The organism is Streptomyces sp. NPDC087300 (assembly GCF_044744425.1).
Lineage (GTDB): Bacteria > Actinomycetota > Actinomycetes > Streptomycetales > Streptomycetaceae > Streptomyces.
This window is the reverse complement of record NZ_JBIUYI010000003.1, coordinates 745,711-972,727: the sequence shown is the minus strand read 5'-3', so window position 1 is coordinate 972,727 and position 227,017 is coordinate 745,711. Positions and strand designations below refer to the sequence as shown.

At 69.7% G+C, this 227,017-nt stretch carries 200 protein-coding genes, 6 pseudogenes and 2 CRISPR repeat arrays (2 of these 208 running past the window's edge); of the genes and pseudogenes, 106 read left to right on the top strand and 100 right to left on the bottom strand.

Features of this window, described 5'->3' with window-relative positions:
- A protein-coding gene (locus ACIO9J_RS15145) for a class I adenylate-forming enzyme family protein (protein ID WP_401998119.1) crosses the window boundary here: on the top strand, positions 1 to 765 show its 3' end. The gene continues 891 nt to the left of window position 1, outside the view; only the last 765 of its 1,656 coding nucleotides appear in the window; the start codon falls outside the window, past its left edge; the stop codon is at positions 763 to 765.
- A 115-nt stretch (positions 766 to 880) separates the two neighbouring features.
- Here ACIO9J_RS15145 and ACIO9J_RS15140 read toward each other — a convergent pair whose 3' ends face one another.
- The 3 genes from ACIO9J_RS15140 to ACIO9J_RS15130 form a co-directional block, all read right to left on the bottom strand.
- Positions 881 to 2,566, bottom strand: coding sequence for an amidohydrolase (locus ACIO9J_RS15140; RefSeq protein WP_401998116.1), 1,686 nt, complete (start codon positions 2,564 to 2,566; stop codon positions 881 to 883).
- 25 nt (positions 2,567 to 2,591) lie between these two features.
- Complete coding sequence (locus ACIO9J_RS15135; protein WP_401998114.1) at positions 2,592 to 3,515, bottom strand: mycofactocin-coupled SDR family oxidoreductase; 924 nt, start codon at positions 3,513 to 3,515, stop codon at positions 2,592 to 2,594.
- A gap of 89 nt (positions 3,516 to 3,604) precedes the next feature.
- Complete coding sequence (locus ACIO9J_RS15130; protein ID WP_401998111.1) at positions 3,605 to 4,396, bottom strand: alpha/beta fold hydrolase; 792 nt, start codon at positions 4,394 to 4,396, stop codon at positions 3,605 to 3,607.
- 71 nt (positions 4,397 to 4,467) lie between these two features.
- On the opposite strand from ACIO9J_RS15130, the gene ACIO9J_RS15125 reads away from it, so the two are divergent.
- Complete coding sequence (locus tag ACIO9J_RS15125) at positions 4,468 to 5,448, top strand: GlxA family transcriptional regulator (protein ID WP_401998108.1); 981 nt, start codon at positions 4,468 to 4,470, stop codon at positions 5,446 to 5,448.
- On the opposite strand, the gene ACIO9J_RS15120 is transcribed toward ACIO9J_RS15125, so the two are convergent.
- Positions 5,435 to 6,172 (bottom strand): S1 family peptidase, encoded by a 738-nt coding sequence (locus tag ACIO9J_RS15120; RefSeq protein WP_401998105.1) that lies wholly within the window; start codon positions 6,170 to 6,172, stop codon positions 5,435 to 5,437. The genes ACIO9J_RS15125 and ACIO9J_RS15120 overlap by 14 nt on opposite strands.
- A 941-nt stretch (positions 6,173 to 7,113) precedes the next feature.
- Between ACIO9J_RS15120 and ACIO9J_RS15115 the strand changes: the two genes are divergently transcribed.
- From ACIO9J_RS15115 to ACIO9J_RS15100, 4 genes are all read left to right on the top strand, one after another.
- Positions 7,114 to 8,148: a hypothetical protein gene (locus ACIO9J_RS15115; RefSeq protein ID WP_401998102.1), complete on the top strand. Its 1,035-nt coding sequence runs from the start codon at positions 7,114 to 7,116 to the stop codon at positions 8,146 to 8,148.
- Between the two features lie 103 nt (positions 8,149 to 8,251).
- The gene (locus ACIO9J_RS15110; protein ID WP_401998099.1) at positions 8,252 to 9,778 is read left to right on the top strand and encodes an amino acid permease; all 1,527 of its coding nucleotides are present in this window, start codon (positions 8,252 to 8,254) and stop codon (positions 9,776 to 9,778) included.
- A gap of 80 nt (positions 9,779 to 9,858) precedes the next feature.
- Positions 9,859 to 10,659 carry a GNAT family N-acetyltransferase gene (locus ACIO9J_RS15105; RefSeq protein WP_401998096.1) on the top strand — a complete coding sequence of 267 codons (801 nt, stop codon included), beginning with the start codon at positions 9,859 to 9,861 and terminating at the stop codon, positions 10,657 to 10,659.
- A gap of 119 nt (positions 10,660 to 10,778) precedes the next feature.
- Complete coding sequence (locus ACIO9J_RS15100) at positions 10,779 to 11,357, top strand: dihydrofolate reductase family protein (protein WP_401998094.1); 579 nt, start codon at positions 10,779 to 10,781, stop codon at positions 11,355 to 11,357.
- Here the strand turns inward: ACIO9J_RS15100 and ACIO9J_RS15095 are convergent.
- The 13 genes and pseudogenes from ACIO9J_RS15095 to ACIO9J_RS15035 all read right to left on the bottom strand — a co-directional run bounded on the left by ACIO9J_RS15095 (position 11,354) and on the right by ACIO9J_RS15035 (position 28,732).
- Entirely contained in the window at positions 11,354 to 11,752 is a 399-nt protein-coding gene (locus ACIO9J_RS15095) for a hypothetical protein (RefSeq protein WP_401998091.1), read from the bottom strand. The genes ACIO9J_RS15100 and ACIO9J_RS15095 overlap by 4 nt on opposite strands.
- A gap of 88 nt (positions 11,753 to 11,840) precedes the next feature.
- Positions 11,841 to 13,310 carry a DUF4157 domain-containing protein gene (locus ACIO9J_RS15090; RefSeq protein ID WP_401998088.1) on the bottom strand — a complete coding sequence of 490 codons (1,470 nt, stop codon included), beginning with the start codon at positions 13,308 to 13,310 and terminating at the stop codon, positions 11,841 to 11,843.
- 576 nt (positions 13,311 to 13,886) lie between these two features.
- Positions 13,887 to 14,150 (bottom strand): hypothetical protein, encoded by a 264-nt coding sequence (locus tag ACIO9J_RS15085; RefSeq protein ID WP_401998085.1) that lies wholly within the window; start codon positions 14,148 to 14,150, stop codon positions 13,887 to 13,889.
- A 75-nt stretch (positions 14,151 to 14,225) separates the two neighbouring features.
- On the bottom strand, positions 14,226 to 15,113 hold the full coding sequence (locus ACIO9J_RS15080) for a hypothetical protein (RefSeq protein WP_401998689.1): 888 nt from the start codon (positions 15,111 to 15,113) through the stop codon (positions 14,226 to 14,228).
- Positions 15,114 to 15,308 (bottom strand): annotated as a pseudogene (locus ACIO9J_RS15075) (RHS repeat-associated core domain-containing protein); the annotation flags it as partial. It abuts the gene before it with no gap.
- Positions 15,214 to 16,473: a DUF262 domain-containing protein gene (locus ACIO9J_RS15070; protein ID WP_401998083.1), complete on the bottom strand. Its 1,260-nt coding sequence runs from the start codon at positions 16,471 to 16,473 to the stop codon at positions 15,214 to 15,216. The gene ACIO9J_RS15070 and the pseudogene ACIO9J_RS15075, both read right to left, overlap by 95 nt.
- Before the next feature lie 580 nt (positions 16,474 to 17,053).
- Positions 17,054 to 20,809: an AAA domain-containing protein gene (locus ACIO9J_RS15065; RefSeq protein WP_401998080.1), complete on the bottom strand. Its 3,756-nt coding sequence runs from the start codon at positions 20,807 to 20,809 to the stop codon at positions 17,054 to 17,056.
- Positions 20,806 to 21,222 carry a hypothetical protein gene (locus ACIO9J_RS15060; RefSeq protein ID WP_401998077.1) on the bottom strand — a complete coding sequence of 139 codons (417 nt, stop codon included), beginning with the start codon at positions 21,220 to 21,222 and terminating at the stop codon, positions 20,806 to 20,808. The genes ACIO9J_RS15065 and ACIO9J_RS15060 overlap by 4 nt, the downstream gene beginning before the upstream one ends.
- Before the next feature lie 400 nt (positions 21,223 to 21,622).
- Positions 21,623 to 22,102 (bottom strand): hypothetical protein, encoded by a 480-nt coding sequence (locus tag ACIO9J_RS15055; RefSeq protein ID WP_401998074.1) that lies wholly within the window; start codon positions 22,100 to 22,102, stop codon positions 21,623 to 21,625.
- Positions 22,099 to 26,598 carry a DUF6531 domain-containing protein gene (locus tag ACIO9J_RS15050; RefSeq protein WP_401998071.1) on the bottom strand — a complete coding sequence of 1,500 codons (4,500 nt, stop codon included), beginning with the start codon at positions 26,596 to 26,598 and terminating at the stop codon, positions 22,099 to 22,101. The genes ACIO9J_RS15055 and ACIO9J_RS15050 overlap by 4 nt, the downstream gene beginning before the upstream one ends.
- Positions 26,599 to 26,605: 7 nt before the next feature.
- The gene (locus tag ACIO9J_RS15045; protein WP_401998069.1) at positions 26,606 to 26,917 is read right to left on the bottom strand and encodes a hypothetical protein; all 312 of its coding nucleotides are present in this window, start codon (positions 26,915 to 26,917) and stop codon (positions 26,606 to 26,608) included.
- A gap of 79 nt (positions 26,918 to 26,996) precedes the next feature.
- A complete protein-coding gene (locus tag ACIO9J_RS15040; protein WP_401998066.1) occupies positions 26,997 to 28,088 on the bottom strand; it encodes a hypothetical protein in 1,092 nt (363 codons plus the stop codon).
- A 2-nt stretch (positions 28,089 to 28,090) separates the two neighbouring features.
- A complete protein-coding gene (locus tag ACIO9J_RS15035; RefSeq protein ID WP_401998064.1) occupies positions 28,091 to 28,732 on the bottom strand; it encodes a hypothetical protein in 642 nt (213 codons plus the stop codon).
- 784 nt (positions 28,733 to 29,516) lie between these two features.
- On the opposite strand from ACIO9J_RS15035, the gene ACIO9J_RS15030 reads away from it, so the two are divergent.
- Complete coding sequence (locus ACIO9J_RS15030) at positions 29,517 to 30,359, top strand: tyrosine-type recombinase/integrase (protein WP_401998061.1); 843 nt, start codon at positions 29,517 to 29,519, stop codon at positions 30,357 to 30,359.
- 318 nt (positions 30,360 to 30,677) lie between these two features.
- Here ACIO9J_RS15030 and ACIO9J_RS15025 read toward each other — a convergent pair whose 3' ends face one another.
- Both ACIO9J_RS15025 and ACIO9J_RS15020 read right to left on the bottom strand, forming a co-directional pair.
- Complete coding sequence (locus tag ACIO9J_RS15025) at positions 30,678 to 31,163, bottom strand: hypothetical protein (protein WP_401998058.1); 486 nt, start codon at positions 31,161 to 31,163, stop codon at positions 30,678 to 30,680.
- 825 nt (positions 31,164 to 31,988) lie between these two features.
- Positions 31,989 to 32,180: pseudogene (locus tag ACIO9J_RS15020) on the bottom strand (CorA family divalent cation transporter); the annotation flags it as partial.
- A 510-nt stretch (positions 32,181 to 32,690) separates the two neighbouring features.
- Between ACIO9J_RS15020 and ACIO9J_RS15015 the strand changes: the two are divergent.
- Together ACIO9J_RS15015 and ACIO9J_RS15010 are read left to right on the top strand one after the other, a co-directional pair.
- A complete protein-coding gene (locus ACIO9J_RS15015) occupies positions 32,691 to 38,978 on the top strand; it encodes a hypothetical protein (protein ID WP_401998055.1) in 6,288 nt (2,095 codons plus the stop codon).
- Positions 38,950 to 39,660, top strand: a complete 711-nt coding sequence (locus ACIO9J_RS15010; protein ID WP_401998052.1) for a hypothetical protein — start codon at positions 38,950 to 38,952, stop codon at positions 39,658 to 39,660. The genes ACIO9J_RS15015 and ACIO9J_RS15010 overlap by 29 nt, the downstream gene beginning before the upstream one ends.
- Positions 39,661 to 39,750: 90 nt before the next feature.
- Here ACIO9J_RS15010 and ACIO9J_RS15005 read toward each other — a convergent pair.
- A pseudogene (locus tag ACIO9J_RS15005) lies at positions 39,751 to 40,140 on the bottom strand (nucleotidyl transferase AbiEii/AbiGii toxin family protein); the annotation flags it as partial.
- Between the two features lie 256 nt (positions 40,141 to 40,396).
- Between ACIO9J_RS15005 and ACIO9J_RS15000 the strand changes: the two are divergent.
- The 3 genes from ACIO9J_RS15000 to ACIO9J_RS14990 all read left to right on the top strand — a co-directional run bounded on the left by ACIO9J_RS15000 (position 40,397) and on the right by ACIO9J_RS14990 (position 45,833).
- Entirely contained in the window at positions 40,397 to 40,597 is a 201-nt protein-coding gene (locus ACIO9J_RS15000; protein ID WP_401998049.1) for a hypothetical protein, read from the top strand.
- A gap of 218 nt (positions 40,598 to 40,815) precedes the next feature.
- On the top strand, positions 40,816 to 41,310 hold the full coding sequence (locus ACIO9J_RS14995) for a hypothetical protein (protein WP_401998046.1): 495 nt from the start codon (positions 40,816 to 40,818) through the stop codon (positions 41,308 to 41,310).
- 614 nt (positions 41,311 to 41,924) lie between these two features.
- The gene (locus tag ACIO9J_RS14990) at positions 41,925 to 45,833 is read left to right on the top strand and encodes a hypothetical protein (protein WP_401998043.1); all 3,909 of its coding nucleotides are present in this window, start codon (positions 41,925 to 41,927) and stop codon (positions 45,831 to 45,833) included.
- 1,268 nt (positions 45,834 to 47,101) lie between these two features.
- On the opposite strand, the gene ACIO9J_RS14985 is transcribed toward ACIO9J_RS14990, so the two are convergent.
- Positions 47,102 to 47,347 (bottom strand): CorA family divalent cation transporter, encoded by a 246-nt coding sequence (locus tag ACIO9J_RS14985; protein WP_401998040.1) that lies wholly within the window; start codon positions 47,345 to 47,347, stop codon positions 47,102 to 47,104.
- A gap of 518 nt (positions 47,348 to 47,865) precedes the next feature.
- A CRISPR array of direct repeats spans positions 47,866 to 49,232; the repeat unit is 28 nt; unit sequence GGAACACCCCCGCGTCGGCGGGGAGAAC.
- Positions 49,233 to 49,402: 170 nt separating this feature from the next.
- Here ACIO9J_RS14985 and cas3 point away from each other — a divergent pair.
- From cas3 to cas2e, 8 genes are all read left to right on the top strand, one after another.
- Positions 49,403 to 52,285 (top strand): CRISPR-associated helicase Cas3', encoded by a 2,883-nt coding sequence (gene cas3 / locus ACIO9J_RS14980; protein ID WP_401998037.1) that lies wholly within the window; start codon positions 49,403 to 49,405, stop codon positions 52,283 to 52,285.
- A gap of 631 nt (positions 52,286 to 52,916) precedes the next feature.
- On the top strand, positions 52,917 to 54,515 hold the full coding sequence (casA, locus tag ACIO9J_RS14975; protein WP_401998034.1) for a type I-E CRISPR-associated protein Cse1/CasA: 1,599 nt from the start codon (positions 52,917 to 52,919) through the stop codon (positions 54,513 to 54,515).
- Between the two features lies 1 nt (position 54,516).
- Positions 54,517 to 55,146 (top strand): type I-E CRISPR-associated protein Cse2/CasB, encoded by a 630-nt coding sequence (gene casB, locus ACIO9J_RS14970; protein ID WP_401998031.1) that lies wholly within the window; start codon positions 54,517 to 54,519, stop codon positions 55,144 to 55,146.
- A complete protein-coding gene (gene cas7e / locus ACIO9J_RS14965) occupies positions 55,146 to 56,270 on the top strand; it encodes a type I-E CRISPR-associated protein Cas7/Cse4/CasC (RefSeq protein ID WP_401998028.1) in 1,125 nt (374 codons plus the stop codon). Before casB ends, cas7e begins: the two co-directional genes overlap by 1 nt.
- 5 nt (positions 56,271 to 56,275) lie before the next feature.
- Entirely contained in the window at positions 56,276 to 57,049 is a 774-nt protein-coding gene (gene cas5e / locus ACIO9J_RS14960; protein ID WP_401998649.1) for a type I-E CRISPR-associated protein Cas5/CasD, read from the top strand.
- The gene (gene cas6e / locus ACIO9J_RS14955) at positions 57,046 to 57,699 is read left to right on the top strand and encodes a type I-E CRISPR-associated protein Cas6/Cse3/CasE (protein WP_401998026.1); all 654 of its coding nucleotides are present in this window, start codon (positions 57,046 to 57,048) and stop codon (positions 57,697 to 57,699) included. Before cas5e ends, cas6e begins: the two co-directional genes overlap by 4 nt.
- 56 nt (positions 57,700 to 57,755) lie before the next feature.
- Positions 57,756 to 58,676 carry a type I-E CRISPR-associated endonuclease Cas1e gene (cas1e, locus tag ACIO9J_RS14950; RefSeq protein ID WP_401998646.1) on the top strand — a complete coding sequence of 307 codons (921 nt, stop codon included), beginning with the start codon at positions 57,756 to 57,758 and terminating at the stop codon, positions 58,674 to 58,676.
- A gap of 1 nt (position 58,677) precedes the next feature.
- Positions 58,678 to 59,007, top strand: a complete 330-nt coding sequence (gene cas2e / locus ACIO9J_RS14945) for a type I-E CRISPR-associated endoribonuclease Cas2e (protein ID WP_401998023.1) — start codon at positions 58,678 to 58,680, stop codon at positions 59,005 to 59,007.
- A 20-nt stretch (positions 59,008 to 59,027) separates the two neighbouring features.
- Positions 59,028 to 59,846: a CRISPR direct-repeat array (repeat unit 26 nt; unit sequence CTCCCCGCCGACGCGGGGGTGTTCCG).
- 45 nt (positions 59,847 to 59,891) lie between these two features.
- On the opposite strand, the gene fxlM is transcribed toward cas2e, so the two are convergent.
- The 5 genes from fxlM to ACIO9J_RS14920 all read right to left on the bottom strand — a co-directional run bounded on the left by fxlM (position 59,892) and on the right by ACIO9J_RS14920 (position 66,807).
- Positions 59,892 to 61,121, bottom strand: a complete 1,230-nt coding sequence (gene fxlM / locus ACIO9J_RS14940; RefSeq protein ID WP_401998020.1) for a methyltransferase, FxLD system — start codon at positions 61,119 to 61,121, stop codon at positions 59,892 to 59,894.
- 77 nt (positions 61,122 to 61,198) lie between these two features.
- A complete protein-coding gene (locus ACIO9J_RS14935) occupies positions 61,199 to 62,395 on the bottom strand; it encodes a lanthionine synthetase C family protein (protein WP_401998017.1) in 1,197 nt (398 codons plus the stop codon).
- Complete coding sequence (locus tag ACIO9J_RS14930) at positions 62,395 to 65,457, bottom strand: lantibiotic dehydratase (RefSeq protein ID WP_401998014.1); 3,063 nt, start codon at positions 65,455 to 65,457, stop codon at positions 62,395 to 62,397. Before ACIO9J_RS14930 ends, ACIO9J_RS14935 begins: the two co-directional genes overlap by 1 nt.
- A 95-nt stretch (positions 65,458 to 65,552) precedes the next feature.
- Positions 65,553 to 66,008 (bottom strand): FxLD family lanthipeptide, encoded by a 456-nt coding sequence (locus ACIO9J_RS14925; RefSeq protein ID WP_401998012.1) that lies wholly within the window; start codon positions 66,006 to 66,008, stop codon positions 65,553 to 65,555.
- A 1-nt stretch (position 66,009) separates the two neighbouring features.
- The gene (locus tag ACIO9J_RS14920; RefSeq protein WP_401998010.1) at positions 66,010 to 66,807 is read right to left on the bottom strand and encodes a TauD/TfdA family dioxygenase; all 798 of its coding nucleotides are present in this window, start codon (positions 66,805 to 66,807) and stop codon (positions 66,010 to 66,012) included.
- A gap of 171 nt (positions 66,808 to 66,978) precedes the next feature.
- Here ACIO9J_RS14920 and ACIO9J_RS14915 point away from each other — a divergent pair, with 171 nt between their 5' ends.
- Positions 66,979 to 67,401: an NUDIX domain-containing protein gene (locus ACIO9J_RS14915; protein WP_401998007.1), complete on the top strand. Its 423-nt coding sequence runs from the start codon at positions 66,979 to 66,981 to the stop codon at positions 67,399 to 67,401.
- A 6-nt stretch (positions 67,402 to 67,407) separates the two neighbouring features.
- Positions 67,408 to 68,571 carry a helix-turn-helix transcriptional regulator gene (locus tag ACIO9J_RS14910; protein WP_401998004.1) on the top strand — a complete coding sequence of 388 codons (1,164 nt, stop codon included), beginning with the start codon at positions 67,408 to 67,410 and terminating at the stop codon, positions 68,569 to 68,571.
- Positions 68,572 to 68,647: 76 nt separating this feature from the next.
- Here the strand turns inward: ACIO9J_RS14910 and ACIO9J_RS14905 are convergent, their stop codons facing one another.
- The 6 genes from ACIO9J_RS14905 to ACIO9J_RS14880 form a co-directional block, all read right to left on the bottom strand.
- On the bottom strand, positions 68,648 to 69,721 hold the full coding sequence (locus tag ACIO9J_RS14905; RefSeq protein WP_401998001.1) for a hypothetical protein: 1,074 nt from the start codon (positions 69,719 to 69,721) through the stop codon (positions 68,648 to 68,650).
- Complete coding sequence (locus ACIO9J_RS14900; protein ID WP_401997998.1) at positions 69,718 to 69,918, bottom strand: DUF5999 family protein; 201 nt, start codon at positions 69,916 to 69,918, stop codon at positions 69,718 to 69,720. The genes ACIO9J_RS14905 and ACIO9J_RS14900 overlap by 4 nt, the downstream gene beginning before the upstream one ends.
- Positions 69,919 to 70,058: 140 nt before the next feature.
- Positions 70,059 to 70,541, bottom strand: coding sequence for a hypothetical protein (locus tag ACIO9J_RS14895; RefSeq protein ID WP_401997996.1), 483 nt, complete (start codon positions 70,539 to 70,541; stop codon positions 70,059 to 70,061).
- Entirely contained in the window at positions 70,538 to 70,963 is a 426-nt protein-coding gene (locus tag ACIO9J_RS14890; protein WP_401998643.1) for an ATP-binding protein, read from the bottom strand. The genes ACIO9J_RS14895 and ACIO9J_RS14890 overlap by 4 nt, the downstream gene beginning before the upstream one ends.
- A 563-nt stretch (positions 70,964 to 71,526) precedes the next feature.
- Entirely contained in the window at positions 71,527 to 72,318 is a 792-nt protein-coding gene (locus ACIO9J_RS14885) for a hypothetical protein (protein WP_401997994.1), read from the bottom strand.
- Entirely contained in the window at positions 72,311 to 72,769 is a 459-nt protein-coding gene (locus tag ACIO9J_RS14880) for a helix-turn-helix domain-containing protein (RefSeq protein ID WP_401997991.1), read from the bottom strand. The genes ACIO9J_RS14885 and ACIO9J_RS14880 overlap by 8 nt, the downstream gene beginning before the upstream one ends.
- A 46-nt stretch (positions 72,770 to 72,815) precedes the next feature.
- On the opposite strand from ACIO9J_RS14880, the gene ACIO9J_RS14875 reads away from it, so the two are divergent.
- Entirely contained in the window at positions 72,816 to 73,598 is a 783-nt protein-coding gene (locus ACIO9J_RS14875; RefSeq protein WP_401997988.1) for an HAD-IA family hydrolase, read from the top strand.
- Positions 73,595 to 74,152, top strand: coding sequence for a flavoprotein (locus ACIO9J_RS14870; RefSeq protein WP_401997985.1), 558 nt, complete (start codon positions 73,595 to 73,597; stop codon positions 74,150 to 74,152). The genes ACIO9J_RS14875 and ACIO9J_RS14870 overlap by 4 nt, the downstream gene beginning before the upstream one ends.
- On the opposite strand, the gene ACIO9J_RS14865 is transcribed toward ACIO9J_RS14870, so the two are convergent.
- From ACIO9J_RS14865 to ACIO9J_RS14835, 7 genes are all read right to left on the bottom strand, one after another.
- The gene (locus ACIO9J_RS14865; RefSeq protein ID WP_401997982.1) at positions 74,153 to 75,862 is read right to left on the bottom strand and encodes a mobilization protein; all 1,710 of its coding nucleotides are present in this window, start codon (positions 75,860 to 75,862) and stop codon (positions 74,153 to 74,155) included.
- Positions 75,859 to 76,212, bottom strand: coding sequence for a plasmid mobilization relaxosome protein MobC (locus ACIO9J_RS14860; RefSeq protein WP_401997979.1), 354 nt, complete (start codon positions 76,210 to 76,212; stop codon positions 75,859 to 75,861). The genes ACIO9J_RS14865 and ACIO9J_RS14860 overlap by 4 nt, the downstream gene beginning before the upstream one ends.
- Positions 76,213 to 76,587: 375 nt before the next feature.
- Positions 76,588 to 76,752, bottom strand: coding sequence for a hypothetical protein (locus ACIO9J_RS14855; protein WP_401997976.1), 165 nt, complete (start codon positions 76,750 to 76,752; stop codon positions 76,588 to 76,590).
- An 80-nt stretch (positions 76,753 to 76,832) separates the two neighbouring features.
- Complete coding sequence (locus tag ACIO9J_RS14850) at positions 76,833 to 77,615, bottom strand: DUF2637 domain-containing protein (RefSeq protein ID WP_401997973.1); 783 nt, start codon at positions 77,613 to 77,615, stop codon at positions 76,833 to 76,835.
- A complete protein-coding gene (locus tag ACIO9J_RS14845) occupies positions 77,612 to 77,746 on the bottom strand; it encodes a hypothetical protein (protein WP_401997971.1) in 135 nt (44 codons plus the stop codon). Before ACIO9J_RS14845 ends, ACIO9J_RS14850 begins: the two co-directional genes overlap by 4 nt.
- A gap of 337 nt (positions 77,747 to 78,083) precedes the next feature.
- Positions 78,084 to 78,806, bottom strand: coding sequence for an ATP-binding protein (locus ACIO9J_RS14840; RefSeq protein ID WP_401997968.1), 723 nt, complete (start codon positions 78,804 to 78,806; stop codon positions 78,084 to 78,086).
- Positions 78,803 to 79,687: a hypothetical protein gene (locus ACIO9J_RS14835; RefSeq protein ID WP_401998640.1), complete on the bottom strand. Its 885-nt coding sequence runs from the start codon at positions 79,685 to 79,687 to the stop codon at positions 78,803 to 78,805. The genes ACIO9J_RS14840 and ACIO9J_RS14835 overlap by 4 nt, the downstream gene beginning before the upstream one ends.
- Before the next feature lie 255 nt (positions 79,688 to 79,942).
- On the opposite strand from ACIO9J_RS14835, the gene ACIO9J_RS14830 reads away from it, so the two are divergent.
- From ACIO9J_RS14830 to ACIO9J_RS14820, 3 genes are all read left to right on the top strand, one after another.
- Positions 79,943 to 80,227: a helix-turn-helix domain-containing protein gene (locus ACIO9J_RS14830; RefSeq protein ID WP_401997965.1), complete on the top strand. Its 285-nt coding sequence runs from the start codon at positions 79,943 to 79,945 to the stop codon at positions 80,225 to 80,227.
- 290 nt (positions 80,228 to 80,517) lie between these two features.
- Complete coding sequence (locus ACIO9J_RS14825; RefSeq protein WP_401997962.1) at positions 80,518 to 80,754, top strand: helix-turn-helix transcriptional regulator; 237 nt, start codon at positions 80,518 to 80,520, stop codon at positions 80,752 to 80,754.
- Positions 80,755 to 80,804: 50 nt separating this feature from the next.
- On the top strand, positions 80,805 to 82,052 hold the full coding sequence (locus tag ACIO9J_RS14820; protein ID WP_401997959.1) for a tyrosine-type recombinase/integrase: 1,248 nt from the start codon (positions 80,805 to 80,807) through the stop codon (positions 82,050 to 82,052).
- Positions 82,053 to 82,890: 838 nt separating this feature from the next.
- Here ACIO9J_RS14820 and ACIO9J_RS14815 read toward each other — a convergent pair.
- Complete coding sequence (locus ACIO9J_RS14815) at positions 82,891 to 84,135, bottom strand: magnesium and cobalt transport protein CorA (RefSeq protein WP_401997956.1); 1,245 nt, start codon at positions 84,133 to 84,135, stop codon at positions 82,891 to 82,893.
- Between the two features lie 314 nt (positions 84,136 to 84,449).
- Between ACIO9J_RS14815 and ACIO9J_RS14810 the strand changes: the two genes are divergently transcribed.
- The 3 genes from ACIO9J_RS14810 to dmpI all read left to right on the top strand — a co-directional run bounded on the left by ACIO9J_RS14810 (position 84,450) and on the right by dmpI (position 87,026).
- Positions 84,450 to 85,694, top strand: a complete 1,245-nt coding sequence (locus ACIO9J_RS14810; RefSeq protein WP_401997953.1) for a winged helix DNA-binding domain-containing protein — start codon at positions 84,450 to 84,452, stop codon at positions 85,692 to 85,694.
- Between the two features lie 33 nt (positions 85,695 to 85,727).
- Positions 85,728 to 86,684: a LysR family transcriptional regulator gene (locus ACIO9J_RS14805; RefSeq protein ID WP_401997950.1), complete on the top strand. Its 957-nt coding sequence runs from the start codon at positions 85,728 to 85,730 to the stop codon at positions 86,682 to 86,684.
- A 159-nt stretch (positions 86,685 to 86,843) separates the two neighbouring features.
- Positions 86,844 to 87,026 carry a 4-oxalocrotonate tautomerase DmpI gene (gene dmpI, locus ACIO9J_RS14800; RefSeq protein WP_401997947.1) on the top strand — a complete coding sequence of 61 codons (183 nt, stop codon included), beginning with the start codon at positions 86,844 to 86,846 and terminating at the stop codon, positions 87,024 to 87,026.
- 72 nt (positions 87,027 to 87,098) lie between these two features.
- On the opposite strand, the gene ACIO9J_RS14795 is transcribed toward dmpI, so the two are convergent.
- Positions 87,099 to 87,905, bottom strand: coding sequence for a LuxR C-terminal-related transcriptional regulator (locus ACIO9J_RS14795; RefSeq protein WP_401998637.1), 807 nt, complete (start codon positions 87,903 to 87,905; stop codon positions 87,099 to 87,101).
- A gap of 191 nt (positions 87,906 to 88,096) precedes the next feature.
- Between ACIO9J_RS14795 and ACIO9J_RS14790 the strand changes: the two genes are divergently transcribed.
- Positions 88,097 to 89,854, top strand: coding sequence for an AMP-binding protein (locus tag ACIO9J_RS14790; protein WP_401997944.1), 1,758 nt, complete (start codon positions 88,097 to 88,099; stop codon positions 89,852 to 89,854).
- Between the two features lie 25 nt (positions 89,855 to 89,879).
- Here ACIO9J_RS14790 and ACIO9J_RS14785 read toward each other — a convergent pair whose 3' ends face one another.
- Entirely contained in the window at positions 89,880 to 91,598 is a 1,719-nt protein-coding gene (locus ACIO9J_RS14785; RefSeq protein WP_401997941.1) for a serine/threonine-protein kinase, read from the bottom strand.
- Positions 91,599 to 91,833: 235 nt separating this feature from the next.
- On the opposite strand from ACIO9J_RS14785, the gene ACIO9J_RS14780 reads away from it, so the two are divergent.
- The 4 genes from ACIO9J_RS14780 (at position 91,834) to ACIO9J_RS14765 (ending at position 96,012) form a co-directional block, all read left to right on the top strand.
- Complete coding sequence (locus ACIO9J_RS14780) at positions 91,834 to 93,099, top strand: NAD(P)/FAD-dependent oxidoreductase (RefSeq protein WP_401997938.1); 1,266 nt, start codon at positions 91,834 to 91,836, stop codon at positions 93,097 to 93,099.
- 92 nt (positions 93,100 to 93,191) lie between these two features.
- Entirely contained in the window at positions 93,192 to 93,890 is a 699-nt protein-coding gene (locus tag ACIO9J_RS14775; RefSeq protein ID WP_401998634.1) for a DUF1365 domain-containing protein, read from the top strand.
- The gene (locus ACIO9J_RS14770) at positions 93,887 to 95,191 is read left to right on the top strand and encodes a class I SAM-dependent methyltransferase (protein ID WP_401997935.1); all 1,305 of its coding nucleotides are present in this window, start codon (positions 93,887 to 93,889) and stop codon (positions 95,189 to 95,191) included. The genes ACIO9J_RS14775 and ACIO9J_RS14770 overlap by 4 nt, the downstream gene beginning before the upstream one ends.
- The gene (locus ACIO9J_RS14765) at positions 95,188 to 96,012 is read left to right on the top strand and encodes a DUF1295 domain-containing protein (protein ID WP_401997932.1); all 825 of its coding nucleotides are present in this window, start codon (positions 95,188 to 95,190) and stop codon (positions 96,010 to 96,012) included. The genes ACIO9J_RS14770 and ACIO9J_RS14765 overlap by 4 nt, the downstream gene beginning before the upstream one ends.
- Before the next feature lie 65 nt (positions 96,013 to 96,077).
- On the opposite strand, the gene ACIO9J_RS14760 is transcribed toward ACIO9J_RS14765, so the two are convergent.
- The 5 genes from ACIO9J_RS14760 to ACIO9J_RS14740 all read right to left on the bottom strand — a co-directional run bounded on the left by ACIO9J_RS14760 (position 96,078) and on the right by ACIO9J_RS14740 (position 99,348).
- Complete coding sequence (locus ACIO9J_RS14760; protein ID WP_401997929.1) at positions 96,078 to 96,659, bottom strand: fasciclin domain-containing protein; 582 nt, start codon at positions 96,657 to 96,659, stop codon at positions 96,078 to 96,080.
- Positions 96,660 to 96,885: 226 nt separating this feature from the next.
- Positions 96,886 to 97,473 (bottom strand): alkaline shock response membrane anchor protein AmaP, encoded by a 588-nt coding sequence (locus ACIO9J_RS14755; protein ID WP_401997926.1) that lies wholly within the window; start codon positions 97,471 to 97,473, stop codon positions 96,886 to 96,888.
- 139 nt (positions 97,474 to 97,612) lie between these two features.
- The gene (locus tag ACIO9J_RS14750) at positions 97,613 to 98,596 is read right to left on the bottom strand and encodes a DUF6286 domain-containing Asp23/Gls24 family envelope stress response protein (protein WP_401997923.1); all 984 of its coding nucleotides are present in this window, start codon (positions 98,594 to 98,596) and stop codon (positions 97,613 to 97,615) included.
- Positions 98,593 to 98,778 carry a hypothetical protein gene (locus tag ACIO9J_RS14745; RefSeq protein WP_401997920.1) on the bottom strand — a complete coding sequence of 62 codons (186 nt, stop codon included), beginning with the start codon at positions 98,776 to 98,778 and terminating at the stop codon, positions 98,593 to 98,595. The genes ACIO9J_RS14750 and ACIO9J_RS14745 overlap by 4 nt, the downstream gene beginning before the upstream one ends.
- A 48-nt stretch (positions 98,779 to 98,826) precedes the next feature.
- Positions 98,827 to 99,348 (bottom strand): Asp23/Gls24 family envelope stress response protein, encoded by a 522-nt coding sequence (locus tag ACIO9J_RS14740; RefSeq protein WP_401997917.1) that lies wholly within the window; start codon positions 99,346 to 99,348, stop codon positions 98,827 to 98,829.
- Between the two features lie 242 nt (positions 99,349 to 99,590).
- On the opposite strand from ACIO9J_RS14740, the gene ACIO9J_RS14735 reads away from it, so the two are divergent.
- Genes ACIO9J_RS14735 through ACIO9J_RS14725 form a run of 3 tightly spaced genes read left to right on the top strand, consistent with a single transcriptional unit; the run spans position 99,591 to position 101,148 of the window.
- The gene (locus ACIO9J_RS14735) at positions 99,591 to 100,154 is read left to right on the top strand and encodes an RNA polymerase sigma factor (RefSeq protein ID WP_401998631.1); all 564 of its coding nucleotides are present in this window, start codon (positions 99,591 to 99,593) and stop codon (positions 100,152 to 100,154) included.
- Positions 100,145 to 100,807 (top strand): hypothetical protein, encoded by a 663-nt coding sequence (locus ACIO9J_RS14730; RefSeq protein WP_401997914.1) that lies wholly within the window; start codon positions 100,145 to 100,147, stop codon positions 100,805 to 100,807. The genes ACIO9J_RS14735 and ACIO9J_RS14730 overlap by 10 nt, the downstream gene beginning before the upstream one ends.
- Positions 100,804 to 101,148 (top strand): Asp23/Gls24 family envelope stress response protein, encoded by a 345-nt coding sequence (locus tag ACIO9J_RS14725; RefSeq protein WP_401997912.1) that lies wholly within the window; start codon positions 100,804 to 100,806, stop codon positions 101,146 to 101,148. The genes ACIO9J_RS14730 and ACIO9J_RS14725 overlap by 4 nt, the downstream gene beginning before the upstream one ends.
- A gap of 71 nt (positions 101,149 to 101,219) precedes the next feature.
- On the opposite strand, the gene ACIO9J_RS14720 is transcribed toward ACIO9J_RS14725, so the two are convergent.
- Entirely contained in the window at positions 101,220 to 101,909 is a 690-nt protein-coding gene (locus ACIO9J_RS14720) for a ScbR family autoregulator-binding transcription factor (RefSeq protein ID WP_401997909.1), read from the bottom strand.
- Positions 101,910 to 102,280: 371 nt separating this feature from the next.
- Entirely contained in the window at positions 102,281 to 102,406 is a 126-nt protein-coding gene (locus ACIO9J_RS14715) for a hypothetical protein (RefSeq protein WP_401997907.1), read from the bottom strand.
- Between the two features lie 115 nt (positions 102,407 to 102,521).
- On the opposite strand from ACIO9J_RS14715, the gene ACIO9J_RS14710 reads away from it, so the two are divergent.
- Positions 102,522 to 104,135, top strand: coding sequence for an AMP-binding protein (locus ACIO9J_RS14710; protein WP_401997904.1), 1,614 nt, complete (start codon positions 102,522 to 102,524; stop codon positions 104,133 to 104,135).
- Here ACIO9J_RS14710 and ACIO9J_RS14705 read toward each other — a convergent pair.
- Positions 104,107 to 104,658 carry a GNAT family N-acetyltransferase gene (locus ACIO9J_RS14705; RefSeq protein ID WP_401997901.1) on the bottom strand — a complete coding sequence of 184 codons (552 nt, stop codon included), beginning with the start codon at positions 104,656 to 104,658 and terminating at the stop codon, positions 104,107 to 104,109. The genes ACIO9J_RS14710 and ACIO9J_RS14705 overlap by 29 nt on opposite strands.
- A gap of 198 nt (positions 104,659 to 104,856) precedes the next feature.
- Between ACIO9J_RS14705 and ACIO9J_RS14700 the strand changes: the two genes are divergently transcribed.
- Positions 104,857 to 106,023 (top strand): MFS transporter, encoded by a 1,167-nt coding sequence (locus ACIO9J_RS14700; RefSeq protein ID WP_401998628.1) that lies wholly within the window; start codon positions 104,857 to 104,859, stop codon positions 106,021 to 106,023.
- On the opposite strand, the gene ACIO9J_RS14695 is transcribed toward ACIO9J_RS14700, so the two are convergent.
- Both ACIO9J_RS14695 and ACIO9J_RS14690 read right to left on the bottom strand, forming a co-directional pair.
- Entirely contained in the window at positions 106,004 to 106,378 is a 375-nt protein-coding gene (locus ACIO9J_RS14695) for a hypothetical protein (RefSeq protein WP_401997898.1), read from the bottom strand. The genes ACIO9J_RS14700 and ACIO9J_RS14695 overlap by 20 nt on opposite strands.
- A 500-nt stretch (positions 106,379 to 106,878) precedes the next feature.
- Positions 106,879 to 108,012 carry a serine/threonine-protein kinase gene (locus tag ACIO9J_RS14690; protein WP_401997895.1) on the bottom strand — a complete coding sequence of 378 codons (1,134 nt, stop codon included), beginning with the start codon at positions 108,010 to 108,012 and terminating at the stop codon, positions 106,879 to 106,881.
- 295 nt (positions 108,013 to 108,307) lie between these two features.
- Here ACIO9J_RS14690 and gcl point away from each other — a divergent pair, with 295 nt between their 5' ends.
- Complete coding sequence (gcl, locus tag ACIO9J_RS14685) at positions 108,308 to 110,086, top strand: glyoxylate carboligase (protein WP_401998625.1); 1,779 nt, start codon at positions 108,308 to 108,310, stop codon at positions 110,084 to 110,086.
- Positions 110,087 to 110,387: 301 nt separating this feature from the next.
- A complete protein-coding gene (locus ACIO9J_RS14680; RefSeq protein WP_401997892.1) occupies positions 110,388 to 111,281 on the top strand; it encodes a PRC and DUF2382 domain-containing protein in 894 nt (297 codons plus the stop codon).
- A gap of 387 nt (positions 111,282 to 111,668) precedes the next feature.
- On the opposite strand, the gene ACIO9J_RS14675 is transcribed toward ACIO9J_RS14680, so the two are convergent.
- From ACIO9J_RS14675 to ACIO9J_RS14665, 3 genes are all read right to left on the bottom strand, one after another.
- Positions 111,669 to 113,126 carry a catalase gene (locus ACIO9J_RS14675; protein WP_401997889.1) on the bottom strand — a complete coding sequence of 486 codons (1,458 nt, stop codon included), beginning with the start codon at positions 113,124 to 113,126 and terminating at the stop codon, positions 111,669 to 111,671.
- Between the two features lie 168 nt (positions 113,127 to 113,294).
- Positions 113,295 to 114,185 carry a 2-hydroxy-3-oxopropionate reductase gene (locus ACIO9J_RS14670; protein ID WP_401997886.1) on the bottom strand — a complete coding sequence of 297 codons (891 nt, stop codon included), beginning with the start codon at positions 114,183 to 114,185 and terminating at the stop codon, positions 113,295 to 113,297.
- Between the two features lie 44 nt (positions 114,186 to 114,229).
- Entirely contained in the window at positions 114,230 to 115,063 is an 834-nt protein-coding gene (locus tag ACIO9J_RS14665; RefSeq protein WP_401997883.1) for a TIM barrel protein, read from the bottom strand.
- A 126-nt stretch (positions 115,064 to 115,189) separates the two neighbouring features.
- Between ACIO9J_RS14665 and ACIO9J_RS14660 the strand changes: the two genes are divergently transcribed.
- The 8 genes from ACIO9J_RS14660 (at position 115,190) to ACIO9J_RS14625 (ending at position 122,534) form a co-directional block, all read left to right on the top strand.
- Positions 115,190 to 115,468: a hypothetical protein gene (locus ACIO9J_RS14660; protein WP_401997880.1), complete on the top strand. Its 279-nt coding sequence runs from the start codon at positions 115,190 to 115,192 to the stop codon at positions 115,466 to 115,468.
- Positions 115,465 to 115,842 (top strand): helix-turn-helix domain-containing protein, encoded by a 378-nt coding sequence (locus ACIO9J_RS14655; protein ID WP_401997877.1) that lies wholly within the window; start codon positions 115,465 to 115,467, stop codon positions 115,840 to 115,842. Before ACIO9J_RS14660 ends, ACIO9J_RS14655 begins: the two co-directional genes overlap by 4 nt.
- Positions 115,843 to 116,002: 160 nt before the next feature.
- Positions 116,003 to 116,518, top strand: a complete 516-nt coding sequence (gene uraD / locus ACIO9J_RS14650) for a 2-oxo-4-hydroxy-4-carboxy-5-ureidoimidazoline decarboxylase (RefSeq protein WP_401997874.1) — start codon at positions 116,003 to 116,005, stop codon at positions 116,516 to 116,518.
- Positions 116,515 to 116,919 (top strand): hydroxyisourate hydrolase, encoded by a 405-nt coding sequence (gene uraH / locus ACIO9J_RS14645; protein WP_401997871.1) that lies wholly within the window; start codon positions 116,515 to 116,517, stop codon positions 116,917 to 116,919. Before uraD ends, uraH begins: the two co-directional genes overlap by 4 nt.
- Before the next feature lie 5 nt (positions 116,920 to 116,924).
- Positions 116,925 to 117,857: a factor-independent urate hydroxylase gene (gene pucL, locus ACIO9J_RS14640; RefSeq protein WP_401997869.1), complete on the top strand. Its 933-nt coding sequence runs from the start codon at positions 116,925 to 116,927 to the stop codon at positions 117,855 to 117,857.
- Positions 117,858 to 117,921: 64 nt separating this feature from the next.
- Positions 117,922 to 119,334: a nucleobase:cation symporter-2 family protein gene (locus ACIO9J_RS14635; protein ID WP_401997866.1), complete on the top strand. Its 1,413-nt coding sequence runs from the start codon at positions 117,922 to 117,924 to the stop codon at positions 119,332 to 119,334.
- Positions 119,335 to 119,379: 45 nt separating this feature from the next.
- Positions 119,380 to 120,780: an 8-oxoguanine deaminase gene (locus ACIO9J_RS14630; protein ID WP_401997863.1), complete on the top strand. Its 1,401-nt coding sequence runs from the start codon at positions 119,380 to 119,382 to the stop codon at positions 120,778 to 120,780.
- A 404-nt stretch (positions 120,781 to 121,184) separates the two neighbouring features.
- Positions 121,185 to 122,534, top strand: a complete 1,350-nt coding sequence (locus ACIO9J_RS14625) for a nucleobase:cation symporter-2 family protein (protein ID WP_401998622.1) — start codon at positions 121,185 to 121,187, stop codon at positions 122,532 to 122,534.
- A gap of 124 nt (positions 122,535 to 122,658) precedes the next feature.
- Here the strand turns inward: ACIO9J_RS14625 and ACIO9J_RS14620 are convergent, their stop codons facing one another.
- A complete protein-coding gene (locus ACIO9J_RS14620) occupies positions 122,659 to 123,543 on the bottom strand; it encodes a hypothetical protein (RefSeq protein WP_401997860.1) in 885 nt (294 codons plus the stop codon).
- A 305-nt stretch (positions 123,544 to 123,848) separates the two neighbouring features.
- Here ACIO9J_RS14620 and ACIO9J_RS14615 point away from each other — a divergent pair, with 305 nt between their 5' ends.
- Positions 123,849 to 125,237: a nucleobase:cation symporter-2 family protein gene (locus tag ACIO9J_RS14615; RefSeq protein WP_401997857.1), complete on the top strand. Its 1,389-nt coding sequence runs from the start codon at positions 123,849 to 123,851 to the stop codon at positions 125,235 to 125,237.
- A gap of 284 nt (positions 125,238 to 125,521) precedes the next feature.
- Here the strand turns inward: ACIO9J_RS14615 and ACIO9J_RS14610 are convergent, their stop codons facing one another.
- Both ACIO9J_RS14610 and ACIO9J_RS14605 read right to left on the bottom strand, forming a co-directional pair.
- Positions 125,522 to 126,232 (bottom strand): response regulator, encoded by a 711-nt coding sequence (locus tag ACIO9J_RS14610; RefSeq protein ID WP_401997854.1) that lies wholly within the window; start codon positions 126,230 to 126,232, stop codon positions 125,522 to 125,524.
- Positions 126,229 to 127,482 (bottom strand): sensor histidine kinase, encoded by a 1,254-nt coding sequence (locus tag ACIO9J_RS14605; RefSeq protein ID WP_401997852.1) that lies wholly within the window; start codon positions 127,480 to 127,482, stop codon positions 126,229 to 126,231. Before ACIO9J_RS14605 ends, ACIO9J_RS14610 begins: the two co-directional genes overlap by 4 nt.
- A 142-nt stretch (positions 127,483 to 127,624) precedes the next feature.
- Here ACIO9J_RS14605 and ACIO9J_RS14600 point away from each other — a divergent pair, with 142 nt between their 5' ends.
- The 3 genes from ACIO9J_RS14600 (at position 127,625) to ACIO9J_RS14590 (ending at position 130,845) form a co-directional block, all read left to right on the top strand.
- Positions 127,625 to 127,981, top strand: a complete 357-nt coding sequence (locus tag ACIO9J_RS14600) for a DUF4190 domain-containing protein (RefSeq protein WP_401997849.1) — start codon at positions 127,625 to 127,627, stop codon at positions 127,979 to 127,981.
- Positions 127,982 to 128,049: 68 nt separating this feature from the next.
- Positions 128,050 to 129,579, top strand: coding sequence for an alpha/beta hydrolase (locus ACIO9J_RS14595; RefSeq protein ID WP_401997846.1), 1,530 nt, complete (start codon positions 128,050 to 128,052; stop codon positions 129,577 to 129,579).
- 60 nt (positions 129,580 to 129,639) lie between these two features.
- Positions 129,640 to 130,845 carry an MFS transporter gene (locus tag ACIO9J_RS14590; RefSeq protein ID WP_401997843.1) on the top strand — a complete coding sequence of 402 codons (1,206 nt, stop codon included), beginning with the start codon at positions 129,640 to 129,642 and terminating at the stop codon, positions 130,843 to 130,845.
- A gap of 20 nt (positions 130,846 to 130,865) precedes the next feature.
- Here the strand turns inward: ACIO9J_RS14590 and ACIO9J_RS14585 are convergent, their stop codons facing one another.
- Complete coding sequence (locus ACIO9J_RS14585) at positions 130,866 to 131,771, bottom strand: hypothetical protein (RefSeq protein ID WP_401997840.1); 906 nt, start codon at positions 131,769 to 131,771, stop codon at positions 130,866 to 130,868.
- A 218-nt stretch (positions 131,772 to 131,989) separates the two neighbouring features.
- Positions 131,990 to 132,841 (bottom strand): chitosanase, encoded by an 852-nt coding sequence (locus tag ACIO9J_RS14580; RefSeq protein ID WP_401997837.1) that lies wholly within the window; start codon positions 132,839 to 132,841, stop codon positions 131,990 to 131,992.
- A gap of 265 nt (positions 132,842 to 133,106) precedes the next feature.
- Between ACIO9J_RS14580 and ACIO9J_RS14575 the strand changes: the two genes are divergently transcribed.
- Positions 133,107 to 133,757, top strand: a complete 651-nt coding sequence (locus ACIO9J_RS14575) for a DUF4360 domain-containing protein (RefSeq protein ID WP_401997834.1) — start codon at positions 133,107 to 133,109, stop codon at positions 133,755 to 133,757.
- 640 nt (positions 133,758 to 134,397) lie between these two features.
- On the opposite strand, the gene ACIO9J_RS14570 is transcribed toward ACIO9J_RS14575, so the two are convergent.
- The gene (locus tag ACIO9J_RS14570) at positions 134,398 to 136,626 is read right to left on the bottom strand and encodes an alpha-N-acetylglucosaminidase (RefSeq protein WP_401997832.1); all 2,229 of its coding nucleotides are present in this window, start codon (positions 136,624 to 136,626) and stop codon (positions 134,398 to 134,400) included.
- A gap of 503 nt (positions 136,627 to 137,129) precedes the next feature.
- Between ACIO9J_RS14570 and ACIO9J_RS14565 the strand changes: the two genes are divergently transcribed.
- The 3 genes from ACIO9J_RS14565 (at position 137,130) to proP (ending at position 141,587) form a co-directional block, all read left to right on the top strand.
- Positions 137,130 to 137,870, top strand: coding sequence for a class I SAM-dependent methyltransferase (locus tag ACIO9J_RS14565; protein ID WP_401997829.1), 741 nt, complete (start codon positions 137,130 to 137,132; stop codon positions 137,868 to 137,870).
- A gap of 203 nt (positions 137,871 to 138,073) precedes the next feature.
- Positions 138,074 to 139,912: an alpha-L-fucosidase gene (locus ACIO9J_RS14560; protein ID WP_401997826.1), complete on the top strand. Its 1,839-nt coding sequence runs from the start codon at positions 138,074 to 138,076 to the stop codon at positions 139,910 to 139,912.
- A 145-nt stretch (positions 139,913 to 140,057) separates the two neighbouring features.
- Positions 140,058 to 141,587, top strand: a complete 1,530-nt coding sequence (gene proP / locus ACIO9J_RS14555) for a glycine betaine/L-proline transporter ProP (protein WP_401997823.1) — start codon at positions 140,058 to 140,060, stop codon at positions 141,585 to 141,587.
- A gap of 10 nt (positions 141,588 to 141,597) precedes the next feature.
- Here proP and ACIO9J_RS14550 read toward each other — a convergent pair whose 3' ends face one another.
- A complete protein-coding gene (locus ACIO9J_RS14550; protein ID WP_401997820.1) occupies positions 141,598 to 141,843 on the bottom strand; it encodes a DUF397 domain-containing protein in 246 nt (81 codons plus the stop codon).
- A complete protein-coding gene (locus ACIO9J_RS14545) occupies positions 141,840 to 142,667 on the bottom strand; it encodes a Scr1 family TA system antitoxin-like transcriptional regulator (RefSeq protein WP_401997819.1) in 828 nt (275 codons plus the stop codon). Before ACIO9J_RS14545 ends, ACIO9J_RS14550 begins: the two co-directional genes overlap by 4 nt.
- 153 nt (positions 142,668 to 142,820) lie before the next feature.
- Here ACIO9J_RS14545 and ACIO9J_RS14540 point away from each other — a divergent pair, with 153 nt between their 5' ends.
- Both ACIO9J_RS14540 and ACIO9J_RS14535 read left to right on the top strand, forming a co-directional pair.
- Positions 142,821 to 143,261, top strand: a complete 441-nt coding sequence (locus ACIO9J_RS14540; protein ID WP_401997816.1) for an ATP-binding protein — start codon at positions 142,821 to 142,823, stop codon at positions 143,259 to 143,261.
- 132 nt (positions 143,262 to 143,393) lie between these two features.
- The gene (locus ACIO9J_RS14535; RefSeq protein WP_401997813.1) at positions 143,394 to 144,722 is read left to right on the top strand and encodes a phytase; all 1,329 of its coding nucleotides are present in this window, start codon (positions 143,394 to 143,396) and stop codon (positions 144,720 to 144,722) included.
- A gap of 32 nt (positions 144,723 to 144,754) precedes the next feature.
- Here ACIO9J_RS14535 and ACIO9J_RS14530 read toward each other — a convergent pair whose 3' ends face one another.
- On the bottom strand, positions 144,755 to 145,876 hold the full coding sequence (locus ACIO9J_RS14530; RefSeq protein ID WP_401997810.1) for an MFS transporter: 1,122 nt from the start codon (positions 145,874 to 145,876) through the stop codon (positions 144,755 to 144,757).
- Between ACIO9J_RS14530 and ACIO9J_RS14525 the strand changes: the two are divergent.
- Together ACIO9J_RS14525 and ACIO9J_RS14520 are read left to right on the top strand one after the other, a co-directional pair.
- Positions 145,841 to 146,038: pseudogene (locus tag ACIO9J_RS14525) on the top strand (winged helix-turn-helix transcriptional regulator); the annotation flags it as partial. The gene ACIO9J_RS14530 and the pseudogene ACIO9J_RS14525 overlap by 36 nt on opposite strands.
- Positions 146,039 to 146,070: 32 nt before the next feature.
- Positions 146,071 to 146,499 (top strand): VOC family protein, encoded by a 429-nt coding sequence (locus ACIO9J_RS14520; protein WP_401997807.1) that lies wholly within the window; start codon positions 146,071 to 146,073, stop codon positions 146,497 to 146,499.
- Between the two features lie 203 nt (positions 146,500 to 146,702).
- On the opposite strand, the gene ACIO9J_RS14515 is transcribed toward ACIO9J_RS14520, so the two are convergent.
- Positions 146,703 to 147,416: a DNA-binding response regulator gene (locus tag ACIO9J_RS14515; protein WP_401997804.1), complete on the bottom strand. Its 714-nt coding sequence runs from the start codon at positions 147,414 to 147,416 to the stop codon at positions 146,703 to 146,705.
- 96 nt (positions 147,417 to 147,512) lie between these two features.
- On the opposite strand from ACIO9J_RS14515, the gene ACIO9J_RS14510 reads away from it, so the two are divergent.
- Complete coding sequence (locus ACIO9J_RS14510; protein WP_401997801.1) at positions 147,513 to 148,433, top strand: aldo/keto reductase; 921 nt, start codon at positions 147,513 to 147,515, stop codon at positions 148,431 to 148,433.
- Here the strand turns inward: ACIO9J_RS14510 and ACIO9J_RS14505 are convergent.
- The 10 genes from ACIO9J_RS14505 to ACIO9J_RS14460 form a co-directional block, all read right to left on the bottom strand.
- The gene (locus ACIO9J_RS14505) at positions 148,427 to 149,251 is read right to left on the bottom strand and encodes an endonuclease I family protein (protein ID WP_401997798.1); all 825 of its coding nucleotides are present in this window, start codon (positions 149,249 to 149,251) and stop codon (positions 148,427 to 148,429) included. The two genes, ACIO9J_RS14510 and ACIO9J_RS14505, sit on opposite strands and share 7 nt — an antisense overlap.
- A gap of 221 nt (positions 149,252 to 149,472) precedes the next feature.
- A complete protein-coding gene (locus tag ACIO9J_RS14500; RefSeq protein ID WP_401997795.1) occupies positions 149,473 to 149,895 on the bottom strand; it encodes an acyl-CoA thioesterase in 423 nt (140 codons plus the stop codon).
- Between the two features lie 195 nt (positions 149,896 to 150,090).
- Positions 150,091 to 150,732 (bottom strand): hypothetical protein, encoded by a 642-nt coding sequence (locus ACIO9J_RS14495; protein ID WP_401997792.1) that lies wholly within the window; start codon positions 150,730 to 150,732, stop codon positions 150,091 to 150,093.
- Between the two features lie 70 nt (positions 150,733 to 150,802).
- Positions 150,803 to 151,690, bottom strand: a complete 888-nt coding sequence (locus ACIO9J_RS14490; RefSeq protein ID WP_401997789.1) for a TIGR03619 family F420-dependent LLM class oxidoreductase — start codon at positions 151,688 to 151,690, stop codon at positions 150,803 to 150,805.
- A 106-nt stretch (positions 151,691 to 151,796) separates the two neighbouring features.
- Positions 151,797 to 152,402, bottom strand: coding sequence for a histidine phosphatase family protein (locus tag ACIO9J_RS14485; RefSeq protein WP_401997786.1), 606 nt, complete (start codon positions 152,400 to 152,402; stop codon positions 151,797 to 151,799).
- Positions 152,403 to 152,525: 123 nt separating this feature from the next.
- The gene (locus ACIO9J_RS14480) at positions 152,526 to 153,320 is read right to left on the bottom strand and encodes a hypothetical protein (RefSeq protein WP_401997783.1); all 795 of its coding nucleotides are present in this window, start codon (positions 153,318 to 153,320) and stop codon (positions 152,526 to 152,528) included.
- Complete coding sequence (locus ACIO9J_RS14475; RefSeq protein WP_401997780.1) at positions 153,320 to 154,615, bottom strand: VWA domain-containing protein; 1,296 nt, start codon at positions 154,613 to 154,615, stop codon at positions 153,320 to 153,322. Before ACIO9J_RS14475 ends, ACIO9J_RS14480 begins: the two co-directional genes overlap by 1 nt.
- Before the next feature lie 114 nt (positions 154,616 to 154,729).
- A complete protein-coding gene (locus ACIO9J_RS14470; protein WP_401998619.1) occupies positions 154,730 to 155,956 on the bottom strand; it encodes an FAD-dependent monooxygenase in 1,227 nt (408 codons plus the stop codon).
- 64 nt (positions 155,957 to 156,020) lie between these two features.
- Positions 156,021 to 156,641, bottom strand: coding sequence for a peptidase (locus ACIO9J_RS14465; RefSeq protein ID WP_401997777.1), 621 nt, complete (start codon positions 156,639 to 156,641; stop codon positions 156,021 to 156,023).
- Between the two features lie 26 nt (positions 156,642 to 156,667).
- A complete protein-coding gene (locus tag ACIO9J_RS14460) occupies positions 156,668 to 157,879 on the bottom strand; it encodes a pyridoxal phosphate-dependent aminotransferase (protein WP_401997774.1) in 1,212 nt (403 codons plus the stop codon).
- An 84-nt stretch (positions 157,880 to 157,963) separates the two neighbouring features.
- On the opposite strand from ACIO9J_RS14460, the gene ACIO9J_RS14455 reads away from it, so the two are divergent.
- Positions 157,964 to 158,620, top strand: coding sequence for a winged helix-turn-helix transcriptional regulator (locus ACIO9J_RS14455; RefSeq protein ID WP_401997771.1), 657 nt, complete (start codon positions 157,964 to 157,966; stop codon positions 158,618 to 158,620).
- Positions 158,621 to 158,654: 34 nt separating this feature from the next.
- Here ACIO9J_RS14455 and ACIO9J_RS14450 read toward each other — a convergent pair whose 3' ends face one another.
- Entirely contained in the window at positions 158,655 to 159,605 is a 951-nt protein-coding gene (locus tag ACIO9J_RS14450) for an aldo/keto reductase family oxidoreductase (RefSeq protein WP_401997768.1), read from the bottom strand.
- Between the two features lie 65 nt (positions 159,606 to 159,670).
- Positions 159,671 to 160,660 (bottom strand): phospholipase, encoded by a 990-nt coding sequence (locus ACIO9J_RS14445; protein WP_401997765.1) that lies wholly within the window; start codon positions 160,658 to 160,660, stop codon positions 159,671 to 159,673.
- A 170-nt stretch (positions 160,661 to 160,830) separates the two neighbouring features.
- Here ACIO9J_RS14445 and ACIO9J_RS14440 point away from each other — a divergent pair, with 170 nt between their 5' ends.
- Positions 160,831 to 161,655, top strand: coding sequence for an SAM-dependent methyltransferase (locus ACIO9J_RS14440; RefSeq protein ID WP_401997762.1), 825 nt, complete (start codon positions 160,831 to 160,833; stop codon positions 161,653 to 161,655).
- A gap of 83 nt (positions 161,656 to 161,738) precedes the next feature.
- A complete protein-coding gene (locus tag ACIO9J_RS14435) occupies positions 161,739 to 162,617 on the top strand; it encodes a HipA family kinase (RefSeq protein ID WP_401998617.1) in 879 nt (292 codons plus the stop codon).
- Positions 162,618 to 162,714: 97 nt separating this feature from the next.
- On the opposite strand, the gene aceB is transcribed toward ACIO9J_RS14435, so the two are convergent.
- Together aceB and ACIO9J_RS14425 are read right to left on the bottom strand one after the other, a co-directional pair.
- Positions 162,715 to 164,337, bottom strand: a complete 1,623-nt coding sequence (aceB, locus tag ACIO9J_RS14430) for a malate synthase A (protein WP_401997759.1) — start codon at positions 164,335 to 164,337, stop codon at positions 162,715 to 162,717.
- A 226-nt stretch (positions 164,338 to 164,563) separates the two neighbouring features.
- On the bottom strand, positions 164,564 to 165,187 hold the full coding sequence (locus ACIO9J_RS14425) for an NTP transferase domain-containing protein (protein ID WP_401997756.1): 624 nt from the start codon (positions 165,185 to 165,187) through the stop codon (positions 164,564 to 164,566).
- Between the two features lie 178 nt (positions 165,188 to 165,365).
- Between ACIO9J_RS14425 and ACIO9J_RS14420 the strand changes: the two genes are divergently transcribed.
- Positions 165,366 to 165,671, top strand: coding sequence for a DUF5955 family protein (locus ACIO9J_RS14420; RefSeq protein ID WP_401997753.1), 306 nt, complete (start codon positions 165,366 to 165,368; stop codon positions 165,669 to 165,671).
- 93 nt (positions 165,672 to 165,764) lie between these two features.
- On the opposite strand, the gene ACIO9J_RS14415 is transcribed toward ACIO9J_RS14420, so the two are convergent.
- Positions 165,765 to 167,234 carry a PLP-dependent aminotransferase family protein gene (locus ACIO9J_RS14415; RefSeq protein WP_401997750.1) on the bottom strand — a complete coding sequence of 490 codons (1,470 nt, stop codon included), beginning with the start codon at positions 167,232 to 167,234 and terminating at the stop codon, positions 165,765 to 165,767.
- 105 nt (positions 167,235 to 167,339) lie between these two features.
- Here ACIO9J_RS14415 and ACIO9J_RS14410 point away from each other — a divergent pair, with 105 nt between their 5' ends.
- Positions 167,340 to 167,936: a universal stress protein gene (locus ACIO9J_RS14410; RefSeq protein WP_401997747.1), complete on the top strand. Its 597-nt coding sequence runs from the start codon at positions 167,340 to 167,342 to the stop codon at positions 167,934 to 167,936.
- Here ACIO9J_RS14410 and ACIO9J_RS14405 read toward each other — a convergent pair.
- On the bottom strand, positions 167,907 to 168,557 hold the full coding sequence (locus ACIO9J_RS14405) for a response regulator (protein WP_401998614.1): 651 nt from the start codon (positions 168,555 to 168,557) through the stop codon (positions 167,907 to 167,909). The genes ACIO9J_RS14410 and ACIO9J_RS14405 overlap by 30 nt on opposite strands.
- Positions 168,557 to 169,864, bottom strand: a complete 1,308-nt coding sequence (locus ACIO9J_RS14400) for a sensor histidine kinase (protein ID WP_401997744.1) — start codon at positions 169,862 to 169,864, stop codon at positions 168,557 to 168,559. The genes ACIO9J_RS14405 and ACIO9J_RS14400 overlap by 1 nt, the downstream gene beginning before the upstream one ends.
- A gap of 230 nt (positions 169,865 to 170,094) precedes the next feature.
- Here ACIO9J_RS14400 and ACIO9J_RS14395 point away from each other — a divergent pair, with 230 nt between their 5' ends.
- The gene (locus tag ACIO9J_RS14395; protein ID WP_401997741.1) at positions 170,095 to 171,180 is read left to right on the top strand and encodes an ABC transporter permease; all 1,086 of its coding nucleotides are present in this window, start codon (positions 170,095 to 170,097) and stop codon (positions 171,178 to 171,180) included.
- Entirely contained in the window at positions 171,177 to 171,896 is a 720-nt protein-coding gene (locus ACIO9J_RS14390) for an ABC transporter ATP-binding protein (protein ID WP_401997738.1), read from the top strand. The genes ACIO9J_RS14395 and ACIO9J_RS14390 overlap by 4 nt, the downstream gene beginning before the upstream one ends.
- Positions 171,897 to 172,365: 469 nt before the next feature.
- On the opposite strand, the gene ACIO9J_RS14385 is transcribed toward ACIO9J_RS14390, so the two are convergent.
- On the bottom strand, positions 172,366 to 173,181 hold the full coding sequence (locus tag ACIO9J_RS14385) for an IclR family transcriptional regulator (RefSeq protein ID WP_401997736.1): 816 nt from the start codon (positions 173,179 to 173,181) through the stop codon (positions 172,366 to 172,368).
- Positions 173,182 to 173,528: 347 nt separating this feature from the next.
- Here ACIO9J_RS14385 and allB point away from each other — a divergent pair, with 347 nt between their 5' ends.
- Both allB and alc read left to right on the top strand, forming a co-directional pair.
- Positions 173,529 to 174,878, top strand: a complete 1,350-nt coding sequence (gene allB, locus ACIO9J_RS14380; RefSeq protein WP_401997733.1) for an allantoinase AllB — start codon at positions 173,529 to 173,531, stop codon at positions 174,876 to 174,878.
- Positions 174,879 to 174,881: 3 nt separating this feature from the next.
- Positions 174,882 to 175,997 (top strand): allantoicase, encoded by a 1,116-nt coding sequence (alc, locus tag ACIO9J_RS14375; protein WP_401997730.1) that lies wholly within the window; start codon positions 174,882 to 174,884, stop codon positions 175,995 to 175,997.
- Between the two features lie 70 nt (positions 175,998 to 176,067).
- Here alc and ACIO9J_RS14370 read toward each other — a convergent pair whose 3' ends face one another.
- Complete coding sequence (locus tag ACIO9J_RS14370; RefSeq protein WP_401997727.1) at positions 176,068 to 176,808, bottom strand: SDR family oxidoreductase; 741 nt, start codon at positions 176,806 to 176,808, stop codon at positions 176,068 to 176,070.
- Positions 176,809 to 177,031: 223 nt separating this feature from the next.
- On the opposite strand from ACIO9J_RS14370, the gene ACIO9J_RS14365 reads away from it, so the two are divergent.
- From ACIO9J_RS14365 to ACIO9J_RS14350, 4 genes are all read left to right on the top strand, one after another.
- Complete coding sequence (locus ACIO9J_RS14365; protein ID WP_401997724.1) at positions 177,032 to 177,640, top strand: dihydrofolate reductase family protein; 609 nt, start codon at positions 177,032 to 177,034, stop codon at positions 177,638 to 177,640.
- A gap of 156 nt (positions 177,641 to 177,796) precedes the next feature.
- Positions 177,797 to 178,702: a DMT family transporter gene (locus ACIO9J_RS14360; protein ID WP_401997722.1), complete on the top strand. Its 906-nt coding sequence runs from the start codon at positions 177,797 to 177,799 to the stop codon at positions 178,700 to 178,702.
- Positions 178,703 to 178,750: 48 nt separating this feature from the next.
- A complete protein-coding gene (locus ACIO9J_RS14355) occupies positions 178,751 to 179,227 on the top strand; it encodes a hypothetical protein (protein ID WP_401997719.1) in 477 nt (158 codons plus the stop codon).
- Positions 179,228 to 179,329: 102 nt separating this feature from the next.
- Positions 179,330 to 179,737 (top strand): ribonuclease, encoded by a 408-nt coding sequence (locus tag ACIO9J_RS14350; RefSeq protein ID WP_401997716.1) that lies wholly within the window; start codon positions 179,330 to 179,332, stop codon positions 179,735 to 179,737.
- Between the two features lie 32 nt (positions 179,738 to 179,769).
- On the opposite strand, the gene ACIO9J_RS14345 is transcribed toward ACIO9J_RS14350, so the two are convergent.
- Positions 179,770 to 179,976, bottom strand: coding sequence for a hypothetical protein (locus tag ACIO9J_RS14345; RefSeq protein WP_401997713.1), 207 nt, complete (start codon positions 179,974 to 179,976; stop codon positions 179,770 to 179,772).
- 158 nt (positions 179,977 to 180,134) lie between these two features.
- Here ACIO9J_RS14345 and ACIO9J_RS14340 point away from each other — a divergent pair, with 158 nt between their 5' ends.
- The 3 genes from ACIO9J_RS14340 to ACIO9J_RS14330 are packed head-to-tail and all read left to right on the top strand — an operon-like array spanning position 180,135 to position 182,583.
- Positions 180,135 to 181,379: a sensor histidine kinase gene (locus ACIO9J_RS14340; protein ID WP_401997710.1), complete on the top strand. Its 1,245-nt coding sequence runs from the start codon at positions 180,135 to 180,137 to the stop codon at positions 181,377 to 181,379.
- The gene (locus tag ACIO9J_RS14335; RefSeq protein WP_401997707.1) at positions 181,376 to 182,056 is read left to right on the top strand and encodes a response regulator; all 681 of its coding nucleotides are present in this window, start codon (positions 181,376 to 181,378) and stop codon (positions 182,054 to 182,056) included. The genes ACIO9J_RS14340 and ACIO9J_RS14335 overlap by 4 nt, the downstream gene beginning before the upstream one ends.
- Positions 182,057 to 182,097: 41 nt before the next feature.
- Complete coding sequence (locus tag ACIO9J_RS14330) at positions 182,098 to 182,583, top strand: PaaI family thioesterase (RefSeq protein ID WP_401997704.1); 486 nt, start codon at positions 182,098 to 182,100, stop codon at positions 182,581 to 182,583.
- A gap of 68 nt (positions 182,584 to 182,651) precedes the next feature.
- Here the strand turns inward: ACIO9J_RS14330 and ACIO9J_RS14325 are convergent, their stop codons facing one another.
- Together ACIO9J_RS14325 and ACIO9J_RS14320 are read right to left on the bottom strand one after the other, a co-directional pair.
- On the bottom strand, positions 182,652 to 183,656 hold the full coding sequence (locus tag ACIO9J_RS14325) for a Gfo/Idh/MocA family oxidoreductase (protein WP_401997701.1): 1,005 nt from the start codon (positions 183,654 to 183,656) through the stop codon (positions 182,652 to 182,654).
- Between the two features lie 382 nt (positions 183,657 to 184,038).
- A complete protein-coding gene (locus tag ACIO9J_RS14320) occupies positions 184,039 to 184,371 on the bottom strand; it encodes a hypothetical protein (protein WP_401997698.1) in 333 nt (110 codons plus the stop codon).
- A 200-nt stretch (positions 184,372 to 184,571) separates the two neighbouring features.
- Between ACIO9J_RS14320 and ACIO9J_RS14315 the strand changes: the two are divergent.
- A pseudogene (locus ACIO9J_RS14315) lies at positions 184,572 to 184,736 on the top strand (SAM-dependent methyltransferase); the annotation flags it as partial.
- Positions 184,737 to 185,505: 769 nt separating this feature from the next.
- Here ACIO9J_RS14315 and ACIO9J_RS14310 read toward each other — a convergent pair.
- From ACIO9J_RS14310 to ACIO9J_RS14300, 3 genes are all read right to left on the bottom strand, one after another.
- Positions 185,506 to 187,044, bottom strand: coding sequence for an amino acid permease (locus ACIO9J_RS14310; protein WP_401997695.1), 1,539 nt, complete (start codon positions 187,042 to 187,044; stop codon positions 185,506 to 185,508).
- Positions 187,045 to 187,123: 79 nt separating this feature from the next.
- On the bottom strand, positions 187,124 to 188,068 hold the full coding sequence (locus tag ACIO9J_RS14305; protein ID WP_401997692.1) for a hypothetical protein: 945 nt from the start codon (positions 188,066 to 188,068) through the stop codon (positions 187,124 to 187,126).
- 284 nt (positions 188,069 to 188,352) lie between these two features.
- Positions 188,353 to 188,547: a hypothetical protein gene (locus tag ACIO9J_RS14300; RefSeq protein WP_401997689.1), complete on the bottom strand. Its 195-nt coding sequence runs from the start codon at positions 188,545 to 188,547 to the stop codon at positions 188,353 to 188,355.
- A 508-nt stretch (positions 188,548 to 189,055) separates the two neighbouring features.
- Here ACIO9J_RS14300 and ACIO9J_RS14295 point away from each other — a divergent pair.
- The 10 genes from ACIO9J_RS14295 (at position 189,056) to ACIO9J_RS14250 (ending at position 199,774) form a co-directional block, all read left to right on the top strand.
- Positions 189,056 to 190,444, top strand: a complete 1,389-nt coding sequence (locus ACIO9J_RS14295) for a helix-turn-helix domain-containing protein (RefSeq protein WP_401997687.1) — start codon at positions 189,056 to 189,058, stop codon at positions 190,442 to 190,444.
- Positions 190,445 to 190,483: 39 nt separating this feature from the next.
- Positions 190,484 to 191,518: an asparaginase gene (locus tag ACIO9J_RS14290; RefSeq protein ID WP_401997684.1), complete on the top strand. Its 1,035-nt coding sequence runs from the start codon at positions 190,484 to 190,486 to the stop codon at positions 191,516 to 191,518.
- A gap of 43 nt (positions 191,519 to 191,561) precedes the next feature.
- Positions 191,562 to 192,029, top strand: coding sequence for a PPC domain-containing DNA-binding protein (locus ACIO9J_RS14285; protein WP_401997681.1), 468 nt, complete (start codon positions 191,562 to 191,564; stop codon positions 192,027 to 192,029).
- Positions 192,030 to 192,262: 233 nt separating this feature from the next.
- Positions 192,263 to 193,003, top strand: a complete 741-nt coding sequence (locus ACIO9J_RS14280; RefSeq protein ID WP_401997678.1) for an HAD family hydrolase — start codon at positions 192,263 to 192,265, stop codon at positions 193,001 to 193,003.
- An 857-nt stretch (positions 193,004 to 193,860) separates the two neighbouring features.
- Positions 193,861 to 194,535, top strand: coding sequence for a class I SAM-dependent methyltransferase (locus ACIO9J_RS14275; RefSeq protein ID WP_401997675.1), 675 nt, complete (start codon positions 193,861 to 193,863; stop codon positions 194,533 to 194,535).
- Positions 194,532 to 195,848, top strand: coding sequence for a N,N-dimethylformamidase beta subunit family domain-containing protein (locus tag ACIO9J_RS14270; protein WP_401997672.1), 1,317 nt, complete (start codon positions 194,532 to 194,534; stop codon positions 195,846 to 195,848). The genes ACIO9J_RS14275 and ACIO9J_RS14270 overlap by 4 nt, the downstream gene beginning before the upstream one ends.
- A 13-nt stretch (positions 195,849 to 195,861) precedes the next feature.
- Positions 195,862 to 197,004 carry a glycosyltransferase family protein gene (locus ACIO9J_RS14265; protein WP_401997669.1) on the top strand — a complete coding sequence of 381 codons (1,143 nt, stop codon included), beginning with the start codon at positions 195,862 to 195,864 and terminating at the stop codon, positions 197,002 to 197,004.
- 6 nt (positions 197,005 to 197,010) lie between these two features.
- Positions 197,011 to 198,606, top strand: a complete 1,596-nt coding sequence (locus ACIO9J_RS14260; RefSeq protein ID WP_401997666.1) for a hypothetical protein — start codon at positions 197,011 to 197,013, stop codon at positions 198,604 to 198,606.
- Positions 198,558 to 199,112, top strand: a complete 555-nt coding sequence (locus ACIO9J_RS14255) for an FkbM family methyltransferase (RefSeq protein WP_401997663.1) — start codon at positions 198,558 to 198,560, stop codon at positions 199,110 to 199,112. Before ACIO9J_RS14260 ends, ACIO9J_RS14255 begins: the two co-directional genes overlap by 49 nt.
- A 23-nt stretch (positions 199,113 to 199,135) precedes the next feature.
- Positions 199,136 to 199,774, top strand: coding sequence for a histidine phosphatase family protein (locus tag ACIO9J_RS14250; RefSeq protein WP_401997660.1), 639 nt, complete (start codon positions 199,136 to 199,138; stop codon positions 199,772 to 199,774).
- A 38-nt stretch (positions 199,775 to 199,812) separates the two neighbouring features.
- On the opposite strand, the gene metG is transcribed toward ACIO9J_RS14250, so the two are convergent.
- On the bottom strand, positions 199,813 to 201,534 hold the full coding sequence (gene metG / locus ACIO9J_RS14245) for a methionine--tRNA ligase (protein WP_401997657.1): 1,722 nt from the start codon (positions 201,532 to 201,534) through the stop codon (positions 199,813 to 199,815).
- A 335-nt stretch (positions 201,535 to 201,869) separates the two neighbouring features.
- Between metG and ACIO9J_RS14240 the strand changes: the two genes are divergently transcribed.
- The 3 genes from ACIO9J_RS14240 to ACIO9J_RS14230 all read left to right on the top strand — a co-directional run bounded on the left by ACIO9J_RS14240 (position 201,870) and on the right by ACIO9J_RS14230 (position 206,687).
- The gene (locus ACIO9J_RS14240) at positions 201,870 to 203,165 is read left to right on the top strand and encodes a nucleotide sugar dehydrogenase (protein ID WP_401997654.1); all 1,296 of its coding nucleotides are present in this window, start codon (positions 201,870 to 201,872) and stop codon (positions 203,163 to 203,165) included.
- A gap of 13 nt (positions 203,166 to 203,178) precedes the next feature.
- The gene (locus ACIO9J_RS14235; RefSeq protein ID WP_401997651.1) at positions 203,179 to 204,198 is read left to right on the top strand and encodes an NAD-dependent epimerase/dehydratase family protein; all 1,020 of its coding nucleotides are present in this window, start codon (positions 203,179 to 203,181) and stop codon (positions 204,196 to 204,198) included.
- A 125-nt stretch (positions 204,199 to 204,323) separates the two neighbouring features.
- A complete protein-coding gene (locus ACIO9J_RS14230; RefSeq protein ID WP_401997648.1) occupies positions 204,324 to 206,687 on the top strand; it encodes a hypothetical protein in 2,364 nt (787 codons plus the stop codon).
- Between the two features lie 52 nt (positions 206,688 to 206,739).
- Here ACIO9J_RS14230 and ACIO9J_RS14225 read toward each other — a convergent pair whose 3' ends face one another.
- The 3 genes from ACIO9J_RS14225 to ACIO9J_RS14215 form a co-directional block, all read right to left on the bottom strand.
- Positions 206,740 to 208,071, bottom strand: a complete 1,332-nt coding sequence (locus ACIO9J_RS14225; RefSeq protein ID WP_401997645.1) for a hypothetical protein — start codon at positions 208,069 to 208,071, stop codon at positions 206,740 to 206,742.
- 750 nt (positions 208,072 to 208,821) lie between these two features.
- Complete coding sequence (locus tag ACIO9J_RS14220) at positions 208,822 to 209,556, bottom strand: creatininase family protein (protein WP_401997642.1); 735 nt, start codon at positions 209,554 to 209,556, stop codon at positions 208,822 to 208,824.
- Between the two features lie 18 nt (positions 209,557 to 209,574).
- Positions 209,575 to 210,630 (bottom strand): hypothetical protein, encoded by a 1,056-nt coding sequence (locus tag ACIO9J_RS14215; RefSeq protein ID WP_401997639.1) that lies wholly within the window; start codon positions 210,628 to 210,630, stop codon positions 209,575 to 209,577.
- A 521-nt stretch (positions 210,631 to 211,151) separates the two neighbouring features.
- Here ACIO9J_RS14215 and ACIO9J_RS14210 point away from each other — a divergent pair.
- The 3 genes from ACIO9J_RS14210 to ACIO9J_RS14200 all read left to right on the top strand — a co-directional run bounded on the left by ACIO9J_RS14210 (position 211,152) and on the right by ACIO9J_RS14200 (position 212,081).
- Complete coding sequence (locus ACIO9J_RS14210; RefSeq protein WP_401997637.1) at positions 211,152 to 211,433, top strand: helix-turn-helix domain-containing protein; 282 nt, start codon at positions 211,152 to 211,154, stop codon at positions 211,431 to 211,433.
- A gap of 67 nt (positions 211,434 to 211,500) precedes the next feature.
- Positions 211,501 to 211,752 carry a hypothetical protein gene (locus ACIO9J_RS14205; RefSeq protein ID WP_401997634.1) on the top strand — a complete coding sequence of 84 codons (252 nt, stop codon included), beginning with the start codon at positions 211,501 to 211,503 and terminating at the stop codon, positions 211,750 to 211,752.
- Positions 211,749 to 212,081, top strand: coding sequence for a glycosyltransferase (locus ACIO9J_RS14200; protein WP_401998611.1), 333 nt, complete (start codon positions 211,749 to 211,751; stop codon positions 212,079 to 212,081). The genes ACIO9J_RS14205 and ACIO9J_RS14200 overlap by 4 nt, the downstream gene beginning before the upstream one ends.
- A 275-nt stretch (positions 212,082 to 212,356) precedes the next feature.
- Here the strand turns inward: ACIO9J_RS14200 and ACIO9J_RS14195 are convergent, their stop codons facing one another.
- The 4 genes from ACIO9J_RS14195 to ACIO9J_RS14180 all read right to left on the bottom strand — a co-directional run bounded on the left by ACIO9J_RS14195 (position 212,357) and on the right by ACIO9J_RS14180 (position 214,815).
- A complete protein-coding gene (locus ACIO9J_RS14195; RefSeq protein ID WP_401998608.1) occupies positions 212,357 to 213,001 on the bottom strand; it encodes an IS3 family transposase in 645 nt (214 codons plus the stop codon).
- Positions 213,002 to 213,050: 49 nt separating this feature from the next.
- Positions 213,051 to 213,359, bottom strand: a complete 309-nt coding sequence (locus ACIO9J_RS14190) for a transposase (protein WP_401997632.1) — start codon at positions 213,357 to 213,359, stop codon at positions 213,051 to 213,053.
- Between the two features lie 172 nt (positions 213,360 to 213,531).
- Complete coding sequence (locus tag ACIO9J_RS14185; protein WP_401997629.1) at positions 213,532 to 214,455, bottom strand: recombinase zinc beta ribbon domain-containing protein; 924 nt, start codon at positions 214,453 to 214,455, stop codon at positions 213,532 to 213,534.
- A 168-nt stretch (positions 214,456 to 214,623) separates the two neighbouring features.
- On the bottom strand, positions 214,624 to 214,815 hold the full coding sequence (locus ACIO9J_RS14180) for a DNA-binding protein (protein ID WP_401997626.1): 192 nt from the start codon (positions 214,813 to 214,815) through the stop codon (positions 214,624 to 214,626).
- Positions 214,816 to 214,992: 177 nt separating this feature from the next.
- Between ACIO9J_RS14180 and ACIO9J_RS14175 the strand changes: the two genes are divergently transcribed.
- From ACIO9J_RS14175 to ACIO9J_RS14130, 10 genes and pseudogenes are all read left to right on the top strand, one after another.
- Complete coding sequence (locus ACIO9J_RS14175) at positions 214,993 to 215,805, top strand: Arm DNA-binding domain-containing protein (RefSeq protein WP_401997624.1); 813 nt, start codon at positions 214,993 to 214,995, stop codon at positions 215,803 to 215,805.
- A 30-nt stretch (positions 215,806 to 215,835) separates the two neighbouring features.
- Positions 215,836 to 216,363, top strand: a pseudogene (locus ACIO9J_RS14170) (tyrosine-type recombinase/integrase); the annotation flags it as partial.
- A gap of 429 nt (positions 216,364 to 216,792) precedes the next feature.
- Positions 216,793 to 217,653, top strand: coding sequence for a GntR family transcriptional regulator (locus ACIO9J_RS14165; RefSeq protein ID WP_401998606.1), 861 nt, complete (start codon positions 216,793 to 216,795; stop codon positions 217,651 to 217,653).
- A gap of 135 nt (positions 217,654 to 217,788) precedes the next feature.
- Positions 217,789 to 218,781 (top strand): sugar ABC transporter substrate-binding protein, encoded by a 993-nt coding sequence (locus tag ACIO9J_RS14160; protein WP_401997621.1) that lies wholly within the window; start codon positions 217,789 to 217,791, stop codon positions 218,779 to 218,781.
- Positions 218,782 to 218,899: 118 nt separating this feature from the next.
- A complete protein-coding gene (locus tag ACIO9J_RS14155) occupies positions 218,900 to 219,913 on the top strand; it encodes a sugar ABC transporter substrate-binding protein (RefSeq protein WP_401997618.1) in 1,014 nt (337 codons plus the stop codon).
- The gene (locus ACIO9J_RS14150) at positions 219,910 to 220,971 is read left to right on the top strand and encodes an ABC transporter permease (protein ID WP_401997615.1); all 1,062 of its coding nucleotides are present in this window, start codon (positions 219,910 to 219,912) and stop codon (positions 220,969 to 220,971) included. The genes ACIO9J_RS14155 and ACIO9J_RS14150 overlap by 4 nt, the downstream gene beginning before the upstream one ends.
- A gap of 11 nt (positions 220,972 to 220,982) precedes the next feature.
- Positions 220,983 to 221,792 (top strand): ATP-binding cassette domain-containing protein, encoded by an 810-nt coding sequence (locus ACIO9J_RS14145; protein WP_401998603.1) that lies wholly within the window; start codon positions 220,983 to 220,985, stop codon positions 221,790 to 221,792.
- Positions 221,793 to 221,985: 193 nt separating this feature from the next.
- The gene (locus tag ACIO9J_RS14140) at positions 221,986 to 223,143 is read left to right on the top strand and encodes an ROK family glucokinase (RefSeq protein ID WP_401997612.1); all 1,158 of its coding nucleotides are present in this window, start codon (positions 221,986 to 221,988) and stop codon (positions 223,141 to 223,143) included.
- Positions 223,144 to 223,746, top strand: coding sequence for a sugar kinase (locus ACIO9J_RS14135; protein ID WP_401997609.1), 603 nt, complete (start codon positions 223,144 to 223,146; stop codon positions 223,744 to 223,746).
- Positions 223,747 to 223,836: 90 nt separating this feature from the next.
- Positions 223,837 to 225,168, top strand: coding sequence for a sulfite oxidase (locus ACIO9J_RS14130; RefSeq protein WP_401997607.1), 1,332 nt, complete (start codon positions 223,837 to 223,839; stop codon positions 225,166 to 225,168).
- A gap of 21 nt (positions 225,169 to 225,189) precedes the next feature.
- Here ACIO9J_RS14130 and ACIO9J_RS14125 read toward each other — a convergent pair whose 3' ends face one another.
- Together ACIO9J_RS14125 and ACIO9J_RS14120 are read right to left on the bottom strand one after the other, a co-directional pair.
- On the bottom strand, positions 225,190 to 226,164 hold the full coding sequence (locus ACIO9J_RS14125) for an ornithine cyclodeaminase family protein (RefSeq protein WP_401997604.1): 975 nt from the start codon (positions 226,162 to 226,164) through the stop codon (positions 225,190 to 225,192).
- A gap of 66 nt (positions 226,165 to 226,230) precedes the next feature.
- Positions 226,231 to 227,017: the 3' portion of a TerD family protein gene (locus tag ACIO9J_RS14120; RefSeq protein WP_401998600.1), read on the bottom strand. Its footprint extends 1,217 nt past the window's final position; the window shows 787 of its 2,004 coding nt (coding positions 1,218–2,004); the start codon falls outside the window, past its right edge — the gene reads right to left on this strand; the stop codon is at positions 226,231 to 226,233.

The window sequence follows — 227,017 nt, the reverse complement described above, 5'->3', positions numbered from 1 at the left end:
CACCCGGAGTGCGGCCCCGGCGTGCTGCCCGCGCTGCGCCGGATCGTCGTCGGCGGCGCGGCCACGTCGCCCAGCAGGCTCCAGCAGGCCGTCGAGGTCTTCGGGCCCGTGCTCGGCCAGGGCTACGGCCAGTCGGAGGCGCTCGGCATCGCCGCGTTCGGCGCCGACGACCTCGCGTCCGAGGGCGCGCGGCGGCCCGAGCTCTGGCGCAGCTGCGGCCGCGCGATAGCCGACACCGAGATCGAGATCCGCGCCGAGGACGGCACGACGGCGCTGCCCGCCCGGCAGGTCGGCGAGGTGTGCGTCCGGGGCGAGACGGTGATGCTCGGCTACTACGAGGACCCCGAGCGCACCGCTGCGGCGCTGAGCGGAGGCTGGCTGCGCACCGGCGACCTGGGCTACCTCGACGCCGACGGCTACCTCTACCTCGTCGACCGCGCCAAGGACATCATCGTCACCGGCAGCACCAGCGACAACGTCTACTCCCGGGTCCTGGAGGACTTCCTCCTCACGCTGCCCGGCGTGCGCAACGCGGCGGCGCTCGGCGTGCCGGACGACAACTACGGCGAGGCCGTCCAGGTGTTCCTGGCCACGGCCGAGGGCGCCGACGTCGACCCGGCCGTGGTCGGCGCGGCGGTCACCGCCGAACTGGGCCCCCTCTACACGCCCCGCGGGACGGTCCTGCTCGACGAGCTGCCGACGACCAAGGTCGGCAAGGTCGACAAGAAGGCGCTGCGCGCCGCGTGGGCGGGCGCGGCTTCTTAACTGCGACAGCCGCTCCCGAGGGGGAGCCGCTCCCGAGCGGCGGGCGCGGGACGGTGGTGGGAACCGCCGTTCCGGCCCGTCGGCGGCCGCGCCGTAGGACGCTGCCCCGCGCGCCCTACGCCCCCGCGTCGAAGACCTGCTCGCCCTCGACGAACGTCATCTTCACCGCGGTGGCGTGGACTTGAGTGATCGGTACGTCGAACGGGTTCGGGTCGACCACCACGAGGTCGGCGAGCATCCCCGGTTCGATGAGCCCGACGCGGTGCGCCATCCCTTCTTGGCGTGCGGAGTTGACCGTGAAGAGGTCGAAGGCCTGCTCCAGGGTGATGGCCTGGGACGCCCCGAAGGACTCGGCGCTGCCGCCGGGACGCTGCCGGGTGACGAGCGTCTCGATGGCCGACCACGGGTTCACCGACGGCACGACGCACCAGTCGGAGCCCGGCACGACCAGGGTGCGGCCTTCGAGCATCTCCCGCACCGGCCATACGCGTTCGATCGCCGCGGGACCGACGGCGGCCGCGATGTCGGAGCAGATGGGGGTGGGCTGCCACAGGTAGGGCGACACCTCGAACGTCGCGCCGATCCGCGCCGCGCGCGCGATGTCGCTCTTCGCCACGAAGGTGCAGTGCCCCACGTTGTGCATGCACGGTCCCGGCCCGTTGGCCGTGCGGGCGGCCTCCACGGCGTCGAGGGCCGCCCGGACCGCCGCGTCACCCGCCGCGTGGAACTTCACGGTGATGCCCATCCGGTCGAACCGCGTCACCGCCCGGTTCAGGACGGCGGGCGCGATCGCGAGCATCCCGTGCCGCCGGGCCTCGTCGTCCCGTCCCGCCACCGTGTCCTCGTACGGGGCGATCATCGCCGCCGTATGACTGTCGGTCGGCACCCCGTCGAGGAAGATCTTCACGCAGTCCGGCGCGATGTGCTCGCTCGCGTAGAGGTTCCGGTGGGTGATCACGTCCTCGCAGAGGGGGTCGACGGGGGACCACACGAGACAGAGGCGTACGCGCTGCTTGACGGCCCCGCGCGCGGCGAGCCGGGTGTAGGCGCGCAGTTCGGGGCGCGGCCCCGCGGTGAAACCGACCGCGGCCTCGGTGAACGACGTGATCCCGTAGGAGAGCATCTGTCCCAGGGACCACTCCAGGGCCGACTCCACCTCCTCGTCGGTCGGTTTGGGGGCCGAGGCGGCGAGCAGGTCGGCCGCGGTCTCGCGCTGGATGCCGCTCGGGGCGCCCACGGCGTCCCGCTCGAAGATGCCGCCCGGCGGATCGGGCGTGCCGGGACCGATGCGGGCGGCCCTGAGCGCCGCGGTGTTGGCCCAGGAACTGTGCCCGCTGGTGTCCTCCAGGAGGACCGGGTGGTCGGGGGCGACGGCGTCGAGCATGGTCCGGTCGGGGACGGCGCCCAGCGCGAAGGTGTCCCACTGCCCGCCGAGGACCCAACTGCCCGGCGCCGTCCGGGACACGTGCTCGGAGACGATGCGGAGGGTCTCGGTGAGCGTCGAGCCCTGCGGGACCTTGCAGCGGCGTTCGCGGACCCCGGCGTAGATCGGGTGCACGTGCACGTCGTGCAGGCCGGGGAGCACGGTGGCACCGGCCAGTTCGATCACCCGGGTGGCAGGTCCGCGCCGCCGCAGCGCGTCCTCGCGGGTGCCTGCCACCTCGATGACACCGGCGCGTACGGCGAGCGCCTCGGCCCAGCCGGACGACGTCTTGACGCGTCCGCCGGTCAGGATCGTGTCGGCGTACTGATCCGCGTGCTCCGGGTACTGACGCGCGCGCTCCGCGTACTGATCGGTCATGGCGCTCGACCTCCGGCTCGGTGACTCAGCGGCGGTTGATGAACCCCGCGTCCACGGGCAGCGTGACGCCGGTGACGTAGCGGGCCTCGTCCGAGGCCAGCCACAGGACGGCGTGCGAGACGTCGACCGCTTCGATCGTGGCCACGGGAAGGGCGTTCGGCGCCGTCTCGGACAGGATCGGGTCCTGCGCGACGAACTCGGCGACGGCCGGGTCGACGACCATGCGGGTGGCCACGCCCGTCGGGTGCACGGAGTTGACCCTGATGCTGTGCGGGGCGAGGTTGTTGGCGTACGTGCGCATCAGGCCGACCACTCCGTGCTTGGAAGCGGCGTACCCGAGACCGCCGTTGCTCGCCCCGCCGATGCCGACGAGGCCCGCCGTGGAGCTGACGATCACGATCGAGCCGCCCCGCTCGGCGGCGACCATCGAGGGGATGGCCACCTCGATGGTGTGGAAGGTGCCGGTGAGGTTCACGTCGATGGCGTCGTGCCACGCCTGCACCCGGTCCTCCACCAGCAGCGGCGCGATCCCCGCGTTGGCCACGACGACGTCGATGTGACCGAATTCGTCGAGCCCCGCGTCGTACGCCTCTTGCAGCGCCTCCCGGTCGCGTACGTCCGTCTGCCGGGCCACCACGCGGCGCCCGAGCTCCCGCACTTCCTCGACCGCCTCGCTCAACTCCTCCGGCGTGGACTGCGGGTAGGGCACGGTGTCGACAGGCCGGCAGATGTCCACGATCACCAGGTCGGCGCCCTCCTCCGCAAGCCGTCGGACGTGACTGCGCCCGAGCCCGCCCGCCGCGCCGGTGACGAAGGCGACCTTGCCGTCGAGGCGCCCCTTCAGCCGCCGGTCGCGGATCTCCTCGTCCGACAGGGCGTCGTCAGGCGGGGCATCAAGCGGGGCATCAGGCTCGGCATCCGGCACGGCGTCTGGTGTGGCATCTGGCATGGCGTGGCTCCTCGCGGACGGCGGCGGGACTCGCGCCGTGCACCCCTTCCTGGATACAGCGCGGGAGTTCGGGCGGCAATGGCCCGCCGTCACCCCGGACTCCCCGCCGTGACGCGGGACCCACCGCCGTCACCCCGCACCCTCCGCCCCTCCGCCGGAGTCCGCCGTGCCGTGAAGAAGTCGGCGAGCGTACGGGCGATCAGGCCGGGCGCGTTCTCCGTGGGAAGGTGATCCGCGCCGGGCACGCGCACGAGCGTGGTCTCCGGCATCTCCGCGGCGAACCGCTCGGCGTACGCCACCTTCTCGTAGGCGTCGTCCTCGCCCCAGACCAGCAACTTGGGCGTCGTGCACCGCCGCAGCGCGGGCACGAGCTCAAGCGTGTAGCGGCTGTCGGCCGCGCCCGCCAGGGCCAGCCAGGAGCGGCGGACGCGCGGCACGGTCCACGGCCGCGGATAGTCCGCGACGAGCCGCTCGGTGGCGGCCCCCGCGAGGGCCGAGGTCACCGCCTGCCCGCGGGCCGCGAGGACATCGTCCGCGGCGGCCCCCTGCCCCCGGAACCGGGCCACGTGGGGCGCGGGCCAGGAGTCGTACGTGACGGAGTTGACCAGGGCCGGACGGGACACCGGGAGGAGGCCGTGGACGAGGAGATGCTGGGCGACGGCGCCGCTGATGTCGTGGCCCGCCACGGCGACGGGACCGGAGATCCCCAGCGCGGACGCGCAGCGCGCCGCCCAGGCGGCGAGCGCGGGGACCGTGGCCGTCGCCGGGGTGAGCTCGCGTCCGGAGTGCCCCAGTCCGGGGAGGTCGACCGGGTGGCTGACCGTTTCGCCGTCCACCTGGACCGTGGACCTCGACACTCTCGCTTCGGTGATCTCGCTCATGGATCCACCGTGCCGGGGGCCCTGTCCGCCGGACGAGAGTCCGGAAAGACGCCATTGGGCAGATTCCTGCCATGAACCCCCACCGGGTGGTGGCCCTGCTCAACGCGCCCCAGTCGCCCTTCGAACTCGCCTGTGCCGCCGAGGTGTTCGGCGCGGCCCCACCGGACGGCCCGGCCCGCTACAGCTTCCGTACCTGCGCCGAGCGCCCCGGGCCCCTGCGGACCACCGCGGGCTTCGCGATGCTCGTCGAGGCCGGGCTCGCGGCCCTGCGGGAGGCGGACACCGTGATCGTCCCCGGCTGGCAGCCGCCCGGCGCGCCGGTGCCCCGGGCCGTCGTCGACGCGCTGCGGGCCGCCCACCGGCGCGGCGCGCGGATCGTCGCCCTCTGCACCGGGGCGTTCGTCCTCGCGCGGGCCGGACTGCTCGACGGCCGCCGCGCCACCACGCACTGGCGCAGCGCCGCTTCGCTGGCCGCCGCCTTCCCCGACGTACGGGTGGACGCGGACGTCCTCTTCGCCGACCACGGCGACGTGGCGACCAGCGCGGGCACCGGCGCGGGCATCGACCTGTGCCTGCACCTCGTCCGCGCCGACCACGGCGCCGCGTACGCCGCCCGGATCGCCCGCGACATGGTCCTGCCGCCCCATCGGGAGGGCGGCCAACTCCAGTACGCCGCAAGGCCCGTTGAGGGTGCTTCGGCCGGTTCGGACGAATCGCTCGCGCCCCTGCTGGAGTGGGCGGACGCCAGGATCGAGGGGCGGCTGACCGTCGACCGGCTCGCCGCGCACGCCGGAGTGTCCGGCAGGACCCTGGCCCGGCGGTTCGCCGGACAGCTCGGCACCAGCCCCGGGCAGTGGCTGCTCGCCCGGCGCCTGGACGCGGCACGGGCACTGCTCGAACGGACCGATCTGCCGGTCGAGTCCGTCGCCACCCGGGTCGGGCTCGCCTCGGCGGTCAACCTGCGCCGCCACTTCCGGGCCCGCTTCGGCACCACGCCGGGTGCCTACCGGCGCACCTTCGGTCCCGCCGCCCCCGGCGCTAGCGCCGGATGACCGACCTGATCCATGCCAACTGCTGCGAGATCTCCCCGGCTTCGGCGATCGTCTCCCGGTCCGAACCGTCGAAGACGCCGACGAGTGTCTCCTTTCCGCGCGGTCCGACGCTCATCACGGGGCCGCCGGAGTCCCCGCCGGCCGGGATCCCGGACACCTTCTCCATGCAGAAGTCCGAGCCGCCCGGCGCGGTGTAGCCCTCGCACCGGGGGTCGTCGGGGCGTACGACCCGCAGGTCCGACTGCTTGAGCACGGGGGACTGGCAGGTGTTCTCGTCCCCGGTGCAGGTGGCGCCCCACCCGTACTGCCGCACGGCCGTGCCGGGGCGGACGCCGCTCGTGGCCAGCCGCGCCGGGCTGACCTTCGGCATGGGTGCGACCTTGATGAGCAGCATGTCGGCGCGGGCGCTGCCCACCCGCTTGCCCGGCAGGGGGCGGACCGTGGCGCCCTTGCGCATGTCGAGATCGCCCACGCGGAAGGAGATCCGCTTGTCGGCGACGGGCTGCCCCTGCTCGAAGAAGCAGTGCGAGGCGCTGATGATCCACTGCTTGGTGAGGGCGGTCCCGGTGCAGGCCGGTTTCCCGTCGACGAGCATGCGCACCGCCCACGGCCCGTACGTACTCCTGGCCCCACCGATCACGGCGGACGCCGGAGCGGCCGACATCACCGAGCCCGCGACCATCAGCAGGGCGATCCCCAGCAACCCCCGAACGCGACGCACCATCCGGAACAGCTCCTTCCAACGCGGTGTATCCGTACGGACAGTGAGATACCACGCTGAACCGAGAGGTTCCGTACGAGCCACGGAAAACTTCCCCGCAGTGGGCGAACCGGCCGTACGAACCGGGAGGTGACGGTCGGTCACGCTCGGTGATCACCGCTCCGAACTGGCCGAATGATCGCGAGTCTGAGGGGTCGTCACCGGAGCGCCCGCCGACGACGGAACACGGCTCCCGTCGCGACGCCCGCATGGCATGCGGATGCCTCAACTCACCCACTCCGCAGGCAAGTTGCCTGCGCATCACGCAATTCGCCTATTCCGCAAGGCAGTTGGCGATTTCTTTGCGCCCTGTGGGGCTGGCTCTGACGCGGCGGACGGTGTCGGTGTCCGCGAAGGGGGCGCGGCGCGATGACCCGCCGACGTGGCCGTACCGATGCGGGATCTCACCACCGGCTCGGCGCGTGTTCGCCGCGTCCTCACGTCGCGCCTACGCCGTGCTCATGGCGGGAGTTCGCGTGTCGCCGCGAGCGTCCGAGCCCGGACGGCGCACCGTCTGCGCGCCGCGTGCGGCGGGTCCGGTCACGGATGGCGACGTCCGTCCGGCGCATGGCCGAAACCTGCGGCTGGGCGACGTGACAATCCTGGGATTCTCTGGTCATGCGCCTCTCCAGGCACTTAAGTAACTGCCGGGCACTCGCTACAGGCCAAGAGCGAAAGCTGGCGGCCGGACCAATGCGCCAGCGGTCGTCGCCGCCTGGCTCGTCGGCCCGCACCGCTGTCCTCCGTACGACCGTGCCACCCGTCCCGACTGCCCCGAGGTTCCTTCCGCTTATGGCCGCCAGTGCACACCCTCCGGTGTCGTGCTCACATCGCCCGGCGAGCCGCAGCGCTCACGACGGCCTCCTGCGGCCCGCCCCGTGCCGGGCCGGCCTGGGGGAGAGCTGATGGAGAGCTCCCCACCCGCCGGCCGCGCGAACCCGGCCGGCCGGGACACCGACCTCCACGCGGCGGTGCAGGACATCCGGGCGGGCTACTGGATGCAGATGCGGCAGGTCCTCGCCCTGACGGGCAGTTGGCCGCAGTGGACGTCCCGCACCCAGGTCCTTGGGGTCGTCGCGGCCCAGGCCAACGTCGTGGAGTTGTGGCTGAAGGAGGAGCCGGAGAGCCTCGCCGCCCGGGTCATGCACGCCCGGGTCGCCACCGAACGGGTGTTGCAGGCCCACCGCAAGGACTGGGGGCGTGACTACCGGCGGGGCGAGGACCTGGAGAAGCTGATGGCCAGGGCCCGGGAGGCGTGCCACAAGGCGGGCGAGGGGAACCCCGACGACGCGGTGCCCTGGATCTGCCGCCTCGCCCTGGCCGAGACGGACACGGCGGGCCGCTACCCGGAGCACCACGTGGCCCCGCCGCCCCACGAGTACCTGCTGCCCGGCGGGCCGTGGGGCCTGCTGGGGGAGGTGCACCGGCGGGACCCCTTCAACCGCGAGGCATGGCACCGCATGTCCCAGGCGCTCCAGACCCGCCCGGGTCCCGCGGGCCGCCAGGCGGTCGCCACGGACTTCGCCCGCTGGACGGTCTCCTTCGCACCGCCCGACTCGCCCCTGCTCCTGCTGCCCCTCTACGCCCGGGTGCAGGAGCACAGGGAGCGGCGGGACAACGGCGCCGCGGGCATGCTGAACCTGCTGTGGACCAGGGAGGACACCGCCCGTGCCATCACGCGGGCGTACGAGGGCTGGTTCCTGAAGTGCGATCCGGCCACCAGCTCCCAGCTCGACCTGAACCACCTCGCCTACGCCCTGGCGAGGGGCGGCTTCGCCCAGTGGGCCACCCAAGTGTTCGACACCATCGGCGACTTCGCCACGCCCGCCCCGTGGCAGTACGACACGAGGAACCCCAAGGACCAGTGGCGCAAGGCGTTCGAGGAGGACCGCGACGCCTGTCTGAGATCCCACCCGCGGCATTCGGGAGGACACCCATGACCGCGGGACCGGCCCCGCGCGCGGGCGTCGCGACACCCCGCCGCCGGTCCGGCGGTCACCCCCGCCTGCACCCCCCATGTCAGATTTCCTGTGCGGAGAACCCATGACTTCGGTAAGAGCACCGCGCCAGCAGTCGCACCCGGTCGACGACGACGGGGAGGACGCACGCATCCTCCAGTCGCTGGGCTACACCCAGCAACTGCACCGCAGGATGGGGGCGTTCGGCAATTTCTCGGCCTCCCTCTCGGTCATCTCGATCATGTCGGGGACCCTGCTCCTGTTCGGCTACGGCCTGAACTCGGGAGGCCCCGCGGTGATCACGTGGGGGTGGCTCGCCGTAGGGCCGCTCGTGCTTTGCCTGGCCGCGGCCCTGGCGGAGATCACCTCGCGCTACCCCACCAGCGGCGGCCTGTACTACATGGCCCGCCAGCTCGGCGGCGAGCGGTGGAGCTGGTACACCGGCTGGCTCAACCTCCTGGGCCTGCTCGGCGGCATCGCCGCCCAGGACTTCGGCATCGCGACGTTCACCGCCGCGTGGCTGAACCTCCAGTTCGACTACACGGCGAGCTCGGGCTCCCTGCTGGCCATCTACGCGGTCGTCCTCGCGCTGCACGCCGTCCTGAACCTCTTCGGGACCCGGCTGATGAACATCCTGACGTCCGTCAGCGCGTGGTGGCACCTGGCGGGGGCCGTCGTCATCATCGGCTCCCTGGCACTCGTGCCCTCCCACCACCAGTCGGCCGGCTTCGTCTTCTCCGAGTTCACCAACAACACCGGCTGGAGCGCGCCGGTGTACGTGATCCTGCTGGGCATGCTGCTCCCGGTCTTCGCCCTGGCGGGCTACGACACCTCGGCCCACCTGAGCGAGGAGACCAACCACGCCTCCGTCGCCGCGGCCCGCGGGGTCTTCCGCTCGGTGGCGGTGTCCTGGATCGCGGGCGGCATCCTGCTGACCACGCTGCTGTTCGCCATCCAGGACTACACCGCGACCCTGGGCAGCCCGACCGGAGTGCCGGTGGCGCAGATCCTGCTGGACGCCCTGGGCATGGCGGCGGCCAAGGCCCTGCTGCTCGTGATCATCGTGGCCCAGTTCCTGTGCGGCTACACCGTGACCGCCAGCGCCAGCCGGATGATCTACGCGTTCTCCAGGGACGGCGCCCTGCCCGGCTCGTCGCGCTGGAAGAAGGTCAGCCGCCGCACCGCCATCCCCGCCAACGCGGTCTGGCTCGCGGTCGCCGTGGCCTTCGTCCTCGCCCTGCCGTCCCTGTACTCCTCGACGGCGTTCGCGGCGGTGACCGCCATCTCGGTGGTGGGCTTCACCTCGGCGTACGCCATCCCGGTGCTGCTGCGCCTGCTCCACCGCGACCGGTTCACCCCCGGGCCCTGGAACCTGGGCCGCTGGAGCCGGCCGATCGGCTGGGTGGCGGTGGTGTGGGCGGCCGCGGTCACCGTGCTGTTCCTGCTCCCGCAGAGCAGCCCGATCACCTCCACCACCTTCAACTACACGCCCATCGCGGTGGTGGTGGCGTTCCTCATCGCCGCGCTGTGGCGGCGGTTCGGACGCGATTCCTACCATGTGCCGCGGTCGAGTTCCCCGGCCGAGGACAAGCAGTTCGAAGGCATCATCTGATGGCGGCGAAGGCACGCGCCGCGCAGCCCGCTCCCACCTCAGACACCACCCCGACGCCCTCAACTACCCCTGGGAGTACGGTGACCGGCCGCACGGAGACCATCGAATCGGCGGAGCAGCTCGCCGTGGCCTGGCGGGCCCTGGTGCTCGACCGCGACGCGGACGCGGACGTGCGGGACCTCCCCGGCATCGCCGTCCGCTGGGCCGACTGCCGGTTCTCGTTCTACAACTGCCTCACGCTGACCGAGCCCGGAGCGGGAGCCGGTCTCCTCGCGGAACGCCTGGTGCAGGCGGCGGACCTCATGCGCGCCAAGAAGCACCCGGGCCTCCTGTGGCTCTTCGAGGACCTCCTCGACGACGAGGCCCGCGCCTCGCTGGCCACGGCGGCCGACCGGGCAGGGCTTCAGTACGCCTTCCCCGGTACGGGCATGGCCGGTGACCTGCTGCCCGTCCCCGACCCGGTCCACCCCGACCTCACCTTCGTGCGGGTGAGCACCGAGGATCACCTGCGGGCCTACGCGGACCTCCAGTCACGCGCGTACGGATTCCCGGTGGAGGAGGGTCGCGACGGCCTGCTCGGATCCGCGTACTGGAAGAACGAGATGTACGCCTACCTGGGCATGCGCGGCGACGTCCCGGTGGCGTGCGCCGCGACGGTCGAGGCGCGGGGCCGCCTCTTCGTCGCCTTCGTCGCCACCGACCCGCGGTGGCAGCGCAAGGGCTACGGCGAGGCCGTCACGCGCAAGGCGCTGCACGAGGGCGCCCGCGCCACGGGCCTGACCCGCGCCACGCTGCACGCGACGGTCGCGGGGGCTCCGGTGTACCCGCGCATCGGCTTCGTGCCGAATTCGCCGATCCACTTCTACAGCGTGAAGGAGTGAGCTGCCGGGGCGGCCTGAGTCGCGGGTGTGACAGCGATGAGTTCTCGTTCCCCCACCGGTCATAACGGGTGAAGGCAGACCCGTCACGGGATGAGCCTCGTCGTAGGAAGGACAGCCCGATGCCACGCCTCATGGTGGACTTCATCAGCTCGCTCGACGGCTACGCGGCCGCGGACGGCTGGCCCGGCTTCTGGGGGGTGGCAGGCCCGGAGTACCTCGCCTGGCTCAACGAGGACCCGCAGAAGCAGCACGTCAGCCTCATGGGCGCCACGACGTACCGGCTCATGTCGGGTTTCGCGGCCGAGGCGCCCGACGAGGCCGGCCTGGCCGAGCTGACCGCGATGCCCAAGGTGGTGTTCTCCTCCACGCTGAAACCCCCGCTGAGCTGGGACAACACGGAACTGGTCCAGGGCGACGCGGTCCAGGCCGTACGGGACATGAGACAGAGCGGGACCCGCCCCCTGCGCACCGTCGGCAGCCTCTCCCTGTGCCGCTCCCTGCTCGCGGCCGGCGTGGTGGACCGCTTCCGGGTGATCGTCTTCCCGGTGATCACCGGCGCCACCGGCAGGGAACGCATCTTCGACGCCTACCCGGACGTCGCGCTCGACCTGGTCGAAAGCCGTACGTTCGACGGCCGGCTCCAGCTCCTGGAGTACGTCCCCACGGTCCTGACCGGCCCGCCCGGCGCCACCTCCTAGACGGGCTGGTCGGGATCGCAGCTGGCCCGCCGCCGCCCGATGGCGACCAGCGCCGCGCGGAGAGCGGCCCGGTCACCGTGACGGGTGACGTGCACGCTGCCGTCGGCATCCGCAAGGAACGCGGCGGCGACCGGCGCCTCGGACGACAGGTGCCAGATGACCCCACTGGGCGGCCGCAGACCGCGAACCCCCTGGAACAGGGCCCCCAGCCCCTGCTCGGCCCCCGGGACGGTGCTGTCGATCAGAACGATGTCGGGCAGCAGCACACGTGCCTGAGCCAGGGCCTCGACGGGCCCGCTGGCATGCGAGATCACCCGGAAGTGCGGGCCGTCCTGCACGAGCGGTCGCAACGCGGCGGCCACGCTGTCGTCGGCCACGATGAGCACGGTCATCATGTGACCAGCTTGCCCCGGCGGCGGGGGTCGCGCTCCGGGACGGCCGCGGGCCGGGGAGGAAGCGGGGCGGTGGCAGGGGGAGGCGCGCTCACTTCCGCAGCTGCGGCCGCCTGGCGTGGAAGAGTTTCGCGCCTTCGGCGAGTCCGAGCCGCACCACCTTCGGGTTCTCCTCCAGCCAGGCCAGCGCCTGGTCGGGGCCGGGCTTGGACATCATTCCGTACTGCAAGAGGTAGGCGGCGAGGCGGTCCAGGATCCGGCTCTGCGTCACATCGCCCTTGCGCAGGGCGAGCAACGGGTCCTGCCCTGCCGCCACGTAGGAAGCGAGCTGCTGGAACTCCTGCACCATCGTCTGCTGTTCCGGCGAGATCACCGACGACCCCAGCCCCGACACCAGCTTGCTGAACGGCTTCTCCGTCTCCTCGTAGTGGTCGCCGAGCGCCAGCTTCGCCGCGGCGGCCGCCTCCACACCGAACGCCCGCAGCTCCGCCGAGATCTGCCCGGTCTTCCGCTTCGTGTCGTCGTCCCCCGGATACTCCGCCTTCCGGTCGGACGGGAACCGCTTGTCCACGAAGTCCACGGCGTGCTGCAGTTCATGGGCGAGCGTGGTGGCGAACTCCCGCAGCTCCTTGGCGCTCGCGGTGGCCGACGGAGGATCGATCGCGAGGACCCCCTCGCCCTCCACCACCGAGAACGCCGCCCGGCCCCGGGGCGGCTTCTCCTCCCGGAAGTGCACCTGCCGCCCGCCCTCCTCCACCTGCCGCACCAGCGACGCGAACGGCGCCTCGATGCCCTGCGCCCGCGCTCCCGGGTCCGCTGCCTCCAGCAACGTCATGAACTCCCCGTCCTGGACGTACTTCCGCGACCAGGGACCGTACGAAAGCCGGCGCTGCACCGGAGCCTCTCCCGATCCGACCCAAGCCGGAGCGGCCGTCTCCGCCCGCACCGCGGTCTGCGGCGCGGTCTGTACCGAGGTTCGCGGCGCCGGTCCGCTCATCACTCGCGTAGCGTTCTCCTCCGCCGCCCGCTCGAACCGGTCCGACGGGTCGCTCAACGCCAGCCCGTCCCCGTGATCGGTGCCCACCACCGGCCCCTGGCGCTGCTGGATCACGTGCGTCAACTCATGGGCCAGGGTGTGCGGGTCGGCGCCCCCCTCACCGACCACGATGCTGTTGCCGGACGTATAGGCCCGCGCGCCGATGTCGGAGGCGGAACGCCGAGCCGCCGCGCCGGTGTGCAGCCGTACGTCGGAGAAGTCGGCGCCCAGCCGGGACTCCATCTCCGCACGCAGCGGCGCAGCCATCGGCTGCCCCGGGCCGCGCAGCGCGTCATGGACGGAGGAGCGCTGCACCGGCGCTTCTTGGTGACCGCACCCGGGCCCGTGCGAGTGCCGGGTCTCTTCGACCAGACGGGCCGCGGCGGCGTTGCCGATGGCGCGCTGGAGCGCGAGCATCCGCGCCGCGGGACCGCCCGCGGCCTGCGGAAGCGCGGGAGCGGCCGCCCGCGGCCGGCCGCCGGGGACCGCTCGGTCGGGGTTCTTCGCGGGATCCTGCGCGCGCATGGGCGGCCCTTCGGGGGAGACGTGGCGGCGATCCCACCCTGGCTACCAGCTCCCCGATGCCCTCCGGTAGAAGCGCGGGGGCAGACCCCCTGCCCAAATGGGCACGGCCGCCGCCACGAGTCGGCGCGAAGAGGATCGCCGCCCACGAGGAGATGTCCTTGAAGACGTCGACCAGGTGGTCCTGACCTGCGACAAGGCAGCCGACCAGCTCTCTGAGCCGCAGGGAACTGTCTTTCGTGGCCCTTCAGCTTCGTGCCTCGCCAGGAAATCGATTCTCCCCACGCGCTCCGCGGAGACGCTCAGAGGGGCTGTGATTGAGGCGCAGTAGGCGCAGTAGGCGCAGTAGGCGGAGTTGGCGGAGTTGTGGGGGCAAGAGTAGGCGTTCATCTGGGCGGGTCGTATTCGCGGGCGCCGAGGTGGGTCAGGCCGGTGGGATCGTCGGTGCCGCCGACAAAGACGCGAGAACGCCGTGGTCGATGACGATCTGCTTGCCGTGCAGGGCATTGGCCATGCGAGCGGGCCAGGGCCCTCGATCAGTTCCTGCCGGGCGGCGATGCGGAGTCAATCGCAGTTTCATTAGTGCATTCTGATGGCCTGAATTATCTCCGGCGAGAGCATCAAAATTCCGACTGCTATCCAGCCGACGCCAACTACTCGCATGGTTCGAGGAGTGGCTCGTCCAGTCGGTACATAGGTTGTTACCAGGCGGAAGAACCTCTCAGAGACCCCATACGCGTTGAACGCGAAGAGGGCGCCCATGAGAATGATGAACACGGCCCCACAGTAAAGCATCCATATCCCATCTCCGGCCCTTCCGGCAGACTCGGCAATCTCGCTCACTGCAACTCCAAGAAATCAGAGATGGTCAGGGGGAGAGGGTCCTTCCTCTCCCCCTGACCCACTAAACGCCAGTTACTAGTACCAGCCGCTCCACGTCCGGTTGAACCCATTGTGCAGATCCAGGCCGATTCCCCACCCAGTGCCGTACTCGATAGAGCTCACCTGTCTCCCCCTGCTATTCTTTGTCCCGATGGCTGTTTCGTGGTTTCCGTACAGCCCGGGACCAACATTGGCAGATCCGCCTGCATCGTGCCCCATGCCCGCAAACTGCGATATGTCGTCAGCGTTGCTGCGTAGCACCCCGATGTTCACCGATCCGCCTAGCTTAAACCCTTCACTTCCCCAGTCCAAAGACCTTGACCAACCGTATCTGCGCTTTCCATCTTTGCCGCGGACAGCTATCACACAGAACTCGCTGCCACCGCCGACCCCAATCCCTCCCGATGCGCTGGCGCACATCCCCGTCGAATTATTGTATCCGCCCACTTCGAATCCAACCTCGGCCGCGATTACAGCGGCCTTACCGAGGAGGTTCGACTGTCCCTTGCTCATGTTTATTCCGCTGGCGATTCCGCGGGTGATCTTCCCGAAAATGCCGTCCTTCTTGCGGCGTTCGGCCTGGGCCCTCTTCTCTGCTGCTGCGCGGGCTCTGGCCTGGGCCTGCCACTGGGCGCGCGCTGCGGCTCTCTGCTGGGCGCGGGCGCGGGCGTGGCTGTCGTCGATGAGGTAGTGGGAGGGGTTGGCGCGGTAGGCGGTGTAGCGCTGGCGGAAGATTTTGCCCTTACGGGGGGTTTGCTTCCAGACCCATTTGCCGTTGCGGTTGTGGTAGCCGGCGTACATGCCGCGGTCGGCGCCCCAGGCGGCGTCGCCGTTTCTTCCGTGGTCGGTGGGGCCCATGGGGTAGAGGCCGTCGGGGTCGGACTTGGTGAGCGGGCTGTTGTGGGCGTAGGAGTAGGCGTTCATCTGCGCGGGGTCGTCGATGTCGTTGACCGGGTCGACGGAGAGAAAGCGGCCCAGGGCGGGATCGTATTCGCGGGCGCCGAGGTGGATCAGGCCGGTGGGGTCATCGGTGCCGCCGACGAAGCCACGCGTGCCCGGGAGGGATTCGGCGTCCTTGGACCGGGCCTGGCCGAAGGGGAGTTGCTTGCGGCGGGTGATGGCGAGGGCGCCGTGCGGAAGCGCGGCGAGCACCTGGTGGGCGAGGCGCCAGTCCCGGCTCCGTTCGGCGCTCCTCACGGTGCTCCCGCCGGTCGAGCACAAGCATCAGCGCAGGATAGGTCACCACGGCCTGCCAGTCCTGCAGCCGCTTCAGACAGCCGCGGATGAGCGGATCCGTCTCCTCGTCCGGACGAATCACCTTCCGGAAGTGGGCGCTGCGGCGGTGCAACTCCTTGATGTACGCCTCGATTTCCGCCTCAGCCTGTGCTCCGCTGGCCGCCTGGCTCTCGAAGCGGTGCTGCTGTGCGGTGTGCAGGTCCTGGCGGCGGACTCGGTCGTCACCGTCGAGGACGAGCTGCAGCCACATCAGCTGCTCGAGCTCGTCGTTGCTCAGGCTGTTCTGTAGCGGCAACCAGTGGGTCTCGTAGACCTGCTCGCCGCGGGTCGGCAGGCGCATGAACAGGTAGTTGCGCAGCAGGTCGGCCTGGCTGAGCTTCAGTCCGGTGTTGTTGAGGGACTCGAAGATGCGGTGCACGTTGTCGCCGTGCTCCGCGGTCACGGAGACCAGCGTGAGCCTGGAGGTGATCGCCTGCTCGACCCGCAGTACATCCTGTGGGGCGGTGGCGTCGTCCGCCTCTACGAACTCCACGAGCTTGCGACGGAAGAAGCGGTAGGCCGCGGCGACCCGGTCCCCTGACACCTGCTCGGACTGCACACCGTGAACATGCGCGGCGTACTGCGGCCGGTCGGCCTGAGTCGGCAGGAGACGGAGATGGTCCCCGCCTTTCTTGCGCTTGTTGATGAGGTACTCCTCATCGATGCGCTCCGCCTCGTCCGGATGTGTCTCGGAGATGTGGTCACGGATAGCGGCCAGGGCGAGGGAGAGCGTGGTCAGCCGCTGCTGACCGTCGACGACGAGCCAGCGGGGGAACGTGGCCTCGTTCAGCGGAGAAGGGGCCAGCACAACAGAGCCGAGGAAATGCGTGCTCACCGTCGAGTCCGTGCCCACCAGCTCGACCTGTTCCAGGATGTCGATCCACAGCTTCGCCAGCTGCTTCTCGGTCCAGGAATACGTCCGCTGGTAGAGCGGAACCTGAAACTGCTGGGCTCGCCCCTGCACCAGGTCGGCGAAGTGTGTTTCCTCAGCCCGCATGGCGGTGTCCATCCTCGGTGGTCTGTCTCGGCGCGTTCGGATCCTGGGAATCGACGATATGGCTCAGCGCTGACAGGCACGTCGACTTCACCGAGCCCACCCCATCGTCGGGGCGCAGCCGAGTTGGTGCCCCAAGTTCGCGACTGCGCAGGTGCGAGTCAGGTGTCGCAGAGATGGATGATCCCGCTTGGTGGGTACCTGCTGGGAGACCCCGGCCAAGATCTTCTCCCAGATTTCTCCCAAACGATCTCCAGGAACGAGTCAGGGGCCCGACCCGCCATGCGGATCAGGCCCCTGACCTGGTATTTCACTGTCGGGGTGGCGGGATTTGAACCCACGACCTCTTCGTCCCGAATGAGGTTCGGTGAGAGTCGGGGCCAGGTGGTTTGGTGTCTCTCCTGGTCAGTACGTTCAGGTCGGGCGGTCTCGGGTGGTCTGGAAGGGGATTGGGGAGTGGGTTGGCTCCCAGATGGCTCCCAAGAACCGGCGTAGTAGCTGTGCGGGATAGGTCGGCCCGTCCCTCAGCTGGGCGGGCGTGTGGAGGGCGAGCCCCGGGCCGGGTCATGGCACGGGCCAGAGTTCGCCCCCGCCGTTAGTCTGTCTCGTACAGCCTCCAAGCTGGCCATCGAACGGCTTCGACTTCTCCGTCCTCGCTGCCTAGAAGGTTGCGTCGGCGCAGCATGAGCCGAAGATGGCGAGCCGCGTCGGAGCCCTCGTCGATTCCCCTGTCGAGGAGTACAGCCCTCGGTGTGGTGGCACCGACGCCTCCCACCAGAGCGTCCACCGAATGCCCGTGAACGGTCTCGCCCAGCGTGACGGCGGCTTCCTCGGTACGGGAGAGAATCCGGTACAGGCGTTTGAGCAGCGCATCGTCACCTCTGCCACCGAGGGGTACACCATTCCGTTCTGCGGCCTCCAGCAGCGCTGCGCCCACGCCACCCCGCTTCCGCCAGAGCTCCTTGTCTCCCACCACGATGAGATGGCCACGTGCCCGGGTGATAGCGACGTTCCACAGGTTCAGCTGTCCACCGATCCACTCGACGGCGCCGGGATGCATGCCTTCGCCAGCGACGAGTGAGAACACCATGACATCGCGTTCTCCGCCCTGGAAGGTGTGCACCGTACCGATGCGTAGGCGTTCCTCGTCGTACGGCCGCAGCCGCTTGCGCAGTGTCTCGGCCTGCGCTGTGAAGGGAGTGACGACGCCGACGGTGGCCTCGGCCGGGAGCTGTTCCAGTAGATAGCGGACGCTGTCTTGCACTTTGCGGAGCTCGTCCTCGTTGACCCAGGAGCCGCCGAACGGAGGGCGGGCAGCCCGCCCGGTCACATCCGTCCAGATGACAGCCGGGCGATGCGCCAGAGCAGGGCGACCGCGGGTGTCGGTGAGGACGGTCAGCCCACCGTCGTAGAAGAAGTTGTTGGAGATCCCGGCGATGTGCGGATGACAGCGGAAGTGCTCATCGAGAAGCAATGTGCCGCCCGCGGACTGTTCGGCCGCGTGGAAGGCTGAGTGGCGCCGGTAGGCGAGGTGTTGCTTCTCCAACCACTCGGACCGCAGCCCATTCCCGCGTCGGATGAGAGCCTCACGGTGCGGGCTGGTCTGCGTGATGTGCGTGAGCTGCATGGGGTCGCCGATGACCAGGGCGCGTTGCGCCCGGAACAGCAGCGGCAGAACGTGCGGGATGGCGCACTGACTGGCCTCGTCGACGACGACGAGATCGAACAGGGCCGGGCCCAGCGGGAACCGCCGGGCGGAAAGACTGGTGACAGCCCATCCGGCCACAGCGGGCGTGTCCGTAGAACCGTTTGAGCGACCCAGAACTCTCCGCATCTGCGGCCAGTCACTCCGTTTGCCGTCCCGAGCCGCCAACAGGTCGAGAATGCGGCGGCGCCCGGCCCAGGCAGCGGCTTGGACCGTGGTGGCGAGGAGCGTGTGTGAAGCGTCCTGGACGGTGCTCTCCGCATCATGGAGAGTCCGCGTGAGTGCTGTGTCGTCAACGGCCGCCGCTTGCTCGTGCCCGTCACGCCAGTCCGCCTCGGCCGCGGCGAAGCCAGCAAGCGCGAGGCATCCCGTGGCGGGATCACCGGCGTGTCCCTTCAGCCCGGTCGTGCGCAGGAATCGGGATCGGCGCCACGATCCGAAGAAGCGCGCGTGGGCGAGGCGGCGTGCCTTGTTCTCCAGCTCCCTTGGCCGGGGTGTGCCAATGAGCAGGTCTTGGAGTTCGGTGACGGTGCTTCCGAGCTGTTCCGCGTAGTGGGCACGGGCTTCGCCTGCCTGGTGAAGCCGCGCCTCGGTCTCCGCGAGGTGTGCCAGACCTTGCCGTACTTCTGACAGGCGGTCGGTGGCCAACGCGGTGGCCATGGATGCCGTGGCCACGGTGGTGGGCGGCTCTGGGCCGGTACGCAGCGCGTGCAGCGCGGCCGCCTCGTGCTCCGCGTTGCTCTTGCCGCTCTTCCTCGCCGAGCCGGTGCGCACGACGCTGCCGGGCACCAGCTTGTCGCAGCGGCGCCAGACCTCGTCCACGGCGTCGTTGTTGGTCGATGCGACCAGTACGGTCTGACCTGCCGCAATTGCCGTGGCCACGAGATTGGCGACCAGCTGGCTCTTGCCGGTGCCGGGCGGGCCCGTGGCCACTGTGAGGCGGCGTGTCATGGCGGACCGGAGAATCGCCGTCTGGGCTTCGTTGCAGGGCAGTGGCGTTACGAGGTTCGCCGGTTCGGGGCTGGTGTGGGCGTGGGACCGGGCTCGCTGCGAGGCGTCGGGCGCCAGTGCACCGAGGGCGGTCTGCCCGATCTGGTCTGTCTGGTCGGCGATGCCGGCGAAGTCGTTGAGAAGCCCCTTTGTGAAGCCCGTCTGGGGGCGTGACGCGAACAGAACCGCGGTGTTGCGGGCCCCATGGCCGGGGGTTCGGACGTCGATACGGTCGGCGAGCTGGTCGGGACGGAGCTCCTGCACGCACGGCAGCTCGAACTCCTGCGTGAGGAGATTGCGCACCTCCACCGCCATCCGGTCGTGCTGTCCTCGATGCCAGGACGGCTGAAAGGTGTCGATGAGCTGGTTGGCCTCGTCCTCGCCCAGCCAGTCGAGTGCCAGCTGCGGATGCGGCTGGACCGGGCCGTACGGCTTGAGCCGTACCTCGCCCTCGTTCTGGACGATCTCGACCCGGCGTACCAACAGGGGTGCGAACTTCGGCTGCCGCCAGGGGCGGCCGGTGCGTGGCCCGGTGAGAACCACGGCCGGGTACCCCGCCCAGAGCTCGGCGTCCTCCTCGGCTGCCGAGTCCACCAGCGGGGCCGCTTCGTCGGGGAGAGCCATACAGCCGTCGTCGTCGACGTCGCCGGAGATGAGCCTTTCCGCGCCGGCCAGGCACACGTACGACGCGTCCTGACGGCTCACGTCCAGCAGAGGTGTCTCGGCGCTCTCGGCCAGGACGCACTCGCGGTAGTAGTCAAGGAGGTTGGCCCAGCTGGGCTGTGTGCGTGCGGATTTCGCGACACGGGATTGTGCCGCATCGCCAGCGACGGGCCGGGGCCGAGAGCTCAGGGGATCGAGGATGGGAGCTCGGCCGAAGGGGCTGTCCGCGATGACGATGCGGTCATCGACGCCGTGTGTGGACTGCACCGGCACCTGACGCCCGCCGTCCTGGGCACGCATGCGTCGGTTTACGTAGTGGAACAGGTCGCTGACCGTCACAGCGCTGCCGCCGTCCTTGCTGACCTTCCCCGTGCGCAGCGCCTCGACGACCTCGCCGGTGAACGCCGACGGCTTCACGTCATCGCCGCCGCCGGTGTCCGCGAACGAGTCCTCCCCGGCCCGCGAGGACGACAGGACGTACACGCCCCTGCTGGTCAACGGCGGCTGCTCGCCGGACTTGGACACGGAGTTCTCGGCCCGCCGGTCCGACGTGCGCAGGCCCATGGCGAAACCGCCGCTGCGGCAGCAGTCGATCATCACGATCTTCTGCGGGGCGACACACTCCTCCAGCGCGTCGTTGAGGAACCCGGCGCTGACGCTGGTCGCGGCCACTCGGTCGTAATCAGTGTCCTTGGCGACGAAGTGGAACTCGCCGCCGTCGCGTACGGTGCGTACGCCGTGGCCTGATACGTATACGAGCGCTAGTTCGTCCTCGTCGCGCTCTTGGAGGAACTCGCCGATGACCGCCCGCATGTCATCGGCGGTGAGATCGGACTTGGTCTGGATGGAGACGAAGTTGCCGATGTTGCGGTGCTTCAGCACCTGGGCAAGTCCCCACAGGTCTGCTCGTACGGAGGCCAGCGGTGAGAAGCGGCCGTCGTCGTAGTTCTCGTTGCCGATCAGGAGAGCCCGGCGTTTGTGGAAGCGGGTCATGCTGCGTCGTCATCCGGTTCGGGACCGTCGCCGCCGACGATCCGGTCCTGGAAATCACGGACCATACGCTCCTGCGTGGCGTCCGGACGTCCGGTGATCTCGATGGAGTCGCCCCCCACCGTGACCACGACCTTGCGGTGCCGTTCCTTGGCGCACCATTCCTTGATCAGAGTGATCAGGACTTGGGACGCCGGGCGGGCGACGGCAGCGGAGCCGACGGCCCAGAGAGCCACCTCGCCCACGCCAGCACCCTTGTGACCTCGTTCGGTGGGCTCGTCGGCATCGCGGAAACCGACGACGAGACCATCCGTCCTGTTCAGAGTGTCGTGCAGATCCCGGGTGAGACGCTCCTGTCGGAGTGTGTCGCCGCCTGTGGGCACGGCAAGTGTCCATGGCGTTCCCCCGTTGTGCATGTACTGCTCCTTGTGTTCGCGTATGTGCTTGCCCCGCCTGTCCGGCGACTTTGACACGCGGGCCTCTGCAAGAGACAGCCGAGGGCGAACGGGAGGGACGGCATCCGGCCAACTCTGAGCGCCGGAGGAGAGGTGGCCGAGCTGACTGACGAGAATCAGCGCCTACGGGGATCCTGCAGCTCGTGGAGACGGCGCGTGCAGGCCGCGCCGCAGTGTCAGCTCTAGCGCGGTGCCGCGACCGCGTTGCGCCCTCATCACCTTCACGGCGCTCACGTCACGAGGTGAAGGGACACCCGCACGGTCTAGTTGAGGTCCCACTCGCTGGACAACGGGCGTTCGACGCGGTCACCACTGGCAGACCCCTTGATCTGTACCGCCAGCTTTAACGAACTACCGTTAACTACCACTGCCGCTTTTTGGGCTTGGCCCAGAAACCCAAAAAGAAGTAGATCCACCAGGCGGGGTTGATGAAGTTAATCCAGTTCTTTCTGTTCTTGAGATGACGTTCCCAGTAGGCGTCCTGCTCTTCGACGGAGCCAACAAGTCTGGCCGGGCAGCGGCCAAAAGTCGGAACCAGGTCGCGAGTCGTCGACGGAAGTCGCATGTGCAGAACATAGACCATCCATCCGCCATGCGATTTGGAGATCCCTGATGGCCTGACATCAACTCGCGCGCCGTTACAACAGATAGTCACCCCTTTCGGGGCCAGCTCCGCCCGAACGGATCGCAGCGCCTCAAAAACGTTGTCCCCGCTGGCCACAGACTCGACGCCATCAGGCGATTCCAGTCGAAGGCGCCAGGGGCCTTCCCCTTCGACCACCATCCTCCATTCGGCTTCCTGGCCACCGAGTTGGACGTAGACTGGGATTTCCTCATTCATTTCCTGTACCCCGGATTCTCGATGATCTCGCCGGTCGGCCTCGCATAGCGCCATCGTTCTGCTCGGACGATAGTACTAGGATCGATGTTCCGGTAAATCACTTCTCGTTCGGTCGGGAATCCGGTGCCGCGTATCCAGGATCGGATAGCTCCACCCATTGCCCGGTTTACGTCGACGCCGTATCCGTTCCCGCGGATCTCGTATACCCATGTCCCACGACCTCGGGCTGACTGCGGGAAATTGCCAGCCTGCATGGCGCTCTTGCTCGTACCTACCCAGTTCGACGGTGTGTCGTAGAGCGCGTACTGGCCGATATCTTCGTTGGTCCCCTTCGGGTGGAAGCCGTTCTTGAACATCTCCTCGGGAGATCGCAGATCCCCGCGGAACACCCGTTTCGGGTTGACCGCGGCTCTGCGGCGGACGTTGAAACTGTCCGCCACGTCTTGCCGGCAGGGCGCGAGTCCCTCCGGGTCAGTCGCCGCCAACGGATTGTGGACGTAGGTGAGGGGGTTGGGGGCCGGCGAGAGGCCGAGCGGGTCGGGGCTGGTGTAGCGCGCGGTGGAGGGGTCGTAGTGGCGGTGATGGTTGTAATGGAGGGCAGTTTCCGCATCGGCGTACTGACCGGGGAATCGAAGCGGTGTGTACGCGGTGGCATCGCTGTTCCAGGTGGTGGAGCCCCACAGCGTGGCCTGCGTGTGCCAGGCGATGTCTCCGTACTCATCGACGAGTTCGGTGGGGGTTCCGACCAGGTCGGTGACGATCGCGTAGAAGCGAGCGTCGACCTCTTCCTGCGGGGAGGACGGCGTGAGCATGCGCTCGAGCTGGGTCAGAGGGCGATAGCCCTCGTGATCCCAGGTGACGACGATTCCGGAGGCGGGGTCGTGCTGTTCGGCCAGGACGGAGCCGTCCCAGGCGAAGTAGAGGGACTCTCTGGGGGTTTGGCCGTCGCCTGCCAAGCGGTGCTTGGCCGTCCGGTGGCCCAGAGGGTCGTAGGTGTAGGTCCACACCGTGCCGTCTGGGGTAGTGCAGGATGTCAGGCGGTCTTCCGCATCCCAGGTGTAGTGCCATACGTCCGGGGTTCGGGACAAGCGTGTCTTACGGCGGTGGGTAATGCGACCTGCGGCGTCGTATTCGTAGCGGATCTGCCCGGCTGAGCGGAGGCGGGTGCCGACGTACGTGCGTTCACCGCGCGCTTCGGAATCGGATGAGCGGTCCGGCCAGTGCGCTTGGGTCTGGTTGCCCGCGCTGTCGTATGCGTAGGTCTCTCTCCAACCGTCCGCGGTGACCTCGGTCGGGCGCCCCACCGAGTCGACGTCGAAGCGCCGCGCTGTCCCGGTGAGTTGGTCGGTGATCTGGGCGAGATGGCCGTCCACGCGGTAGTCGTAGGAGCGCTGGCGGAGGGCGCCCCGGGCAGTGGTGAGGGAACGGCTAGTGAGGCGGCCCAACTGGTCCCAGGCAGAGGCAAGAGTCACGTGGCCAGAGACCGTGCTCAGGATGCGTTCGCGTTCACGGCCGATCTCGTCGTGAGTGAAGGCGAGTGTGCGGCCGTGTACGGCCAGTTCAGTGCGGTTTCCTGTCGCGTCGTAGGACAGATGTGTGACAGCACCAGAGGGTGTGGTGCGCGAGGCGCGCTGCCCCAGGGCGTCGTAGGTGTAGCAAGTGGAGCGGCCGTCCACCGTCTCGGAGAGCACCTGGCCCAGGAGGTCGTACTCCCGCGTCAGCGTCGAGGAGGGGGACGTCGCAGAGGTCAGAAGACCTGTCGCGTCGTACTCGAACCGAGTCGTGACGCCATTGGCGGTCTTGGCTGTGAGATTGCCGAGTGCGTCATAGGTATGGGTGATTCTGTCGCCCAGGGGCGTGGTTCGCGCGAGCAGTTGGCCGACGGCATCCAGCTCGTAGTGCTGTTCCCTGCCGTCGAAATCAGACTCAGCGACGAGCCGACCTGCGGCGTCATAGATGTAGTTCCAGGTCAGGCCCTGAGGGTTGGTTACCTGGGTGACATGCAGTTCGGTGTCGTGGGCGAATTCGTAGCGTGCTCCGTCCGGGCCAGTGCGGGCGGAGAGCAGGTCGAAGTGGGTGTACTCGAAGCGGGAGACCACGCCCGTGGCGTCGGTGTGGCTGGTGCAGTTTCCTTCGCCGTCGTAGGTCCACGACTCGGTGGCGCCGTCCGGGGAGATGCGGCGAGCCAGGTGGCCTTCGGCGGTCCACTCCTGGCGGATCGTTGCTCCGGTGGCGTTTGTGATCGCGGTCGGCCGGCCGAAGGGGTCCCGCTCGTAACGGGTCTCCGCTCCCAGTGGGTCAGTGATCGAGATCGGGAGTCCGGCGGCGTCGCAGTGGATCGTCGTGGTGTTGCCCAGTGGGTCGATCACCGCAGTGGGGAGGCCGTTCACGTCGTAGGTGAATCGGGTCGTCTGCCCGGCCGGGTCGATGATCGCCGTACGGTTGCCGCGCTCGTCGCATTCCTGCCGCCAGACGGCGCCTGTGGGGCCGTGCACCGCTACGGGCAGGCCGAGGTCGTTGTACTCCGTCCGTTCCTCGAGTCCATCCGCTCGTTGGATCGACATGAGGTGCCCGTTCTCGTCGTAGGAGAAGCGGGTGATCTGGCCGAGCGGATCAGTGACGGCAACCAGCTGGTGCAGGTCGTCCCATTCCTGGTGTACGGACTGCCCGTGAGGATTCGTCTCGCATTTGAGGCGGCTGGCCTCGTTGTGCTCGTAGCGGGTCTCGTTGCCCAGCGAGTCGGTGACCGTGGTGGTTCGCGTCGTGTCGTCGTAGGCGAGGGTGCCGGCGAGGAAGCCGTCGCTGCCTTCCGTGCGGACAACCCGGCCCCGGTCGTCGTAGGTGTAGTGGTAGGCAGTGTTGTTGCGGTCGGTCCAGGAAGTGATGCGGCCAGCTTCGTCGTAGGTGAAACGCAGCGGAATCCCAGAGGAGTTGGTGACCTCGGTGAGGTGGCCCTCGTCGTTATAGCCGTAGGAGACCAACAGCGTGCCCGTGCTGTCCCAGGGCTGGTCCAGGCCGAGCAGACGCACGGCGCTGATCCGCGGCAGATCAGGGTGGCAGTCGAGCTTGAGTCGGTAACCGCCGCTGTGGACGAGCCCCATAGGAGTGCCATCGGCCTCGTAGTGGATGGTGATCCGTTGGCCGTTGCGGTCCACAATGGCCTGCAGGGGTAGGTCGACGGCTTCCCCATCCGCCGTGGGATGCGGTGTGTGGAATACGTACCCGAGCCCGGATACCGGATCAGTGACGCGCAACGCGCCATCGGCTTCGGTGTCCCAGGTGAGAGGCAGTCGCCCCCCAGACTCAGGGAGAACCGGTCCGTCCGTGTCCGGGCTCAGTCCCGGGTAGATCAAACGGGCGCCGTCGGGCGCGGCGTAGATGAAGCCCTCGTCGTCGGCCTGCAGACGCTGATCGAGGGTCGAGGCCCACGAGGGGCCGAACCAGCCGCCCCACCGGTAGGAGGAGATGTGGGTGCGTTCCAGGACCAGCGGCAGGGCAGCCGGGAGCTCGACGTCGGTCTGCGGCAGCAGCATGTCACCGGTGGCCACGTCGATCGGGTCGAGCTTGACCTTCTTGAGCGCGGCCCGGATGGAGGCGGGCAGTTTCTCCCATTCCGAGGGGCGCAGCTTGAGCCGGGACAGGCCCGAGCCGTCCAGCTTCAACATCTTGCCGAGCTTGGCGAGTTCGCTGGGCTTGAGCTTGCCGAGGCCCTTGCCGAGAACCTTGCCCAGACCGCCGATGCCCACTCCGAAGGCGGCCCCCAAGGCCAGGGTCTCCGCCAGTTTGTCCGGGTCCTTAAAAGTCCCCGGATCCCGTAGGGCAGCGTCGAAGGCGGCGAACTTCATGCCCTCGCCCGCGAGTTTGCCGGCCTTCGCGATCGTCTTGATCTCGCCGAGGGCCTTCAGCGCCCGCTCCAGGCCGCGGATCGCCTCCATCACGGTGCGGATGACCGAGGCCATGCGGGTGCCGGACTTCTCGATACGGCCGATCAACGCCATGATCTTCGCGGCCCGCGCTCCGGCCGCGAGGTTCCCGGCGATCACGGACAGGCCGCCGGTCAGCACCGACAGGGCCAGGCTCGCGATCTCGAACTCGGCGATCTCCGCCAGGATCACGCCGATCTCGGTCAGCAGCTCGTGGGCCTCGTCGGCGAAGTCGTCCAGCGCCTTGGCCCCGTCCCGCAACGAGTCGGCCATGTTAGTAGCCTGCGTGCGGGCGGTCTTGGCCCGCTTGTGGAGGGCCTTGGCGGCCTGGCCCTCCCACTCCAGATCCTTGAGCGCCGTCTCGGCGTCGTGAGCGGCGGCGTCGAGGCCCTTGGCCAGGCCCCGCCATTTCTTGGCGATCTCCCGGATGCCGTCGGGGTCGATGAGCGGGTCGGTGATGCCGAGGAACTCCAGGCCGCTGGCGAGGGTGTCACCGAAGGCGTGGTTGGCCTTGTTGATCCATTTCAGCGGGTTGAGGTCGTCGGCGTCGATGCCGGGGATGTCGAAGCCCATGGACGGCTCAGCCCTTCTTGGCGCGGGCCGCGGCGGTCAGCAGGACATCGAGGAGGTCGAAGGCGTCGGAGACATCGCCCAGGAACTTCGCCTCGCTCTCCCACTCCTTGTGCAGGTTCTTGGTGAGCTTGGCGATAGTGTCCATGCCGTCCTGGATGTCGTCCTTGGCGCTCATCAGCGAGCCCAGCACCCCGAAGGCGGACATGTCGTGCGAGGCGGCCTTGAAGTCGTGCAGCGGCTTGGTGGTGTGGTGGTCGACCTTGCCCAGGGCAGACGCCGCCTTGTGGAGGGATTCCGCATCCTTCTTCAGGTCTGACATACTGCCCGCCCCCGTGGGTTGAGATGGCTCTGCGTGTGATGCGCCGATGCGTGCAGACCGGACCGGTCTGCAGTCTCGGTCAGCGGTTGACGGACTGGATCTCCTGGACGTTCATCTCCTGGGTGGTCTCGAAGGTGCCGTCCGGCAGATCGCCCTTCGCGTCGCCCGTGCCCTCCCAGGAGATCGCCCAGGTGATCGACGCCTTCAACTGGTACGGCTCGCCGCTCGTGGCGCGGAGGTACTGAATCCCGCACGGCGGCTCCTGCCCAGCATTGCCCTTCTTGTACGGGGCACCGATGGAACCGTCCTCGTTGACCGGGCAGTCGCCGGAAGCGGGGAAGGCCTTCGCGTCCTCGGTGCCCGGCTCCAGATGGAGGGCGACGGGCTTGGCCGTGGTCACCGCCCACAGGCCGGTGTCCGGCAGGTCGGCGCGGACCGTGACGTCCTTGAAGGTGGCCTTGTCTTGCCACGCCCAGGTAGGCAGATTCACCGTCGACTTACCTTCGGGTTTCAACTCGACCTCGGTGTCTGGGACCTTGATCTTGTCGTACGCGAAGGCGGCGAGAGTCTCGGGAGTGGGGGCGTTCTTGTCCTTTGGGATCGTGTCCTCGTCCTGCCAGAACATGATCCGGCCGCAGTTCCACGCCTTGGAGTCCTGGTACATACCCTTGCGGACCGTACTGCGCCAGAACATGCCCTTCTTGCCGAGGTTGTAGTTCTTGTAGCCGTCGGCACTGGTGTCCTTGGGAAGCGTCAGGTCGAAGTTGTTGTCGGCCTTCCCCTTCTCGTAGTGGTCCACCCAGAGGCCGTTGCTCCACCACACGTGGGCGTTGACGAGTCCGCCGTCGCCGGTGGCGACCGCGTCCTTGAGCTGCTTCGGGGAGAAGGCCGGTTCGTACCAGCAGGATGGCGGCTCCCAGTTGGGGTCGATGGACTTCAGCTCGCCCACCGACGCCTTCGCCGTCCGGCCGCCGGGGTACGTGAGCTTGATCTTCGAGTTAGACACCGATGCCATGAGTGATGTGCCGGAGGCGTCACCACTGGGGCCTGAGGGCTTGCTCGGCTGCTTGGACTCGTCGTCCTCGCCGAACGCGTGGGCCATGCCGGGCACCACAACGACGACGAGTGCTGAGGCGACCAGCAGGCTCGCCGCCCTGTAGTGGCGTGGCATGTTCAGCAGCCTCCGCGCTCGGTTTCCGAGTAGCGCGTCTTCCACACACCCTGTGAGGTCTTGTCGAGCCGGTTGCGGTACTGGACGCGCGCTTTGGAGTTCTGGGGTGTGTGCTCGACCTTGCCGGTCTTGGTGTTCTTGGTGGCGCCCTTGCTCTCGTCGACGCAGTAGAACAACACGCCGCTGCCGTCATCGGCGATGCTCACCTGCGGGTTCGACACGGTGGCGCGGCCGATCAGAACCAAGTCCTTGTCGACGAAGCCCTTGATCCATTTGCGGGCCGACTCGCCGGCGGCTTCGTCGGTGTAGAAGGCCAGCGCCTTGGAGTCCGGGCTTCCCTCGATGATTGCGGCGTATTCGGCCAGCAGTTCTTGTTTGCCGTCATTCAAGATCGCCTGCTTCTTGGCGTCCGAGTTCGTCCACCCCTGAAAGTCGGCCTGGAAGCTCTTGGGGAGCGTGACCTTTGGGCGGCCTGCTGCCGTGTCGGAGGGCGTAGCGGAAGCCGACGGACTGGCACTCGATCCCGTGTCCGCCCCGGCGATCTTCTTGCTGTCCTTGTCGTCGTCCGAGCTGCCGCAAGCGGTCAACAGCAGGGCAGCGGAAGCCGCGAGCGCGGCCGCCGCGAGGCGGGTCGAGCGGTTCACTGTTGTCTCCGGTGAGGTGAGGGTTAACCCAAGCGAAGCAACACTATCCGTGACCAACCGGTGACCATGAGGGCGGGTCGGGCTGTGGGCGAGACGTAGCTGTGCTGAGCCGCCCCGGTTCAGGTGGAGACCATGGCGGGTTCCGCTACGCGTGCCTCTTCTCCAGATTCCCCAGTACCTGTCCAGCCACCTTGCGTACCTGGCTATTGAGGTCCGCCTCCTCCCGGAGTGCTGTCAGCTGCGACCGGGCGCTCCTCGGCGTGCAAGGAGCGGCTGTCTGCCTCGGCCTTTCGTCCCGCACGCTCTATGTCTGGCGGCATCGCCGACAGGGACCGCCGAGTTTCCGGATGGGTGCCCGCGGGTGTGTGACCTACCGGATCGATGCGTTCGGCGCCTGGATACGTGTGTAGGGGCAGGCCGACTCGCGCTGCAACGCGGATCTGAGTCCGGGGACCGCAGCACTGCTCCGGTTACCTAGAACAAGGGCCGCGTCACTGGCAAGCGGGAGCGCATCAGTCGCTACGGGAAGGGATCCCGCTATGGCGTCGCCGGTATCCTCGGTTTCCGGGACATGTCGTTCGACACTCTGGAGGACGCCTAGGCGTGGCTGCACAGAGCCGGAACCGACAGCGAACGCGGTGAGTTCGTCGACCCGCGTGATGGCTCCATCACCGTCGCCGACTACGTCACGCGCTACTGGAAGGCGGGTGTGCGAGGTGCGCCGGGCACGGTCAAGCGAGTCGATGAACGTCTACGCCTCCACGTCCTCCCACACCTCGGCGCAGTGCAGCTGAGGGAGATATCAGCGACCGTCCTGACCACCCTCTCGAACATCTTCGAGACGGCCATCGACGACAAGCGCCTCGTACGCAACCCGATGCGCGCCAAATCGGTGCGCTGGCCGAAGGCTCCGGAAGACCAGCGGGAGGCATGGCCGCTGGAGACCGCGCAGCGCGTGCGGGGCGCGATCAAAGCGCGCTACCGCATCGCGGTCGTGGTCGCCCTTGGGTGCGGGCTGCGGCAGGGGGAGGTCTTCGGCCTCTCGCCGGAGGACGTCGACTTCCAGCGCGGCGTCATCCGCGTGCGCAGACAGGTCCAACTACTCAATGGTCACTTGTACTTCGCCCTGCCCAAGGGCGGGAAGACGCGCATCGTCGACATGCCGGGGTCGGTCGCTGCCGAGCTGGCCGCACACTTCCTGCAGTACCCGGCGGTCGAGGTCGAACTGCCGTGGGGTGGGCCCGAGCCGGAGCGGGAGAAGCGGACGTTCCCACTCGCGCTGACGACGACGTATGGCAACGCACTGCGGGCGAACATCTTCAACGACGAGGTCTGGAAGCCCGCCCTCGCCGCAGCCGGGGTCATCCCGATGCGGGAGAAGGGCCAGCGCTGGAAGGCGTCCCGCAAGGACGGCTTCCACGTGCTTCGGCACACCTTCGCCTCGGTCATCCTCGAAGCGGGTGAATCCGTCGTCACGTTGGCCCGTTGGCTCGGCCATTCCAGCCCGACGATCACGCTCGACCACGCGCACTTCATGCCGGAGGGCCGGAGGCGGGCTGGAAGGGGCGGGCGGCCGTCGATGCGTTGCTCGGGGTGGTTCCTGAGTACGTACCAGAGGGCTTGGTGAGCGTGTGAGGGGGAACGGGTGGCACAGCGCACGCTGTGCCACCCGTTCTGCTGCACCTGAGCGAGCTCGAGATTCACCAACTCGCCCGCAAGAGGCACTGCTCGCTGATGACGCCGAGGCCGTGCGACGTCGTGTTGCGACCAACCCCGCCATCGCGGGTCCCTCCGGTCACCGCGGGCAGCCCGATCCGCGGCAGGCCCGGGCCGCCGCCTCCCGCGCCTCCAACTCCCCGATCAACGACCCCATCAGCGTCGCCTCCTCCACCCACACGGCAGAGACCCGACCACGCCGCCATCACCACAACCACGATCTCCCAGCTCAAACCATCGGGGCCGTCCCCGGAAGAGAGCTACACCCGTCGTAGATCCCCCGTAGCCACGGTTCCAGGACGGCGGTCATCCGCGCCAGCGTGTACCGGAAGGCATTGGCAGACGGCCGGAACGGCAACCACGGGTGTGGCGGCAGCGGATCATCCCGCTCCACGCCTGTTGGCAGTCCGCCGACCGCCGGCAGGCGCGTGCGATGGGACGGGAAAGCCAACTCGGCCCAGAGCGTGGCTTCGACGGGCACGGTCACACCGCCGCCGTGCGGCTGCCACATCTCGCCGGTCTGCGGATGGACCGGCACCAGCACCAGCTCGGTGGCGGGTTCGCCGAGTCCTGGTCCCGCCAGGTCCAGCCGCTTCGCGCCTTCCCTTCCTGGCAGTAGTGCGATGAGGGCAGGGCCGAAGAGGTCGGCGACCGAACCGGACACCACCTCTACCGGGCAGCCCCCGGAGGCCGCCACTACGTGGGCGAGGGCCACGCCCGCCGGGATGTCCTGGTACTCGCTCAGGCGTTGCCCCAGCGCGTCGGTGGCCGGCAGCTCCGGTCAGTCCATGACGGGCCGCTCTGGCGGGCCGGGCAGCCGCACGGTCGCCTGCGGGAGGAGTCGGACGACCTGCCGGCACCCGCAGTCGTCCATCCTCGTTCCCACGGGCAGATCGCAGCTCAGGCAGGCGAGGTTCGGCCCGTCCCGTCCGTCGATGCCCATGCAGTAGCCCGCGGCTCGTTCGAGGATCAGTCAGGTGCCGCGCTGTCGCCGGGTGCGAGGAGGATGGTGTCCGACGGTCCGTCGGACAGGTTGCCGCACGGGGCGAAGATTCCTCGCGCTGCCGCCTCCTGCGCTCCGAACTCTTCCCACGTCCGCCAGGGCGGACCGTACGGCTCGGGGTCGACGGCATACGTCCCTGCCTCCAGGAGGGCGGGTGCAACCTCTCCCAATGGGTGTCGCGCAGGTGGACCGGCAATGCCACCTCCGACACCGCCGCCGTCAGCACCGCACCGCAACCCGCACACTGCCAAGCCGTCCCCTCCCGCCATCGAAACCCCTGCATCGCACCAGGAAGGCGACCGGCAGGCAACGGGTTCTCGTCTGATGTCGAACGTCTCGCCAGCCACTCTCGGTAACGGCCAACGGCAAGTGCTCGACTGGAGCCGAGGCTCTCGACAGGTGTGGAACAGCAGGTGGGGGAGGCGATCGCGCACTCCCCGGCGCAGCGCGTTCGCCCCAGATTCTCCCCAGGGGGTCAGGAGTGACCCTAGCGAGCCTTCGTGTACGCGAAGTTGATCGACGGCTTGGAGTCCGCCACTACAGCCAGTCCCGCCTCTTGAAGATGAAGTACAGACTCACGCACACCCCCGCCATCAGCAGAATCGCGAACGGATACCCCGCCGCCCACTTCAGCTCAGGCATCGTCTCGAAGTTCATTCCGTAGATCGTGCCGACCAGCGTCGGCGCGAACAGGATCGCCGCCCACGAAGAGATCTTCTTGAAGTCATCGCCCAGGTGGCCCTGACCTGCAGAAATGTGAGTGGTCAGGTACCTGGCATGCGCTGATCCTTCTTTCGCGTTCTTTCTGGCTCGCACCCGCTTGGGTAGTCGATTCTCCCCACGCTCTCCCCAGAGCTGCTCGTACTCCCCAAATTCTCCCCAGAGATGACCCGAGTTGCGGCCACTGGCGAGGGGGGAGTCAGTCCAACTGGGGCGCGGCCGTGTGCACGCTGAGTGGCTGCCGTAGGCAGGGCAGGAGCCTGTCTATAGGTTCGTCGTCTGCTGGCATCGCCCGTGCTGAGGGTGATCAGCACGGTCTGGAGGACGGGGGTCGGGGGTTGAGGTATCTGGCCCTGGCTTATATCGCCCGCCGGAGCCGAAGGCAGGGTGCGCCAGTGGATGCGTTGCCCGACTCCGAGAGGGGTGGGTAATGTATGTGCGCTTATACCGTCTTGGTCTGCTGTGATGTGAGGAATCCCTTGCCCCCTTCCATCGCTGTGAAGACCGTCGGGAGTGGGTATGCCTGACACCGATCTTCTGCGGGCCAGCCGGGACGGTGATCAGTTCCATTACCACTGGGCGGCTCGCCAGGCGCTGAAACTGCTGCTTCCCGACGCTGATCTGACCGCGATCGCTGTCGAGGGGGTATCGCCCGACGACACCCAGGGCGAGGCTGGCGAGGACGTAGTCGACATCGCCGAGTACTACGGTGCGACCGGCCTTCACGAGGCCAACCGTGTGGTGTACCGACAGCTGAAGCACTCGACCGTACAGGCCACGGAGGAGTGGACTGTGTCGGGTCTCTCGAAGACGGTCAAGGGATTCGCGGAGAAGTTCAGGCAGATCTCTCAGGAGTCCCCGGGGCTCGAAGAGAAGGTGACCTTCGAGTTCCTTTCCAATCGGCCGGTCCGTGAGTCGGTGCTTCAAGCGATCGAGGTCCTGGCAACCGGTGGAGAGCCCAGTGAGTACGCGCACGATGTCAAGTACCTCAGGCAGTACGCGAACTTCTCCGATGACGCAGCTGGTGAGGCCGCGTTCTTCAGTCGCCTGGAGGTGGATGCCACGGCCCCGGGTCTGTTGCGGCTCGAAGGGCTGTTCCGGCTGGACTTGACCGGTCTTCTTCCCGGTGCCCCGGATGTGCAGCCCCTGCTGCTGAAGGAGATGATCACCAGGCGCGCGACCTCGCTCGAGGCGAACCACGTCGTTGAACGCTCCACGGTGCTCGCTGCTCTCGGAGTCCCACCTGAGCATGTGCTGCCCGCGCCCAACCTCATCGACCAACCCGGGTATGTCATCGTGACGGACCAGACTCGCGCGATCGTCGACGACATCGTCGGACTCATCGGGCGGCCCGTCGTCGTTCACGCGGCCGGTGGCGTGGGCAAGTCGGTGCTCACGACACAGATCGAACCGAATCTGCCTTCCGGCTCGGTCACACTCGTCTACGACTGCTTCGGAAACGGTGGGTACCGGCGTTCCAGTTCACCGCGCCATCAACATCGTCAAGGTTTGGTGCAGTTAGCGAACGAGCTTGCCGCGCATGCCCTTTGCGATCCGCTGATCCCGGTCGGCACAGCTCAGCCGGCCGACTACGCGAGGGCGTTCATGGCCAGGGTCCGGGGCGCTGCGGAGGCTGTCACGGCCTCCGCTCCCGGGGCGCTCCTGGTTCTTGTCGTTGACGCGGCTGACAACGCGGCGCTCATCGCGAACGACGGTGGGGAGCGGACCTTCGTCACGGACGTGCTGCGCGAGACACTGCCGGACAACGTACGGCTCGTGATGTTGTGCCGCAGCGAACGCATCGATCTGTTGAAACCGCCGCCCAACGTACACAGAATCGAGCTCGAGGGCTTCGGCGTGGCCGAGTCCAAGCAGCATCTTGAGTCGGTGTTCGGGCCGGTCTCGGAGGCACAGGCGGCCGAGTTCCATCGGCGTACCGGCGGTAACCCTCGGATCCAAGCCCTCGTTCTGGGCATGGCCGCGGACATCGAATCCTGTCTGGTCTCTCTCGGGGAGGCGAGGCACCCCGACGGCTCCCTCTTCGACGAACTCCTCCAGGACATGGTGGACCGGTGCAAAGACGCCCACCACCTGAGCGCGGAGATCGACCGTCTGTGCGAGGCCCTGGCCGCGCTCCGGCCGAGGCTGCCTGTCAAGGTTCTGGCCGAGCTGTGCGGAGTACCGGCCGCCCTCGTGCACAGCTTCGCGGCCGACCTCGGACGCCCGCTCCTCGTCGACGGTGACACGCTGCAGTTCCGTGACGAACCGACCGAGACCTGGTTCCGGACGAAGTACCGTCCCACCGGTAACTCCCTGATCGACTTCATCGACCGACTGACCCCGCTCGCTGCCGACGAACCATACGTGGCTGCCAGCTTGCCCCAACTGCTCTGGGAGGCCGGCCAGGTCGACACCCTCGTCGAACTCGCGATGACCGACGGCGCCCTACCCGAGGGCGATGACCTGGAACAACGGGAGATCGCCCAGCAACGGGCCCAGTTCGCTCTCAAAGCCACACTGCGCGTGGGAAAGGAGTGGGAGGCAACCCGGCTGGCCGTCAAGGCCGGCAGCCTGGCCGCCGGTCACTCCCGCCGCCTTCAACTGCTGCGGTCCAACACCGATCTGGCGGGGCAGTTCCTGGATGCCGCCACGATCGAGGACATCGTCGCGAACCGCAGCCTCGTCGGCGACTGGCCCGGCTCCAATCTTCACTGCGAGGGCGCTCTTCTCTCGTTCGCCGCAGGCCAGACCGACTTCGCCCGCAGTCGGCTGCGCAGCGCCTCGGAGTGGCTCAGGGCATGGGTGCAGCAGTCGGACGACGACGATGCGAACCGGCACCGAGTCACCGCGACGGATATTGCCGAGGTCGCCTTCGGGCTTCTCAACACCGACGGCGTAGAGGCATGTGTCAGCCATCTTGCTCGGTGGCGCCCCAACTGGGTGGCCTTCGAGGCTGGACTGATCATCGCAACCCGGCTTGCCGACTCGGGCCGCACCGAGGATCTGGAGGCTCTCGCCCTTGCGGCCGTGTCCTTGAAATACCTTCAGCTCGCGGTCGCTTCTGCCGCCTGGCGGGCCAACTTCGTCTGCCAGGCGCCCCTTGCGCGGCGCTTGGTGCGAATGCTGAAGCGTCAGCGCCGATCCGTCTCCGCTCGTCGGCACCAGGGATACTCCGAAGAGAACAAGGAGCTTCCAGCGGTCGGTTGGATCGTCGCGATGGGCCTGCGCCACGGACTTCTCTCGGACGGGGAAGCTGAGCGGATCCTGCGGCTGAATCTTCCCGGCGACCTGGGTAGGGGAGCCGGAAGCCGCTGGGGGCGCGGCACCGACACGATCACGCTGCTGTGCGGCTTCGCGTTGCTGTCGAAGATTCGGAGACAGCCCTTCGACGTGGACGAGTTCGCCGGCGAAGACGTCCGGGAAGCGCGAAAGAAGCCGCACACGTACTCAAGTACCGAAAACGACCACAAGCAGAATGTCGTGCCCCTCGGCGCCTGGGCGAGCCTGTGGATCGACTGCCTCGTCGGAACCGTCAGCGACACGGAAAGTCTTTTCCCGGAACTCGTACCTCCTACCCCGTCCCACCAGACCCTTCAGGAGGTGCCCCACTTCCTGCACAGAGGCATTGCCGGGCTCGGCGTCCGGATCCTAGCCTTCGGCTCGTCCGAGGGAACGCGCCAGCAATTGCTCGACTGGTACCGAGGCGCGCAGCGGCACCTTCCTGATGGGGTCCTCATCGACGCTGTCCGAGCAGCTGCTCCTGTCGATGAGTTGCAGCACGTCGCCGTCGAACTCGCTGAATCCGTCGCCGCTTCGCTCGACGCGGCTAAGGAGAGTGCCGAATACAAGGCGGAGCAGATGGTGAAACTTACTCGCGCCGTCCAGCGATTCGACAGAAGCGAAGCTCACGCTTACTTCACCCAGGCGATCGATCTGACCGACCGCGTGGGCGACGACGTACACGCGTTGTGGCGGGCCTTCCTCTCCGTCGCCCGCCGAGCATCCGACGGCAATCACGACGACGACCGTCGTGCCTATCGCGTCGCCCAACTTACCGAAAGCCTGGAACCCTACCTCGGGGACGCAACGAATCACTCCGAGGTACTGGCCGCCATGGGTCGCTTGAGCGCCACGATCGCGACGACCGTCGCCTCCCGCTGGCGCGACCGCCGCTTCTGTTCCGTGGGCTCATTCATCCAGGCGCTGCTCGACGCAGAGGCCGGCCCGCTCGCTCCGTCCGCCGTCACCGCCGCAGCGCTGGTGCCGTTCGACGAGCACCGCGTCGATGAACTCCGTCTCGTCGAACGAGCACTGCGCGAGACTCCAGGCGACGGTGAGCGTATCGCTGGAATGTTGGGACAATTCCTACGGCCACGACGCTTCAGCAGCGCATCCTTCGAACGCCTCGACCGGACCGCCGCCGAACTGGACGTCGACATCTCCGGAACACTGCTCGCCCCTGACAAACGCCACATCGCCTTCTCCACATCGGGCGGTTACAGCTCGGGCCGATGGACCCCGGACAATGAGCAGGACGCAGCGCGAGCGGCTCGTGCACGGCAGGCTGAGGACGCCCTAGCAGAGTGCGATTTCTCCACCGCCGAAGGCTGGGAGCAGGCCCGCCACCTCGTTCGCACGTCCGACCACCTGCTGTATATGGAGCAGGTCATAGCCCAAGCAGTCAGGGTGCCCCTGCGTGAACTCGACGACATGCTCGCCGCGTTCCAGTCCCATCCCAACCTCGACGCTTTCGACTACGCGCAGATGGTCAAGAAACTGGCCGCTCTGCCGCTGCTGCCACGAGCGGCGCGCCAGCAACTGAGGCATCTCGCGGACACGGCCGCGACCCGGTTCAGCCGGGAGCTGACCACCAAGGTCTACGACCCCATCGGCCTGTCCGAACTCGCTCGTCTGGCCGACGAGCGCGATGTGGATCTGCTCTCGACGGCTCTTCGAGAACTCGGTTCGCAATCGGCCGTGCTTCCGCCCGAGGAGTGCTATCACCTGGCAGCCCGACTTGCCCCACGCCTTACCGGTCAGCAGGCGCAGGTTGTCCTCGATGACTTCGGCACCATGCTGGCTGACCTCTGCCCCGAGGATTCGGGCGACGGTGGGTTCGCCGACCTTCCCCCTGGACCGACCGGAGCTGTGGAGTGCTTCGCCGGCTATCTGTGGGCAGTCCTGGGTGACCCCGAGCAGGACGTCAGGTGGCGGGCCGCACACTGTGTCAGGCTCCTCACCGAACTCGACTGCCAAAAAGAACTTGACGCCCTCCTACGATTCGCGCTCGGCACGATCGATGTGACTCCGTTCCATGACGCCCGTCTGCCCTTCTACGATCGGCACGCCCGTCAATGGCTGCTCTTCGCCCTCGCGCGGGCCGCTCAGAACCCTGCGACGCATCAGACACTCGCAGTGTTCGAGCCCTTGCTGCGGAGAGTGCTCTTCGATGAAGGACCGCATGTCGTGATGCAGGAGAGCGCGAAAACTATCTGTCTGGCCCTCGCCTCGTCCTGCCCCGAGATCTTGAGCGCAGAGGAACTCGCCACGGTACGCGAGATCAACATCCCGACGGAGATCCTCACTGAGTCGTGGGAGGAACGAGGGGCAAGGAAACGAAGCCGTATGGAGGACGAAGCCCACGAATCCGAACCAAGCGACTTCCGCTTCTTCTGGGATTTCAAGGACGCCTGGTGCGAGCCTCTCGGAGAAGCCTTTGGGGTCTCCGAGGAGACCGTCATAGGTCTCGCTGGGCGCACGATCACGGACACCTGGCGGCCCCCCTGCCGCGGCACCCACGAGGACGACCCGCGCCACACCCTCAGGCTGTACAAGGACGGGAGCACCTTCGCCTACCGTACGACTCGGCCGGACGCCGACGACCTGGACTTCTACCTCGCGACTCACGCCCTGTGGACCGCGGCCGGGGAGTTGCTCAAGGTTCATCCCGTGTACCGGGAGAGCGAGGCGGATATGGACCTGTTCACTGACTGGCTTCGTGACTTCCGCGTCACTCGAGACGACGGCAGGTGGCTTGCCGACCGACGGGATCCCTCACCGCAGAGCGTTTTGAGCGGAAAGGACGACTCCCCGGACGCCGACTGGGTCTGGCGGCTGAACAGCAGGCACTTCAGTGAGCGTCTCTTGGCGGATGACGGATGGGTCACAGTCTGGGAGAGCTCCGATGATGCGGGCTACCGAGCGAAGCAGGGCGTCTTGATCCGTAGTGCTCTCGTCACTCCCGAGAGAGCCAGGGCACTGGTGCTTGCTCTGCAGACAGCCCCTTCGTACATGGGCTACCGCATTCCTGATGCCACTGACAGCGACTACCAGTTCGACGTCCAAGGCTTCCGGCTCACCGGTTGGATCGTCGATCCTGACGGGCATGAGGGGATGGACAGTAAGGATCCGTTGGCCGCAGGGATCAAGTATCCGCCCTATATGCCTTGTGATGAAGTCATCGATCTGCTCGGACTGGAAGCGGACGCAGATATGCGCGAATGGACTCGGGTCGGTGCTATCGCTCTTCGCAGCACCTATTGGGACGATACGTCTGCGACCAGTCCGGACCGAGTGACGGGTACTCAGGGACGGCGGCTGGAAATTCGGCGTGAGGCCCTTCAGGAACTGCTGGCTCTGGCCGGATACAGCATGATCGTCGAAGTGATGGTAGATCGCACTCACAAAGACCACGAGCAGAGCTACACGAAGAGGATCCGCCAAGACGATGACGAAGCCTTCCCCGCCCGCGAACGGTCCTACAAGATTTACCTCTTCGATGACTCCGGAGGATGCGGCGAGCTTTGAGCGGACCCTCGAACTTGGCAAGGGGATCGCCGACAGTCTCGCCCAGAGCGATGTCCTGGGCCGCTGGATGGCCCACCACATCGGTGACTTGATCGTGCGAGCGGAGAACGCCACGGGGGCAGAGGCGGACGGCGTACGCTGCGAAGCGATGACCGCCATCCTCGCGCTCTGGAACCACCGGACGGCATTCCCGTCCCCGACTCCACCGCTGGGCGCGTTCGAACCCGTGTTCAAAGCATTGGAGCGACTGAGTGAGCCCCAACATCCCTGGAGTTTTTACCGGATGTTCCCGTCTGGGGGTGAACCCAGCGAGGACGACATGGTCGGAGCACCACTACTTCGGGTGGCGCTGAGCCTCGAGGAGACCGTCCGTGGCGTGGCAGGTGAGATTGTCGCGCTTGCTGCCCAAGAGGCCGCCGACAAAGAGGCCAAGTGGTTGCAACTCTCGGAGCATCTCGAACCGGACGAACAGCGAGTGGCGCGGGACGCCCTCCTTCGGCTGGCGCGCACCCTCCAGGCGTACACCGATGGTGAAGATGGCGATCCGGCCGCAGGCGCAGGGCTCCCGAAGCTGATCGCTGCTCTGCAAGGTGCCGAGTCACAGCTCGCAGAAGCTCGGCGGGTCCTCGAAGACGGTCTGCCCGCGATGCCGTCGGAGCGTGACCCCGACCGGTCGGTGTGAAGGTGGGGGCCCTTTTGAGGAACGGTCTCCAGTCCACCACTGATCTGCTGGCACGGGGGTGCCTGCTAGATGTGTCTCGCCTGGGCGTGATCAGTCGATGTCGACGGCGCCGGACTCTTCTTCGAGGCGACGGGTCGCGAGGTCGTCGGCCCACTGCAGGGCCCAGGCGCGGAGAGAGATGATCGTGGCGTCATCGAGGCCGTAGGCGGTGAAGGCGTCATCGTCGGTCCACTCGGCGCCGGTCAGGTTCGCATGGAGGTCCTCGTGTTCGAAGCGGCCGCGGGCGTGGCGTCGGCCGAACTCCTCCATCTCGGCATTCGTCCAGCGGCGGGACGCGGCGAACACGTCGATCAGATCGCGGGACGCCCCGCGATCGGCGAGGGCACGAACCTTGGTCCCGATTACGTCCTCCTCGGCGAGGACGGGCCCGTACGGGCTTTGGGTGACCGGCCGCCAGAAGATCTCCTTTACTACCCGAACAGCGACCGGAACCTTGCGAAGGAGATCCAGCGCATGAGGGCGTTGGATCGGTATGCGGCGAGCGTGGCAGGCGGGAGTAGTGAGCAGCGTCTCGACGCGAACCCGAGTTGGATCAAGCTCTGTCACCCGAGGTCGGTACTGCCGCACACCTCGGAGATGATTCACGGCATGTACTTCTCCCGGCGCCAATTTGAGTCTCTGCGTCAGGACGCCCGCCTGAAGGGCGGGCGGCAGGGTCCGGTTCGGTTACAAGAACGTGCCCGGATACCTCGACAACACACTGTTCACGCGCCTGGTCGAGACGGGGCAGATCGGCACGACTGGAATCAGTAGTGATCTCGTCCGCCAGCAGGTCTTTCGTACCTTCCGCGGCCAGCGTGACCTGGTGCTGGCGGCGCTCTACGGTGATGAGCCACCGCAGGCGGAGCGGAACGCGAGACGACGCATGAGCAGGTGAGTGATGGCCTTCACTAGATAGCTCGGAACCCGTACGGCACAACCTCTAGGGCGGCCTTAGCGGTCGAATTTCGGCCATGTTGAGAACCGTGTCCGTGGACGTAGGCGGACGTCCACGGACTGGTGCGAACACAGTGAGAACTACTGAGACAGAGGGGGACTGGCCTGGTTCGATCCACGGAGAGTTACTTACTTCCCACGGCGGGTCACACTGCCTTCATGGCGAGCTTTCAGCAGCGGAAAGCGATAGGCGATGCGCACGAGCGATACGTCGCCGAGCAGCTCATCGGACGAGGATGGGAAGTGGATTTCTGGGGGCAGGGCCTGCTGAGTAGGGCGCTTCAATGCGCACTCCGGCGGACAGACAGTTCCATTCGCTGGTTCCCGGATCTCATCGCGGCGAAGGCAAGGGAGCTGGTGCTGATCGACTGTAAGGGTGGGATGGCCAGCCAGCGAACAGGGCGGCATGCAATTGAACGCTCAGCAGTTCAGGCGCACTTGCAGCTCGTTGCCTGGACAGGTCTCCCGGTCTACTACGTCTTCGACGGGCTTGACGTGTGGGCACCGCATGATGTCCTTATCGCGGGACAGGAAGGGCCGCATAGCGTTGTTGGTTCCGGGGCCCCTTACTTTCTGATCTCTGCACAAGGAACGCGTCGCTTCAACGACCTGTTCGGCGCCAAGGGTCTTCCAGAGTTGGGTATGGCCTCGTAGGGGCCCGTGATCCGTTGACGGGAAGCGTCTCCTTCCGTCTGCATGATTCGGCCAGTGCCTCGTTGGTCCGGCGCGCCACGTGCGTCTGCTGGTTCGGCGGGGCACCTTCCGCTGGGACGAGCTCGTCGGGGTCGCCGTCGTGTGGCAGAACGTATTGGGCGGTTTTTGCAGCCAGATGGAGGGGGAGAGGCAGCCCCGGAGTCACGTTGTAGTCAGGTGCGCGGTGCAACTGATGGGCGAAGGACAGTCCAAGCTCCCGGAATGCTGGACCTCTCCGGTGCGGCGACAACCGCGATCTCCAGTGCAGCCGGCCCATGACGCTGAGGCGGTCGAGCGGCTCGCTGTTCCTCAGGCCGCCAGCTGGTCGGAAGCGGCCTCTGGCAGCCCGAGCGCGGGAGGCGGGGCCAGCAGTGCGGCGCAGGGGTTGCTGTCGTTCTCGTCGAGGCGGGATCCGGCTCAGTTGGCGGCGTTCATCAGCGCGCGGGTGCTGCGGCCGAAGGGTCTCTTTTGTGGACGGTGTCGTAACTCGGGTTACCGAGCGGTGGTGCGAGACGATACGAGCCGTCGCTGTATGGCTTGTTCCATGGATGGCTAGCTCAACGTGTGGAGTTGACGTGTACGACAGCGCGAGAGCCGCTCTGCAGGAGCTGGAGAACGATCAGGTCTTTGAGCGGGTGGCACTGCATGTCTTGCGGGTCCGCTTCCCTGAGTTGCGGATCACGAGTGTCACGGGGGACCTTGGCCGGGATGCTTTTGGCCGCCCTCTGTTCGGTAAGGACGACAAGGTCGTTCTGTGGGTGAGTCTGCAGCAGAAGTGGACGAGCAAGCTGAAGTCCGAGCTGGTGAAGAACAGCAAGCACGACCGTCGAGCCGAGGCGATCTACGTCACGAATCGGTCGACCAACGAGAAGACCAAGGAGCGTTGGAGAACAACTGCGAGCAAGGACTACGGCGTTGCGCTGGAGATCTTCACTCTGGCTGAACTGGTGACCGAGTTGGAGACCGATGCCTTGCGGTGGGTGGCCGAGGTTGAGCTCGGCGTGCGTCCTCGGGCGCCCTACCGGTTGTCAACGTGGGCGCAGTATCTGGAGGTTCTTGCTGGATCGGTGCCGGGGATGATGGCGCCGGTAGTGGGGCGTGAGGTTGAATTGCAGGCGCTCGGGGCGGCGGTAGCCGAGGAGGGGCCGATGTCTCGGGTGGTTGTCGTGGAGGGGCCGGGCGGTGTCGGGAAGACCCGTCTGGCGATCGAGGCATCGCGGTCGGTGTCTGCGGTGCTGGTCGCGCCCACCGGCGTGGCGTTGGAAGCCGGTGCTTTCGCGGAAGTGCCGGTCGATCACTCCTTGATCGTTTTGATCGATGACGCCGACCGCGCACCCGACCTGACTGGCCTTCCGGCGCTGTTGCATGATGCGCGTTTCCAGCGGGTGCGTTTCGTTCTTACCGTCCGGCCCGGGCGCCGCCTGGGCGTGCTGCAGCGTTGGGGGGTGGAACGCTGGGCTGGTCCAGTTGTCGAATTGCGTCCGCTGGAGCGGTCGGCCGTCGACGAGCTCATCACCGGGCGCGGGATCCACAATCCGGCCTTTCGGCAGAGCGTCATTGGCCTGGCTCAGGGCAATCCTCTGATCGCTCACGCGGCTTGTGAGGCGGGCCTTGCCGCGGATAGGTTCGACTGGCCGCGTGCGGTGGACCTGTTGCGTGTCACGGTCGCAAGTCGTCTGCCGGCCGACGACCCCGCGCAGCAGCATCGGGCCGCGGCGGTGGCCTTGGCGTTGCTGGGCCCGGGCGCCGGCGGAGAGGACCTTGCCGCGCTGTCGGGTGCCGTCTCGACGCTGCCGCCGGAGCCGCATCGGCTGTCTGTCCTGCTGGATGAGCTATCCGACATGGGTTTGGCCGACGCTTCGCCGTACTCGGTGCGTCCGGCCCTGCTCGCTCCGGTTCTCCTCGCCGATGCGCTCGATTCTCACAGCCGCGTCCGGCTGGACGTGGACCGGGCGCTGAGCGTGCTGTTGGAGAGGGCCGGTCTCGGCGCAGGACAGGACGCGGTCTCTTCCCGTGAACGCCTGGCCTTCGGGGCGGCAGGGCTGGGGCCTCAGCTCAACACCCTGGCGCAGGCTGCGCACGACCGCGGAGATGCCGCGGTAGGGGCCCGTCTGGCGTCGAGGGTCCGTGCCCTGCTGTTGGACGACGCGGATCTGCGCTCATGGGCGACCGTGGTGGGCCTGGCCGGCGAGGTGGCTGTCGCCGCTCCCGGGATCCTCGCGGAGCTGTACGGGCTGCTGGTACAGAGGTGGCCGCTTACATCGTCGCCTCAGCTGTGGGGCGGCGGGGACCCGGTGGCGCACTACCGGCACGGATTGCTCCATCTCGGTGAACGGTTCGCCGAGCTCGCCCAGCACGTGGGACTCGATGCTGTGCCCAGTCCGGTGACCGTGGTGCTGGATGTGGCGTGGCTTATGGAACCGGCCCTCTCAGCCGAAGGCGCTGATCGACGCGACGGGGTCCTGCGCGGAATCGAGCAGTGGTGCTCAGCTCCGGCCCACGTCCTGCCGCAGGGATTTGACGCACTGTTTGAGCGGCGGCGCGAAGTCTTGCGGGTCATCACCCAATGGCACAAGGACCGTGCTGCGTCTGCGCCGCAGGGGCTGGATGCTCAGGACGCCGCAGTCCGCGGACCGGTCAGCCTTGCCCGTGTACTGCTGGCCGCTGTGCAGCCCCTGCTCCGCCTGACGGTGGAAAGCACAGGTGGCAGTCCCGAGTCGGCGAACACGATGACCCTGCATGCCGCAGTGCTGCCGGACCGCCCGGAGACCCTCGCGCTGCTACGCGAGGCACTCACCCTGCTGGTCCCGCTCCTGGACGAGCCCGCGCTGTACGGCGCCGAGGGCTTGCCCGTCCTGCACACACTCGTCTCCCTGCCCGGACAGCTGCGCAGCGAGAGCGCGCGGCCCATGGCGTTCTCCGGCGTCTCTTTGCCCGATCATGCGGTCGCAGTGTTGGACGCTGCAGCGGCTGAGTTCACCGAGCAGATCGCCGTCCGATGGAACTCGCTGCCGCTTTCGGTCAGGCGCAGCGCCGCGCAGGCCGTGCTCGGGCCTGATCCGCGGCCCCACACGCTCAGCGATGCTGCAGCGGCCGGGGACCGCGTGGCCGTCGAAGCACAGGCGGACACGACGCTGGCCCGTCTTCTGGTGCTGCAACCGCTGCGCGACAGGACCCCCTGGCGTGAGGCCCTGGAGGAGCAGCACGGCGCCGCGCAACGGCTGGGCACCGAGATGGACTTGCCCGAAGCTCTGCTGCTGCTGGACGAAACGAGCCCGAACGTCGCAGGTGTGGCGGTCGGCGCGCTTCCGTCTTTTGCCCGGGCGGTGGGGGCTGCCGCCGCTGATCCGCAGCCGGCACTCGAGAGGATCGCCTGCGCCTCACTGGCCGGCGAGGACGCGCTGCTGGCAGGTCTCGCTCGGCGTCACCCGGACGTGGTGTGGCCCTGGTTGGAGGAGCGTGTCGGTGATCCGCGCCTGGCCTCTGCCGCGGTTGCCTGTGCCGACGAGCATCCGGAGCGCGAGCCACGTCTGCTCGCCCTGCTGCTGGAGTTGGTCTCGGCCGGATCCGCTGCAGGCGGTGAGGTGGCGTCCCGGTTGACGAGGATCGTGAACTGGCATCTGATCCCGTGCGGGCAGACGCTCGCGCAGCGGATGGCCGTTGCTGCCTCCCTGGCATCGCGGTGTCCCGCCGGGGTCCTGCCCGACACGCTTCAGCTCATTGGTTTCCTCCTTCAAGAAGCCCGCAAAGACGGCACCCGCGTCGAGGCTGCGCTGGCGGATAAGTTCGCCGATGCCCTGCGTCGCCGATTCAGTGAGGCTGACGAGATCTCCGGGACCGTGCACTACGACGAGGACACGGCCTACGGCGCTGCCGCGATCGCTTCCTCTCTCCCGGAGGAGTTCACCGTTGTCACGGTCGAACAACTGCTGGCCACCGACGGCCGGTACGACCTGCCCCGTGCCTGGCAGCGCTCGCTTGAGAGGCTGACACCGCTCGAGCGTGAACAGCTGGTCGGCGCCTTCCTTCAGCGGATGGACGAGACGCGCACCGCAGGCGAGGTCAGCGACCGCATGGAACTGGCTGCCGCACGGCTCCTGACAGCACTCGGTGCGGGAACCGAGGCGTGGTCAGGCTGTGTGCGGCGGTGGTCATCAGGATCCCCAGCCGAGCGTCAGCGAGCCACAGCCGCCATCCAGCACTCATGGCAGATCCCGCTCTGGGCAGAGGCCGTTTCAGTCCTGCTGTCCGCGGGCATCGACGCCGCCTGCAGGGATGCACTGCTTGCCGGCATCGTCCTGCCGGGCCTGACAACTGATCTTCCCCATGACCTGCAGCCCCGCCGCACGGCCCTGGCCCCACTCCTGACCGCCGCCAACGCAGCGGTCCGGGGCTTCGCCTCCGACGCCCTGCACCGAATCGACGCCCTTGAGGAAGAAGACCGCCGGCAGGAAGACGACTTCAGTCGCGGATACCGCCGCTGACCGATACTCGGGGCGAGCTCAGACACCTCGAGGAGCGCCTCACAGACGAACCTCCGCGCTCCATGGCACGGTGATCGGAGCCGTTTCCGCCAAGGGTGGCCGCGGCGGCGCACGGGCTCCGAGCATGAGTCTGGTCCGTGCGTTGCCAGGGACGCGACGCCCTTCTGTAAGCGTTTTGTCCGCCACTGACATTGATACGCGTAGGCGGCTTCGGGCAACGGGCCCTGTGCTAGGCGTCGGTGGTGACGGCGGTCTTGTGCAGTGCGCCGGTTTCCCGGCGTGCGTCTACTCGGCTCTGTCATACGGCAGCAGTGGCAGCTTCGCTTGGCGAACATGTCCTTCCCGTGCAGCGAACGTCCCGGCTTTCCCGCACGCGGTCGCCCTCATTGGGCCTCCGCGGCCCGTCGTGCCTGTCTGCGGAGGGGATGCCGAGGCGATTCGCACTGCGCTGTGCCGGGCCGAACGGAAGGCGTCCGCCTCCCTGCTGGTGGCGGTCCGCCGGCTCACCGGACAGTACGAACAGGCCGTCCTCACCGGGCGGGACCCGTTCGCGTCCAAGCTGTACGCGGGGCTCGAGGGTTCGTGGCCCGCGCAGAGCCGTCCTGGGGCACCGGCGCCCACTGCTACGTTGAGGTGCCCTCGACGCTGACTGCTTTGTTCACCGAGGTCGTTGAGCAGGGAGGCGGCTGGGACGAGGTGGCCGACCAGTGGCTGCAGCCGAATGGGGTCGTGGTGCAGCAGCCGTTGATCGTCGCCCGGCCCGTGTCTACCTGCTGAGCCTGTCCTCCCCTGCCGAGCATGCGTTGTCCGGCCATCGCGCTGCTGGTGGCGCCTGCGGCTGTGCCGTGGGCCGTGTCGAGTCGTAGCGCAAGGCCACCGGCACCGGCTTGCTCTCCGTCGGCTGCGGCCGAACGCTCTCGCACCGCTGGTGCAATCGAGCCGTCCCGTGGAAGTTCCTGATCCCCACCGCGCACTGATGTCACTGTCTGTGACACCGTTGGACGCTGTCCCGCTGCGTGGAGGTCGCAGGGTGGGCGCCTATAGCGGCCCGGTGCGCTGCCGGTAGGCGTGGTGCAGGTCGGTCGTTTCTCCCCGGATACTCCCCAACATCCGATGGGTGCCAAAACCCCTGGTCAGGTGCCCGGCAGAAGCAGGGAGAGGAGATCACCCGCATCATTTCTCCCCAGGGACTCCCCAGAGCGCGTCATGGATCCGTTTTCGAAAGATGCGAGTGCGAACAGGGAGGGCGACCGGACGATCGCGTGCCCTCAGAGCCAGTCCCGTCGCTTGAAAATCACGTACAAAATGGCACAGACAACCCCCATCAGACCGATCGCGAAGGGGTATCCGAAGCTCCAACCCAACTCCGGCATGTGCTCAAAGTTCATGCCGTAAATGGTTCCCACGAGCGTGGGCGCGAAGAGGATCGCGGCCCAGCTGGAGATCTTCTTGAAGACGTCTTCCAGGCGGCCCTGACCTGCGGCAAGGCAGCCGCCCAGGTCTCTGAGCTGCACGGATCTGTCTTTCGTGGTCTTTCAGCTTTGCGTCTCGTTAGGCAGTCGATTCTCCCCACGCGCTCCCCAGAGACGCTCGTTCTCCCCAGATTCTCCCCAGAGGAGCTGTGGTTGAGGCGTATTAGGTGGAGTGCTGGAGGGCGTCCGATCTGCAGCATCGGTCACGGTGAGTGGGGGGGGCGAGTTGGACCGGAAGTGCGGCAGTGGGTTGTGTTCTGCTGGCCATCGGTGGAGTGCTGTCCGGTGAAGTGAGGGTGCCAGTGGGCGCCTCCTGGGGTGTGAATGCTGCGTCGGTCGGTGTCGTATCGCTGGGAACCGTAGGAGAGCGGCGCGCCATAGAGTGGCTGCTTCTGCCCTGGAAGCGGCGGGTTTGCCCGCCGGGGGATCCTCTGAAGTCGGATCGCTATGGCTGGCCGCAGTCGTCGTTGTTATATGGACCGGTTCCTGGACGGCCGCAGGGCGCCCTGACCGGTATCAGTGCGAACGACTTCCGCGTTCCCTTGAGTGCGACCTCGGCCGGATCACTCCCCCGTCGGCGGGGAGAGCGCGGCGAGGAGTTCCCGTCGGGTGGCGGTCTCCGGAACACCCCCGCGTCGGTGGGAAGAACGATCTTCCGCTCGTGGTCGCAGGTGATGACGGCGGAACACCCCCCGCGTCGGCGGGGAGAACTCGGACCTGCCCAAGTCCGCTCAGGCAAAAGCTGGAACACCCCGTCGGCGGGGAGAACCGCCGCTTGTAGAGCAGGTCAAGGGCGCCGTTCGGAACACCCCCGCGTCGGCGGGGAGAACAGGAATATGGACCACCTCACCGAGCGTGGCTAAGGAACACCCCTGCGTTGGCGGGGAGAACGTCGACGAGGTCGCCATCGTCACCACGAGCCGCGGAACACCCCCGCGTCGGCGGGGAGAACTGCACGGCGATCGGCAACCCGCTGCGCTGGGGTGGAACACCCTCGCGTCGGCGGGGAGAACAGCACGCTTTGGCGTTCCAGCCGCGTCGTCACCGGAACACCCCCGCGTCGGCGGGGAGAACTTCTTCGTGCTCCTGGTCGTGCCGTCCGCGGCCGGAACACCCCCGCGTCAGCGGGGAGAACGGACAACCCGGGTTCGGAGACCCGTGAGCCCCCGGAACACCCCCGCGTCGGCGGGGAGAACCGAGGCGGCATCGGCGACCGTGACCCAGGCAGCGGAACACCCCGCGTCGGCGGGGAGAACAACCTGCACATCGAACGGCAGGCGGTCGGACACGGAACACCCCCGCGTCGGCGGGGAGAACGAGGAGATCGAGCGCGAGGACGACACGGACGGCGGAACACCCCCGCGTCGGCGGGGAGAACATCACGGGACTTACCTCATGGACCTTGAGCGCCGGAACACCCCCGCGTGGGCGGGGAGAACTTATCCGCATGCTGACCACCTGACCCCACCCACGGAACACCCCCGCGTCGGCGGGGAGAACACGGCACCCACCCACTGCAGGTGAAGTACCTGCGGAACACCCCCGCGTCGGCGGGGAGAACTTCGACGCGCCCTGACCGCTGGCCTGACCGCCCGGAACACCCCCGCGTCGGCGGGGAGAACGTCTTCCCGTACGAGGTGAGGGTGCGGATGTTCGGAACACCCCCGCGTCGGCGGGGAGAACTGCGGCGTACATGCCCATCCAGGCCGTCTCGTCGGAACACCCCCGCGTCGGCGGGGAGAACTGGCGCTCCATCAGTAGGTCCGCGCGCGCGTCCGGAACACCCCCGCGTCGGCGGGGAGAACGGGGGCGTCGTCGGGGAACGCGGCGTCGAAGGCGGAACACCCCCGCGTCGGCGGGGAGAACGGGCCGATCATCTGCGGCCTCTGCCGCGAGGAGGGAACACCCCCGCGTCGGCGGGGAGAACACTTCGTGACCTGCAGCCTAGCGACCGGTTTGCCATCCCTTTGCCGAGTTCCGTGTGGAGCTAGGAGCGGCCATAGGGTCACCGTACAAGAGCGGTCCGAGGGGCGCGTTGTCAGTGGCCTGTGCTTGAGTCGAGGAGCTCTGGATTCGAGGTCGGGCTGCGAGGTGCACATGGTGAAGCGTCAGTTGCGCGACGTTCCTGATGAGTCGGTGTGGGCGAAGCTGCGCGGTCTTGATCCGTCTCTTCCGCCCTATCCGCTGGTGCGGCACTTGCTGGATGCTGCGGCGATGGCCTTGTGCCTGTGGGACCGCTATTTCTCCGAGAGCCAGCGGCGGTGCATCGCCGCGGGGCTGGGGCTGGCCGATGATCGTGGGCAGGCTCGTGCCTTGGTGGGGTTGTGTGCCGGGCTGCACGATATCGGCAAGCTGTCTGGGTTCCAGTTCTGTGATTCGCGTGGCCGTGCGCTGCTGGGCGAGGAGCTTGTGCGGGACCCGGGGAAGATCGGGGTGGAGAAGCTGGGGCATGACGTGGCCGGGATGACGGCGGCGCCTGCGGTGCTCGCGGCGCTCGGGTTCGACGACGATATGACTGAACTCGGGGCGGTCGACCGTGTCGCGGAGATCATCGGCGGCCATCACGGGCGGTTCTTCCGTCTGGAGCGCGAGGTGACCGATACGGCGCACTACCAGGCGCTGCTGGGCGGTTGGGCGTGGGCTCGGCAGCGGGCCGCCCACTCGGCCACGGTGTTCAAGGCGCTCCGCTCTCCTCGGCCGCCGACACAATTCAAGGCGCCTGCGGCGGTGTTGGTGACAGGCGTCGTGATCCTCGCGGACTGGCTGGTCAGCCAGGAGCACTTCCTGGCGCGGCGACAGCGTCGCCTGAATGTGCCGCTGGAGCGGCACTTCGCCGAGGTGTGCACTGAGGCGGAACGCCTGGTGCGGGAGGCCGGGCTGCTGCCCGCGGAGTTGGAGCGCAAACCGTTCGCCGAGGCGTATGGCATCGACGGAGAGCCCAACCCGCTTCAGCGGTCGATCGCACAAGACCTTGCCCACGCGATTCCCCAGCGGGAAGCGGCAGCCGGGAAGGCGGGAATCCTGCTGGTGACCGCCGCACCGGGGGATGGCAAGAGCGAAACAGCGCTGGAAGCGGAGCGGGTGCTCTCTTCCGCCTTCGGGACGCGCGGATTCGTATTCCTGCTGCCGACCATGGCCACGAGTGACCAGATGCACGGCCGTGTCACGGGGGTGCTGGCTCGCCAGAACGGGAGCCGTGCCGGGCTGACGCTGATCCACAGTATGGCCTGGCTCAGCAGCGCGTACGGCGATGACGACCTCAAGACGGGGTCGCAGGTCCTTGTCTGCGAGGGCGAGGATGCTCATGGCGGCCAGGGGCGTGATCCGGCGAGGCCGGGGCCATGGCTGCGCGGCGCGAAGCGTCCCTTGCTGGCCCAGTATGCTGTGGGCACCGTGGACCAGGCGCTCATGGCGGTGCTGCCGGTACGGCACAACGGCCTGCGCCTGCTGGCCCTTTCCGGCAAGACCGTCATCGTCGACGAGGCACACGCCTACGACCCGTACATGCAGGTGCTGCTCGGCCGGCTGCTGAACTGGCTGGGTGCGTACGGAGTTCCGGTGATCCTGCTGTCCGCGACGCTGCCGGCCTCGGTCAGCGATCGGCTGATCAAGGAGTACTTGCAGGGCGCCGGGCACCGCGCAAAAGACCTCGCGGAGCAGTCGTTCAAAGCGCCCTATCCGGGCTGGTTGTATGTGGACGCCCAGGGTGACACGGAGGGCAAGGTCTCCGGTGTGGAGATGTCGCAGACCAGCCAGGCGGAGCAGGCGGCCCAGCGCTCCATGACCCTGCGAGTCCAGGTGGAGCCTGTGGCCGACGCCCCCCGGGAAGGTGCCGGCGGCCGGCTCGCGGTCATCGAGCGCTGCCTGCAGCCTCTGGTTACGGAGGGCGGCTGCGCGCTCGTGGTGTGCAATACGGTGGGCGAAGCGCAGGCGGCATACACCCGGCTCCGAGCCCGCTTTGAGCGGCAGGGCCTGGGCGCCGATGATCTGCAGCTCCTGCACGCCCGGTTCCCGGGCGATGCGCGAGAGGCACGCACCCGGGCCGTCACCTCCGGGATGGGCCGCACAGGGCCAAGGCCGCAGCGCCGGATCATCGTGGCCACCCAGGTCGTGGAGCAGTCGCTCGACCTCGACGCCGACGTGGTGATCAGCGATCTGGCTCCCCTGGCCCTGTTGCTGCAGCGGGCCGGGCGCTGCTGGCGGCACGAGACCTGGTGGGCCGAGCGCGGCCGTCCGTGCGGGCGGCCGCGTCCGGCCTGGGCCGCTGAAGCGGGCCCTCGGCTGGTCGTGCTGGATCCGCTGGCGGCCAACGGCCAGGTCCCCAAGCAGTGGGGGACGGTCTACGCGGAATTCCTGCTGATGAACACCTCCCAGCTGCTCGCCCAGGAACGGACGCGATCCATCTGTGTCCCCGCCGATGTCCAGGACCTCGTCGAGGAGGTGCACGGTCATCGCGCGGATCAGTTCGACTGGGAGCATCCTGAGCGGTCGGCCGCCTGGTCGGCATATGCCGGGGAGGACCTCGCCCACCGGGCCGCGGGCAACGCCGTCGTCATTCCTCAGGCGAGGAGGGTGCGGGGGCTGCGGTCCCTGCACCATCTGAACGGTGCGGAAGACGAGTGGCGGGCCGCGACGCGGCTGGGGGCGGACTCGGTCCGCCTGCTGTGTGTCTACGGACAGGAGGACGGCGCGGTCACCCTCGACGTCAGCGGTGCCGAACCGCTGCCGGTACCCGCCCCCGGCGCTCGGATGGCGAGGGACGACGTACGACGCGTGATGGGCAAGACGATCCCGGTGCGCGCGGACTGGTTCCAGGGGCAGGAGGATGCTCACCGGCCGCCGGATGCCTGGAGCGATCATCCGATGCTCGGCGATCTCATGCTCCTCACGCAGCCGGTACGCGATGGCCGGGCGTGTGCAGTTCAGGTCGGCCGTAAGCGTCTGTGGCTGGATGAAGATCTGGGACTCGTGTGTGAGTGACGCGAGCAGCATCGCCCGTGTTGGCGGTGCACCCCCACGTCGGTGGGGAGGACTCGGCAGCTGAAGCTGTGCTGTGCCGTCACGCGGAACACCCTCACGCTGGTGAGGACGCGACGGCGGCGCTCGCGGTCACGCGCTGCCGGGACGGACCCGGCGTCGCCTCAGGATCGCCGGTCCGTCGGTCGGCGACACGTCTCGGCCACGACCAGAACCAGGGTTCCGCACGTCGTGCCGACAGCAGGCGGGGGCTCGAGCGCGAGGACAGCGATGACGATGAGCGGCTGAGCGTGATGTCACTGATCCGGCTGCGAGTGCGGCGCGGCGGTGTGTAACTGCATGAGCGCTCGTGTCGATGTGGGTGCAGACGTCACGCGCGTCAGCTCGACGGACTGTGTCAAGTGCCGTGGATGCAGGGCGAGTTCTACCACTGGTGGCGCTTTCACCCTTCCGAAGATTTCAGAACACCTTCGGGCTTCTCGGGGCGGCCGGTCAGGCTGTCTGGTCCACTGTCTCCCGCGGCCGAACCCGGGACTGTCGGTGGCGCCTGCTTCACTGCCAAGTGCTCTCCCTTCGAAGTCTGTTGGGGGAGTGCTGCGGTGTCCTGTGTGGGTCCAGTCGAGAGAGGGCGAGGGTGAAGCTGGTGGGGTTTGATCTGCGAGACGAACCGTGGATTCCCGTACGTCTGGCCGGGGCATCGGCTCGGGTCGGGCTGCGGATGCTCTTCCAACGGGCGCATGAGATCGCTGACTTGGAGCTTGCGGTGCCGCCGGCCGCGTCCGGGCTGCTGCGCATCCTGGCGGCCCTGGCCGCACGCATCGCGCGTGACGGTCAGGCGCGATTGGGTGACGCGCAGCAGGCCGAGGACATCGATGACTGGTTCGCGCTGCGGGCGAAGATCCTGACGCGGAAGAAGTTCGATCCCAAGGCGGTCGATGACTACTTCGACCAGGAGGAGCTCGCTGGGCGCTTCGATCTCTTCGACGTGGACCGGCCCTTCCTGCAGGATCCGCGGCTGCGTGAGGAGTGCGTCGATGGCCGGGGGGAACCCAATCCCTCGGGTGTGAACAAGCTGGTCCTAGGACGCCCCACCGGTGTCAACGGGGCCGTGCTGTTCGGGCACTTCACCGATGGAGCTCCCGTGCCCGTCCCGGCCGCTGAGGCGGCCTGGCACCTGATCGCGCAGCTGTACTACGGGCCATCGGGGCAGTGCACCCCGCGCCGGATCACCTCCATCAAACCGGGCAACGGTGATGCGGGACCGCTGCGCAAGAGCGTGTCCTTTCACGTGTGGGCTCCCGACCTGTTCAGCACGCTGGTCCTCGCGGTGCCCGCCCCGCTGGATGCCCCCGGCTTCAACACCGTGGACAGGTGCCCCTGGGAGGAGCCGCTTCCCGATCCCGCCGTGCCCGCCGCACTGACCTGGCCCGGCCGCCTGCTGACCGGCCGGGCGCGGCACGCCGCGCTCCTGGTGCCCTCGGCTGACCACACGGCGGTCACCGACGCGTACATCACCTGGGCCACTCACCTGCCTCCGGCCGCGACCCCGGACCCCTACGTCGTGCTGGACATGCCCAAGGCCGGCGGCGCCCCCTACGCGCGTCCCGCCGATGGGCAGCGCGCGCTGTGGAGGGATCTGGACGCGCTCTTGCTAAAGGGCAGCACCCAGTCCCAACGGCCCCGCACGTTCGAGGACCTGCCCCGCTCGCTGCGGCCCGCCCTGCGGGTGCGGGCCTACGGATTCCACCAGGACGGGCAGCAGAAGGACGACAGCTGGTACGAGGCGACCACACCGCCGGTGCTGGGCTGGCAGCAGGACGGCACACCGGAGAACGAGGAGATGGCCTGGCGGGTGGCGCGCTGCCACCAGGCCGCCGAGGAGGTCGGCGACCGGCTGCACTACGCGGCCCGCCTGGCATGGAAGCTGACCACCGATCCGCCAGATGACCCCACGGCGAAGGTCAGGCTGGATGCCAAGAAACCGGGGCCGTGGGCCGGACGGGCGCTGGCACGCTACTGGCCCGCGGCCGAAGGCGTGTTCTGGCACCTGCTCACCCCCGGCCAGATCGATGTCGCGCCGCATGCTCCCTTCGTGCGCGCCGCGCTGGGCGCGCTCGATGAGGCGCTGGGATCCGCCCGGGCCGATGTACGGGCCGCCCGCGCCCGCGGTCGCGCCCGGGCCACGCTCCGCGCGCTGATCCCCGCCGGCCCTCCGAGTGAAACGAGGACGTGAGATGACCTCCACCGCAGCACCCCCTCCCACGGGGAAACAGAAGCGGATCGAACGCTGCGATGCCTTCGTCGGCTACGTCCATGGCCTGTGCCGGGACAAGAAGGCGCAGGCCGATCTGCGCACCGGCCTTGGCCTGCCGGTGGAACGCTGCCACTACCTGCACCGTTACCTCGTCCCCCGGCTGCCCCCGGAACGGCTGGCGGTGGATGTCCGGCGGGCGCACTACGCGGTTGCGGCACTGATCGCCGGGCGGCCCCGCAGCGCGCGAGACGCCGATGCGGCGGCCGCCGCGGCCGGACCCGCCGCCCCGGCGGCGCAGGAGTGGTGGAAGCGGCCCAACCTGGGGGTCTCCCTGGCGCACGCGGTCAACAAGCAGGCCCTCAAACCCGCATCGGCCGAGGGCGACCTGCACCTGATGACCCGCCAGAGCACCGACGCCATCCACCCGCGGCTGCCCTCCCTGACCCGGCACCTGCTCACCAGCTCGGTGACGGTGGACTGGGCCGTGCTGCTCGAAGACCTTGCCTGGTGGAACTACGACCGGGACCGGATCGCCACGCGCTGGCTGGAGAGCTACTTCCGTACGCGCACCTTCGACGATCTCGACGACGAAGCCAAGGAGCCCAACTAGTGTCACTGTTCGTTGATTTCAGCGCCATCCAGTCGGTCCCGGCCGCCAACCTCAACCGTGATGATCTCGGCTCGCCGAAGACCGTGACCTACGGCAACGTTTCCCGGATCCGTGTCTCCAGCCAGTCCTGGAAGCGGGTGATCCGCCACGGCGTGGAACACGATCTCGCCGAGCGCGCCGCCCGCACCCGTCTGGTGCCGCTCAAGGTCAAAGAGGCACTCCAGCGGTTCGGCTGGCCCGCGGAGCTGGCCGAGTTCGCCGGCGCCCAGGTCGCCGCGAGCGCGGGCAAGAAGCCGCTCAAGACGGAGAAGGCGGGGCACACCTCGGTGCTGCTCTTCCTGCCGGAGAGCGGCATCGATGAGCTGACCGCCGTATGCGCCGAACACCGTGAGGCGCTGGAGAAGGCCCTGGACAAGAAGAATCCCGGCGCTGTGCTGCCCCCCGCCCGCATCGAGGAGATCCTCAAGCGGCGCACGGCCTCCATCAGCCTGCTCGGCCGCATGCTCGCCGAGCTGCCCGGAGCCAACGTCGACGGCGCCGCCCAGGTCGCTCATGCCTTCACCACCCATGCCAGCGAGCCCCAGCGGGACTACTTCACCGCCGTGGACGACTGGCTTGGCGAGTCCGAGACCGGCAGCGGCCACCTGGACACGGCCGAGTTCAGTGCCGGTGTCTTCTACCGCTTCGCCTCGGTCAACGTCACCGACCTGCTCACCAACCTCGACGGCGACCGCAAGGCCGCCCGGACCGTTCTGGCGTCCTTCGCGGATCAGTTCCTCATGTCGCTGCCGCAGGCCAAGAAGAACAGCACGGCGCCCCACACGATCCCCGACCTGGCCTACCTCGCCGTCCGCACCGGACGGCCCATCTCGCTTGCCGCGGCCTTCGAGACACCGGTCGCCGCCGACCGGACAGGAGGCCATTCCGCCCCCTCCCGCCAGGCCCTGGCCGCCTACGCCAGCGACATCAACCGCCTCACCGGAAACCGCAACCGGCCCTTCCACGGCCACGCCGGTGTCAGCGGCGCGCCGCTGGAGGGCATCGGAAGCGCCTACACATCCTTCCCCGACCTGACCGAGGTGGCCATCGCGGCAGCGCTGCCCGAGCCGGGAGAGCAGCAGTGAACGGCATGCTCCTGCGCCTGGCCGGGCCCCTGCAATCGTGGGGCGAGCGCTCGGCGTTCAGCCCGATGCGCGACACAGCCTCCTTTCCCACCCGGTCCGCACTGATCGGCATGTTCTGCGCGGCGCAGGGCCTGGCCCGCGACGAGAGCGAGGCAGAGCTGAATCGCTGCGCCGGCCTGGAGTTCGCCATCCGCATCGACCGGCCCGGCACACGCATGATCGACTATCACACGGTCGGCGGGGGACTGCCCAAGCAACTGACCGCGGCGACCAGCGGCGGCGACCACAAGGGCAACGCAGTGATCACCCGCCGCCACTACCTGTCCGACGCGGTGTTCACCATCGCCGTCACCGGCGCGGACGACGACATCGCCCGGATCGCCGCCGCGCTCCACCAGCCCTACTGGGCCCCCTACTTGGGGCGGCGCTCATGCGTGCCCGACGAGCCGTTCCTGCTGCGCGCGTCCGTGGACGACCCCGTACGCGAACTGATGGAACACGTCCCGCTCAGCCTCCCCGCGGCCGGCGAGCACCCCCCGCCCCCGGAGGCACGGCACATCCCGGTGGCCTTCCTCTGGGAACGCTATCCCCGCCCCCAGCTGCCCGACGACGCCGTCACCCTCACCGCCAACGACGTCCCGATCAGCTTCGCCCAGCACGGCCGAAGCCACGGAAAGCGCCGCCTGCACCGCACCACCGAGCCGCTCGCCGCCACCTTGCGAGGTGACCAAGCCACCCTGCACCAGCGGCTGATCGACTACGCCAAGAAGGACACATGAACACCACAGCGGACCTCGCCCGCATCCACCTCAACCCCCACAGCCGCGAGGTCCAGCGCGACCTGCGCGATGCCACCCAGATGCACAAGACCCTCATGCGCCTAGTCCCCGATGACCTCGGCGCCACGCCACGCCAGGACACCGGCCTGCTCTTCCGCCTCGACGAAAGCCCGGACGCCAGCACCCTGCTCGTCCAGGCCACCGCACCCCTGGACCCCAGCCGCCTGCCCACCGGGTACGGCCACACCGAGATCAAGGACCTGGCGCCGCTCTTCGCCGCCCTGCGCGAGGGACTCGCCGTCCGCTACCGCATCACCGTCAACCCCGTCAAACGCGAACGCCTGCCACTGGAACAGAAACACCAACGCGGCAAGATCGTGCCACTGGCCGGGCCGGAAGCCGACCAGTGGTGGACACGCCGCGCCACCGAGGCTGGCCTGCACCTCAACGCCATGCTGCCCACCCCGCAACGCCCGGTGCAGCCCCGAGGAACCGACGCCCCGCCCATGCGGCACAGCCTCATCCGCTACGACGGCACCGCCACGGTCACCGACCCCAAGGCCCTCGCCATCGCCCTGCTCACCGGCATCGGACGCGGCAAGTCCTACGGCGCGGGCCTGCTCAGCCTCGCCCCCGCCACCGGCCGGTGAGCGCACCCCGCCGGGGCGGCGACGCCCGCAAGCGCCTGGCCGCCCCCACCCTGGCCATGCTGCCGCGCGTCGCTGACTCCCTGTCCTTCCTCTACCTCGACATGGTCCGCGTCGTCCAGGACGACACCGGTGTCTGCGCACAGATCCAAGTCGACGACCACACCGACACCGTGTATGTCCCGACCGCCGCCCTCTCCTGCCTCCTGCTGGGCCCCGGCGTCTCCATCACCACCCGCGCCCTGGCCACCCTCGCCCGCCACGGCACCAGCGTCGTGTGCACCGGATCAGGAGGCGTACGCACCTACGCCGCAGTCCTGCCGGACTCACTGACCACCCACTGGCTCGAACAACAGGTCACCGCCTGGAGCGACCCCGACAGACGCCTCGACATCGCCGTACGCATGTACGCGATGCGCTTCGGCGCCGACGTACCCGAATCCGTCACCCTTGACCAACTGCGCGGCATGGAAGGCCAACGGATGAAGGCCCTCTACCGCATCCTCGCCCAGCAGCACGGCATCGGCCGATTCCGCCGTAACTACCACCCCGACCAATGGGAACAGCAAGACCCCGTCAACCTCGCCCTGTCCGCGGCCAACACCTGCCTCTACGGCATCGTCCACGCCGCGCTGCTCGCCCTGGGCTGCTCACCCGCCCTCGGCTTCGTCCACGCAGGCAACCAACACGCCTTCGTCTACGACATCGCTGACCTGTACAAGGCCGACACCACACTGCCGGTCGCCTTCTCCCTGCACCAATCTGACAACCCCGAGCCAGAAGCCCGGCGCAAGTTCCGCGAAGAACTCCGCCTCTTCCGCCTCCTTCCCCGCATCGTCCAGGACCTCCAAAACCTCCTCACCCCCGATGCGGACACCACGGAACCTCCGGACCGGCACGACGTCGACATGGTCCACCTGTGGGACCCGCAGGCCGGCGTCCTCCCCGCCGGCGTCAACTACGCACCGGAGGACACCTGACATGCCCGCCATGCTGGTCATCGCCACCACGGCCGTTCCCGATCACCTGCGCGGTGCCCTCAGCCGCTGGACAACCGAAGTCGTCCCCGGCATCTTCGTCGGCACCGTCTCAGCCCGCGTCCGCGATCAACTCTGGGAAGCCGTCACCGACACCGTGGCCGACGGCGCAGCCGTCCTGGTCCACCCCGCCGCCACCGAACAGGGTTACGCAATCCGAACGGCCGGCACCCGCCGCCGCGTGCCCACCGACTACGACGGCCTCACCCTGATGCGCATGACAGCTGCCCAACGGCCCCCCACCCAGGCAAAGGCATTGCAAAGCCCCCGCTAATGGCCAGGTCAGGAAGTGTGCTCCCCGCCGACGCGGGGGTGTTCCGCACTACGCCAAGACGCCCGAAGCGATCGATTTGTGCTCCCCGCCGACGCGGGGGTGTTCCGCGAGTTGCCTGGCGCGGACCACATCCCGGATCGTGCTCCCCGCCGACGCGGGGGTGTTCCGGAGCCCAGGGAGACGTTGAAGGCGGCAACAGCGTGCTCCCCGCCGACGCGGGGGTGTTCCGTCCCACCGCTTCGGCTTGTCGCTCGGCGTCTCGTGCTCCCCGCCGACGCGGGGGTGTTCCGGCCACGGTCCAGGCCGCCGACCTCGCCCGGCTGTGCTCCCCGCCGACGCGGGGGTGTTCCGCTGCTGTACGACATCTGCGGGATCGAGGGCGCGTGCTCCCCGCCGACGCGGGGGTGTTCCGGCGGTGAGCTGTCGGGCGGTGTTGCGGGGCAGGTGCTCCCCGCCGACGCGGGGGTGTTCCGACCCCGACCGGGGATGGTCGGGGCCCTGACGTGTCCTCCCCGCCGACGCGGGGGTGTTCCGGAGTTCACGACGTCCAGGACCGGCTTCGTGAAGTCCTCCCCGCCGACGCGGGGGTGTTCCGGCGCGCTGCGACAGCGCCCATGTGTGTGACCGGTCCTCCCCGCCGACGCGGGGGTGTTCCGTTCGGCACCCGCCGCTACGAGAAGGCCCTCATGTGCTCCCCGCCGACGCGGGGGCGTTCCGCCAACGGGGATGCCGGTGCCGGCACCGCCTCGGTCCTCCCCGCCGACGCGGGGGTGTTCCGTTCCAGACGGGCAGCGGCACCAGCGAGCCGCTGTGCTCCCCGCTGACGCGGGGGTGTTCCCCTGAGACCCGGCGGTCATCGGCGGGCGCAGTAGTTCAAGCCCAGCTCATCCCTTGCTGTCGGGCAGGGCGAGGACGAGGCGGACATGTTCCTTCATGACCATCAAGCCCTCCGAGAGCTCGGCTGTCGGAGCTTTCACCGAGTGCATGCTGATGGACGGGCGTGCCTCACGGTCGGTATCCCAGGTCCTGATGTCGGCCCGCAGTCGCTCGGCAAGGTTTTCCCCGTCCGGTCCGTGCCCGATCGCCCCGAGCTCCCACAGCGGTGCCTCGCCCTCGACGCGTCGTGTGGTGAGGTAGGCCAGCGATCCGTCCTGGACCAGAGCCGGGCCGTACACCTTTGCCTTCGCGGACGTGCACAGCCCGGAGTCGAAGGCACTTTGGTCAGCCCGGATCCCGCACGTGCCCGGCTCGGTTGCGGTCAGCCGCAGCCATACTCCGTCCCAGGATTCGTTCGGCCCCAACGTGACGCCCGTCCGCAGAACGGATTTCGGGTGGTCAAGGACGCCGTGGAGTCGGTCCGGATCGATGTTCTGGTCCATGTCCCAGCGGAGCGTGACGCTCTCGGCATCGTCGACCGCGGCCGTCTTCTCGCCGCCCTGGCCGACCATGGGCACGAACCCACACAGCTCGATCGACTCTGAGCGCCAGGTGTCGCCGTCACGGACGAAGGCGACACTGCGGGACTGCCCCCGCCACCGCAGCGGTACCACCAGCCGTGCCCCGTCGGCGAACTGGGCGAGGAGGCCGGGCGGCAGGTCCCAGGGGCCGACGGTGAAGATGCCGCGCTGGTAGGGGGCGTACTCGGGCGCGCCGAACGCCCCGTCGCGGGTGAGCGCGATGACGTCGCCGTACCCGGTGTAATCCAGGCGTGAGCGGGCTTCGGTGGCCACCTCAGCGTTGCTGTCGAGGGTCACCACACCTCCGCTGGGTCCGGTGAGAAGGCGCAGGAGGGCGGCGTTGTAGCCGGTTCCGGCCCCGGCTTCCAGGACGTTGTCGCCCTCGCGGACGGCGAGTTGGTCGAGCATCATCGCCATCACGGTCGGCTGGGTGGCGCAGCTCAGCGATTTCCCGTCCTCGAACCGTTTGGTGATCACGGTCCTGTTCGCGTAGGCCGTCTCCACGTCGCTGCCGGGGAGGAAGAGGTGGCGCGGCACCGTGCGGAGTGCCTCCTCGACGCGCGGATCGGTGGCGTGTCCGGCGGCGAGGATGTGGTCGACCAGGCGGTTGCGCAGCTCCGAGGGGAGGGCGGGGGATTCGGCAGGTGTGTTGGTCATCGGAGTCCTTGAAGCGAGGGCCGTCATCGCGTGGCGGCGGGGTGAGAGCAGTGACCGGGCGAGTGGGGCGCGGCGGGTCAGCCGTCCAGGAGCAGGCAGGCATCCCAGGCGGTGTCGGCTGTCGTGTCGACGACCGTGGTGGGCGGTGACGTGCCCGGCCGACACAGGTGGATGCCTTCGGGGCCTTCGAGTAGCCCGCCGCGCTCGGGTATCTGCTCGCTTTCGGCCCAGTGAGCCAGCCGGTCTCGCAAGGCGGGCAGGGCGGGGGCGAGTTCGCCGCTGGTGTCGTCGTCGACGGCTCGTTCTACGGTGCGTACGAGTCCGGCCCAGCCGTGGCAAAGGGAGCCGTCGGTGAGCTGCGACAGTTGCGCATCGTCGCGTACGCACGCAGCGAGGGCCTGCCCGGCGTGGTCGAGACGTGACTTGTCGGCCAGGGCGAGGGCGGCCAGTTGCTGGGCGCGGGCCACACCGGGGGTGCCGTAGCACCACGAGGGGCGTTGGGGAGTGCTGGCGGTGACGGTGCCCGTCGCCCATTCGTCAGGGGTGATGAGGCCGGGCCACCACACGCCGTCGGCTCGGGTGGGGCGCTGCCAGCGGTCCAGGTCGGCGACGATTCGGCTGATCGCCTCGGTCTGGCCGTCGATGGCGATGCCGCGTCGCATCGCGGCGGCGAGGAGCGCAAGGGGGCCGGTGACGCCGTGAGCGAGGCCGAGGTTGCCGTGCCCGCCGGGCCATGTCGCCGACGGCTTGCCGTTGGGTCCGTCGCTGCTCCACCAGCCGGGCATCCCGTCGTCGAGCGGGTGGGTGAGGCGTACGAGGTAGGCGAGGACCTCGCGCAGCAGGTCTCCGTCGCCGTGCCGGTGCAGGAGGTAGACGCCCAGGCCGGTCAGGCCGCGCGTCAGGTCGAACTCCCGTAGTCGCGCGGGTTGGTGGGAGCTGAGACGGTGATGTGCCGCGCGAAGGCGGTGGCGGATGAGGGCGGCGATCGGGCGGTCCAGGCTGGTCAGGGCGCGCTCGTAGGCGGGGTGGCCCGCGGTGTTCAGAACGTAGGCGATGGCGGGGACACCGAGGAACAGCCCGGCCAGGTTGGGGTGCGCGGTCGCGGGGCGGGTGGTCATGGCGGTGGCCCACCGGTGGGCGCTGTCCCAGCTTCCGCGACCGGTACGTGCGCGGGTGATGTGGAGCAGGACCGTGCCGGGCGCGCCGTGGGCCAAGGACTGGCTCCACCACGGGTCTTGGTGGGTGGCAGCCAGCTGAGGCATCGGTGCGGACATCACCGGGGCACCTCGGTGGCGCGCAGGGCGAGGGCGGCGTGGCGGGTCATACGGCGGCAGGCCCGCTCATGTTCGCGGTCGATGCCGAGCGCCCGGTTGTGGTGCATGTGCAGCAGGGACTCCAGCACCGTGTCCACGTCTGCCTGCGGTGGCAGGGCGTTGCGGTAGCGGGCCAGGGCGTCGCGGCGGGCGAGGCGGGCCGTGGTCATCGGGGTGGGCCAGGCGGTGGGATCGTCCCACTGGCCGCCGCGTACGGCGGTGGTGACCTGTTCGGTGATCGTCCGGTCCGGGACGGCGTCCGGGGCCGGGCGGGCGGTCAGCCACTGGACCGCCTCGGCCGTCCCGCCGAGCAGGCCCTGGCAGATGTCCCACATGTTCAGCGCGACGAGTGCGGCCGGGGCTGCGTCGACGGGATGCTGGAACTCGGAGAGGACCGTACGGGAGTCGGCGGCAAACACCGCCTCGGCCGCCTGGATCGCCGCCGGGCCGCCGTAGCGGCCGGACTCGGGCCGGTAGGTGTCCAGCGCCAGGCCGCCGCACAGCCCGCGCGCCCGTAGGTCTTCCGCCCAGGTGCCGATGGCCTCGGCGTGGGTGGCGAACTTGTCGGAGCGGATGCGCAGCCTGAGGTGGTCGCGTTCAGTGGCGCTGCGGTAGCGCACGAACCACCACGCCGGACCGTCGGCCAGTTCAGCGATGAGGCGGGGGAGGTGCGCGCCGATGATCTCCTCATGCCGCTCCGGATGCGCCCAGATCTTGGCGTACAGCCACCGCGAGCCGGAAGCGGCGGGCAGGTGGCCGTGGCTGCGGCTGTCGGTGAGCGGCAGAGGTCCGTCCAGGCGGGGTGCGGGAGTTGGCGGCTGGGTGGTGACCAGGGGCAGCGCGAGTTCGTGGGTGTGCCCCCGGAGCCAGCCGTACTCGGTCGCCGACTGTGCGGTCTCAACGAGTTCGGCCAGATCGCAGCGCGCCAGATGGGAGCGGAGGAGCGCGGCGTGCGACGCCTCGTTCAGGTCCAGCCGCAAGGTCCGGTCCGCGTCCCGCAGCTCGACGCGGACGGGGCAGTGCCAGCGCTCCCGCCACGCCTTCAAGGCCCTCCGCCATGCGGTCAGTTCGGTATTCGAAGGTGGCAGTTCGGCGGCCGTCAGCCGCCAGCGGGCCGGGGACAGGATGGTGCGGCCGTAGCGGACGCGCGGGAGGTGAGGCAGGCGGGCGGTGTGCGGGCCCCAGTCGAACTCATGCCATCCGGCGGTGAACGCACGCGGCAGGTGGGCCAGGAACCGGGCCAGCGGCGGTGGCTGCTTGCCCAGGGACAGGGCGTGGAACACCTGCGGCTCGACCACCCGGCGCCTCGACAGGCTGACCAGGTGCAGTGCGTCGCGGGTCGCCGTTACGGCAAGGTCGTCCAGCGCGATGATCTCCGCTTCGGTGCCCTTGTTCTGGGGTGAGGAGCAGAGTCCGCGGTGTTCGCCCAGCGGCAGCACGTGGTCCAGGTAGGCGGGCACACGGCAGATGTTCTCCGCATGTGGATAGATCGGCGGGAAGGAGAGCTGCACCGGCAGTGCGCCCTCGGTGGCGGCGGGAACGGTGCGGTAGGTGCCTTCGAGGCCGGTGCCGGAGGCGGTGGTGGTGAACCGGGAGGTGAGTGTCCCGGCCGCGCGGGCGGGGGAGACCGTCAGCGTGAACTCGCCGCGTTCCAAGGCCCGTGGGCTGGTCGCGAGGATGCGCGCGCTGAGTTCGACGTGAGGCGGGACCTGGATCGCGCGGCCGCCGGTGGGGATCGTCAGCGCGGTGATGGTTTCCTCGGTCAGGACGACCTCCCGGCTGTGGTCGGCGGCCGACTCCCACGCGAGGGACAAGAGGTGCTCGTCGCGTTCGGCCGTGCTGTCGCTGGGTGGCTCGGGCCGGGTGCTGCCGGGGTATCCGGCCGGGTAGCCGATGCCGGTGTCGGGGTGGATGGCGTCGGCGAGCGGGACGAGCGTGTTGATGCCGAAGTGGTCGCAGAATGCCGCATGGAAGTCCCGCCATACCGCCTGGCCGCCAGGCTGCCGTGTCAGCCGGGCGATCACGCTCGCGGCCCGCTCCGCTTCGTGGACGACGCTTTCGGGGATACGTGCCTGGCAGTCCAGTCGCAGGTCTACCGACAGCGGCGTACGCCCGGCCTTGGATACCTCCCGCATCCGCACGGTCAGATCGTTCCGCAAGCGTGCCCGCAGGACTCCCGCTGTGGAGTCGGCGTTGTGGTGGGCGACGTCGGCCTGGACCGACTCCAGCAGCCGCAGCAACGGCACGGCCTCACCCACACGGTCCACGTGCGCCTCGCGGAGCCGATCCACGACGTGGCCGAGAGGGTCGGTGACGGTGAACGGAGCACGTAGCCCGGTGATGAGAAACCCGCGCCGCACAAGCTCGGCGAGCAGAGCGCGAACCTTTTCCGGGGGTACTTCGGGGAACGCTCCTGCGATCTTGTCGGCCACGATGGAGACGAGGGAGGGACGCGCGGTCGCGTCCCTCACGGCTTGCACGGCCTCGGTGTGCCGCACGCTCACCCTGTCGGGGCCGTGGGGTAGTTCGATGCGCGTTCCCCGCTGTACGGCGAGGTTGCTGAACTCCACCTCAAGACGGTCCAGTACCGCGGGCAGGCTCTCCAGCAGCCCGACGATGTCGGCCAGCCATTCGGCGCCGACGCGAACGAAAGGGCGGTGCTCTTCGCCCCACGTGATGTGGGCGTCTGCTCCGATGCTCACGGGCGCGACCCCGGCGAACAGCGCGAACGGTGTGGGGCGTCCGGTGGCGCGCAGTAGGTAGCGCATGACGGCCGCCGTCGCCCGGCGTACCTGACGATCCCACGCGGGCTCTGCGCCCAGGAGCTTGGCGACGCGAGCGGCCAGGGCCGGGCTGGCCTGGCTGATCGCTTGGGCGAGGCCGGGGCTTCCCCACACCTGCCGCAGCCAGCTGCGGCACCCATCCGGGTTCGCGAAGTCGGGCCAGGTCGTGGGGGCGTGGGTGAGCGGCAGTGCCGTGGACCGCAGCAGGGCGACCCCGGTGTGCCGGTAGAGCAGCGTCATGAGTCGTCCTCCGGCTGTGGGCATGCGAGGGCATGCGAGTGGTAAGGGGTGGGGCCAGGAACATCTCCCGGCCCCACCCAGACAGGGTTACGACGTCACACGCTGCTGTTGCAGGAGGAGTCGCAGGTCGGGTCACAGCCGTCGTCGGTGGTGCACGGGGTGTCGTCGCCGTTGGAGGGATCCGTCGTCACGCTCACGTCGAGGTCGAACGGGTCCCGTTGTGACGCGGTGGTGTTGGGCATGGTCTTGTCTCCTTCTCCTCGGGGTAGTGCGAGGTACGGGTGGTACGACCGGTCACCCGGCGGGGGTGCCGGAGTCGGATGGCTCGGTGAGACGACGGCCTCCACAGCGGTGTCGGGAACGGACGCCGGGACCAATGCCTGCGCCGACTGGTCGGTCAGGTCCTGGCGCACCGAGAGGCCCAGCAGGCCGAAGCCGGTCAGGACGGCCACCCACCACGTCAGAACGGCAGCGCCCTCGCCGAAATCCTGTAATCGGTTACGCCCGCGCTTGTCACGGGCAACAGCGGTGCGGATGCGGTGGTCGGTCATCTCACGGCCCCGCCAGCGCGGGAGCGGCCTGGGCGACCAGCTGTGGGGTGAAGCCGTCCGACATCGCGAAGCGCGGTTGCCCCAGCGCCCGCCAGCACACACGGTTTCCGGTGAAGGCCGTCCGCGCGTGCAGCCATCGCCGGTTGTCCAGCACGTACCCCTGCCCCGGCGCCATCGGCATGAGGAGTCGGTGGCGGGCGATCGCGGCGCGCAGGGTGGGCAGGTAGGGCTGCACGATCGGGCTGAAGCGGGCCAGCCCGTCAAGGCGCAGCCGCACCGCGACCTGGTGGTCTTCGTAGAGGGTGAAGACCTGACTGGGGTGGCCGTCCCCGGCGCCGAAGTAGGCGCTGCGGGGCTGGGCGAGCGCGTATGCCGCCGCGCGCGCACCGGTCACCAGGTCGGCGTGCACGGCCCTGCCGTCCACGAGCACGCTGTCACCACCTGTGCGGGCCGCCTGGCAACAGACCAGCATCATCAGTCGGGGCGGGTTCGGCGCCCCCGAGCGTTCGGTATGGGGTTCCAGCGGGCCGTTGCCGAATCCGGCGAACCCGGCCCGGTGCGTGTGGCGGCGGGTGTCGCGGATCGTGGTGATGCCGTCGGAGTCGGAGTCCCGGTGCGGGATGACGGCCATGATCTGAGCAGCCAGCGCGAGGGCATCGGTGCGCGAGTCGATGCCGGTCAGGGTGATGAGCCCGCGCTTGCGTACTCCGTCCGTGATGCGGTCGATGGCGCCGGGCCGGGAGGCGTCGATGCGGTGGCCGCTGAACAGGCCATCGGTCTGCTGAGGAACGTGGCGCATCGCAGAGCTCCTTCTCACGACGGCGGACATGCATTCAGGGTGGTGAGCGGGAGGCCAGGGGGTAAAGCGACAGATTGTCGACTCGGGCAATCCGCGCACGGCGGTGGCGAGTTGAACGTGGCGTGCTACGTTCCGAATGCCCGTGACCGGCCGCGAACTTGAAGGACTTCGATGGTCTACACGCCTCCCACCTGGCCCGTCTCCGTCAAGGGCGTCGTAGTGGACGCACGCGACCGCGTACTGCTGCTGAAGAACGAGCGAGACGAGTGGGAGCTGCCCGGCGGGCGGCTGGAACCCGAGGACCCGAGTCCCGAGGTGACCGTCGAGCGGGAGATCAGCGAGGAGTCCGGATGGCCGGTCAAGGCCGGCCCGCTGCTGGACGTGTGGATCTACCAGCCGTTGCCGGAGACGAAGCCGGAACGCCGGGTCGTGATCATCACCTACGGCTGCGAGATGCTGGAACCCGGCCTCGAACCGGTCCTGAGCCACGAGCACAAGCAGATCGGCCTGTTCACCGTCGGCGAGGTCCCCGACCTGAACATGCCCGACGGCTACAAGCAGTCCATCGCCGCCTGGTTCCACCGCCAGAGGTAACGCGCCATGAACAAGGCCGAGTTGGCGAGGCGCCCCCAGGCGCAGCACGCCCTGTGGCACTGGGCGACGCCGCAGGCCCAAGCGCTCCTCGCCACCGGCGACCTGGCCGCCATCCTGCGGTTCTACCGAACCGTGCACAGCATGAACCAGACGGAGCTCGGCGCCCTGCTCGGCTACGACAAGACGACCGTCTCGGCGATGGAACTGGGCAAACGCTCTCCCAAAGACACGACCTCGCGTCGCCACGTCGCCGAGTGCTTGCGCATCCCGCCACACGTCCTCGGCGTCACCGACCCCGCCGACACCGATCATCGCGCCATGCTCCAGTTCGGCCAGTCCACGGTCCGCCTGGCGGAAATCGCCCGCCAGTCCGGGCACGCCTCCGAAGCCGTCGCCGAGCTGTGGCCCCTGGTCGCCCGGCTGGAAGCCCGCGTCGAGGACGGGCACGCCGAACGCGACGTACTGCACCTGCTCGCCCGCGCCCGCGTCGGCCTCGGCGTCGCCCTGGGCAACGTCCTTCCTGAAGAACGCCTGCCCACCGCCGCCCGCTGGACCGCCAAGAGCCTGACCATCGCCCGCTACTTCGACGATCCCGCGTTCACCTCCCACGTGCTGCGCATGCACGGGAACGAACTCCGCAAGGCCCGCCTGACCGGCGCCGCCGTCGACCGCCTCCAGCAGGCCGTTTCCCTCGCTCCCGACGACACCGCCCGAGCCGCAGCACTGCCCCTGCTCGCCCGCGCCGCCGGAGCCCTCCGCCACGGTCCCCTTTTCGACGCCGCCGTACGCGAGACCGACAGGCTCCTGGATCATGCGGAGCACACATCGCTGTTCAACCCCTACGCCCTGCACGAGATCCGGCTGCGCGGCCTCATCGCCACCGGCCGCTCCCAGGCCGCCATACAGCTCGTCGACAACGCGCCCGACGCCACCGGCACGGGAGCCCAATGGCGGGTGATCGCCGACATCACCGGCGCCCGCGTCCGGCTCATCGGCAAGGACCGCGCCGGGGCCAGCGAAGCCCTGAACGCCGCCCTCGGCGAGGCCGCCCGACAGCGCCTGCCGCACCAGTTGCAGCGCATCATCCGGGCCGCCTCCGACCAGCTGCCCGACGTACGGGCCACGGCGACCGCGGCCCTGGAGCGCATGCGGCAGGAGATGGCGGCCTGAGCCCGCTCCGGTTGCCGACACTGCCCTCGCTGAGGGCCGGACGGGCTCCACCACCGGCATCTCCATCAATACCTGCTCACCGGTCACAGCGGGTCTCCTTCTCGGGATCGGCCACGGGGACGGTCCTACCGATCAGCCCCGGCTCGTCCGCGACAGCCATCACCCGCCGCTCGATCAGCTGCACCACGATGAGCAGCGAAAGGACCACCAGCACTCGGTAAGCCAGCGACAGCGGCATCAGAAGGCAGCCGAGGAGATCGAAGAGGCCATGTCCGACGATGAGCGGAAGCAGGCGTTGGTATCGCCGGTAGAGCCAGACACGGCGCGCGGCGTAGAGGGCCATACCGACGGCAGGTAGCCCGAAGTAGGCGTGCAGGAGGACTTCGACGACGCAGATCGTGGTGTAGACCTGCCAGGCCGGGCGGCGCGCGGCCGTCAGCAGAGCGGCGACGGCTGCCACGACGACGACGTCCTCGATGGCCACAGTCCACACGACCATGGCGAGGAGATCGCCGATGCCGCCGAGGCCGAGAGTGGAGAGCTGACCGCCCTCCATGACCGGCAGGACATCCGCGTCGAGGCGGAGCAGGATCTGCCACAGCACGAACGTCAGGGCCGCGCCCATCGCGCACGCAGCGAGTACGGACTCCGTGATCCTCCACGTTTCCCGCCGCCGTTGCCGCCTGTCCGGCGAGCAGGATGGACGCTCCAGCGCGATTCCGTTGGAGCGGGACACCTCTATCGCGAGCCACGCCACCGAGCAGCCGAAGACGGCCTGTCCGAGCCTTCCTGCGCTGAACGCAGGCGCTGCCATACAGAGCGAGAGCGTTCCGCAGCCGACTGCCGCGCCGCATTGCAGCAGGCGCTGCCCCGGGGAGACCTTGTCGAAGGTGAGGGCGGTACGGCCGATCACCACCCAGGGGAGCCAGATGAACAAGGCAGTGGCGGCACCGAGTTGGAGCAGGACGAGGTAGTGGCCGGTGCGCGGCGGCCAGTGCACGCCGTACATGGCTCCGACATGCACAACGACACCAGCCAGTGAGCCACCTGTGGCGAGCAGGAGCAGGCCGCCGGCTTGGAGGAGCAGGCCGCGCGCGCCCGGGGCTCGTGGCGGCACGGCCGTCATGCCGGATTGGAGCGACTTCGTCACGCCGTCACCATCGCGGAGGGGCTCGGCCGGTGCGGGGCGATGATCTTGCCGTCCGGCAGCAGCTCGCCGGTGTCCTCGAACAACAGGACGCCGTTGCATAACAGGCTCCAGCCCTGCTCGGGGTGAGGGGCCACAGCCGCAGCGGCGTCTCTGTCCGCCGACGCGGCGGTCGGACACTTGATCTGGTGCTGACACATGGGTTCTCTCAGCTCTCGGTCGTCGCTATCTGGTCATTGGCTCTTCCCGGCCCTCGCAGGGCTGGGGAACGGTCTCGGTCGGGCCGGGAACGGCTTCGTGAGTTGTGGTCCCTACGCGTGAGCAGTGGGATCGGGAGTCTTCAGCCTCGATCTCTCGCCGGGCGGGACTCCTGCTCAGCGCCACTTCGCCGGTCATCGGCGACCGTGGTCGAAGGGACCGCCGGATATTGAAATCCGTACGCGCGGCCGGTGACCGCTCCCAGACGGGAGCCCGGCGAGGAGACGAACGCACCGGTCTTCTGCTGCCACTCGGCGAACAGCCTCTTGTCCTCGTCCGACATGGCGACCATGCCGATCGAGGGGACGACGACGCCGACCGCGGCTCCTGCCTCTGCCTGGGCCAGCGCCTTCATCCATTGCTCACGCTCGGCGCAAGGAACGGCCACGTAGGCGCGGTCCACAAAGACCGCGACTTCTTCCCAGCCCTGCTCCTTCACGTACGCCCGGGTCGGGCGCAGGGCATCGTCGAGGTCAACGTTCTCGGCGGGTGCGATGCACGCGTACACCACCACCTTGGCCGCCGCCGGAGATGAGGCGGGCGGCACCTCCACCAGGCGAATCATGCCGCTCCGCCTCCTGGTGACGGGGCTTGGAGGGTGCACCACGTTTCCCGGCCGCCCCGTCGAACTCCCCAAGCACCGCCGTGTTCGTTGGCCACCCACGCCACGAGGAGAAGTCCACGGCCGTTCTCGGAGTTGGCGTTCGGATTCTGTTCCTTCGGGCGCTCGGAGGAACCGTCTCGAACGGCGATCTCTACCGTGCCTCGCGACCATAGAAGGGAGAAGGTCACTGATCCTTCCCCGTGTTCGAGGGCGTTGGTCACCAGCTCACTCACGACGAGCCGGACCGGCTCCACGAGTTCCGCGAGGGCACAGTAGTGAAGACGGGCAGCCGCCAGGCGCCTCATCTGTTCCACTCGCCGCGCGTCGCTCTTCGAAAGGGGTACGCCCGGCGGCCGCTTATCCACCTCGAAGGACACCGACATGAGGTCGTATGCGGTCTGACGCTGGGATACGGCTCTGGCCACCGTCATCACGGGCATCTCGGCTCGCCGCCCTCTGCCCACAACTCGACGGTCGAGTCCAACAGCGCGGTCCGACGTCGAGCACGTACCTCTAGTCGGACGCAAGGAGCCTGCCCCACCGACGAACTGGCCGGAGCGGAGCCGATCGACGCGTCGATAAGCGTCATCCGCCGTACACGCTCGCTCGGAGAGCGTCGCGGAGAGGTCACGTCTCCTCCCCGTCGTACATCATGGGGAGGAGACGCCCGATCTGCGCGTGCAACTCCGTTGCTTCGTCCGCCGTGACGACGAGCGGAACGTCAGCGACATGGTCCCGGCCTCGGTGGAGCGCGAGGGGAATGGAAAGGCGCCCGGCGTGAGTGTGCCGGACCTCCTCGCCAACCACCCGTGCCACCCGATACTCGGGTGTGCTGGTGGTGCTCCCTAAGTGATGCCTCGTCATGGACAAGGAAGCTAGGGGGAGTTAGGCGGATGCCCCCTGAGGGAAAATCAGGGGAGCTTCACGCTAAGGGATCAGCCGATCACTATGCGGCCATGCCGATGTGCTGCGCGACGGCGCGCACGTCGTCGCGCCATGTCGGCTTCTCCCGCTTCATGAGATCGGTGACGGCCTCTCGTACCAGTGGAGAGAAGACGACTTCCTCGGGCGACTGGGCCGTGATCTTCTTGAGCATGTACACCGTTGCGTAGTCGTCGCGTTGGATGCGGTTGCAGTTCATGACTTCGATCAAGTACCGCGTGCGGCGCTCCAGTGGGAGAACTTTCAACGTCAGCGATTCCGGCATCTCGACGTTGTCCGCCAGCCGCAGCGCCTCGGTCGCGTCGCCTTCCTCGGCGGTCAGGTGAACGCCGTGCATCGCGACGTTCGTCGGACCGAAGCACGTGTGCCAGTCGTTCCGATCGACTCCGATCCGGACCGAGATGCGCTCCGCCTCCCGGTAGAGATCCCAGGCCACAGTCTTTTGGTTCGCCCGCACTGCGGCCACCGCGGCCTGGAGGTGAAGTGCTCCGTATGCCGACAGGTGCTCGGCGGCCGCGTCCTCGCCGGGCTTACAGCTCGCGATCGTCTGCCTCGCGAGTTCCACGCTGTCCCTTACATCACCAGCCGATGTGAGCACGCACGACAGGTTCCACGATGCCGCGGCGAGAAGTGCCGGGTCGCTGGCGCGGTCCGCGAGCGCCAGCCCTCGGTCAGCCGCGATGCGAGCGAGCGTCGGTTCCCCGACGCGGCGGAGCCAGATCTGGAACAGCCCGTACAGGCTGATGAGCTGGCGAAGCGTCGAACCTTCCGCGTCCGTACCACTGGCGTCACGCAATGCCGCATGCCCTGCACGAAGCAGGGCCGGAAGACGCTGTCCCACATCTGCGTACCGCTTCTTCGCCCTGCGTCTCGTACACCGTCCATGCATCAGTGACGGAGGCCGCGAAGTCGTCAGCGCTCACGACACCGATGTTCTTCGGCAGCAGGGACGACGGAAGCGAGAGGGCCTGCCGGATCTCCGGCACATGGGTGTGCTCGGTCTTAGGTCCCGTCACCGACCCGTGTACGTAGCCCCCGGACAAGTCCTTCAGGTCTTCGACGTGGAGGACCTGCGCGAGCTTGATGAGCACGGAGATGCGGTCGATGGGCAGTTGATCATGCTCAACCTTGTACGCCCAGTTCTCACCGCGACCGATGAGCTCCGCCATCGCCTTCTGGGACAGGCCGCATTGTTCTCGGTAGAAGCGGATGCGCTGGCCGAGGGTGAACTCCTTGGCTTGCCCCATGACTTGGCCTCTCTCTGCGCGCGAACAAGGTGCTCTGTAGGAGCGTATGCCCGGTCAGCTCCAGCAACGCGTGATACTGGAGACCTCCTCCCACGGGAGGGCACTCATGGTCCGCTGCCACGCCGGTGGCGGACTGCCGTACGCGCACGTCACGCGAGGAGATGCGTTGTCCTACCGTGGATTGATTCTTGACTTCGGCGGTGTGCTCACCACCCGGATGCGCCTCAATGGCGAAGCTTTTGAGAGGTCGGAGGGGCTCACGCCGGGGGCCTACTTCCATGCCCTCGAAGAGAACCCCGACGGGGTACGCGTGTACGCCGACCTTGAAGTAGGCAGGGCGACACAGGAGGAGTGGAACCACGTCATCGGAGGGATTCTCGGTGTCGACCCGACCGATCTGATGCGACGGGCCTTGGCCAACCTCCGCCCGGAACCCGCGATAGTCGCCGCTGCGGAGCGCGCCCGTGCTGCGGGGATCAAGGTGGCTATGTTGTCGAACAGCTTTGGCCTTGAACCCTTCAACCCCTACACGGAACCGGGGATGTACCAAGGCTTCGACGCCATGGTTCTCTCTGAAGTCGAGCGCGTCCGCAAGCCCTCTACGGCCATCTACCAACGAACCCTGGATGCCCTAGACCTGACCGGACCCGAGTGCGTCTTCGTGGACGACCACGCGAAGAATCTGCCGCCTGCGGAAGCCCTGGGAATCACCACCATCCACCACACCGACGCCGCGGTCACGGCGGCTCGGCTCGATGAGCTGCTGTTCCAAACGGCGACGCGGACGGCCACTCAGCGAGCGGAACGTCAACGGGGAGCCCCCGCGTGAGCGATCAGCCTGGCCAGCGGGCCGAGAGGCCCTTCTTGTATGTCGTCGTGTGCGCGGCAGGGATCGCCGGTGACGTCGGCAAACTAATCACCGCTGCCCAGGAGGCGAACTGGGACGTGGGCGTCGTCGCCACCCCTCAGGGCCGCGGCTTCCTCGACGCCGAGGCCGTCGAGGCCCAGACCGGCTACCCGATCCGCTCGGCCTGGCGTTCCCCGGGCGATCCGCGCCCGCTGCCGCCCGCCGACGCCATCGCGGTCGCACCGGCCACCTTCAACACCATCAACAAATGGGCCGCCGGGATCTCCGACACCTTGGCGCTGGGCATCTTGTGCGAGGCGTACGGCTTCGGCATCCCCACTGCCGTCCTCCCGTACCTCAACTCCTCCCTGGCCGCCCACCCCGCGTACAGCCAGAGCTTGGAGCGGCTGCGCGAGATGGGCGTCCTGATCGGTTCGTACGAGCCTCACCGGCCGAAGGCAGGCGGCGGAGACGACCGCTTCCGGTGGGAGGAGGCGCTGGAGCTGCTCGCTCCGAAGGTGTCGGAGCGGCCGTGATCACCGTCGGCGCGGTCGCGCTGCTTCCTGCCGGAAGACGGCCGCGGCGACGGGAGCGGCACCCGAAGCAGGGCTTGGCTGCCGCTTCGGGCTCGGCGGCGGGTTGATGTAGCCGAGGTGGTGGAGTCGCCAGATCAGGACGTCGCTGGCCGAGTCGGCACTGCCGAGTTCGCGTTGTGCGGCGGCCTTGGCCAGCAGGGCGGCGGTGTCGTATCCGGCCTGCTCGGCTTGGTCGAGGACCATCACCAAGGAGTCCCAGCCGGGCTCGTCCTGGAGGCGGTCGGCGAGGTGCGGGAGGGCTGTGCGGACCGTGGCGGTGTGACGCTGGCGACGGGGCGCGGGCAGGCGTTCGCCGTGGGCGCGCAGAGCGGCCAGCGGTTCGGCTGCGGTGGCGTGGTAGGCGGTACGCAGGTGGGTGGCGGCCTGCTGGGCGGCTTCGGCCTGTTGAGCGTGGCCACGGGCAGCGTGCCAGCGGGCAGCGGCGATGACCGCCAAGATGATCACGTCGAGGCTCAGGGCGGTGGCGGTGCTGTCCGGGCCGCGGCCGAGGGCGGCACCTGAGTGGACGATCTGGCGGGCCGCGCGGCGCAGGGCGTACATCTCCTCGTCCTTGGCGCGGATATGGGAGCGGGTGGCACGCTCGAAGTGCCGTGCGGCTTCTTGCAGTTCGGCGCGGCTGGGCCCGCCTGCGGTCTGGGCGAGGGCATCGAGAACCTCACCGACCCCGACCAGCTGGGCCGCTGCCGTGGTGTCGTCGCCGGACGCGAACGCGGCGCGGGCGCAGTCGGTGGCCTCGGCAGCGGTGTGGCGGGCGCGGGCAGGCGCCGAAGCGCCGCTACGGTCCAGCGGCGTGGGCTCCGTGTCCGTGTCGGTGACGGTAGTGAATCGCTTGCGGATGCGGGGCAGAGAGAGGTCGGGGGCGAGGGTGGAACCCGCGTACCAGACGGGCTCCCGCTCCTTGTTGCGGTCGCCGACGATGGCGACCTTGTAACCGAGCACGTCGCCGGAAGGCGCGATGCATTTGTGGATGCGGATGCCTTCGGCAGCGAGCCTGTCGAAGAACTCCACCTCGTCGGCGGCGCCGGCCAGGGCGCGGCGGACGTGCTCGCGCAGCAGCTCCTGTGAGGTGGCTTCCTGACCGAGGCGTTCGGCTTTGTGGACTGCGGTGCGGGTGGGGCGCTTGGCGGCGGTGCCGTCGCCCGGGGTGACGCGGCGCAGGTGGTAGTCGGCTTCGATGCGGCGGGCCTCGGCTTGGGCATGGCGGGCTTCGTTGTGCAGGCGGGGGCGGCGGCCGTCGTCGCGGACCAGGGTGGCGATGATGTGGATGTGGTCGTCGGCGTGCCGGACGGCCGCCCAGCGGCAGGCTTGCTCGTCGCCATCGGGGGCGATGCCGGTGGCGGCGACCGTGCGGCGGGCGATGGCGGCCCAGTCCTCGTCGGACAGGATCGGGTCCTCCGGGCTGGCCCGCACGGAGATATGCCAGACGTGCTTGGCGGGGCGGCGGCTCTTGGGCAGGGCGTTGACGGGCTGGTCGAGGAGGCGCTCCAGCTGATGATGGGTGGCATTTGGGTCGCGGCCGGGGTCTGGGGTGAGCGGATCGAAGGCGGCGACCAGGTGCGGGTCGATGTGCTCCTCTTTGGTGCCGGGGCCGTAGAGGTAGCGGATCAGCCCGATGGTCTCGCTGCCGCGCTTGTGGATGCTGGGGATCACTCAGGGACACCGCCATCCGCGGCGCCGTCGCGGTGGGCGAGCAGGGCATCGGCTGCGTCGTCCATGCGACTGGCCGCGTCCGCGACGACCTGGGCGGCAGCGTCGAAGTGGGGTACGTCGGCGCCGGAGTTGAGGGCCTTGACCGTCTGGTTGAACAGGCCGTGGATGCGGCCCAGGTGGCGTCGGGCGGCGAAGAGCTCGTCGATGACTTGCCGCTCGGTGGCGATCTCGGAGGCGGTGCGGGTCAGGTCGCGGGCGGCTTTGTCGACGGCGTAGGCGAGGAAGGCGGCGTTGCTCATTTCGCACGCCTGGGCGGCGGTGGTGAAGCGGGCGAGCTCGGCGTCGTTCATGCGGCAGCTGGGCTGGTGCAGACGCTTGCGGTGCGTGGGCTGACGGGGACGTTGGCGCTTGCGCGCAGGCTGTTCGGCAGGCCGGTCCCCTCCCTGCTGCGGTCCGCCCTCGGTCGCAGCCTGCTCGCCCGGCGCCCCCTGGTGCCGGGCGTTCTCCGCCCCCTGTGGGGCGGGGATTCCGGGAGCATTGCTCCCGGGACAACTTGCTCCCGCTGTGACGGGAGTGGTGATCACCTGTTCCTGGGGCGTGGGCAGTTCATGGTGCGGGTCGTGCATGGGCTGGTTCTCCGTGGGGTGCTGGGTTCGGGTGCATGGCATCCCGTGTCCTGTGCTTGTCTGCACGGGGCACGGGGACGCCGGAAGGGGGCGGGGCGATCAGTGCTGTTGCTGGGGTCGGGCCGCCTCGACGGGGGCTGTGCTGAGTTCCCCCTGGTGCGGGGAGGCGGCTTCTTCGAGTCCGGCGAGAGGCTCGGTCTCGAAGTCCTCGTATGCGACGGGCTCGGTCTGGCTGGCGCGCTCGGCCCGCAGCTGGTCGCGCACGGCGGGAGCGCGACGTTGGCTGATGCGTAGTTCGTCGCGCAGTCGTCGGGCGGTCAGTTGGTCGTCGCTCCAGTCGGTGGTCAGGAGTCGGGCCTCGTCGAGGACTTCGGCGTCGGTGCGGTTGCGGGGGCGGTCGGCGGTCGGCTTGGCGGAGGGGACCCGACCGGTCGCTCGACGCGGGGCGGTTCCGGTCGACTCCGCCAGGGCGGCCGACCGGGGCGGTCGGGCAGCGGGAGCGGGGCCGGAGGCCGACTTGTCGGCCTCGGTCGGCCCCGTCGCGGGCGCCTCGGCGGCCTTCGCGGGGGCGACTCGGTCGACTGCTCGGGAGCCGGTTCGGCCTGGTCAGACGTCGACCGCGCCGCCTGCTCGCCAGCCGACTGGTCAGGTTGCTGGCTGGCCGACTGGGCAGAGGCCGCTTCGGCGGAGTCGGCCGACTCGGGGGTGTGGTGCAGCACCTTCGCGACGAGGTCCGACCCGAAGTAGATCGACCCGACCGGGAGCGAGGTCGCCAGCAGCACGAGGGCCCAGTTCGCCAGGGGCTGGTCGGTGAGTCGGCCCCACTGGATCGATGTGGTGTGCAGGGCCGGGATGAGGCCGTGGACGTAGTTGAGCAGGAGGCTGGCGATCGTGTAGGCCGCCAGGACCCGCAGTGCGAACTTCCGGTCGGGGCCGGTGAGTACGAGCGTGGCGACCAGGGCGAGGGCCATCAGCCCGTCGATCACGATCGGGTAGAGCAGGGCTGCGGTGGGGTCTGCGCCGATGGCGCGGGCCACGTCGGACAACGCGTTCCATGAGACGCGGAAGGCCATGAGGACGACGGCGACCAGACCGATGACGAGGGTGATGCGTCCCTTGCGGTTCACACGAGGTCTCCCAGCGGGTGCGGGGGCTCGGCGAGCATCGCCAGGATCGCCACTTGGGCGAGTGCCTCGCCCTCGGCGGCTGGGGGCGAACGGGAGCCGAGCGATGCCGGTGGGGACGCTGCGGCTGCCACGCATGGCTGCCGGGTTGCTCGGGGCAGGGGAGTGCAAGGCGGAGGGCTCCAGGGCAGGGGAGTGGGGCTTGTGGGGTGGGAGTAAGGGGCGTTCACGGAGGAGGCGTTCACGCGGGGCCCCTTCCAAAGAGGGCTCCGTGCGCGTACGGCGTGGACGCTCGCGTGATCGCTTCGCGTGAGCCGGTGGGGTGGTCAGCCGGCGGCGGTGAGGTGGCGGGCGGAGGCGTAGTAGCGGGCCTGTGGCCCGGTCTCCGGTCTCTGTGGCGACGCCATTGACCTGGCCGCCAGGGTTGGGGTCGACGAGGCGGGTGAGGCGGCGCCGGGGCGCAAGGGCCTGTTAATAGCCGTGCGGGCCGGTGCCGGTGCTGGTGTCGCGCCTGCGGTCGGGGCCGTCGAGGATGACGCGGCGGGTCATCTCGGCGAGGCGGGAGGCGACGCGGTCGCCTACGGCGGTCCGCAGGTCGGCGATGGGTACGTTGGTGGTGATGAGGGTGGGCAGCTCGTGGACGTACCGGTGGTCGATGAGTCGGTAGGCCAGCTCCTCGGTCCACTCCGATGCCTTGGCGGCGCCGAGGTCGTCGAGCAGCAGCAGCGGGCTGCGGGCCAGTTCCTGGAAGCGGCGTTCGCCGTCGTGGCCCTGGCGTGGCCGCAGGGTGGCGTGCAGTTCGGCGGTGGTGATGGCCTCCCAGCGCAGCCGGACTCCAGCGCCGAGCAGCGAGCGGATGGCGCCGTACGCCTGGTAGGTCTTGCCGGTGCCGGTCGGACCCGCGATCAGCAGCGAGGGCCCGTAGGCGATGCCCGGTGCGCCGCCCGGCCCCGGTCGTCCGGCAGCCGCGATCTCCTCGACCCAGGGCGATACGTCGGGGTGGTCGGCCAGGGCGTCGCGGTAGCGGCGCGGGATGCGGGCGGCGGCCAGCTCCAGCGCGGTCACCGGCTCCGGAGACGGCGCCGCGTCGACCACGGCGGTGGGGTCGATGTCGCGGGCGGCCAGGATCGCCTCCAGTTTGGCCACGGCGCCGGCCAGTTGGCGTGGCTCGCGGGCAGTGGTCTTCGTGGTCACAGCTCACCCCCGTACGCGGCCTGCGCGTCGACCGGGTTGGTCCACGGGCTGTGCCCTGTGGACGTGCCGCTCGGCGTGGGCGGGTTCATGGCCTCGTTGACCAGGCTCGGCAGCACGCTGGGGTGCAGGCCCTTGGCACGCAGCCGCTCAAGACCGGCGCGCACGTACGCCGCGTCGATGCCATCGGCGAGCAAGTGGGCGGTCTGTTTGCCGAGGTGCCCCAGGAAGCTGCTGGGAGGCCGATTGGGGCAGGCGGCGGCGTACTCGGCGATGAGGTCCTTGGCCGAGACGGTCTCGGGTGCGGGGGCGCTCGCGCCCCCCAACGGAGTAGATCCTAGATCCCTGTTCCTAGGTCCTAGATCCGGTCCGTGAGGGCTCACCGCACGCTCGTGTGCTTGTGGTGAGGGCTCACTGAATTCGCTCTGACCTGGCTGTTTGCGGCTCAGTGAGTCTTCCGTGTCCAGGCCGTGAGCCTGCGCGGAGGGCTCCGTGAGGGCTCCGTCCGAACGCGGTGAGTGCTCATGTGCCAGGCCGAGGTCGTGGTGCGGGCAGTCGGGATGCCGGACGCCGCTGGGCCGGTTGACCTTCTGGTGGCGCGCGAAGGTGACGATGTGCAGGTACCGCTTCCCGTCCGCGCCCTCGTAGCGGCAGATCAGGCCAGCGGTGTCGAGCTGGTTGAGGTCGTCCTCGACACCCATGGGCCCGTGCTCGGGACGCAGCGACCACAGCAGGCCGGTGATGACGGCTGCCTGGTCGCGGTACCGGCCGTGGTCGTCGGCCTGGGTGAGCAGTCCGAAGAAGGTCCGCTCGGCGGAGAGCGAGACGGCTGCCAGGGACTCGGACGCGAACGCCTCGGGCTTGATGGTGCGGATACGGGCGATGTAGATCGACCACCTTTTGTGAATCGGGGGTGGGAATTGGGCAGGGGGTGGTGCGCTGATGCGTGGACAACACAGCCACACCTGGAGCCCAAAATTCCAGAGTTAACTTATAAAATCAGTAACACGTCCTGGCGGGCAACGAATTCAGTAGGCCGCCCAGATCCCCGGTTGTCGAAGTCGCTGTGGATCAGCACATCGCTCACAGCAGACGAATAGCGCTTCCCTGATGCCGCGAGCGGAAGCTACAACACGACCATGCCTCCACGTCCTCTCCGAATCGAGCCCGCAGGACGGGCCGTTGCCCGTGCCATCGAGGCCACCCGCACCACCCGCGGCTATTCCCAGCGCCAGCTCGCCAGCCGCGTCACCGCGCTTGGTCGCCCCATGACCTTCACTGCCGTCTCCCGCATCGAACGCAGGGTCAGGCGCTGCGACATCGACGATCTCGTAGCCATCGCCATGGCCCTTGATGTCGCACCGCACACGCTGCTCGGCTGTCGCGCTCAGCCGCTGAGCCCGTTCAGCGAGGGCGCAAGATAGCCGACGATCCCCGGTTAGCAAAACCGGGGATTCTCCGGACCATTGGGTCTCCCGAGGCGGTCCCGTCTTCATCCGTCGGGCGGGGCCTTGCTCGGCAGGGCCTGCGTCCTGTGGAAAAGGGTCCTGCCGAGGAACTACCGATGCGGCTTGAAAACAATCGTTGTGACGGGCCGCTCATCTATTCAAACTCCTAGTCGAAGGGCCCTTTCTTGTCTGAAGTCGCTCTGCTTTCCCAGCGTCGTCCCTCCGCACTTCCGAATGCCTCCGCCGTAGGACGAGCATTCCTTGGCGTGCAGGAAGCGGCCGTGTATCTCGGGCTCTCGCCGCGCACGCTTTACGTCTGGCGGCACCGGCGGCAAGGGCCGCCGAGTTTCCGGTTGGGACCTCGTGGGCGGGTGACGTACCGGCTCGACGCGCTCGACGCCTGGATACGTGAGCAGGAGCTGGCCGACTCGCGCTCCAACCCGGCCCACGACCCCGTAAGTGCTGCCCCGCAGCGCCGGGTCGACCACTCAGCCACGGCCTGACGCGCCAGCGGTAGCGGCGGCACTCCCATCCCCAACCTCCGAGGACGTTCTTGGCCGGTTACATAGAAGACCGCTGGATCAACAAGAAGAAGGACCCCACCAGCGGCAAGCGGGAGCGCACCGCCCGCTACGGGAAGGGCACCCGGTACCGGGTCGCCGGGATCCCCGGCGTACGGAACATGTCGTTCGACACGCTGGAGGACGCCAAGGCGTGGCTGCGCAGGGCCGGAACCGACAGCGAGCGCGGCGAGTTCGTCGACCCGCGCGACGGCTCCATCATGCTGGCCGACTACGTGACCCGCTTCTGGAAGGAGGGTGTGAGGGGCGCCCCTGGCACGATCAAGCGCGTCGACGAGCGCGTCCGCCTCCACATCCTTCCGTACCTCGGCACGGTGGGCCTGAGGGACATCTCGGCGGCCGTCCTCCGCAGCTACATCGCCACGCTCGAAGCCGAATGCGCGCCGCGCTACGCCCGCCAGATCCTGACCACCCTCTCGAACATCTTCGAGATGGCCATCGACGACAAGCGCCTCGTACGCAACCCGATGCGCGCCAAATCGGTGCGCTGGCCGAAGGCTCCGGAAGACCAGCGGGAGGCATGGCCGCTGGAGACCGCGCAGCGCGTGCGGGGCGCGATCAAAGCGCGCTACCGCATCGCGGTCGTGGTCGCCCTTGGGTGCGGGCTGCGGCAGGGGGAGGTCTTCGGCCTCTCGCCGGAGGACGTCGACTTCCAGCGCGGCGTCATCCGCGTGCGCAGACAGGTCCAACTACTCAATGGTCACTTGTACTTCGCCCTGCCCAAGGGCGGGAAGACGCGCATCGTCGACATGCCGGGGTCGGTCGCTGCCGAGCTGGCCGCACACTTCCTGCAGTACCCGGCGGTCGAGGTCGAACTGCCGTGGGGTGGGCCCGAGCCGGAGCGGGAGAAGCGGACGTTCCCACTCGCGCTGACGACGACGTACGGCAACGCGCTGCGGGCGAACATCTTCAACGACGAGGTCTGGAAGCCCGCCCTCGCCGCAGCCGGGGTCATCCCGATGCGGGAGAAGGGCCAGCGCTGGAAGGCGTCCCGCAAGGACGGCTTCCACGTGCTTCGGCACACCTTCGCCTCGGTCATCCTCGAAGCGGGTGAATCCGTCGTCACGTTGGCCCGTTGGCTCGGCCACTCCAGCCCGACGATCACGCTCGACCACTACGCGCACTTCATGCCGGAGGCGGGCGGCAAGGGGCGGGCGGCTGTCGATGCGTTGCTCGGGGTGGTTCCTGAGTACCTGCCGGACAACCTGGCCAGCGCCTGACGATACAGATGAACAGGGTGGCACAGCGTGTGCTGTGCCACCCTGTTCATCTGTATCTGCACGCTGGTTGGTGTGTTGCGCCAACCAGCACGCTCAGCGCTCCGTCGTGGAGCAGTTGCGGTCTGCGCTGAGCTGGTGTCCTCGGCGCCGAGTACCGCTTTGACCGGCCCGGGCGGAGCTCTGGCCGGCTTCGCGGACCAAGACGTTAGCGGCCATGACGCCCTGAGGCAGACGGCCCGCGAGTGATCTTTGGCGTGAAGATCACCAAATGAGGCATTCATGGTGCGGACTTTGATCTCTTGCGGCGGGAGTATGCGGACCAAGACGCCGGGGCGGTGGCCCCAGGCGCTTCGCGTGTCATGGGGCCAACCGGAAGGGGTGCGTGGTGATATGGGCCACCTTGGCTTTGGGGACCCCCGCGCTCTTGGGTCTCTTGGGGCTTCTGCTATCCCAAGCCCGTGTCGTGCTGACGAACCTGATCGCTGTCGTGCGCGCATGGCACGAGTTGCGGGCGGTGCTGCGCGAGCGGGCATCGGGGACGCGCCAGGAAGCCGATCCGGCGAGCGGACTAGGCCCTTGATCTGGGCTGCTGCAACACGCCGTGCCTGATCTTCCGCACAGTGGCGCTGCTTTGCTTGTCCACATCTCGATCGGTCAATACCGTCAGTGACGGTTCGGCGCGGCCGAGGCGAGCCACACAGGAATGGCGAATGACGTGCGGCGGGTGATGGCTAGCTCCCCAGCGCCGCGCATTCTCCCCAGATTCTCCCCAGCGGGCTGAAATGGGTGCCCGGAGGCGTTCGCGTCTGCGAAGCTGGCGAAGGTTGCGTGCTCGACGCTACAGCCAGTCCCGCCTCTTGAAGATGAAGTACAGACTCACGCACACCGCCGCCATCAGCAGAATCGCGAACGGATACCCCGCCGCCCACTTCAGCTCCGGCATCGTCTCGAAGTTCATGCCGTAAATGGTTCCCACCAACGTGGGTGCAAACAGAATCGCCGCCCAAGAAGAGATCTTCTTGATCTCCTCGTTCTGCTCGAAGCCCGCCTCCGCCAGCGCCCGCATCTCCGCGTTCTGCTGTTGTGTCACCAGCGTCGCGTTGACCGTGAGGATGTCGGCCAGGGCCTGGCGGAAGCCGTCTACTCGTTCGCTGGTGTGGGTGACGTGGTCGGCTACGTCGCGCAGGTAGCGCTGGAGTTCCTCGTCCGTGCCGTACTTGGCGAAGCCTGCCATCAGGGCGTGCAGCATGCTGACCAGGGGGCGGGTGGCTCGTTGGAACTCGACCATTTCGCGGGAGAGTTCGTAGATGCGGCGCGATACCGCGGGGTCGCCGCCGAAGACCTCGGTCTCGATCTCGTCGATGTCGTTCTGGACGCCCGCGACGACCGGGGCGTAGCCGTCCACGACCGCGTCGAGTATGGCGTAGAGGACCGCCTCGGGGCCGAGTCTGAGGAGGTCGGGGGTCTCCTCCATGCGGCGGCGGACCGCCGAGAGGTCGGGGGCCGCGCCGTGCCTGACCGTGATCACGAAGTCCGGTCCCACGAACACGTGCAGCTCGCCGAAGTCGACCTCCTCGGACGCGTCGAGGTAGCGGGCGGCGCGCAGGACGACGAAGAGGGTCTCGCCGTAGCGCTCCAGCTTCGGGCGCTGATGAGCCTCCATCGCGTCTTCCACGGCGAGTTCGTGGAGGTCGAACTCCGCGGCCAGAGAGAGCAGTTCCGCCTCCGTGGGGCGGGCGAGGCCGATCCATGCCATGCCGTCCTGCTGCTCCCGCAGCTCCCTGAAGGTGTCCGCGAGGGTGGCCGGCGTGGCCACTCGGACGCCGTCGCGGTACAGCGCCGCCTGCACCACGCTGTCGCCGGGCTCCGGCTCATCCGCCGTCTTCGGCGTAGTGGTGGCGGGGTGTGCTTCCGCCGGTGGCGGGGTCGGCCCGGGTGCCGCTCGGCGCCACACGTGTTTCCTTCCGTTCTTGCCGTTCCTCGCGCTTCTCCCGTTCGCGTTCCTCGTGCTCTTCGCGGGTGTCGCGGACGGTTCGGGGGGTGTGGGATCGGTCGGTGCGGGACGGGCTCGGCGTTCCGCCATGCTGGCCGCCTCCCATGTCGAACGTGTGTCTAGATGGCCACGGAGCAGGATATACGTCTCAAAAGGCTCGGGCGTGGCGACATCGCGGACGCCAGGGGGACCTGACGCGGACGCCAGGGGGACGTGACGCGGACGCCGTGCGGAGGGGGGGAGCAGCGGTGCGGAGCCGTGCGGATACGGCGCGGGCGCCTTGCGGACCGTAGGTGTCCGCAAGGGTCGGTAGCGTGCGCACCATGACGAAAGCGAAAGCGAAGGCGGATCGGTTGGGGGCCGAGGTTCCCGTGGGGGGTAGGGCTCCCGTGGGGGGTAAGGGTGTGGGGGGCTCCACGGGTGCGGCAGGGAGTGGGGGGCGTGGCAGTGTCCCGCCCGTCGTCCTCGGTCGTCGCGCGCTCAATCGCGCCACCCTCGACCGGCAGCTCCTCCTGCGCCGCGCCACCGGTCTGTCCGTCGAGGACGCCGTCGGCCACCTCGTCGGACTCCAGGCGCAGAACGTGAAGCCGCCCTACTACGCGCTCGCCGCGCGTCTCGCGGAGTTCGACCCGGCCGAGCTGTCCGGTCTCCTCGCCGACCGGCGGCTCGTCCGGACGGTCACCATGCGGTCCACCATCCACCTGCACACCGCCGAAGACGCCCTCCCCGTACGGCAGTTGATGCAGAACGCGCTCGAACGTGAGCTGACCGCGTTCCGGAGCGGGCTCGTCGGTGTCGATCTCGTCGAGCTCGCGGGGATCGCGCGCGAGGCCGTCGAGGCGGCACCCCGCACCATGAAGCAGCTCCGCGAGGTACTGCTCGTGCGGTGGCCCGACGCCGACCCGCAGTCCCTCGGGATCGCCGCCCGTTGCGTACTGCCCCTCGTCCAGGTGACCCCGCGCGGCCTGTGGCGGCGCAGCGGGCAGGTCGCGCTGACCACCGCCGAGCGTTGGCTCGGGGTTCCCGGCCCGGCGCAGGACCCGTCCCTCGTCGACGCCATGGTGGTGCGCTACCTCGCCGCGTTCGGGCCTGCCTCCGTCAAGGACATGCAGGCCTGGGCCCGGCTGACCCGGCTGCGGGAGGTCTTCGAACGGCTGCGGCCGGGGCTGCGGACGTTCCACGACGAGAACGGCGTCGAGCTCTTCGACCTGCCCGACGCCCCGCGCCCCGACCCCGACACCCCGGCGCCGCCCCGCTTCCTCCCCGAGTACGACAACCTCCTCCTGTCGCACGCCGACCGCGCCCGCGTCGTCCCCGCCGCCTACAAGGGGCGTACGTGGAAGGGGAATTACCCCTACTGCGTCTTCCTGTACGACGGGTATCTCGCGGGGCTGTGGCGGCTCGTGGAGGACGCGGCGAGCGGGGCCGCGGTGCTCACCGTCGAGCCGTTCGAGCCGGTCGAGAAGCTGGGGCGGGCCGGGCGGGACGCGCTGACGGCGGAGGCCGAGCGGATGTTGACGCGCATCGCGGAGACCTCCACTTCGTACGACATCCGCTTCGGGACGGTCTACGGGACCGTCATCGGGACCGCCGCCAAGACGGGCGCCAAGGCCGGCGCCGAGAGCGGTGGCGGGAGCGGCACCGGCTGACTGCCCGGCCGGCGCCGTCCCTAGGCTGCCTCCATGGAACTCCGGCAGCTCAGCTACTTCGTGACCGTCGCCGACGAGCTGCACTTCGGGCGCGCGGCCGAACGGCTGCACATCGTGCAGTCGGCCGTCAGCCAGCAGATACGGCGCCTGGAGCGGGAGTTGGGCGCCGAGCTGTTCGACAGGTCGCCGCGGCACGTACGGCTCACCGGGGCGGGGGAGCGACTGCTGCCCGAGGCGCGGGCGGTGCTCGCCGCCGCCGAGCGGGCGCGGGAGGCGGTCGCGCGGCCCGCGGGGCTGCGGCTCGCTACCAGCACCGGGCTCGGCGAGCACCTGGACCGGGTCCTCGCGGAGTTCGCCGCGCGGGCACCCGGCGTGCCCGTCGAGCTGGTGTCGGCGGGCGCGCGCGAGCGGCTCGAACAGGTCGTGGACGGGCGGGTCGACGCCGCCTTCGTACGGTCCACCGATCCGGTGCCCGGCGTACGGATCGTGCCCTTGTGGGACGACCCGCTGGTGGCCGTCCTGCCGGCCGCGCATCCGCTGGCCGCGCGGCCCGAACTGGCGCTGGGTGAGCTGGCGGAGCTGCCGCTCGCCATCACCGCGCGGCGCACCAATCCGGGCCTCGTGGACCTCGTCGTGGGGGCGTGCCACGACGCGGGGTTCGCGCCGGTGCCGGGGCCCGTCGGCGGTTCGCTGCAGGACAGGCTCGCCACGATCGGGGCGGGCGTCGTGCCGCAGTGGACGGTCGTCTACGCCTCGCACGCGCGCGTGCTGCACAGTCCGCGGGTGGCGTTCGTGCCGTTCGCCGCGCCGGGGCTCGCCCTCGCCACGGCGCTCGCGGTGCGGGCCACGGGGGCCACCGGGGCGGCGGGGGTGGCGGGGGTGGCGGGGAAGGAGCGTCGCGAGGAGCCGGGGGACGAGCTGGACGTCTTCATCGAGGCGTGCCGCACCGTGTCGTGTCGTCGAGCGTCAATCGGCCCGTGCCCCTCGTGACCCCCATGACCTGCGGCGATCACGGAAACTGATCGCTGCTTTCGCGGGCTGGCCCTTGGTCGCGGGGCGCGGTCGGGCTGAACTGGGGTCGTACCGAAAACCCCGGTCCTGCCGGGACCGGAGCCGGGTGATTCCGGCCCTACGCAAGGGAGTTCAGCCATGCCCATCGTCACCGTCCAGCAGGGTCCCCGCGACGTCGAGCTCAAGCGGGAGCTGGTCAGGCAGATCACCGACGCGTTCGTGGACGCGTACAAGATCCCGGCCGAGACCGTCCAGGTCTGGATCCAGGAGACCCCGGCGGACAGCTGGGGCGCGGCGGGCGTACTGACCGCCGACAAGTAGCGGGGCAGGGGGCCGAGGGCGGGCGGGGCCACGGGGGTGCTCCCGCCCGCCCCACTGACCACGGCGAACGCCCTACGGCAAAAGCCCCGCCCGCCGCGCCGCCACCACCGCCTCAAGTCGCGTATGCGCGCCCAGCTTCCGCATCGCGGAGCGCAGATAGCCCTTCACCGTTTCGGGGCGCAGCCCCAGGCGGGACGCGGCCACCGCGTTCGTGACGCCCGTGGCGACGCAGGCCAGGACGTCGAGTTCGCGCGGGGCGAGTGACACCGGGCGTTCGCCGTCGCGTTCGTGGATCGTCGACGCCGATTCCAGGCGGCCGGTCACGGACAGGAGTTCGGCCCGGAGTTCCGGGTCCACGATGCGCGGGGCCAGCGCGCGCAGCGCCCCGTGCGCCTCGCGGACCTGCTCCCACGCGCCGGGGCCCGCCACCGGTTCGCGGGCCGCCGCGAGCAGGGAACGGGCCTCGTCGCGTACGACGAGGGCCTGTTCCACGTCCCGCGCCGCGGCCACCGCGGCCGCGAGGGCGCGGTCGCCGAGCGGCTGGGCCGCGCGCAGCGCCCCGTACAGGACGCCGCGCACCTGGCGGCGCACCACCACCGGCACGGCGAGCACCGACCGCAGGCCCTCGGCCTCGACCGCCGCGTCGTACTCGTGGCTGATGTGCCGGGATTCGCTGTAGTCGGTGACCGCGCACGGCCGCGAGAGCGCGGCCGCCTTGCCGCCGAGGCCGCTGCCCGCCGACACCGCGAGCCCGTACAGCGCGCGCGTCGCCGTGCCGCTCAGCTCCCCGATGCGCAGGTGCCGTCGGCCTTCGAGGAGTCCTCCGAAGGCCACCGGGAGCCCCGTGCCGCGGCGCAGCCGCAGCAGCGCGGCCCGCATCTCCACCGTCTCGCCGCCGTCTGCCGACACGCGTCCGCCTTTCACCTCGCGACACCCCCGTCCGGGGGTGGTGAGATCCGCATCACGAATTACACGATGTTACGTAGCGCCCGGCGGTGCGAGCGGCCATGATCGCGGCAAGCCGGAAAGCGCCAACTGGGCCAGAGCGGCGACTAGGTACGGGAGTGCAGATGACGACCACCGGCACGAGTGCCACCGAGCAGTTCCGTACCGCGCGGGACTTCCTCCTGCGCCACAGGGAGGACTACGCCACCGCGTACGAGGGCTTCGCCTGGCCGCGGCCCGAGCGGTTCAACTGGGCGCTCGACTGGTTCGACGTGATCGCGGAGGGCAACGAGCGGACCGCGCTGCACATCGTCGAGGAGGACGGCACCGAGTCCCGTTCCTCCTTCGCGGGCCTGTCCGAGCGCTCGGACCGCGCCGCCAACTGGCTGCGCGCACAGGGCGTACGGGCCGGTGACCGCGTCGTCGTCATGCTCGGCAACCAGGTCGAGCTGTGGGAGATCGCCCTCGCCGCGATGAAGCTGCGCGCCGTCATGATCCCCGCGACGCCGCTGCTCGGCCCGGCCGACCTGCGCGACAGGATCGAGCGCGGCCGGGCCAGGCACGTCGTCGTACGCCCCGAGGACACCGCGAAGTTCGCCGAGGTGCCCGGCGACTACACGCGGATCGTGGTCGGCGGCGAGGGGGCGGGCGGCTCGGGTGGCCTGAGCGGTTCGGGCGGCTCGGGTGGTTCGAGCGGGGAGGCCGGTGCCGAGGGCGCGGGGTGGATCTCGTACGACGGTGTCGACGACGCCCCCGCGGACTTCACGCCCGAGGGGATCACCCTCGCCGACGACCCGCTGATGCTCTACTTCACCTCGGGCACGACGGCCCGCCCGAAGCTGGTCGAGCACACCCATGTGTCCTACCCCGTGGGCCACTTGGCGACGATGTACTGGATCGGGCTCAAGCCGGGCGACGTGCATCTGAACATCTCCTCACCGGGCTGGGCCAAGCACGCCTGGTCGAACCTCTTCGCCCCGTGGAACGCCGAGGCGACCGTCTTCATCCACAACTACAGCCGCTTCGACGCGGGGCGGCTGATGTCCGAGATGGACCGCGCGGGCGTCACGTCGTTCTGCGCGCCGCCGACCGTTTGGCGGATGCTCATCCAGGCCGACCTGACCCAGCTGCGGACCCCGCCGCGCGAGGTCGTGGCCGCGGGGGAGCCGCTCAACCCCGAGGTCATCGAGCAGGTGCGGCGCGACTGGGGCGTCACCATCAGGGACGGCTTCGGGCAGACCGAGACCTCCGTCCAGGTCGCCAACTCGCCGGGCCAGCAGCTGAAGCCGGGCTCCATGGGCCGGCCGACGCCCGGTTTCGTGGTCGAGCTGCTCGACCCGGTGACCGGTGAACCCGGCGCACCGGAGGGCGAGATCTCCCTCGACCTGGGCGCGGACCCGGTCGGCCTGATGGTCGGCTACCACGGCGACCCGGAGCGCACCGCGGAGGCGATGGCGGGCGGCTACTACCGCACCGGCGACATCGGCTCGCGCGACGCCGACGGCTACATCACCTACGTCGGCCGCTCCGACGACGTCTTCAAGGCCTCCGACTACAAGATCTCCCCGTTCGAGCTGGAGAGCGCCCTCCTGGAGCACGAGGCGGTGGCGGAGGCGGCCGTCGTCCCGGCGCCCGACCCGGTGCGGCTCGCGGTCCCCAAGGCGTACGTCGTACTCGCGAAGGGCTGGGCGCCGGACGAGAAGACCGCGGAGGCGATCTTCGAGTACACCCGCTCGGTGCTGGCCCCCTACAAGCGCCTGCGCCGCATCGAGTTCACCGAGGAGCTGCCCAAGACCGTCTCCGGCAAGATCCGGCGGGTGGATCTGCGCGGGCGTACGGCGCAGGGCCCGGTGGACGAGTGGACGGAGCAGGGGAAGGGCTGAACGGCCCCTCGGGGTGGGCGGGCGGTCAGTCCGGCCGCCGCCACACCGTCATGTCCGCGGTCAGGAACCCGATGTCCGGCACCGCGGTCGACTTCACCTGGACGACGAGCAGCGCGATGTCGCCGTTGCGGTGCTTGACGCAGATCTCGCTGCCCGCGGCGGCCGCGGCCAGCGGGAGGCGGTGCGCCTTCGCGCCGCTGAGCTCGAAGCGGCAGGTGTCGAGGTCGGCGCCCGGCTCGGCGTAGCGCAGCAGGAGCACGCTGGTGTCGCTCTCCAGGGCACAGCCCGCCTCCTTGGCGCAGGTGAAGCGGATGTCCCCGCCGAGGTTCTCGCGACGGGTCGGCGCCTTCAGGCTGACGGACGTCTTGGCGTCCAGCCACTGCCCGGGGTGGGCCTCGCCCCGCATCACGTCGGCCGCGGGAGACGAGGCCCCGGACCCTCCCTTACCGGCGCGTCCGTCGGCGGCCGCCTCATCCGAGTCCCCGTCCCCGTCCCCGCCGTCGGAACCGGACCTCGCCGCTGGTCCCGCGCCCGACGCCGACGACTTGGCCGACGGTTCGGCGGAGGTGTCGGCGCGGGCCCCGGCCGTCTTGTCCTTGTCCTTGTTCCGGTCGCGGAACGCGTCCGTCGCGTCCATGACCGTCCACGCGAGCACCGAGAGCACGAGGACACCCGCCGTCGCGGCGGCCGCCGCCACCAGCTTGGTCCTGCGTCTTCGCGACGGTGACGTGTCCGGCTCCGTCGGGTACGAGCCCGGGGGCAGGGGCTGCGTGGGGAACAGCAGGGACTGCGTACGGGGCGGCAGCGGGTGGCCGGGAGCGGGGCTGGGAGCGGGCGCGGGGACCGGTGCCGGAACCGTCGGCTCCGGGCCCATCACCTCGCGCCAGACCGTCGGCCCCGCGCCCGCATCGGCCTCGTGGCCGAGCTCCTCGCGGCACCAGTCGATGATCTCGGCCAGGGTGGCCCGCTCCGCCGGATCGGCCGCCATGCAGCGCGCGACGAGCGGCCGCAGCCGCTCGGGCAGCAGAGACAGCTCGGGTTCCGAGTGCACGATCCGGTACAGCACGCTGACCGCGGGGCCCTCCCCGTACAGCGAGGCGCCGATGGCGGCGAACGCCGCGGTCTGCCCGAGTGCGAAGACGTCGGTCGCCGTCGTGACGTCGCCGCCCGACGCCTGCTCGGGGGCCATGAACTGGGGCGTGCCGACGGCGGCCCCGGTGGCGGTGTACGAACTGACGCCGGAGGCCAGTGAGATGCCGAAGTCGATCACGCGCGGGCCGTCGGACGAGAGCAGCACGTTCGACGGCTTCAGGTCCCGGTGTACGACGCCCGCGGCATGGATGGCCTGGAGCGCCTCCGCCACGCCCGCCACCAGCCAGAGCACCGCGCGCACCGGCAGCGGGCCGCGCAGGCCGACCGCCTCGGTCAGCGAAGGGCCGGGAACGTACAGCGTGGCGAGCCAGGGCGGGGTGCCGTCCGCGTCGCCGTCGATCAGCTCGGCGGTGTACGCGCCCCTGACCCTGCGCGCGGCCTCCATCTCCCGGCGGAAGCGGCGCCGGAAGGCGGGATCGTCGGCCAGTTCGGCGCGCACGACCTTGATCGCCACCGGCCTGCCGCCCTGGGTGTGCGACAGATAGACCCGGCCCATGCCGCCCGCGCCGATCCGGGCGGCCAGGCGGTATCCGGCCACCACCCGCGGATCGTCCGCTCCCAGTGGTCGGAACATCGCACTCGTATCGGTCATGGACCTGCCCCCCTGCTCCCCAGCTGCCCGTATCCCCGAGATCCCCTGGTCAGCCCACGGACCGACCCCGGGTGCAGCCTAAGCCGTGCCCTGTGGCCGAGAACCGCCGCACTCGCTTCTCGTCACTCGGACGATTTCGGGTCACTCGGCTCCCTTCCCGCACCAAGCCGTTCCGCCGTCGGCTCCGAATCACCGGTGCGGGGTGTCTTCGCCCCGACGTCGAAAGAGGGGCGGCATGACGCACAGGCGGCGGACGGCAGTGGTGGGGAGCGGGGTCGCGGGGCTGACCGCGGCGTACGTCCTGCGGGGCAGTCACGAGGTGACGCTGTACGAGAGCGACGGGCGGCTCGGCGGGCACGCGCACACGCGCGACGTGGTCTCCGGGGACGGCCGGGTGCATCCGGTCGACTCCGGGTTCATCGTGCACAACGAACGCACGTACCCGCATCTGCTCAGGCTCTTCGCCGAGCTCGGGGTGGCGACCCGGGCCACCGGGATGAGCATGTCGGTGCGGTGCGACGGGTGCGGCCTGGAGTACGCGGGCGCGCGGGGCCCGCGCGGTCTGTTCGCCAGGACCGCCAACGCGGTCACCGTCCCGTATCTGCGGATGCTCGCCGAGGTGCCGCGCTTCCACCGCGCGGCGCGGCGGCTGCTGGCCGAAGAGGCGCGCGACGGCGACCGGACCCTGGGCGACTTCCTGGCCGGGCACGGCTTCTCGGCGTACTTCGTGCGGCACTTCATGACGCCGGTGGTCTCCGCCGTCTGGTCCTGCCCCGCGCGGACCGCCCTGGACTACCCCGCCCGCTATCTGTTCCGCTTCCTCGACCACCACGGGATGCTCGCCGTCAGCGGGTCGCCGAGCTGGCGCACCGTCGTGGGCGGCTCGCGCGACTACGTGACGCGGATCGGCAAGCAGCTCGACGCCGTGCACACCTCGACGCCGGTGCGGGCGCTGCGGCGCGGCTGGGACCGGGCCGAGGTGACGACGGAGGACGGCGCGACCGCCACGTACGACTCGGTGGTCGTCGCCACCCATCCCGATCAGGCGCTGCGGCTGCTCGCCGATCCGACGGAGGCCGAGCGGCGGGTCCTCGGCGCGTTCCGCTACTCCCGCAACCCGACGCTCCTGCACACCGACACGACGGTCCTGCCGCGCCGCGCGGGCGCGCGGGCCGCCTGGAACTACCTGCTGCCCGCGTGCGACGCGGGCGCCGAACGGGTGCGCGTCAGCTACGACATGAACCGGCTCCAGGGCATCGACGCCCCCGAGACGTACGTGGTCAGCCTCGGCGACCACGGCATCGCGGCGGACCGGGTGCTGGACCGCATGGTCTACGAACACCCCGTCTACACACCGGAGTCGGTCGCGGCCCAGCGCCGGCTGCCCGCCCTGAACAGCCGGGTGGCGGCCTTCGCCGGGGCCTACCACGGCTGGGGCTTCCACGAGGACGGGTGCCGCTCGGGGGTCGAGGCGGCCGCGGCCCTGGGGGTGACGTGGTGAGCGGGCCGCGCCCGGCGCGCGGGACCGCCGTCCGCGGGGACGCCCGGTCAGGCGGCGGCCCGCCGGCCGTCCCCGCGCTCTACCCGAGCGTCATCGCACACGTCCGCACCCGGCCCCTGCGGTACGTCCTGCGACACCGCAGCTACCTGTGGCTCGTCGACCTCGACCGGCTGCCCGTGCTGCCCCGGCCGCTGCGCGCGCTCGCCAGGTTCGAGGGGCGCGACCACTTCGCGGGGCGCCCCGAAGGCATCCGGGCGGGACTCGAACGCTTCCTCGCCGCACGGGGCGTGGACCTGGCGGGCGGGCGGGTCCTGATGCTCGGCAACGCGCGCGTGCTCGGCCACGTCTTCAACCCGCTGACCCTGTACTGGTGTTACGGCCCCGGGGACGAGCTGCGCCACGTGGTCGCCGAGGTGCACAACACCTACGGCGAGCGGCACGCCTATCTCCTCGAACCGGACGGGGCGGGCCGCGCCGAGGTGGCCAAGGAGTTCTACGTGTCGCCGTTCTTCCCGGTGGACGGCGGCTACCGGATGCGGCTTCCGGTGCCGGACGAACACCTCCGCCTCTCGGTGGAGTTGCGCCGCGCGGGGGTCGGGCTCTTCACCGCGACCGTACGGGGCGAGCGGCGCCCGGTGACGCCCGGAAACCTGATGCGCGTCCTCGCCCGCCACCCCTGGTCGACGCTCGCCGTGAGCGCCGCCATCCGCGCGCACGGGATCCGGCTGTGGCTGCGCGGCCTGCCCGTACAGGACAGGCCCGACCAGCACGTACAGAAGGGAATGCAGTGACCACGCACGTCTTCGAACCACCCCACGGCGGTCTCGATGCCGGCCGGTGGCCCGACGTGGCCGCCGTGCCGCGCTGCTCGCCCGCGCGGTACGCGCTCGCGCACGCGATCGTGCGGCGCGCGCTGCGCGGGCTGCCGCTGAGCGTGCGGTGGGGGGACGCGGGGCGGACGGACGCCGAACGGCTCGGCAGGGGCGGCCCCTCGATGGCCGTGCGCGCGCCCGACGCGTTCGTCCGGCGGATCGCGGTCGGCGGGCTCATCGGCTTCGGCGAGTCCTATCTGGCGGGGGAGTGGGAGGCCGACGACCTCGTGGGCGTGCTCGGGGTGCTCGCCGGGCACGCCGCCACCCTCGTGCCCGCGCCCCTCCAGCGGCTGCGCGGAGTGTGGGCGCCGCGCCAGCCCGGCGCCCAGCGCAACACCCTGACCGGCGCGCGGGCCAACATCCACCGGCACTACGACCTGTCCAACGACCTCTTCGCGCTCTTCCTTGACGAGACGCTGAGCTACTCATCGGCGATCTTCGACCGGTCGCCCGGCAGTTGGCGGGAGCTGCCCGCCGCCCAGCACCGCAAGATCGACCGGCTGCTCGACCTGTGCGGGGTGACGCGGGGCAGCAAGGTGCTCGAAATCGGCACCGGCTGGGGCGAGTTGGCGATCCGCGCGGCCGCGCGCGGCGCCGTCGTGCACTCCGTCACGCTCTCCGCCGAGCAGCGGGAGCTGGCCCGTGAGCGGGTCAGGGCCGCCGGGTTCGAGGACCGGGTGCGGATCGAGCTGTGCGACTACCGGCAGGTCACCGGGCGGTACGACGCCGTCGTGAGCGTCGAGATGATCGAGGCGGTCGGCGCCGAGTACTGGCCCGCCTACTTCCGCGCCCTGGAGACCCTGCTGGCGCCGGGCGGCCGGGTCGCGCTCCAGGCCATCACCATGCCGCACGACCGGATGCGCGCCTCGGCGGGCACCCACACCTGGATCCAGAAGTACATCTTCCCCGGGGGCCTGATCCCCTCCCTGCGGGCCATCGAGGAGACCGCGGCCGCCCACACGTCGCTGCGCGTCACGGCGTGCGAGGGCTACGGTCCGCACTACGCGGCCACCCTGCGCCTGTGGCGCGAGCGCTTCGCGCAACAGGCCGAGTGGGTCGAGGAGTTGGGCTTCGACGCCACCTTCCGGCGGATGTGGTCCTTCTATCTCGCCTACTCCGAGGCGGGGTTCCGCTCGGGCTACCTCGACGTCCACCAGATCCAGCTGGTGGCCGCGCGCCCGGCGGGCCCCGGCACACCGACGAACGGAGGCCCGGCATGAGCGGGTTCGCCTGGGGCGCCTTCGGCGGCCACCTCGCCGGCACGGCGTGTGCCGCCCTCGCCGTGCTGCTCGTCGCCTTCGCCGTCGGACTGCGCACCGGCAGGCACCGGGTCGTCGACGTCGCCTGGGGCGTCGCGTTCACCGCCGTCGCCCTGACGTCCTACGGCCTGTCCGCCGGGCACGGGGACTCCGGAAGGCGGCTGCTCGTCACCGTGCTCACCGCGGTCTGGGGGCTGCGGCTCGCCGCGCACATCGCCTGGCGCGGCCGGGGGCACGGCGAGGACCCGCGCTACGAGCGCATGCTGGCCAAGGCGCCGGGCAGCAGGGCCGCCTACGCCTTCCGCAAGGTCTATCTGCTTCAGGCCGCGCTGGTGTGGCTGGTGTCCCTGCCGGTGCAGGCCGCCGGGTACGTGACCGGGCCGATGGGGCCCCTCGCGATCGCGGGCGGCGCGCTGTGGCTGACCGGGCTGGTCTTCGAGTCGGTGGGCGACCGCCAACTCGCCCTGTTCAAGGCCGATCCCGGCAACCGCGGCAAGATCATGGACCGTGGCCTGTGGTCCTGGACCCGGCACCCGAACTACTTCGGCGACTTCTGCGTCTGGTGGGGCCTCTTCCTCCTGGTGTGCGACGCCCCCGCCGCCGCGGCGGCCACCGTCGTGGGCCCGGTGACGATGAGTCTGCTGCTCACCCGCGGCAGCGGAAAGGCGCTCCTGGAACGGCACATGGCCGAGCGGCCCGGCTATGCCGCGTACGTGCGGCGCACCAGCGGGTTCTTCCCCCTGCCGCCGCGTGACCGGGTGCCGCCGCGCGAGCGGGGCTGAGGGCGCGAGCGGGTGCCCGGGTCCGGTGACACGTTCACCGGACCCGGGCACCCGCCTGCCGGGGCTCACATCTTCGGCATGAGGACCGAGTCGATGAGGTACACCGTGGCGTTGGACGTCTTCACGTTGCCGCACACCACCTTCGCGGAGTCGTTCACCTTGTACGACTCGCCCGATCCCGCGGTCGTCAGCGTGCCGCCCTCCAGGGTCTTGAACGAACCCTTCGCGAGCTGGCCGGGCATGACCTTCTCGCCGACCACGTGGTACGTGAGGATCTTGGTGAGCTGGTCCTTGTTGGCGAGGACCTTGTCGAGGTCCGCCTTCGGGATCTTGGCGAACGCGTCGTTCGTCGGCGCGAAGACGGTCACGTCCTTGGCGTTGTTGAGCGTGTCGACGAGGCCGGCCTTCTTGACGGCCGCCACCAGCGTGGACAGCGCCGGATTGTGCGACGCCGCCGTGGCGACGGGGTCGGACGCCATGCCGTCGAAGCTGCCCGCGCCGTCCTTGGGGACGCTGTCGCAGGCGGGGCCGAAGGGCCCCGACATGTCGTCGGCGTGGGCGAGCGGGGCGAGCAGCCCCAGGGAGACCGGCAGTGCGAGGGCTGCGGCGGCCGCGAGGGCGGTACGGCGGATACGTGTGCTGCGCATGGTCTTCTCCTCCTCGATGGAGGTGTGCGCCCCCGGGGCGGGCCCGGGGGAGGGCCCCGCCGGCCGGTCGGTCGGCAGGGCGGCGGACGCACGGCTGCCGCGGCGGTGGGGAGCGGCTGTGCCGGGCCCGTCGCACAGATGATTCGGAGCCACCGGCGAGCCCGGATTGCTCCTTTTGTCGCTTTGTGTGGAATGGCGCCCTGGGTGGGCGGGGCGGCGCCCGGGGTCAGTGCACCCGTCCCGCCCGGTGCGACCGGACCCTGACGCGGACGTCCGCCGCGAGCTCGCGCGGCGCCGCGGCCGCCCGTGCCTCGGCGACGGCACCGCTGGACAGCGCGCCCAGCACCACCGAAGGCGAGGCGTCCGGCTCCAGGACCAGCGTGACGGCGGCGCGCAGCCGGTGCGGCCGCCCGAGCACGCGGACGTGCGCCCGGTGCACCCCGTCGATCGCCCTGGCCCGCTCGGCCAGCGCGGCGCCCAGCGCGGACCCCGCGAGGGTGACGTCGCCCCGGCCCAGGGGCAGCGCGCGAAGCCGCCCCGTGCGGACCTGCGCGACCGCCCCGTACGCGCACAACAGGAAGGCGACCGACAGGGCGGCGAGCACGGCGGCGGTCCACCACGGGTGGTCGCGCCAGCGCTCCAGGGCGCCCGCGTCGAGCCACGTCCGGTCCGCGCCGAGGTGCGGCCACCCGGCGGGCAGCCGTTCCCGCACGGGGTCTGTCGCCGAGGCGAGCGCCGCTCCCGCGCCCAGCAGGACCGCCGCAGCGCAGGCCAGTGCGGTCCGGTTCGCACTGCCGCGGAGTCCGCTCGTCATTGGCTGCTCCCGTCTGCCTCGTGCGCTGTGGGGGTGCGCGATGTCGGTTCGGTGGGGTCCCGCACGGGATCGGTTGCCGAGGCGAGCGCCGCTCCCGTGCCGAGCACGGCGGCCGCCGTGCAGGCCAGTGCGGTCCCGTTCACGCCACCCACTGGCTGCTCCCGCCCGTCTCGTGCGCCGTGGGGGCGCGCCATGTCGGTTCGGTGCGGATCCGCACGCGCAGCCGCAGCGGGCGGGCGAGGCCGAAGCCGTCCGCCGCGGCCAGCGCGGCCCGGCGCGCGGCGTCGCGGGTGGCCTCCCGGTCCCCGAACCCCAGCCTCGCGCGCACCCGTGCGGTACGACGGCCCAGCCGGACCCGCACCCCCGTCACCCCCGGGACGTCGCGCACCGCGTCCCTCAACAGGGCCGCGGCGGCGCCGCGTTCGAGCGTGGCGCGTACGCCGGGCGCGGGCTCCGCGAGGGGGAGACGGCGCCGCTTGCCGGGTGTCACCGCGAGGACCAGCAGCCACACGCCGAGGGCGAACACCCCTGCCGCCGCCGCGAGATCGACGGCACCGACGCCGGGCCCTTGCCGGGACAGCCGGTGCACCAGGTCCACCCGCCACCGCGCGGCCGGCTGCCCGGCCGCGTGCACGGCGACCACCTCGTACAGGAGCACTCCGCAGACGGCGGCGGCCGTGAGGGCCAACAGGCCCATGGGCAGACGGCGTTGGGCCCACGGCCGCCGCACGGTGCGCCGAGTCCCGGGCGCGGCACCGGCCCCGACCGCCTCGGTCCCCTGCCCGCCGCCCGCCGCCTCGGCGCTGTCCCGCCGCGTCAGGGCGTGTACGTGCACACGGGCCGAGGGCACCGCGAGGCCGGTGAGCCGCGCGGTGCGGTCGGCGACATGGGCGCGCACCCGCTCGCCCGCCTCGTCCAGCGGCCCGGGGTAGGGCAGCGTGACGTCCACGGAGACCTGGGCCCTGCGGCCCCTGACGGACGCCGACGCGCCCGACACCCGGACGGGCCCCGACGCCCGTACCTCCGTCGCGGCGCGCTCCGCGATGCGCCGCACCGCGCGATGGGCGACGGTCGTCGAACCGCGCTCCGCCGACGTCGTCCGGGGCGGCGACGGCGTACTCATCGCCGCCCCCGGTCACGGCCGCCGAGGAACTCCCGGAAGTCCGTGCCGTCGTCGATCAGCCGGCCCACCACGAAACCGACCGCGCCGAGCGCGGCCACCAGGAGGAACGCGCCGAAACCGCCGAACCAGCCGGCGAATCCCAGCGCCATGCCGGCCAACAGGCCCACCAGGGCAGTGCTCACCACTCACCTCAGCTGTGTAGGAAGGGGACGGAGGGGCGGGGCGAACGGCTACTCCACGCGGGTCTCGCCCGAGGAGTCCGCCTCGTCGTCATCGGGCAGGCGCACGTCGTTGATCGCCACGTTGACCTCGACGACCTCCAGGCCGGTGATGCGCTCCACCGCCGAGATGACGTTCTCGCGCACGTCGTGCGCCACGTCCGTGATGGGCACCCCGTACTCGACCACGATGTCCAGGTCGATCGCCGTCTGGCGCTCGCCCACCTCGACCTTCACGCCCCGCCCCACGTTGGGCCGACCGCCGGGTACGCGGTCGCGCACGGCGCCGAGCGTGCGGGAGAGGCCGCCTCCCATGTCGTACACGCCGGGGATCTCGCGCGCGGCCATGCCGGCGATCTTGACCACCACGACGTCGGCGATGGAGGTCTTGCCGCGCGTGGCGGCCGGTTCGTCGGCACCGGTACCGCCGGTGACGGTGGTGGAACCCGCGGCGCTCTTCTGGACGGTGCCGGTCAGGCTGTGCGCCTCGCCCGTGGGCGTCGCGGCCTTGGTGGTGAGGTCCTGTGTCGCCATGCTGACTTCTCCTCGTCAGGTGCCGGCCGGGGCCGGGCGCCGGTTGGGGGGATCTTCGGTTCCGTGCTCGGTGCTTCTCCCGTTCTGACCCGGTCACTCCTCATCCGTTACGCGCCTGTGCGGAATTTCTTCTCCTCGCGTGTAGCGTGCCTGCGCCGCGTAACGCGGCGCGCTCTCGATGTGTCGTACGAGCACGATCGAAGTGAGAGGAGCCGCGCGTGCCGGGGGACCGGGGCAGAGCAGTGGAGAAGACGGACGCGTCCCTGCGGCGTGAGCACGACCTGCTGACGGTCAGGGCGGCCGAGGGCGACGAGGAGGCGTTCGAGACCCTGGTGCACCATCACGCGCCCGCCTTGCTGCGCCTCGCCACGCGGCTGCTGGGCAGCAGGGCGGAGGCCGAGGACGCCGTGCAGGAGTCGTTCGTGAGCGCCTGGCGCAAGCTGCCGGAGTTCCGCGGCGACGCCCGGTTCGGCACCTGGATCCACCGGATCGTCACCAACAGGTGCCTCAACGTGCTGCGCTCGCGCCGCTCCGACCTGGGCCTGGACGCCGTGCCGGAGCCGACGGCGCCCGACCACCAGGTGTCACCCTCGCGGGCGGCCGAGGCCCATGCCGCCGTCGCGGACCTGTCACGGGCCATGGCGGGCCTCTCCGCGGAGCAGCGCGTGTGCTGGGTGCTGCGCGAACTGGACGGCGCGTCCTACGAGTCCATTGCCGAGACGGTCGGCATCAGCCCGGAGGCGGTTCGCGGCCGTGTCTTCCGGGCGCGGCGCTATCTGACGGAGGCGATGGCGGCATGGCGTTGAACGAAGAGGGCCGCGAGGCCGCGGCCGAGGAGGCGCTGCCGTGCGGGCGGGAGCTCGCGCGGGTGTGGGAGCGGTGGGAGGCCGGTGTGCCCGATCCGCATGTCGACGCCTGCCCGTACTGCACCGATGCCGTGGCCGCCCTGCGCGCCCTGGAGGAGGTCGTCGCCGAGGCGCGCGTCACCGAGCCGCCCGAGCAGGCGTCGCAGGCCGCGACGCTCGCGGGCCGGGTCATGGACGTCGTACGCCTGGAACTGCGACCCGGCCGCACGCTGCCGCTGGGCGACGAGGACGAGGACGCGTGGATCGTGGAGGCGGCCGCCGCCAGGACGATCCGCGCGGCCGTGGAGACGCTGCCGGGCGTGCGCGCGGGCAGTTGCCGCATCGACATCGCGCCCCTGGACGCGGCCCCGGGACGGCCCGCCGCGCCGCCGGGACGGTTGCCACGCGGGCCCGTCAGGGTGCGGGTGGAGATTCAGGTCGCCCTCTCGTGGCATCTCCAGGACGTCGCGGACAGGGCCAGACAGCGGGTGTCGGCGGCGGCCGACGGTGAACTGGGCCTGCGGGTGGCGGAGATCGACGTACGGATCGCCGACATCATCGACGACGGCGCGGCGGACGAGGGTACGGACGACGTGGAAGGGGAACGGCGGTGACGGAGAGAGATGCTGCCAGGAGGACGGCCGGCGCGGTCACGGACGCGGTCACGGAGGCGGTCAGGGACGCGGTCCTGCGCACCCCGGGCGTCGCCTTCCTCAAGCCGGGACTCGCGGAACTCCTGCGCCCGTCCCCTCTGTTGCCGACCGGGCGCACCGCGGGGGTGCGCGTCCGGCGGGACAAGAACACCGGGAACTGGCAGGCGGAGGTGCAGGTGGTGGTGGCCCGCGGGCATCGCGCCCTGGACGTGACCAGGGAGATCCGCGCGGCCGTCGCGGCGGCCGCGCCCCGGGAGGCCGCGGGGATCGCGGTGACGGTCACGGTGACCGGACTGGTGTGAGACACGCGGCGCGTGCCTCACGTCGCTTGTGCGGTTCGTGCGGCTCGTGCACCTCATACGGCTCGTACACCTCATACGGCTGGTGCGAGCCGCGCGGGCGGTCCGGAGTCCGCACCGGCCGTCGTCGGTAAGGGCAGTTCGGCGAAGACCCGGGCCCCGCGGTCCTCGGCGAGGTCGAGCGAGGCGAGCACCGAGGGGATCACGATGCTGGGCAGCAGGTGCCGCATGAGGGCGGCCGCCCTGCGGTCCAGGTCCCGGTATCTGCTGGCCGTCTCGGACATGGACTGCACCCCGGCGAAGCCGCCCACGACGACCTCGGCGCTCGCCGCGGTGTCGACGTGCGACAGGAGCTCGCCCTGGACCTTGGCGGTGTCCAGGAGTTCGCGGACGATCTCCACCCACGGGTCGAACGGGCCCCGCCCGTCCGGCCGGTGGCCCACCTCGTGCAGGGACAGGCGGACTCCCGCCCGGACCATCGGGTCGTTCTGTAACCGGTAGCCGTGCAGCAGTACGACGTCGACGAGTTCCTGGGCGCGGCTGGCGCGTGGCGGCACCGTCGGGCGCTCGGTCTGCTCGGTCAGTACGCCGTGGGCCAGGTCTTCCTTGGACTGGAAGTGGAAGTACAGCGCGCCTTTGGTCACCCCCGCCGTCCTGAGGATCTCGTGGATCGTGGCCGCCTGATAGTCGTGCTCGTCGAAGACCCTCGCCGCCGCCTCCAGGATCGCTCGACGCGTCCGTATCGCCCGGGCTTGCTTGGCCACCCCTGTCCCCCTTCTGGCCACTTCTTGGAGCAAGTATCAAACCAGAACGGCGGTTTGTGATCCAGGCCTGGTCAGGGCCCATAGAAGGGACGACCGGTTTCCACTTGTCCCGCCTGACTGTGTTTCACTACTCCTGTGCCGGGAACGTGCTGGCTGTACGGGCCTTGGGGAGTGACGGACCCAAGGCCTGGCGAAAGAGGCGGGGACGGCGGAAACTGGCGTGGTCTTTACGGCAACCCAGAGCCACCAGTTTACAAACCGTGCAGTCGGTTTATAGACTCCCCTTGGGACGCGCAAGCGGTCGGCACTTCGTCCCCCGGCGTGCCGACGGGCCGGTCGCGGTCCCCACCGCGGCCGGCCGCTCCGTGACCTCAGCGGTGGAGGAGAGCCTCCACCGACTTGCGCAGGGCGGCGGTCACGGTGAGTACGTCAGCGTCGCCGAGGGGCGCGTAGCGGAACGTGGTGCCGATGCCTGCCGCGCGCGGCTCGTCGGCCACTTCGTCGCGGATCTCCGGACAGGCCCTAGGCGGCCCCGGGGTGCCGGGGGCATGCTGAGCGCCATGGTGCAGCAAGTTGCAGAAGGTGCCCGTGACGTGGCGCGAGGAGGGCTCCGTGGCTGAGGACGCGTACGCGCACGGGACCAGCGGGACCCCACTGCTCGGGGACACCGTGGGACGCAACCTCGACCGGGCCGTCGCGGCCTGGCCGGACCGGGACGCGCTCGTGGACGTGCCGAGCGGCAGACGCTGGACGTACGGCGAATTCGGCGCGGCCGTAGCGGAATTGGCGCGCGGGCTCCTCGGCTCGGGGGTCGGCAAGGGCGACCGCGTCGGGATCTGGGCGGTGAACTGCGCCGAGTGGGTGCTCGTGCAGTACGCCTCCGCGCGGATCGGCGCGATCATGGTGAACATCAATCCGGCCTACCGGGCCCACGAGCTGGACTTCGTCCTCAGGCAGGCCGGGGTCTCCGTCCTGGTCGCCTCGCTGTCCCACAAGAGCAGCGACTACCGCGCGCTCGTCGAACAGGTGCGGCCGAACTGCCCCGGACTGCGCGCCGTCCACTACGTCGGGGACCCCTCGTGGGACCGGCTCATCGACGCAGGACGGCAGGTCACGGACGCGGAACTCGCCGCTCGTGAGGCCCAGTTGAGCTGCGACGACCCCGTCAACATCCAGTACACGTCGGGCACCACGGGCTTCCCCAAGGGGGCCACGCTCTCCCACCACAACATCCTCAACAACGGCTACTGGGTGGGCCGTACGGTCGGCTACACGGAACAGGACCGGATATGTCTGCCCGTGCCGTTCTACCACTGCTTCGGCATGGTGATGGGCAATCTCGCGGCCACCTCGCACGGCGCCTGCGTCGTGATCCCCGCGGCGTCCTTCGACCCCGTCGCCACGCTGCGCGCCGTCGAGCGGGAACGCTGCACCTCGCTGTACGGCGTGCCGACCATGTTCATCGCCGAGCTGAACCTCCCCGACTTCGCCTCGTACGACCTGAGTTCGCTGCACACCGGGATCATGGCGGGCTCGCCGTGCCCGGTCGAGGTGATGAAGCGGGTGGTCGCCGAGATGCACATGGCGGAGGTCTCCATCTGCTACGGCATGACCGAGACCTCGCCGGTCTCCACGCAGACCCGCCGCGACGACGACCTGGAGCGCCGCACCGGCACGGTCGGGAGGGTCATGCCGCACATCGAGGTGAAGGTCGTCGACCCGGCCACCGGCGTGACGCTGCCGCGCGGCGCCTCCGGCGAACTCCGCACGCGCGGCTACAGCGTGATGCTCGGCTACTGGGACGAGCCCGAGCGGACCTCCGAGGTGATCGACGCGGGACGCTGGATGCACACGGGTGACCTCGCGGTCATGCGCGACGACGGCTACGTCCAGATCGTCGGCCGCATCAAGGACATGGTCATCAGGGGTGGCGAGAACGTCTACCCCAGGGAGATCGAGGAGTTCCTGTACGGCCACCCGAAGATCTCCGACGTCCAGGTCGTCGGCGCCCCCGACGAGCGGTACGGCGAGGTGCCGCTGGCCTGCGTGATCCTGCGCGAGCCCACCGACGTACTGACGCTCGACGAGCTCCGGGCGTACTGCGAGGGGCAGTTGGCGCACTACAAGATCCCCGCGCGGCTGCGCATCCTCGACTCCTTCCCGATGACGGTCTCGGGCAAGGTGCGCAAGATCGAGCTCAGGGAGCGGTACGGGCCGGGGGAGTGAGGTCGCGGCGCATGCACAGGCGGGGCCACCGGTCCAGGCCGAGCTCCGCCTCGTGCGCGCGGATCGCCCTCAGCCGCGGGGTGAGTTCGTCCGGGGCGAGCGGGCGGAAGCCGATGCGGGCGTAGTACGGGGCGTTCCACGGCACGTCGGCGAACGTCGTCAGGGTGAGCGCCGACCGGCCCGCCGCGCGGGCCCGTTCGGCGGCGTGCCCGATCAGCGCCCCGCCGATCCCGCGGCGGGCGGCGCGCGGATGCACGGAGACCTGCTCGATGTGGTCCGCGTCGGCGTCCTCGACGGGCTCACCGATCAGATACGCGACGGGCACGTCCGCCGCGTCGACGGCCACCCAGGCGCGGCCGGCCCGGCGGAAGCGGTCGAGATCCGCCACGGCGGGCGGCTCGTCGTCGGCGACCGACGCCATCCCGAGGGCGCGGAAGGGTTCGCCCGCGGCCCGCTCGATCTCCTGGAGCAGGGGGAGTTCGGCGGCGGTGACAGGGCGGATGAGCGGGGTCCCGGTGTGCATGGGGCCGAGTATGCACCGGCCGAAATCAGTTGTGCGCGGACGGGTGGTGCGGGGATCGTGGGCCGGTCCGTCCGCTGATCCCGTGAGGTACCTGTGCGTCTTCCCAGAACCGGTACGCCCGGTGAGTCCGAGGTGTCCGGTGCGGCGGGGACCGGCGAAGGGGCCGGGCTCCGGCCTGGGCGCGGACTCGGGCGCGGAATGGTGTGGCTGCTCGCCGTGGCCTGCGGCGTCGGCGTGGGCAACGTGTACTTCCCGCAGGCCATCAGCCCGCTGATCGCCGACGGCCTCGGGGTCGCGCCGGACACGGCGGCCTTCGTCGTGACGGCGACCCAGTTCGGCTACGCGGGCGGCATCTTCCTGCTCGTCCCGCTCGGCGACCGCTTCCCCCACCGGCCGCTCCTCGTCACGCTGTTCACGCTCGCCGGAATCGGCCTGCTCGGCGCGGGCGCGGCGCCCGGCATCGGCTCCCTCGTCATCGCGAGCGCCCTCGTCGGCGTCACGACCGTCATCGCCCCGATCATCGCGCCGATGGCGGTGGGCCTGGTGCCCGACGACCGGCGCGGCGCGGTCACCGGCACCCTCCTGAGCGGGTCGATCGGCGGGATGCTGCTGTCCCGCGCCTTCGGCGGGGGCATCGGCGAATGGCTCGGCTGGCGGGCCCCCTACCTGATGTCGGCCGCCGTCGCGCTGGTCATCGCGGTCGTCCTGGCGCGCGCCCTGCCGCGCACGGTCGCGCCGTCGAAGCAGCGCTACCCCGCACTGCTCGCGGCCACGCTCCGGCTGCTGCGCACCGAGCCCGAGCTGCGCCGCTCCTGCGTCTACCAGGCCACGCTCTTCGGCGGGTTCTCCGCGCTGTGGACGGGCGTCGCGCTGCTGCTCACGGGCCCTGAGTACGGGCTCGGCGCGTCAGCCGTCGGGATGCTCGCGCTGGTCAACGCGGGGACGATGCTCGCCACGCCGGTGGCGGGCCGTGCGGTGGACCGGCGCGGCCCCGACGTCGTCAACCTCGTCTGCGTCGTCGCGGTCCTCGTCGCGGCCGCGGTGCTGTTGCTCGGCGGGGTCGGCGGCGCGGTGGGCATCGCGGGGCTCGCGGTGGGCTCGCTGCTGCTCGACGTGGCGATGCAGTCGGGCAGTGTCGCCAACCAGGTGCGGATCTTCGCCCTGAGCGACGAGGCGCGTGCGCGGCTCAACACGGCGTACATGACGTGCGGTTACCTCGGCGGCAGCGTCGGCTCCTGGCTCGGCGTACGCGCGTACGAGGCGTTCGGCTGGTCCGGGGTGTGCGGCCTGGTCGCCCTGCTCGCGGCCGTCGCGCTGGCCCGCCACGTGCTGGGCCCGCGCGCGGCTACGCCCCCGTCGCGATGAGCTCGTCCGCCGCGCTGTTCACGGGCTGCGGCGTGCCGGTGAGGTCCATCGTGAACAGCGGGACGCCGAGCGCGTCGGCACGGGAGCGGGCCTCGTCGGTGTACCCCGCGAGCGAGAAGAACGCGCAGGCGACGGCGGTCTCTTCGGCCTCGGTCATGGCGCTCAGCCACAGACACTCGACATCACGCGGCGCGGTACGCCGCAGCGAGGGCTCCACCTGCGCGACGATGCCACGCGCGGTGATCCGCACCCCCGAGCGCGGCCGGAGCGCACCACTGCGCGTATTGAGATACCCGAGCCACCGCAGATAGAGCGCGGCAACGGTAACGGCGTCACGCGCGTCCCGGATCGTCACGGGGTGGAAGACGGGGCGGGGGCGCGGGGCGGTACGGGGGAACGGAATATGAGCGGGGCCTGTCGGCGCCGAAGCGCCCCGGGCCCCCTCCGCACCGCGCGGCTCCACGTCAGGATCCGGCCTCACCGCATCGTCAGCCCTGGCCACCGAGCCTGCCCCCACCGGACCGTCCAGCTCCTCGGGAGCCTCCGTCCCTGCCCGTCCCGGCTCAGCCGCGCCAGCCACCCCCGGATGCACGGCGCCCTCCGAAGCGGCCGGTCCCGTCGACCCGGGGGCCTTCGTGCCCGCGCGCTTGGGGTCGGCCGCCGCGTCCGTGGGTGACCTGCGCACGCCCTCGACGGAGCCGGGCCGTCCCGTCCCGCCGGGCGCAGCCCACCGCACCGGAGGAAGGGAAGCCCGCATCGCGGGAATGACCGGTACCCGCAGGACCGCCCCGCACGCGCAGCCCAGTTCCGGCTGGGGCCATTGGCCGGGGCGGCCGCAGGCCAGGCAGCGGACCGTTACCCAGGAGTCCGCCCAGGTCTGGTCCGTGAGGGCCGTCGCCGGTGTGTCGCGGGCGATCGGCGGGACCACGGGGGCGCCGCACGCGCACGGGAACGCCGGGGGAGCGTAGGCGTGCTCGCGTCGGCAGAGGGGGCACCGCACCGGCACGCCGCTGTCCGCCATTCCCACCACCGCCTGCCGTCCGTCGTCGCGCCGTGATCCGCGCCGTCCTCTTCCATCGTCCACCAAAGTGCCCTGACGGGGTGTCGAGTTGAGGCAAAGGACGTGGCGGCCGCGAGGCTCGCGAGGGCCAGCAGCACCGCCGCCACCGTGAGCGTCTTGCGGCGGCTGCCGGGCAGCGGGTGGCCCGCCATCCGCGCGACCGTACGGGGCGTGGGCCGGGCCGCCGGATCCTTGGCCAGGCAGGCGGTGAGCAGCGGAAGGAGCGCATCGGGCGCGCCCGTGAGGTCGGGTTCGCCGTGCGTCGCGAGGAGGTCGGCCCCGTCCGGCGGCCCGCCCGCGAAGGGCGCGTGCCCCGTCGCGGCGAAGGCGAGCACCGCGCCGAGCGAGAAGACGTCGGCGGCGGGCGTGGCGAGACCCTGTGCCAGCTGCTCCGGCGCGGCGTACCCCAGGGCCCCCGCCCCCCACTTCCCGTCCACGCCCCGCGCGATCCCGAAGTCGACGACGCGGGGCCCGGCCTCGGCGAGCAGGACGTTCGACGGCTTCAGGCCCCGGTGGACCAGGCCCGCACCGTGGATGGTGTCCAGGGCCCAGGCCAGGGCGCTCGCCAGGGACCGCAACTCGGCGACACCGAGCGGCCCCGCGCCGCCCGGCGACGAACCCTCCGCCACGCGCGCGTGCAACGTGGGCCCCCGTACGTACTCCATGGCGACCCACGGCACCCCCGCGTCCGCCCCCACGTCCGCGTCGACGAGCGCGGCCGTATGGCGGCCGTGCACCGCGCCGAGCGTGGCGACCTCGCGGGCGAAGCGGGCGCGGAACTCCGCGTCCCTGGCGAGAAAGGCGTGCACCACCTTGAGCGCGACGGCCCGGCCCCGCGCGTCGTGTGCGAGGCGGACCGTCCCCGTCGTGCCCCGTCCGAGCAGTGCTCCGGCCGTCCAGCGGCCGTACGTCTCCGGTGCTGTGGCCACGGTCGACCCCCCGGTGGTGTCGCGCCGGTGTGGCGCGAATCCACCGTCTGGGACGCCCCCGCGGCGGGCCTGGTTCCCGGCCCGCGCGGGCGCCCGGATCGCGGATGTCTCTTGACGGTCTCCGCAGCACGCCTCTACATTGCTTCCATATAGCAGAACAAACTTTCCACAATGCGGAAACTGAAGCTCACCGCGGGGCGCGACGGGAGCCGAAACCGCCAGCCGTACGCGGTGGCCGAGAGGCCGCCGCAGCTGTCGAAGCTGTTGTCGAAGCAGGAGAACTCCCATGGCTCGTATGACCGCTGCCCGCGCGGCAGTTGAGATCCTCAAGCGCGAAGGCGTCGTCAACGCGTTCGGTGTTCCGGGCGCCGCGATCAACCCCTTCTACAAGGCGCTCAAGGAGGGCGGTGGCATCGACCACACGCTCGCCCGCCACGTCGAGGGCGCCTCGCACATGGCCGAGGGCTACACCCGGGCCAACCCGGGCAACATCGGTGTCTGCATCGGTACGTCCGGCCCCGCCGGCACCGACATGATCACCGGCCTGTACTCCGCGATCGGCGACTCGATCCCGATCCTCTGCATCACCGGACAGGCGCCCACGCACCTGCTCCACAAGGAGGACTTCCAGGCGGTCGACATCGCGACGATCGCCAAGCCGGTGACGAAGATGGCCGTCACCGTCCTGGAGGCCGCGCAGGTCCCCGGCGTCTTCCAGCAGGCGTTCCACCTGATGCGCTCGGGCCGTCCCGGGCCCGTCCTGATCGACCTGCCGATCGACGTCCAGCAGACGGAGATCGAGTTCGACCCGGAGACGTACGAGCCGCTGCCGGTCTACAAGCCGTCGGCGACCCGCGCCCAGATCGAGAAGGCGATCGGCTTCCTCCTGGAGTCCGAGCGTCCGCTGATCGTCGCGGGCGGCGGCATCATCAACGCGGACGCCTCCGACCTCCTGGTCGAGTTCGCCGAGATCACCAACACCCCGGTCGTGCCGACCCTGATGGGCTGGGGCACCATCCCCGACGACCACGACCTGAACGCGGGCATGGTCGGCCAGCAGACCGGCCACCGCTACGGCAACGCGACGTTCCTGGAGTCGGACTTCGTCCTCGGCATCGGCAACCGCTGGGCCAACCGTCACACCGGCTACAAGCTGGACGTGTACACCCAGGGCCGCACGTTCGTGCACGTCGACATCGAGCCGACGCAGATCGGCAAGATCTTCGCGCCGGACTACGGGATCGCCTCCGACGCCAAGGTCGCGCTCGAACTCTTCGTCGAGGTCGCCAAGGAGCTCAAGGCCGCGGGCAAGCTGCCCGACCGCTCGGCCTGGGTCGCCTCGCACCTGGAGCGCAAGGAGACCCTCCAGCGCCGCACGCACTTCGACAACGTGCCGATGAAGCCGCAGCGCGTGTACGAGGAGATGAACAAGGCCTTCGGCCCCGAGACGCGCTACGTCACGACCATCGGCCTCTCCCAGATCGCCGGCGCGCAGATGCTGCACGTCTACAAGCCGCGCCACTGGATCAACTGCGGCCAGGCGGGCCCGCTGGGCTGGACCATCCCGGCCGCGCTCGGCACCGCGAAGGCCGACCCGGAGACGCCGGTCGTCGCGCTCTCCGGTGACTACGACTTCCAGTTCATGATCGAGGAACTGGCGGTCGGCGCGCAGCACCGCATCCCGTACGTCCACGTCCTGGTGAACAACGCCTACCTGGGCCTGATCCGGCAGGCGCAGATCGGTCTGGACATCAACTTCCAGGTCAACCTGGAGTTCGAGAACCAGAACTCCCCGGAGCTGGGCGTCTACGGCGTCGACCACGTCAAGGTCGCCGAGGGCCTCGGCTGCAAGGCGATCCGCGTCACCGAGCCCGACGACCTCCTGCCGGCCTTCGAGCAGGCCAAGAAGCTCGCCGCGGAGTACCGGGTCCCGGTGGTCGTCGAGGCGATCCTGGAGCGCATCACGAACATCTCGATGAGCCCCACGGCCGACATCAGCGACGTCAAGGAGTTCGAGGAGATCGCCACGGAGCCGGGCCACGCGCCGACGGCGATCCGCCCGCTGAAGGTCTGACGGCGGGTACGGAGAAGTAACGAGCAGTACTGACAGGGGCGGTCCACCAGAGGGGGGTGGACCGCCCCTTCGGCATGCCGGGGAACCTCACCCGAACGGGCTAATCGGGGACGAGCGCTCCAGTCCCGTCCGTGCGCCTCAACCAGGCGCGTATCGCCCTTCGAGTAACCGGCCGCGGAACCCTGCGTGAGCTTCGCGATTGCACGCGGGCCGTCGAAGCAGCGCCATGGAGGGCGAGGGCGTGCGGTCCCGTGGCCGGCTTCGAGCCGAGCCAGTCGCGTGCCCGAGGGAGTGATCACCCATGACGCAGGGCGAGGCCTTCAGCAATCCCGACGCACTCAAGGGACTCACGGCGTACGACGCAAGCGGCGAGAAGATCGGCTCAGTCGAGCAGGTCTACCTCGACGACAGCACGGGGCGGGCCGAGTGGGTGACGGTGAAGACCGGCTTGTTCGGTACGAAGGAGAGCTTCGTGCCACTGGACGGAGCGGCCCGCAGGGACGACGCGCTCCAGGTCAGGCCAGCCAAGGACGTGGTGAAGGACGCACCGCGGGTGGACGCCGACCAGCACCTGGACGCGGCGCAGGAGCAGGAGCTGTACGCCCACTACGGCATGACCAAGCCCAGCCCGCGGGCCCGCGGCGTCGCGGGCACCGCGGCCGGCACCCCGGTGGCGGGCATGAGCACCGGTGTCGGCGCCGAGAGCCACGGACGGCACGCGGGCGCGAAGGAGTTCGCCTCGCGCGGTGCGGCCGGAGCGGCCGGTGCGGACGAGAAGGCCGAGGCGCTCGTGCGCTCCGAGGAGCGGCTGCGGGTCGGCACGGAGGAGACGGAGTCCGGTCACGCGCGGCTGCGCAAGGTCGTGGAGACCGAGGAGGTCACCACGTCCGTACCGCTCTCGCACGAGGAGGTGCGCGTGGTGCGCGAGCCCATCGGCGAGGGTGAGCAGGTGCGTTCGCGGATCGGCGAGGGCCAGACCGAGGTGACGCTGCACGCGGAGAGGGCGGTCGTCAGGAAGGAGACCGTCCCGGTGGAGCGCGTGCGCCTGGAGACGGAGCGGGTCACCGAGCAGCAGGAGGTGTCCGACACGGTCCGCAAGGAGCGGATCGAGTACGACGCCCCGAAGGACGAGGGCAAGTACGGCAAGGACACCAAGGGCGGTGACTGGCGGGGCAAGCGGGGCCCGGGCCACTGACCGCGGCACACAGCAGAGCGCCGAGCACGGGACCGTCCGTGCTCGGCGCTCTGGTCCGTCGCCGCGACGACGTTGTTGCCGTCCGACGGCGCGCGACTGGCGGAACATGCGTACGCGCTGCCGGACGGAGTCCATGGGCCCCGGGCGAAGGGGCGGGTGGACGGGACCGCGGCGGGTGCGACGAACCGGGGGTTCCCCTCCCTCAGGTCGAGAAGGAATCCTTCGGCCCATTACCACCGCACTGGCTCGCAGAGCCGCCGCGGACCTGGCCTGCCCGCGTGCGTCACGTACCACCCCTCATCCGGGTCCGTGACGACGGTGCGGGCTCAGCGCCGATGACCTGACCTCCCGTCAACTCACCGGCGCAGCCTGGGAACTGCCGCTCGCTCAGTCCTCGCGCAGGGCGCGGACGGCCTTCTCGACGCGCTTGCCGTAGTCGGCGTCGGCGGCGTGGAAGTGGGCGAGGTTCTTCTCGATGACGTCGTCGCGGGAGACCTGCGAGAGGCCACCGGCGATGTTCGCCACCAGACGGGACTTCTCGTCCTCCGACATCAGGCGGAACAGCTCGCCCGCCTGGAAGAAGTCGTCGTCCTTGGTGTGGGCCGGGGCCTCGTGCGTGCCCGTGTAGCCGTTGACGGCGAGCGGCGCGGAGAGCGCCTGGCCGGTCTCGGCGGGACCGTCGTACGAGTTGGGCTCGTAGTTCTTGCGGTCGCGGCCGTACGCGTTGGTCGCCATCAGGCCGTCGCGGCCGTAGTTGTCGGCCTTCGTCGCCTTGGGGGCGTTCACCGCGAGCTGGGTGTGGTTGACGCCCAGGCGGTAGCGGTGCGCGTCCGCGTAGGCGAACAGGCGGCCCTGGAGCATCTTGTCCGGCGAGGGACCGATGCCCGGGACGAAGTTGTTCGGGGAGAAGGCTGCCTGCTCCACCTCGGCGAACACGTTGTCGGGGTTGCGGTCGAGGACCAGACGGCCCACGCGCTGCAGCGGGTAGTCCTTGTGCGGCCACACCTTGGTGAGGTCGAACGGGTTGAAGCGGTACTCGGCCGCGTCCGCCGCCGGCATGATCTGCACGTGCAGCGTCCAGGACGGGTTCACGCCGCGCTCGATGGCCTGGAGGAGGTCCGTCTGGTGCGAGTTGGGGTCCTTGCCCGCGAGCTCGGCGCCCTGCTCGGCGGAGAGGCTGCGGATGCCCTGGTTCGTCTTGAAGTGGTACTTGACGAAGAAGGCCTCGCCCTGCGCGTTCGTCCACTGGTAGGTGTGCGAGCCGTAGCCGTTCATGTGGCGGTACGACGCGGGGATGCCGCGGTCACCCATCAGCCAGGTGATCTGGTGCGTCGCCTCGGGGGCGTGCGCCCAGAAGTCCCAGACGTTGTCCGCCTCCTGCTTGCCCGTGAAGGGGTCGCGCTTCTGGGAGTGGATGAAGTCGGGGAACTTGATCGGGTCCTTGATGAAGAACACCGGGGTGTTGTTGCCGACGAGGTCGTAGTTGCCCTCCTCGGTGTAGAACTTCAGCGCGAAACCGCGCGGGTCGCGGACCGCGTCCGCGCCGCCCAGGTTGTCCGCCACGGTGGAGAACCGCAGGAAGACCTCGGTGCGCTTGCCGATCTCGGCGAGGAAGTCGGCGTGGGTGAAGCCGGTGACGTCGTCCGTCACCTCGAAGTAGCCGTACGCACCGGAGCCGCGGGCGTGCACGACACGCTCCGGGATGCGCTCACGGTTGAAGCGGGCGAGCTTCTCCAGGAGGTGCTGGTCCTGGAGCAGGATCGGGCCACCGACGCCGGCGGTGGCTGAGTTCTGGTTGTCGGCGACGGGGGCGCCGGACTCGGTCGTAAGCACGCGCTTCGACATCGTGACCTTCCGTGCTGTGACTGCTGAGGTGTTCGGAGCGTAAGGACCCCTGAACTGCTACGTCAACAGTTTGTTGAAGTTGATGATGGGGTTCCGGGCCGCGGCGACGCCTGGGCGCGACAGGACAGGTGTCAGCGCCACCGCGGCCCGGAAGTTCATGAGGAGCTCTTAGAGCTCGGCACCCGAGAGACGCTCGACGGCGCGCAGCAGGGCGGAGTGGTCGAGGCCGCCGTCACCCTGGGCGCGCAGCGAGGCGACCAGCTGGGCGACGACCGCGCCGACCGGCAGGGCGGCACCGACGTTGCGGGCGGCGTCGGTGACGATGCCCATGTCCTTGTGGTGCAGGTCGATCCGGAAGCCGGGCTTGAAGTCCCGGTTCAGGAAGTTGTCCTTCTTGCGGGTCAGCACGGTCGAGCCGGCGAGGCCGCCGTTCAGGACGTCCAGCGCGGCCGTCAGGTCCACGCCGGACTTCTCCAGGAAGACCACGGCCTCGGCGCACGCCTGGATGTTGACGGCGACGATGAGCTGGTTGGCGGCCTTCACGGTCTGGCCCGAGCCGTGCGGACCGCACAGCACGATGGTCTTGCCCAGGGCGTCCAGGAGCGGCTTGGCCTCGTCGAAGTCGGCCTGCTCACCGCCGACCATGATGGAGAGCACGGCCTCGATGGCACCGGCCTCGCCACCGGACACCGGGGCGTCCAGGACGCGCAGGCCCTTCTCCTTGGCGGCCTTGGCCAGGTCCACGGAGGTCTGCGGGGTGATCGACGACATGTCGACGATCAGCGCACCGGACCTCGCGTTCTCCAGGATGCCGTCGGCACCGTACGCGATGGCCTCGACCTGCGGCGACGCGGGCACCATCGTGACCACGACGTCGGCGTCCTTGACGGCGTCGGCGATGGACTTCGCCACGGTGCCGCCGGCCGCGGCCAGGCGGTCCAGCTTGTCCTGCTCCAGGGTGAAGCCGGTGACGGAGTAACCCGCCTTGATCAGGTTCTCGGACATGGGGGAGCCCATGATGCCGAGTCCGATCCACGCGATCTTGGGAAGGTTGCTCATGCGGGTGCCTCTCTAACTGCTTTCGTACGACGGTGAGTTGGCGCTCAGCGCGCGGCGCGGGCCTCGGCGGGCAGCCAGTCGAAGGAGGCGGCGGCGTCGGCGGCCTTGTACTCCAGGCCGACCCACCCCTCGTACCCGACCTTGGCGAGCTGGTCGAGCAGGGCCTCCAGGGGCAGCGACCCCGTGCCGGGGGCGCCGCGGCCCGGGTTGTCCGCGATCTGCACGTGGCCGGTCTGGGCGGCGTAGCGCTCGATGACCGACGGCAGGTCCTCGCCGTTCATGGACAGGTGGTACAGGTCCATCAGGAACTTGGCGTTGCCGAGCCCGGTGAGGGCGTTCACCTTGTCGACGATCTCGATCGCCTTGGGCGCGCTCACGATGGGGCACAGCGGCGACTCGGGCTTGTTGAGGGCCTCGATGAGGAGGATCGCGCCGACGCGGTCGGCCTCGCGGGCCGCGAGCGCCAGGTTCTCCAGGGCGAGGTCATCCTGCACCGCCGGGTCCACGCCTTCGACGCGGTTGCCGTACAGCGCGTTGAGCGCCGTGCAGCCGAGGGACTTCGCGAAGTCGGCCGCCACCGCGAGGTTCGCGCGGAACTTCTCGCTCTCCTCGCCGGGGATCGACAGGGCGCCGCGGTCGGGGCCCGGCAGCTGTCCGGCGTAGAAGTTCAGACCCACCAGCTGGACGCCCGCGTCCTCGATCGCCTTCTTCAGGGCGTCGAGCTCGGACTGCTCGGGGGTGGGGGCGTCGACCCAGGGCCACCACAGCTCGACCGCGCTGAAGCCGGCCTTCGCGGCGGCCGCGGGGCGCTCCAGGAGCGGGAGCTCGGTGAAGAGGATCGACAGGTTCACATTGAAGCGCTGGTCGGAGTATCCCATGGGGCTTCCGCGCTCCTTCCGTATTGCGGAAGTTCATTTCTGCTTGATGGAAGAGTGCCTGCGATCTGCGGAAGCTGTCAAGAGGGGGCTGCCGAAAATTCGAGGACCGGCAGTAGGTTGTTCCGCGTGCGATTGAGAGTGGAGTTCACGACCGAACCCTTCGATCTCGACGAGGCCCCGGCGCATGCGCTGGTCGCCCGTGACGTCATCGAGGGAGCCCCGCTTGACGCGGTGGACGTAGGTCCGTTCGGCAATACGGCGGAGGGGGAGATCGACGCGGTGCTCACCGCGGTCGACGCCATGCTGCGCCGGTCCCTGGGGGCCGGTGCCACCCGGGTCTCGCTGCAGGTCAACGTGATCGGCGAACCGGGGGAGTCGGGCGAGCCGGGGGAGGCGGATAAGTGACCAGCTTCGGGGACGACCCCTTCGTCACCGCGGTGAAGCCGCTGGTGGACGCCATGGGCGGCGAGCTGATGCCGCCCGCAGAGGCGGGGGCCGACGACGTCGTCCTCGCCTGGGAGGGTGAGGACGTGGTGGCCGTGCGCCTGCCGCAGCTCGCCGACTCCCTGGACCACATCCTGCTCGCCCTGGAGCGCAAGCGGGGCAGGCCCCTGTCCGAGCTGGACCGCAAGGCGAAGCAGGAGGTCGTACGCATATTGGAGGCCCGGGGGGCGTTCTCCGTACGACACGGTGTCGAGACTGTGGCGAGCGCCCTAGGCGTCAGTCGTTTTACCGTCTACAACTACCTGAACAGGGAGAACGCGGCGAAGGGCGACTGACCGCCACCCTCCCGCAAGTCACCCTGTGCAGCCGAGCCGTCACCCGTATGAACGGGTGGCGGCTTCTTTGTTCAAGTTATTTCAACAAACTGTTGACGCCGTGTTGTTGAAGGTCTTAGCTGTTCCGCAGCCCGTCCAGCACAAGGCCACGGAGGCTCCCGTGACTTCGAGTACGACACCGGGTCTCACCCGGTTCAACGCCTTGGAGGAGGCCGCGGCCACCGCCGCCCTCCACGAGGCATGCGCCTCTTCGGCCTGGGGAGGAAAGCTCCTCGCCCAGCGCCCCTACGCCACTGCCGAAGCCCTCTTCGCCGCGAGCGACGCCGCCATGGCAGAGCTCACCGCCGACGATCTGGCCGAGGCGATGGCGGGGCACCCGCCGATCGGCCGCCCGAAGCCCGGGGACCCGACCTCGTCCCGCGAACAGCGGGGCATGGCAGGGGCCTCCGAGGAGCTCAAGGCCGAACTGCTCGAACTGAACCTGGCCTACCAGGAGAAGTTCGGACACGTCTTCCTGATCTGCGCGACCGGTGCCACCGCCGAGTTCATGCTCGGACAGCTCAGGATCCGGATCGAGAACGAGGCGGAGGGAGAGCGGGAGATCGTCCGTACCGAACTGGGCAAGATCAACCGCATCCGCCTGACCCGTCTCGTAGAAGAAGGAAGCGACGCATGAGCACCGCCACCACCGCCTCGGTGTCCACCCACATCCTGGACACCAGCGTCGGACGCCCCGCAGAGGGCGTCGCCATCTCCCTGTCGGCCCGCAGCGGCTCGGGCTCGGAGTGGCAGGCGCTCGGCGGCAGCGCGACCGACGCGGACGGCCGCTGCAAGGACCTGCCGGCCCTGCCGGAAGGCACCACCCACGTACGTCTCGACTTCGAGACCGAGACGTACTTCCTGAACAAGCACAAGCAAGCCGAGGCGCAGCAGGACGCCCCCGCGAATCGGGACAGCGGTGCGACCGGAGCGTTCTTCCCGGAGGTGGCGATCACGTTCGCCGTCACGCCGGGCGAGCACTACCACGTACCGCTGCTGCTCAACCCGTTCGGCTACTCCGTTTACCGAGGGAGCTAGCAGACATGCCCACCATTCTGGGACAGAACCAGTACGGCAAGGCTGAGAACCGGGTCGTAAAGATCACGCGGGACGGCGACACCCACCACATCAAGGACCTGAACGTCTCGGTCGCCCTCTCCGGCGACCTGGACGACGTCCACTACAACGGCTCGAACGCCAACTGCCTGCCGACGGACACCACGAAGAACACCTGCTTCGCGTTCGCCAAGGAATACGGCATCGAGTCCGCCGAGCAGTACGGCATCCACCTCGCCCGGCACTTCGTGGACAGCCAGCCCTCGATCCACCGCGCGCGGATCCGCATCGAGGAGTACTCCTGGGAGCGCATCGGCGGCTCCGACAGCAACTCCAAGTTCATCGGAGCCGACGAGGTCAAGCACTCCTTCGTCCGCAAGGGCCAGGAGACGCGGGTCGCCCAGATCACCTATGACGGCGAGAACTTCGAGGTCCTGTCCGGGCTCAAGGACCTGACCGTGATGAACTCCACGAACTCCGAGTTCTGGGGCTACATCAAGGACAAGTACACGACCCTGCAAGAGGACTACGACCGCATCCTCGCCACCTCCCTCTCCACCTGGTGGCGGCACAACTGGACCAACGACGAGCAGCGCATGCCGAGTTGGGAGCGGTCCTACGAGCAGGCGAAGAAGCACATCCTGCACGCCTTCGTCGAGACCTACTCGCTCTCGCTGCAGCAGACGCTCTACCAGATGGGCTCGCGGGTCATCAACAACCGCAGCGAGATCGACGAGATCCGCTTCTCCGCGCCCAACAAGCACCACTTCCGCCAGGACCTCTCCGCCTTCGGACTCGACAACGAGGCCAAGGACGGGGCCGTCTACTACGCGGCCGACCGTCCCTACGGCCTGATCGAGGCCACGATCCTGCGGGACGGCGTCGAGCCGAAGATCCCGGTCGACATGACCAACCTCTGACGCGGGACGCGCGCCCCCGCCCCACCGCAGTGAGCGGGGGCGCGCCACACCGGAGGGAACAGCAATGGCACAGCCTGCAACGGGGCCGGCAGAAGGCCCGTGTTCCACCCCATCGGACATAGCTGACGCCGAGTCGACTTCCGGCTGTCATCCGGTGGACGAGAAGCTCCACCCCTCGCGGCTCGTCCCCGCCGCGCTCCAGCACATCGCCGCCATGTACGCGGGCGTCGTCACCCCTCCGCTCATCATCGGCCAGGCGTGCGGCCTGGACACCGTGGCGCAGACCCGGCTCATCGCCGCCGGTCTCCTGATCGCCGGTCTCGCCACCATCCTGCAGACGCTCGGCGTCAAGGGCTTCGTCGGCAACCGGCTGCCGTTCGTCAACGCGGCCTCGTCCGCGGGCATCGCGCCCATCCTCGCCATCGCCGAGACCAACGCCAAGGGCGACCAACTCCCGGCGATCTACGGCGCGGTGATGGTCGCGGGCGTCTTCTGTCTCGCCGTCGGACCCTTCTTCGGCCGGCTGCTCCGCTTCTTTCCGCCGCTGGTCACCGGCGTCGTCATCACCCTCATCGGCGTCACGCTGATGCCCGTGCCGGTCAAGTGGGCACAGGGCGGGGACGAGACCGACCCGACCTTCGGCGACATGAAGTACCTCGCGCTCGCCGCCTTCACGCTCGTCGTGATCCTGCTGTTCCAGCGATTCGGCCGCGGCTTCCTCAAGCAAGTCGCCCTGCTTGCGGGCATGTTCATCGGCACGCTCGCCGCGATCCCGTTCGGGATGGCCGACTTCACCTCCGTGCAGACGGCGCCGCTCGCCGCGCTGCCCACGCCGTTCGCCGCCGGTGCGCCCGTCTTCCAGCCCGCCGCGATCCTCTCGCTCTGCATCGTGATGCTGGTCCTGATGACCGAGTCGGCGGCCGGGATGCTGGCCCTCGGCGAGATCTGCGACCGCAAGACCGACGGGAAGACCATCACCCGCGGCCTGCGCACCGACGGCATCGCCACGCTCGTCGGACCGGTCTTCGGCGGCTTCCCGACCTCGGCCTTCGCGCAGAACGTCGGTGTCGTCTCCCTGACACGTGTCCGCAGCCGGTACGTCGTCGCCGTCGCGGGCGGCGCGCTCATCGTGCTCGGTGCCTTCCCGGTGCTCGGCGCGGTCGTGAACGTCGTCCCCATGCCGGTGCTCGGCGGCGCGGGCATCGTCCTCTTCGGCTCCATCGCGGTCAGCGGCATCCGCACGCTCTCCGAGGCGGGCCTGGACGACAGCTCCAACATCATCCTGGTGGCCGTGTCGCTCGGAGCGGGCATCATCCCGCTCGCGGCGCCCACCTTCTACGCGGAGTTCCCCGCGTGGGCCCAGACCGTGCTCGGCTCCGGCATCAGCGCCGGCGCGCTCGTCGCGGTCACGCTCAACCTGTTCTTCCACCATCTCGGCACCCGTGGCTCCAACGCCGCGGCACTCAAATCTTCCTAGGGTCATGCCGTGCCCACATCGCCACTCACCCACGAAGGAAGCACCATGGCAACCTCGGCAAACCCCGACGGCGCCGTAGAGCGCATCGTCATCGAGAACGCCGCCATCGCGACGGTCGACGCCCAGGACACCGAGTACGCCTCGGGACACGTCGTCGTCGCGGGCAACAAGATCGAGTCGATCGGTGCCGGAAAGGCCCCCGAGGGCCTGGCGAACGTCGTACGCCGTGTCGACGCCACCGGCCACCTCGTCACCCCCGGCCTGGTCAACACGCACCACCACTTCTACCAGTGGATCACCAGGGGCCTGGCCACCGACCACAACCTGTTCAACTGGCTGGTGGCGCTGTACCCGACGTGGGCGCGCATCGACGAGCAGATGACGTACGCGGCCGCGCAGGGCTCGCTCGGCATGATGGCCCGCGGCGGCGTCACCACCGCCATGGACCACCACTACGTCTTCCCGCAGGGCTCCGGCGACCTGTCGGGCTCGATCATCCGTGCCGCCTCCGAGATGGGCGTCCGCTTCACCCTGGCCCGCGGTTCCATGGACCGCAGCGAGAAGGACGGCGGGCTGCCGCCGGACTTCGCCGTCGAGACCCTCGAAGGCGCGCTCGCCGCGACCGAGGAGACCGTCAAGAAGCACCACGACGCGTCCTTCGACGCGATGACGCAGGTCGCCGTCGCGCCCTGCTCGCCGTTCTCCGTCTCCACCGAACTCATGAAGCAGGGCGCCGAGTTGGCGCGCCGCCTCAACGTCAGGCTGCACACCCACGGCAGCGAGACGGTCGAGGAGGAGAAGTTCTGCCACGAGCTGTTCGGCATGGGCCCGACCGCCTACTTCGAGTCCACCGGATGGCTCGGTGAGGACGTGTGGATGGCGCACTGCGTCCACATGAACGACTCCGACATCGCCGCGTTCGCCCGCACCGGCACGGGCGTCGCCCACTGCCCGTCGTCCAACGCGCGGCTCGCGGCCGGCATCGCCCGCGTCCCCGACATGCTCAAGGCGGGCGTCCCGGTCGGCCTCGGCGTCGACGGCACCGCGTCCAACGAGTCCGGCGAGCTCCACACCGAGCTGCGCAACGCCCTGCTCATCAACCGGCTCGGCGCGCACCGCGAGTCCGCCCTGAACGCCCGTCAGGCGCTGCGCCTCGGCACGTACGGCGGCGCCCAGGTGCTCGGCCGTGCCGCGCAGATCGGCTCCCTGGAGGCCGGCAAGCTCGCCGACCTGGTCCTGTGGAAGATCGACGGCATCGGGCACGCCTCGATCGCCGACCCGGTCACCGCCATCGTCTTCGGCGCGGCGGCCCCGGTCACCCTCTCCCTCGTCAACGGCAAGCCGGTCGTGGAGAACGGCCGTCTGCTGCACGCCGACGAGGACGCCATCGCCCGCTCCACGCGGGACGAGGCGCAGCGTCTCGCGCGGATCGCCGCCGGGAGCTGACCCCATGAACTCCGGTTGAGGGGGACGGCCCTGAACCGGACTTGAGCAGCCGAGCGGGCTGCTCAAGTGCCGCCCCGGAACGCGGCCCAAAGCTTCGCGTTCCCGGGGCGGTCAGTACTACCTGGGCGCATTTCCGCCGGCGGCCACGCCGGTCCTCTCAGCACCATCCACAACTTCACACCGAGCAAGCCCTTGCACGACGCACCACCTCCCAGAAGCGAAAAGTGCCGGCGTCCAGCCGGTACTGGAAAACAACCGGAGGAGCCACAGTGGCCAATCAGCCCAGGTTCACCAAGCAAGGCACCACCCCAGACCCATCCGGAGACGACGGCGAGAGCGCCATATCCGGCACGTCCGGCGAGCACGCGGTCCACCCGGTCGACGAGAAGCTGCCGCCGCTGAAGATGGCGACGACCGGCCTCCAGCACGTGGCCGCCATGTACGCGGGAGTCGTCGCGCCCCCGCTGATCGTGGGAGCCGCGATCGGCCTGTCCGCCAAGGAACTCACCTTCCTGACCGGCGCCTGTCTCTTCACCGCGGGCCTCGCGACCTTCCTCCAGACCCTCGGCATCTGGAAGATCGGCGCCCGCCTTCCCTTCGTCAACGGCGTGACCTTCGCCGGAGTCGCCCCCATGCTGGCGGTCGTCGACTCCACCAAGGACAAGGACGACGCGCTGCCGATCATCTTCGGCGCGGTGATCGTCGCGGGCGTGCTCGGCTTCATCGCCGCCCCGTTCTTCTCCAAGATGATCCGCTTCTTCCCGCCGGTCGTCACCGGCACGGTGATCACCCTGATCGGCATCTCGCTGATGCCCGTCGCCTTCGGCTGGGCACAGGGTCCTGTCCCCGGCGCCGACGACTACGGCTCGATGAAGAACCTCGGGCTCGCGGGCATCACGCTCGTCGTCGTCCTGCTGCTGCGCCGCTTCACCACCGGCTTCGTGAAGCAGATCGCCGTACTGCTCGGCCTGGTCATCGGCACGGTGATCGCGATCCCCTTCGGCGTCACGGACTTCGGCCCGGTCGGCGACGCGGACATCGTCGGCTTCCCGACGCCCTTCCACTTCGGCGCCCCGCAGTTCGCGGCCGCCGCGATCGTCTCCCTCTGTGTGGTCATGGTCGTCTCGATGACCGAGTCGACCGCCGACATGCTGGCGCTCGGTGAGATCGTCGACCGCCCGGCCGACGAGAAGACCATCGCCGCGGGCCTGCGCGCGGACACCCTCGGCTCGGCGATCAGCCCGCTCTTCAACGGCTTCATGTGCAGTGCCTTCGCGCAGAACATCGGCCTCGTCGCGATGACCAAGATCCGCAGCCGGTACGTCGTGGCGGCGGGCGGCGGTTTCCTCGTCCTGATGGGTCTGTGCCCGATGGCCGCTTCGCTGATCGCGGTCGTGCCGCGCCCGGTGCTCGGCGGCGCGGGCGTGGTGCTCTTCGGCTCGGTCGCGGCGAGCGGCATCCAGACGCTGGTCAAGGCGAACCTGGAGAAGGACAACAACGTGCTGATCGTGGCGGTCTCGCTGGCCGTCGGCCTGATCCCGATCGCGGCGCCGGAGTTCTACCACGCGTTCCCGGAGACCGCGAAGATCATCCTCGACTCGGGCATCTCCACCGGCTGCGTGGCGGCCGTGCTCCTGAACCTGGTCTTCAACCACATCGGCAAGAACCGCGACGACGACGACGTCACGGCGCCGATGGAGGGCGGCGGAGCGATCGCGGAGACCCGGGTGCCGGGGCAGGCCGTGGTGCACTGACCCTGCCGCCGCGGTCCCAGGCGTCCGATGGCCCCCGCGCGGTCAGGTCCCGCGCGAGGGGCCACCGCGCGCGGGCCGTCGGACAGGGCCGTCGGACAAGGGCCACCGCGCGAGCGGCCGGTGCTCAGTCGCTGTCGACGTCCATCGCGTCGCCCTGTGCGGCACCGGCCCCGGCGCCGGCCGGGATGACCTTGAGAAGGTTGCCGTCCTTGTCGCACAGCTCCGCGCGCAGGATGTGACCGGACGTCATGCCCCGCCAGAAGATGACCTCCTGCTGCTGGGCGAAGGCCGTGGTGCCCAGGGTGTCCACCAGGTCGATGCCGCCGGGCGCGCTGATCACGTAGCGGTAGCCGCTGCCGTCGGGCTGGCGCGCCCAGTCGGGCACGTATCCGCCGGGGGAGCGGGTGGTGCTGACGAAGCCGGTCTTCTGGAGCAGCTTCTGGTAGTGCCGCAGGCTGGCCGGCAGCTTCTCGTTCCAGGCGTCGAAGCCCTTGCCGAGGATCTGGTCGGGGGTGCGCTTGTCCCACCGGTACAGGAGTTCGTTGTCCTTGCGGTAGCGCAGCGGCGGGACGGCGCGGCCCTGCTTGCGGTCCTCGCGCATCGACTTGACCTTGCCGGGGTCGGGGCCGTACGTGCTGTCCCCGAAGCCCACCGCCGGCTGCGGGGTCGGCGTGGTCTCCCGCGGGTACTTGTTCCGCTCGTCCATGAACTCCGCGTAGTCGTACTCGCCCGCCTCGGAGTCGATGCCGCCGTCGGACAGCTCCTCGGCGTCGGAGTAGTCCAGCTTGTCGACGTCCATCGCGTCCGGCCCCTGCGCCCGTTGGACGACGGGCTGCTCACCGCGCTGTCGCTCGTCCTCCTGGAGCAGCTGGACGACGGCGGCGTTGCCCGCGGTGCTCTGGAGCGCCTGGAGCCGTTGCAAGGGAGAGCCGGCACCGGCCGGGGCTCTGCGGGCCGCGGCTCGCGACGTCGCTGGGGCGTTGGTCCTGGCGTGGTCGTGTTCGCGCAACGGGGGGCTCCTCGGTGACAGAGGGTCCCATGTTTCCCGGTGGGTGCCGGTCGGCGCCAGAAGCCGAAGGGCAGCATCGGGTGGCCGAACGGGCAGGTGGGCGCGGTAGGAGCGGTCGATCCGAGGGGGCCGGAGGTCTTCCGCAGCCGGGGTGCGCTGACGTAACGTCGTGGCGCCGCCGATCGCATGGCGGAAGTTACTTTCCAGTCGGTCAGCCGCCCTGTGCCGCGTCTCATGAACTCCCACGGCCCACGGGCGACTTCCGGCGTCACGCAACGGAAGAAGCGCCACCCATGAGTTCTGACATGAGTTCTGAAGCGAAGTCCGCCGGCGCGCGTGCGGGCGCCCCCGAAGTCCACCCCGTCGACGAGGTCCTGCCGCCGGGCCGGATGCTCGTCGCCAGCCTCCAGCACGTCGCCTCCATGTACGCGGGCGCGGTCTCCGTCCCGCTGGTGGTGGCCGTCGCCGCCAAGATGTCGCCGGGGGACACGGCCGTACTCATGGGCGGCAGCCTCTTGATGGCGGGCATCGCGACGCTGTTGCAGACGCTCGGCATCGGCAACTTCATCGGCTCGCGGCTGCCGTTCGTCAACGGCGTCTCGTTCGCGGGCGTCGGTGTGATGCTGACGATCATCGCGACGCAGGGCGGCGTCGAGGCGGGCATGCCGGTCGTCTTCGGCGCGATCATCGTCTCAAGTGTCTTCGGTTTCCTGGTCAGTTCGTACTTCTCACGCCTCGTCCGCTTCTTCCCGCCGGTGGTGACGGGCTCGGTCATCACGCTGATCGGCGTCTCGCTGATCCCCGTCGCGTACGACTGGATCGTGGACGACTCCACGACCGGTACGCCGGAGCCGAAGAGCATCGGACTCGCGGGTGCCACCGTCCTCGCCATGCTCCTGCTGCAACGCTTCACGCGCGGTTTCCTCAAGCAGATCAGCATGCTCTTCGCGATGGTCTTCGGCACGCTGCTCGCGATACCCATGGGCCTCGCCGACTTCTCCGAGCTGGACGGCGCGGACGCGGTCGGCATCCCCTCGCCGCTCCACTTCGGCGCCCCGGAGTTCAACCTCCCCGCGATCATCTCCATGTGCGTCGTGATGCTGGTGATCCTCACCGAGTCGACCGCCGACATGATCGCCCTCGGCAAGATCGTGGACAAGGAGGTCGACGAGAAGACCATCGCCCGCGGACTGCGCGCCGACGCCCTCGGCTCCGCGCTCAGCCCGCTCTTCAACGCCTTCCACGCCAGCGCCTTCGCCCAGAACATCGGCCTGGTCGTCATCTCCAAGGTGCGCAGCCGCTTCGTGGTCGCGCTCAGCGGCGCCATCCTCGTCCTGATCGGCCTCAGCCCGGCCGCCGCGGCGCTCATCTCGGTCGTCCCCATGCCGGTCCTCGCCGCCGTCAGCCTCTTCCTCTTCGGCTCGATCGCGGTCAGCGGCATCCAGACCCTCCTCCAGGCCGACCTGCACCGCGGCGACAACGCGCTGATCGTGGTCGTCACCCTCGGCGCGGGCCTGGCCCCCGCACTCTCCGACGGCTTCTACGCCGCGTTCCCCGACTGGGCCCAGATCGTCCTCGGTTCCGGCATCTCCACGGGCTGCATCCTCGCGGTGTCACTGAACCTGGTCTTCAACCACCTTGGCAAGAAAGAGAGTTCGGTGTCACCGGACCCGGAGCCCGCGTCGACGCACTGAGCCGGAACCCTCCCCCGCCGGGCCCTCCCGCGGCCTGACCACGCTGGTGCGCCGTGCTCACCACCCCCACACCCCACCCCCGCCCCCACGCAGTCGGGCAGGCTCACCGCGACGGCGACGGGCGGCACGGTGGCCGCTGGCTGTCCGGCTTCTCCTGGGCGGTGGTGTTCGTGCCCCTGCACGTGGCGGCCGACAGCGACGTGGAGCGGCAGGACGCGTGGGCCTGCGGACGGTGCGCCGCTGAGAGGCGCGGGACGCCGGGCCGAGAGCCAGCTGATGTCGCGTCAGCCCACGCCCCCGGGCACGACCAGGCCCGTCTCGTACGCGATCACCACCGCGTGGGTCCGGTTCTGCGCGCCGAGTTTGGTCAGCACGTTCCCGACGTGCGTCTTCACCGTCTCCAGGCTCACCCCGCACGACGCGGCGATGTCCGGGTTGGACCGGCCGGTGGCCATCAGGCGCAGCACCTCCTCCTCCCGGCCCGTCAGCGCCGCCCGGGGCAGCGCCTTCGCTGATTCCCGCGGACGGGTGGTGACCATCTGGCGCAGGGCCGCGGGGAAGAGGATCGCCTCGCCTGCCGCGACCACCCGCACCGCCTCCGCGATCCTGGGGACGGGCAGTCGCTTGAGCACGAAGCCGCTGGCCCCGGCGCTGAGCGCGGCGGTGACGTAGTCGTCGTTCTCGAAGGTGGTGATCACCACGACCTTGGGCGGGTCGGCGGGCCCGGCGAGGAGCTGCCGGGTGGCCTCGATGCCGTCGAGACGCGGCATCCGTACGTCCATCAGGACCACGTCGGGCCGCAACCGCCGTGCTCGCTCGACCGCCTCGATGCCGTCGGCGGCCTCCCCGACGACGGCGATCCCCGGCTGCGACGCGAGCAGCGTGCGCAGACCGCTGCGGGTCACCTCGTCGTCGTCCGCGATCAGGAGAGTGGTGGGGATGACGGCGTCGGCGGCGTCAGTGGTGACGGCTGCGCTCGCCGGTGAGCCGGTCATGCGGGCAACCGTACGGGCAGCCGGACCGCGAGCCGCCAGTGCTCGGGTCCGTCCGGACCGGCCTCGATCTCGCCGTGCAGGAGCCGCACGCGCTCGAAGAGGCCGGGCAGGCCGTGCCCGGACGTCGGGAAGGCATCCGGGCGCTTTCCGCACGCGGCTCCGCCCCCGACTCCGCTCCCGGATCCGGTCCTGTTGACCACGTCCAGCTCCAGCGAGTCCGGCGCGGCCGTCACCGTGACCCGGATCGGACCGCCCGCCCCGTGCCGCAGCGCGTTCGTCAGTCCTTCCTGAACGATCCGGTACGCCGCCCGGGAGAGCGTGCCCCGCACCTGCGCGTGGTCACCCGAAAGCTCCGGCTCCACCACCGCGCCCGCGTGCCGCAGCCGGTCGAGCAGTTCGGGCAGGTCGGCCAGGGTCCGGGTGGGCGCGGTGCCCGACTTCTCCTCGCGCAGCATGCCAAGGACGTAGTCCAGGTCCTCCAGGGCGGACCGGGTCGACTCCTCGATGCTGCGCAGGGCGGCCCGCGCCGCCACCGGGTCGGCATCGAGCACCTCGCCCGCCACCGCTGCCTGGATCGTGGCCGCCGTCAGGGTGTGCCCGATCGAGTCGTGCAACTCGTGGGCGAGGCGGTTGCGCTCGGCCAGTGCCCGCTCCCGCTCGGCCGCCAGCGCGAGCCGCTCGGCCGACGAAGGACCGAGCAGCCTGGGCGCCAGCCACCGCAGCGCGTACGTCACCACCAGGCACAGAGCCACCGCGAGCAGCAGGCAGCAGAGCGCCGATGCCCAGCTCTGCCAGCCGCTCTCCGCCCGCAGCGACCAGCCGTTCACACTCACCCCGGCCTCGGCACCTGCCCAACCGCCGGGCAGGAGCAGGGCCGCGACGAACAGCAGGACGCTCAGCTGCGCCCCCGCCCACCCCAGCACCACGTGCGCCAGGAGCCAGAGCGAGGTCCGCAGGCGGTCGGCGCGCCGACGCCCGCCCACGGGGTCGGGCAGCGGCACCCCCAGCATCCGCCGCGCGCAGGCGATCAGCACCCGCCGCGTGGTGTGGGCCAGCCCGGTCACACCGATCAGGACGGACCAGAGCAGCACGGTCAGAGCGACCTGCACTCCCCAGGAAGCGGACGGCCACGCCATCGCCGGTAGCGCGGCGAAAGGCAGCAAGGGAAGGCTCGCCAACGCGCCGCAATAGGCGAAGAGCGCACCTGAATACGTGGAGCCGCGCAGCAGCGGCCGGATTCCTCTGAACATGGCCAGGTAAGTATGACCGGACGGCCCACCGGCGGCCTCCCCCGATCGGGGGAGCGAATTCTCCCGCCTTTCCGCGATGTGCCCGTGGGCCCCGAAAACCAGAATCGGGGTCTCACTGGTCGACGGGACGGAAGGACGGCTGATGAACGCTCAGGGGATCGAGACACCACCGAACGGAAGGGCGCCGCACAACCGCCTGGCCGCGGCCGCCATGACACTGGGCATCATCGGCCTGCCGACCTCGGTCGTCCTCATCGGCGGCCCGCTCGCCGTGATCGGTCTGGTCCTGGGCATCGCCGCGCTGATGGCGGCCAGGCGGACCGGCGTGGGCCGGGGCATGGCCGTCACCGCCGTGGTGACGTCGTCCCTCGCGATCGTGGTGTCCGGGCTGATCGCCGTCTTCATGCTCTGGTACGCGAACCAGACGCAGGAGTGCTATCAGCCCGACAGTTTCCACCAGTACACGCAGTGCGTCCGCGAGCACCTGAACGGAAATTGACCGGCTTTCCCTTATCTCTCCTCGACTTCTCTCCTCACCTTCTCTCCTCGACAAGGACGAGCACCATCGTGCGCATCAGAAACACCCGCAAGGCCCCTCTGCTCGCCACCGGCCTCGTGGTGGCCGCCCTTTCGGCGCTGACACCCGCGACGGCCTTCACCGCCGCCACGGCCTCCGACGCCACCACCGCCGAGCACCCCCCGCGGAAGTACACACAGCAAAAGCTCCGTTGGAATCGCTGCGACGCCAAGAGCCCCGCCACCTTCCAATGCGCGACGGTCAAGGTGCCCCTTGACTACAGCGACCCCGGCGGCAGGACGATCGGCATCGCGATGTCCCGCCTCAAGGCGGGCAGCGCGCAGGCACGTCACGGCGTTCTGCTGCTCAACCCGGGCGGCCCCGGCGCACCGGGACTGCGGCTGCCCGTCGACCCGATCCTGAAGTACCCCGCGGAAGTGAAGCGGCGGTACGACCTCGTCGGCTTCGACCCGAGGGGCGTCGGGCGGAGCGCTCCCGTCAACTGCGGCCTGACCGCCGAGGAACAGGCCGACCATCCGTACAAGGCGGAGACCTTCGCGAAGGACGTGGCCCGGGTCCGTACCTTCGCGGGGAAGTGCCGGGCCAGGGCCGGTGACAAGCTGTCGCACCTCACCACCCGCAACAGCGCCCGTGACATGGACGTCATCCGTGCCGCGCTGGGCGAGAAGACGATCTCCTACCTGGGGGTGTCGTACGGCACCTACCTCGGCGCCGTCTACACGCAGATGTTCCCCGAGCGGGCCGACCGGATCGTGCTGGACAGCGCGACCGACCCGACCCGGATCTACCGGGGGATGTTCCAGGACATGGCGAAGGCGGCCGAGCAGGCCTTCACGCGCTGGACCGCGTGGACCGCACGTCGGCACGCGGCCTACGGCCTCGGCAGCACCCCCGCCGAGGTGCGCAAGACCTACTGGGACCTGATCGCGCGGGCGAACCGCGAGCCCGTCCTCTTCGGGGGACAGGCCCTGACCGGCGACGACATCCGCGCCGACAACAGCACGTTCTTCCACGTCCGCGAGGCCGCCGAACGGATCGCCGCTCTGAGGCAGGCGGCCAACGGCGGACACCGGGACCCCTCCGGTACGCCCGGTCAGGCCCAGGCCCCCGATGCCGACAACAACGACAACTACCTCTCCATCGCCTGGTCCTACATGTGCGCCGACACCCGCACCTGGTCGCACGACCCCGCGCGGTACCGCCGCGAAGCGATCCGTGACGAGGCCCGGTATCCGCTGTACGGCGACTTCGCGGCCGCCGTCGCACCCTGTGCCTTCTGGCAGCGGGGCAGCGAGCCGCAGACCAGGATCGACAACAGGGTCGGCGCGCTGATCACGCAGAACGCGTGGGACTCCCAGACGCCCCTGTTCGCGGGCCGGGCCATGCACCGGGCGTTGCGCGGCTCCCGGATGCTCACCGTCGCCGACGGCGAGGGACATGGCGTCCTCTACGCGCCCGACGGCAACCCCTGCGCGGACAAGGCCGCGACGTCCTACCTGATCACGGGCAGGCTCCCCGCCAAGGACCTGACCTGCGAGGCCGCGGCCGGACAGAGGTAGCGACGTCCACGTCGCATTCGTGCCAGACCCCGGCAGGTGCCCGCTGATGGACTCGGCACCATGCCCGCACAGACCCCCGCCTCAGCCCCGCTCGCCGAGAGTGCGACAGCCGCCGCTGCCACCACCGTCCGCTCGCCCCGCCTCGGCTGGTTCGCCGTCCTCTCCCTCACCCTGGGGCTCTTCTCGATCGTCACCACCGAGATCCTGCCCATCGGTCTCCTCACCCCCATCGGCGACACCTTCGGCGCTTCGGACGGCACGGCGGGGCTGATGATGATGCTGCCGGGGCTGCTGGCCGCCGTCGCCGCGCCGGTCGTCACGGTCGGCACCGGCCGCGTCGACCGGCGCCGCATGCTCTGTCTGCTGATGGCGGTGCTCGCCCTCGCGAACTTCCTCGCCGCGCTCGCACCCGCGTACTGGCTGATGATGGTCTCGCGGGTGCTCGTCGGCTTCGTCATCGGCGCGTTCTGGTCGATCGCCGTGGGGCTCGCGGAGCGGCTCGTTCCGGCGGAGCGGGTGGGGCGGGCGACCGCGGTGATCTTCTCCGCCGTTCCCCTCGGTTCCGTCCTCGGCGTCCCCGCGGGCACGCTGCTCGCCCAACTCGCGGGCTGGCGTGCGGTGTTCGTCGCGATGGGGGTGATCGTGCTCGCCGTCCTCGTCGCGCTCTTCGTCTCCCTGCCCCCGCTCCCGCCCCGGCACGTCACCCGGCTCGCCGTCCTGCGCGACCTGCTCGGCACGGCCCGCGCCCGCGCCGGTCTCGCCGTGACGTTCCTGATCGTGACCGCGCACTTCGGCACGTACACGTACGTCACGCCGTTCCTCGCCGACGTGACGCACGCGGGACCGGGACTGATCACTGCCTTCCTGCTCGCCTACGGCACCGCGGGCATCGTCGGCAACTTCCTCGCGGGCGCGTGGGTCCGGCGCGCGCTCCGGACCACCTTCGCCCTCGCGGCGGTACTGATCGCCGCGGCGACCCTGCTCCTGCCGCTCCTCGGTACGAGCCGTCCCGGCGCGCTCGCGCTGCTCCTGGTGTGGGGCCTGGCGTACGGCGCGGTGCCGGTCTGCTCGGGAACCTGGTTCGCGACCGCGGCGCCGGGTGCCCCCGAGGCGGCGTCCGTCCTGTTCACCTCGTCGTTCCAGGCGACGCTCTCGCTGGGCGCGCTGGCGGGCGGCGTGGTCGTGGACGCGTCGTCCGTGTCCGTGGTGATGGTGGCGGGCGGTGCCACCGCGGTCCTCGCGGCGATGACGTCTCGGCACCCGTAGGAGCGCCGAGCGCCGAGACGTCACCGCGTCCGCATCTCCGTCACCGAGCCACCCGCGTTCTCGTCGTCCGTGCCGAGGAGCACCGTCCGCGTCCCCGGCACCCGCTCCACCGCCTCGATCTTGTGGCCCTTGAACTTCCGCAGGACGTCAGGGGACTTGGCGAGGGAGAGCCGCACCTTCCCGGCGCGGTCGAGGGACACCTTGCCCGCGTCGCTCACCGCCGAGTCGAAGGGCCCGTCGTCGCCCGCGTCCGACGCCGAGCCGACGAGCAGACGGCCCTGCGCGGTGACGGTGAGGTCGGAGGCGTGGCGTACGGCGCCCTTCGGGTAGGCGGCACGGAAGCGGCCGGTGGCGACGGGGCCGAAGTCCGCCTCGCCGTACTCGTTGAAGGAGAACGCGGCCGCGCGCACCGTGGCGGGTCGGTCCTCGCCCGCGCCCCGGTCGGCCCAGACCGCCACCGTGCCGCCGCCCGACGAGGCCAGCGTGAAGCTCTCGTAGTCGTCGCCGTCGGCGATCGCGGGCAGCGGCGAGGTGTCGAGGACCTGGGCCTCGGAGCCGGTGACCTTGAGGTGGTGGACGAGGCCGCGGCTGGCCAGCGCGACGTACTCGTCCGGCGTGCCGGGCACCGCCTCGACCGCCTCCAGGTCGATCGGCTCGGCGCCGCCCGACCAGGCGAGCGGCTCGACGAGCGCGGAGCGCCCCGGGCGGTAGGTGAGTTCGGCGACGCGGTTCTCGCCGGGCTTCTTGTTGTCGCGTACGACGAGGGCGTGGGTGGCGCCGCCCGCACGGCCGGTGAGGGCGAGCCCGCTGATGCCGGAGCGGATGTCCCCGCCGGCCTGCTGCCAGCCGTCGTCGGCGGCGACGGGGGCCCCTGAGGTGAGGAAAGCGGCGGCGACAGCCGCGAGAACGGTCGTACGGAGCAACATGGGGATCTTTCACCTCGGTGCGTGTCGACGCGCGTAGAGCGGGAGTTGGCCGGGAGGCTACCCATCTCCACCGGAGTGAGGCAATGGTCGTGCGCGGACGAGACGCGCCCCGTGAGGGGCGCGGGGAACTGCGCGACCAGCCACGACCCACCCGCGGCTCCCAACGGCCCCACAGTCCCCCGCACCGCACCGCACCGCACAGCGCAGCGAAACCGCGGCTAGCCGATGTGGAAGGACTCCCCGTACACCTTCCAGTCCAGCGGGGTGTTGAGGTTGAGGTTGCCCTTCTTCAGGAAGACCCGCTGCGCGGTGTCGACGCGGCTGGTGTCCTCGTGTGCCTCCTCCTGCTTCATCGCCCAGACCCGCGCGTCGAGGAACGCGTTGAGGTACTTCACCTCGTCGCCGCCCTGCGCCGGCGTCTTGGCCGAACGAAGCGCGCGCTTGCGGATGTTGCTGAAGCTGGTGGAGTCGCCGCCGTCGCCGTGCATGACGATCGCGTCGTAGTAGGCGAACTGGCCGAGGACGCCGATGCCGTCCGTCTTGCCCTGCTTGACGGCCGGGTTGAAGTAGACGCGGTCGCGCTCGTCGTTCTGCGCCTTCTGGAAGTCCGGGTCCTTGGCGGCCTTCGCCCAGTCCTTGGTGTACGTCGGGTCGAGGCCCTCGTGCGACGGGGTGCCGTCGACCTCGCGCAGCGCGGGCAGGTACTTGGCGAGCACGTTGTTCGGCTTGCGCTCGGTGTACAGCTCGACGAGGTCGAGCATGTCGCCGGTGCCGGAACAGAAGCCGATGATCCCGGCGGTGTAGCCGCGGTCGTCGTCGATGTCCTCGATGTAGCCGTACTGCTTCTTCCAGTCGAGGGAGGAGTTCTCCGCGCTGCAGACGATCTGCATCGCGATCTCCTTCTTCGCCGGGTCGTCGAGCCCGCCCGCGGCCGTCCCCGACGAGGTCGGGGTGGCCGTCGCGGTCTGGGTGGCGATGAGCGGGCCCGCCACGGCCGCCGCGCCGATGAAGGCGAGCAGGGTGCGGCGCGAGGTGAGGGTGGTGCGCGGGGGTATGTGGGGGGTCTCCACGAGGGCCTCCTAGAGGGGCGGTTCGAGGGGGAGTTCACGGTTCCGCGTTCTGTTAGGAAGGTTTCCTACCAGAGATTCGCCATGACGTATACCCGTCAAGCCGCGACTGGTCCGCGCCGCCGAATGGCCGGACATCGCGCTGTCGCCCGGATCCGCCGCTCCGTACGATCCCCTCGCTCACGCAATCCGCTCCAGGCGCCTGCAGCCCGCTCATCGCACTACAGCACTTCTCCAACTCCCCACTTCAGTAACGGAACGGAGAACCATGGCTGGTGCACTGCTGCTGACCGGGGCCGTCGCGGCGCTGTTCGGCTCTACGCTCCCCGCGCAGAACACGTCGGCGATCCTCGATCCGCCCCCGGACAAGATCGTCATCGAGGTCGCCACGGTGAACGGCTCCGGCTGCCCCGCCGGTACCGCGGCCGTCGCCGTCTCCGAGGACAACACGGCCTTCACGGTCACCTACAGCGACTATCTCGCCCGCGCGGGTGCGGGGGCCGACCCCACGGCCTTCCGCAGGAACTGTCAGCTCAGCCTCGTCGTGCACGTCCCGTCCGGCTTCACGTACGCGATCGCGAGCGCGGACTACCGTGGTTACGCCTCGCTCCAGCCGGGTGCCAAGGGCACGGAGAAGGCCTCGTACTACTTCCAGGGCTCGCCCCAGACCGCCGCGATCAGTCACGAGTACAAGGGCGTCTACAACGACAACTGGCAGGCGACCGACACGACGGACTGGGCGCAGCTGGTGTGGGCGCCGTGCGGGGTCCGGCGGAACTTCAACATCAACACGGAGCTCCGGGTCGATCTCGGCTCCTCCGACCCGGCCAAGTCGAGCTTCATGACGATGGATTCGACGGACGGGGACATCAGTACCGTGTACCACATGGCCTGGAAGGAGTGCCCCGGTCGACCGTGAGCTGATGTAGGGGCTGCGCCCCTTGCCCCCTTCTCTCTCGCGAGGGGGTGGGGGGTGCGGCTGTCTCCCCGACCGCGGGTGGTCCGTGGCTGGCCGCGCAGTTCCCCGCGCCCCTTAAGGGCCCTGCGGGCCCTCGCGCCCTCAGGCGGGCCCTGGCGGGCCTTCGCGCAGTTCCCCGCGCCCCTTATCAACCGCCGCGGGGAACGGCGCGAGGGCCCGCCAGGGCCCGTAGGGGCGCGAGGAACTGCGCGGCCAGCCACGACGTGCCCGCACTTAAGAACGCCCCCGGAATCCCGGCTACCCGCGGGGCGGGGGTCAAGGGGCGCGGGGAACTGCGCGAGGGCCCGCCAGGGCCCGTAGGGGCGCGGGGAACGGCGCGGCCGGCCACGACGCGCCCGCACTTAAGAACGCCCCCGGAATCCCGGCTACCCGCGGGGCGGGGGTCAAGGGGCGCGGGGAACTGCGCGGCCGGCCACGACGTGCCCGCACTTAAGAACGCCCCCGGAATCCCGGCTACCCGCGGGGCGGGGGCTAAGGGGCGCGGGGAACTGCGCGAGGGCCCGCCAGGGCCCGTAGGGGCGCGAGGAACTGCGCGGCCAGCCACGACGTGCCCGCACTTAAGAACGCCCCCGAACCCCCGCTACCCGCCGACCGAGAGTCGGCCCCGCACAAGCAGAGCGACAGCGTGAACGTCCCCCGAGGGGCGGGTGGCCAGGCGCCCCGGCGAGCGGATCCACGCGTCCTCGATGGGGAACCAGTCGATCCGGACCGGCTCACGCCCCTCCGCGAGCGCCGCGCGAAGCTCCCCGAAGTAACGGGACCACCGCAACCGATAGAGCCCCCCGACCAGCCCCGCCCACTCCCGATTGGCGTAGTCCCGAAGCCCCGCATCCGCCCCGTCCCGCCCGCCCCAGACCGTGACCAGGGACAACTGGTCGTACGCGAGCTCCGTACGCTCCTTCTCCGTGGCGCCCCACGCCCGCGCGTCCGCGACCCAACGGCCCAGCAGGTGGCGGGAGTCCGTGGCGACCAGGCGGTCGAGCAGGTCGATCAGGGCGAGCCACTCGCGGGTCAGCCGGTCGAAGCGGGCCGCGTCCCCCGCGTCGTACGCCTCCTTGATCCGGGGCAGCAGCACGCGGCTGCGGTTGGAGAGTGCCTGGCGTGCGACGTCGAGGAGGTCGCGGCGGTACGCGGACGAGTCGCGCAAGTCACGGCGTACGGCGAGGAGTTCGGTGAGGGCGACCTCGAAGTCGGCCGGGTCGTAACGCATCTTCTTGGGGGACCAGGCGGCCGCCGAGGTGACGGAGAGGTCGGGGCGGGCGCCGAAGAGGCCGTCCGCGCCCTCGGCCCACTCGTCGGCGCGGGTCGTCCCGTACGCGGTGCGGCGCAGGACGTCCCAGGCGGCCGTGGCGTGCGGGTCGCGCGCGCCGTAACGAGCGTGGGACCACTCGGTGAACCAGACCTTGAGGTCCAACTCGCCTGTCCGCCAGGCCAGTTCGGAGAAGAGCTCGAAGGCGGCCGGGTTGTTGTCGGCGGCCTCCGGCATGAGCGAGATGCCGCGCATCGTGCTGCCGGCCTTGGTGCGCCACTTCTCGTAGAGGGCCGCCCAGTCGGGGGTGTTGGCGCCGAGGGCGGTGTGCCCGCCGAAGTTCCAGATGGAGCCGAACGTGTAGGGAGTGGAGCCCCAGTCGGCCTCGCGGTCGGTGACGTGCGGGAAGCGGTCGGAGAGGCCGTCGACGACGAGCATCCGGTCCTTGTCCACGGCGTCGGTGATGGCCTTCGGGGGATTGTGCTGCCAGCCGAGGATGACCCAGGTGGCGCCGGGGTGGGCGGTCCGCAGCGCCTTCTCGACGCCCTTCGCGGCATCGCCTACCGGCACGTCGCCCGGTTTTCCGCCCTCGTGCAGGAGGTCCATCTTGTACATCGTGGTCGGCCCGAACAGCTCGTCCTGCGCGCGGTAGAACGCGGCGGCGACGCGGGCGAAATGGCCGGTGCGCGGATCCAGCCAGTCCGGTCGGGTGAAGCCGACCCAGTCGCCCTGCGGAACGGTCTTCGCGCCCGGGTTCTTGTCCGTGAAACCGGGCGGCACGGTGCCGTAGTAGCCGGGCAGGACCGGCGTCATGCCCAGCTCGCGCAGCCGGTCGCAGATGCGGCGGCCCAGGCGGGCGCGGGCGTCGAGCAGCTGGCGGGAGACGGGGTGGGGGAACGACGACATGTTCTGGAGGAGCCACCACGGCTGGTGGGCGGGGCCCGGGATCCAGGCGCGCAGCTCCTCGTCCGTGTAGCCGAACTCCTGGAAGGCGCGGTGCTGGACGGCGTCGGCGCCGAGGTAGACGAGGACCTCGTTGTAGCCGTGCAGCGCGAGCACGTCGATCTCGCGCTCCCAGTAGGCCCAGTCGTGGTAGGCGCCCGTGTAGCCGTCGTTGGTGTCGTTGAGTACGAAGCGGTGGGGGACGTTGGCGGTGCCGGTGAGCGTGGTGGCGGGCGCGGGAAGTCTCTTCGGCAGGTCGGTCTGGCTGCCCGCCCAGGTGATGTTGGCGTGCGCGGTGTGCTTCAAGTAGTGGCGCAGGCCTGCGAGTTGGGCGGCGGGGGTGGTGCCATCGACGGTGAGGTGGCCGGGGCGGCTGCCGGTCACCCGGAAGGTGTCGGTGGCGTCCTCGCGTGGCGCCGGTGTCGTACGGAAGGTCAGCTGGTCCCAGTGGTCGGGGAGGAGTCGCCTGGCGGCGTGCGCGGCGGCCGGCCGGCCGGGGGTGGCGTGGGCCGGGGCGGGGGCGCCGGTCGCGGTGCGGGCGGAGCAGGCGGCGGCGGTGCCGGCGGTGCCGGCGGCGGCGGCCAGGCCGGTGAGGAAGGTGCGGCGGGGGAGTGGCATGGGTGTCTCTTGCCCCGTCCGTCCCTCTCGGGTAACCCCGGGGTGGAGTTGTTCGCCCCGCGGGTCGCTCGTGGCTGGCCGCGGGGCGATCAACGCCTCCACCATGGTCGCCCGCGGCCCGGCTGTGGCTGGCCGCGCAGTTCCCCGCGCCCCTTTACGGGCCCTGGCGGGCCCTCGCGCAGTTCCCCGCGCCCCTTAAGGGCCACCCCTCGCGCCGTTTCCCGCGCCCCGCCGCGTTCAGCCCTCTATCTGCTCTGCGCGAGTGACACCGTCTACCTCGCCGATGCCCTCGCGCGCCGGGTCTGGCGCACCCGGCCCACCGAGGGCAGGGACGACCGGCGGGCCGAGTTCCAGGATTCGTTGAACCTCCTGCGCCGCTTCACCCACCGGCTCCGGAGGTACTGCGAAAGAGGGTCAAGCCGGGGGCCAAGGGCCTGCTGTACGTGCCGGACCAGGCCCAAATCATGTTGACCGCCCCCGGCTGGCGGTGCTGGAGTCGCCGCGTGGACAGCATCCCCGCCAACCGGCGGCTCTGGAATCAGATCAGCGGCACCTACCAGCACGAGCACGACCCGCGGATCGGCGCCGCGCCCCGGCTGTGGGGCATGTACTCCGTCCCCGACGCGCACCTGGACGCCCTGGGCGACGTCACCGGCAAGCGCGTCCTCGAACTCGGCTGCGGCGCCGGTCAGTGGTCGCGGGCGCTCGCCGCCGAGGGCGCCGACGTGGTCGGGCTCGACCTCTCCGAGGCCCAGCTCGCCGCGGCCCGCGGCGCGATGGGAGCGATCCGCTACCCGCTGGTGCAAGGCGCCGCCGAGCGACTCCCCTTCGCCGCCGCCAGCTTCGACCTGGTGTTCTGTGACTTCGGCGGGCTCAGCTGGGCGCCCCCGCACCTGGCCGTCCCCGAGGCAGCGCGCGTCCTGCGCCCAGGCGGACGCCTCGTGTTCAACGTCGCCAGCCCATGGTTCGAAGCCTGTTACGACGAAGCGGCCGCCCGCGTGACGACGACGCTGCAACAGGACTACTTCGGGCTGGACGCCATCGCCGAAGGCGACGGCGCGACCAGCTATCAGCTCACCTACGGCGACTGGGTCAGGGTCCTGCGCGGCGCGGGTCTCGTCATCGACGACCTCATCGAGCCGCGCCCCGAACGCGGCACGACCAACGGCTACAACGAGACCGACCCACCTGACTGGGCCCACCGCTGGCCGGCGGAACTGCTCTGGGTGACCCACAAGCCGTAGAGGCGGAGTGAGTCATCGGAAGGCGGAGCATCGGTAGGCGGAGTCATCGGATCGATTCCGGCCGGAAAGTTCAACTGGTGGCGTGCGGCCCCGAGTTCAGGGCATTGACATCCGATGTATTCATCCCTACGTTCCCCAGCGACCCCCAAGTCCCATGACTCCAAGTCCCACCCCCCAACCTAGGGAACCCCGGGAGCCGCCCCATGCGCCACAGAGCCACTGGACCCGCCCTGCTCCTCGCCGCGACCCTCGTCAGCGCGGCCGTCATCCCCAACGCGACCGCCGCCCCCGCCGTCCCCGCCCCCGCCCAGGAGAACGCACGCCCCGCGGGCCCCGGTACCGACCACGCCTCCGACGACCCCTTCACCGCCGACCGCACCAACTGGTTCCGGCAGGACCGGTTCGGGATGTTCATCCACTTCGGGGCCTACTCGAACCTGGAGGGCGAGTACGAGCGGCCCGACGGGAGCGTCTGCCGGGACGCCGAGTGGATCAAGCGGCAGTGCGACATCCCCATGGACGCGTACGAGAAGCAGGCGCAGGGCTTCAACCCCGCGGACTTCGACGCCGAGGCCGTCGTGAAGTCGGCCAAGGACGCCGGGATGAAGTACATCGTCATCACGTCCAAGCACCACGAGGGCTACGCGATGTGGCCGACGAAGGTCAACGACTGGAACCTGCGCGACCATTCGTCCTTCGACAAGAACCGCGACATCCTCGCCGAGCTGAAGAAGGCCGCCGACGACGCGGGCATCAAGCTCGGCTTCTACTACTCGATCTGGGACTGGCACGACAAGGACTTCCCGGACCCCGCCACCTTCCCCATGTACGAGAAGCGCATGTACGCCCAGCTCAAGGAGCTGGTCGACAACTACGACCCGGCGCTGCTCTGGTTCGACGGCGAGTGGGACACCGACAATCCGCACAACCCCTGGACCTCCAAGGACGGCGAGAAGCTGGAGTCCTACCTCCGCGGGCTCGACCCCGACCTCGTCATCAACAACCGCGTCGGCAAGCGCCGCGTCGTCGACGGCGACTACGGCACCCCCGAGCAGGAGATCCCCGGCGCCCCGGTCGACGGCCAGCTCTGGGAGTCCTGCATGACCCTCAACGGCCATTGGGGGTACGCCCGTTACGACGAGAACTGGAAGTCCGCGCAGGACCTGACCCGCAATCTGCTCGCCACCACCTCGCGCAGCGGCAACTACCTCCTCAACGTCGGCCCCGACGCCCGCGGCCGCGTCCCGGGCCCCTCCGTGGACCGCCTCAAGCAGATGGGCGACTGGCTGCGCACGGCCGGACAGGGCAACGCCGTCTACGGCGCCCGCTACGGCGGTCTCGTCGAGGAGCCCGCCTGGGGTTCGGTGAGCCGCAAGGGCGACAAGCTGTACGCGGCGGTCACCCAGTGGCCCGCGGCGGGCGGCTCCCTGCACCTGAAGGCGCGTACGGACTTCAAGGTGAAGGCCGCCCGCGTCCTCGGCAGCGGCCAGAAGGTGACGGTCACCAAGTCCGGTGACGGCTACGACATCAAGCCCTCGGGCGCCGCCACCAACCCGACCGCGACCGTCGTCGAGCTGGCCGTGGACCCCGGTCCCACCGCCCGCCCCGGCCGCGGCAAGGGGCTCAAGCAGGAGGTCTTCGACAACGCGAAGCTCGAAGGCACCCCGAAGGTCACCCGCACCGACCCCACCCTCAACCACGCGTGGAAGTTCGACGGTTCCCCGGCCGCCTCGGTCCCGACCGACGACTTCAGCGTCCGGTGGAGCGGTTCGATCGAGCCGCGCCGCTCGGAGACGTACACGCTGACGACCGTCTCGGACGACATGGCGCGCGTCTGGATCGACGGCAAGCTCGTCATCGACTCCTGGTCGCCGCACGAGCCGAAGGTGGACAAGGCGCAGGTCGCCCTCACCGCGGGCAAGCGCCACACGATCAAGGTCGAGTACGCGGAGCAGACGGGCGAGGCCCATCTGAAGCTGCTCTGGTCGAGCCCGGGACAGGAACAGCAGATCGTGCCGGAGAGCCAGTTGTACGCGCGCTGACGCGCGGCTGCCCTGCCCGCGCCGACACAGGGCGCGCGGCCGGTGCTTTTGTGGCGATTCAGGCCCCAAGTCCCTACCGAATAAGGACTTGGGGCCATTGCCGCGAGGACCATTGGCGGGCACTTTCCCGCCATGGCGGTTGGCAATGTTGATCGACGTCCGCCAGCAGTCGATCCGAGAGAGTGACCGCCCCGTGAGCGCGCCCGAAGCACCAGAGACACCGGCACCCCCCGCTCCGGAGGCCGTGGCGAGACACCGCGCACTGTTCCGCGCGATCCACCGCCGCAAGAACCCCAGGCTCCGCAAGTCGGACATCACCGTCACCGAGGAAGCCCAGGTCAGGCGCGCGGTGAAGGCGACCGCGCTGGGCAACGCCATGGAGTGGTACGACTTCGGCGTCTACGCCTACCTCGCCGTCATCATCGGCAAGGAGTTCTTCCCCTCGGGCAACGACACCGCGCAGACCCTCTCGTCGCTCGCCACCTTCGCGGCCGCCTTCCTGGTGCGCCCCATCGGCGGCATGTTCTTCGGGCCGCTGGGCGACCGCGTCGGCCGCAAGAAGATCCTCGCGCTCACCATGATCATGATGTCGGCGGCGACGCTGGCCATCGGCCTGATCCCCAGCTATACGACGATCGGCGTCTGGGCGCCGATCCTGCTCGTGTTCTGCCGCATGGTGCAGGGCTTCTCCACCGGCGGCGAGTACGGCGGGGCGGCGACCTTCATCGCCGAGTACGCGCCGGACAAGCGCCGCGGCTTCTGGGGTTCCTTCCTGGAGTTCGGCACCCTGATCGGCTACACCGTCGCCGCCGTCCTCGTCACCACCCTGACGATGCTGCTCAGCGACGACGCCATGCAGTCCTGGGGCTGGCGCATCCCGTTCATGGTGGCCGCGCCGCTCGGACTCATCGGCCTCTACCTGCGGATGAAGCTCGACGAGTCGCCCGCCTTCCAGAAGATGGAGGAGGGCGGCCCGGCCGCCGAACGCCAGAAGAAGTCCCTCAAGGACTCCTTCTTCGGCCAGTGGCGCGCGATGCTGCTCTGCATCGCCCTGGTCGCCGCGTTCAACATCACCGACTACATGCTGCTGTCGTACATGCCCACGTACCTCACCCAGCTGGGCTTCGGCGAGGCCGGCGGCCTGATGTCCATCGTGATCGTCATGCTGATCCTGATGGCGCTGATCAACTCCGTCGGCAGGCTCTCCGACCGCATCGGCCGCAAGCCGGTCCTGATGGCGGGCTCGGTGGGCTTCTTCGTCCTCGCGCTGCCCGCGTTCCTGCTCATCAAGCAGGGCGGCACGGTCGCGGTCTTCACCGGTCTGCTCATCCTCGGCCTCGCCCTGGTCTGCTACCTGGGCGTCATGTCGTCCTCGCTCCCGGCCCTCTTCCCGACGGACGTCCGCTACGGCTCCCTGTCCATCGGCTTCAACATCTCCGTCTCGCTCTTCGGCGGCACGACCCCGCTGGTCGTCGCGGGCCTGATCAGCGCCACCGGCAACGATCTGATGCCCGCGTTCTACACGATGCTGGCGGGCCTCATCGGCATCATCGCGGTCGCCGCGATGAAGGAGACGGCCCGCCAGCCGCTGGAGGGCTCCCCGCCGTCCGTCGCGACGGACGAGGAGGCGCAGGAACTGGTGGAGTCGCAGCCGCAGTCACAGCCGCAGTACTGACCGCGACGGCTCAACGGCCCTCGGCGTACGCCACGAACTCCGCCCAGGCGCGGGGATCCACGGCGAGCCGGGGGCCGTCCGGGTTCTTGGAGTCGCGGACGTGGATGGTGGTGGGGCAGGGGGCGATCTCTACGCAGTCCCCGTCGCCGCTGCTGCTGTAGCTGGACTTGCGCCAGGTGAGAGCGACGTCTATGCAGTCGCCGTCTCCGCCGCTGCTGTAGCTGCTCTTGAACCAGGCCAGTTCGGGGGTGCTCATTGCGCTCCTCGCATCCGCTCCAGCAGGCTCACCGAGTCCTCGAACGAGAGAGCCTGTGCGCGCATCCTGGCATACCGCATCTGGAGGACGCTGATCTCTTTTGGCCTGGAGATGAGCTGCCCGCTCCGCTGGCCTTCGGCGTAGGCGAACCACTGATTCTCCGGAGTCTCCAGCAACTGCATCGGCCCACCCAGCCCCGCATGACTCTCCCTTACCACCGGCATGATCTGAATCTCGATGTTCCGCCGCTGGGCGAGCCCCAGAACGTGGTCGATGAGTTCCATGGTGACTTCATGCCCGCCCATGCGGCGCAGGAACAGATGTTCCTCAAGGATGAAGCTGAACGCGGTGTTCGGTCGCTCCGTGAGCAGCAGTTGACGCTCCGCCCGAGCCTCCAGCTGGGCCGCGATCTGGTCGTCGCCCAGCGGGGGAAGCTGATTGACGAACAGCGTCCGCGCGTACGCCTCGGTCTGCAACAGCCCCGGGATCAACCGGCATTCGTACGTGTTGAGGGCCAGCGCCTCCTGTTCCAGAAGGGCCCACTGGCGGAACCACGTCGCCAGGCCCGGCTTGCGCGTCAGCTGGTTCGCGGCGAGCCGCAGCGTGCCGAACGCGTCCAGGGATGCCTCGCACCGGTCGACGAAGCGGCCCGGCGGGAGCCGCCTGCCCTGTTCGATGGAGGCCAGGAAGTGCGAGGAACAGCCGATCTCCTCGGCCAGTTCCTCCTGGGTGACACCGGCGCGCTTGCGGAAGCTCTTCAGCACCACGCCGAAGGTCTTCAGGCCGTCCGACGGCTCCGGCTCTTTGGTGCTCGACGACATCATGGGTAACCCCCGACGCTCGTGTGCTGATCCCCGCCAACAGCCCCATGGTCACGGTCCGTTACCCCGTCTGTCCACCCTTCGTACTCGTACGCTGACGGAGCGTACGAGTTTGGTTGCTGGTGTAGGGCCCTCCCGTGCGGCCACGGTGGGACCATGCCGACCCGAGTCCAACCCGCCGCCCCCGTGCGGGAAGTCGCCGAACGCCTCAGCTCGACGCCCCGGGGCGCCCGTCTCGCCCGCAGGCTGGCCAGGTATCACCTGGACGGCTGGGGCATCCCGTACGACTCCGATCCGTCCAACGCCGCCGAGGCGATCGTCGCCGAGCTCGCCGCGAACGCGGTGACCCACGGTCGCGTACCCGGCCGTGATTTCGAGCTCCGCCTGACGCTCCACGCGGACACGCTCCGTGTCGAGGTCTCCGACACTCGCGTCGAACGCAGGCCGCCGCAGGACCCCGAACCGCCCGTGCCCGACGGCGAGTCGGGCCGCGGGCTCGTGATCGTGGCGGCGCTGGCCGCCGAGTGGGGCGTGACGGGGCGGCCGGTGGGCAAGACGGTGTGGGCCGAGCTTTCGTTGGATACCCAACGCGCGTGAGGCGCAAGGGAGTTGGTTCACTTCACGTACACCTGGGAGGGTCCCTGCCGGACGTGTGGCGTACGCCGGGGCGACACCGGCAGGCCCCAGTCTCACGCAAGATCCGTCCGTCCCGGAACGAGGAGACACCGCGTGACCAGACGCCGTCCGACCCATCGAACGATCGGCCCGGTCCTGCTCGCACTGACCGCCGTCCTGGCGGGTGCCACGGTCACGGCCGCCGCACCCGCCCGCACCGGCGCCGCCGATCCGCTGCCGGGCATCACGCCCCGCGCCGAGACGCCCGTGCTGCACGACGACGACGCGGGCGGCAACGCCGACGCCGACGACCCCGCGATCTGGCGCGACGCGGCGGACCCGGCGCGCAGCCTGGTGATCGCCACGGCGAAGGAGGGCGGGCTGCGCGCGTACGACCTCGACGCGCGGCCCGTCCAGTCGGTGACGCCGCCGCCCGCCGAGGGCCCGGACGACGCGCCGGGCCGCTTCAACAACGTGGACCTCGTCCACGGCCTGAAGCTCTCCTCCGGAGCGTCGGGCCGCGCCGACCTCGCCGTCACCAGCGACCGCGGCCACGACCGGCTGCGCTTCTACCGCATCGACCGCGACCGCCCCGGCGGCCCGCTCACCGACGTCACCGACCCGGCCGCCCCGCCGGTGTTCTCCGCCGACCAGGCCGAGATCAACGAACAGCGCACCGCGTACGGCCTCGCGACCTGGCAGGACAAGACCAGCGGCCGCTCGTACGCCCTGGTCAGCCGGCGCGAACGGACCAGCGTCGCGCTCCTCGAACTGCTCCCGGGGCGGGGCGGCAAGGTCTCCTACCGCAAGGTCCGCACCCTGGACCTGCCCTCCTCCTTCCGGCTGCCGAACGGCACCTCGTGGAGCCCGTGCGCCGAGCCCGGTGAACTCCCGCAGGTCGAGGGCATGGTCGTCGACCCGGCCGACGGCACGCTGTACGCGGGACAGGAGGACGTCGGCATCTGGCGCCTGCGCGCCGACCTGACCGGCAAGCCCCAACTCGTGGACAAGGTACGGGAGTACGGCATCCCCGGCGTCTACGACGAGGAGACGGAGGAGTGCGCCCCGGGCGCCGACCCCGGCTACGGCGGCAAGCGGATCGCCTCCGACGTGGAGGGCCTGACGCTGGTCCAGGAGTCCGACGGTGATGGCCATCTCCTCGCCTCCAGTCAGGGCGACAACACCTTCGCGGCGTACGACAGGGAGGTGAGCGACCGCAACGAGTACGAGGGCGGCTTCCGCGTCACCCCTGCGGGCGGCGCCCTCGACGGCTCCGAGGAGTGCGACGGCGCGGCCGCCCTGAACCGGCCGCTCGGCCCGGAGTTCCCGCACGGCCTGCTGGTCGTCCAGGACGGCCACGACGCTCCCGGTGACGGCGACCGCCCCGCGACGAACTTCAAGTTCGTCGACCTCGGAAAGGTCATGAAGGCGCTGGAAGACTGAGAGGTCATGGTCATCCTGGACGACTGACGGGGTCATGCGCGCCCTGGCCGGCTGACGGGCCGCAGTACCGTCGCCGCCAGGGCGATGCCCGCCGCCGCGATGCCCGCGGCGACCCAGAAGGCGAGCCGGTAGCCGTCGGCGGTGGCGGTGAGGACGTCCGTGCCCTGCCCGGTGAGGGTGTCCGCCCGGCTCGCCGCGAGCGTCGTCAGGACCGCGAGACCGAGCGAACCGCCCACCACCTGCGTGGTGTTGAAGAGCCCGGAGGCGAGCCCGGCGTCCTCCTCGGCCGCGCCGCCCATGGCGAGCCCGGTCACGGCGGGCATCGCGGCCGCGAACCCGGCGCCGAGCAGCAGCATCCCGGGCAGTACGTCGACGGCGTACGAACCGTCGGCGGGCAGCATGCCGAGGAGTGCGAGGCCCGCCGTGATCAGGGTGAGTCCCGCGAGGAGCGTCCGGTGGGCGCCGAAGTGGCCGATGACCCGCGCGGAGAGCCCCAGCATCAGGAGGCCGATGACGACGGGCGCGGGAAGGAACGCCGTGCCGGTCTTCAACTCGCCGTAACCGAGCACGCGTTGGAGGTAGAGCGCGCCGATGTACTGGAAGCCGTACATTCCGGCGATCATCGCCATCTGCACGGCGTTGGCGCCGGTCAGGACCCGGGACCTGAACAGCCGCAGGCGGAGCAGGGGCCGCGCCGCGCGGGCCTGGCGGACCGTGAAGGCCACGAAGAGGAGGAGCGATCCGGCGGCGAGGGCGAGCGTCGCCGCGGTGCCGTGCTCGGCGGCGGTCACGATGGTGTAGACGGTGAGCATCAGTGCGGCGGTGACCAGCGCGGCGCCCGGGTAGTCGGCGCCCTCGCTGAGCCCCGCACCGCGATCGGCGTCGAGCACGCGCACGGCGGCGACGAGCGCGACGGCGCCGATGGGCAGGTTGATCAGGAAGATCCAGTGCCAGTTGAGGGCCTCGGTCAGCGCCCCGCCGAGGAACGTGCCGATCGCCCCGCCCGCCGCGCCGACCGCGCTGAACACGGCGATGGCCTTGGCCCGGTCGCGCGCCTCGGGGAAGAGGGCGACGAGCATGCCGAGCACCACCGCGGAGGTCATCGCGCCGCCGACGCCCTGGAACGCGAAGGCCTGCTGGAACGCACCGTCCACCCGACGGTCCCCCCCCCGAAGGTCGAATACGAACTGACCCCCGTGGCCCGCGAGTTGCACGGCACGCTCCTGCAACTCACCGGCTGGGCGGACCGGAACCGGGTGACGATCGCGGAGTCCCGGGCGGCGTACGACGAGGCGCGCGGCCTCGTGGAGGTCTAGCACCGCCCGGCGCGGACCTCTACGGTGACCCGATGGTGTCGATCAAGAAGTTCCAGGTGACCTTCGACTGCGCGGAACCCGAGCGCCTCGCCCGCTTCTGGTGCGAGGTCCTCGGCTATGTCGTACCGCCGCCGCCGGAGGGGTTCGCCGACTGGGCCGCGTACAAGAACGCCCAGCCGCCCGAGCGCCGCGACGCCTGGTTCGCCTGCGTCGACCCCACGGGCGAGGGCCCGCGCCTGTACTTCCAGCGAGTCCCCGAAGGAAAAGCGGTCAAGAACCGGGTACACCTAGACGTCCGAGTCGGCACGGGCCTCGTCGGCGAGGAACGCCTCGCCGCACTGGAGGCCGAGTGCGCACGGCTGATCCCACTCGGAGCGGTGCACGTACAGACGCTGTACGACGGCGAGGACGCGTGCATTCCGATGCTGGACATCGAGGGGAACGAGTTCTGCGTGGACTGAGGTCCAGATCTGGGCCGACACCCGGGGCGAGTCCTTCTTCGCCCGCGACGAACTCCGCTGGCTCGCGTACGTCGCGGGCGCGGAGCGGGTGAGCGGCCCGCATCCGGCGCGGACGGATGAGTGGAGCGCGGCGGCGCTCCGGGAGCCCCGTCAAAGGGAGAACAGGAACGTGCGCGAACTGCGCCGCCGGGAGTCGGGTCCGCTCAGTCGCCTGCCCCGTCCCACTGCCCGCCGAACTCCAACTCCCTTGCCCGCAGCCCCGCCTGGAAGCGTGACGTCGCGCCGAGCGTCGTCATCACGTCGGCGACGCGCCTGCGGAACGTCCGCAGCGACATGCCCAGTTCGCGCGCCGTGACCTCGTCGGTGCGGCCCGCGCCGAGCGCCCGGAGGATGTGGCGGGCCTCCTCGCCCAGCGCGGGCGGGCGCGTGCGGCGGTAGTCGGCGAGGTCCGTGGCCGTCTCCCAGGCCGCGTACACCAGTGTCCTGACGCCCTCGACGGCGATGGGGGACTGGATCACCGTGAAGGTCCGTACGCCACGGACGGGCGCGCCCGCGAGGATCGCGACCCGCCGGTCGATGACGATCGCCTCGTGCGCGAGCGGCGCCGCCGAGATGCGCACCTCGGCCCCCGACGCGGCGATCCTGACCAGGCGCTGTTCGGACCGCTCGTCCGCGAGCGCGCGCGGCGTGTACAGCTTGCGCATCGTCAGGCCGCCCGGCTCGATCCGGGGCCGGCCGCTCGCGGCGAACGCGGCGTTCACGCCGGGCGAGAAGGTCACCAGGTCGGCCGCCGCGCACAGGAACTCCTCGCGGGCCCCGGTGAACAGGTCACCGGCCCTGCGCACCAGCTCCCGTTCGCCGCGCAGGGACACGATGTGGTCCTTGGGGTCGCTCGTGGCGGGCTGGTTCGTCGGCATGGTGCGGCCAGTCTGCGGCGCGGCGGGCACCGGGTCAACGTGGCAGCAAGTGGCCACGCGATCGCGCCCCGCGGACGTACGGATCAGGATCTCGCCATGCCGACCAGCGAAGACACCACGAACGAGCCGACCGCTCCCGCTCCGACCGCCCTCTCCACCACGCCCGCCGCCGCGGCGGGCCAGTGGCGCATCGGCGGCGAACTCCCCGTCCACCGGCTGGGCTTCGGCGCGATGCGGCTGCCCGCTCCGCGCTGGGAGGGGCCCGCGCACGATCCCGCGCGCGGTATCGAGGTGCTGCGCCGCGCCGTCGAACTCGGCGTGAACCACATCGACACGGCCGCCTTCTACTTCTTCGAGGACATCGCGGCCAACGACCTCATCCGCAAGGCCCTGCACCCCTATCCGGACGACCTGGTGATCGCCACGAAGGTCGGGCCTGGCCGCCTGCCCGACGGCTCCTGGACGGACCCGGCCGACCCCGCCGAGCTGCGGGCGGCCGTGCACCGCAATCTGCGCGAACTCGGCCGTGACCACCTCGACCTGGTCTACCTCCGTTTCCTGACCACCGACGGTCCTGGCGGCGACCGCTTCGCGACGCTGGCGGCCCTGCGCGACGAGGGCCTCATCCGCCACCTCGGCGTCAGCAGCGCCACGCCCGAGCAGTTCGCCGAGGCGCGCGAGATCGCGCCCGTGGCCGCGCTCCAGAACAGGTTCAGCCCGCTGACGCGCGAACACGCCGAACTGGTGGACGTCTGCGCCGCGCAGGACATCGCGTACGTCCCGTACTTCCCGTTCGGCGGCGCCGGAGCTCCTGACCTGGAGGCGCTCCGACGCGTCGCCGAACGGCACGGAGCCACGCCCGCGCAGGTCACCCTGGCGTGGCTCCTCGCGATCTCCCCGGCGATGCTCGCGATCCCGGGCACCTCGTCCCCCGACCATCTGGCGGAGAACGTGGAGGCGGCGGCGCTGCGGCTCGACGCGGATGACCTCGCCGAGCTCGGCGCGCTGCGTCAGTAGACCTCCTCCACCCACTCCGGGTGGTCGATGAACGGGTTCCTGTTGTGCTGGAACTTGTCGAATATGACCTGGTTGCGGTTCTTCTCGAACGTGTCCGGCGGGTCCTCGTCGCTCCACTGCTTCAGGACGGAGAGGCGGCCGATGGCGGGCGCGCTGCCGTTGTCGACCTTGTCGTTGGGCTCCAGGTCGGGGAAGCCGCTCTCGCCGTCGTAGCGCACGGCCATGTAGAGGATCATGCGGGCCACGTCGCCCTTGACCGCGTCGCGCGGTTCGAAGGAGTCGCCGTCGGTGAGGTTGCCGGGGGCGCCCTCGACCGCGCTGCCGCCGTTGTCGAAGTCCTTGTTGCCCCGGATGCTGTTCACCGTGACGTCCTCGGGACGCAGGTGGTGGATGTCGGTGCCGGGTCCTGTCGAGGTGCCGAAGTCGCCGTGGGACTTGGCCCAGACGTGCTCGCGGTTCCAGTCGCCCTGGTCGCCGCCGCTGCTGTCCTTGCTCCGCGAGGTGCCGCTGTAGAGCAGGATCACGTTGGAGCTGTTGGCGGGGTCCTGGTCGGTGGTCTTGAGGGCGTCCCAGACCTGGTCGTACGAGAGCTTGGTCTGCTCGCTGATGATCGTGTGCAGTGCGGACTTGAGCTCGGGTCCTGTCTTGCCGAGCGCGTCCTTGTAGTACGTGTCGTCGTAGGCGCCGACGGCTGCGGTCGCCGGTGCGGGTGTGGGGGAGGTGGTGGCCGTCGCGGTGGCCGGCACGGTGATGCCGACGAGGACCGCGGCCGCGGTCAGGGCCAGGGGTTGCCAGCGGCGTACGCGCGGGACGGGCATGTGGGGTGTGTCCTTTCCCGGAGGCCTCGCGCGCCGCGCGCCCACTCGACGGGCGTGCGGTCTACGCGAGTTGACTAATCAACCACCGGGAGAGTGGCACGGGTGTACGTATTCTCGTGTGAACGTCCTGGAACGGTTGGGTGACGATGTCATGGACACGGCCAACCGCGAGGGGTGGAGGCCCGCGGAGGCCGTGTCCATGATGCGTCGCGCGCCCCGCGTTACAGCCCCAGCAGCCCCGGATCGGCCGCGAGCGCCCGGAAGTAGTCCAGCGGATCCGACACCATGCGCCGCTCCTTGAGGTCGAGCAGCCCCCCCACCCCGGTCACCGTCGCCGCCACCGATCCGTCCGCCTTGGTGATCGTCTGCTCCGTGCGGAACGTCTTGCGCTCGCCCCAGATGAACTGGCAGCTCACCTTGATCTCGTCGCCCGCGCTCAACTCGTTGCGGTACCGGATCGTGTTCTCCAGGGCCACCGGGCCGACGCCCTTGTCCAGCAGGTCGCGCTGCTCTATCCCGGCCGCGCGCAGCAGGGCCCAGCGGGCGTGCTCGGCGTACTGGAGGTATACGGCCTGGTTGAGATGGCCCTGCGAGTCCGTCTCGTACCCACGGACGCCGATGCTCACGGAATACGGCTCTGCCACGGTTTTCCCTTCGATGGCCTGCGAGTTGCGCGGTCTGGTCGTACGGGTCGTATTGCAGCACGGTCGTGCTTCGGGTTGTGCCCGCAGCGTTCAACTCACGGGTGGCGCGCCGCATTCCACCGGACCCACGACCCGCGCGACCAGCGCGGCGACCGTCATGTGCCGCGCGCCGACGTCACGTCCCGAGAGCCGACGTCACGTCCTGCGCGGTGAGGCCAGCACATAGCGTCCGCCCGAGCGCGCCGCCGCCGCGTGCTCGCCGACCTGCCACCCGGCCCGCTCCAGGACGGCCGCGCACCGGCGCAGCCCCTCCGGCGTCGGCTCCCGCACGGCGACGGCCTCCGGCTGTGGCGTCTCTTCCACCCGGTACCCGTCCTGGCCGGGGCCCGCGGGGCGGCAGCCCGCCGCCTCCAGGGCCAGCGCCGCCGCCTGCACCAGGTGGCCCCGCTCCCAGGCGCAGGGGCGCTCGCGCGAGCCGTCCCTGTTCGTCATGCGGCGCAGCTCGACCAGGCCCTCCCAGGCGCTGCGCACCTCCCGCGCGCGGGCGGGGCCCTCGGAGCCGGTCGGCGCGGTCTCCGTGCCGGTGCGCGCGGCGAAGACTCCGGAAGGCGCGGGGGCGGGGGCCCGCGGTGGCTCGGGGGCGGCGGGGGCCGCGCCCTCCTCGCGTATGCGATGACCCGCCGGCGTCAGGAAGTACGCATGCGGCGGCCGGGGATGGCGGAAGGCGAGGCGTGCCCGCACCAGGCCCGTGAGCTGCGTCTCCGTGCCGGACAGACGTCCGGTCCCCGGCTCGGCGGCCTCGATGATCCGTCGCTGAACGGCAGTAGGCGGTCGCACCGCACGCACCCCTTCCCGGCCCGGTTCCTGCACCTGGTACCGATGGTGCACCGAGCCACTGACATCGGGGTCACGGAGCCGTCGACATCACCAGCTCCAGCGTCTTGCGGTCCGTGTCCGCGTCCGCCCGCTCCTCAGGAGTACCGGGATAGGTGTCCAGGAGTACGTCGGTGGCGCCCAGCTCCGCGAGGGTCTCCAGGTCGGCGCGGATCTGGTCCGCGCTGCCGTGCCCGAGCGGACGCTCCGCCGTGTCCGCCTGCGCGCCGAGCCTGATCTGGAGGCGCGGCACGAGGCCGGGGACCGGACGGCCCGCGGCCGCCGCCTCCGCCGCGATGCGCGGGAGCGCCGCGCGCAGCGCCGCCAGGGTCGGCATGAACGGGTGCCAGCCCTCGCCCAGGCGCGCGGCCCGCACCTGCGCGGCGGGGGAGTTGCCGCCCACCCAGACCGGCAGGTGGGGGCGGGTCGCGGGGGCCGGGGCGGTGCGGACGCCCTCGTAGGAGACGTACCTGCCACGGAAGGACGTCGGGTCCTCGCTCCAGGCGGCGCGGATCGCCGCGAGGTACTCGTCGGTGATCGCGCCGCGCTCGCGGAACGGCACGCCGAGGACCTCGTACTCGGCCGCCGACCAGCCCACCCCGGCGCCCAGGATGAACCCGGCGTCGTTCAGCTGGTCGATGTTGGCGGCCATCCGCGCGGTCTGGAGGGGGTGGCGGTAGGGGATGACGGTGATGGTCGTACCGAGGCGCAGTCCGGGCACGCGGCCCGCGAGGTGCGCGGCGAGCACGAACTGGTCGTAGAACGGCGCCGGGTAGACCCCGTGGACGTCCTCGGTCACCGCGATGTGGTCGGAGATCATCGCGAACTCCAGGCCGAGGTCGCGGGCGTCGGTGGCCTGTCGTACGAGGGAGTCGGGGGTCGTCCCGGAGCCGAAGTTGAGGAGGTTCACGCCGTATCGCATGAGCGCAGTCTTGATGATCGCGAATGCGGGTGTCGAATCCGGCGGATGCGTCGATTCCGCCGATTACGGGGGAGGCGGCGGGCCCGGCGGACCCGCTGATCCTCCGTCAGCCCGCCGTGGCGGGGCGGAGGTTCCAGCTCGCCACCACCGGCCTGCCGTGCTCGGTGCTCAGCCGGCTCACCGTGCCCGTGGCGAGCAGGAACATCGAGCCGCCCGAGGTGGGCAGGCCCAGCCTGCGGGCCGTCAGGACGCGCAGGAAGTGGCTGTGCGCGAAGAGCACCACGCTGCCCTCGTTGTTGGCGAGCGCCGCGTCGACCTTGGCGAGCATCCGGTCGGCGCGCTCGCCGACCTCGTCGGGGGTCTCGCCCGGGTGCTCGGGCGGGCCCGCGGCCACGCCGTCGCTGAAGAGGTACCAGTCGGGGCGGCTGCGGTGGATCTCGACGGTGGTCAGACCCTCGTACGCGCCGTACTCCCACTCGCTCAGATCCGGGTCGACCTTCGCGTGCCCGAACCCGGCGAGCTCCGCGGTCTCCCTGGCCCGCCCGCGCGGGCTCGTGAACGCCGCGCCGATCCGGTAGGTGCCGATGAGCGGCGCGAGCGAGCGCGCCTGCTCCCTGCCGTGGTCCGTCAGGGGGACGTCCGTCCAGCTGGTGTGCTGCCCTGAGAGGGCCCACGGCGTCTCGCCGTGCCGGACGAGGAGCAGATCGCCCATGGTCGCGCACATCCTGTTCTTCCGGGGGTGGCGGAACCGTCCGGTCCCGCCACCCACGAGACTGCCACGCGGCGCAGGTCACGCGCGTGCGGGGGGCCTGTCAGGTCCCCCGGGGCAGCCGTCTCACATGCCCTGCGGCACCCGCGCGGGGCGGCCCGAGCCGCGCGTCAGGGCGTAGCCGCCGACGCCCGCGAGCGCCGCGAGGACGCCCCCGGCCGCCGTCCACAGCCAGCGCGATGACCACCAGCCGCCCGCCCAGCCGTCCTCCGGCTCGGTGACGGCGGCGGGCCGCTGCTTGTCCGAGCCAGCGCCCGGCACCAGCGGCTCGCCCAGCGAACCGTCCACGGCCTGCGCGCCGCCCGCGTCGGTCGTGGTGACCTTCGTCTCGACGCTCACCGGCAGACCCAGGTCGTCGGCCTTGAGGTCGGTGACCGTGAGCCGCAGGAAGTACGTGCCCGGCAGCGGATCGTTGGCCCACTGCTCCGACCAGGCCCGCACCGTGCGCAGCGAGCAGGACAGCGAGACCGACTCCGCGTCCTGCGCCGCCGTCCGCGTCGGCGTGCCGAGACGGCACGCCTGACGGCGCCTGAGGCCGTCGTACACGTCGACCCGCCAGGTCGACTCGGCGTGCCGGGCCGCGGCATCCGGCAGCTTCACCGTGGCGTGCACGGTGGCGCGCTGCCCGGTGTCCACCGGGAACGCCCAGTACAGGTAGTCACCCGTGGACGCCTGCGCCGTGGCCTCCTGGTCGGGGCGGATCGCGGTGGCGGTACGGAAGGAGGTGCCCGCCTCCGTCGGCGCGTCGGAGTCGGCCTTCTCGTCACCGTCGGCGGCGGCCACGCCCGCGGTCCCCGCGAGGACCAGCAGGGCGGCGCCCGCCGCGGCGGCGACGCGGCTCAGCACACGTGTCGTACGCATCAGTTGGTCCTCCAGACCGCGAAGCGCCAGCGAGAGACCCAGCCCCAGACCAGACCGGCGAGGAAGCCGGTGAGGACGAGCAGGCCGAGCAGCCACCAGCCGTGGCCGAGCCCGAAGAACGCCACGTCGGACGCCTCGTCGGAGGTGTCCACCAGGTCGACGGCGAGCTCGACGGGCAGGCCCGGCGTCGTCTTCACCGAAGCGGGCGCGGAGAAGGAGTTGCTGACGCGCAGACAGACGGTCTCGGCGTCGTCGGCCTCCTCGTCGTCGTCCGCCTCGGGGGTCGGGTAGCGCAGCCCCGTCGAGATCACGTCGGTGCGCCCGTCGCCGGACTCCTGGCCGCGCACGATCTCGCGGCCCTTCGGGGTCTCGGCCCTGAGCAGGACGCCGTAGTCCGGATTGACCGCCCGGTCGGCGGAGACGCTCACCGAGGCGCGCAGCTCCTTGCCCGCGGGCACGTTCACGCGGTACCAGCGGTGCTCGCCGAACTTCTCGCGGTCGGTGTAGAGGCCGGACTTCAGCTCGGGTGCCGCGGAGCACTCCGCCGCGCCCTTCGCCTCGACCGGCGTGACCACCGGGTCCGCCGCGCGGTCCACCAACTGCTTGACGCGGCCGGAGAGTTCATCGGTGTGCCGGATCGAGGTGTACGTACCGCCGGTGGCCTCGGCGATGCAGCTCAGCTGGTCCCTGGTCTTGGCGTCGGGCACCAGGCCCAGGGTGTCGATGGTGAGGTTGATGCCCTTGGCCGAGATGTCGCGGGCCACCACGCACGGGTCGAGCGGCTGGCAGGTGTCCTCGCCGTCGGAGATCAGTACGATGCGGCGGCTGCGCTCGGCGTCGTCGTCGTGGGTGAGGTCGTCCGCCGCCTTGAGCAGCGTCGGGCCGATCGGGGTCCAGCCGGTCGGCGCGAGCGTCGCCACGGCGGTCTTCGCGTCGGTGCGGCCCGCCTTGTCGAGCTGCTCCACGGGGTAGAGCAGCTCGGTGTCCTTGCAGCCCGTCCTGCGGTCGTCGCCGCGGTAGTTGGCGCCGAGGGTCCGTATGCCGAGCGCCACCTCGTCCGGGGTCGCGTCGAGCACCTCGTTGAAGGCCTGCTTCGCCGCGGCCATCCGGGACTTGCCGTCGATGTCGCGGGCCCGCATGGAGCCGCTGACGTCGAGTACGAGCTCGACCTTGGGGGAGGGCCGTGCCGGTTCGTCGCCGTCGTCGGCGGCCGCGGGGCCTGCCGTGACGAGCCCGGCGGTCAGGGCCGCGAGCAGGGCGATCGCCCAGGCCGCCGGCCGTTGTCTTGTGATCATCGCCGGATCCTATTGATCTCGGCGGGCATACCCAAAACGGCGTCAGAACAGCACGCAGCGCGACCGCCTGACCACGCATCACCACGGCTCCCGCCGACGTCGCGCGGCGCGCAGTCAGCGCCTCAGCTCACGCCCGCCGAACGCCGCGCCGCCGTCCGCCCGCCGCCACCAGTCCTCCATCGACGCCTGGTCCATGGCCCGCCAGTCCGGTGTCGCCTGAACGAGCGCACCGCCCAGGCGCCGTCCCAGATCCACCATCGAGCGACCGGAGAGCGTGCGGTCGGTGTCGTAGGTGTCCAGGGCGTCCGCCCAGGTGTCCGCGGTGGCGAGCGCGGACTCCAGGCAGGTGGCGTCCTGGAGCGCCTTCACCGCGCCCGCGCCGGTGTGCGGCCTGGCGACCGCGGCCGCGTCGCCGACCAGGAGCACGCGGCCCGTGGTGCAGCGGGGCGCCGTGAAGTCGTACATGGGCTGGAGGAAGAGCTCGTCGGGCGCCGTCGCGCGCAGCACTGCGCCCCAGTACGGCGGCAGGAGCTCGTCGGCGACGTACCCGAGATGGGCGGCGAGCGCCTCGGTGAGGCCGCCGGGAGGCAGGCTGGTGGGGCCGGTGAGCCGCAGGTCGAGGCCGAGGCCCAGATCGAGGTCCGGGGGCGGCGCGGTGTACAGGACCCAGTTGACGCGGCGGCCGCCCGCGCCGTCCGGGATCCGGTAGATGATCACGTGGCCGCCCGGGAAGACGGCGTACACGCAGTCCTCGTCGGCCCACAGGCCCGGATCCTTCAGACGGGTCTCGGGGAACGCGCCGCGCCAGGCGAGATAGCCCGCGTACGCGGGACGCACGTCGCCGAAGGCGCCGGCGCGGGTCACCGAGCGGTAGCCGTCCGCGCCGATCACCAGGTCGAAGTGCTCGGTGCCCGCCGCGGTGTCGAGCTCGGTGCCGCCCGGACCCGTGCGCAGCGCCTGGACCGCGGCGCCGGTCCTGAACTCCACGGGTCCGGGGATGCGGCGGCGCAACTCCCGCCACAGCGGACCCCAGTTGTACGTACGGAAGGGGAACGGCATCACGGCGATCTCCCGGCCCACCGGCCCTGCCGCGCCCTCGTCGCGCACGTACCAGCGGCGCCGCACGAGCTGCACCCACGGCATGTCCGCGTCCATGTACCCGGCCGGTGCCAGCTCCGCGTACCGGGCGTCGTGCACCGCGAGCCCCACGCCCCGGTCCGCCAGATCGCCCGCCGCGCGCTCGTACACGGTGATCTCGTCCGCACCGCCCCGGTGAGCGGCGAGCGCCGCGGCGCACCCGGCGATGCTGCCGCCCACGACGGCGACCCTGCCTCCACGCATCATGGCGCCATCCTGGCAGGCGGGGTGACCGTCTGTCAGCGCGGCGATACCCCGCGTCCGTCTGTCAGCGCAGCGATACCCCGCGTCCGGCGAAGAACGGCTCGAACCGGTCGGCCGTCAGCTCGGCGGTCCGGGTGCGGGCGTCGATGCCGGACGGGTTGTGGAAGTGCAGCAGTCCCTCGGCGGTGCGCCGGGTGAGCAGCACCAGATGGCCGCCCCGGCCCGGCGCGGGGCGGTCCGGGCGGCGGATCTCGTAGTGCACCGACGCGATGACCCGGCGCCCCTCGTCGAGGAGTGTGCCGATCTCCGCCACGGAGAGGTGGCGGTGGACCGTGGCGTCCACGCCGTGCGCCTCGCGCGCGTACTCCGCGAAAGGGGCGTAGACGAGCCCCTTGATGACCCCGTCGGCCTCCGTGTAGGCGCCGTACTTCAGCGCGCCGTCCCGCAGTTCGAAGAGGGAGGGGGCGGACGGGCCGAGCGCCATCCGGTAGCAGGTCAGACCGCACAGGTGGCCGCACCAGCGCGCGTAGTCGGCGAGCGTCGCCGCGCCCGAGGTGCGCCAGGCCGGGTCGGCGGCGCGGTCGAAGTCCTCGTACACGATGGGCGCGACGAGTTCGGGCGAGGCGAACTGCGTCTGCACGGGCGCTGCGCAGGTGGTGCAGGGCTGCATGGTGCTCCTGGTCATGGTTCCGGTTCCGCTCCCGGCCCCGGTCACTGACGGTAGCTGCTGAGGAAGCGGCCGATGCGGCTGATCGCCGCGTCGAGGTCGTCGGCGTGGGGGAGGGTGAGGATGCGGAAGTGGTCGGGGCGGGCCCAGTTGAAGCCGGTGCCCTGGACCACCTGGATCTTCTCCTGGAGCAGCAGGTCGAGGACGAACTTCTCGTCGTCGTGGATCGGGTGCACCTTCGGGTCCAGGCGCGGGAAGGCGTAGAGCGCGCCCTTGGGCTTCACGCAGGAGACGCCGGGGATCTCGTTGAGCTTCTGCCAGGCCCGGTCGCGCTGTTCGTGCAACCGGCCGCCGGGCGCGGTGAGTTCATGGATGGACTGGCGGCCGCCGAGCGCGGCCTGGATGGCGTACTGCGCGGGGGCGTTGGGGCAGAGCCGCATGGAGGCGAGCATCGTCAGGCCCTCCAGATAGCTCTTGGCGTGCTGCCGCGGCCCGGTGACCACCAGCCAGCCGGAGCGGAAGCCCGCCACGCGGTACGTCTTCGACAGGCCGCAGAAGGTGAGGACGACCAGGTCGGGGGCGAGGGCGGCGACGCTGTGGTGCACGGCGTCGTCGTACAGGATTCGGTCGTAGATCTCGTCGGCGAAGACCATCAGGCCGTGCCGCCGCGCCAGGTCGAGGATGCCCTCCAGGATCTCCTTCGGGTACACCGCGCCCGTGGGGTTGTTCGGGTTGATGATCACGACGGCCTTCGTCCGGTCGGTGATCTTCGACGCCATGTCGTCCAGGTCCGGGTACCAGTCGGCTGACTCGTCGCACACGTAGTGGACGGCCTTGCCTCCGGAGAGGGTCGTCACGGCGGTCCACAGGGGGAAGTCGGGCGCGGGGATGAGGACTTCGTCGCCGTCCTCCAGGAGCGCCTGTACGGCCATGGTGACCAGTTCGGAGACGCCGTTGCCGAGGAAGACGTCGTCCACGGAGACGTCGTCGAGGCCGAGCGCCTGGTAGCGCTGGACGACGGCGCGGCGGGCGGAGAGGACGCCGCGCGAGTCCGTGTAGCCGTGCGCGTTCGGGAGCATCCGGATCATGTCCTGGACGATCTCCTCGGGCGCCTCGAAGCCGAACAGCGCGGGGTTGCCGGTGTTGAGGCGCAGGACGCTGTGGCCCGCCTCCTCCAGGGCGTTGGCGTGCTCGATGACCGGGCCCCGGATCTCGTAACAGACCTCGCTGAGCTTGCTCGACTGCCGGAACTCCATGCGGTGCGCCTCCCGTGACGTGTGTTACTTGGTTTTACCAAGCCTCCGCTTGGAAAGTCCAACAACCTGCATAGACTATGTCGCATGCCACCTCAGTCCAGGCCGCAGCCGCGGTCCCGCCGAAGCTACGACCAGTACTGCGCCGCCGCCCGCGGCCTGGACGCCGTCGGCGACCGCTGGACCCTGCTGATCGTCCGGGAGCTCCTCGCGGGCCCGCGCCGCTACACCGACCTGCACGCCGACCTGCCGGGCGTCAGCACGGACGTCCTCGCCTCACGCCTGAAGGACATGGAACAGCAGGGCCTGAGCACCCGCCGCAAGCTGCCCCCGCCCGCGGCGGCGTACGTCTACGAACTGACCGACCGCGGCCGCGATTTGCTCCCCGTCCTCCAGGCCCTCGCGGCCTGGGGCGCCCCCGCCCTGGCGGAGCGCAGGCCCACGGACGCGGTGCGGGCGCACTGGTTCGCCCTGCCACTGCTGCGGGCCCTCGCGGGGACCGGCGCCGAGGGCGTACTCCAAGTCCGCCTCCCCGAGGGCGAGTTCCACGTACGGGTCGGCGGCGCGGGCGACTCCTACGGCGAGGGCCCCGCACCGGTCGCCCCCGAGGCCCACCTCGCGCTGGACGCGGCGACGTGCGTGGCGGTGAGCAGCGGGGAGCTGACGGTGGGTGAGGGGGTGCGGACGGGGCGGATCGAGCTTGTGGGGGAAGGGGGCCTGGCGAAGGCGCTGCGCGCCGTCTGAACGGCTCGGTCGACCTGAACTCCGGGCGGAAGCGTCAGGGCAGCGGTACGCCGCGGGCGGTGACCCACAGTTCGTACCACTCCTCGTGGGTGAGCTCGGGCTCGCGGTCGACGGCGTCGCGGCAGGCGCGGATACGTTCGGGGCGGCTGGTGCCGATGACCGGGGCGATCCGGGCCGGGTGGCGCTGGAGCCACCACAGCAGGATCGTCTCCGGTGTCGTCCCCTTGCGCTTGGCGAGGTCGGCGACGAGCCGGGCGGTGGGCGAACCGCCCGCGTCGGGGCCGGTGAAGCGGCCCTGGGCCAGGGCGCCCCAGGCCTGTAGCCGGACGCCGTTGGCCAGGCAGTACTCGATCGTCCCGTGCGGGAAGCCGTTCTCGGTGGCGGCCGCGGTGTTGAGAAGGACACCCGCCTCGACCCAGTCCCTGCTGGCGAGGCTCATCTCCAACTGGTTCGCGATCAGCGGGAGATCGAGGTGGGCCCGTAGCTGGGCGATCTGCGCCGCGCTCATGTTCGACACGCCGAAGTGGCGCACCAGGCCCTGGCGGTGCAGGGAGGTGAGCGCCTCGGCGAGCTCCGCGGGATCCGCCAGCGGGTCCGGCCTGTGCAGCAGCAGCACGTCGAGCACATCGGTGCGGAGCCGGGTGAGGCTCTCCTCGACGCGCCGGACGACGGTCGGCCCCCGCAGGTCGTACATGCCGGGCAGGTCGCCCTCGGCCTGCCGGATGCCGCACTTGGTCTGCAGGACGATGCGGTCGCGCAACTCGGGCGCCCTGGCGAGCAGTTCGCCGAAGACCGCCTCGGCCTTGCCCTTCCGGTAGATGTCGGCGTGGTCGAACGCCGTGATCCCGATGGCCAGGGCGGCCTCGACGGCGGCCTCCGCGTGCGCGATGTCCGCGGCGGTGTACGGCGCGGTGTCCCAGGTGCCGCCGAGCCCCATGCATCCGTACAGCGGCTGCCGGTCGGGCAGGTCGGGCTGTGCCGTCATGTCTCTCCCTCGGTGAGGACCGGTGGTCGTACGTGCCGACCCGGTGGTCACACCGTAACGACCGGTCAACTCCCGAAGGGGACATCCTCGTTGGTCGCCATGCGGCGGGTGTCGCCGTGCGCCGCGACGAAGTCGTGGATGTGGCCGATGGCCCGCTTCGCGGACGACTCGTCCTTGCCACAGCCGCGGATGCCGGAGACGCCGTCGGGGTAACAGGAGGCCCGGTGGCCGTAGATCAGACCGTCGGCGTCGCCCCCGGCCCCGTCCAGGAGGGTCCGGGTGGCCCGGCCGTCGCCCGCGCCGGTCGTCCAGCCGAAGACGCGCGCGAGTGCGCCGCGGTCCCGTGCCTCGGCGCCGAGGCGCACCTGCTCGCGTACCTTGCCCAGAACCGTCGGCAGGTTGAGGTTGAACAGGCCCTTGTCCATGACGCGTTGGTTGTTGCGTACGGAGTCGCCGAACTCGCCGTACTGCCGCGTCACCTCGTCCGTGTCGCCGCTGATGTCCACGCCTTCGCGGTCGGTGAGGCCGTCCGCGACGTCCTTCCAGCCCGTGCCGCCCGCGGTGCCGTAGAACCCGTAGAGGACCCGCACCCCGGCGCTCTCCAGCTTGCTGCGGGCCAGGTCGCGCAGGGCCGCGACCGAGCAGTGGCGCGACTTGGCGGCACCGCTGTCGCAGTGGTCGGGGTTCTTGATGTCGAGCCAGACGAACCCGATGTTCTTGCCCGCCCGCCGCTGCTGCGCGATCCGGTCGAACATCTCCGCCATGGTGTTCCCGGCGCTCGTAGGGAGCCCGTCGTGATCGGCCCACCAGCCCTTCTTCCAGGCGGTGGCGTCGATCTCCAGCGCGTTGGCCCCGTGGCCGAGCGCCTTGTCGACGCCGTCGACGGTCAGGACGCGGTGGGCGATGGCCCAGACCGGGCGCTGGGAGCCGGATTCGGGTCCTGGACCGGCGGCGGCGCCGGCCGGCGAGGCGGCGAGCCCCACCACCAGGGCGCCGCACGTGGCGGTCAGCGTCGCGGCGAGGGCGGTCGAGCGGGGGCGGTCCTGGCGTATCAAGGCTGTCTCTCCATCCGTTCCTGTGCGCTCGGCCGCCTGCCCGTCCCGCCCCAGGTCAAACGCCCCGCGCCGGTCCGGGCGCCGTCGGGGCGTGGCCGGATGAGGCGGTAGGAGGACCGGACCGCTGTACCGTCTGAGGCCATCGTCAACGATCAAGAGTGGAGTGGCCCATGCACGGCGGCAGCGGCGGCAACGGTGGCGGCGCGGGAGATCGGATCGACACCTCGACGGCTCATTCGGCGCGGGTGTACGACTACATCCTGGGCGGCAAGGACCACTACGCCGTCGACGCCGAGGCGGGCGACACGATGTGCGAGCACTGGCCGGCGCTTCCGGTGCACATGCTGGAGAACCGCCGGTTCATGCACCGCGCCGGGCACTACCTCGCCAAGGAGCAGGGCATCCGGCAGTTCCTCGACATCGGCACCGGCCTGCCCACGGCCCCCAACCTGCACGAGGTGGCGCAGCGGGTGGCGGCGGACGCGCACGTCGTCTACGTCGACAACGACCCCATCGTCCTGGCACACGCGCGTGCCCTCCTCCAGGGCACGCGCGAGGGCGCGACCGCGTACGTCGACGCCGACATGCACGACCCGGACGCCATCCTGGACAGCCCGGAGTTCCGTGAACTGATCGACCTGGGGGAGCCGGTGGGCCTGATGGTCATCGGGATACTCCACTTCATCCTGCCGCCGGACGACGGTCTCCTGGTGCGGCGCCTCCTTGAACCGCTGCCGTCGGGCAGCTTCCTGGCGATGACCATCGGGACCGCGGACTTCGCGCCCGGCGAGGTGGGCCGGGTGGCCGAGGAGTACGCGCAGCAGGGCATGCCGATGGCGCTGCGCGACCGGGCCACCGCGACCTCGTTCTTCGACGGCCTTGACCTGGTGGACCCGGGCGTCACCCAGGTCCACAAGTGGCGTCCCGGCCCGGAGCAGGACGGCGTCGACGACCGGGCCATCGCGATGTACGGGGCGGTGGCCCGCAAGCCCTGAGGGGCCGGTGACCGGGGGCGACTAAGCTTGCGGAGCTTGACGTGACGGTGCGGGAGAGTGGGGAGCAGGGGTCTGTGAACGGCTTGAGACAGGTGGTCGCCACCCGCTACATCGAGCCTCTGCGGGCCGGCGGCTCGGTGCCGGGGATCGTCGAGGCCGACGATCTGGGCACGTACGTCGTGAAGTTCACCGGCTCCGCGCAGGGCCGCAAGGCCTTGGTCGCCGAGATCATCGTCGGCGAACTCGCGCGCCGCCTCGGTCTGCGCTTCCCCGAACTGGTCCTCGTCGACTTCGACCCCGCGGTCGCCGCAGACGAACCGCACCAGGAGGTCCAGGACCTCCTCCGCTCCAGCGCGGGCCTCAACCTCGGCATGGACTTCCTGCCGGGCGCGGCGGACTTCACCCCCGAGGCCATCGACGTCGACCCGCTGGAGGCGGGCAAGGTCGTCTGGCTGGACGCCCTCACGGCGAACGTCGACCGCACGGTCCACAGCTCGAACCTGATGATCTGGCCCACGTTCGGCGTTCAGCCCCCTCGCCTCTGGCTGATCGACCATGGCGCGGCGCTGGTCTTTCACCATCGGTGGGGGGCGTCGGCGCCGGACAAGGCGTACGACTTCCGCCATCACGCGTTGGGCGGGTACGGGCCCGATGTGGCTGCCGCCGACGCGGAACTCGCGCCGCTGGTGACGGCGGAGCTGCTGCGGGAGATCGTGGCGGACGTCCCCGATGAGTGGCTCGTGGACGAGCCGGGCTTCTCCTCCGCCGAGGAGCTGCGGGAGGCGTACGTGGCGCATCTCGCGGAGCGCGCGAAGGCGTCGGCGGCGTGGCTGCCGAGCGGATTCCCCAGCCGCGAGGAACTCGCCTCGGAGGACGCGAAGCGGGCGCGGGCCACGGAGGCGGGGCGCCCTGCCTGGCTGAAGCGGGTTCCTGACCTGCACGGCAAGCCACAGACACGCTGAACGCGAACGCCGGGCGGGCTGGAGGATCCAGCCCGCCCGGCGTTTTTCGCGGACGAACTCGGCGCAGCCGGTGACCGACGGCGCCGAGGAGTGCCGTCTAGCCGCGCAGCTGCTCGTACGCCGGCAGTGTCAGGAAGTCCGCGTAGTCCGCGTCCAGGGAGACCTGGAGGAGGAGGTCGTGGGCCTGCTGCCACTTGCCGGTCGTGAAGGCCTCGTCGCCGATCTCGGTGCGGATCGCGGTGAGTTCCTCGGCGGCGACCTTGCGGGCGAGGTCGGCCGTGGCCGTCTCGCCGTTCTCGAAGACGACACCCGCGTTGATCCACTGCCAGATCTGCGAGCGCGAGATCTCGGCGGTGGCCGCGTCCTCCATGAGGTTGAAGATGGCGACGGCGCCGAGGCCGCGCAGCCACGCCTCGATGTAGCGGATGCCGACCTGGACGGCGTTGACCAGGCCGTCGTAGGTGGGCTTCGCGTCGAGGGAGTCGATGGCGATCAGGTCGCCGGGGGCGACGTTCACGTCCTCGCGCAGGCGGTCCTTCTGGTTCGGCTTCTCGCCGAGCACCGCGTCGAAGGACTTCATCGCGATCGGGACCAGGTCGGGGTGGGCGACCCAGGAGCCGTCGAAGCCGTCGCCGGCCTCGCGGTCCTTGTCGTTCTTGACCTTCTCGAACGCGACCTTGTTGACCTCCGCGTCCTTGCGGGACGGGATGAACGCGGCCATGCCGCCGATCGCGTGCGCGCCGCGCTTGTGGCAGGTGCGGACGAGGAGTTCGGTGTACGCCCGCATGAAGGGGGCGGTCATCGTCACCAGGTTGCGGTCCGGCAGGACGAACTTCGAGCCGCCGTCACGGAAATTCTTGACGATGGAGAAGAGGTAGTCCCAGCGGCCCGCGTTCAGGCCGGAGGCGTGGTCGCGCAGCTCGTAGAGGATCTCCTCCATCTGGTACGCGGCGGTGATCGTCTCGATGAGGACCGTGGCGCGGACCGTGCCCTGGGGGATGCCCACGTAGTCCTGCGCGAAGACGAAGATGTCGTTCCAGAGGCGCGCCTCCAGGTACGACTCCGTCTTCGGCAGGTAGAAGTACGGGCCCTTGCCGAGCTCGATCAGGCGCTTGGCGTTGTGGAAGAAGTACAGGCCGAAGTCGACCAGCGCGCCGGGGATCGGAGTGCCCTCGAACTGGAGGTGGCGCTCGTCCAGGTGCCAGCCGCGCGGCCGCATGACGACCGTGGCGAGCTCGTCGGCACCCTTGAGGGCGTACGACTTGCCGGAGCGCTCGTCCGTGAAGTCGATGGAGCGCGCGTAGGCGTCGGTCAGGTTGAGCTGACCGAGGACCACGTTCTCCCAGGTGGGCGCGGAGGCGTCCTCGAAGTCCGCGAGCCAGACCTTGGCGCCCGAGTTCAGGGCGTTGATGGTCATCTTGCGGTCGGTCGGGCCCGTGATCTCCACGCGGCGGTCGTTCAGCGCGGCGGGCGCCGGGGCGACCCGCCACGAGTCGTCCGCGCGGATCGCGGCCGTCTCCGGCAGGAAGTCCAGGGTCGACGTGCGGGCGATCTCCGCGCGACGCTCGGCGCGGCGGGCGAGGAGCTCGTCACGCCGCGGCGTGAACAGCCGGTGCAGCTCGGCCACAAAGGCGAGGGCCGCGTCGGTGAGCACCTCTTCCTGCCGGGGCAGGGGCTCTGCGTCGACGATGGCCAGCGGCGACGGCGCTAGTGCGGACATGAGCTGTCACTTCCTTCAGAGAGCTGCACGGACGGTGCCGGCCGGGCCGCCGGGCAGACGCGGTGACACTGCGTGCCACAGGAGCCGAGGTACGGCTTTGGGGCCCCGTCCGAGGTAACGGGCCTTCTGGTCAGTGGATACTAGTTTCCTCATGGTGGAAGTTCAATGGTTTGTTGACGTCGAGATTCTCTTCGTCGACAGAACATGGCGCTGAGTGCCATCCCGGTCACTCCAAGTGGATCAGGTCCTCGACGGTGTCTATGTCGTGTGCCCGCGCCACGTCCCCGCACTCGACCAGAGTCACCTCGGCCGCGTGTTCCTTCAGATAGGCGCGCGCTCCCCGGTCGCCCACCGCGCTCGCCGCGATCCCGGCCCAGTGCGCCGAGCCGAACAGGACCGGATGGCCCCGCACCCCCTCGTACGACGCCGCCGCGAGCGTCCCGGGCGAGCGGTAGGCGGCGCGCACCCGGGCCGTCGCCGCCGCGCCGATCCCCGGCTGGTCCACGAGCGAGACGAGCGCCGCCGAGCCGCCGCCGGCGGAGCGCAACGACTCCAGGCCCGCCCGCAGCGAGGAGCCCATGCCCTCCTCCCAGTCGGGATTGTCGACAAGGACACATCCGGGCAGCGCGGCCCGCTCCCGTACGGCGTCGGCGGCCGCGCCGAGCACCACGTGCACCCGGGTGCAGCCCGCCTCCCGCAGCACCCCCACCGCGTGCTCCACCAGCGGCCGCCCCCGGTGCTCAAGGAGCGCCTTCGGCCGCCCGCCGAGCCTGCGCCCACCGCCCGCCGCGAGCAGCAGCCCCACGACCTCGCCGGCCGCGGATCCCGGCCCGTCCGTCTCTCTCGTCATGACTCCTGCATACACCAAGCGATACGCGATGTTCCGGCCGTGCGGACGGCCGGAAAGTGGCGCATCCATGACCGTGTGGCGTTTACTGACCCGCGACCCTTCGGCGTCTGACCAACGCCGCGCGGGTCGGCGAAGGCCTGTACGTGTACGCGCGCGAAGGCGCGCGAGGGGGAGAGCTGTGTTGCGGAGCATGGGGCAGAGACGAGTGACCGGCAGCGGCGAGGATCCACGGGTGGCGGAGCTGAACGCCTCCGTGGCCCGGCTGCGCCGTGAACTCGCCGCGCACCCCGCCGAGTTCACGGACCGCGGCATCGCCGAGGACGAACTCGCGGCACTCGCCGAGATGGCCCGCGGCGGTACCCCCGAGGTCCTCAGGATGCGCAGATCGCTGCTGCTCGTCGCGGGCGCGATCGGCTCGGTGAGCGCCCTGGCCGCGGGGCTCGCGGCGGTGCGCGGCGCGGTGGAGATGTTCGGCGACCGGTGAGCGGTGGGGATGCCCGGTGGTCGGGGAACGGTGGCGGTACCCGGCTGCCCGGGCGTGGCGCCGAGCCTCGGCGACCGGTGAGGTGACGTTGTCTCAGGCCACCCAATTGCGCTGCGCCTGATCGCCGTTGACCGGCCGCAGGTCGCCCGCCAGTGCGGCGGCCAGGCGTCGTACCGCCTGCTCCGACCGCTCGGGCGGGAGTACGAACGGGATGCGCAGCCGGTGTTCGTGCGTGCCCGGATCGGCGCCGAAGCGCGGGCCGCCCTCGACGCGTACGCCGTGCCCGAGCGCGGCGGCCGCGAGCGCGGACGCCACCGGGCGGCCCAGGTCCACCCAGAGCGAGAGCCCGCCGGGCGGCAACTGCCAGCGCCACTCGGGCAGATGGCGGGCGAGCGAATCCGCGAGCGCGTCCCGCTGCGCGCGCAGCATCGGCAGCCGCTCGCGCAGCACCTCGTCCATACCGCCCAGCAGATGCAGCGCCACCAGCTGCTCGATCACGGGCGTCGCCATGTCGCTCGGCACCCGCTTCATCGCCAGCTCGGTGATCAGCCGTGACCCCGCACGCACCCAGCCGATCCGCAGCCCGCCCCAGTGCGTCTTGCTCAACGACCCCACGGTGACGACTTGTTCGGCCGTCCCGTGCGACGCGAGCGAGGCGAACGGCGCGGGCGGCGGCACGTCGAGCGCGATGTCCGCGATGGTCTCGTCGATCAGCAGCCAGGTGCCCGTGGCGCGGGCCGTCTCCAGGATGCGCACGCGCTGCTCGCGCGGCATCAGACAGCCGGTCGGATTCTGGAAGTCCGGTACGAGGTAGGCGATGCGGGGTGCCGCCTGCCGCAGCGACGACTCGACGAGGCCGCTGTCCCAGCCGTCCTCCGCGACCGGCACGGGCACCGCGCGCAGCCCCGCCCCGCGGATCGCGTCCAGGGCGTTCGGGTACGACGGGTTCTCCACGAGGACCCGGTCGCCCTGCCTGCCGAGCAGGGCGAGCGTCAGCGACAGCGCGTGCTGGGCGCCCGTGGTGATCAGGATCTGGTCGGGCAGGGTCGGCAGCCCGCGCCGCGTGAAGCGCTCCGCGACGGCCGCCCTCAACTCCGGTATGCCGTACGGGTGGTAGCCCGGCGTCGGCGCGTGCTCGGCCAGCATCGCGGCCGCCGCGCCGAGCGCCGCAGCGAGCTCGGGCTCCGGAGCGCCGGGCGCGGCGCTCGCCAGGTCGAGCACGCCGTCACCCGCGGGGAACACCGACACACCGGTCGGCCGCTGCCCCTCGGGCAGCTCGGTCCAGGTGCCCGCGCCGCGCCGGCTGCGCGCGTAGCCGCCCTCGCGCAGCACGTCGTACGCCGCCGTGACCGTGGCCCTGCTGACGCCCAGCGCCGTGGCGAGCTCCCGTTCCGCGGGCAGCCGGGTGCGCAGCGGCACCCGGCCGTCGAGCAGGAGGGTGCGGACGCCGTGCGCGAGCGCGCGGTAGCCGGGGTGCTCACCGGCCGTGCCGTGCAGCAGCGCGGCGAGCCGACGGCTGCCGAGCCTCCTGTCCACGGCGTGGACCACATGTGCCTCTGCCATGCCAACTCCCTCGTATTGGCCCTGCCTGCCAGGCCAATGAGCCTACAGAATCCCTTTCAGGCACCTTGAGTCGGCCTGATTGGCCTGGGAGGGGACGGGATACCGGTGGAATCGACGGAGCGGACGGAGCGGACGGAGTGGACGGGACGCGGAGAAGAGCGGGCGGGAGGCGCGGGCGGCGGCGCGGCTGGGCGCGTGATCGTCGGGGTGAGCGGCTCCCTCGCGAGCCTCGCCGCGCTGCGCGCGGGCGCGGCCGAGGCCGAGCGCGGCGGGCTGCGGCTCGTCGCGGTCGTCGCCTGGGAACCGCCGGAGGGCGAGGCGCTGTATCTGCGCCACCCCGACCCGGAATGGGCGCGGCACTGGCAGGGCGAGGCACGGGCCCGCCTCGACCGTGCCTTCGACCAGGTCTTCGGCGGGGCCCCGGCCGGGATCGGCACGGTGGAGCGTCTGGTCGTCAGGGACCGGCCGGGCCGCGCCCTGTGCGCGCTCGCGAGCCGCCCGGACGACCTCCTCGTCCTCGGCGCCCGTCAAGGCCGCGCACGCGGCACCAGGATCCACCGCCATGTCCGGGCGCACGCGGGCTGCGCCGTCCTCACGGTGCCCGCACCGCCCGTACCGAAGGGGCTGCGCAGGGCGCTGCGGCGGGTCACGGCGGAGGATTTCGCGCTGGTGTCAGGTGCCGCGTCTGATCAGGCCGCGTGACGTCGCCGCCGCCACCGCGGCCGTGCGGGAGTCGACGCCGAGCTTCGCGTAGATGTGCACCAGATGGGACTTCACGGTGGCCTGGCTCAGGAACAGTTCCTTGCTGATCCGCTGGTTGGACAGACCGTCCCGCACCAGGCGCAGCACCTCCAGTTCCCGGCGGCTGAGCGCCTCGCCGGGCGCCCGCATCCGGTCCATGAGCCGGTGCGCGATCGCGGGGGCGAGCGCCGAGCGGCCGGACGCGGCGGTGCGGACCGCGGCGGCCAGCTCCTCGGGCGGCGCGTCCTTGAGCAGATAGCCGGCCGCGCCCGCCTCGACCGCGGCGAGGATGTCCGCGTCCGTGTCGTACGTCGTGAGCACCAGGACCCGCGGCGCTCCGTCGACCGCGGTGATCGCGGCCGTCGCCGCCGCGCCGTGCATCCCGGCGCCGAACTGGAGATCCATCAGCACCACGTCGATCCCGCCGCTCGCGGCCCGCGCCACCGCGCCCTCCGCCGTCGCCGCCTCCGCGACGATCTCGAAGTCCGGCTCGGCGTCGAGCACGGCGCGCAGACCGGCCCGTACGACCGGGTGGTCGTCGGCGAGGAGCAGACGGATCGTGCTAGGACCGGTGTGCGGCATCACGCGGCGGCCTCCCGGGTGCGGGCGGGCAGTGGCAGCGAGATCGCCACGGCCGTGCCCTGGCCCGTGCCGGACTCGACCGTGAACGTGCCGCCGAGCGACTCGGCGCGCGACCGCATCGCGGGCAGCCCGAAGCCGCCGTCGCCGCTGTTCCGAGAGGCGGCGGCGGGCGGCTCCGCCGCGGGGTCGAAGCCGCGGCCGTCGTCCACCACGTCGAGCGTGACGGAGGCCTCCATGAACGTCAGCGTGATCTCGGCGCGGTCCGCCGCCGCGTGCCGCACCGTGTTGGCGAGCGCGGACTGGGCGATGCGCAGGAGCGCCACTTCGTACGGTGTGGGCAGCTCGGCCGGGGTGCCGCTGACGGAGAAGCGGACCCGTGGCCCCGGGCTCGACGTGCTCAGTCGTTCGAGGGCCCCGGCCAGCGAGCCGTGCGCCAGGTCCGGCGGGGTCAGCGCGCGGACGAAGCGGCGGGCCTCCGCGAGGTTGGCCTGCGCCGCGGCGCGCGCCTGTTCGATGTGCGGGGCGGCGGGGGAGCCCGTGGGGAGTCCGCGCTGCGCGGCCCGCAGGAGCAGCTGGATCGAAGAGAGGCCCTGCGCGAGCGTGTCGTGGATCTCGCGCGCCAGACGCTCGCGTTCGGCGAGGGTGCCCGCGGTGCGCTCGGCCGCGGCGAGTTCGGCGCGGGTCGCCACCAGCTCGTCGATCAGCTCGCGGCGGCGTTCGCTCTCGCGGTACAGAGTCTGGTAGCCGAGGACCGTGACCACGGCCACCGCCGCGCCGAGCAGCGGGCCTATGAAGCTGCCCGGCGTGACCTGCGCGCTGTGCACCAGGAAGCTCGCGATCGCCGCGGCGGCCGTGCCCAGCACGGTGGGGAGCGCCCAGCGCAGCGGGAGCAGGTGCAGCTGGAGGAAGTACAGCGGGAACGCCGCCCAGAGCCCGTCGGGGGAGAGCGCGAGCAGCACCAGCCAGCTCGCGCCGAGCGCCCCGAGCCAGAGCGCGGCGGCCCGGCCCGAGCGGGGGATCCTGGGGCTCAGCGTGCCCGCCGCGTACACGGCGCCCATCAGGAGCGCGGCCGCGACGACCGCCGCGGGGTGGTGCGCGGCGCCGCCCGCTCCGCCGGTGACGTCCGCCTCGTTCGCGCCGGTGAGCGCCTTCACCGCGGTCAGGGCGAGCAGCCCGGCGAGCAGGGCGTGCAGACAGAGGCGGAGCGTGAGGGTCACCGGGGTCGGGGGCGCGGCCGCCGGGGGTGTGGGCGCAGGGGCGGGTGCGGCGGCTGGTGCCGGTGGGGCGGTCTTCTGAGGGCGCGGCATGGTTCTTCCAGCGTAGGAGAGGGCCGGCGTGCTGCGGCCGTCCCGGGGGCGGGGCCGCGGACGGGCCGGTCCGGCGGCGGGGCCTCGCACGGCTGTGCCCCCTTCACGGTACGGGGTGGTCCCCTCCGCGCCGTCAACCGAAAGTTTGAAAGACGGCTCCCTCCTTCGATTCGGGTGAAGCGTGCTGTGGCGCGATGCCTGGAGGGTGCGGGTGGCCGCAGGGTGGGGGCATGTTCGTCGCATGGAGAGACCTGCGGTTCGCCAAGGGGCGGTTCGCCCTCATGGGGGCCGTCGTCGTACTGATCACCCTGCTCGTCGGTCTGCTGTCCGGGCTGACCGCCGGGCTCGCCAGGGAGAACACCTCGGCGATCACCGGACTGCCCGCCGACCACCTCGCCTTCGCCGCGCCCCCCGACGGCCAGTCCGTCTCCTTCACCAACTCCTCGCTGCGGCAGGGCGCCTGGGAGAAGTGGGCCGCGCGCCCCGGGGTGACCTCCGCGCAGCCCATCGGGATCAGCACGCTCAACGCCACCGCGGGCGACCGGTCCGGCGCGGTCTCCGCCTTCGGCGTCGAGCCGGACTCCGGGATCGCCCCGGACGGCCTCGCTCCGGGCGAGGCGGTGCTCTCCGAGCAGGCCGCCGACGATCTGGGCGTGAGGGTCGGCGACCGGGTCAGGCTCGGCGGCAGCGGTCAGCACGAACGCGTCGCGCGGATCGCCTCCGACGCCTCGTACAGCCATACGCCCGTCGTGTGGGTCACGCTCGACGACTGGCAGGGGCTCGGGCACCGCGGTACGTCCGTCGACGAGCAGGCCACCGTGGTCGCGCTGCGGACCGGCGACGGGGTCGATCTCGCGGGCGGTGACGCGGCGGCGGGAACCGAGACGAAGTCCCTGGACGGGGCGTTGAGCGCGATCGGTTCCTACCAGGCCGAGAACGGGTCCCTCCAGCTGATGAGGGGCTTCCTGTTCGTCATCTCCGCGCTGGTCATAGGGGCGTTCTTCACGGTGTGGACCATCCAGCGCGCGGGGGACATCGCCGTCCTCAAGGCGCTCGGGGCCTCCACGCGCTATCTGCTGCGCGACGCGCTCGGGCAGGCGGTGGTGATGCTCGTCGCCGGTACGGGGATCGGGACCGTGATCGCCGTGGGCGTGGGCCGGCTCATCGGCGGGGGCGACGTCCCGTTCGTCCTGGAGCCGTCGACCGTGCTGTGGCCCGCCGGGGTGATGGTGCTGCTCGGGGTGCTGGGAGCCGGTCTTTCCGTGCGGCGGATCACCGCCGTCGATCCGTTGGTAGCGCTGGGGAGTGCACGATGAGTACTTCGAGTTCTTCTTCGACTTCTTCGATTTCTTTGGCCGTTGAAGACGTCACGCTGACGTACCCGGACGGGGGTGGGCGGCTCACCGCGCTGGACGGCGTCGGCCTAGAGGTCCCTGCCGGGACGATGACGGCGGTGGTGGGCCCCTCCGGCTCCGGCAAATCCAGCCTGCTCGCCGTGGCGGCGACGCTGGTCAGCCCCGATCGGGGACGGGTCGTCGTCGACGGGGTGGAGACGGGTTCACTGACCCGGTCCGAGAAGGCGGAGCTGCGGCGGACACGGCTGGGCATCGTCTTCCAGCAGCCGAATCTGCTGCCGTCGCTGACCGCGGTGGAGCAGTTGGAGCTCATGGCGCGGCTGGCGGGGGTGCGGCGGGGGGCGCCGGAGCGGGCGCGAGAACTGTTGGCCGCGGTGGGCCTGGAGGCGGAGTCGGGGCGCCGTCCGCATCAGTTGTCGGGTGGACAGAGGCAACGGGTGGGAATCGCGCGGGCGTTGATGAACGGGCCGGCGGTGTTGCTGGTGGATGAACCGACGAGTGCGTTGGACCATGAGCGGGGGGCGGCGGTGCTCGACCTGCTGGCGGGGCTGACGCGGGCACGGGGGACGTCGACGGTGCTGGTCACGCATGACCGGGCGCGGCTTGGGGTGGCGGATCGGGTGGTGGAGATGGTGGATGGGCGGTTGGGGCCGATGGATGCGGTGGGGGTGGAGTAGCTGGGCGGGCGCTGGGCGCGGGCCGGGGCGGGGATCGTCTGCGGGTCCGGGTGGGCTGGTGCGCGGGGTTCGTCTGTGGGGCGGGGCCGTGGGGGTATGTACGTACTCGCTATCCCGGGGCAGGGGCCAATGGACTTGCTTCCTTGCCTCGGTGGCCACTTGTGCTCCGTGCGCACATACCCCCACGTCCCCTCAGGCCGGCTGCGCGACCGCGCCCCGGCGGGGGTGGCCCCACATACACCCCGGACCGCGCCGCTGCCCCAGTGAACCCGGTGCCCCACCGGCCCGCAGCCGCGAGCGAGACCGGAGGGGACGTGGCGGTATGTCTGCCCGGAGCACAAGTGGCGGCGTACCGAGGTGCATGGGTGTGGCGGTTCACCGGGATAGCGAGGACGGACATACCGCCGCGGCCCCGCCCCGCACCCGCACCCCAGGCGCACGACCCCAAGCCGGGCGACGAGAGACGGCCTTACGCGGTCGGCGTCGCGCTCGCCAGGGCCGCGGAGAGTTCCACCGCTACCTGCTGGAGCACCGGGACGATCTTGTCCGTGGCGGATTCCGTGACGCGGCCGGCCGGGCCCGAGATGGAGATCGCCGCCGCCGTGGGGGAGTTCGGCACCGGCACGGCCAGGCAGCGGACGCCGATCTCCTGTTCGTTGTCGTCCACCGCGTACCCCGTGCGCCGCACCTCTTCGAGCGCGTCGAGGAAGCCCTCGGGGGTGGTGATCGTCTTCTCCGTGGCGGCGGGCATGCCCGTACGGGAGAGGAGCGCGCGGACCTCCTCCGGAGGGGTGTGGGCGAGAAGCGCCTTGCCCACACCCGTGGAGTGCGGCAGCACACGCCGCCCGACCTCGGTGAACATCCGCATGGAGTGCTTGGACGGCACCTGCGCGACGTACACGATCTCGTCGCCGTCGAGCAGCGCCATGTTCGCGGTCTCGCCGGTCTCCTCGACGAGCCGGGCGAGGTAGGGGCGGGCCCACGTGCCGAGCAGCCGCGACGCCGATTCGCCGAGGCGGATCAGGCGCGGGCCGAGCGAATAGCGGCGGTTGGCCTGCTGACGTACGTAGCCGCAGGCGACGAGCGTACGCATCAGGCGGTGGATCGTGGGGAGCGGAAGACCGCTGCTGGCGGAGAGCTCGCTGAGGCCGACCTCGCCCCCGGCGTCCGCCATCCGCTCAAGGAGGTCGAAGGCGCGCTCGAGGGACTGGACCCCACCGCTCGCGGCGGGGGTTTTGGAGGCGGCGACTTCAGCAGAAGCGTCGCTGGCGCTGGACGTCGGCACGGCGCGTTCCTTTCGGTGCTGGCGGGCAAGGAAGCAGCCTACCGGGCGGTTCTTCCCAGGGGTTCTTGCGCGTCACGGCGTCTCCGCCGGTCAGAGGGGTTCACGGGGGCCTTTGTCCGCGTCTTCGCTGGGATGTCCCGTGATCTCTCGACGGTCTGGTTGTGCATAGCTACGTTCTGGCAAGCGGAATTCTAATTCCACGTTGTGGAAACGTCCAGTACGCCAGGGAAGAGAAATCGACCCTTGACGTCTCGCGGTCGAGCGTGAAAACTCCTTCAACAGAACGTTGAATTCCGTTAAGCGGAAACAAAAGGTCTGTGAAGCGGAACAGAAGAGAGGGGACACGGGTGTCGGAACAGGACGTGGCCGCTGAGCTGGTTCTTCGCTCGACTCGCGTCATCACGCCGGAGGGTACGCGGGCCGCATCGGTCGCCGTCGCCGGCGGGACGATCGTGGCCGTCGGCGCGTACGACGCCGAGGTGCCGGACGGCGCTCGCCTGGAGGACTTCGGCGACGACGTCCTGCTGCCCGGCCTCGTCGACACGCACGTCCACGTGAACGACCCCGGACGTACGGAGTGGGAGGGCTTCTGGACCGCCACCCGCGCCGCGGCCGCCGGCGGCATCACGACCCTGGTCGACATGCCGCTCAACTCCCTGCCGCCGACCACGACCGTGGACAACCTGCGGACCAAGCAGGACGTCGCCAGGAGCAAGGCCCACATCGACGTGGGCTTCTGGGGCGGCGCGCTGCCCGACAACGTGCAGGACCTGAAGCCGCTGCACGACGCGGGCGTGTACGGGTTCAAGTGCTTCCTCTCGCCGTCCGGCGTGGACGAGTTCCCGGAGCTGAACCAGGAACAGCTCACCGCCTCGATGGCGGAGATCACCGGCTTCGGCGGCCTGCTGATCGTGCACGCCGAGGACCCGCACGAGCTGGACGCCGCCCCGCACAAGGCGGGCCCCAAGTACGCGGACTACCTGCAGACCCGTCCTCGTATCTCCGAGGACACGGCGATCGAGGGCCTCATCGCCGTCGCCAAGCGGCTCGGCGCCCGCGTGCACGTCCTGCACCTCTCCTCCTCCGACGCGCTGCCGCTCGTCGCCGCCGCCAAGCGCGAGGGCGTCCAGCTGACCGTCGAGACCTGCCCGCACTACCTGACCCTGACCGCCGAGGAAGTCCCGGACGGGGCCAGCGAGTTCAAGTGCTGCCCGCCCATCCGGGAGGCCGGCAACCAGGACCTGCTGTGGGCCGCGCTCGCCGACGGCACCATCGACTGCGTCGTGACGGACCACTCTCCCTCCACCGCGGATCTGAAGACCGACGACTTCGCGACCGCCTGGGGCGGCATCTCCGGGCTCCAGCTGAGCCTGCCCGCCGTCTGGACCGAGGCGCGCAAGCGCGGTCACTCCCTCGAGGACGTGGTGCGGTGGATGTCCACCCGCACCGCACAACTGGTCGGACTCGACCGGAAGGGCGCCATCGAGGCCGGCCGCGACGCCGACTTCGCGGTCCTCGCGCCCGACGAGACCTTCACCGTGGACCCCGCGGAGCTGCAGCACCGGAACCGGGTCACGGCGTACGCGGGCAAGACCCTCAGCGGCGTCGTGAAGTCCACCTGGCTGCGCGGCGAACGCATCCTGCACGGCGGCGAGTTCAGTGAACCCGCAGGCCGACTTCTGGAAAGGAACAACTGAGCAGTGACGGCGATACCTTCCTTCACCGGCGACGCGAGCCCCTACGGCGGCGGCGAGCCCTTTGCCGACTACCGCACGGCCGACTTCCCCTTCACCCCGTACGCCAACCTCGCCGACCGGCAGCTCGGCGCCGGTGTGATCGCCGCCAACGACGAGTTCTTCGCGATGCGCGAGAACCTGCTGCTGCCGCACGACGCGGTCTTCGACCCGGAGCACTTCGGGCACAAGGGAAAGGTCATGGACGGGTGGGAGACCCGTCGCAGGCGCGGCGTGTCCGGTGAGCACCCGTGGCCCACCGCCGACGACCACGACTGGGCGCTCGTCCGCCTCGGCGCCCCCGGCGTCGTACGCGGCATCGTCATCGACACCGCCCACTTCCGCGGCAACTACCCGCAGGCCGTCTCCGTCGAGGGCGCCAGCGTCGAGGGTTCGCCGACCCCCGAGGAGCTCCTCGGCGACGACGTGAAGTGGACGACCCTCGTACCGCGCACGGCCGTCGGCGGACACGCCGCCAACGGTTTCGCCGTCGACGTCGAGCAGCGCTTCACGCACCTGCGCGTCAACCAGCACCCGGACGGCGGCATCGCCCGCCTCCGTGTCTACGGCGAGGTCGCCGCCGACCCCAAGTGGCTCGCCGCGCTCGGCACGTTCGACGTCGTCGCGCTGGAGAACGGCGGCCAGGTCGAGGACGCCTCCGACCGCTTCTACTCCCCGGCCACCAACACCATCCAGCCGGGCCGCTCCCGCAAGATGGACGACGGCTGGGAGACCCGCCGCCGCCGTGACAACGGCAACGACTGGATCCGCTACCAGCTCGTCCAGCAGTCCGAGATCCGCTCGGTCGAGATCGACACCGCGTACCTGAAGGGCAACTCGGCCGGCTGGGCCGCCCTGTCCGTACGTGACGGTGAGAGCGGCGAGTGGGTCGAGGCGCTGCCGCGCACCCGGCTCCAGCCCGACACCAACCACCGCTTCGTGCTGGCCGCGCCGGTCGTCGGCACCCACGTGCGCGTCGACATCTTCCCCGACGGCGGCATCTCCCGGCTGCGCCTGTTCGGTTCGCTGACCGAGGGCGGCGCGGCCAAGCTGGCCGCCCGTCACCAGGAGCTGGGCGGCTGATCCGCCCCCGCTGAACGTGGGGCGCACCGGGTGGACAGCCCCGGTGCGCCCCGCAACCAATTCCGCGCGGTCAGGCGGCGTGACCGCCGTCGACCGACAGCTCGGTGCCGGTGATGTACGCGGCGTCCTGCCCGGCCAGATAGCCGACCAGGGACGCCACCTCGGCGGCGGAACCGAAGCGGCCGAGTGCCGTCATGGCGCTCTGTCCTTCGGCGAAGGGGCCGCCCGCCGGGTTCATGTCGGTGTCGATGGGGCCCGGCTGGACCAGGTTCGCGGTGATCCGGCGCCCGCCCAACTCCCGTGCGAGCGCCTTGTTCAGACCGATCAGGGCGGCCTTGCTCGTCGCGTAGAGCGTGCCGCCGGGGCCCGGCACCCGCTGGGCCATGCAGCTGCCGATGGTGATGATCCGGCCGCCGTCGCCGAGCCTGCCCGCCGCCGCCTGCGAGGCGAGGAAGACGCCGCGCACGTTGACGGCGATGACCCGGTCGACGTCCGCGAGCGTCAGGTCGCCGATCGGTCCGAGCACGCCGATGCCCGCGTTGTTCACCAGGATGTCCAGGCCGCCCAGGTCGTCGGCCGCGCGCTCCACGGCGCCCGCCGCGTCCCCGGCCTCGGCCGCGTCCGCCTTGATGGCGAAGCCGCGCCGCCCCGTCGACTCGATCTTCGCGACGACCTCACGGGCCGCGTCCTCGTTCTGTACGTAGGTGATCGCCACGTCCGCGCCCTGCTCGGCCAGGTGCAGCGCGGCGGCCGCGCCCATGCCGCGGCTGCCGCCGGTGACCAGGGCCTTCTTGCCGGTGAGAGTAGACATGTCCGTACCTCTTCTGTGTGTATCGGGTGGTATCCGCCGCTGTGGGCGAGAAGTGCTTGCGGGTTCAATGAAACGCGTCCGGGCGGGCGGTGGCTGGCGGGAAACGGACGCGGATTTCGGGGGCACGGGCGTCGATGACTTCCCGGCCGCCGGCCGGTCTCAGTAGATGAAGGACACGGCATCCGGCCGGGAGTACGCACCCATCCGAGAGAAGGCGCGGACCATGAAGCTCACCCTCACCCAGTTCCTCACCCTCGACGGCGTCATCCAGGCCCCGGGCGGCCCGGAGGAGGACCGCAGCGGCGGCTTCGAGCAGGGCGGCTGGTCGGTGCCCTACGACGACGAGGACTTCGGCGTCTTCGTCACCGAGGTCTTCGACCGGGTCGACGCCTTCCTGCTCGGCAGGAACACCTACGACATCTTCGCCGGGTACTGGCCCGACAAGACCGACCCCGCCGACCCGGTGGCCTCGCGGCTCAACTCCCTGCCGAAGTACGTCGCGAGCACCACCCTGACCACCGCCGACTGGCAGGGCACGCGGATCATCGGCCGCGACGACCTGGTCAAGGACGTCACCGCGCTCAAGGAGCAGCCGGGGCGCGAGCTCCAGATGCACGGCAGCGCGGGGCTCGCGCGCTCCCTGATGGCGCACGACCTGATCGACGGCCTGAACCTGCTGACGTTCCCCGTCGCCCTCGGCGCGGGCACACGGCTCTTCGCGGCGGGCGGGCTGCCCACCGCGTTCCGGCTCAGCGGGTCGCGCACGACGTCCAAGGGCGTCGTGATCAGCACGTACGAGCGCGTGGGCCGCCCGGAGTACGGGAGTTTCTGACCGGCAGGGAAGGGAGCAGCCGACCGGCCCGTGAGACGCGGGGCGGCCGGTCTTCCCGGCGCGATCTTCGACGGATACGGTGTGCGCTCCGCGTGCGAGCCGCCGAAGTCTCCACACCGTCGCAGCAGTTGCCGCACCCGTTGGAGACCGTGCCCCGTGTCGACGCTCGCCGCCCCCGCCACGCTCGCCCCGCGCCGTGTCTGGCTCACCGATCTGCCCGTGCTCCTGGTGGCCGTGGTGTGGGGCGCCAGCTATCTCGCGGCCAAGGGCATCACCACGACCCACACGGTCGTCGCCGTGCTCGTGCTGCGCTTCGGAGTGGTGCTGCCCGCCCTCGTGGTGGCCGGGTGGCGGTCCCTGCGGGGGCTCACGGCCGCGCAGTGGCGCGGGGCGGGGACGCTCGGTCTGATCCTCGCCGGGATCTTCCTCCTGGAGACCTACGGCGTCGTGCACACATCGGCGACCAACGCGGGCCTGATCATCAGCCTCACCATGGTCTTCACGCCGCTCGCCGAGGCCGCGGCGCGGCGGAAGCGGCCGCCGCGCGTGTTCCTCGCCGCGGCCGGGCTCTCCGTGCTCGGCGTGGTCCTGCTGACCCAGAGCGGCGGCTTCACCCGCCCCTCGCCCGGCGATCTGCTCATCCTGCTCGCCGCTCTCGCCCGCACCGCGCACGTCCTCGCGATGGCGCGCGTCAAGGCGGTGCGGGACGCCGACTCGCTCTCCCTGACCACGGTCCAACTGGGCGCCGCGATGCTGGTGTTCGCGCTGCTCGCGGCCGCGGGGACGGGCGAGGCGCCCTGGTCCGTCGCGGCGGACTTCGGCGCACGGGAGTGGGCGGGCCTGCTCTTCCTCGCGGTCTTCTGCACGCTCTTCGCCTTCTTCGTACAGATGTGGGCGGTGCGCAGGACCTCGCCGTCACGGGTGAGCCTGCTGCTCGGCACGGAACCCCTGTGGGCCGCGTTCGTGGGCATCGTGATCGGCGGCGAACGGATCGGCGCGCTCGGCGTGCTGGGCGGGGTGCTCGTGCTGGTGGGCACGGGTCTGGGGCGCCGGGCGCGGTGATAGCTTCCTCGGACTGTGAAGGGGACACGACAGGAGGGGAGTGCGGGCGTGACGGACTTCGAGTACGCGTTCGTGAGGCGGGCCGAGGTGATGCGCCGCGTGGGCATCGGGCTGCTGATGGTGGCGGGGCTCGTCTGGATCGTGCTCGCCGTCAAACTCGTCAAGCCCTTCGAGGTGCAGCGCCAGTACGGCAGCACGAAGTGCGACTCCGTCCTCTTCCCCGACCGTGACGCGCCGTACGAGAAGGAGGCGAGCACGTACGAGGAGGGCCAGCCCGACGCGTGCGTCGCCGAGCGGCGGTGGCCCGAACTCCTGGGCTGGCTGGCCGCGTCGGTACCGCCCGCCGTCGCCGGGGCCGTGCTGCTGACGAGCGGTTCGACCAGCCTGCGGCTGCGCGAGTACATGGCCGAACACCGGGTGGCGGCCGCCGCCGCGGAGAAGAGCGCCGCCGCGGAGCGGGCCGTCGCCGCGGAGAAGGCCGCTGTCGCCGAGAAGGCCGCCGTCGCGGATGCGGAGAAGAAGTGACGGAGAAGAGCGCGTCGCACACGGTTAACAGCCGGTAACTCCCGGAAAATTCACCGCACTTGACGTTGACACGCCAACCTCTACGCGCGTCACACTGGACCCATGCGAATCCCCCCACGAATCGTCAGCGTCACCGCCCTCGCCGCCGCCCTGCTCATCGGCGGCCCCGTCGCGGCCACCGCGAGCGCCGCGCCCGCCGCCCCCGTCGCGCACTCCGTCACCGCGGTCGGCAAGATCTGCCTCTCCGCCCTGCCCTCCCAGGCGCACGACACCCTGGACCTGATCGACAAGGGCGGCCCCTACCCGTACCCGCAGGACGGCACGGTCTTCCAGAACCGTGAGGGCGAGCTGCCCAAGCAGAGCTCCGGCTACTACCACGAGTACACGGTCATCACGCCCGGCTCCGACGACCGCGGTGCCCGGCGCATCGTGACCGGCGACAAGAGCCAGGAGGACTACTACACCGCGGACCACTACGCGTCCTTCGACCTGGTGGACCACGGCTGCTGAAGTCCTCGGGGGCGTACGGTCCCGGCGGCCGGTCAGCGTGACCGGTGGCTCTCCACCGCGGCGAAGAGCGCGACGGCGAGCACGAGCAGCGTGACGCTCGCGAAGATCTCGTAGCCGTCCAGGAAGCCGAGACGCTGCACGAGGCCCCAGCCGTCCAGGCTGCCGGTGAGCTCGTGGATCAGCCCGGCCGCCCCCTGGATCAACAGCAGTACGCCGAGGAACTCAAGTACCTGTCTCATACCGGGATCCTCGCCCCGGCGCTTCCCCACGCACATCGGCCGCGGGGCGAGGATCCCCCTCAGGCGTGGGTCCGAAAGTCGTGGACCTGCGCGACTTTGGTAGACGATCACGCGCGGGGGACACCCCGGGCCCTGGACAGTGCGTAGATTTGTCGACCATGAGCGGCACTGACCCCACCCCCCGGTCCCTGGCCGGAAGGCCGTGGGCGCTGCCCTCCGCCATCGCGAGCGAACTCGACCCCGACCACGCGCGGCGCCGCGGCACCCGGCGGACCGTGCGCGACTGGCTCGTGGACTTCACCTGCTTCCTCACGGCCGTCCTGATCGGCATGATCGGCGCCGACGCGGTCGGGAACAACCCGCACGTCTCCGCGGGCTACGCCGAGCTCGACCAGGTGATCGGCGCGCTCGCCTGCGCCGCGGTCTGGCTGCGCAGGCGCTGGCCGGTGGGGCTCGCCATCGCGCTGGTGCCGGTGGGGGTCGCCTCCGACACCGCGGGCGGCGCGGCCGCGATCGCCCTCTTCACCCTCGCCGTGCACCGGCCCTTCCGGTACGTCGCCTGGGTCGGCGGCGCCTCGGTCCTGGTGGTCCCCCTCACCTGCTGGCTGCGGCCCGACGCGGACATGCCCTACGGGATCGCCATCGCCTTCGGCGTCGTACTGACCGCGGCGGTCATGGGCTGGGGCATGTTCGTGCGCTCCCGGCGCCAACTCCTGCTCAGCCTGCGCGACCGCGCCCTGCGCGCCGAGAACGAGGCCGCGCTCCGCGCCGAACAGGCCCAGCGCCTCGCCCGCGAGGCCATCGCCCGCGAGATGCACGACGTCCTCGCGCACCGCCTGACGCTGCTCAGCGTGCACGCGGGCGCCCTGGAGTTCCGCCCCGACGCACCCCGCGCGGAGATCGTCCGCGCCGCGGGCGTCATCCGGGAGAGCTCCCACGAGGCGCTCCAGGACCTGCGCCAGGTGATCGGCGTCCTGCGGGGCGGCGACGCGGACGCCTCGGGCCGCCCGCAGCCCACGCTCACGGCCCTGGACACCCTGGTCGCCGAGTCCCGCGCGGCGGGCATGAAGGTCGTCCTCGACAACCGGGTCGCCGACCCGGCGTCCGTGCCCGCGGCCGTCGGCCGCACCGCGTACCGCATCACCCAGGAGGCGCTGACCAACGCCCGCAAACACGCACCGGGAACCGAGGTGACCGTCGCCGTGTCGGGCGTACCCGGCGAGGGCCTGACGCTCTCCGTGCGCAACCCCGCACCGGCCGGCGACGTGCCCAAAGTGCCCGGTTCCGGGCAGGGGTTGATCGGCCTGACCGAGCGGGCCTCGCTCGCGGGCGGCAGGCTGGAGCACGGTACGCCGCCCGAGGGCGGCTTCCACCTGGAGGCATGGCTACCGTGGGCCCCATGAACACCATCAGGCTGCTCCTCGTCGACGACGACCCACTGGTCCGCGCCGGGCTCTCCTTCATGCTCGGCGGCGCCGACGACATCGAGATCGTGGGGGAGGCGGGCGACGGCACGGAGGTCGCCCCGCTCGTCGGTGAACTCCGCCCCGACGTCGTCCTGATGGACATCCGCATGCCCACCATGGACGGCCTCGCGGCCACGGAGGCGCTGCGCAGGCGGCCCGACGCCCCCGAAGTCATCGTGCTCACCACCTTCCACGCCGACGAGCAGGTCCTGCGCGCGCTGCGGGCGGGCGCCGCGGGCTTCGTGCTCAAGGACACGGCGCCCGCCGAGATCGTCGCCGCGGTACGCGCGGTGGCCGCGGGCGAGCCGGTGCTCTCGCCCACCGTGACCCAGCAGTTGATCACGCAGGTGACCGGCGTGGACCCCCAGACGGACCGCAGGCGGCGGGCGTTGGAGCGGCTCGGCACGCTGGCCGAGCGCGAACGCGAGGTGGCCGTCGCGGTCGGCAAGGGCGGCTCCAACGCGGACATCGCGGCGGAACTCTTCCTGAGCGTGGCCACCGTCAAGGCCCACGTCTCCCGCATCCTGACGAAGCTCGACCTCAACAACCGGGTGCAGATCGCCCTCCTCGCCCATGACGCGGGGCTGCTGGACGGCTCGCAGCGCGGGGACTGAAGGGCTGCGGCGGCTTCCCGCCCGGTGATAGAAGTCCCCTCATGACTGAGTTCCCGCCGAACGAACCCCAGCCGGTCACGCCGGACGAAGAGGTCGAGCCGATCGACTTCGAGATGGCACGGAAGGTCCTGGACGCCCAGCCGTTCAGCCGTCTCGTACGGGCCCGCATCACGCGGTTCGGCGACGGCGCGGCCACGCTGGAGATCGATGTCCGCGAGGAACTCCAGCAGCAGAACGGCTTCCTGCACGGCGGTGTCCTCGCGTACGCCGCGGACAACAGCATCACGTTCGCCGCGGGCACGACCCTCGGCCCCGCCGTGCTGACCTCCGGCTTCTCCATCCAGTACGTACGACCGGCGACCGGCGCCAAGCTGATCGCCCGCGCCACCGTCGCGCACTCGGGACGCCGTCAGGCGGTGGTGCGCTGCGAGTTGCTCACCGTGAGCGGCGCGGCATCGGCGGAACGTCCCGAGGGCGTCGAGGTCCTGTGCGCGATCGCCCAGGGGACGGTGCTCTCCACGGCGTGAGGGGCGAGGGGTGAGCCGTGACGTGTGAGGCGCGTGGCGCGTGTCGTGACGCGTGTGGTGCGTGGGCGTCAGGCGCCCGGAATCTCCGCCATCCGCACGAGCCGCCGCTCGCGCCGCGACTGCTCGCACGCCTCCGCGATCCGCAGCGCGTGCAGCGCCTCGCGGCCGTCGCAGGGGTTCGCCCGCTCGCCGCGTACGACGTCGACGAAGGCCGCGAGTTCCGCCTCGTAGGCGGGCGCGAACCGTTCGAGGAAGCCGGGCCAGGGCTTGTCCGGTGCGCCGGGGCCCATCGGTTCCGTCGAGGTCAGCGGTGTGCGGTCGTCCAGGCCCACCGCCAACTGGTCGATCTCACCGGCCAGTTCCATGCGCACGTCGTAGCCCGCGCCGTTGCACCGGGTCGCCGTCGCCGTGCAGAGCGTGCCGTCGTCCAGGGTGAGCAGGACGGCCGCGGTGCCGACGTCGCCCGCCGCGCGGAACATCGCGGGGCCCGCGTCCGAACCGGTCGCGTAGACCTCGGTGACCTCACGCCCCGTCACCCAGCGCAGGATGTCGAAGTCGTGCACCAGGCAGTCGCGGTACAGACCACCGGAGAGCGGCAGGTACGCGGCCGCGGGCGGCGCCGGGTCCGAGGTGACGGCCCGCACCGTGTGCAGCCGGCCGAGGCTGCCCGCGCGGACGGCGGCCCGCGCCGCCGCGTACCCCGCGTCGAAGCGGCGCTGGAAGCCGAGTTGGAGGACCGTGCCCGCGGCCTCGACCTCGGCGAGCGCGGCGAGCGTGCCCGGCAGGTCGAGCGCGATGGGCTTCTCGCAGAACACCGGGAGCCCGGCGCGGGCCGCCCCGCCGATCAGTTCGGCGTGTGCCGAGGTGGCCGCGGTGATCACCAGGGCGTCCACCCCGAGGGCGAACACCTCCTCGACGGAGGAGGCCGCCTCCGCCCCCAGCCGCTCCGCGAGGTCGGCCGCCCGGGTGCCGTCCACGTCGGCGACGACCAGGGACGTCACCTCGGGGTGACGGCCGAGGGCCGCCGAATGAAATGTGCCGATACGGCCCGTTCCGATGAGTCCGATGCGCATGCACCCACACTCGCCACGCCCCGCGGCTCCTGTCAATGCTTTGTCCTGACAACCGCACTGTCCTGACAACAGAACTTCAGAGATGGTGGCTTCTGCTTCCGGACCAAGTTAGGAACCCGGGATCTCCCCAGGTCGGCGCCTCATCAATGCAGGTCAGAGGCTTGCAAGTGCAGGGTGGGGGCTGTAGCTGGACGGTGTTCTTGCCTGGTCTATCCGTAGTTTTCCCTGGCTGTCGTTAGCGTTCTGTCCCCCGACCGTCCCCCGGGATGTCCCCCTGCAAGGAGCTGGGGCTTCCGGTTAACGTGTCTCCTCAAATCCCCAGGTGACCGGTTGCTCGGCGATCGACTGACCACCAGTCCGGGTTCGCGGCGGTTAGCGGAAACTACCTGCTGCTCTTCTGCCCTTGCTGCAGGCGCTCGCGGTCCTCATCGAGCCTCGCACGGGACTGCGCTACTGCTTCCATGTCGACGGGCGCCTGCACTCCGAGCTCGGCATGCACACGCTGGTAGACGCCGTCCTCGAGCAGCGAGAGTTCGACATTGCGCCACGGGGGCGGGCCGACGAGCGCGGTGAGCTTCTTGATGCGGTCGGTGAGGAAGTCGCAGCGCATGGACCAGTGGCCGCGAAGGGCATCGTCGCGGGCCGCGTCGAGGTCGTTCCAGAGGTTGTCGAGTTCCGCGCGGATGGCTCCGCGCAGGGTTTCGAGCTCGCTCATGTGGTCTTCCGTCCTGTCTCGGTGGCGATGTCATCGTGCCAGTGGTGCGTCGGCGGTGACGCTGCCGCGGTGGCGCGGGTTCTTGGTGGTCTGGTGGCTGGTTGGCCTTCACGGTGGTGCGGTGACGGCATCAAGTGGTTCGAGTGGCGGTCCGACGTAGCGTCTGAGGGCCAAGTCAGCGGTGAAGAGCGGAGAGGCCCATGCACGGCGCAGGCGATCGGATCGATACTTCGACGGCGCACTCGGCGCGGGTGTACGACTACATCTTGGGAGGTAAGGACCACTACCTCGTCGATGTTGAGGCGGGCGACAAGATGTGCGAGCACTGGCCGGCGCTTCCGGTGCACATGCAGGTCGAGCGGCGCTGTACGCCACTGAGTCTGACGTATGCGTGCCGGCGCTGGATATGAGGCCAGGGCCAGATGCATGCGGCCGAGGAGTAGACCGATGTGCTGGGCGCGCGGCACAGTCAGCGGCTTCGTGGCCACCCTGCCGGGCGCCTCGTCATTCACCACCCAGCCCGCGCCGTCAAGGCAGGTGAGGATCTCTCCGTCCCGGTTGCGCCACACCCGCGGGGTGGGTACACGGGCAGTGCGGCAGAACACCGACATGGCCCACGCGGCCTGCGCGCGCTCCAGATCAGCGGTGATCCGGTACTGACTGACGTAGATCCGCCGCGAATCCGCCAAGGTGACGCGTCGGGTGATGGTCTCGGTGCCGATCGATACCGGTTCGGCGGCGGCCAGGTCGACGCCGTAACGGTCGGACAGCATCTTGGGCAGAGCCTCGTCGCCGCGAGCGGCCTCCTCCACGGCTCACCCCTCGACTGTTCGAAGCCGGTTCTGCTGGGAAGCCTTGGCGGTGACGGTGCAGGTGTCGGTCATCGCGGGCAGCAGGCTGTGATACGCGGTGGGGAGGATCTTCACGGTGACGTGGCTCTCTTCTTCACGCTTGAACTCCGGGGATCAACTCGATGCCCGTAGTTGGCTGGGTGGGGAGGATGTCAGGTTCCACTCACAGCTGGATGTCACCAGCAGGTGTTCACAGCCACTTCCATGAGCAAGGCGGATCGGGATTGTCGGCCGAGGCGGCGGCTCTGCGCTGCAGCCCCGGCTGCCTGCCGAAGAAGCGGGGTCAGCGTGTCGGCTGCCGAGGCATTCCCGTCGAAGCGGGGAGCATCGGAGTGCTGTTCTTCGGGTGCGCCGAGTTCAGGAACCATTTCCTGGCCGAGACGAGCCACCAGGAGCCAGAGAAGACCAACACCACACCGACGGCGACCGGGGCGTAGTTGAACGTCTCCATGGTCACCGGGACCGCCTGGGGCAGCATGAACAGCACTGCGATCACCACAACCCACAGCACGGCGATGATGCCAACGGGCTTGGACCAACGCCCCAGGTGCCACGGGCCACGCCGGAAGTCATCGCCCTGACGCAGACGCAGGAGCGTCGGGATGACGTAGGCGATGTAGAGGCCGATCGTCGCGATGGACGTGACTGCGGCGTACGCGGTGCTATTGAACAGGTAGGGCAGGCCGAGGACGAAGGCGCCACCAGCGGCGAGCCAGACCGCGTTGGTCGGCGTGCGGGTTCCGGGGTGCAGTTTGTGCCACACCCGGGAGAAGGGCAGGGCTCCATCACGGGAAAAGGCATAGATCATGCGGGAGTTGGCAGTCACGCTGGCCATGCCGCAGAAGAGCTGGGCGCCGATGACGATGAGGAGCATCATCTTGCCGGTACTTTCGCCCAGCGCGTCGAGGAAGATCTGCGCGGGCGGTGCCCCGGTCGCGGAGTCGAGGGCACCGCTGTAGGACTGGATCGCGGTGGTCAGCCCGAAGAGGAGCACGAAGCCCGCGGCCCAGGAGACAAGGATGGAGCGGACGATGCCTTTGGGGCCTTCGACAGAGGCGTTCTTCGTCTCCTCGGTCATGTGGGCGGAGGCGTCGTAGCCGGTGAAGGTGTACTGAGCCATGAGCAGGCCGATGAGCGCGACGTAGACGGCCGATCCCCAGCCGGTGTTGTTGACGAACTCTCCGAAGACGAACGAGGGCGACTGATGCGTGTCCGGGATGGCCAGGAGAGTGCCGACGATCACCACGACGCCGATCAGATGCCACCACACCGACACCGTGTTGAAGAACCCGACGATGCGGACCCTGAACGTGTTCACCAGTCCGTGCAGGAGCAGGATGATCCCGAACAGGGTGATGGTGTGGCCCGGGGTGGCCTCATAGCCGAACTCGAGGTTGAGGTAGGCGTTGAGGAAGTTGGCGGCCCCGAAGTCGATGCCCGCGGTGACGGCCACCTGCCCGAGCGTGTTGAACCAGCCGGTGAACCAGGCCCAGGCTGCGGCGGACCTTCGGGGTGCCAGCTTGTGGGCCCAGAAGTAGAGGCCGGCCGACGTCGGATAGGAGGAGCAGACCTCCGCCATGGCCAGGCCAACGAACAACGTCATCAGGCCGACGAACACCCAGCCCCACATGATCAGTGCGGGACCGCCGGTGTTCATGCCGAACGCGTACATGGTCAAGCAGCCACTCAGAATGCTGATGATCGTGAAGCTGACCGCGAAGTTCTGTCTGCCGCTCATGCTGCGGTCGAGGGTCTGGGTGATGCCCAGCTCGGCGAGGCGCTCCTCTTCCGACTGCGCGGCATTTGGAATCTCTAAGGGCATAGGGATGCCTCCTAAGTGATGGTGATGGTCAACTCGTGCGGTGCTGCGATGGGTTGGACCCGACTCTTCGGTCTGGGGGTCAGGGCTCGGAGACCTTCATCGCCCAGCCGCGGTGCCGGAGGAACAGCTTCTGGGCGTCGCCGCAGTAGCTCCACGGCACATCGGAGGCGTACGGGCCGATGGCATCGAAGATGTCCGCGGCTTCCAGATGTCGTCCCGCGAACGACAGAGCGTGCGCAAGGTAGTTGGCGTCCTCGTGGAAGGCGGCGTGTCGCCGTGCGGGCGCCCGGCAAGACCAGCAGTCCTCCCACGCCTGCCAAGTCGACGGATTGTCCCTCCACGGGTGAACCGACAATCCGTAACGGTCGCCGTCCACTTCCATGCGCAGACGGTGCGATTCAGCAAGGGCAACCAACGGCAGCACGTGCAGCGGCAGCCCGCGCGGAGTGTGGGCACACCGTTCCTGCGCCCAATGGAAGACCTCGCCGCCGGTGCCGTGCCAGGAGGGGAAGAGGTAGGTGAGAAGTTCGTGGTGCGCCTCTCGATTCCACGGATCGCACTCCACTGCCTGCTTCCACACCTGCTCCAGCGTGGCGCGCCATTCGCGGTCCCGGGGCGGCGAATGGCAGCGCGTCAACGCGAGCATGACAACGTACGGGGAGGGATCGTGCGGTAAGGCGTCAGCTGCGGCATCGCAGGTATCCCACGCCTGCTGGATCGCCTCGTTGAGCCCACGGCCTCGGCCACCGGCCATCGACCTCAGGGCCAGCACGTTGGCCATCAGGGCCAGGGCGTGCGGAGAGCGTGGCTCCGCCTGCGCCCATGTGTCCGCGAACGTTAGGCGCATTCCGGTATGGGCGAGTACCTGCAGACGGAAGATCCGCCTGTCCCAGTCGGAGCCCGTCGTGGCGAGGAGCTCGCGGGCGGCCTCCCACCGGCCCATCGCGGCATCTTCGATCACGTTGCCGAGGGCAGCGTCGTCCCGGGCCGGATGCCGGTCGAGGGCAATTCTGCGGCTACCCATGGCTGCCCCGTCTCGGGCATTCCTCGGAAGCGGCGACTTGCTGGCTCTCGGTGAGAGGAGCCTTCCCTCGTACCTGGAGTCCGTTCGCGCCGTCCGCCGCGGTGGACGAGAAGCCTCTGCACGCCAACGGCGCCACAGTGGTGGCCAGGTGCATCGTCCAGCGCATAGGCGTATCTGGCATCGGCATCATCGGAAGTCCTCGGGTCACGTCCAGTAGTCGGAAGGCCGTCGGGGTGCGGGTGAAAGGAGGGGAGTCAGAACTTCACCGCTCCCCGACGGCTGGCCTAGAAGTTGATCTTCGCGATCAGGTCGGCTGCGCCCTGCACGCCGTCCCTGATGTTCGGCGCAGCAGAGCTGCCGGCGAGAAAGAAGCCGAACAAGATGCACACGACGCCGTGCGCGACCTTCAGGCCCGACTTCTTCACGAGGAGGAAGACGATCACGCCCAGAAGCACGACGGCGGAGAAGCTAACGACCACGACAGGTCTCCGGGCGGGGGCACCTGCCACGGCATGACCGGTGCTGCGCTGACGGACGCCGCAGGGCTGCCTGCGGCAAGGGTTGATCCATGCGTACGCGTAAGGCCGAGAACACCTTGGACTCCGGTGGCCGAGATCAGGGACAGCTAAACCAGCAGCGCGAGCAGCATGAAACGCCTGAAAGATCCGATCCCAGATAGTTCGTCGCTACCCCGCACTGCGGGAGACCTCAGAGTGGTGGGAAAACGCGCAGTGTGCACAGTGCCCGGGTGATATCACTGGAGTGATTTCGGTTCTACCAGGGGCAGTTGGGCTATCAGGTCCGTGTTCAACCCGGGAGGCAGAAGTGCTTACGCAGTCGCCGCGACGCTGTGAACGTTGCGGCTGTCGGCTAAGCCAGTACAACTCCGGAACAAGATGCTCGGCGTGCCTCCGCTTACGCGACATGTCCCCAGCCACTCCCTCTGTTCCGGAACGCGTGTGGCGAAATGCTGACGTTCAACAAGCCTTGGCAGCATGGGATTTCAGCCAAGTGGTACGGCTAATCCGGCAGCATGGATCCCTGCGCCAAGACGATGTTGCTCAACTGACCGGACTCAGCCAGGCGTTCCTCTCCATGCTCGAAGCAGGGCGCCGACGCCTCACCAATATCGACAAAATCGCCGAGTTCCTCTCCGGCCTCGGGGTACCTCCCGAGATCTCACCTCTGCCGCTTCCTCGCCGGGCTCAGCCACCTGTAAGAACGGACATCGGTGAGACGCTCACAGAGGGACCAGGACACCTGCTCCTGCCCGGCGGCCGCAACCTCGCTCCCACGTTGCTGCCCGCGCTCACCAGATCGGCAGCCTCATTCCGCGGCCACACACTGTGCCTCGAGCCGAACACGGACACCGAGGCGTGGAGCCGGATGCCGCTCCGGGCGCTGCTCGCTACTTCCCACACCGTCGACGGGACACGACGGCACTTCGTCATGGACGCGCGCCAAGGCGACCGGCACCAAGCGGGCGACGTCTTCGCGATCCCCGCGGCCTACGAACTCGACGACCTCACCTACGGAATCCTGTGGGCTGTAGCGGGGTTCGATTCCGCCATTCTTGGCGACGACACGGCTCTCCACGATCTGCTGGCTCCCCCTCCGAAGCCCTCGTTAGCAGACAACGGCACGCTGCCTGCCCGAGACAGCCTCGCCGACGGATCGCAGATGCTCGTCGGCTCCCAGACGTGTGCCGCGTTCATCCTCGAACAGCGCGACGCACTGACCGACGACCCTGTCTTCTGGACCCGCGAACAGCGCGGGGAAGAGGCCGCGACCTGGCTGATCTTCCAGCACAAGCACCGCTACCTCCAGGAGATGGCTCCCAGACGGGCCCACAGCGGGGTCGGGCGTGCCTTTTGCGTCCCCCGTTCCGAGATCGCTGCCTCGCCCGCGTACGAGCGTGTTCTGCTGTTCCTCGCCCTCGCACTCATGGAGTCGTACGGCGTCACGACCTGGCTCACCGACGAGCCAGACCTCCAGCAGACGGACGGTTTCGTACTGGTCCCCGGACACCGTGTCGCCATCGCTACTTGGGTGCGTGCAGAGCCCTCGCCCCAGATGGCTCTGGCCGCCGCAGCACCCACGCTTAGGACGTTCACGGATCTTACTGGGCATGCCCAGGCGCACACGATCACCGCAGGATCGACACCTGGACAGAGGCTGGCAGCGACTGCGGACTACCTCGGCCTTGACCGCCCATGGCTGACCCGCCGCTGCCGGCAACTCGCAACCGTGGGCGCCACGGGGCTGGCCAGACCTCGTAGTCGCCACCTCAGCCTCGATGCCCTGGACATCGCCTGCTCCTACGTGGCTGCTGAATTGCAGCCCGAGGCTGGCGGCCACCGCGTGGAGAGCCGATAACCTGCACCGAACGATCACTGTCTAGTGAGATGCACTGATATGCAAGTGGGCAGGTACGGAAGGGAAGTTGGGGCGATGGTCGGAGTGGCAACAACGGTGGCGGTCTACTCACTGGGAGGCACCATCGCCATGACCACCGACCCGACGACCGGGGGTGTCGTACCAGCCCTGTCTGCCCAGGACCTCCTCGCAGCCGTCCCCGGCCTGGACCACCGCGGCATCCATCTGTGTGTGCATGACTTCCGCCGAGTCCCCGGCGCCTCGCTCACCTTCGACGATCTCACCGAACTCAGCGCGGCAATCGACAAGAATCTCGATGGCGGCGACATTGACGGAGTCGTGATCACGCAGGGCACGGACACCATTGAGGAGACCGCGTTCTTCCTTGACCTTCACCACGGCCGCGACCAGCCGGTCATCGTCACCGGTGCCATGCGCAACCCCACCATGGCCGGACCCGACGGACCTGCCAACCTGTACGCAGCCGTTCTCGCCGCAGCCGAGCCCCAGCTGCGCGGAGCCGGCGCTCTGGTCCTGCTGAACGACGAGATCCACGCGGCCCGGCACGTCCGCAAGGCGCACAGCACCAGCCCCGCAGCCTTCACCTCACCTGGCGCGGGCCCCCTCGGCCGCGTAGCCGAAGACCGTGTACGCCTGACAATGCCCCTGCCACGACGGCACCGCGTGGTACAGCCGCCGAGCCGCGACGCGCGCGTGGGCCTGTACACCGTCAGCCTCGGCGACGACGGCACCCTGCTGCACGCGTGGGACGGCCAGTGCGACGGCCTCGTCGTTGCGGCCTTCGGCGTTGGCCACGTCCCGCAGCCGCTCGTCGAGGCACTGGGTGAACTCGCCTCGCGCATCCCCGTGGTCCTCGCCTCGCGCATCGGCAACGGCCCTGTCCTGACCGGAACGTACAGCTTCCCCGGATCAGAGAAGGACCTTATCGGCCGCGGTCTCATCCCAGCCGACGACCTCGGCCCGTACCAGGCGAGGCTCCTGCTCCATGCGCTGCTGGCCCAGGAAGCCGACCACAGCACAATCACCGATGCGTTCGCGACCTTCGCGGCATGACCTGCCGCTCAACAGCCCGCCTTCAGACTCTAAGGATTCCCGCATGCGCGCCTACGAACTGACGATCGGCCGCACCTTCGGCGTTACCTTCGACCACGGCGAGGACTTCTTCGACACGCTCTCCGTGTTCTGCCGCGAGAACGGGATTCGTCAGGGCTACGTTCCCTCGTTCATCGGGGCCTTCGCTGAAGCTGAAATCGTGGGAGCCTGTGAGAAGTTGGACGACCCGGACGCCCCCGTCTGGGCCAAGACGTACGTCACTAACGTCGAGGCATTCGGCGCTGGCACTCTCGCTCACGATCCGGAGACCGGCGGTATCCTCCCGCATATCCACGTTTCCGCCGGACTCAAGGCACAATCGGCTGACGGCCGTACCAGCCACCTGCTGAACGCCAAGGTCCAGTTCCTCAGCGAGCTCTTCGTGGTCGAGGTCGTCGCGCCGACCATGACCCGGCCGCGCAACCCTGCCCTGTATGACGTGCCCCTGCTTACCTTTGGCGCTGCGCAATGAGCTGCTCGCGCCCCACAGTTACTCGACCGGCGCACCACGCAGTGCCGTCATAGCAGTACGACCTGCTCGCGTAAGGATCAAACCCCACGGCGTGCCCGCACTGGGCTCTCGATGTGACGGACGGACCTTCGGCCGACCCGCCTCAGTGAGCACGTCGAGTTAATGCTCAGCTACCTCTAGGCGGTCAGGAAAGCCACGTACGTTCAAGACGTCATTCTCACGGGAGCAAGGAATTGAACGATGCCGAAGAGCCACAGACGCTCATCCTCTGGGACATCGACCGCACGCTGCTCTACGTCGGCGACATCGACCGCCAGGTGTACCGCGAGACGTTTGCCGAAGTCGTCGGCCGCCCGGCCGAGCACCTGCCGGCCCGTGGCACCGGCGTCACCATGCCCCTCGCGATCCGGTCCCTGCTCCTGGAGAACGGCGTCACCGAGGAGATGGTCCCAGAGCTGTTGCCCCGGATGGTGGGACTGCTGCCCAAGCGGCTCGCAGGTCACACAGGTGATCTTCGGAGCCAAGGGGTCCTCATGCCTGGAGCGGTGACTGCGCTGCAGGCCGTGTGTCGTCACAAGGGCTGGGTGCCGACGGCCGTCACCGGGAACCTCAAGCCGAACGCACTGCTGAAGCTCGCAGCCTTCAACCTCGACAAGTACCTGGACACCGAGATCGGCGGATACGCCTCCGACGACGTCCATCGGCCTGCCCTCGTTGGCATCGCGCAGAAGCGTGCGCAGGCCAAGCACGGCACAGCCTTCACGCGCAACAACACGGTCATCATCGGGGACTCCCTTGAGGACGTCCGCACTGGTCGTGAAGGAGGTGCCAAAGTCATCGGCGTCGCATCCGGCACCACGTCTGCCGACGCTCTCGAAGGCGCTGGCGCCAACGCTGTTGTGCAATCACTTGAGGACATCGACACGGTGACGAACCTAATCGCGATGTTTGCCCTCAAAGGCGGACGTCCCTGACCGAAGGAGGAGCCAATGATAGTTCCTTCGCATCGCAGACCCATCGTGAGTTACCACAAGGGCAGTGTGTACGGGCCTCGGTCATGAGGCCGAGCTCTGGAAACGAGCCCACAGCGTATGCGATCGGGATGCTCACGTTTGGCGGTGGCGCTCTCCTGCTGAGCGAGCTGTTCGGGGTGTGGATCGCGTTCACGGTTGTTGTCGCGATCACCATTGTGATCACTCTGGGGACTATGAAGCGTCGACGCGAGGGCTGTCGTCACGACGAGCAAGCTGCGTGGGAACGCATTCTGAGAGAAGAATGGGGCTATCGCAGGGAGTAGTCCAGGAGTCCACAGATCGGTGCCCATAAATCGCCAGGCTCGGTGCATGCCTGAGACGCGCCCTCGGGCGTGCTGGTGCAAAGCCTGGGGAGATGTCATTGTGCTCTTCGCACTGATGGGTAGTTCCGGAATCCCGTGACAGTGACGCCAGCGGCCGTGAGCATCTCCACCCCCACCGACAGACCGCTGGCTCCGCAGGATTCACCGGACCAATGCTGCGATACCGCGCGGACACGGTGACGTGTCTCTTCCCGTTTAGTCGCATGGCTACGGCCACTTGCATCGCCAACTGCCGCGACATCACCCGGGTGATATCACCTCTGCAATGTGCGCCTCAGCGCAACATCCTGCACGGTTGAGAACCGTCGCGACGCCGAGGTCAGCATCTCGGCCGAGATCGATTCCCGAAGCACGTTGTGTGTTCCCGCACGTACCGGTGGCTCATCGAGTATCAGTCCACCGTTCTCCACTACTTGCCCAGCCGCTTGGCCGACCAGCGCGGCAGCACCGCCATGCGTACAGAGAGGGATCATCATGCACGCCACACCGGACGAGCGCACGCTCGGCCACTGGTCGCAACGCCAGATCGCCTACTACCGCGCACGGGCCTCCGAGTACGACACCTCGTACGCCGATCGGATGCGTATGGCTCAACTCAAGAATGCCCTCGACACGTGGCCGATCAGTGGCGACGTTCTGGAACTGGCATGCGGTACGGGCCAGTGGACCCAGTTGCTCTCCAACCGCGCGAACAACCTGACGGCGCTTGACGCTGCGCCCGAGATGTTGGATGTCGCCCGCACCCGGATGCAGGGAGTGGCCACACGCTTCATCGAGGCGGACATCTTCCAGTGGGAGCCCGACCGCCAGTACGACACCATCTTCTTCGCCTTCTGGCTCAGCCACGTACCGCCCGCAGCGATGTCCAGCTTCTGGGACATGCTGCGGCGGGCCCTGAAACCAGGTGGCTGCGTGGTCTTCCTCGACGACTCGCGGGCGAAGGCGGAGATCGAAGAGCAGGTGCCCGAGGAGCAGGTACCGACCGTGCTCCGCACCCTCGCCGACGGTACGCAGCACCTCGCCGTCAAGGTGCTGCACGACTCGGCCGATCTCACTCGGCATCTGAACGACCTCGGGTGGGAGGCCCACGTTGAGCAGTTCGACCGCTACCACGTCGGCGGCATCGCGCGGCCCAGGAGCCACAAGTGATCAGCGTCAACGGCTATCCGGCGCGTCCCAGCGTGCGCGCCGGCGACGTAGTCCGACTGCACGTCGCCACAGAAGCCCCCCGGTTTCACGTCGACTTCTACCGCTGGGGAGCTACTCCCCGGCACACGGGTCATGTCGAGTGGCCGGGACGAGTGGCCGCCCCGGGCCGGTTCGACGAGGACTGGCAATGGCCCGCATATGAGTTCCGCGTTCCGCACGACTGGAAATCCGGGGTCTACATCGCGGTCCTGAGCACAGAGCTGACATCCGACGCACCGGCCATGGACTCGCGGGACGCCAGGATGCTGCTGGTCGTCACACCAGCCGCTCGCGCGGCTGGAAGAGTCCTCTACAAGATCCCGACCTTCACCTACCACGCCTACAACACGGCGGGCGGAGGCAGCCTGTACAGCGCCTCCCGCGTGACGCTACGCCGTCCCGGAGGCGGTGTGGGAGGCCCCGTCAAGGGTCTGCCCGACCCATACGACACCGCCTCCCCCCGCCAGACCTTCGCACACTGGGACGCGCCCTTCATCTCCTGGATGGAGGGCACCGGGATCGACGCCGACTACTGCACGGACCTGGACCTCCACGAAGGACGGCTCCTCAGTGACGGGTACCAGCTCCTGATCTCCGCCGGTCACGACGAGTACTGGAGCGCCCAGACCCGCCGGAACGTCACCGCATTCCGGGATGCAGGAGGCAACATCGCCAACTTCGGGGCCAATACCTGCTGGTGGCGGGTGAACGTCTCCTCGGATGGAGCGGGGCTTGACTGCATCAAGTTCCCGCCCGAAGCACCCGCCGGGACCGACCCCGACAGCTCGCACGGATGCCCGGACCACTGGTGGGAGACAGAACCCGAGAACACCCTGCTCGGAGTGAGCTACCGCAACGGCGGTGGTCACTGGGACGGCCTCCGCACCCCCCTCGGGTTCACCATCACCGACGCCGAGCACTGGGTGTTCGCTGGAACCGGCCTGAAGACCGGCGGCATCCTCGGCAGCGACGGCGCACTGATCGGATACGAGTGTGACGGCGCAGCGTACGAGATCGACGAGTTCGGTCGCCACCGCCCAGCGGGCCAGGACGGCACCCCGAAGAACTTCGAGATCCTCGGCGTCGCCCCGCTGCCCCCGGAGTGGAACTTTGCCGCCCGGGAACCGATGCCCAGCCCACGAGCGGCAACCCTCGGCCTCTTCACCGCTGCCGGCACGGTCTTCACCGCAGCCACCACTGACTGGGCCCGTCTGCTGGCCACCGACCCCCAGGTCGCGGCCATCACCCGCAACGTCATCACCCACCTTGCCTGACGAAGGGATCGTCGTGTCCGGACTCGCACAGCCCCTCAACGTGATCATCGGAGTCAACGGCATCGGAATGGGGCACTCGGTCAGACAGGGCGTGCTCGCCCAGTACCTCCGCGACCGCGGACATCAGGTGCGCATCATCACCAACGGCAGTGCCCGCGTCGACTACTTCAAGGACCTCGGATTCCCCGCATGGGACGCATGGCTGCCCACAGTCATCGCCCGAGATGACCGTATCCACGCCATCGACGCGGTGCGGGCGAACATCAAACAGGCACCTGCCGGAATCGCCCGGCACTTACGCCTGCGCCGCACCGTCAGGGAAGGTGGTGTGCCGGACGTCTTCATCACGGACTACGAGCCCAACACTTCGCGCCTGGCCTATCACTTCGGTAAGCCGCTCATCTCCATCGATCAGCAGAGCAAGTACCGTCACCTCAACCTGCCGAGGGTCGGCCGATACGCGCGCACTGCGGAGGAGCAGCGACTGCGCTACTTCACGCCCCGCGCCGACCGCTTCTTCATCTGCTCTTACGTCCCCTTGGACGCCGACAACCAGACGCTGGAGTTCATCCCTCCCGTTGTCCCGGATCTGGTCCGCTCCGCGCCGGTCACCACCGAACCCCTTGCTGTGGCCTACTTCTCGCGCTACTTCGACTACGGCCCCGAAGACTCTGTTCGCGCCCTCGTCGAGGTCTTCCGCGAACACGTTCCCGACCGGGCCCTGCGCGTCTACGCGCACGGGGACGAGATCGGTAACCTCCGCCAGTACGCCGACGGGCAGATCGAGATCTGCGCCTTCGACCGACAGGCATTCGTCACCGATCTGGCACGGTCCGAAGTTGTCTTTTCCAACGCCGGATTCAACCTCATCAGCGAAGCCTTCGTCCTCGGCAAACCCGTCCACCTGGTACCACTGCCCACATACGATCAGCATTGGTGCGCCAAGGTCGTCCACGAGGCAGAACTCGGCACCGGGGCACCGCACATCGACCGCGAGGCGGTGCTCGACTTCCTGAGCCGCAGCCGCGAGCTTCGCCACAACGTCGAGCGCCACCGCGACCAGCACCTCACATCCGATCCCCGCGAGCGGATCGCCACCTATCTGGAGAGCCTTCCGGCGACAAGCCGCCCGGCGACCACCCACCCTGTCGGGTAGCCGGCCATGGAGATCACTCCGCTCCAAAGTTCCCTAGACACAGCAGTGACGGTGCTCGCCGTCGTGGTCTGCTACCGATTCACGGTCTCGCCCGCTGTACGTGCACTCGCCCAGAGGTCCAGAGCACTGCGCGCTGTCATCTATGCCGCCGTGCCCGCTGTGCTCCTCGCGTTTCGCCCGCTGCCCGAGCCGGGGCCGCTGCGGTGGGTTGTTGTCTTCGTAGTTACGCTACTTACTTGGCAGGGCATCACCAGCGACTACGACGTGACTCAGCCCCTCGGTCCGCAGCGCCACGACAAGCTTCTTCTTCTGCTCCTCGCAGCCGCGTCGTGTTTGTGGACACCAGCCCTACTTCCGTGGCTGGCTGTGTACTGCGGCAAGCTGCGCGGGTGGAGGCATCACGCGATGATGCCGCTACGGCTGCTCAAGGCGTACCTCGCCTGGTTCCTCGTCGCGCTCTTGATCGGTCCCCGAATGTCCGCCAGCGGGCTGCTTTTGGTCCTCGGCTGCGTCTCGCTGTCTCACTACGTCAAGCCGACCTGGAGCAAAGCCCGCCTGGGGCCACGCCCATGGTCGTGGGCCTGGCACAACCGCACCCACTACCTTGTGGCCTCCGCATACTCCTGGGGCTGGGCGCGGTTTCTGCGAGCCGACACCGTTTCTCGTGTACTGCGTGGAGTACGCATCGTCGATCGACCAGCCAACTTCCTCACGGTGGCCATCGAACTTGTCGGTCTCGTCGCCTTCCTCGACCGGCGGCTCCTGATCGCGGCCCTGATAGCCACCGCCCTGTTCAATCTGGCCGTCGCCCTGGCCTCCGGCATTCTCTTCTGGGAGAACATCTGCGCCAACATCGCCCTCGCGATCGCCATCGTCCTCCTGCCCAACCAGGGGTACGAAACAGCGTTCGGCTGGACCGCGGTGCTGATCGCCAGCGTAGTGATCCTCCTCAGCGTCGCCGATCTCCTGTGGCAGCCCTGGCACTTGGGCTGGTGGGACTCGCCTTTCACGGCACGCATCCACTGGCAGGTGGAGACCGTCTCCGGTGCCGAGTTCGGCCTCTACAACAACTACATGTGCCCGTACGAGCGGGAGTTCGGTCGCGTCCTCGGTTACTTCCTCACCACCGAGCCCATCGTCCACGGTCACCTCGGCATCGTCTGGGACCAGCAGCTACGCGACCGCCTCGCCCAATCCAATGGCGACCCTGACGAACTGCGCACGCTCAAGGAGACCTACGGCAGAGCACAGACGGATCAGGCGCAAGCACACGAACACATCGCGTTCCTGACCACGATGTTCACCCGCCTGAACGCCGGCACTCCGAAAGGCCCCTTGCCTCCTTCCTTGCGCCACCTGAAAGCGCCAGGCGGCCAGCTCTACTACTGGGGCGACTTGCCCCCCTACCGCGGTGAAGAGCCAGTCCGCCGCATCACCATCCGCTACCAGGAACGCTGCTACCGCCCAGGCACAGGCGACTTCGTCCTGCTCACTGATCACACCGTGGAGGAGATCGAACTCCTCACGCCCTCAACCGACCGTAGGAGCACCCCGTGCGCAAGGTCTTCATCGACTGCGGAACCAACCTCGGAGTCGTCCTGAACCGCTTCATCAACGAACTCCCGGACCACGACTTCTACGCCTTCGAGCCCAACAAGGAACTTCACCCGTCCATCCAAGAGCAGATCGCACAGGCACCCCCTCCTCGCCACATCGAGGTCTCGGACAGTGCGGTCTGGACGCACGACGGGACGATCGACCTCTTCCTCGGCCATCACGAGAGCTCCACCGTGATGCCCGGCAAGCGCGTCCCGCCGATGTACGACCAACAGATCGACTACAGCACTCCCGTCTCCGTGCCGGCGGCCGACTTCAGCGCCTGGCTGCGCCGCACCATCACCCCAGGCGATCACGTCGTCGTGAAGATGGACATCGAGGGCGCCGAATACCCCGTCCTGTCCAAACTGCTCGCCGACGGAACGATCAACCTCATCTCCGTCCTCTACATCGAGTGGCACTTCGATCGCTTCCCCGCCATGAACCAAGCCGATCACGACCGGCTGTTCAAAGCCGTATCCGAGTGCGTCGACGTACGCGAGTGGGACTAACCGGAGGAAGGGGATGCGAGGCCATGACCTCGAAGCACATCTACTTGATCAAGCATGGCGAGACAGAGGAGAACCTCCAGGGCATCCACCAGGGCCAGGCTGTCGGCGGCAGGCTCAGCAAGCGGGGGAGCGACGACATCCGTAAGGCGGCAGCCAGTCTCTGCGCCGAGGGGATCACGGTGGATCAGATACTCGTCAGCCCGATGTCACGCTGCCGTGAGTCTGCGGCGCTGCTGACTGCCGTATTCGCACCGGCCGACGTGCGCGTGGACGGGCGTCTGGCAGCCAAGGACAGCGGTCGCCTCGGCGGACAGCCGAGAGAACTCGCACAGGCCGAAGCTGCTCGCCACGGCATTCCCATCCACCAGCTCCGCACACCGGGCGGCGAGTCGTCCGAGGACGTCCAGGCCCGCTACGTGAGCCTGTGGGCTGATGTTTCCTCTGCACCGCACGGCACGTCTGTCTTGGTCGGCCACGGTGGTGGGATCGCCTGCCTGCTGCTGTGGCTCACTGGCAAGGGCTTCGATCGGTACCTCGATCACGTGCCCGGCTCCGCGGGTGTCACCTGGATCGAGGTGGGCGACGATACGTCCCGGATCCGGCTGATGAATGTTCCGCCAGGGGAACTGGCTGGTCGCCTCGACAACCGTGCCGCCCGATGAGTGCGCGGGCGGCACGGCCGGGGCCACGAAGGCAAAGGTCAGGCGGACTCTTCGCCGCCGAACCGCTCCCGGTACGCCTCCAGGTCCTCTTCGCTGATCTTCGCGAACAGCACCGGCGGCACGGTGAACGCGGTCCCGGCAGGAACCGTGCTCAAGGACTTGGCCTGCTCGGCGGTCACCCAGGTCGCGGTGTCACCCTCCAAGGCAAAGGCGCCGCGCATGGCCTTGGCGGAGGCGGGGATGAAGGGCTCGGAGACGACCGCGTACAGGTGGATGAGGTTCATGGCCGTACGCAGGGTGAGCGCCGCCCCGTCCTTGTCCGTCTTGATCTCCAGCCAGGGGGCCTTCTCCTCCAGGTAGGCGTTGCCCGCCGACCACAGGGCGCGCAGCGAGGCGGCCGCCTTGCGGAACTGGAGCGTCTCCATGTGGCCTTCGTACTCAGCGAGCAGGGAGGCGATCTCCTCGCCCAGCTTCGCCTCGACCTCACCCGCCTCCTTGCCCGCTGGCACGTCGTCGCCGAACCGCTTGCGGGAGAAGGACAGAACGCGGTTGACGAAGTTGCCGAGGGTATCGGCCAGGTCCTTGTTGACCGTGGCGGCGAAGTGCTCCCAGGTGAACGAGGTGTCGTCCGACTCTGGGGCGTTCGCCATCATGAAGTAGCGCCAGAAGTCGGCGGGCAGGATCTCCAGGGCGTCGTGCGTGAAGACGCCCCGGCGCTGCGAGGTGGAGAACTTGCCGCCGTAGTAGTTCAGCCAGTTGAACGCCTTGACGTAGTCGACCATCTTCCACGGCTCGCGCACGCCCAGCTCGGTGGCCGGGAACATCACGGTGTGGAAGGGGACGTTGTCCTTGCCCATGAATTCGGTGTAACGGACGTCGTCGGCTTCGTACCACCACGACTTCCAGTCGCGTACTTCGCCGTCCGGAGCAGCGTCGGCCCACTCCTTCGTCGCGCCGATGTACTCGATCGGGGCATCGAACCAAACGTAAAAGACCTTGCCCTCGGCAGCCAGCTCCGGCCAGGTGTCGGCCGGCACGGGCACGCCCCAGTCCAGGTCGCGGGTGATCGCGCGGTCGTGCAGCCCCTCGGTCAGCCACTTGCGCGCGATGGAGGAGGACAGCTGCGGCCACTCGTCGCCGACCGCGTCGATCCACGCCTCGACCTCGCCCTGCAACTTGGACTGGAGCAGGAACAGGTGCTTGGTCTCGCGGACTTCGAGATCGGTGGAGCCGCTGATGGCCGAGCGCGGGTTGATCAGGTCGGTCGGGTCCAGGACGCGGGTGCAGTTCTCGCACTGATCACCGCGGGCCTTGTCGTAGCCGCAGTGCGGGCAGGTGCCCTCCACGTACCGGTCGGGCAGGAAACGGCCGTCGGCGGGCGAGTACACCTGCCGGATGGCCCGCTCCTCGATGAAGCCGTTCTCGTTCAGCTTCCGCGCGAAGTGCTGCGTGATCTCCACGTTCTGCTCCGAGGAGCTGCGCCCGAAGTAGTCGAAGGCCAGCTCGAACCCGTCGTACACGGCCTTCTGCGCGTCATGGGCCTGCGCGCAGAACTCCGCGACCGGCACCCCCTGCGCCTTGGCGGCCAGCTCAGCAGGGGTGCCGTGCTCGTCGGTCGCGCAGATGTACAGGACGTCGTGCCCGCGCTGGCGGAGGTACCGAGAGTACACATCCGCCGGAAGCATCGACCCGACCATGTTGCCCAGGTGCTTGATCCCGTTGATGTAGGGAAGCGCGCTGGTGACCAGGTGTCGAGCCATCCTTGGATGCTCCATTTCGTACGTACGGCGCCGGTGACAGTGCCACGGCGAGCCCAAGTCGGGAGGTCGCAGCCCACGCAACCACTCAGGTCGCATGATCTCGTCACGCACGGTGACAGATCGAGGCTGCGAGCACCGTCATCGTATCGAACCGGGGGGAAGCCCTTCCCGCGGGTTTTCAGTGATCCCAGGGCAGGGTTGGAAAGGCACTCGGCCGTCCGAGACAGGCGGCCAAGCGAGTCGCGTACGGCCGAGGCAGTCCCCATCTTAAGGCCGCTGCACCGCCGCAGGTTCACATGCGCCTCCTTCATAACCATTCCCGCGAGGTGAACAGCATGATCGAGAATTCAAAGCCCTCACGGCTCCGTGTGGTCGTCGTGGGGCAGGGATATGTAGGGCTCCCGCTTGCGATCAGAGCCGCGGAAGTTGGGCACCAGGTGGTCGGGCTCGACGTTGACGTCCAGCGGGTGAAGCGCCTCGTGCTCGGAGAGTCGTACGTGGAGGACATCCCGGACGCACGGTTGGCCCCGCTCCTCGCCGCGGGCGTCTACCGCCCGAGCATCGACACCTCTGACTGCGCAGACTTCGACGTTGCGATCGTCACCGTTCCGACGCCACTACGCGACGGTGTGCCAGACCTGTCGCATGTAGAGGATGCAGCCCGGATGCTCGGCCGCCATCTGGGACGGGGAGCGACGGTGATCCTGGAGTCCACCACCTACCCGGGGACGACCGAGGAGCTCTTTGGCCCGCTCCTCGAAGACTCCTCCGGCCTGACTGCCGGGATCGACTTCCACCTCGGCTACAGCCCTGAGCGCATCGACCCCGGCAATCCGAACTGGAGGCTGGAGAACACACCAAAGATCATCTCCGGTATCGACGCCCGATCCGCCGAGGCCGTCCACCGCTTCTACGCATCCGTCGTCGAGACCGTCGTGCCGGTCTCGAGTTGCAAGGAGGCCGAGCTGACGAAGCTCCTGGAGAACACCTTCCGGCACGTGAACATCGCGCTCGCCAACGAGCTAGCGATCTTTGCCCACGAACTCGACATCGACATCTGGGCTGCCATCGACGCCGCGTCCACCAAGCCGTTCGGGTTCATGCGCTTCACCCCGGGCCCAGGTGTGGGAGGCCACTGCCTGCCCATCGACCCGTCGTATCTGTCCTGGCGCGTTCAGCGCACTCTCGGGCGCAGCTTCCGATTCGTCGAGCTGGCGAACGACATCAACAACCACATGCCTGACTACGTGGTTCGCCGCCTCGTCGACGGTCTCAACGCACGCAAGAAGTCCCTCAACGGATCCCGAATCCTGCTGCTTGGCCTGGCCTACAAGGCCAACACCGGCGACGCCCGCGAAACCCCGACAGCACGGATCGCTGAACTCCTCACCAGCATGGGCGCCGAAGCCCAGGCGGCCGACCCGCATGTCATCGATGACGCGCACCCTCGCGCCGCCCATCTCGCAACCGTTGAGCGAGTCGACGTGACCCCGGAACGACTTGCGGCAGCGGACGCCGTCGTTCTGCTCGCCGACCACGACACCTTCGACTACAACGCGATCACAGAGCACGCCACGTACATCCTCGACTGCCGCCACCGACTCGTCGGCACACATGTCGACTCACTCTGAAGGGAAAACCTCCGTGGATATCGTGATCACAGGCGGCGCCGGATTCATCGGCAGCAACCTCGCTCGGACCCTCACCGAGCACTCCGAGATCAACCGGATCCGAGTGATCGACAACCTCTCGACCGGCTCCAAGGAGAACCTCGCCGACCTTGATGTCCGCTTCGTCGAGGGCGATGTCCAAGACGCCGCTCTTCTGGACCGGGTCTTCCACGGCGCGGACGCGATCGTCCACCTTGCTGCCTTGCCATCGGTACCGCGCTCCGTGAAGAACCCTTTAGCCAGCCACCACGCCAACGCGACAGGAACCCTCCAAGTCCTCGAAGCCGCACGCCGTGCGGGCAACCTGCACGTGATCGCCGCCTCTTCATCTTCGGTGTACGGCGCCACCCCACATTTGCCCAAGCACGAGAAGCTGCCGACCATCCCGATGAGCCCATATGCGGTGACGAAGCTCGCGACGGAGGCGTACCTGAGCGCATACCACTACAGCTACGACTTGCCCGTCCTGCCTCTCCGCTTCTTCAACGTGTATGGCCCCGGACAACGTGCTGACCATCCATATGCTGCGGTCATCCCGAAGTGGGTCCACGCGATTCTCACGGGGCAACCAGTCATCGTGCACGGCGACGGAACACAGACTCGTGACTTCACCTTTGTCGGCACTGTCTGCGAAGTCCTCGTGGACGCGGCCATCCGCAAGATCTCCAATCCGTCCCCGGTCAACCTCGCCTTCGGCGCTGACATCTCACTCAAGGAACTGATCGGCGAGATCGAGGCCGTAAGTGGCGCTACTGCTTCTGTGGCTCACACCGCCCCGCGACCTGGCGATGTCTCCCACTCAAGTGCGGACAGCGGACGCCTCCGAGAACTGTTCCCGGACATAGCGCCGTTGGCCGCACGGAAGGGGCTCGAAGCCACCTGGCAGTGGCACCGAACAAGGGCTGTTGGCAGCCCCAGACCTCACCGTGGTGGCCGACTGCTGCCAGCGGGAGGCAGCGATCAACAAGGCGCTCCCGCCGTCCGCAGCAGATGACGAGCGCGACGACTGGCTCGTGAACCGGTGCGGCCCTGGAAATCGAACCGAGGAAATAGCTGCGGTGCTGGTGCGTGATCTCTACGGTGAGAAGGACAGCAGGTGGGACCTATCGTGGGGGTGCAGTGGATCCGGAGCTTTCCGCGCTCGCGGGCGTCTTGGTCACTACTTTGATCGCAACTCTCACCCAGGACTCCGTGGGATGGGCGAAGACCAAGGTTGCGACTCTGTTCCGGAGAGGAACCTCCACGCAGGACGGTGATACCGAGCCCGAACTGGAGCAGACCCGCCGCCGGGTCAGGGAGGCACAGGCGGCGGGGGACGAGGAAACTCTTGCTGAGATGCGCGAGGAGCTGACCGGGCAAGCGGAACTCCTGTTGACCGACCAGCATTCCGCGGTCCGCGCAGGGCGCGAAGCCATCGGCGAGGCGCTGATGAACGAGAACCCCGTCTGGGCTTCCACGGCATTGCTGTCCTACGTCAACAACAGCGCACTCCTTCGAGAGATGGATGAGCACTGGCGTATGTGCCAGGAAGCCGGCGTCGGGACGGCGTTCTTCCTGAGCGGCATCCCCGGAGTGGGCAAGCGCAGTACGGCGCTTCAGTGGGTCCACCTGCACCGGGACGTCTTCGTAGGGGAAGTACTCCGGGCCGACCTCGGCTTGCGCCAGGGCAGGATCCCGGAGGCATCAGCTGTGCTGGAACGGTGGCTGCAGCAGCTGGGAGCGGCCACGGAGGGGCGGTCATCCGACGTCTCAGACCTGGCCTGGCTGGTTCGCCGCAGGCTCGGTGACCGGCCGGTGGTCTTCGTGCTGGAGAACGTCACCACCGCACGTCAGGTGCGAGACCTGCTGACGGACCAGCCCTACGGGGTGGTCCTGATGACAGGGCAGCAGGAGCCGCACGGCCTCCACACGGTGGTCAGGAACGTCCGCCCGCTTCGTGTCTCGCCCCTGCCGGACGAGCATGCCCTGGATCTCCTGGTGAAGCTGACCCGGACTTCGGAGGACCCGACACGGTTCAAGCCGATCGTCCAGTACGTGGGGGCACTGCCGCTGGCCCTGCGCCTTGTCGCGGAGCAGCTGAGATCACCGATCCCCGGTGTTCTCGAGGACGTCACCGCTCAGCTCGCCGACCGGACGACGCGACAGGAGCTTCTACACATGGGCGACATGAACCCGCTCCCCGAAGCCTTAGACCTCTCCTACCAGCGGATGGCCCTGCAAACGGCACAGCTCTACCGTCGCCTTGGTCTGCTGGTGAATGAAGAGTTCCAGCTGGACATCGTGTACGCGCTGACCTCGGACTGGCCCGCCCCTGAAGTGCGGGCTGCGATGAACTCACTTGTCTCAGCAGGTCTGGTGGAAGTGCGGGGAATCGACGCGTACCGCCTGCCTGCCTTGGTCCACGATCACGCGTTGATGGCTGCGGAGCGCGACGAGGACGCGCGTGAGCGGGCGGCTGTACGGCGGCGGATCGTCCATCACGTGCTGCACATCGCCGAGAAGGGGGAAGCGACGCTGTCCTCACGTTGGCGCCACGATCCCATGAATGTCTTCACGGTAGAGGAGACGAAGGAGCGCGAAGAGGCGGACGTTCTAAGTGACTTGGGGCGCCGCCAAGCAATCATCTTCGCCACCGTGGACCTAGCCGCCGAAGCGGGACTCCACACCGAGGCATGGCGGCTGGCGCAGGCCACGTGGACGTACTGCTTGAAGACGGGTAGTCATTCCAGGTGGATTGAATCACGCATCACTGGGCTTGCTGCGGCGGAGGAGTCCGGAGACATGATGGCGGCAGCCCGCATGTCCTTCGAGCTGGCATTCGCCCACCTCGACCGCTGGGCCATTGAAGAGAGCGATCCCCGCCTCGCTCGCGAGTTCTTCGAACGGGCGCTGAGCCTGGTGAGGCCCGGTACGCCAGGGCGCAGCGAGGGCGAGCGACGCACGGAGTCGAGTGTTCTGGAGGGGCTGGGCCTTCTCGAGCGGAAGCTGAAGCGCCCGAACCAGGCGCTCGATCTCTTCCACGACGCACGAGCAGCCCTGGAAGGGATCGACCACCCGCGGGGGCAGGCCCTCCTCGCCATGCACATCGGCGGCACATACACGAGATTGGAGCGGCACAACGACGCCGACCGCGAACTGCGCGGCGCCGAAAACCAGTTCACATCTCTTCCGGCTGGCCCGGACCGTTTCAACATCGCCAAGGCACAGCTACTTCGTGGCGAGGACCGCCACGCGTGCGGCCAGCCGCACGAAGCCCTCGCAGTACTGGACTCGGCAGTGGATGGCATGGAGGGCGCGGGCTCCGAGTACTGGACTGCGACAGCCCTCCTCCTACGGGGGCGCATCCACCGGGAGTTGGGCGAGAACGGTCGAGCAGTCGCCGACTGGACATCGGCACGTGAGCTCTACAAGAAGGCCGGAAGCCGCCGCGAGGACGAAGCACAGCAGCTCCTGGACGAAGAGGGCCAGGGAGGGGAGCAGTAGCAGGAAGCAGCGGGAGCGGCCCGCAACCCGAACTGCGCGGCACCCGAGAGAGCTATCGACGGGAACGTACTCGGACTTCGGCCACCTCCAGCAGCCCTGAATCGCGCAGATCGCCTGCCCGCACAACGATCCGTTCGGCCCTCTCACCGAGAACTCGTTCGTCCTCCGGTGCCTGGATCCTTGTATCCCATGCGTAGAGGGCCGATGCGGCCAGGGCGAACGTCGCCCACTCGGGACGGCGTAGCCAGTGACCCCGCAGCCTTCTGCCGTCGCGCAGAACAGCCAAGCAGCCCTGCTCCGTGGTCTCCGCGGCGACCAGGCCACAGCCGGCGGACGACGCCTCGTACTCGAACCACGGATCATCGCCCGGGCCGGACACGCGCTCTTGGGGAACCAGGAGGACATCTGCGGCACGAGGCCACCTACGGTCCGGGTCGTCACGATCGGCGGCCAGGTGCGCCGAGGCAAGGTGCTGCCCCTGACCGCGCTGCCGGGCGGCGGGATAGCGGCGTACGGTCACTTCGCCATCGTCCGGTCCACGGCTGCCATCCGTCACGGTAGCGGTGACGAACACAGCCTCTTCATGAGGGATATGCGGGGCTCGGTGCTCGGATGGCTGCGTCGGCACGGGGACTGCGGTCACGGTTGCGGGGTGCTCGGGTTCGTCCAATTGCAGCCAGGAATAGAACAGGCGCCGCAGCAACTCGATGGAACGACCTGGCTCCGACGTGACCGTCTGCCCCACTTCCTGCAGACTCGGATCATTGCGCTGATTGTTCACAGCGGCAAGCTGAGGCCGAAGTGGATAGGCGCTGGACACGCGGGGAAGCAACTTGCCGAGTCTCTCCATGGGAGAACGTGCTGCCACCTTTGATTCTTCAAAAGCCCCAAAAATGCACGGGATCCCCAACGAAGTGCCGTACATAGTCAACGAACCGTGGTCGCCGAGGAGGAAATCTGCCGCGCAGAGTGCGGCTTTCCAGGTATCGCTTTCCGGTGCCGGAAGAAGGAGGCCAGAGTCCAGAAGGGGCGCCAGCCAGCTTTGCAGCTGCCAGGCCCCGTGTCCGTAATATGCATTGGGGTGAATTGCTGCAAGTGTGCGAAATTCCTCAATCGGAAGTTCGGCCAGCGTGCGGCGGAGAACGTCGGCCTGTGGAGAGCCGAGCAGCGAACCGTCTCCCCAGGTAGAGGACACGACTACGAGTTGCTGTCCCGGCTGCAGCCCCAAGGCGCGACGATAGCTCTCACGAAAAGGCAGACTGGCGCGCAGCTGGTCAATGCAGGGGTCGCCCGCCACGACAGCGGCGGGAACTGCCTGCGGGCACGACAGTGCAAGGCGCTCAAGCTGCTCTTTATGGGACAGAACAATCGCTGACGGGACCACGTTCCCGTTGTGTGTCAGCCATTCCTCGCTGAGCCCAAAGGCTCCCGGCTCCCGGCTCCCGGCTCCCGGCTCCCGGCTCCCGGCTCCCGGCTCCCGGCTCCCGGCTCCCGGCTCCCGGCTCCCGGCTCAATTGTTTATTGTAGCCAGCGCCGTGTGGTGAGCCAATGAGCGGGAAGGGGATTTGATGCAAATCTCCACCCCGATTAGTGGCAAGGGCGAGGTCAAACTTCTCCGAAATGGCGACATCCCATGGAATGGTTAGCATTCCTCGGGAGTGCAGAAACTCGGATGTTCCGCCGTCAAGGGCGGACGACTCGGTGCAGGAGAAAATGACTTGGACCCGCTCGTCACCCGCGAAGGTAGCTAGTAGGTCTACGAGCCGAGTAGCCGACGTGATGTTGTGCACCACGCCAAGCACCTTCCGCTGAGCCCTGACAGTCATCCAGCGATCCGCATCCACCCTCAGGGGCAGCGGCCGACGGCCCGCATCTCCCACTCGCCAACTCCGCCCCAAGTCTGCCCATCCGCAACGGACCTCACCATAACCTTGGCCCTGAGTTCCGCTGCGACGGCTCCGGCTGGAGCAGCGCCAGTTGACCTACTGCCCTCCACCAGACCCGCACCGCGCTGACTATCTCAAGAGGCACCGAGCACCCAGTGTGCCAACGAACTCGCGGACAGATTGAGCCTGTAGGTGTCATCCGCGAATCCTGTCGAGCTGGTCGCTCGGGCCGTCGGGCTGCCGATAGGTCAGTCGCCGACGAGACGACCTGCCGAGGGTTCACCAAGGGCATTGAGGTGCTCGGCGAAGGCATCCGTGAGGCTGGCCAGCACGGCCTTTCCCTTGGCAGCCGTTGCGTGCGAGGGGTAGCCGATCACGCCAGAGTCGGTGTAGGCGCCCATGCCGAAGGTCAGGAGAAATCGCCGTGCTCCGCCGTCGTGATCTGCGCTCTCGTATCCGGGCCGCACCAGCTCTGGTGCGGCATGCAAGAGGAGCGAGGTCTCGATCTCCCCGGCGTGCATGTCGCTGTGCCGGTCGGAGACTAGCTCAGCGTGCTGCCTGGCCCGCTCCCAGTCGGAGCTGAGGGGGAACAGTGACATGCGAGGACCGTCGACGTTCGCCTCCTGGACCACGTTGGAGAGCACGTAGTTTCCGCCGTGTCCGTTCACGATCACCAGCTTCTCGATCCCGGAGCGTGCGAGTGACGCTTGGATGTCGTCGATCACCGCGAACAAGGTCTTGGCGCTGATGCTCACTGTGCCTGGCCAGGAGCCGTGCTCGTGGCTGCACGACACGGTGATGGGAGGCAGCAGATGCACCGGATAGGCGTCGGCGATTGCTCGGGCGATGATGCAGGCGATCGCTGTGTCTGTGGTCAGCGGCAGGTAGCGGCCGTGCTGTTCGAAGGAGCCGACAGGGAGGACGGCGACCCGGGGCTGCTGCTCCTCGACGTCGGTGCTGGTAGCAGTCGGCAGCAGGTTCACGGTGCTCCTTCGCTCGTACTACACGGCGGCGCCCTTCAATCTGTCGAGCGCCCGGTTCAGCTCGGAGATTTCCACCAGCTTGCGCCACGGCGCAAGACGGGGCTGTAGACGGAACAGCTGATCTCGGATACGAGCTGAACCGGTCTGTTCAGCGATACCGAGCGCCTGCTGGGCTGCGACGTGTGCGCCCTCCACATTGCCCATGGTGGCGTCTGCTGTGGCCAACCGCGCCAGGCACAGCCCGCGATCACGCTCTTGTACCGTCGGCCAGTGCTGCAAGCTTTCACTGAAGGTACCGACCGCGTTCTCCGGCCTCTCCAGCTGGAGATCACAGTTGGCTCCCTCCATCTCGACGTAGGCGACGGAGCAGTACCCGGCCATTGGATCACCGTCGTCCCCCTGGGCCGCGGCTTCCAGAGCTTGATCGATGGCCCGCATAGCCTCGGTATGTTCGCCCAGACTGGCCTTGCTGTTCGCCAGCTGACGCAGGACAACCGCACGAACGCGGGGGGAGAGATCCGGTGAATACCGTAGGGCCGCGCTGGCGAGGCCAGCCCCGTGCCCGGCATACCCGGCCTCCGTGGCGATGTTGCTTCGCCGCTGAAAGATGTATGCCATGAGCGACGAGTCGTTCAGCTCCTGGGCATAGTCCATGGCCTGGCTCGTCCACTTCATGGCCTCGTCAGGGTTGCCCGAGTCCTGGTACAGCCAGCCCAGAAACTCGGTGTACCGGGCGCCGAGACGCAGCACTCTCTCCCGCAGTGGCCCGTACGCCTCCAAGCACATCTGCTCAATCAGAGGCACCTGCGCCTCGACAGGTGCAACGAGGAACAGCGGACCGACCAGCGGCTCGGCCTGCGCGTGCTGATCAAGCACCGATGTCAGGTACTTGAGCATCTCCGGATTCACCGGCACAGGCAGTTTGCTTCGCAACAGAGTTGAAGGCGGAGCCGTTTGGAGCTCCGGTATCTTCGCCGAGATCGGGAAGCCGAGCTCCTCGTCCGTGGCCTGGTATGCCTCACGGAACAAGGGCCGATGGTCCGGGCTGACTGGACGCCGCCCGTTCTCGTACATCGAGATGAGGGTCTTCCAACTGGACGGTGACGGCGATGCCACGCCCAGTCGATCCGCGGCGGCGACCAAAGCGTCGATCAGCTCAGATTGTGTCCAGTCAGCACGCAGTCGGGCCGCCTGTAGCTTGCTCCTCGCCCCCATAGGCCCCTCCGCGATCCCAGCTCACCAGGAGCCCATCATGACGTTATCCCTGGGCTGACGTGGGGGGGGGTAACAGTTAACGAGGCCGGTTGTTAACCCTGTCCACTGTCAACTGCTCGCGGCCACGGCTTACTGGTACCTGCACCAATCAGGTGCTCTTCAGGTTGATGGCCTGTTCCGTGGAGGAGTGGATGACCGTGCTGGCGACGCAAGCCACCGAGGTGCCTGTGGTCGCGCCGGGAGTACGCCGGTGTATCCGCTGCTCCTGCTGGCTGAGCAGGTACAACTCCGCTGATCTGTGCAGCGGATGCGGCCGTGAAGCAAGGACCGCAGAGCCGATGGTGCCCTGCGTTCCAGAACGCGTATGGCAGCACAGGGACGTGAACAGCGCCCTGATCCAACGGGACTTCGGAACTCTATGCCGTCTCATCCGCGAACTCGGCGAGCTCCGGCAGGAGGACATGGCCACCCTCACCGAGCTCAGTCAATCCTTCCTGTCCCTACTCGAATCGGGCAGACGCCGCCTCACCAATGTTGACCGGATCGTTGCGCTCCTCGATGGCCTGGACGCGCCGATCGAAGTCACTGGCCCGATGCTTCGCTCCCATGCTGACGAAGCCCCACTAAACGTTCCCATAGAGATGTCAGGCATCGAGACCTGAACTCGCACCGACCGATTGGGTTGCCTGTGTTTCGTCAGGCGCACCGACTGCCTCAGCGAGAACCTCTGTGACTGCAGCACCCAGTGTCGTGGACTTCATCGTTCCGGCAGGGATCGACGACCCGACACGACCGAGCGGCGGGAATCGCTACGACGCCGAGTTGGCGGTCCAACTTCGGGAGCTCGGCTGGACGGTGCGCTCCCACCAGGTGCCAGGCTCGTGGCCGCGCGGCACTGACGAGGACCAGCGTCACCTGTCGGGGGTCCTTCAGGCGCTGCCCGAGCAGTCCGTGGTGCTGTTGGACGGGCTGGTGGCCTGAGCTTCGGACTTATTGTGCAAGAAGCCCTTTCCCGCGCGGTTCCCGCGATCGCGTCGAACGTGGGCGGTATCCCCGAGGCTCTAGGAAAGACACCTGCCGGCGAGCACCCTGGGCTCCTCCTCCCGCCGGGTGTGGTTGCGGACTGGGCAGATGGCTTGCGCGCCTGGCTCACCGACGGTGAGCTTCGCGACCGACTTCGGCGGGCCGCTGGCATGCGCCGCACCACCCTGCCGGATTGGAGTTACACAGCACGTGCCGTGGCGGCAGCCCTGTCCGTTCCTGTCGGTCGACATCAACTGGGCAGCGAGAACAGGCCGCTCGCGGGCTGACCGGCCGAGCCGAGGAGCACGTCATGATGACAGCGCACGAAGGTGCTGGTCTGGCGCTTCTTTAGGGATCAGTCCCGCGGGCGACGGGAGCAGACCTCACCACGACGCTCGCCACGTTCCTGTTCGGGAACATCCCCGCGGGCGCGGGGAGCACGGGGGAGGGGATGTGGTGCGGAGGTGTGAAGCGGGAACATCCCCGCGGGCGCGGGGAGCACTCGACGGACACCTGGACGACCCCCGTCTTGCTGGGAACATCCCTACGGGCGCAGGGAGCACTAAGACCGTGTCCTACGTGGTGAGGCGGACGTTGACTCGGCATGGACCAGGCGAGTTGTGAGCTTGATGGACGTGTATTGACAGCCGTGATCGGCATGATGGATGAGCTTGCCGGGTTCGACCTCGCGGGAGGCGAGGGCGTACTCGAGCGTGGCGAGGACCAGGTCGGCGTCCGCGCGGGCGGAGGTCTCCCAGGCCACCACCCGCCGCGAGAACGCGTCCCGGATCGCGGACAGCCACAGCGGGCCCTCACGGGTAGCGATCATGGTGAGGTCGGTGACCCACAGCCGGTTCGGGGCCGGCGCGGTGAAGTCCCGGTTGACGAGGTCCGGGGCGAGCGTGGCCTTCGGGTCACGGCGGGTGAAGCCGCGGCTCTTGCGGCGCGGGCTGATTCCGGCGAGCCCGTCCTCGCGCATCAGCCGCTCGACCCGCTTGCGGCCGACGGCCACGCCCTCGCGCTTGAGGACGGCGTGCACCCGCGGCGAGCCGTAGTTGCCGCCCGAGTCCGCATGGATCTGGCGGATCTGCTCGGTCAACTCGGCGTCGCGACGACGACGCTCGCACGGCTCGCGTTCGGCGCGGCGCCAGCGGTAGTAGGTGGAGGAGGCGATGTGCAGTTCCCGGAGTACGCACTCGACCTCCAGGCTGGGGTGCTCGCGACCTCCAGGCTGGGCTGCTCGTCAACGAGCGCCGTCACCTGGGCCGGGTCGGGTCGAGCTGGGCCGCGAAAAAAGCGGACGCCGTCCGCAGCACCTCATTCGCCCGCTTGAGTTGGGCATTCTCCTTGCGCAGCACGGTCAGCTCGGCACGTTCGTCGGTGGTCAGGCCGTCGTCGCGTTCGCCGGCATTCCGCTCGGCCTGGCGGATCCAGCCGCGCAGAGCCTCCGGATGCACACCGAGCTGGACGGCGAGCTTCTTGATCTGCGGCTTCGGCTCGGTGGTGCGATGCATCCGCACCGCACGCTCACGCAACTCCAGCGAGTATTTCCGGGGAGCGGCCATGGTAGATGTTCCTCTCATGAGAACCATCTGACCCACTGTCAGCAGACTCCGCATCTCGGGGGAAGCTCACGCCGAAGAGATCGGCGGCGATCCCGTAAGCCGCCCACCGTGCTGCTGGCGAAACGTCAGGAATCAGCCCGGGTGCACACAGGCCCAGGAAGTCTGTGGGCGTTCAGCGCCAATCGATCCGCAGTCGGGCGCTGGGGTCACGGTGCCTGCCGCGTCCCGATGCAAGGACGCGCACCTTGACGATCAACACGCCGACCAAGGCCCGCTGCCACTTTCGAGGCGCAGACTTCCACCACGCGGCCAAGTCCCAAACGTCCGCGATCGGAACGTCAACCAGTTGTTCCAGGTAGCGCAGGCGACTCCGTGCATCACGCATGTCCTGCCGGGTCGCCTTCTCGGCGGCCTCGTACGCCGAAGGCACCAGCACATCGCGCATCTTCCGCAACTCCGCGAACCGCTGCTCCGCCCCTTCGGCGTGTGCCCTCAGCTGCTCAGCTTCCGCGCGGAGGTCGGCCAGTAGGTGCACCAGCCGTTCCTGGGTGCCGGGTCGGAGCAGCTCGGCAAGTACTTCCTCGCCCACAGAGTCTTCGAGCCGGTCGGCGTTGATCCGGACCCGGCCGCATGATGCTTGGCCCGCACGAGGTGGAGGGCAGCGGTAGGTCGGGTCGCCTCCACTGCTCACCCGCGTACCCACCATGTTCCACTCGCACAGGCCGCATTCCGACAGCCCTTCAGTCAGGAGGTAGTCGAATGCCTCGCGCGCTGGCGGCTGTTGTTCCGCCTGCTCGGCGAACAGGGCGAGTAGGCGCCGGTATTCGTCCGGCGTCAGTACCGTCTCACCGAAACCCTCGATGGGCTCGCCCTCATCGTCCAGCCCCGCCATGCGGGGGTTGCTCAGCACGCGCACCAACACCTCGGGCGCCCATTCGTTGCCGTGCGTGGTGCGATACCCCTGAGCGTTCATCCACCGGCACGCCTCGGCCCTGCTCTGCTGGTCGAACAGCAGCGAGGTGGCTTTGCGCAGGCCTGTCGCCTCCTTGGGGTGAAGCCCCCCGCGGCGACTCAGATAGCCGGTCAGCCGTGCCATGCGTCTCCGTCCGATCACGAGTCGTGAGGTACGTCACGACGACCGCTCACGCATGGGCGACGCCCCAATAAGGCTGGTCGCAGCGTCGCGCGCCCCCAAAAAGGGAAGGCCCAGACAGCAGTCCGACAGGACAAGCGGCCGGGCCTCCCAAGCCCACGCCGCACCCCGCTACGACACCCCCAGGGCCTCCCACAAGCTCAGCGTCGCCACCTTCTGCGTCTCGCCCACAGGGATCGTCTTCGCCGGGAACTTCTCTGCCTTGATCAACGCATACGCCTGGTCCGTACCGATCCCGAACGCCCGCGCAGCCGTCGCCACACTCACCGCAACCGGCAGCGACCGCAGCTCCTCAACCGACATCCCACCCCGTGTGCGGGCAGGCGCAGCATGCGTAGTCACAGATGAGGTCATAGGTGGTCACATCCCTCTTCCCCGCGCCACCTGACCGGAAGCATACGGCGCCCAAGGAAGCGGCTCCTTCGCTACAGCAAGATCAGGACACGTACGGATGATCCAGCCCAAACCGGGGGACCCAACGTGTTCAACGGCAGCACCTACCGCCGGTGCAAGTGCACCGAACCGAAACTCGACGACAACGGTCAGCCGATCCTCAGCGCGAACGGCACGCCCAAGGTCCGGGAACTCGGCTCCGCATGCCCGCAGTTGAAAAAGCGCGACCACGGCTCCTGGTACTACTACCTCAACCTCCCCGACGGCCCCGGAGGTGAACGCCGCCGACCCCGCAAAGGCGGTTTCGCCACCTCCAAGAAGGCCCAAGAGGCAGCACAGAAACTCTGGGACGAAGCCACCGACGGCATCGACGTCGACTCCAAAGAAACCGTCGCCGCCTACCTCAATCGCTGGCTCGACAAACGAGCCGACCTCAAGCGCGGCACCCGCGAGGACTACCGCATCTCCATCGACCACGTCTTCATACCCGCACTCGGCCACCTCACTATGCGCGAACTACGTGAACGCCACATCCAGGAGATGTTCAAACAGGTCTGGGCATTCAACACCGTCAAGGAGGCCAACCGGATCGCAGCCCAGCAGGCCAGAGCCGAATGCGACGACGCCTACCGAGCATGGAAGCAAGCCCCGGTGCCCCGCCCCCGTCACCTCCGTCAGCGATGGGACGCAGCCAAAGCCGCCCTCAAAGCAGCACGCAGCAAACCTCGCCAGGACACCGGCCCTGCCACACAGAGGAAGTACAAGAACACCCTCGCATCAGCCCTCGGCGACGCCGTCACCGAAAAGCTGATCACCGAGAACTGGGCCAAGCACGTCACCCTCCCCAAGTACCAACGCCCCGAAGCCCTCGTCTGGACCGACGAACGCATCGCACGCTGAAGGCTCACCGGGGAGAAGCCCAGTCCCGTCATGGTGTGGACCCCCGAACAGACCGGTGAATTCCTCGACGCCGCAGTCGACCACCCCATGTACATCATGTGGCACCTCATGGTCTTCCGCGCCCCACGTCGCGGCGAAGCAACAGGCCTGCCCTGGACCGAAGTCGACATGACCCACGGCACCGCCAGAATCGTTGAGCAACTGACCACCAACACCGCCTACGAGGTATGGAAAGACACTCTCAAGAGCCGCGCAGCCAAACGCACCCTCACCCTTGACCACGCGACCTTCGCCCTACTTAAAGCCTGGCGTGATGTGCAGAATGCCCAGCAAACAGAGTGGGAGCAGAAGCACCGCGACAACCCCGCCAAGTACGGCCCGTACATTCACTCCGGCAAGGTTTTCACTCAAGCCGACGGCAGCCCTCATCACCCCAGCAACGTTTCCCAAGCCTTTGAACGCTTCATCAAACGCCTTGGCATGCCACCCATCCGGCTTCACGACCTCCGGCACTGCGCCGCATCCCTGAGCCTCGCCGCCGGCCTGTCCATGAAGGCAATCCAGGCCCTACTCAGCCACAGCAGCTATCAGCTCACCGCGGACACCTACACCTCATTGATGCCGCAGTTCGAGCAGGCAGCAGCGAACGCACCCGTCGAGCTCGTACCGCGCCGTAAAACGGTTGAGCAGCCCCTCCCGGAGGAGCTCCATGTCATGCCTGCAGGGATGGAAGGGGAACCTGCCGCCTCCGCAGCAAATGAGGCGACGACGCCCGAAGCCAACGAGCCTGATCAGAACGGCGAAGGCGGCCGCCGTCTTCGCCTGTCTTTCCCTCTGTGGCCTTGGATGGGGCCACGGGGGCCGCCTGACGCACTGTCCCCCGTTTGTCCCCCGGGCTGCGAAAGAGCCCCCTCGGAGATCACTCCAAGGGGGCTCTTCGGTGCTCCATCGCTGGTCAGGGACATGAGTGCGGGTCGCGACCAGTCCATATTTTGTCCTGACAACAGAACTTCAGAACTTCCCGTCATCATCTCCTGGGACTACGCTCGCCCCGTGTCCAAACCAGTCGCCAAAGCAGCCCAGGACAAGCCGGTCAAGGACCCCACCGTCGCGCTGCGCCTCGGCGTCGACCGCAGCAGCCCGGTCCCGCTCTACTTCCAGCTGGCCCAGCAGCTGGAGGCGGCGATCGAGCGCGGCGCCCTGACCCCCGGCAGCCTCCTCGGCAACGAGATCGAACTCGCGGGACGGCTCGGCCTGTCCCGGCCCACCGTCCGCCAGGCCATCCAGTCCCTCGTCGACAAGGGCCTCCTCGTGCGGCGCAGAGGCGTCGGCACCCAGGTCGTACACAGCCAGGTCAAGCGCCCCCTGGAGCTGAGCAGCCTCTTCGACGACCTGGAGGCGGCGGGCCAGCGGCCCGAGACCCGCGTCCTGCGCAACACCGTCGAGGCCGCGTCCGCCGAGGTCGCGGCGGCGCTCGGGGTCGCCGAGGGGGACGAGGTGCACCTCGTCGAGCGGCTGCGTCTGGCCCACGGGGAGCCCATGGCGTATCTGACCAACCACATCCCCGGCGGGCTCCTCGACCTCGACACCGAGCGGCTCGAAGCCACCGGGCTCTACCGGCTGATGCGCGCGGCGGGCCTCACCCTGCACAGCGCGCGCCAGTCCGTGGGGGCGCGCGCCGCGACCGCCGAGGAGGCCGAGCGGCTCGCCGAGCCGGGGGCGGGCGCCCCGCTGCTGACCATGCGGCGCACGACCTTCGACGACACGGGCCGGGCGGTCGAGTTCGGCTCGCACGTGTACCGGGCCTCGCGGTACTCCTTCGAGTTCCAGCTCCTCGTACGGCCGTAGCCCTCCTCGCCCGGCCGTAGGTGTCAACCTGCTCACGGTCGTCCGAATGTTCTGACAAATGCATTGACGCTGCCGTGCGCCCGCCGCTAGAACTCCCCCAGCCGCAATCGGGCGGCCGGGAGAAGAGGTGGTCCCATGCGTACAGCCCGCACGGCCGCAGCCCTCGTAGCGGTGCTCGCGCTGGCCGTCGGCTGCAGCAGCTCCGGCGGCAAGGACGACGAGGACAAGTCGGGGGACGGCGGCGGGGGAGGGAAGGGCGTGAACACGCCCCGCCTCAAGATCGCGATGGTGACCCACTCCGGCGAGGGCGACACCTTCTGGGACATCGTCCAGAGCGGCGCCAAGCAGGCCGCCCGCAAGGACAACGTCGAGTTCCTCTACGCCAACGACAAGGAGGCCAAGGGGCAGGCCGAACTCGTCCAGTCGTTCGTGGACAAGAAGGTCGACGGGATCGTCGTGACCCTGGCCAAGCCCGAGGCGATGAAGTCCGTCCTCGCCGAGGCGGAGGCCGCCGGGATCCCGGTCGTCACGATCAACTCGGGCGGCGAGTTCTCCGCGCGGTTCGGGGCGATCGGCCACATCGGCCAGGACGAGTCGGTGGCGGGCGAGGCCGTCGGCGACGAGCTCGACAAGCGCGGCAAGAAGAAGGCCCTGTGCGTCATCCACGAGCAGGGCAACGTCTCCCTGGAGCAGCGCTGCGCGGGCGTGAAGAAGACCTTCGACGGGTCGGTCGAGAACCTGAACGTCGAGGGGACCAACGCGCCCGGCGCGCAGTCCTCGATCAGCGCGAAGCTCCAGGCGTCCAAGGACATCGACGCGGTGGTGGCCCTCGGCGCGCCGATCGCGGCCGTGTCGGTGAAGGCCAAGGAGGACGCGGGCGGCAAGGCGGAGATCGACACGTTCGACCTGAACGCCGAGGTCGTCAAGCGCCTCAAGGCCAAGGAGGTCGGCTTCGCCGTCGACCAGCAGCCCTACCTCCAGGGCTACCTCTCCATCGACGAACTGTGGCTCTACAAGACCAACGCGAACGTCATCGGCGGCGGCCGTCCGGTCCTCACCGGTCCCGCGATCGTCACCTCCAAGGACGTGCCGAAGCTGGAGAAGTACACGGCCAGGGGAACGCGATGACCACGCGCCGCGGTACCCGATGGACACGAGCGTGATCCGCGTGGTCGATACTTGGGCGGCCGGGGCCGGGGATCCGGACCGGCCGCACCGAGGAGCAGAACGAGAAGGGCACGGCGTCGTGGCAAGGGTGAAGACAGGGGTACGCGCCGTGGGCGCCGTGCTGGTGGCGGTGCTCGGAGCCTCCCTGGTGGGATGCAGCAGCACCGGAGGCAAGCGTGCCGAGGACGCCCGCAAGGCGGCGGCCGCCGGCGGACGGGCCGCGGTGGACACGCCGCGCTGGACCTTCGGGATGGTGACGCACTCGGGTGACGGCGACACCTTCTGGGACATCGTCCAGAGCGGCGCCAAGCAGGCCGCGGTCAAGGACAACATCAAGTTCCTGTACGCCCATGACGACGAGGCCCAGCAGCAGGCCCAGCTCGTGGACTCCTACATCGACAAGAAGGTCGACGGGATCATCGTCACGCTGGCCAAGCCGGACGCGATGAAGGGCGCCCTGGCCCGCGCGAAGAAGGCCGGCATCCCGGTGATCACGGTGAACTCGGGCTCCGCGGAGTCCAAGGAGTTCGGCGCGCTCACTCACATCGGCCAGGACGAGACGATCGCGGGCGAGGCCGTCGGCGACGAGCTCAACAAGCGCGGCAAGAAGAAGGCGCTCTGCATCCTGCACGAGCAGGGCAACGTCGGCCACGAGCAGCGCTGCGCGGGCGCCAAGAAGACCTTCGACGGCAAGCTGGAGAACCTCTACGTGACGGGCACCAACATGCCCGACGTGCAGTCCTCCATCGAGGCCAGGCTGCAGACCGACAAGTCCCTCGACGCGGTCGTCACGCTCGGCGCGCCCTTCGCGGACGCCGCGGTGAAGGCCAAGGAGGGCGCGGGCAGCAAGGCGGAGGTCGACACGTTCGACCTCAACGAGAAGGTCGCCGCGGGCCTGAAGTCCGGTGCGCTGGGCTTCGCCGTCGACCAGCAGCCCTACCTCCAGGGGTACGAGGCCGTGGACCTGCTGTGGCTGTACAAGTACAACGCCGACGTGCTCGGCGGCGGCAAGCCCGTCCTCACCGGTCCCCAGATCATCACCAAGGACCAGGCCGCCGAGCTGGAGGAATACGCGAAGCGAGGGACCCGATGACAGCGACCGCACCAGCCCCCGCGCCGTCGCCGGGGACCAAGAGCGACGAGCGGCTGCTGAAGACGTCGCCGCTGAAGAAGCTGATGGGCCGCCCCGAGCTCGGCTCGGTCGTCGGCGCCATCGCCGTGTTCGTCTTCTTCTCGATCGTCGCGGACAGCTTCCTCCAGGCCACCAGCCTGGCCACGGTGCTCTACGCGGCGTCGACGATCGGCATCATGGCGGTGCCGGTGGCGCTGCTGATGATCGGCGGCGAGTTCGACCTGTCGGCGGGCGTCATGGTGACGACGTCCGCGCTGATCTCGTCGATGTTCAGCTACCAGATGACCGCGAACGTCTGGGTCGGCGTCCTGGTCTCGCTGATCGCGACCCTCGCGGTCGGCGTCTTCAACGGCGTGATGCTGACCCGCACGGACCCGCCGAGCTTCATCATCACGCTCGGCACGTTCCTGATGCTGACCGGTATGAACCTCGGCTTCACCAAGCTGATCAGCGGCACCGTCTCGACGAAGTCGATCTCCGACATGGAGGGCTTCTCCTCCGCCCAGGACGTCTTCGCCTCGACGATCACGATCGGCGGCGTCGACTTCAAGATCACCATCGTCTGGTGGCTGGCCCTGATCGCCGTCGCCACCTGGATCCTGCTGCGCACCCGCGTCGGCAACTGGATCTTCGCGGTCGGCGGCGGCGAGGACGCGGCCCGCGCGGTCGGCGTCCCGGTCGCCGCGACCAAGATCGGCCTCTACATGGGCGTCGCCTTCGGCGCCTGGGTCTCCGGCCAGCACCTGCTCTTCTCGTACGACGTCGTGCAGTCCGGCGAAGGCGTCGGCAACGAGCTGATCTACATCATCGCGGCCGTCATCGGCGGCTGTCTGATCACCGGCGGCTACGGCTCGGCGGTCGGCGCCGCCGTCGGCGCGCTGATCTTCGGCATGGTCAGCAAGGGCATCGTGTTCGCCGAGTGGAACCCGGACTGGTTCAAGTTCTTCCTCGGAGTGATGCTGCTCCTGGCGACCCTGCTCAACCACTGGGTCCGCAAGCGCGCGGAGGCGACGAAGTGACCACGGACGCGATCAAGGCCGACGCGGCCCCCGCGGGGGAGCGCACCCCGCTCGTCGAGCTGGACGACGTCAGTAAGTACTACGGGAACATCCGCGCCCTCGAAGGCGTGTCGCTCGAAGTGCACGCGGGGGAAATCTCCTGTGTGCTCGGCGACAACGGCGCGGGCAAGTCGACCCTCATCAAGATCATCGCGGGGCTGCACCAGCACGACGCGGGCGCCCTGCGCATCGAGGGCGAGGACACCCGGCTCGGCTCCCCGCGCGAGGCCCTCGACCTGGGCATCGCCACGGTCTACCAGGACCTCGCGGTGGTCCCGCTGATGCCGGTCTGGCGCAATTTCTTCCTCGGCTCCGAGCCGACGAAGGGCGTGGGCCCCTTCCGCCGCATGGACGTCGACCGGATGCGCGAGACGACCCGCGCGGAGCTGCTGCGCATGGGCATCGACCTGCGCGACGTGGACCAGCCCATCGGCACGCTCTCGGGCGGCGAGCGCCAGTGCGTGGCGATCGCCCGCGCCGTCTACTTCGGCGCGAAGGTGCTCGTCCTGGACGAGCCGACCGCCGCGCTCGGCGTCAAGCAGTCCGGCGTGGTCCTGAAGTACGTCGCCGCCGCGCGGGACCAGGGCCTCGGCGTGGTCTTGATCACGCACAACCCCCACCACGCCTATCTGGTCGGCAACCGTTTCGTGCTCCTCAAGCGCGGCGCGATGTTCGGCAGCTACGCCCGCGACGAGATCACCCTCGACGAACTGACCCGCCAGATGGCGGGCGGCTCCGAACTGGACGACCTCCGTCACGAACTGGAGGACCGCGCCTCGTAAGGGGCGCGGGGAACTGCGCGAGCAACCACGAACAAGCCGCAGTCGCGTCTGCTCGGTGGCCCGGCAGACGCGACCGCGGCTTTTCCTGCCCGGAGCGCACGGTTCCCCACACCCCTGCAGGGCGCCCCCGACGGGGGCGCCCGCCCCGTGCCCGTTGTGCGCGCCCCCGCGAGCGTGAGGCAGAATCGCCGCAATGAGCACCTACCGCGACCTCGCGCACCGCGGCTCCGCACGAGCCACCGTCCTGCGGACCGTGGGCACGCGCGAACGCCGATCCCATCTGACGGCGCCCCGCGTCCCCACCGTCGGCATCGACATCGGCGGTACGAAGGTGATGGCGGGTGTCGTCGACGCCGACGGCAACATCCTGGAGACCCTGCGTACGGAGACCCCGGACAAGTCCAAGAGCCCCAAGGTCGTCGAGGACACCATCGTCGAACTGGTTCTCGACCTCTCCGACCGGCACGACGTGCACGCGGTGGGCATCGGCGCGGCGGGCTGGGTGGACGCGGACCGCAACCGGGTCCTGTTCGCCCCGCACCTGTCCTGGCGCAACGAACCGCTGCGCGACCGCATCTCGGGACGCCTCGCGGTCCCCGTGCTCGTCGACAACGACGCGAACACCGCCGCGTGGGCGGAGTGGCGCTTCGGCGCGGCCCGCGGCGAGGACCATCTGGTCATGATCACGCTCGGCACCGGCATCGGCGGCGCGATCCTGGAGGACGGCCAGGTCAAGCGCGGCAAGTTCGGGGTGGCCGGCGAATTCGGCCATATGCAGGTCGTCCCCGGCGGTCACCGCTGCCCCTGCGGCAACCGCGGCTGCTGGGAGCAGTACAGCTCCGGCAACGCGCTGGTCCGTGAGGCCCGCGAGCTGGCCGCCGCCGACTCCCCGGTGGCGTACGGCATCATCGAGCGCGTCAAGGGCAACGTCCCCGACATCACGGGACCTCTCATCACCGAGCTGGCCCGCGAGGGCGACGCCATGTGCGTCGAGCTGCTCCAGGACATCGGCCAGTGGCTCGGCGTCGGCATCGCCAACCTCGCCGCCGCCCTCGACCCGTCCTGCTTCGTGATCGGCGGCGGCGTCTCGGCCGCCGACGACCTCCTGATCGGCCCCGCCCGCGACGCCTTCCGCCGCCACCTGACCGGCCGCGGCTACCGCCCCGAGGCCCGCATCGCCCGCGCCCAGCTCGGCCCCGAGGCCGGCATGGTGGGCGCCGCCGACCTGGCCCGCCTGGTCGCCCGCCGCTTCCGCCGCGCCAACCGGCGCCGCGTGGAGCGCTACGAACGCTATGAGCGCTACGCCGAGGCCCGCCGCTCCAACGACCGCACCTCCCAGGGAACCCAGTAGATGACCGTGCCCCGCCAGCCCTCGCCCCCGGACCGCCCCGGCGCCGCCGGACAGCCGGACCGCGAGGGAGGCAAGACCGAGGACCGCCGCCACATGATCCGCCGCCGCTGGCTGACGGCGACGATCATCGTGCTCCTGATCGGCATCCCCGCCGGCTATCTGGTGATCTCCGCGAACCAGAGCCGCAACAGCGGCCGCGACAAGGAGAGCAAGTACTCCGCGACCGGCCTCTCCGAGGGCTGGCCGTCGCGGGTCCAGCGCCGCCTGTACGACGTGCCGATCCCGCCGTACTCCAAGGAAGTCGCCTACTACGAGACGAACAACTGGCGCACCAGCCGTCTGTACGTCCAGTTCCTGACCAGCAACGAGGGCCTGGCCAAGTTCCTCAAGCGGATCGGCACCTCCACCGAGGCCCTGGAGCCGAAGGACATCACGATCAGCAAGCGCGACCAGAAGGTCGTCGGCTGGGAGTTCACGGGCCCGGGACCGTGGTCGGGCCTCACCCACGACAAGAAGAACCCGGCCCCGACGCAGGACGTCGTCGTGGACCGCTCCAACGCCAAGCACCCCATGGTCTACGTGGTGTCCTCGACGACCCCCTGACCCCGCGGTGCCGCCGGGTTTTGTTGCCGGTCCGTGAAGCGCCGCCCGATCGCGGGGCGCGGGGCGCCGCGCCCTCCTAGCGTGGCGCCCATGTCCGCATCGCGCCGCAAGGCGAACCCCGTCGTGCGCCCCCTCGTGGGCGGCGCCCCCTCCGAAGCGTCGTACGACCGCCACCGGCTCCGGCAGTGGCTGGCGGGAGAGGCGCGCGCCGACGGCGTCGCACGCCGGGACGTGCTGCGGCTGCTGGCCGCCGCGGGCCTGGCGTCGGCGGTCCCCGCGGGGCTCGCGGCGCCGCGGGCGGCGGCGGTCGCAGGGGCGGCGGGGGTCGCCGGGGCGGCCGCGCCGGGCATCGTCAAACCGCTGCCCCCGGAGCGGTTCACCGTCCGCGGCACGAACGCCGAGGCGCGCTTCGAGTCCTTCGCGGACACCGGGCACACCACGCCCGTCTCCCACTTCTTCGTACGCAACCACACGGCGACGCCCCGCATCGACGCGGACACCTGGGCGCTGCGCGTCTGGGGCGACGGACTGACCGGCGGGGCGCGGGAGTTCACGCTCGCCGACCTCAGGCGGCTGCCCGCCGTCTCCCGTACGGCGTTCGTCGAGTGCGCGGGCAACGGCAGGAGCCTGTTCGCCACCCAGCAGGGCCAGGAGGTCTCGGGCACCGCGTGGACCCTGGGCGCGGTCGGCGTGGCGCGCTGGCGCGGCGCACGCCTCTCCCACGTCCTGCGCGCGGCGGGCCTCTCGCGCCGCGCGGTGGACGTGCTGCCGCGCGGCCTCGACGCGGACTACGTGACGGCGGACGGCACCAACCTCGGCCGCGTCCGCCGCCCGCTGCCGCTCGCCAAGGCCCTGGACGACGTGATCCTGGCCTACGAGATGAACGGCGACCCCCTGCCCCCGGACCACGGCCACCCGGTCCGCCTGCTCGTCCCCTCCTGGGTCGGCATCGCCTCGATCAAGTGGCTCGGCGACATAGAGGTCTCCTCAACTCCCCTGTACTCGCCCTGGAACACGGACTTCTACCGCCTGTACGGCGACGCCTACCCGCCCCAGGGCAGCGCCCCGCTCACCCGCCAGACCCTCAAGTCGGCCTTCGAACTCCCCTGGAACGCCCGCCTGTCCACGGGCACCCGCCACCGCCTCACCGGCCGTGCCTGGTCGGGCGCGGGCGCCGTCGCCCGGGTCGACGTCAGCACGGACGACGGCGCCACCTGGCACCGCGCCCACCTCCACGACACCCCGCACCGCCACACCTGGACCCGCTGGTCCCTGCCGTGGCGCCCGACGACCCCGGGCCCCACGACACTCCTGTCCCGCGCCACGGACACGACGGGCCGCACCCAGCCGCGCACGACGCCGCACAACACGCAGGGGTATCTCTTCGACGCGGTGGTGCGGCACGCGGTGACGGTCGTCTGAACGGCCCGGCGCGTACGCCCCTCACCCGAGGGCGGCCCCCGCCTCGTACGCGGCCGCCGCCACCGCCAGGTCCTCCCAGGCCATGCCCGCCGACTTGAACAACCGGGGCCGCCCCTCCTCGCCCTTCACCGCGCCCCGCACCAGGGCGTCAAGGGTGTGCAACCGCCCCATGTCGAAGGCCCCTTCACCGGCCGCGAGCAGCAGGTCGCCGCACTCGCGCCCGGCTACTTCCCGGGACTCCGCGACCACCGTGGCGCGGCCCACCAGAGCGGCGTCGACCTCGCGGGCGTCCGGCTCGTGGGAGCCGACGGCGGCTACCGTGGCGTGTCCTGGCAGCAGGGAGCTGTCGAAGAGGGGCTCGCGCGCGGTGGTGCAGCAGCAGACGATGTCCGCGTGGGCGACGTCCCGCGCTGTCGCCGCGGCGGCTTCGAGCCCTTCGGCGCGGCAGCGGTCGACGAAGGCGTCGACCCGCCCGGCGTTCCGCGCGACCACGTCGACATGGCGCAGCCCGGGACGCACCGCCCGCACCGCCTCCACATGCCCCCACGCCTGCGGCCCCGTCCCGAAGACCAGCAGCCGTTCGGCGTCGGGCACCGCGAGATGCCGGACGGCCACACCGGACACGGCGGGCGTCCGCAGCGACGTCAGCGCGATCCCGTCGAGCAGGGCGAGCGGCGTGTGCGTCACCCCGTCGAGCAGGAGATAGAGCCCTTGGATCCGGGGCAGCCCGCGCTCCGCGTTGGCGGGCGTCACGGTGGCGATCTTCACCCCGGCGTACGACGCGGTCGCCGACGGCATCAGCAGCAACTGCCCACCGGGCACGCCCACGACCCCGCGCGGCGGTTCCCCCTCCGGATCGAGCCCGTCGACGAGCACGCCCTCCAGGGCGTCGATCGCGGCCGACATGGACACGAGCCGGTTCAGCGTCCCGCCGTCGATGTGAGGTGTCGTACCGGGGCGCGAACCGCCCTCGTGCTGCGAGGAATGGCCCTTCATGGAAATTCTCTCCGTCCTCTCGTCCACACCCGCGAGCCCACCCGCCACCTGTTCCGGCCCCGGGCGTCAGCTCACGCTGGTGATCACCCCTCTATGGAACACGTCGACGGCCGAGTCGACGCTCCTGATGAAGCCGGATGCCGCGTTGCCGCGGGTGCTGCCCAGGGTCCGCGACAGCGAGAGCCGGAATCCCGTGATCTCTCCGGCCGAGCCCGCGCCGGGGGACGGAAGCGGATCTCCGGGCTCCGGGCGGAGCTTGTCCAAGGTGCCCCTGGGGCCCGGCACCTCACCGCGCAGCAGGGTCTGGACGTGCAGATCGGCAGGGGCCGTCGCCAGCTGCTTCATGAGGCGCTTCACCCAGGTCAGCGGGTATCCCTGGTCGGGCGCGGGCACCTCGATCGACGTGCGCAGCCGGCTCAGCCGCAGATCGGCGGCGAGGTGCAGCGGTCCGGGCGCGCCGTCGATCCGGATCTCGGCGTGCAGCCGGCCGTCCTCGCACAGCGACTTGGCGAGCGCCGCGCGGCGCGACTGCGGATCCGTGCCGCGCCTGGCGCGCTGGACGGGGACGACCTTGTCGCCGAGTTCGCCCCCGAGCCGCAGGCAGACCTGACGCACGAGCCGCTCCCAGCTCTCCACCACCCGTACCGCGCGAGGATCGCCCGGTACGAGGGTCTCGTCGTCGATGCCGTTGCGGACCGAGACCCAGTCGGCGCCCATGTTCTGGAAGCCGTGACAGCCCGAGTTCTCGTGCTGGAGATAGTGCAGGAGCTCCTGGAGCAGCCAGGCGTGCGGCTCCTGGCGGACTCCTTCGTGGTGGATCAGCATCTGCGCCTGGTGTGTCACATCGGCCCAG

Excerpts from the sequence above, each read along its gene's own strand:
- ACIO9J_RS14610 (WP_401997854.1), bottom strand. The coding sequence starts at position 126,232 with ATGACCGGCTCACCGGCGAGCGCAGCCGTCACCACTGACGCCGCCGAC.
- ACIO9J_RS15050 (WP_401998071.1), bottom strand. The coding sequence starts at position 26,598 with ATGGGCTTCGACATCCCCGGCATCGACGCCGACGACCTCAACCCGCTG.
- ACIO9J_RS14540 (WP_401997816.1), top strand. The coding sequence starts at position 142,821 with ATGCCGACCCGAGTCCAACCCGCCGCCCCCGTGCGGGAAGTCGCCGAA.
- aceB (WP_401997759.1), bottom strand. The coding sequence starts at position 164,337 with ATGTCCGCACTAGCGCCGTCGCCGCTGGCCATCGTCGACGCAGAGCCC.
- ACIO9J_RS14415 (WP_401997750.1), bottom strand. The coding sequence starts at position 167,234 with ATGGCAGAGGCACATGTGGTCCACGCCGTGGACAGGAGGCTCGGCAGC.
- ACIO9J_RS14140 (WP_401997612.1), top strand. The coding sequence starts at position 221,986 with ATGAGCACCTACCGCGACCTCGCGCACCGCGGCTCCGCACGAGCCACC.
- ACIO9J_RS14475 (WP_401997780.1), bottom strand. The coding sequence starts at position 154,615 with ATGATCACAAGACAACGGCCGGCGGCCTGGGCGATCGCCCTGCTCGCG.
- ACIO9J_RS14560 (WP_401997826.1), top strand. The coding sequence starts at position 138,074 with ATGCGCCACAGAGCCACTGGACCCGCCCTGCTCCTCGCCGCGACCCTC.
- ACIO9J_RS14490 (WP_401997789.1), bottom strand. The coding sequence starts at position 151,690 with ATGCGATACGGCGTGAACCTCCTCAACTTCGGCTCCGGGACGACCCCC.
- ACIO9J_RS14585 (WP_401997840.1), bottom strand. The coding sequence starts at position 131,771 with ATGTTGCTCCGTACGACCGTTCTCGCGGCTGTCGCCGCCGCTTTCCTC.
- ACIO9J_RS14365 (WP_401997724.1), top strand. The coding sequence starts at position 177,032 with ATGAAGCTCACCCTCACCCAGTTCCTCACCCTCGACGGCGTCATCCAG.
- ACIO9J_RS14460 (WP_401997774.1), bottom strand. The coding sequence starts at position 157,879 with ATGGAGTTCCGGCAGTCGAGCAAGCTCAGCGAGGTCTGTTACGAGATC.
- ACIO9J_RS14605 (WP_401997852.1), bottom strand. The coding sequence starts at position 127,482 with ATGTTCAGAGGAATCCGGCCGCTGCTGCGCGGCTCCACGTATTCAGGT.
- cas5e (WP_401998649.1), top strand. The coding sequence starts at position 56,276 with ATGCTCCTGCGCCTGGCCGGGCCCCTGCAATCGTGGGGCGAGCGCTCG.
- ACIO9J_RS15060 (WP_401998077.1), bottom strand. The coding sequence starts at position 21,222 with ATGCACAACGGGGGAACGCCATGGACACTTGCCGTGCCCACAGGCGGC.
- ACIO9J_RS14780 (WP_401997938.1), top strand. The coding sequence starts at position 91,834 with ATGACGCACAGGCGGCGGACGGCAGTGGTGGGGAGCGGGGTCGCGGGG.
- ACIO9J_RS14345 (WP_401997713.1), bottom strand. The coding sequence starts at position 179,976 with ATGAGACAGGTACTTGAGTTCCTCGGCGTACTGCTGTTGATCCAGGGG.
- ACIO9J_RS14215 (WP_401997639.1), bottom strand. The coding sequence starts at position 210,630 with ATGTACGAGAACGGGCGGCGTCCAGTCAGCCCGGACCATCGGCCCTTG.
- ACIO9J_RS14405 (WP_401998614.1), bottom strand. The coding sequence starts at position 168,557 with ATGCCGCACACCGGTCCTAGCACGATCCGTCTGCTCCTCGCCGACGAC.
- ACIO9J_RS14755 (WP_401997926.1), bottom strand. The coding sequence starts at position 97,473 with ATGACGAGCGGACTCCGCGGCAGTGCGAACCGGACCGCACTGGCCTGC.
- ACIO9J_RS14860 (WP_401997979.1), bottom strand. The coding sequence starts at position 76,212 with ATGAACGACGCCGAGCTCGCCCGCTTCACCACCGCCGCCCAGGCGTGC.
- ACIO9J_RS14625 (WP_401998622.1), top strand. The coding sequence starts at position 121,185 with ATGGCGACGACCGGCCTCCAGCACGTGGCCGCCATGTACGCGGGAGTC.
- proP (WP_401997823.1), top strand. The coding sequence starts at position 140,058 with ATGTTGATCGACGTCCGCCAGCAGTCGATCCGAGAGAGTGACCGCCCC.
- ACIO9J_RS14260 (WP_401997666.1), top strand. The coding sequence starts at position 197,011 with ATGGAGATCACTCCGCTCCAAAGTTCCCTAGACACAGCAGTGACGGTG.
- ACIO9J_RS14815 (WP_401997956.1), bottom strand. The coding sequence starts at position 84,135 with ATGGCGGAACGCCGAGCCCGTCCCGCACCGACCGATCCCACACCCCCC.
- ACIO9J_RS14505 (WP_401997798.1), bottom strand. The coding sequence starts at position 149,251 with ATGCCCGTCCCGCGCGTACGCCGCTGGCAACCCCTGGCCCTGACCGCG.
- ACIO9J_RS14250 (WP_401997660.1), top strand. The coding sequence starts at position 199,136 with ATGACCTCGAAGCACATCTACTTGATCAAGCATGGCGAGACAGAGGAG.
- ACIO9J_RS14670 (WP_401997886.1), bottom strand. The coding sequence starts at position 114,185 with ATGAGCAACCTTCCCAAGATCGCGTGGATCGGACTCGGCATCATGGGC.
- ACIO9J_RS15010 (WP_401998052.1), top strand. The coding sequence starts at position 38,950 with ATGACTCCGGAGGATGCGGCGAGCTTTGAGCGGACCCTCGAACTTGGC.
- ACIO9J_RS14760 (WP_401997929.1), bottom strand. The coding sequence starts at position 96,659 with ATGCGCAGCACACGTATCCGCCGTACCGCCCTCGCGGCCGCCGCAGCC.
- ACIO9J_RS14150 (WP_401997615.1), top strand. The coding sequence starts at position 219,910 with ATGACAGCGACCGCACCAGCCCCCGCGCCGTCGCCGGGGACCAAGAGC.
- ACIO9J_RS14470 (WP_401998619.1), bottom strand. The coding sequence starts at position 155,956 with ATGCGTGGAGGCAGGGTCGCCGTCGTGGGCGGCAGCATCGCCGGGTGC.
- ACIO9J_RS15100 (WP_401998094.1), top strand. The coding sequence starts at position 10,779 with ATGCCACGCCTCATGGTGGACTTCATCAGCTCGCTCGACGGCTACGCG.
- casB (WP_401998031.1), top strand. The coding sequence starts at position 54,517 with ATGACCTCCACCGCAGCACCCCCTCCCACGGGGAAACAGAAGCGGATC.
- ACIO9J_RS14305 (WP_401997692.1), bottom strand. The coding sequence starts at position 188,068 with ATGGGTAGCCGCAGAATTGCCCTCGACCGGCATCCGGCCCGGGACGAC.
- ACIO9J_RS14400 (WP_401997744.1), bottom strand. The coding sequence starts at position 169,864 with ATGCCGCGCCCTCAGAAGACCGCCCCACCGGCACCAGCCGCCGCACCC.
- uraH (WP_401997871.1), top strand. The coding sequence starts at position 116,515 with ATGAGCACCGCCACCACCGCCTCGGTGTCCACCCACATCCTGGACACC.
- ACIO9J_RS14335 (WP_401997707.1), top strand. The coding sequence starts at position 181,376 with ATGAACACCATCAGGCTGCTCCTCGTCGACGACGACCCACTGGTCCGC.
- ACIO9J_RS14900 (WP_401997998.1), bottom strand. The coding sequence starts at position 69,918 with ATGTGTCAGCACCAGATCAAGTGTCCGACCGCCGCGTCGGCGGACAGA.
- ACIO9J_RS14700 (WP_401998628.1), top strand. The coding sequence starts at position 104,857 with ATGGTGTGGCTGCTCGCCGTGGCCTGCGGCGTCGGCGTGGGCAACGTG.
- ACIO9J_RS14930 (WP_401998014.1), bottom strand. The coding sequence starts at position 65,457 with ATGACGCTGCTCTACCGGCACACCGGGGTCGCCCTGCTGCGGTCCACG.
- cas6e (WP_401998026.1), top strand. The coding sequence starts at position 57,046 with ATGAACACCACAGCGGACCTCGCCCGCATCCACCTCAACCCCCACAGC.
- ACIO9J_RS14510 (WP_401997801.1), top strand. The coding sequence starts at position 147,513 with ATGCCGACCAGCGAAGACACCACGAACGAGCCGACCGCTCCCGCTCCG.
- ACIO9J_RS14395 (WP_401997741.1), top strand. The coding sequence starts at position 170,095 with ATGTTCGTCGCATGGAGAGACCTGCGGTTCGCCAAGGGGCGGTTCGCC.
- ACIO9J_RS14570 (WP_401997832.1), bottom strand. The coding sequence starts at position 136,626 with ATGCCACTCCCCCGCCGCACCTTCCTCACCGGCCTGGCCGCCGCCGCC.
- ACIO9J_RS14895 (WP_401997996.1), bottom strand. The coding sequence starts at position 70,541 with ATGATTCGCCTGGTGGAGGTGCCGCCCGCCTCATCTCCGGCGGCGGCC.
- ACIO9J_RS15015 (WP_401998055.1), top strand. The coding sequence starts at position 32,691 with ATGCCTGACACCGATCTTCTGCGGGCCAGCCGGGACGGTGATCAGTTC.
- ACIO9J_RS15140 (WP_401998116.1), bottom strand. The coding sequence starts at position 2,566 with ATGACCGATCAGTACGCGGAGCGCGCGCGTCAGTACCCGGAGCACGCG.
- ACIO9J_RS15040 (WP_401998066.1), bottom strand. The coding sequence starts at position 28,088 with ATGCCACGCCACTACAGGGCGGCGAGCCTGCTGGTCGCCTCAGCACTC.
- ACIO9J_RS14275 (WP_401997675.1), top strand. The coding sequence starts at position 193,861 with ATGCACGCCACACCGGACGAGCGCACGCTCGGCCACTGGTCGCAACGC.
- ACIO9J_RS14160 (WP_401997621.1), top strand. The coding sequence starts at position 217,789 with ATGCGTACAGCCCGCACGGCCGCAGCCCTCGTAGCGGTGCTCGCGCTG.
- ACIO9J_RS14135 (WP_401997609.1), top strand. The coding sequence starts at position 223,144 with ATGACCGTGCCCCGCCAGCCCTCGCCCCCGGACCGCCCCGGCGCCGCC.
- ACIO9J_RS14180 (WP_401997626.1), bottom strand. The coding sequence starts at position 214,815 with ATGTCGGTTGAGGAGCTGCGGTCGCTGCCGGTTGCGGTGAGTGTGGCG.
- ACIO9J_RS14545 (WP_401997819.1), bottom strand. The coding sequence starts at position 142,667 with ATGATGTCGTCGAGCACCAAAGAGCCGGAGCCGTCGGACGGCCTGAAG.
- ACIO9J_RS14920 (WP_401998010.1), bottom strand. The coding sequence starts at position 66,807 with ATGCGCCACGTTCCTCAGCAGACCGATGGCCTGTTCAGCGGCCACCGC.
- ACIO9J_RS14285 (WP_401997681.1), top strand. The coding sequence starts at position 191,562 with ATGCGCGCCTACGAACTGACGATCGGCCGCACCTTCGGCGTTACCTTC.
- ACIO9J_RS14185 (WP_401997629.1), bottom strand. The coding sequence starts at position 214,455 with ATGGCACGGCTGACCGGCTATCTGAGTCGCCGCGGGGGGCTTCACCCC.
- ACIO9J_RS14465 (WP_401997777.1), bottom strand. The coding sequence starts at position 156,641 with ATGACCAGGAGCACCATGCAGCCCTGCACCACCTGCGCAGCGCCCGTG.
- ACIO9J_RS15115 (WP_401998102.1), top strand. The coding sequence starts at position 7,114 with ATGGAGAGCTCCCCACCCGCCGGCCGCGCGAACCCGGCCGGCCGGGAC.
- ACIO9J_RS14240 (WP_401997654.1), top strand. The coding sequence starts at position 201,870 with ATGATCGAGAATTCAAAGCCCTCACGGCTCCGTGTGGTCGTCGTGGGG.
- ACIO9J_RS14485 (WP_401997786.1), bottom strand. The coding sequence starts at position 152,402 with ATGGGCGATCTGCTCCTCGTCCGGCACGGCGAGACGCCGTGGGCCCTC.
- ACIO9J_RS14680 (WP_401997892.1), top strand. The coding sequence starts at position 110,388 with ATGACGCAGGGCGAGGCCTTCAGCAATCCCGACGCACTCAAGGGACTC.
- fxlM (WP_401998020.1), bottom strand. The coding sequence starts at position 61,121 with ATGACCAACACACCTGCCGAATCCCCCGCCCTCCCCTCGGAGCTGCGC.
- cas2e (WP_401998023.1), top strand. The coding sequence starts at position 58,678 with ATGCCCGCCATGCTGGTCATCGCCACCACGGCCGTTCCCGATCACCTG.
- ACIO9J_RS14730 (WP_401997914.1), top strand. The coding sequence starts at position 100,145 with ATGGCGTTGAACGAAGAGGGCCGCGAGGCCGCGGCCGAGGAGGCGCTG.
- ACIO9J_RS14600 (WP_401997849.1), top strand. The coding sequence starts at position 127,625 with ATGAACGCTCAGGGGATCGAGACACCACCGAACGGAAGGGCGCCGCAC.
- ACIO9J_RS14750 (WP_401997923.1), bottom strand. The coding sequence starts at position 98,596 with ATGAGTACGCCGTCGCCGCCCCGGACGACGTCGGCGGAGCGCGGTTCG.
- ACIO9J_RS14875 (WP_401997988.1), top strand. The coding sequence starts at position 72,816 with ATGCCCGGTCAGCTCCAGCAACGCGTGATACTGGAGACCTCCTCCCAC.
- ACIO9J_RS14370 (WP_401997727.1), bottom strand. The coding sequence starts at position 176,808 with ATGTCTACTCTCACCGGCAAGAAGGCCCTGGTCACCGGCGGCAGCCGC.
- ACIO9J_RS14790 (WP_401997944.1), top strand. The coding sequence starts at position 88,097 with ATGACGACCACCGGCACGAGTGCCACCGAGCAGTTCCGTACCGCGCGG.
- ACIO9J_RS14805 (WP_401997950.1), top strand. The coding sequence starts at position 85,728 with ATGGAACTCCGGCAGCTCAGCTACTTCGTGACCGTCGCCGACGAGCTG.
- ACIO9J_RS14590 (WP_401997843.1), top strand. The coding sequence starts at position 129,640 with ATGCCCGCACAGACCCCCGCCTCAGCCCCGCTCGCCGAGAGTGCGACA.
- ACIO9J_RS15110 (WP_401998099.1), top strand. The coding sequence starts at position 8,252 with ATGACTTCGGTAAGAGCACCGCGCCAGCAGTCGCACCCGGTCGACGAC.
- ACIO9J_RS14995 (WP_401998046.1), top strand. The coding sequence starts at position 40,816 with ATGGCGAGCTTTCAGCAGCGGAAAGCGATAGGCGATGCGCACGAGCGA.
- ACIO9J_RS14890 (WP_401998643.1), bottom strand. The coding sequence starts at position 70,963 with ATGTCGGTGTCCTTCGAGGTGGATAAGCGGCCGCCGGGCGTACCCCTT.
- cas3 (WP_401998037.1), top strand. The coding sequence starts at position 49,403 with ATGGTGAAGCGTCAGTTGCGCGACGTTCCTGATGAGTCGGTGTGGGCG.
- ACIO9J_RS14425 (WP_401997756.1), bottom strand. The coding sequence starts at position 165,187 with ATGACGAGAGAGACGGACGGGCCGGGATCCGCGGCCGGCGAGGTCGTG.
- ACIO9J_RS14880 (WP_401997991.1), bottom strand. The coding sequence starts at position 72,769 with ATGGGGCAAGCCAAGGAGTTCACCCTCGGCCAGCGCATCCGCTTCTAC.
- pucL (WP_401997869.1), top strand. The coding sequence starts at position 116,925 with ATGCCCACCATTCTGGGACAGAACCAGTACGGCAAGGCTGAGAACCGG.
- metG (WP_401997657.1), bottom strand. The coding sequence starts at position 201,534 with ATGGCTCGACACCTGGTCACCAGCGCGCTTCCCTACATCAACGGGATC.
- ACIO9J_RS14925 (WP_401998012.1), bottom strand. The coding sequence starts at position 66,008 with ATGACCGACCACCGCATCCGCACCGCTGTTGCCCGTGACAAGCGCGGG.
- ACIO9J_RS15065 (WP_401998080.1), bottom strand. The coding sequence starts at position 20,809 with ATGACCCGCTTCCACAAACGCCGGGCTCTCCTGATCGGCAACGAGAAC.
- ACIO9J_RS14320 (WP_401997698.1), bottom strand. The coding sequence starts at position 184,371 with ATGAGCGAGCTCGAAACCCTGCGCGGAGCCATCCGCGCGGAACTCGAC.
- cas1e (WP_401998646.1), top strand. The coding sequence starts at position 57,756 with ATGCTGCCGCGCGTCGCTGACTCCCTGTCCTTCCTCTACCTCGACATG.
- ACIO9J_RS14125 (WP_401997604.1), bottom strand. The coding sequence starts at position 226,164 with ATGAAGGGCCATTCCTCGCAGCACGAGGGCGGTTCGCGCCCCGGTACG.
- ACIO9J_RS14665 (WP_401997883.1), bottom strand. The coding sequence starts at position 115,063 with ATGGGATACTCCGACCAGCGCTTCAATGTGAACCTGTCGATCCTCTTC.
- ACIO9J_RS14550 (WP_401997820.1), bottom strand. The coding sequence starts at position 141,843 with ATGAGCACCCCCGAACTGGCCTGGTTCAAGAGCAGCTACAGCAGCGGC.
- ACIO9J_RS15125 (WP_401998108.1), top strand. The coding sequence starts at position 4,468 with ATGAACCCCCACCGGGTGGTGGCCCTGCTCAACGCGCCCCAGTCGCCC.
- ACIO9J_RS14330 (WP_401997704.1), top strand. The coding sequence starts at position 182,098 with ATGACTGAGTTCCCGCCGAACGAACCCCAGCCGGTCACGCCGGACGAA.
- ACIO9J_RS14635 (WP_401997866.1), top strand. The coding sequence starts at position 117,922 with ATGGCACAGCCTGCAACGGGGCCGGCAGAAGGCCCGTGTTCCACCCCA.
- dmpI (WP_401997947.1), top strand. The coding sequence starts at position 86,844 with ATGCCCATCGTCACCGTCCAGCAGGGTCCCCGCGACGTCGAGCTCAAG.
- ACIO9J_RS14575 (WP_401997834.1), top strand. The coding sequence starts at position 133,107 with ATGGCTGGTGCACTGCTGCTGACCGGGGCCGTCGCGGCGCTGTTCGGC.
- ACIO9J_RS14740 (WP_401997917.1), bottom strand. The coding sequence starts at position 99,348 with ATGGCGACACAGGACCTCACCACCAAGGCCGCGACGCCCACGGGCGAG.
- ACIO9J_RS14480 (WP_401997783.1), bottom strand. The coding sequence starts at position 153,320 with ATGCGTACGACACGTGTGCTGAGCCGCGTCGCCGCCGCGGCGGGCGCC.
- ACIO9J_RS14310 (WP_401997695.1), bottom strand. The coding sequence starts at position 187,044 with ATGCCCTTAGAGATTCCAAATGCCGCGCAGTCGGAAGAGGAGCGCCTC.
- ACIO9J_RS15080 (WP_401998689.1), bottom strand. The coding sequence starts at position 15,113 with ATGAACGCCTACTCCTACGCCCACAACAGCCCGCTCACCAAGTCCGAC.
- ACIO9J_RS15045 (WP_401998069.1), bottom strand. The coding sequence starts at position 26,917 with ATGTCAGACCTGAAGAAGGATGCGGAATCCCTCCACAAGGCGGCGTCT.
- ACIO9J_RS14450 (WP_401997768.1), bottom strand. The coding sequence starts at position 159,605 with ATGACGGCACAGCCCGACCTGCCCGACCGGCAGCCGCTGTACGGATGC.
- ACIO9J_RS15055 (WP_401998074.1), bottom strand. The coding sequence starts at position 22,102 with ATGAATGAGGAAATCCCAGTCTACGTCCAACTCGGTGGCCAGGAAGCC.
- ACIO9J_RS14290 (WP_401997684.1), top strand. The coding sequence starts at position 190,484 with ATGCAAGTGGGCAGGTACGGAAGGGAAGTTGGGGCGATGGTCGGAGTG.
- ACIO9J_RS14130 (WP_401997607.1), top strand. The coding sequence starts at position 223,837 with ATGTCCGCATCGCGCCGCAAGGCGAACCCCGTCGTGCGCCCCCTCGTG.
- gcl (WP_401998625.1), top strand. The coding sequence starts at position 108,308 with ATGACCGCTGCCCGCGCGGCAGTTGAGATCCTCAAGCGCGAAGGCGTC.
- ACIO9J_RS15120 (WP_401998105.1), bottom strand. The coding sequence starts at position 6,172 with ATGGTGCGTCGCGTTCGGGGGTTGCTGGGGATCGCCCTGCTGATGGTC.
- ACIO9J_RS14440 (WP_401997762.1), top strand. The coding sequence starts at position 160,831 with ATGCACGGCGGCAGCGGCGGCAACGGTGGCGGCGCGGGAGATCGGATC.
- ACIO9J_RS14935 (WP_401998017.1), bottom strand. The coding sequence starts at position 62,395 with ATGTCCGCACCGATGCCTCAGCTGGCTGCCACCCACCAAGACCCGTGG.
- ACIO9J_RS14785 (WP_401997941.1), bottom strand. The coding sequence starts at position 91,598 with ATGACCGATACGAGTGCGATGTTCCGACCACTGGGAGCGGACGATCCG.
- ACIO9J_RS15070 (WP_401998083.1), bottom strand. The coding sequence starts at position 16,473 with ATGGACACCGCCATGCGGGCTGAGGAAACACACTTCGCCGACCTGGTG.
- ACIO9J_RS14915 (WP_401998007.1), top strand. The coding sequence starts at position 66,979 with ATGGTCTACACGCCTCCCACCTGGCCCGTCTCCGTCAAGGGCGTCGTA.
- ACIO9J_RS14830 (WP_401997965.1), top strand. The coding sequence starts at position 79,943 with ATGCCTCCACGTCCTCTCCGAATCGAGCCCGCAGGACGGGCCGTTGCC.
- ACIO9J_RS14455 (WP_401997771.1), top strand. The coding sequence starts at position 157,964 with ATGCCACCTCAGTCCAGGCCGCAGCCGCGGTCCCGCCGAAGCTACGAC.
- ACIO9J_RS14705 (WP_401997901.1), bottom strand. The coding sequence starts at position 104,658 with ATGCACACCGGGACCCCGCTCATCCGCCCTGTCACCGCCGCCGAACTC.
- ACIO9J_RS14615 (WP_401997857.1), top strand. The coding sequence starts at position 123,849 with ATGAGTTCTGAAGCGAAGTCCGCCGGCGCGCGTGCGGGCGCCCCCGAA.
- ACIO9J_RS14190 (WP_401997632.1), bottom strand. The coding sequence starts at position 213,359 with ATGGCCGCTCCCCGGAAATACTCGCTGGAGTTGCGTGAGCGTGCGGTG.
- ACIO9J_RS15090 (WP_401998088.1), bottom strand. The coding sequence starts at position 13,310 with ATGCGCGCGCAGGATCCCGCGAAGAACCCCGACCGAGCGGTCCCCGGC.
- ACIO9J_RS14520 (WP_401997807.1), top strand. The coding sequence starts at position 146,071 with ATGGTGTCGATCAAGAAGTTCCAGGTGACCTTCGACTGCGCGGAACCC.
- ACIO9J_RS14630 (WP_401997863.1), top strand. The coding sequence starts at position 119,380 with ATGGCAACCTCGGCAAACCCCGACGGCGCCGTAGAGCGCATCGTCATC.
- ACIO9J_RS14325 (WP_401997701.1), bottom strand. The coding sequence starts at position 183,656 with ATGCGCATCGGACTCATCGGAACGGGCCGTATCGGCACATTTCATTCG.
- ACIO9J_RS14350 (WP_401997716.1), top strand. The coding sequence starts at position 179,330 with ATGCGAATCCCCCCACGAATCGTCAGCGTCACCGCCCTCGCCGCCGCC.
- ACIO9J_RS14910 (WP_401998004.1), top strand. The coding sequence starts at position 67,408 with ATGAACAAGGCCGAGTTGGCGAGGCGCCCCCAGGCGCAGCACGCCCTG.
- ACIO9J_RS14675 (WP_401997889.1), bottom strand. The coding sequence starts at position 113,126 with ATGTCGAAGCGCGTGCTTACGACCGAGTCCGGCGCCCCCGTCGCCGAC.
- ACIO9J_RS15130 (WP_401998111.1), bottom strand. The coding sequence starts at position 4,396 with ATGAGCGAGATCACCGAAGCGAGAGTGTCGAGGTCCACGGTCCAGGTG.
- ACIO9J_RS14515 (WP_401997804.1), bottom strand. The coding sequence starts at position 147,416 with ATGCCGACGAACCAGCCCGCCACGAGCGACCCCAAGGACCACATCGTG.
- ACIO9J_RS15095 (WP_401998091.1), bottom strand. The coding sequence starts at position 11,752 with ATGATGACCGTGCTCATCGTGGCCGACGACAGCGTGGCCGCCGCGTTG.
- ACIO9J_RS14765 (WP_401997932.1), top strand. The coding sequence starts at position 95,188 with ATGAGCGGGTTCGCCTGGGGCGCCTTCGGCGGCCACCTCGCCGGCACG.
- ACIO9J_RS14795 (WP_401998637.1), bottom strand. The coding sequence starts at position 87,905 with ATGCGGGCCGCGCTGCTGCGGCTGCGCCGCGGCACGGGGCTCCCGGTG.
- ACIO9J_RS14340 (WP_401997710.1), top strand. The coding sequence starts at position 180,135 with ATGAGCGGCACTGACCCCACCCCCCGGTCCCTGGCCGGAAGGCCGTGG.
- ACIO9J_RS15135 (WP_401998114.1), bottom strand. The coding sequence starts at position 3,515 with ATGCCAGATGCCACACCAGACGCCGTGCCGGATGCCGAGCCTGATGCC.
- ACIO9J_RS14390 (WP_401997738.1), top strand. The coding sequence starts at position 171,177 with ATGAGTACTTCGAGTTCTTCTTCGACTTCTTCGATTTCTTTGGCCGTT.